Origin of the sequence: Thioalkalivibrio versutus, from assembly GCF_001020955.1 — a bacterium.
Lineage (GTDB): Bacteria > Pseudomonadota > Gammaproteobacteria > Ectothiorhodospirales > Ectothiorhodospiraceae > Thioalkalivibrio > Thioalkalivibrio versutus.
In genome coordinates this window covers 2572501-2796125 of record NZ_CP011367.1, presented here as the reverse complement: position 1 = coordinate 2796125, position 223625 = coordinate 2572501, and the positions used below count along the sequence as shown (strand labels likewise).

General features: G+C 66.9%; 215 protein-coding genes, 3 tRNA genes, 2 pseudogenes and 1 riboswitch (2 of these 221 only partly in view). Of the genes and pseudogenes, 132 read left to right on the top strand and 88 right to left on the bottom strand.

Annotation, left to right across the window (positions count from 1 at the left end; genetic code table 11):
* Together glnL and ntrC are read left to right on the top strand one after the other, a co-directional pair.
* A protein-coding gene (glnL, locus tag TVD_RS12990; RefSeq protein ID WP_018937437.1) for a nitrogen regulation protein NR(II) crosses the window boundary here: on the top strand, nt 1–421 show its final stretch. The gene continues 677 nt to the left of window position 1, outside the view; the window shows 421 of its 1098 coding nt (coding positions 678–1098); its start codon lies beyond the left edge, outside the window; the stop codon is at nt 419–421.
* Nucleotides 421–1857 carry a nitrogen regulation protein NR(I) gene (ntrC, locus tag TVD_RS12985; protein WP_018145059.1) on the top strand — a complete coding sequence of 479 codons (1437 nt, stop codon included), beginning with the start codon at nt 421–423 and terminating at the stop codon, nt 1855–1857. Before glnL ends, ntrC begins: the two co-directional genes overlap by 1 nt.
* Nucleotides 1858–2107: 250 nt before the next feature.
* Here ntrC and TVD_RS12980 read toward each other — a convergent pair whose 3' ends face one another.
* Complete coding sequence (locus tag TVD_RS12980; RefSeq protein ID WP_018937436.1) at nt 2108–3100, bottom strand: dihydroorotate dehydrogenase; 993 nt, start codon at nt 3098–3100, stop codon at nt 2108–2110.
* Between TVD_RS12980 and TVD_RS12975 the strand changes: the two genes are divergently transcribed.
* From TVD_RS12975 to TVD_RS12960, 4 genes are all read left to right on the top strand, one after another.
* On the top strand, nt 3099–3563 hold the full coding sequence (locus tag TVD_RS12975; RefSeq protein WP_047251784.1) for a tRNA (cytidine(34)-2'-O)-methyltransferase: 465 nt from the start codon (nt 3099–3101) through the stop codon (nt 3561–3563). The genes TVD_RS12980 and TVD_RS12975 overlap by 2 nt on opposite strands.
* A 118-nt stretch (nt 3564–3681) precedes the next feature.
* Entirely contained in the window at nt 3682–4554 is an 873-nt protein-coding gene (locus TVD_RS12970) for a dienelactone hydrolase family protein (protein ID WP_047251783.1), read from the top strand.
* A gap of 116 nt (nt 4555–4670) precedes the next feature.
* Nucleotides 4671–6089, top strand: a complete 1419-nt coding sequence (locus tag TVD_RS12965; RefSeq protein ID WP_047251782.1) for a flotillin family protein — start codon at nt 4671–4673, stop codon at nt 6087–6089.
* A gap of 61 nt (nt 6090–6150) precedes the next feature.
* Nucleotides 6151–6471: a hypothetical protein gene (locus tag TVD_RS12960; protein ID WP_047251781.1), complete on the top strand. Its 321-nt coding sequence runs from the start codon at nt 6151–6153 to the stop codon at nt 6469–6471.
* A 116-nt stretch (nt 6472–6587) separates the two neighbouring features.
* Here the strand turns inward: TVD_RS12960 and TVD_RS12955 are convergent, their stop codons facing one another.
* Complete coding sequence (locus TVD_RS12955) at nt 6588–7637, bottom strand: porin (protein ID WP_047251780.1); 1050 nt, start codon at nt 7635–7637, stop codon at nt 6588–6590.
* Nucleotides 7638–7880: 243 nt separating this feature from the next.
* Between TVD_RS12955 and TVD_RS12950 the strand changes: the two genes are divergently transcribed.
* A complete protein-coding gene (locus tag TVD_RS12950; protein WP_047251779.1) occupies nt 7881–10001 on the top strand; it encodes a TonB-dependent receptor family protein in 2121 nt (706 codons plus the stop codon).
* Between the two features lie 115 nt (nt 10002–10116).
* Here the strand turns inward: TVD_RS12950 and TVD_RS12945 are convergent, their stop codons facing one another.
* A complete protein-coding gene (locus TVD_RS12945) occupies nt 10117–10845 on the bottom strand; it encodes a rhomboid family intramembrane serine protease (RefSeq protein ID WP_047251778.1) in 729 nt (242 codons plus the stop codon).
* A 264-nt stretch (nt 10846–11109) separates the two neighbouring features.
* A complete protein-coding gene (locus TVD_RS12940; protein WP_047251777.1) occupies nt 11110–12615 on the bottom strand; it encodes a SulP family inorganic anion transporter in 1506 nt (501 codons plus the stop codon).
* A 310-nt stretch (nt 12616–12925) separates the two neighbouring features.
* Here TVD_RS12940 and TVD_RS12935 point away from each other — a divergent pair, with 310 nt between their 5' ends.
* Entirely contained in the window at nt 12926–13414 is a 489-nt protein-coding gene (locus TVD_RS12935) for a universal stress protein (RefSeq protein ID WP_018145067.1), read from the top strand.
* A 95-nt stretch (nt 13415–13509) separates the two neighbouring features.
* Here TVD_RS12935 and moaA read toward each other — a convergent pair whose 3' ends face one another.
* A complete protein-coding gene (gene moaA, locus TVD_RS12930) occupies nt 13510–14520 on the bottom strand; it encodes a GTP 3',8-cyclase MoaA (protein ID WP_047251776.1) in 1011 nt (336 codons plus the stop codon).
* A gap of 235 nt (nt 14521–14755) precedes the next feature.
* Between moaA and TVD_RS12925 the strand changes: the two genes are divergently transcribed.
* From TVD_RS12925 to TVD_RS12915, 3 genes are all read left to right on the top strand, one after another.
* On the top strand, nt 14756–17665 hold the full coding sequence (locus TVD_RS12925) for a molybdopterin oxidoreductase family protein (protein WP_018168893.1): 2910 nt from the start codon (nt 14756–14758) through the stop codon (nt 17663–17665).
* Nucleotides 17666–17740: 75 nt separating this feature from the next.
* Nucleotides 17741–18436, top strand: coding sequence for a 4Fe-4S dicluster domain-containing protein (locus TVD_RS12920; protein ID WP_038032074.1), 696 nt, complete (start codon nt 17741–17743; stop codon nt 18434–18436).
* Between the two features lie 26 nt (nt 18437–18462).
* Nucleotides 18463–19401, top strand: a complete 939-nt coding sequence (locus TVD_RS12915) for a dimethyl sulfoxide reductase anchor subunit family protein (RefSeq protein WP_047251775.1) — start codon at nt 18463–18465, stop codon at nt 19399–19401.
* A gap of 98 nt (nt 19402–19499) precedes the next feature.
* Here the strand turns inward: TVD_RS12915 and TVD_RS15010 are convergent, their stop codons facing one another.
* Nucleotides 19500–19634 (bottom strand): hypothetical protein, encoded by a 135-nt coding sequence (locus tag TVD_RS15010; protein WP_018937428.1) that lies wholly within the window; start codon nt 19632–19634, stop codon nt 19500–19502.
* A 174-nt stretch (nt 19635–19808) separates the two neighbouring features.
* On the opposite strand from TVD_RS15010, the gene rfaH reads away from it, so the two are divergent.
* On the top strand, nt 19809–20360 hold the full coding sequence (gene rfaH / locus TVD_RS12910; RefSeq protein WP_052772681.1) for a transcription/translation regulatory transformer protein RfaH: 552 nt from the start codon (nt 19809–19811) through the stop codon (nt 20358–20360).
* Nucleotides 20361–20538: 178 nt separating this feature from the next.
* Here rfaH and TVD_RS12905 read toward each other — a convergent pair.
* Nucleotides 20539–20615, bottom strand: a tRNA-Arg gene (locus TVD_RS12905).
* Between the two features lie 183 nt (nt 20616–20798).
* On the opposite strand from TVD_RS12905, the gene TVD_RS12900 reads away from it, so the two are divergent.
* Nucleotides 20799–21671 carry a c-type cytochrome gene (locus tag TVD_RS12900; RefSeq protein WP_047251774.1) on the top strand — a complete coding sequence of 291 codons (873 nt, stop codon included), beginning with the start codon at nt 20799–20801 and terminating at the stop codon, nt 21669–21671.
* A gap of 73 nt (nt 21672–21744) precedes the next feature.
* Here the strand turns inward: TVD_RS12900 and TVD_RS12895 are convergent, their stop codons facing one another.
* The 3 genes from TVD_RS12895 to TVD_RS12885 all read right to left on the bottom strand — a co-directional run bounded on the left by TVD_RS12895 (nt 21745) and on the right by TVD_RS12885 (nt 24357).
* Nucleotides 21745–23250, bottom strand: a complete 1506-nt coding sequence (locus TVD_RS12895; RefSeq protein ID WP_047251773.1) for a YifB family Mg chelatase-like AAA ATPase — start codon at nt 23248–23250, stop codon at nt 21745–21747.
* Between the two features lie 59 nt (nt 23251–23309).
* Complete coding sequence (gene ubiK, locus TVD_RS12890) at nt 23310–23570, bottom strand: ubiquinone biosynthesis accessory factor UbiK (protein WP_018145076.1); 261 nt, start codon at nt 23568–23570, stop codon at nt 23310–23312.
* 64 nt (nt 23571–23634) lie between these two features.
* Nucleotides 23635–24357, bottom strand: a complete 723-nt coding sequence (locus TVD_RS12885; protein ID WP_047251980.1) for a pteridine reductase — start codon at nt 24355–24357, stop codon at nt 23635–23637.
* 82 nt (nt 24358–24439) lie between these two features.
* Here TVD_RS12885 and TVD_RS12880 point away from each other — a divergent pair, with 82 nt between their 5' ends.
* Together TVD_RS12880 and tsaD are read left to right on the top strand one after the other, a co-directional pair.
* Nucleotides 24440–25639 carry a class I SAM-dependent methyltransferase gene (locus TVD_RS12880; RefSeq protein WP_047251979.1) on the top strand — a complete coding sequence of 400 codons (1200 nt, stop codon included), beginning with the start codon at nt 24440–24442 and terminating at the stop codon, nt 25637–25639.
* Nucleotides 25640–25715: 76 nt separating this feature from the next.
* Nucleotides 25716–26738 (top strand): tRNA (adenosine(37)-N6)-threonylcarbamoyltransferase complex transferase subunit TsaD, encoded by a 1023-nt coding sequence (gene tsaD / locus TVD_RS12875; RefSeq protein WP_019563098.1) that lies wholly within the window; start codon nt 25716–25718, stop codon nt 26736–26738.
* Nucleotides 26739–26783: 45 nt separating this feature from the next.
* On the opposite strand, the gene plsY is transcribed toward tsaD, so the two are convergent.
* Nucleotides 26784–27401, bottom strand: coding sequence for a glycerol-3-phosphate 1-O-acyltransferase PlsY (gene plsY, locus TVD_RS12870; RefSeq protein WP_018168903.1), 618 nt, complete (start codon nt 27399–27401; stop codon nt 26784–26786).
* A gap of 47 nt (nt 27402–27448) precedes the next feature.
* On the opposite strand from plsY, the gene TVD_RS12865 reads away from it, so the two are divergent.
* From TVD_RS12865 to TVD_RS15005, 11 genes are all read left to right on the top strand, one after another.
* Nucleotides 27449–28273 (top strand): alpha/beta fold hydrolase, encoded by an 825-nt coding sequence (locus TVD_RS12865; RefSeq protein WP_047251772.1) that lies wholly within the window; start codon nt 27449–27451, stop codon nt 28271–28273.
* Nucleotides 28270–29142, top strand: coding sequence for a malonyl-ACP O-methyltransferase BioC (bioC, locus tag TVD_RS12860; RefSeq protein ID WP_047251771.1), 873 nt, complete (start codon nt 28270–28272; stop codon nt 29140–29142). Before TVD_RS12865 ends, bioC begins: the two co-directional genes overlap by 4 nt.
* 204 nt (nt 29143–29346) lie before the next feature.
* The gene (gene ccoN, locus TVD_RS12855; RefSeq protein ID WP_047251770.1) at nt 29347–30831 is read left to right on the top strand and encodes a cytochrome-c oxidase, cbb3-type subunit I; all 1485 of its coding nucleotides are present in this window, start codon (nt 29347–29349) and stop codon (nt 30829–30831) included.
* 19 nt (nt 30832–30850) lie between these two features.
* Nucleotides 30851–31585 carry a cytochrome-c oxidase, cbb3-type subunit II gene (ccoO, locus tag TVD_RS12850; protein WP_047251769.1) on the top strand — a complete coding sequence of 245 codons (735 nt, stop codon included), beginning with the start codon at nt 30851–30853 and terminating at the stop codon, nt 31583–31585.
* 18 nt (nt 31586–31603) lie between these two features.
* On the top strand, nt 31604–31822 hold the full coding sequence (locus TVD_RS12845) for a cbb3-type cytochrome oxidase subunit 3 (RefSeq protein WP_018145085.1): 219 nt from the start codon (nt 31604–31606) through the stop codon (nt 31820–31822).
* On the top strand, nt 31819–32748 hold the full coding sequence (ccoP, locus tag TVD_RS12840) for a cytochrome-c oxidase, cbb3-type subunit III (RefSeq protein WP_047251768.1): 930 nt from the start codon (nt 31819–31821) through the stop codon (nt 32746–32748). Before TVD_RS12845 ends, ccoP begins: the two co-directional genes overlap by 4 nt.
* A 179-nt stretch (nt 32749–32927) precedes the next feature.
* Nucleotides 32928–34328, top strand: a complete 1401-nt coding sequence (ccoG, locus tag TVD_RS12835; RefSeq protein ID WP_047251767.1) for a cytochrome c oxidase accessory protein CcoG — start codon at nt 32928–32930, stop codon at nt 34326–34328.
* 110 nt (nt 34329–34438) lie between these two features.
* Nucleotides 34439–35272, top strand: a complete 834-nt coding sequence (locus TVD_RS12830; protein ID WP_018168910.1) for a FixH family protein — start codon at nt 34439–34441, stop codon at nt 35270–35272.
* 17 nt (nt 35273–35289) lie between these two features.
* On the top strand, nt 35290–37845 hold the full coding sequence (locus tag TVD_RS12825; RefSeq protein WP_047251766.1) for a heavy metal translocating P-type ATPase: 2556 nt from the start codon (nt 35290–35292) through the stop codon (nt 37843–37845).
* A gap of 30 nt (nt 37846–37875) precedes the next feature.
* Complete coding sequence (gene ccoS / locus TVD_RS12820) at nt 37876–38094, top strand: cbb3-type cytochrome oxidase assembly protein CcoS (protein WP_018937415.1); 219 nt, start codon at nt 37876–37878, stop codon at nt 38092–38094.
* A gap of 54 nt (nt 38095–38148) precedes the next feature.
* Nucleotides 38149–38274 (top strand): hypothetical protein, encoded by a 126-nt coding sequence (locus tag TVD_RS15005; protein WP_276202103.1) that lies wholly within the window; start codon nt 38149–38151, stop codon nt 38272–38274.
* A 121-nt stretch (nt 38275–38395) separates the two neighbouring features.
* Here TVD_RS15005 and rpoH read toward each other — a convergent pair whose 3' ends face one another.
* The 4 genes from rpoH to ftsY all read right to left on the bottom strand — a co-directional run bounded on the left by rpoH (nt 38396) and on the right by ftsY (nt 41988).
* Nucleotides 38396–39262, bottom strand: coding sequence for an RNA polymerase sigma factor RpoH (gene rpoH / locus TVD_RS12815; protein WP_018145092.1), 867 nt, complete (start codon nt 39260–39262; stop codon nt 38396–38398).
* Nucleotides 39263–39364: 102 nt separating this feature from the next.
* Nucleotides 39365–40294, bottom strand: a complete 930-nt coding sequence (locus tag TVD_RS12810) for a cell division protein FtsX (RefSeq protein ID WP_047251765.1) — start codon at nt 40292–40294, stop codon at nt 39365–39367.
* The gene (ftsE, locus tag TVD_RS12805) at nt 40291–40968 is read right to left on the bottom strand and encodes a cell division ATP-binding protein FtsE (RefSeq protein WP_018145094.1); all 678 of its coding nucleotides are present in this window, start codon (nt 40966–40968) and stop codon (nt 40291–40293) included. Before ftsE ends, TVD_RS12810 begins: the two co-directional genes overlap by 4 nt.
* A 12-nt stretch (nt 40969–40980) precedes the next feature.
* On the bottom strand, nt 40981–41988 hold the full coding sequence (ftsY, locus tag TVD_RS12800; RefSeq protein ID WP_047251764.1) for a signal recognition particle-docking protein FtsY: 1008 nt from the start codon (nt 41986–41988) through the stop codon (nt 40981–40983).
* 79 nt (nt 41989–42067) lie between these two features.
* Between ftsY and TVD_RS12795 the strand changes: the two are divergent.
* From TVD_RS12795 to TVD_RS12730, 14 genes and pseudogenes are all read left to right on the top strand, one after another.
* A pseudogene (locus TVD_RS12795) lies at nt 42068–43488 on the top strand (M16 family metallopeptidase).
* Nucleotides 43489–43502: 14 nt separating this feature from the next.
* Nucleotides 43503–44801 carry a M16 family metallopeptidase gene (locus TVD_RS12790; RefSeq protein WP_047251763.1) on the top strand — a complete coding sequence of 433 codons (1299 nt, stop codon included), beginning with the start codon at nt 43503–43505 and terminating at the stop codon, nt 44799–44801.
* Nucleotides 44788–45399, top strand: a complete 612-nt coding sequence (rsmD, locus tag TVD_RS12785; protein WP_047251762.1) for a 16S rRNA (guanine(966)-N(2))-methyltransferase RsmD — start codon at nt 44788–44790, stop codon at nt 45397–45399. The genes TVD_RS12790 and rsmD overlap by 14 nt, the downstream gene beginning before the upstream one ends.
* Before the next feature lie 204 nt (nt 45400–45603).
* On the top strand, nt 45604–47226 hold the full coding sequence (locus TVD_RS12780) for a BCCT family transporter (RefSeq protein WP_047251761.1): 1623 nt from the start codon (nt 45604–45606) through the stop codon (nt 47224–47226).
* A 60-nt stretch (nt 47227–47286) separates the two neighbouring features.
* Nucleotides 47287–48117, top strand: a complete 831-nt coding sequence (locus TVD_RS12775) for an NAD(P)-dependent oxidoreductase (protein WP_047251760.1) — start codon at nt 47287–47289, stop codon at nt 48115–48117.
* A gap of 370 nt (nt 48118–48487) precedes the next feature.
* Complete coding sequence (gene rpmE / locus TVD_RS12770) at nt 48488–48691, top strand: 50S ribosomal protein L31 (RefSeq protein WP_018145101.1); 204 nt, start codon at nt 48488–48490, stop codon at nt 48689–48691.
* A 16-nt stretch (nt 48692–48707) separates the two neighbouring features.
* Nucleotides 48708–49574, top strand: a complete 867-nt coding sequence (locus TVD_RS12765) for a thermonuclease family protein (protein WP_047251759.1) — start codon at nt 48708–48710, stop codon at nt 49572–49574.
* Nucleotides 49574–50440 carry a M48 family metallopeptidase gene (locus TVD_RS12760; protein ID WP_047251758.1) on the top strand — a complete coding sequence of 289 codons (867 nt, stop codon included), beginning with the start codon at nt 49574–49576 and terminating at the stop codon, nt 50438–50440. The genes TVD_RS12765 and TVD_RS12760 overlap by 1 nt, the downstream gene beginning before the upstream one ends.
* Nucleotides 50441–50521: 81 nt before the next feature.
* Complete coding sequence (locus TVD_RS12755) at nt 50522–51742, top strand: malic enzyme-like NAD(P)-binding protein (protein ID WP_018168921.1); 1221 nt, start codon at nt 50522–50524, stop codon at nt 51740–51742.
* 25 nt (nt 51743–51767) lie between these two features.
* The gene (gene mdh / locus TVD_RS12750; protein WP_018950985.1) at nt 51768–52691 is read left to right on the top strand and encodes a malate dehydrogenase; all 924 of its coding nucleotides are present in this window, start codon (nt 51768–51770) and stop codon (nt 52689–52691) included.
* A complete protein-coding gene (locus TVD_RS12745; RefSeq protein ID WP_205622079.1) occupies nt 52675–53631 on the top strand; it encodes a 5'-3' exonuclease in 957 nt (318 codons plus the stop codon). Before mdh ends, TVD_RS12745 begins: the two co-directional genes overlap by 17 nt.
* Complete coding sequence (locus TVD_RS12740) at nt 53628–54287, top strand: DUF1007 family protein (protein ID WP_047251756.1); 660 nt, start codon at nt 53628–53630, stop codon at nt 54285–54287. Before TVD_RS12745 ends, TVD_RS12740 begins: the two co-directional genes overlap by 4 nt.
* A 10-nt stretch (nt 54288–54297) precedes the next feature.
* On the top strand, nt 54298–54840 hold the full coding sequence (locus tag TVD_RS12735; RefSeq protein ID WP_047251755.1) for a pseudouridine synthase: 543 nt from the start codon (nt 54298–54300) through the stop codon (nt 54838–54840).
* 121 nt (nt 54841–54961) lie between these two features.
* The gene (locus TVD_RS12730; RefSeq protein WP_047251754.1) at nt 54962–57019 is read left to right on the top strand and encodes a transglycosylase SLT domain-containing protein; all 2058 of its coding nucleotides are present in this window, start codon (nt 54962–54964) and stop codon (nt 57017–57019) included.
* A 203-nt stretch (nt 57020–57222) separates the two neighbouring features.
* On the opposite strand, the gene TVD_RS12725 is transcribed toward TVD_RS12730, so the two are convergent.
* Nucleotides 57223–57606, bottom strand: coding sequence for a group III truncated hemoglobin (locus TVD_RS12725; protein WP_047251753.1), 384 nt, complete (start codon nt 57604–57606; stop codon nt 57223–57225).
* A gap of 69 nt (nt 57607–57675) precedes the next feature.
* Here TVD_RS12725 and TVD_RS12720 point away from each other — a divergent pair, with 69 nt between their 5' ends.
* On the top strand, nt 57676–58584 hold the full coding sequence (locus TVD_RS12720) for a fructosamine kinase family protein (RefSeq protein ID WP_047251752.1): 909 nt from the start codon (nt 57676–57678) through the stop codon (nt 58582–58584).
* Nucleotides 58585–58915: 331 nt separating this feature from the next.
* Here TVD_RS12720 and proC read toward each other — a convergent pair whose 3' ends face one another.
* Entirely contained in the window at nt 58916–59734 is an 819-nt protein-coding gene (proC, locus tag TVD_RS12715; protein ID WP_047251751.1) for a pyrroline-5-carboxylate reductase, read from the bottom strand.
* Nucleotides 59731–60447, bottom strand: coding sequence for a YggS family pyridoxal phosphate-dependent enzyme (locus tag TVD_RS12710; protein WP_047251750.1), 717 nt, complete (start codon nt 60445–60447; stop codon nt 59731–59733). Before TVD_RS12710 ends, proC begins: the two co-directional genes overlap by 4 nt.
* 141 nt (nt 60448–60588) lie before the next feature.
* Between TVD_RS12710 and TVD_RS12705 the strand changes: the two genes are divergently transcribed.
* Genes TVD_RS12705 through TVD_RS12695 form a run of 3 tightly spaced genes read left to right on the top strand, consistent with a single transcriptional unit; the run spans nt 60589 to nt 63995 of the window.
* On the top strand, nt 60589–61623 hold the full coding sequence (locus TVD_RS12705) for a type IV pilus twitching motility protein PilT (protein WP_047251749.1): 1035 nt from the start codon (nt 60589–60591) through the stop codon (nt 61621–61623).
* A gap of 54 nt (nt 61624–61677) precedes the next feature.
* Complete coding sequence (locus TVD_RS12700; RefSeq protein ID WP_047251748.1) at nt 61678–62856, top strand: PilT/PilU family type 4a pilus ATPase; 1179 nt, start codon at nt 61678–61680, stop codon at nt 62854–62856.
* Nucleotides 62857–62876: 20 nt separating this feature from the next.
* Nucleotides 62877–63995 carry a PilT/PilU family type 4a pilus ATPase gene (locus tag TVD_RS12695; RefSeq protein WP_047251747.1) on the top strand — a complete coding sequence of 373 codons (1119 nt, stop codon included), beginning with the start codon at nt 62877–62879 and terminating at the stop codon, nt 63993–63995.
* Nucleotides 63996–64060: 65 nt separating this feature from the next.
* On the opposite strand, the gene TVD_RS12690 is transcribed toward TVD_RS12695, so the two are convergent.
* The 11 genes from TVD_RS12690 to gshB all read right to left on the bottom strand — a co-directional run bounded on the left by TVD_RS12690 (nt 64061) and on the right by gshB (nt 72826).
* Complete coding sequence (locus TVD_RS12690; protein WP_047251746.1) at nt 64061–64969, bottom strand: dihydroorotate dehydrogenase electron transfer subunit; 909 nt, start codon at nt 64967–64969, stop codon at nt 64061–64063.
* A complete protein-coding gene (locus TVD_RS12685; protein WP_047251745.1) occupies nt 64966–66258 on the bottom strand; it encodes a dihydroorotase in 1293 nt (430 codons plus the stop codon). The genes TVD_RS12690 and TVD_RS12685 overlap by 4 nt, the downstream gene beginning before the upstream one ends.
* Nucleotides 66255–67268 (bottom strand): aspartate carbamoyltransferase catalytic subunit, encoded by a 1014-nt coding sequence (locus tag TVD_RS12680; protein WP_018145119.1) that lies wholly within the window; start codon nt 67266–67268, stop codon nt 66255–66257. Before TVD_RS12680 ends, TVD_RS12685 begins: the two co-directional genes overlap by 4 nt.
* A 19-nt stretch (nt 67269–67287) precedes the next feature.
* Nucleotides 67288–67809, bottom strand: coding sequence for a bifunctional pyr operon transcriptional regulator/uracil phosphoribosyltransferase PyrR (pyrR, locus tag TVD_RS12675; RefSeq protein ID WP_018145120.1), 522 nt, complete (start codon nt 67807–67809; stop codon nt 67288–67290).
* Nucleotides 67806–68201: a Holliday junction resolvase RuvX gene (gene ruvX / locus TVD_RS12670; RefSeq protein WP_018168934.1), complete on the bottom strand. Its 396-nt coding sequence runs from the start codon at nt 68199–68201 to the stop codon at nt 67806–67808. The genes pyrR and ruvX overlap by 4 nt, the downstream gene beginning before the upstream one ends.
* Nucleotides 68202–68203: 2 nt before the next feature.
* The gene (locus tag TVD_RS12665) at nt 68204–68782 is read right to left on the bottom strand and encodes a YqgE/AlgH family protein (protein WP_047251744.1); all 579 of its coding nucleotides are present in this window, start codon (nt 68780–68782) and stop codon (nt 68204–68206) included.
* 91 nt (nt 68783–68873) lie between these two features.
* Complete coding sequence (locus TVD_RS12660) at nt 68874–69746, bottom strand: cell envelope integrity TolA family protein (protein ID WP_240472316.1); 873 nt, start codon at nt 69744–69746, stop codon at nt 68874–68876.
* Between the two features lie 156 nt (nt 69747–69902).
* The gene (locus tag TVD_RS12655) at nt 69903–70451 is read right to left on the bottom strand and encodes a Gx transporter family protein (protein ID WP_018937389.1); all 549 of its coding nucleotides are present in this window, start codon (nt 70449–70451) and stop codon (nt 69903–69905) included.
* A 10-nt stretch (nt 70452–70461) separates the two neighbouring features.
* Nucleotides 70462–70836 carry a NusG domain II-containing protein gene (locus TVD_RS12650; RefSeq protein ID WP_018937388.1) on the bottom strand — a complete coding sequence of 125 codons (375 nt, stop codon included), beginning with the start codon at nt 70834–70836 and terminating at the stop codon, nt 70462–70464.
* Nucleotides 70833–71870 carry an FAD:protein FMN transferase gene (locus TVD_RS12645; protein ID WP_047251742.1) on the bottom strand — a complete coding sequence of 346 codons (1038 nt, stop codon included), beginning with the start codon at nt 71868–71870 and terminating at the stop codon, nt 70833–70835. Before TVD_RS12645 ends, TVD_RS12650 begins: the two co-directional genes overlap by 4 nt.
* A 5-nt stretch (nt 71871–71875) precedes the next feature.
* Nucleotides 71876–72826 carry a glutathione synthase gene (gene gshB, locus TVD_RS12640; RefSeq protein ID WP_047251978.1) on the bottom strand — a complete coding sequence of 317 codons (951 nt, stop codon included), beginning with the start codon at nt 72824–72826 and terminating at the stop codon, nt 71876–71878.
* A gap of 183 nt (nt 72827–73009) precedes the next feature.
* Here gshB and pilG point away from each other — a divergent pair, with 183 nt between their 5' ends.
* Genes pilG through TVD_RS12610 form a run of 6 tightly spaced genes read left to right on the top strand, consistent with a single transcriptional unit; the run spans nt 73010 to nt 82784 of the window.
* Nucleotides 73010–73426: a twitching motility response regulator PilG gene (gene pilG / locus TVD_RS12635; protein WP_018175663.1), complete on the top strand. Its 417-nt coding sequence runs from the start codon at nt 73010–73012 to the stop codon at nt 73424–73426.
* Nucleotides 73427–73471: 45 nt separating this feature from the next.
* Nucleotides 73472–73837 (top strand): response regulator, encoded by a 366-nt coding sequence (locus tag TVD_RS12630; RefSeq protein ID WP_018145129.1) that lies wholly within the window; start codon nt 73472–73474, stop codon nt 73835–73837.
* Nucleotides 73834–74412 carry a chemotaxis protein CheW gene (locus TVD_RS12625; RefSeq protein WP_018145130.1) on the top strand — a complete coding sequence of 193 codons (579 nt, stop codon included), beginning with the start codon at nt 73834–73836 and terminating at the stop codon, nt 74410–74412. Before TVD_RS12630 ends, TVD_RS12625 begins: the two co-directional genes overlap by 4 nt.
* Nucleotides 74413–74451: 39 nt before the next feature.
* Entirely contained in the window at nt 74452–76539 is a 2088-nt protein-coding gene (locus tag TVD_RS12620) for a methyl-accepting chemotaxis protein (RefSeq protein ID WP_047251741.1), read from the top strand.
* Nucleotides 76540–76554: 15 nt separating this feature from the next.
* Nucleotides 76555–82296 (top strand): hybrid sensor histidine kinase/response regulator, encoded by a 5742-nt coding sequence (locus tag TVD_RS12615; RefSeq protein ID WP_047251740.1) that lies wholly within the window; start codon nt 76555–76557, stop codon nt 82294–82296.
* Nucleotides 82293–82784 (top strand): hypothetical protein, encoded by a 492-nt coding sequence (locus tag TVD_RS12610; protein WP_018168944.1) that lies wholly within the window; start codon nt 82293–82295, stop codon nt 82782–82784. Before TVD_RS12615 ends, TVD_RS12610 begins: the two co-directional genes overlap by 4 nt.
* A 54-nt stretch (nt 82785–82838) precedes the next feature.
* Here the strand turns inward: TVD_RS12610 and TVD_RS12605 are convergent, their stop codons facing one another.
* The 4 genes from TVD_RS12605 to metK form a co-directional block, all read right to left on the bottom strand.
* On the bottom strand, nt 82839–83585 hold the full coding sequence (locus TVD_RS12605) for a 16S rRNA (uracil(1498)-N(3))-methyltransferase (protein ID WP_047251739.1): 747 nt from the start codon (nt 83583–83585) through the stop codon (nt 82839–82841).
* Nucleotides 83586–83590: 5 nt separating this feature from the next.
* Nucleotides 83591–84445 (bottom strand): methylenetetrahydrofolate reductase [NAD(P)H], encoded by an 855-nt coding sequence (metF, locus tag TVD_RS12600; protein WP_019567445.1) that lies wholly within the window; start codon nt 84443–84445, stop codon nt 83591–83593.
* A gap of 95 nt (nt 84446–84540) precedes the next feature.
* Nucleotides 84541–85953: an adenosylhomocysteinase gene (gene ahcY / locus TVD_RS12595; protein WP_018937383.1), complete on the bottom strand. Its 1413-nt coding sequence runs from the start codon at nt 85951–85953 to the stop codon at nt 84541–84543.
* A gap of 19 nt (nt 85954–85972) precedes the next feature.
* A riboswitch (S-adenosyl-L-homocysteine riboswitch) is annotated at nt 85973–86053 on the bottom strand.
* Nucleotides 86054–86085: 32 nt separating this feature from the next.
* Nucleotides 86086–87258, bottom strand: a complete 1173-nt coding sequence (metK, locus tag TVD_RS12590; protein ID WP_018145137.1) for a methionine adenosyltransferase — start codon at nt 87256–87258, stop codon at nt 86086–86088.
* Nucleotides 87259–87664: 406 nt separating this feature from the next.
* On the opposite strand from metK, the gene tkt reads away from it, so the two are divergent.
* The 6 genes from tkt to TVD_RS12560 all read left to right on the top strand — a co-directional run bounded on the left by tkt (nt 87665) and on the right by TVD_RS12560 (nt 95536).
* On the top strand, nt 87665–89665 hold the full coding sequence (gene tkt, locus TVD_RS12585) for a transketolase (protein ID WP_047251738.1): 2001 nt from the start codon (nt 87665–87667) through the stop codon (nt 89663–89665).
* Between the two features lie 41 nt (nt 89666–89706).
* A complete protein-coding gene (gap, locus tag TVD_RS12580; RefSeq protein WP_018145139.1) occupies nt 89707–90705 on the top strand; it encodes a type I glyceraldehyde-3-phosphate dehydrogenase in 999 nt (332 codons plus the stop codon).
* A gap of 129 nt (nt 90706–90834) precedes the next feature.
* Nucleotides 90835–92013, top strand: coding sequence for a phosphoglycerate kinase (locus TVD_RS12575; RefSeq protein WP_018145140.1), 1179 nt, complete (start codon nt 90835–90837; stop codon nt 92011–92013).
* A 37-nt stretch (nt 92014–92050) separates the two neighbouring features.
* Nucleotides 92051–93481 (top strand): pyruvate kinase, encoded by a 1431-nt coding sequence (pyk, locus tag TVD_RS12570; protein ID WP_018145141.1) that lies wholly within the window; start codon nt 92051–92053, stop codon nt 93479–93481.
* Between the two features lie 79 nt (nt 93482–93560).
* Nucleotides 93561–94625 (top strand): class II fructose-bisphosphate aldolase, encoded by a 1065-nt coding sequence (gene fba / locus TVD_RS12565; protein WP_018145142.1) that lies wholly within the window; start codon nt 93561–93563, stop codon nt 94623–94625.
* A 131-nt stretch (nt 94626–94756) separates the two neighbouring features.
* Entirely contained in the window at nt 94757–95536 is a 780-nt protein-coding gene (locus tag TVD_RS12560) for a lipid-binding SYLF domain-containing protein (RefSeq protein ID WP_047251737.1), read from the top strand.
* Here the strand turns inward: TVD_RS12560 and bioD are convergent.
* Nucleotides 95476–96195, bottom strand: coding sequence for a dethiobiotin synthase (gene bioD / locus TVD_RS12555; protein ID WP_047251736.1), 720 nt, complete (start codon nt 96193–96195; stop codon nt 95476–95478). The two genes, TVD_RS12560 and bioD, sit on opposite strands and share 61 nt — an antisense overlap.
* Nucleotides 96192–97088 (bottom strand): phosphoribosylaminoimidazolesuccinocarboxamide synthase, encoded by an 897-nt coding sequence (locus TVD_RS12550; RefSeq protein WP_047251735.1) that lies wholly within the window; start codon nt 97086–97088, stop codon nt 96192–96194. The genes bioD and TVD_RS12550 overlap by 4 nt, the downstream gene beginning before the upstream one ends.
* 289 nt (nt 97089–97377) lie before the next feature.
* Here TVD_RS12550 and purE point away from each other — a divergent pair, with 289 nt between their 5' ends.
* The 13 genes from purE to trpC all read left to right on the top strand — a co-directional run bounded on the left by purE (nt 97378) and on the right by trpC (nt 109106).
* Nucleotides 97378–97887, top strand: coding sequence for a 5-(carboxyamino)imidazole ribonucleotide mutase (gene purE / locus TVD_RS12545; RefSeq protein ID WP_018145146.1), 510 nt, complete (start codon nt 97378–97380; stop codon nt 97885–97887).
* Nucleotides 97884–99053 carry a 5-(carboxyamino)imidazole ribonucleotide synthase gene (locus tag TVD_RS12540; protein ID WP_047251734.1) on the top strand — a complete coding sequence of 390 codons (1170 nt, stop codon included), beginning with the start codon at nt 97884–97886 and terminating at the stop codon, nt 99051–99053. The genes purE and TVD_RS12540 overlap by 4 nt, the downstream gene beginning before the upstream one ends.
* The gene (locus TVD_RS12535) at nt 99050–99667 is read left to right on the top strand and encodes a class I SAM-dependent methyltransferase (RefSeq protein ID WP_018168954.1); all 618 of its coding nucleotides are present in this window, start codon (nt 99050–99052) and stop codon (nt 99665–99667) included. Before TVD_RS12540 ends, TVD_RS12535 begins: the two co-directional genes overlap by 4 nt.
* A 2-nt stretch (nt 99668–99669) precedes the next feature.
* Nucleotides 99670–100335, top strand: a complete 666-nt coding sequence (locus TVD_RS12530) for an energy-coupling factor ABC transporter permease (protein WP_047251733.1) — start codon at nt 99670–99672, stop codon at nt 100333–100335.
* A gap of 457 nt (nt 100336–100792) precedes the next feature.
* On the top strand, nt 100793–101116 hold the full coding sequence (locus TVD_RS12525) for a c-type cytochrome (RefSeq protein ID WP_018145150.1): 324 nt from the start codon (nt 100793–100795) through the stop codon (nt 101114–101116).
* A 193-nt stretch (nt 101117–101309) separates the two neighbouring features.
* Complete coding sequence (gene rpe, locus TVD_RS12520; protein WP_018145151.1) at nt 101310–101999, top strand: ribulose-phosphate 3-epimerase; 690 nt, start codon at nt 101310–101312, stop codon at nt 101997–101999.
* A 23-nt stretch (nt 102000–102022) separates the two neighbouring features.
* A complete protein-coding gene (locus TVD_RS12515) occupies nt 102023–102706 on the top strand; it encodes a phosphoglycolate phosphatase (protein ID WP_018168956.1) in 684 nt (227 codons plus the stop codon).
* A gap of 94 nt (nt 102707–102800) precedes the next feature.
* Nucleotides 102801–104288 carry an anthranilate synthase component I gene (gene trpE, locus TVD_RS12510; RefSeq protein WP_018168957.1) on the top strand — a complete coding sequence of 496 codons (1488 nt, stop codon included), beginning with the start codon at nt 102801–102803 and terminating at the stop codon, nt 104286–104288.
* 9 nt (nt 104289–104297) lie between these two features.
* The gene (locus TVD_RS12505) at nt 104298–105101 is read left to right on the top strand and encodes an esterase/lipase family protein (RefSeq protein WP_047251732.1); all 804 of its coding nucleotides are present in this window, start codon (nt 104298–104300) and stop codon (nt 105099–105101) included.
* A 139-nt stretch (nt 105102–105240) separates the two neighbouring features.
* Entirely contained in the window at nt 105241–105834 is a 594-nt protein-coding gene (locus tag TVD_RS12500; RefSeq protein WP_018168959.1) for an anthranilate synthase component II, read from the top strand.
* A 166-nt stretch (nt 105835–106000) separates the two neighbouring features.
* The gene (locus TVD_RS12495) at nt 106001–107230 is read left to right on the top strand and encodes a multidrug effflux MFS transporter (protein ID WP_018168960.1); all 1230 of its coding nucleotides are present in this window, start codon (nt 106001–106003) and stop codon (nt 107228–107230) included.
* A gap of 29 nt (nt 107231–107259) precedes the next feature.
* Entirely contained in the window at nt 107260–108294 is a 1035-nt protein-coding gene (gene trpD / locus TVD_RS12490) for an anthranilate phosphoribosyltransferase (protein WP_018145157.1), read from the top strand.
* Nucleotides 108291–109106 carry an indole-3-glycerol phosphate synthase TrpC gene (trpC, locus tag TVD_RS12485; protein WP_018937369.1) on the top strand — a complete coding sequence of 272 codons (816 nt, stop codon included), beginning with the start codon at nt 108291–108293 and terminating at the stop codon, nt 109104–109106. Before trpD ends, trpC begins: the two co-directional genes overlap by 4 nt.
* 84 nt (nt 109107–109190) lie before the next feature.
* Here trpC and crp read toward each other — a convergent pair whose 3' ends face one another.
* Nucleotides 109191–109838, bottom strand: coding sequence for a cAMP-activated global transcriptional regulator CRP (crp, locus tag TVD_RS12480; protein WP_018145159.1), 648 nt, complete (start codon nt 109836–109838; stop codon nt 109191–109193).
* A 197-nt stretch (nt 109839–110035) separates the two neighbouring features.
* Here crp and TVD_RS12475 point away from each other — a divergent pair, with 197 nt between their 5' ends.
* Entirely contained in the window at nt 110036–110464 is a 429-nt protein-coding gene (locus tag TVD_RS12475) for an OsmC family protein (RefSeq protein ID WP_047251731.1), read from the top strand.
* Nucleotides 110465–110561: 97 nt separating this feature from the next.
* A complete protein-coding gene (gene speD, locus TVD_RS12470) occupies nt 110562–111371 on the top strand; it encodes an adenosylmethionine decarboxylase (RefSeq protein WP_047251730.1) in 810 nt (269 codons plus the stop codon).
* Nucleotides 111372–111429: 58 nt separating this feature from the next.
* Here the strand turns inward: speD and coq7 are convergent, their stop codons facing one another.
* Both coq7 and TVD_RS12460 read right to left on the bottom strand, forming a co-directional pair.
* Complete coding sequence (gene coq7 / locus TVD_RS12465; RefSeq protein WP_047251729.1) at nt 111430–112071, bottom strand: 2-polyprenyl-3-methyl-6-methoxy-1,4-benzoquinone monooxygenase; 642 nt, start codon at nt 112069–112071, stop codon at nt 111430–111432.
* A 60-nt stretch (nt 112072–112131) separates the two neighbouring features.
* Entirely contained in the window at nt 112132–113325 is a 1194-nt protein-coding gene (locus TVD_RS12460) for a (Fe-S)-binding protein (RefSeq protein WP_205622077.1), read from the bottom strand.
* A gap of 103 nt (nt 113326–113428) precedes the next feature.
* Here TVD_RS12460 and TVD_RS12455 point away from each other — a divergent pair, with 103 nt between their 5' ends.
* The 5 genes from TVD_RS12455 to TVD_RS12435 all read left to right on the top strand — a co-directional run bounded on the left by TVD_RS12455 (nt 113429) and on the right by TVD_RS12435 (nt 115814).
* Nucleotides 113429–114166 carry a DUF481 domain-containing protein gene (locus tag TVD_RS12455; RefSeq protein ID WP_047251727.1) on the top strand — a complete coding sequence of 246 codons (738 nt, stop codon included), beginning with the start codon at nt 113429–113431 and terminating at the stop codon, nt 114164–114166.
* 82 nt (nt 114167–114248) lie between these two features.
* Nucleotides 114249–114554: a (2Fe-2S) ferredoxin domain-containing protein gene (locus TVD_RS12450; RefSeq protein WP_047251726.1), complete on the top strand. Its 306-nt coding sequence runs from the start codon at nt 114249–114251 to the stop codon at nt 114552–114554.
* Nucleotides 114555–114619: 65 nt separating this feature from the next.
* A tRNA-Met gene (locus TVD_RS12445) sits at nt 114620–114696 on the top strand.
* Between the two features lie 112 nt (nt 114697–114808).
* The gene (locus tag TVD_RS12440) at nt 114809–115510 is read left to right on the top strand and encodes a M15 family metallopeptidase (protein ID WP_047251725.1); all 702 of its coding nucleotides are present in this window, start codon (nt 114809–114811) and stop codon (nt 115508–115510) included.
* Nucleotides 115511–115604: 94 nt separating this feature from the next.
* Entirely contained in the window at nt 115605–115814 is a 210-nt protein-coding gene (locus tag TVD_RS12435) for a hypothetical protein (protein WP_018168968.1), read from the top strand.
* Between the two features lie 34 nt (nt 115815–115848).
* Here TVD_RS12435 and TVD_RS12430 read toward each other — a convergent pair whose 3' ends face one another.
* Genes TVD_RS12430 through TVD_RS12420 form a run of 3 tightly spaced genes read right to left on the bottom strand, consistent with a single transcriptional unit; the run spans nt 115849 to nt 118766 of the window.
* A complete protein-coding gene (locus TVD_RS12430; RefSeq protein ID WP_018168969.1) occupies nt 115849–116859 on the bottom strand; it encodes a M14 family metallopeptidase in 1011 nt (336 codons plus the stop codon).
* Nucleotides 116860–116867: 8 nt separating this feature from the next.
* Complete coding sequence (locus TVD_RS12425; protein WP_047251724.1) at nt 116868–118307, bottom strand: glutamate-cysteine ligase family protein; 1440 nt, start codon at nt 118305–118307, stop codon at nt 116868–116870.
* 3 nt (nt 118308–118310) lie between these two features.
* The gene (locus TVD_RS12420) at nt 118311–118766 is read right to left on the bottom strand and encodes a hypothetical protein (protein WP_019567591.1); all 456 of its coding nucleotides are present in this window, start codon (nt 118764–118766) and stop codon (nt 118311–118313) included.
* A 141-nt stretch (nt 118767–118907) separates the two neighbouring features.
* On the opposite strand from TVD_RS12420, the gene TVD_RS12415 reads away from it, so the two are divergent.
* The 3 genes from TVD_RS12415 to TVD_RS12405 are packed head-to-tail and all read left to right on the top strand — an operon-like array spanning nt 118908 to nt 120798.
* Nucleotides 118908–119471, top strand: coding sequence for an RNA polymerase sigma factor (locus TVD_RS12415; protein ID WP_018175650.1), 564 nt, complete (start codon nt 118908–118910; stop codon nt 119469–119471).
* Nucleotides 119461–120288, top strand: coding sequence for a DsrE family protein (locus TVD_RS12410; protein ID WP_047251723.1), 828 nt, complete (start codon nt 119461–119463; stop codon nt 120286–120288). The genes TVD_RS12415 and TVD_RS12410 overlap by 11 nt, the downstream gene beginning before the upstream one ends.
* A gap of 21 nt (nt 120289–120309) precedes the next feature.
* Nucleotides 120310–120798 carry a DsrE family protein gene (locus TVD_RS12405; RefSeq protein WP_047251722.1) on the top strand — a complete coding sequence of 163 codons (489 nt, stop codon included), beginning with the start codon at nt 120310–120312 and terminating at the stop codon, nt 120796–120798.
* A 33-nt stretch (nt 120799–120831) separates the two neighbouring features.
* On the opposite strand, the gene murU is transcribed toward TVD_RS12405, so the two are convergent.
* The 3 genes from murU to TVD_RS12390 are packed head-to-tail and all read right to left on the bottom strand — an operon-like array spanning nt 120832 to nt 123284.
* A complete protein-coding gene (gene murU / locus TVD_RS12400; RefSeq protein WP_018175647.1) occupies nt 120832–121506 on the bottom strand; it encodes an N-acetylmuramate alpha-1-phosphate uridylyltransferase MurU in 675 nt (224 codons plus the stop codon).
* A gap of 3 nt (nt 121507–121509) precedes the next feature.
* On the bottom strand, nt 121510–122508 hold the full coding sequence (locus TVD_RS12395; RefSeq protein WP_047251721.1) for an aminoglycoside phosphotransferase family protein: 999 nt from the start codon (nt 122506–122508) through the stop codon (nt 121510–121512).
* Nucleotides 122505–123284 (bottom strand): metallophosphoesterase, encoded by a 780-nt coding sequence (locus tag TVD_RS12390; protein ID WP_047251720.1) that lies wholly within the window; start codon nt 123282–123284, stop codon nt 122505–122507. Before TVD_RS12390 ends, TVD_RS12395 begins: the two co-directional genes overlap by 4 nt.
* A gap of 163 nt (nt 123285–123447) precedes the next feature.
* On the opposite strand from TVD_RS12390, the gene dksA reads away from it, so the two are divergent.
* Entirely contained in the window at nt 123448–123873 is a 426-nt protein-coding gene (gene dksA / locus TVD_RS12385) for an RNA polymerase-binding protein DksA (protein WP_047251719.1), read from the top strand.
* A gap of 38 nt (nt 123874–123911) precedes the next feature.
* Here the strand turns inward: dksA and argA are convergent, their stop codons facing one another.
* The 3 genes from argA to TVD_RS12370 all read right to left on the bottom strand — a co-directional run bounded on the left by argA (nt 123912) and on the right by TVD_RS12370 (nt 126165).
* A complete protein-coding gene (gene argA, locus TVD_RS12380) occupies nt 123912–125279 on the bottom strand; it encodes an amino-acid N-acetyltransferase (protein WP_018937328.1) in 1368 nt (455 codons plus the stop codon).
* Between the two features lie 137 nt (nt 125280–125416).
* On the bottom strand, nt 125417–125890 hold the full coding sequence (locus TVD_RS12375) for a DUF192 domain-containing protein (RefSeq protein ID WP_047251718.1): 474 nt from the start codon (nt 125888–125890) through the stop codon (nt 125417–125419).
* 2 nt (nt 125891–125892) lie between these two features.
* Nucleotides 125893–126165 (bottom strand): heavy-metal-associated domain-containing protein, encoded by a 273-nt coding sequence (locus tag TVD_RS12370; protein WP_018145194.1) that lies wholly within the window; start codon nt 126163–126165, stop codon nt 125893–125895.
* Between the two features lie 81 nt (nt 126166–126246).
* Between TVD_RS12370 and ilvD the strand changes: the two genes are divergently transcribed.
* Together ilvD and radC are read left to right on the top strand one after the other, a co-directional pair.
* Nucleotides 126247–128100 carry a dihydroxy-acid dehydratase gene (gene ilvD, locus TVD_RS12365; protein WP_018168978.1) on the top strand — a complete coding sequence of 618 codons (1854 nt, stop codon included), beginning with the start codon at nt 126247–126249 and terminating at the stop codon, nt 128098–128100.
* A 302-nt stretch (nt 128101–128402) separates the two neighbouring features.
* The gene (gene radC / locus TVD_RS12360) at nt 128403–129074 is read left to right on the top strand and encodes a RadC family protein (RefSeq protein WP_018145196.1); all 672 of its coding nucleotides are present in this window, start codon (nt 128403–128405) and stop codon (nt 129072–129074) included.
* 343 nt (nt 129075–129417) lie between these two features.
* Here the strand turns inward: radC and bioF are convergent, their stop codons facing one another.
* Genes bioF through TVD_RS12340 form a run of 4 tightly spaced genes read right to left on the bottom strand, consistent with a single transcriptional unit; the run spans nt 129418 to nt 132805 of the window.
* A complete protein-coding gene (bioF, locus tag TVD_RS12355; RefSeq protein WP_047251717.1) occupies nt 129418–130593 on the bottom strand; it encodes an 8-amino-7-oxononanoate synthase in 1176 nt (391 codons plus the stop codon).
* Nucleotides 130590–131342 (bottom strand): class I SAM-dependent methyltransferase, encoded by a 753-nt coding sequence (locus TVD_RS12350; RefSeq protein WP_047251716.1) that lies wholly within the window; start codon nt 131340–131342, stop codon nt 130590–130592. The genes bioF and TVD_RS12350 overlap by 4 nt, the downstream gene beginning before the upstream one ends.
* Nucleotides 131343–131354: 12 nt before the next feature.
* The gene (bioB, locus tag TVD_RS12345) at nt 131355–132350 is read right to left on the bottom strand and encodes a biotin synthase BioB (RefSeq protein ID WP_019594792.1); all 996 of its coding nucleotides are present in this window, start codon (nt 132348–132350) and stop codon (nt 131355–131357) included.
* Entirely contained in the window at nt 132347–132805 is a 459-nt protein-coding gene (locus TVD_RS12340; RefSeq protein ID WP_024327561.1) for a hypothetical protein, read from the bottom strand. Before TVD_RS12340 ends, bioB begins: the two co-directional genes overlap by 4 nt.
* A gap of 240 nt (nt 132806–133045) precedes the next feature.
* Here TVD_RS12340 and TVD_RS12335 point away from each other — a divergent pair, with 240 nt between their 5' ends.
* Nucleotides 133046–133600 (top strand): ComF family protein, encoded by a 555-nt coding sequence (locus TVD_RS12335; RefSeq protein WP_018168984.1) that lies wholly within the window; start codon nt 133046–133048, stop codon nt 133598–133600.
* A 19-nt stretch (nt 133601–133619) separates the two neighbouring features.
* Here TVD_RS12335 and ubiA read toward each other — a convergent pair whose 3' ends face one another.
* From ubiA to TVD_RS12300, 7 genes are all read right to left on the bottom strand, one after another.
* Nucleotides 133620–134489, bottom strand: a complete 870-nt coding sequence (gene ubiA / locus TVD_RS12330) for a 4-hydroxybenzoate octaprenyltransferase (protein WP_018175637.1) — start codon at nt 134487–134489, stop codon at nt 133620–133622.
* 64 nt (nt 134490–134553) lie between these two features.
* A complete protein-coding gene (locus TVD_RS12325; protein ID WP_018168985.1) occupies nt 134554–135120 on the bottom strand; it encodes a TlpA family protein disulfide reductase in 567 nt (188 codons plus the stop codon).
* Complete coding sequence (locus TVD_RS12320; RefSeq protein ID WP_018168986.1) at nt 135117–137435, bottom strand: protein-disulfide reductase DsbD; 2319 nt, start codon at nt 137433–137435, stop codon at nt 135117–135119. The genes TVD_RS12325 and TVD_RS12320 overlap by 4 nt, the downstream gene beginning before the upstream one ends.
* The gene (gene cutA / locus TVD_RS12315; protein WP_018168987.1) at nt 137423–137764 is read right to left on the bottom strand and encodes a divalent-cation tolerance protein CutA; all 342 of its coding nucleotides are present in this window, start codon (nt 137762–137764) and stop codon (nt 137423–137425) included. The genes TVD_RS12320 and cutA overlap by 13 nt, the downstream gene beginning before the upstream one ends.
* Nucleotides 137765–137767: 3 nt before the next feature.
* Nucleotides 137768–138565, bottom strand: a complete 798-nt coding sequence (locus TVD_RS12310; protein WP_018168988.1) for an efflux RND transporter periplasmic adaptor subunit — start codon at nt 138563–138565, stop codon at nt 137768–137770.
* A gap of 38 nt (nt 138566–138603) precedes the next feature.
* Complete coding sequence (locus tag TVD_RS12305; RefSeq protein WP_047251715.1) at nt 138604–139980, bottom strand: TolC family protein; 1377 nt, start codon at nt 139978–139980, stop codon at nt 138604–138606.
* A gap of 36 nt (nt 139981–140016) precedes the next feature.
* Nucleotides 140017–140556 carry a thioredoxin family protein gene (locus TVD_RS12300; RefSeq protein ID WP_018145208.1) on the bottom strand — a complete coding sequence of 180 codons (540 nt, stop codon included), beginning with the start codon at nt 140554–140556 and terminating at the stop codon, nt 140017–140019.
* Between the two features lie 208 nt (nt 140557–140764).
* On the opposite strand from TVD_RS12300, the gene TVD_RS12295 reads away from it, so the two are divergent.
* The 5 genes from TVD_RS12295 (at nt 140765) to TVD_RS12275 (ending at nt 145208) form a co-directional block, all read left to right on the top strand.
* Nucleotides 140765–141247 carry an FxsA family protein gene (locus TVD_RS12295; RefSeq protein ID WP_018145209.1) on the top strand — a complete coding sequence of 161 codons (483 nt, stop codon included), beginning with the start codon at nt 140765–140767 and terminating at the stop codon, nt 141245–141247.
* 152 nt (nt 141248–141399) lie between these two features.
* Nucleotides 141400–141690: a co-chaperone GroES gene (gene groES, locus TVD_RS12290; RefSeq protein ID WP_018937313.1), complete on the top strand. Its 291-nt coding sequence runs from the start codon at nt 141400–141402 to the stop codon at nt 141688–141690.
* A 51-nt stretch (nt 141691–141741) separates the two neighbouring features.
* Complete coding sequence (gene groL / locus TVD_RS12285) at nt 141742–143406, top strand: chaperonin GroEL (protein ID WP_018145211.1); 1665 nt, start codon at nt 141742–141744, stop codon at nt 143404–143406.
* A 449-nt stretch (nt 143407–143855) separates the two neighbouring features.
* Nucleotides 143856–144497 (top strand): OmpA family protein, encoded by a 642-nt coding sequence (locus TVD_RS12280; protein ID WP_018937312.1) that lies wholly within the window; start codon nt 143856–143858, stop codon nt 144495–144497.
* Between the two features lie 201 nt (nt 144498–144698).
* A complete protein-coding gene (locus TVD_RS12275; RefSeq protein ID WP_047251714.1) occupies nt 144699–145208 on the top strand; it encodes a thioredoxin family protein in 510 nt (169 codons plus the stop codon).
* Nucleotides 145209–145551: 343 nt separating this feature from the next.
* Here TVD_RS12275 and TVD_RS12270 read toward each other — a convergent pair whose 3' ends face one another.
* From TVD_RS12270 to TVD_RS12250, 5 genes are all read right to left on the bottom strand, one after another.
* Nucleotides 145552–149691 carry a translocation/assembly module TamB domain-containing protein gene (locus tag TVD_RS12270; RefSeq protein ID WP_047251713.1) on the bottom strand — a complete coding sequence of 1380 codons (4140 nt, stop codon included), beginning with the start codon at nt 149689–149691 and terminating at the stop codon, nt 145552–145554.
* 8 nt (nt 149692–149699) lie between these two features.
* Nucleotides 149700–151523, bottom strand: coding sequence for an autotransporter assembly complex protein TamA (locus tag TVD_RS12265; RefSeq protein ID WP_047251712.1), 1824 nt, complete (start codon nt 151521–151523; stop codon nt 149700–149702).
* A 75-nt stretch (nt 151524–151598) separates the two neighbouring features.
* Nucleotides 151599–152708, bottom strand: a complete 1110-nt coding sequence (locus TVD_RS12260) for an ABC transporter ATP-binding protein (RefSeq protein ID WP_047251711.1) — start codon at nt 152706–152708, stop codon at nt 151599–151601.
* Nucleotides 152705–154471, bottom strand: a complete 1767-nt coding sequence (locus TVD_RS12255) for an ABC transporter permease (protein ID WP_018145217.1) — start codon at nt 154469–154471, stop codon at nt 152705–152707. The genes TVD_RS12260 and TVD_RS12255 overlap by 4 nt, the downstream gene beginning before the upstream one ends.
* 203 nt (nt 154472–154674) lie before the next feature.
* On the bottom strand, nt 154675–155712 hold the full coding sequence (locus TVD_RS12250) for a Fe(3+) ABC transporter substrate-binding protein (RefSeq protein ID WP_018168997.1): 1038 nt from the start codon (nt 155710–155712) through the stop codon (nt 154675–154677).
* 148 nt (nt 155713–155860) lie between these two features.
* Between TVD_RS12250 and glnE the strand changes: the two genes are divergently transcribed.
* The 4 genes from glnE to TVD_RS12230 all read left to right on the top strand — a co-directional run bounded on the left by glnE (nt 155861) and on the right by TVD_RS12230 (nt 160971).
* Entirely contained in the window at nt 155861–158788 is a 2928-nt protein-coding gene (gene glnE, locus TVD_RS12245; RefSeq protein ID WP_047251710.1) for a bifunctional [glutamate--ammonia ligase]-adenylyl-L-tyrosine phosphorylase/[glutamate--ammonia-ligase] adenylyltransferase, read from the top strand.
* A gap of 12 nt (nt 158789–158800) precedes the next feature.
* Nucleotides 158801–159721 carry a branched-chain amino acid transaminase gene (locus TVD_RS12240; RefSeq protein ID WP_018145220.1) on the top strand — a complete coding sequence of 307 codons (921 nt, stop codon included), beginning with the start codon at nt 158801–158803 and terminating at the stop codon, nt 159719–159721.
* A 39-nt stretch (nt 159722–159760) separates the two neighbouring features.
* Nucleotides 159761–159985, top strand: a complete 225-nt coding sequence (locus TVD_RS12235) for a zinc-finger domain-containing protein (RefSeq protein WP_018145221.1) — start codon at nt 159761–159763, stop codon at nt 159983–159985.
* Between the two features lie 74 nt (nt 159986–160059).
* On the top strand, nt 160060–160971 hold the full coding sequence (locus tag TVD_RS12230) for a glycosyltransferase family 9 protein (RefSeq protein WP_047251709.1): 912 nt from the start codon (nt 160060–160062) through the stop codon (nt 160969–160971).
* Here TVD_RS12230 and TVD_RS12225 read toward each other — a convergent pair.
* The gene (locus TVD_RS12225) at nt 160968–161375 is read right to left on the bottom strand and encodes a DUF6165 family protein (protein WP_026287876.1); all 408 of its coding nucleotides are present in this window, start codon (nt 161373–161375) and stop codon (nt 160968–160970) included. The two genes, TVD_RS12230 and TVD_RS12225, sit on opposite strands and share 4 nt — an antisense overlap.
* 138 nt (nt 161376–161513) lie before the next feature.
* Between TVD_RS12225 and TVD_RS12220 the strand changes: the two genes are divergently transcribed.
* Nucleotides 161514–162848, top strand: a complete 1335-nt coding sequence (locus TVD_RS12220; protein WP_018937304.1) for an O-antigen ligase family protein — start codon at nt 161514–161516, stop codon at nt 162846–162848.
* Between the two features lie 64 nt (nt 162849–162912).
* Here TVD_RS12220 and TVD_RS12215 read toward each other — a convergent pair whose 3' ends face one another.
* Together TVD_RS12215 and TVD_RS12210 are read right to left on the bottom strand one after the other, a co-directional pair.
* On the bottom strand, nt 162913–164019 hold the full coding sequence (locus TVD_RS12215; protein WP_018175620.1) for a glycosyltransferase family 4 protein: 1107 nt from the start codon (nt 164017–164019) through the stop codon (nt 162913–162915).
* A 66-nt stretch (nt 164020–164085) separates the two neighbouring features.
* Nucleotides 164086–164796 (bottom strand): FkbM family methyltransferase, encoded by a 711-nt coding sequence (locus tag TVD_RS12210; RefSeq protein WP_018649641.1) that lies wholly within the window; start codon nt 164794–164796, stop codon nt 164086–164088.
* A 267-nt stretch (nt 164797–165063) separates the two neighbouring features.
* Here TVD_RS12210 and TVD_RS12205 point away from each other — a divergent pair, with 267 nt between their 5' ends.
* Both TVD_RS12205 and TVD_RS12200 read left to right on the top strand, forming a co-directional pair.
* On the top strand, nt 165064–165735 hold the full coding sequence (locus TVD_RS12205) for a 2OG-Fe(II) oxygenase (protein WP_018649642.1): 672 nt from the start codon (nt 165064–165066) through the stop codon (nt 165733–165735).
* A gap of 28 nt (nt 165736–165763) precedes the next feature.
* The gene (locus TVD_RS12200; RefSeq protein WP_047251708.1) at nt 165764–166756 is read left to right on the top strand and encodes a mitochondrial fission ELM1 family protein; all 993 of its coding nucleotides are present in this window, start codon (nt 165764–165766) and stop codon (nt 166754–166756) included.
* Between the two features lie 162 nt (nt 166757–166918).
* Here TVD_RS12200 and TVD_RS12195 read toward each other — a convergent pair whose 3' ends face one another.
* Both TVD_RS12195 and lpxL read right to left on the bottom strand, forming a co-directional pair.
* Complete coding sequence (locus tag TVD_RS12195) at nt 166919–167680, bottom strand: FkbM family methyltransferase (protein WP_240472274.1); 762 nt, start codon at nt 167678–167680, stop codon at nt 166919–166921.
* 170 nt (nt 167681–167850) lie between these two features.
* Complete coding sequence (gene lpxL, locus TVD_RS12190) at nt 167851–168780, bottom strand: LpxL/LpxP family Kdo(2)-lipid IV(A) lauroyl/palmitoleoyl acyltransferase (protein WP_018937298.1); 930 nt, start codon at nt 168778–168780, stop codon at nt 167851–167853.
* Between the two features lie 20 nt (nt 168781–168800).
* Between lpxL and TVD_RS12185 the strand changes: the two genes are divergently transcribed.
* Entirely contained in the window at nt 168801–170099 is a 1299-nt protein-coding gene (locus TVD_RS12185) for a 3-deoxy-D-manno-octulosonic acid transferase (RefSeq protein ID WP_047251707.1), read from the top strand.
* Here the strand turns inward: TVD_RS12185 and TVD_RS14465 are convergent.
* Nucleotides 170070–170633 (bottom strand): SprT family zinc-dependent metalloprotease, encoded by a 564-nt coding sequence (locus tag TVD_RS14465; protein WP_082119128.1) that lies wholly within the window; start codon nt 170631–170633, stop codon nt 170070–170072. The two genes, TVD_RS12185 and TVD_RS14465, sit on opposite strands and share 30 nt — an antisense overlap.
* A 110-nt stretch (nt 170634–170743) precedes the next feature.
* On the opposite strand from TVD_RS14465, the gene TVD_RS12180 reads away from it, so the two are divergent.
* Complete coding sequence (locus tag TVD_RS12180; RefSeq protein WP_047251706.1) at nt 170744–171184, top strand: hypothetical protein; 441 nt, start codon at nt 170744–170746, stop codon at nt 171182–171184.
* Nucleotides 171185–171212: 28 nt separating this feature from the next.
* Here TVD_RS12180 and rnd read toward each other — a convergent pair whose 3' ends face one another.
* The 5 genes from rnd to TVD_RS12155 all read right to left on the bottom strand — a co-directional run bounded on the left by rnd (nt 171213) and on the right by TVD_RS12155 (nt 175331).
* Nucleotides 171213–172361 (bottom strand): ribonuclease D, encoded by a 1149-nt coding sequence (gene rnd / locus TVD_RS12175; RefSeq protein WP_047251705.1) that lies wholly within the window; start codon nt 172359–172361, stop codon nt 171213–171215.
* The gene (locus TVD_RS12170; protein WP_018169024.1) at nt 172354–172656 is read right to left on the bottom strand and encodes a DUF1244 domain-containing protein; all 303 of its coding nucleotides are present in this window, start codon (nt 172654–172656) and stop codon (nt 172354–172356) included. Before TVD_RS12170 ends, rnd begins: the two co-directional genes overlap by 8 nt.
* An 81-nt stretch (nt 172657–172737) precedes the next feature.
* The gene (gene mreD, locus TVD_RS12165; protein ID WP_018169025.1) at nt 172738–173229 is read right to left on the bottom strand and encodes a rod shape-determining protein MreD; all 492 of its coding nucleotides are present in this window, start codon (nt 173227–173229) and stop codon (nt 172738–172740) included.
* The gene (gene mreC / locus TVD_RS12160) at nt 173226–174173 is read right to left on the bottom strand and encodes a rod shape-determining protein MreC (RefSeq protein ID WP_018169026.1); all 948 of its coding nucleotides are present in this window, start codon (nt 174171–174173) and stop codon (nt 173226–173228) included. Before mreC ends, mreD begins: the two co-directional genes overlap by 4 nt.
* 111 nt (nt 174174–174284) lie before the next feature.
* The gene (locus TVD_RS12155; RefSeq protein ID WP_018142132.1) at nt 174285–175331 is read right to left on the bottom strand and encodes a rod shape-determining protein; all 1047 of its coding nucleotides are present in this window, start codon (nt 175329–175331) and stop codon (nt 174285–174287) included.
* 141 nt (nt 175332–175472) lie between these two features.
* Here TVD_RS12155 and gatC point away from each other — a divergent pair, with 141 nt between their 5' ends.
* The 5 genes from gatC (at nt 175473) to TVD_RS12130 (ending at nt 180231) form a co-directional block, all read left to right on the top strand.
* Nucleotides 175473–175760, top strand: a complete 288-nt coding sequence (gatC, locus tag TVD_RS12150; protein WP_018169027.1) for an Asp-tRNA(Asn)/Glu-tRNA(Gln) amidotransferase subunit GatC — start codon at nt 175473–175475, stop codon at nt 175758–175760.
* 62 nt (nt 175761–175822) lie between these two features.
* Nucleotides 175823–177277 carry an Asp-tRNA(Asn)/Glu-tRNA(Gln) amidotransferase subunit GatA gene (gene gatA, locus TVD_RS12145; protein ID WP_047251704.1) on the top strand — a complete coding sequence of 485 codons (1455 nt, stop codon included), beginning with the start codon at nt 175823–175825 and terminating at the stop codon, nt 177275–177277.
* A gap of 11 nt (nt 177278–177288) precedes the next feature.
* A complete protein-coding gene (gene gatB, locus TVD_RS12140; RefSeq protein WP_047251703.1) occupies nt 177289–178722 on the top strand; it encodes an Asp-tRNA(Asn)/Glu-tRNA(Gln) amidotransferase subunit GatB in 1434 nt (477 codons plus the stop codon).
* Nucleotides 178723–178752: 30 nt separating this feature from the next.
* A complete protein-coding gene (gene hslO, locus TVD_RS12135; protein WP_018145251.1) occupies nt 178753–179649 on the top strand; it encodes an Hsp33 family molecular chaperone HslO in 897 nt (298 codons plus the stop codon).
* Between the two features lie 165 nt (nt 179650–179814).
* Nucleotides 179815–180231: a hypothetical protein gene (locus tag TVD_RS12130; RefSeq protein WP_019567622.1), complete on the top strand. Its 417-nt coding sequence runs from the start codon at nt 179815–179817 to the stop codon at nt 180229–180231.
* Between the two features lie 20 nt (nt 180232–180251).
* Here TVD_RS12130 and TVD_RS12125 read toward each other — a convergent pair whose 3' ends face one another.
* Complete coding sequence (locus TVD_RS12125) at nt 180252–181007, bottom strand: HesA/MoeB/ThiF family protein (RefSeq protein WP_018951641.1); 756 nt, start codon at nt 181005–181007, stop codon at nt 180252–180254.
* Nucleotides 181008–181176: 169 nt separating this feature from the next.
* On the opposite strand from TVD_RS12125, the gene TVD_RS12120 reads away from it, so the two are divergent.
* Nucleotides 181177–181527: a hypothetical protein gene (locus TVD_RS12120; protein WP_018951640.1), complete on the top strand. Its 351-nt coding sequence runs from the start codon at nt 181177–181179 to the stop codon at nt 181525–181527.
* A gap of 87 nt (nt 181528–181614) precedes the next feature.
* Here the strand turns inward: TVD_RS12120 and prmC are convergent, their stop codons facing one another.
* Genes prmC through hemA form a run of 3 tightly spaced genes read right to left on the bottom strand, consistent with a single transcriptional unit; the run spans nt 181615 to nt 184849 of the window.
* Complete coding sequence (gene prmC, locus TVD_RS12115) at nt 181615–182469, bottom strand: peptide chain release factor N(5)-glutamine methyltransferase (RefSeq protein WP_047251702.1); 855 nt, start codon at nt 182467–182469, stop codon at nt 181615–181617.
* A complete protein-coding gene (gene prfA, locus TVD_RS12110; protein ID WP_047251701.1) occupies nt 182469–183554 on the bottom strand; it encodes a peptide chain release factor 1 in 1086 nt (361 codons plus the stop codon). The genes prmC and prfA overlap by 1 nt, the downstream gene beginning before the upstream one ends.
* A complete protein-coding gene (gene hemA / locus TVD_RS12105) occupies nt 183551–184849 on the bottom strand; it encodes a glutamyl-tRNA reductase (protein ID WP_047251700.1) in 1299 nt (432 codons plus the stop codon). Before hemA ends, prfA begins: the two co-directional genes overlap by 4 nt.
* A gap of 169 nt (nt 184850–185018) precedes the next feature.
* On the opposite strand from hemA, the gene TVD_RS12100 reads away from it, so the two are divergent.
* The 9 genes from TVD_RS12100 to grxD all read left to right on the top strand — a co-directional run bounded on the left by TVD_RS12100 (nt 185019) and on the right by grxD (nt 192755).
* Entirely contained in the window at nt 185019–186764 is a 1746-nt protein-coding gene (locus tag TVD_RS12100) for a tetratricopeptide repeat protein (RefSeq protein ID WP_047251699.1), read from the top strand.
* Nucleotides 186761–187426 carry a lipoprotein insertase outer membrane protein LolB gene (lolB, locus tag TVD_RS12095; RefSeq protein WP_047251698.1) on the top strand — a complete coding sequence of 222 codons (666 nt, stop codon included), beginning with the start codon at nt 186761–186763 and terminating at the stop codon, nt 187424–187426. Before TVD_RS12100 ends, lolB begins: the two co-directional genes overlap by 4 nt.
* 26 nt (nt 187427–187452) lie before the next feature.
* Nucleotides 187453–188307, top strand: coding sequence for a 4-(cytidine 5'-diphospho)-2-C-methyl-D-erythritol kinase (gene ispE / locus TVD_RS12090; RefSeq protein WP_047251976.1), 855 nt, complete (start codon nt 187453–187455; stop codon nt 188305–188307).
* Between the two features lie 119 nt (nt 188308–188426).
* A tRNA-Gln gene (locus tag TVD_RS12085) sits at nt 188427–188501 on the top strand.
* Between the two features lie 316 nt (nt 188502–188817).
* Entirely contained in the window at nt 188818–189756 is a 939-nt protein-coding gene (locus tag TVD_RS12080) for a ribose-phosphate diphosphokinase (RefSeq protein WP_196799408.1), read from the top strand.
* Between the two features lie 139 nt (nt 189757–189895).
* Complete coding sequence (locus TVD_RS12075) at nt 189896–190597, top strand: 50S ribosomal protein L25/general stress protein Ctc (protein ID WP_018937284.1); 702 nt, start codon at nt 189896–189898, stop codon at nt 190595–190597.
* A gap of 24 nt (nt 190598–190621) precedes the next feature.
* The gene (gene pth, locus TVD_RS12070) at nt 190622–191251 is read left to right on the top strand and encodes an aminoacyl-tRNA hydrolase (protein ID WP_018951633.1); all 630 of its coding nucleotides are present in this window, start codon (nt 190622–190624) and stop codon (nt 191249–191251) included.
* Complete coding sequence (ychF, locus tag TVD_RS12065) at nt 191248–192342, top strand: redox-regulated ATPase YchF (protein WP_019571494.1); 1095 nt, start codon at nt 191248–191250, stop codon at nt 192340–192342. The genes pth and ychF overlap by 4 nt, the downstream gene beginning before the upstream one ends.
* Nucleotides 192343–192425: 83 nt before the next feature.
* Complete coding sequence (grxD, locus tag TVD_RS12060) at nt 192426–192755, top strand: Grx4 family monothiol glutaredoxin (RefSeq protein WP_018145267.1); 330 nt, start codon at nt 192426–192428, stop codon at nt 192753–192755.
* A 91-nt stretch (nt 192756–192846) separates the two neighbouring features.
* On the opposite strand, the gene rnt is transcribed toward grxD, so the two are convergent.
* Nucleotides 192847–193533 (bottom strand): ribonuclease T, encoded by a 687-nt coding sequence (rnt, locus tag TVD_RS12055; protein WP_018145268.1) that lies wholly within the window; start codon nt 193531–193533, stop codon nt 192847–192849.
* Between the two features lie 297 nt (nt 193534–193830).
* Between rnt and aceE the strand changes: the two genes are divergently transcribed.
* The 13 genes and pseudogenes from aceE to TVD_RS11990 all read left to right on the top strand — a co-directional run bounded on the left by aceE (nt 193831) and on the right by TVD_RS11990 (nt 209477).
* Nucleotides 193831–196494 carry a pyruvate dehydrogenase (acetyl-transferring), homodimeric type gene (gene aceE / locus TVD_RS12050; RefSeq protein WP_047251697.1) on the top strand — a complete coding sequence of 888 codons (2664 nt, stop codon included), beginning with the start codon at nt 193831–193833 and terminating at the stop codon, nt 196492–196494.
* Nucleotides 196490–197845: pseudogene (gene aceF / locus TVD_RS12045) on the top strand (dihydrolipoyllysine-residue acetyltransferase); the annotation flags it as partial. The gene aceE and the pseudogene aceF, both read left to right, overlap by 5 nt.
* Nucleotides 197846–197864: 19 nt before the next feature.
* A complete protein-coding gene (lpdA, locus tag TVD_RS12040; RefSeq protein WP_047251695.1) occupies nt 197865–199652 on the top strand; it encodes a dihydrolipoyl dehydrogenase in 1788 nt (595 codons plus the stop codon).
* 6 nt (nt 199653–199658) lie between these two features.
* Nucleotides 199659–200624, top strand: coding sequence for a MotY family protein (locus TVD_RS12035; RefSeq protein WP_047251694.1), 966 nt, complete (start codon nt 199659–199661; stop codon nt 200622–200624).
* A 57-nt stretch (nt 200625–200681) separates the two neighbouring features.
* Entirely contained in the window at nt 200682–201905 is a 1224-nt protein-coding gene (locus tag TVD_RS12030; RefSeq protein WP_019562805.1) for an argininosuccinate synthase, read from the top strand.
* Between the two features lie 70 nt (nt 201906–201975).
* Nucleotides 201976–203931, top strand: a complete 1956-nt coding sequence (locus TVD_RS12025) for a diguanylate cyclase (protein ID WP_047251693.1) — start codon at nt 201976–201978, stop codon at nt 203929–203931.
* A 42-nt stretch (nt 203932–203973) separates the two neighbouring features.
* Nucleotides 203974–204762 (top strand): MlaA family lipoprotein, encoded by a 789-nt coding sequence (locus tag TVD_RS12020; RefSeq protein ID WP_047251692.1) that lies wholly within the window; start codon nt 203974–203976, stop codon nt 204760–204762.
* Nucleotides 204759–205283, top strand: coding sequence for a hypothetical protein (locus TVD_RS12015; protein WP_018951626.1), 525 nt, complete (start codon nt 204759–204761; stop codon nt 205281–205283). Before TVD_RS12020 ends, TVD_RS12015 begins: the two co-directional genes overlap by 4 nt.
* Complete coding sequence (gene mpl, locus TVD_RS12010) at nt 205280–206677, top strand: UDP-N-acetylmuramate:L-alanyl-gamma-D-glutamyl-meso-diaminopimelate ligase (RefSeq protein ID WP_047251691.1); 1398 nt, start codon at nt 205280–205282, stop codon at nt 206675–206677. The genes TVD_RS12015 and mpl overlap by 4 nt, the downstream gene beginning before the upstream one ends.
* The gene (locus tag TVD_RS12005) at nt 206674–207309 is read left to right on the top strand and encodes a flavin prenyltransferase UbiX (RefSeq protein WP_047251690.1); all 636 of its coding nucleotides are present in this window, start codon (nt 206674–206676) and stop codon (nt 207307–207309) included. Before mpl ends, TVD_RS12005 begins: the two co-directional genes overlap by 4 nt.
* Complete coding sequence (locus TVD_RS12000) at nt 207306–207908, top strand: LON peptidase substrate-binding domain-containing protein (RefSeq protein ID WP_019567639.1); 603 nt, start codon at nt 207306–207308, stop codon at nt 207906–207908. The genes TVD_RS12005 and TVD_RS12000 overlap by 4 nt, the downstream gene beginning before the upstream one ends.
* A 56-nt stretch (nt 207909–207964) precedes the next feature.
* Entirely contained in the window at nt 207965–208351 is a 387-nt protein-coding gene (gene trxA, locus TVD_RS11995) for a thioredoxin (RefSeq protein WP_018145279.1), read from the top strand.
* Between the two features lie 184 nt (nt 208352–208535).
* Entirely contained in the window at nt 208536–209477 is a 942-nt protein-coding gene (locus tag TVD_RS11990) for an AEC family transporter (protein WP_047251689.1), read from the top strand.
* A gap of 214 nt (nt 209478–209691) precedes the next feature.
* Here the strand turns inward: TVD_RS11990 and TVD_RS14975 are convergent, their stop codons facing one another.
* The 5 genes from TVD_RS14975 to thiD all read right to left on the bottom strand — a co-directional run bounded on the left by TVD_RS14975 (nt 209692) and on the right by thiD (nt 213999).
* Nucleotides 209692–209898, bottom strand: coding sequence for a hypothetical protein (locus tag TVD_RS14975; RefSeq protein WP_082119125.1), 207 nt, complete (start codon nt 209896–209898; stop codon nt 209692–209694).
* Nucleotides 209899–210301: 403 nt separating this feature from the next.
* The gene (locus tag TVD_RS11985) at nt 210302–211120 is read right to left on the bottom strand and encodes a sulfite exporter TauE/SafE family protein (RefSeq protein ID WP_047251688.1); all 819 of its coding nucleotides are present in this window, start codon (nt 211118–211120) and stop codon (nt 210302–210304) included.
* 91 nt (nt 211121–211211) lie between these two features.
* Entirely contained in the window at nt 211212–212489 is a 1278-nt protein-coding gene (hemL, locus tag TVD_RS11980; protein ID WP_047251687.1) for a glutamate-1-semialdehyde 2,1-aminomutase, read from the bottom strand.
* A gap of 87 nt (nt 212490–212576) precedes the next feature.
* Nucleotides 212577–213221 carry a thiamine phosphate synthase gene (gene thiE / locus TVD_RS11975; RefSeq protein ID WP_047251686.1) on the bottom strand — a complete coding sequence of 215 codons (645 nt, stop codon included), beginning with the start codon at nt 213219–213221 and terminating at the stop codon, nt 212577–212579.
* Nucleotides 213211–213999 carry a bifunctional hydroxymethylpyrimidine kinase/phosphomethylpyrimidine kinase gene (thiD, locus tag TVD_RS11970; protein ID WP_018169057.1) on the bottom strand — a complete coding sequence of 263 codons (789 nt, stop codon included), beginning with the start codon at nt 213997–213999 and terminating at the stop codon, nt 213211–213213. The genes thiE and thiD overlap by 11 nt, the downstream gene beginning before the upstream one ends.
* Before the next feature lie 83 nt (nt 214000–214082).
* On the opposite strand from thiD, the gene TVD_RS11965 reads away from it, so the two are divergent.
* Complete coding sequence (locus tag TVD_RS11965) at nt 214083–214529, top strand: hypothetical protein (RefSeq protein WP_018175878.1); 447 nt, start codon at nt 214083–214085, stop codon at nt 214527–214529.
* Nucleotides 214530–214824: 295 nt separating this feature from the next.
* On the opposite strand, the gene TVD_RS11960 is transcribed toward TVD_RS11965, so the two are convergent.
* Nucleotides 214825–215490 carry a histidinol-phosphatase gene (locus TVD_RS11960; RefSeq protein ID WP_018937267.1) on the bottom strand — a complete coding sequence of 222 codons (666 nt, stop codon included), beginning with the start codon at nt 215488–215490 and terminating at the stop codon, nt 214825–214827.
* 164 nt (nt 215491–215654) lie between these two features.
* Here TVD_RS11960 and TVD_RS11955 point away from each other — a divergent pair, with 164 nt between their 5' ends.
* Together TVD_RS11955 and ptsP are read left to right on the top strand one after the other, a co-directional pair.
* Entirely contained in the window at nt 215655–216215 is a 561-nt protein-coding gene (locus TVD_RS11955) for an RNA pyrophosphohydrolase (RefSeq protein ID WP_018169060.1), read from the top strand.
* Between the two features lie 20 nt (nt 216216–216235).
* Nucleotides 216236–218503, top strand: a complete 2268-nt coding sequence (gene ptsP / locus TVD_RS11950) for a phosphoenolpyruvate--protein phosphotransferase (RefSeq protein WP_018145288.1) — start codon at nt 216236–216238, stop codon at nt 218501–218503.
* Nucleotides 218504–218540: 37 nt separating this feature from the next.
* Here the strand turns inward: ptsP and TVD_RS11945 are convergent, their stop codons facing one another.
* Entirely contained in the window at nt 218541–219053 is a 513-nt protein-coding gene (locus tag TVD_RS11945; RefSeq protein ID WP_018169061.1) for a CopD family protein, read from the bottom strand.
* Between the two features lie 46 nt (nt 219054–219099).
* Entirely contained in the window at nt 219100–219615 is a 516-nt protein-coding gene (locus tag TVD_RS11940; protein WP_047251685.1) for a peroxiredoxin family protein, read from the bottom strand.
* Nucleotides 219616–219711: 96 nt separating this feature from the next.
* Between TVD_RS11940 and argC the strand changes: the two genes are divergently transcribed.
* From argC to erpA, 4 genes are all read left to right on the top strand, one after another.
* Nucleotides 219712–220767, top strand: coding sequence for an N-acetyl-gamma-glutamyl-phosphate reductase (gene argC, locus TVD_RS11935; protein WP_047251975.1), 1056 nt, complete (start codon nt 219712–219714; stop codon nt 220765–220767).
* Between the two features lie 124 nt (nt 220768–220891).
* Nucleotides 220892–221554: a DUF6776 family protein gene (locus TVD_RS11930; protein ID WP_047251684.1), complete on the top strand. Its 663-nt coding sequence runs from the start codon at nt 220892–220894 to the stop codon at nt 221552–221554.
* Nucleotides 221551–221985: a bactofilin family protein gene (locus tag TVD_RS11925; protein WP_047251683.1), complete on the top strand. Its 435-nt coding sequence runs from the start codon at nt 221551–221553 to the stop codon at nt 221983–221985. Before TVD_RS11930 ends, TVD_RS11925 begins: the two co-directional genes overlap by 4 nt.
* Before the next feature lie 57 nt (nt 221986–222042).
* Nucleotides 222043–222417, top strand: coding sequence for an iron-sulfur cluster insertion protein ErpA (gene erpA, locus TVD_RS11920; RefSeq protein ID WP_018145294.1), 375 nt, complete (start codon nt 222043–222045; stop codon nt 222415–222417).
* A 90-nt stretch (nt 222418–222507) separates the two neighbouring features.
* On the opposite strand, the gene TVD_RS11915 is transcribed toward erpA, so the two are convergent.
* On the bottom strand, nt 222508–223625 hold the 3' portion of the coding sequence (locus TVD_RS11915) for an anhydro-N-acetylmuramic acid kinase (RefSeq protein ID WP_019567645.1). 19 nt of this gene lie beyond the right edge of the window; only the last 1118 of its 1137 coding nucleotides appear in the window; its start codon lies off the right edge, out of view; it ends in the stop codon at nt 222508–222510.

Genomic DNA, 223625 nt, shown 5'->3' with positions numbered 1-223625 from the left:
GCTGAAGATCCGCGGCGACTACGACCCCAGTATTCCCGACGTGCAGGCCGATCGCGACATGCTGGTGCAGGCCATCCTCAACCTGGTGCAGAACGCGGTGCATGCACTGGAAGACGGGGGGCAGATCACCCTGAGCTCGCGGATCCTGCGCCAGTACACGATCTCCGGGAAGCGCCACCGGCTGGTGGCCAAACTGAGTGTGCGCGACAACGGCCCCGGCATCCCGGAGGAGATCCGCGAACGCATCTTTTTCCCGATGGTCACCGGGCGCGCCGAGGGCACCGGGCTGGGGCTGCCGATTGCCCAGAGCCTGATCCAGCTGCATGACGGCTTGATCGAATGCCATTCGCGCCCGGGGGCGACCTCATTCGACATCCTGCTTCCTATTGATTCCCCCCAGGGCCGGGAGGAGACGCACTGATGGAACCCATCGTCTGGATCATTGACGACGACGACTCGATTCGCTGGGTGCTGGAACGCGCCCTCCAGCGTCACGCGATCGCCGTGCGCGGCTTCGAGACCGCGGACGCTGCCTGGGCGGCGCTCGAGCGCGATCCGGTCCCGGACACCATCGTCGCCGACATCCGCATGCCGGGCCTGAACGGGCTGGATTTCCTTGCTCGCATGCAGACTCGCCCGGATCCGCCGCCGGTCATCATCATGACCGCCTTCTCCGATCTGGAGAGTGCGGTGGGCGCCTACCAGACCGGGGCCTTCGAGTACCTGCCCAAGCCGTTCGACGTGGACGAGGCCGTGGCCCTGGTGCAACGCGCGCTGGAGGCGCGCCGTGCCGGGCAGGAGAACGGCCCTGCCGGTCCCGAGATCGAGGAGACCCCGATCATCGGCGAGGCCCCGGCCATGCAGGAGATGTTCCGTGCCATCGGGCGGCTCTCGCGCAGCAATATCACCGTGCTGATCAATGGCGAGTCCGGTACCGGCAAGGAGCTGGTCGCGCGGGCCCTGCACCAGCACAGCCCGCGCGCCGACCAGCCGTTGATCGCGCTGAACACCGCAGCCATCCCCAAGGATCTGCTGGAAAGCGAGCTGTTCGGTCACGAACGCGGCGCGTTCACCGGGGCCAACCAGAGTCGCAAGGGCCGCTTCGAGCAGGCCGACGGCGGCACCCTGTTCCTCGACGAGATCGGCGATATGCCGTTCGACCTGCAGACGCGTCTGTTGCGGGTGCTGTCCGATGGCACGTTCTACCGTGTGGGCGGCCATACCCCGATCCGGGTGGACGTGCGCATCATCGCCGCGACCCACCAGGACCTGGAAGAACGCGTCCGCGCGGGCTTGTTCCGCGAGGATCTGTTCCACCGCCTGAACGTGATCCGCATCCACGTGCCCTCCCTGCGCGAGCGGCCGGAGGATATCCCGTTGCTGGTACAGCACTTCATGGCCGAGGTCGCTCAGGAACTGGGGGTGGAGGCCAAGACCATGCGCCCCGAGGTGGTCGCGGAGCTGCAGCGCCTGCCGTGGCCGGGGAACGTCCGCCAGCTGGAAAACACCTGCCGCTGGCTCACCGTGATGGCGTCGGGCCGCGAGGTGCACCTGGATGACCTGCCGGCCGAGTTGCACCAGCCGACCGAGAGCCGTGCCGAGCCCGGGAGTGCCCCGGTCCGTGTCGCTGCCGGCCCGCGGGACTGGACCGCCGAACTCGCCCAGGTCGCCCGTCAGCACTGGCAGCGCGGCGATCACGACCTGCTGGGCTCGGTCTTGCCGCAGATGGAACGCACGGTGATCCGCGAGGCCCTGAACGCGACCGGTGGTCACCGCCAGCAGGCGGCCGCCCTGCTTGGGTGGGGCCGCAACACCCTCACTCGCAAGATCCAGGAGCTCGGCCTCGACGACGAGTAGGTCTTTTCACCGCGAAGGCACGAAGAAGGGCAAGGGCGATTTAACCCCAGAGATCACGGAGGACACGGAGAAAACCAGGGATCGTTTTGTTACGGGTAGGATGCCGATGAGCCATGCGAAACGCATCGGCCACACGGGGTGGCTCGCCCCCGATGCGTTTCGCATGGCTCAACGCATCCTACCCCTCTGAAAAATTGGCGCCTTTCTCCGTGTCCTTCGTGGTCAACAGGCTCTTTAGTGAACCGGCCTTTCAGGTGGTGGGATCCTGCGGAGCGGGCGGGGCGCAGGCGGAAACGGCACCGTTCAGTTGCAGGGTGCCGGTCAGGTCGCGCACGTGCGTGTAGCCGTGGCGGTCCATGTAGTCGCTGATGCCGTGCAGGATCTTCGGCAGGCACAGTGCGTCGTAGAACAGGCCCGTGCCCACGCCCACGGTGCTGGCGCCGGCGATCAGGAATTCCAGAGCGTCGGTGGCATTCATCACGCCGCCCTGGCCGATGATCGGCACGTTGTGTGGCGCGGCCACCTGATAGACCTGCTGCACCTTCAGCAGCGCGATCGGCTTGATCGCCGGGCCGGACAGGCCGCCCTGGTTGTTGCCGATGACCGCGCGTCGGTTTTCCACGTCCACTGCCATCCCCATCAGGGTGTTGATGACCGCAAAGGCGTCGGTGCCGGCCTCGATGCAGCGCCGGGCATTCTCGGCGATGTCGGTCTGGTTGGGCGAGAGCTTGGTGATCAGCGGCTTGGAGGTGACTTTGCGGCAGGCCTCGACCACCCGGGCGGACATGTCCGGGTCATTGCCGAAGGCGACGCCGCCTTCCTTCACGTTGGGGCAGGAGATGTTGATCTCGATGGCGTCGATCGGTGAGTCGTCGAAGCGCCGGGTGACCTCGATGTACTCCTCGAGGGTGGAGCCCGACACGTTGGCGAAGAAGCGCGTCTCGTCGAAATCCAGCTGCGGCAGGGTGTGGTCCACCACGTGATCGACCCCGGGGTTCTGCAGGCCGATGGCGTTCAGCATGCCGTCCGGGGTTTCGTAGACGCGATGCGGGGCGTTGCCCAGCCGCGCGGCGCCCGTGGTGCCCTTCAGGCAGATGGCCCCGGCATCGCGGTTGGAGAAACCCGCCACGCGGGTGTATTCCTCGCCAAAGCCGACACAGCCGGACAGCAGCACCAGCGGCGTGTTCAAATGCAGGCCGCAGAATTCCAGGGCCAGCCGCGGATCGGTGCGCGAATCACTCATGCTTCACATCGTCCTCTATGAACCGGAGATCCCGCCGAACACGGGCAATATCATTCGTCTGGCGGCCAATACCGGGGCGGCGCTGCACCTGATCCACCCGCTCGGCTTCGAGCTGGACAGTGCGCGGGCGCGCCGCGCCGGGCTCGACTATCACGAGCTGGCCCGGGTGCAAGAGTATGACAGCCTCGACCAGTGGCGGGAATCGGTGCAGCCTGGCCGGGTCTTCGCCATGACCACGCGCGGGCAGGCCCGCTACGATGCCCCGATCTTCCGCGATGGCGATGCCTTGTTGTTCGGCCCGGAGACGCGCGGTCTGCCGGAGTCGGTCCTGGAGACCCTGCCGCCGGCGCATCGCCTGCGTCTCCCGATGCGCGAGGGCAGCCGCAGCCTCAACCTCTCCAATGCCGTCGCGGTGGTGGTCTACGAGGCCTGGCGCCAGCTGGGGTTTCCCGGCGGCGCATGATCCCAACCTGGCGGGATGGGCACGGCCTGCGGGATTGCACTACCCTCGGAAGAAAGCACCCGCGCCGTCCGTCTTTCGAGGGCGATCGCGTCCGTACGTCCACCACGAGAGGTTTCCGATGTTTCCAGTGCTGCGTTCTTTCTGTCTGCTGGCCGCCACGGCCCTGATCTCGGCCCCGCTGGCGGCCGATGAAACCACCGGTTCCGACAACTGGTGGTGGGACGACGACTGGTGGGAGGACGGGGTCATGTACGCCGATCTCGAAAACCACGAGGTGGCGATCGAACGCATCGAATACGAGCGCGATGGCATCGGCATTCCGGCGATGGTCGCCCGTCCGGCGGACGGTGAGGACTATCCCGCAATCCTCTGGACCCATGGCCGGCGCGGCCTGGACGATCTGGCCGAACTGCATGTGAAGCGCCTGGCCGCGCGCGGCTTCGTCGTGCTGGCGCCGGATCTGTACACCGGCCGCTTTATGGAGAGTCATCCGCTGGACCATGATTACGAGCTGGAAGGTGATCTGAACAGCGGTCTGGACGTGCTGCTGGAACGCGACGACATCGTGGGTGACCGTGCCTGTCTGGTGTCCATCACCCGTGGCGGCTACAAGGCGCTCAAGGTCGCCGTCACCTTCGAGCGCCAGGTCGAGGATGTCGCCTGCTGGGCCGGCTACTACCCGCACCTGCAGGACCCGAACTTGGGCGAGCCGCACCAGGTGTATCGCTACGCCAACGAGGTCAACGAGCTCGAGATCCCGATGATGATCCTGATCGGCGACGAGGAGCAGTACCAGCGCCACCGCACCGCGCGCATGGCCGCCGACGGCCTCGCAAGCCGCGGGGGCGAAGTGCACTGGATCGAATACCCGGGCGTGGGCCGCGGCTTCGACTTCCGCAACGGCAACAACCGCACCTTCGCCGACGACCTCGCATCGCGCGACGCCATGATCCGCGTCACCCGCTTCGTCAACCAGCACCTGCGCGACTGAACCTGGGGCATTGCCGGCCCGACGCCCGCCGGCATTGACCGCTGCGCGACGGGCCGGCTAGGCTGGCCCCAATCCTCTGGCACGGAGAGCCGGGGTCCCAGCAAAGGATTGCGTTCATGAACCGCGTATTGTTCGCGGGCGTCCTGCCCGCCGTTGCCCTGGCGCTCGCCACGGGTTGCAGTTCCCCCTATCCCGACGAAGCCGAATTCGATCTCGGCGGTTTGGCGATCGCCGATCAGGCCGAGTTCCGGCAGCAAGTTCTCGGCAGTCTCGATGCGGGCTGGTCGTTCATGTTGTCCCCTGACGCCGCAGCGGCCGTGCAACCACTCGGTGAACACCTGGACGAACTCTCCGAGCGACTGGATGAAGAGCCGGACAAGCCTGCCGACCTGGCCCTGATGTACGAGGGTGAGGCCGCGGCCGAGCTCGAGCGGGCCTACGTGACGTTAATCGACAAGCGCCGTGCAAACCGCGAAGCCTTCGAGAGCGATCAGGCCGAGGCCCGTGCGGAGCTGGAACAGGCGCGCACGGAGCTGGCGGCCGAGCGCGAGGCCCTGGATGAGAAGCTCGCGGGGATCGACGCCTTCGTCGCAGACGAGCGCGAGGTGGTGGAGGCCCGGGAGGCCGAGGTCGAGGCCGTTGAGGCCAAGCAGGAAGCGCTCGCGGAAGCAGTCCTCGATGCCATGAACGAAGCGATCATGGAGTACGAGCTCCCGGTCCGTGCGATTAGCGAATTCAACGGGTATTCGTGGCGTTCCTGGGAAGTCGACCGTAGTCGCGACTGCCCGCACGCAGGGAACCCATTGCAGGTGGATGCACGAGATACGCACGGGGTTTGCGTGATGGTCTCCTCGCGCCCGTACAGGGGCAATGACACCGTGCATGAGCGCCTGGACCCGATTCTTCTCTCCGGCCTGCTTGACTACTACGAACTCGGAGAGACTCTAGGCTTCCGGGGTTCCTTCGGCCGTGGGGCCGCACCGGAGGGAACCCTGCGCGGCGATCTCGACGAGGCCCGCGATGCCCTGAATGATCGGTTCGTCGTCGCGGAGAACCGTTACGGCACCCGCCGCGATCTGCGCAACGAAGAGGTACGGCTCGACCGCCGCGCCACCTCGCTGGACCGCCAGACCCGGCAGCTCGACAACCGTACGATGCCCTTTGCCAGCTATTCGAACGAGCGCAACGCGCTGAGCTCCGCCCAGCGGGCCTACGCCCGGGCGCTGCTCGCGGACGCGATGGCTGAGCACGTGCAGCCGATCGGCGAGATGAGCGATGACCACGTATTCCCGCTGGGCGCGCGCGGAGGCACGGCGATCCTCGTTACCCAGCATCGCCAGCGTGGCATCACCCGGAGGATGGAAACCATCCTGACCCTGTTCCAGGTCGAGCTCGACGAAGGATATGCCGATTACGAGCGGGTCCCGGTCAACCCGGAGCACGACAATGTCGATTTTGTTCGCTTCCGCGGCGAAGGCCGTGACGAGGCGAACCAGGTGATCTATGCCGCGCTGGCGGAACAGATGCTGAACTAGGCATGGACGGATTCGGGGCGCGCGTCCGGTGTGTCCCGCAATGCACAAGGAGGAGTGAACGATGAAGACAAAGATGATGCTGGCCACCGCAGGGATCGGCCTTCTGCTGACGGGGTGCTCCGGCGGTCCGTCGACCGGTGATGTGGAGCAGGCGCTGCAGGCGGCCACCGACCAGATGGCTCAGGAGATGGCGCAAATGGGCATGCCGGCGGAGGATGTCAGCTTTGACGTGCACAGCCGCAACTGTGCCGAAGTGGACGGAGGTCGAGCCTATGACTGCACGATCGAGGCCACGCTCAGTGATGGGCGCGGGAATACGGAAGAGATTGCCGACGAGATTCGTATGGTAGAAGGCAGCAATGGCTGGCGCGTAACCCGCTAGTCATCAAGCCTGTGCCGAACGAGAAACCCCCGCCGGGGCGTAATCCGGCGGGGGTTTTTTGTGTGCAGCCCGTACCCAGCTCTCCCGGGCTTCAGGGCGCGGGCTGCTGCCGCGACTTAGAAGTCGTAACGCATGCCGATGGACAGCGCCGTGGCGTTCTCGCCTTCGGTGCCGCCCGGACCGGCGGAGCGCGCCGCACCCCACGGGGTCAGGGCCGAGGCGTCGTCGTTGTCGACCATCGCGATGTTGCCGTAGAAGCGCAGATCGCTATCCAGGCGGTATTCGAGACCCAGGGCATACATGGTGGCGTCGGCATCGTCCAGGTCGGAATCCAGCTGGAAGACGTGACCGTTCAGGTACATGCTCGGGGTCAGGCGGAACTGCCCGCCAAGGCCGTACACATCGGCCTCGATGTCCGGAGTCACCAGGTTGCCGCCGACCGTGCGGGTGTTGTCGACTTCAGAGTTCTGGTAGAAGGCGCCGACGCGGAAGGCGGGGGTGATGCGATAGCCGACGGCCAGGCGCCAGGCATCCGGATCGTTGGCTCCATTTTCCTGCTTTTCGTAAGCCAGGGCACCGGTCAGATCGCCCATGCTGAGGTTCAGCGAGGTGGAGTAGGCCTTGTTCTCCGCGCCATCCCCGGTGGTGGCATCACTGGTCTCGTTGGAGTACTGAATGTTCCAGGTCAGGCCGCCGAAGCTGGGGGTCTGGTAGTGGATGCTGTTGTTGAAGCGCTCGTCGTAGCGGCCGTGAGCATTGGTACGTGTCAGGTTGCGCATGTCGCCGACCTGGTCGCCGAAGAAGTTGGCCGGGCCACGGGCGCGCTTGAACGGGGTGTCGAACTTGCCGATGCGCAGCATGCCCCACTCGGAACCCTTCAGGCCCACAAAGGTGTCGCGGGTCGCGAAGTTTGTGCCGTTGGTGTCGAAATCGATCTGCTGCTCGATCTGGAACATGCCGACCAGCTGCTCGCGGAACTCGCGCTCGCCCTTGAAGCCCAGGCGGCTGGAATTGCTCGAGACGTTGAATTCGTTGTATTCGGCGCCGTCATCCAGGATGTCGGCGGACAGGTGGGCGCGGCCGTACAGCGTCCAGTCGGCGGTGGCCAGGGCCGGGACGACCAGGCCGGCGGCGATCAGGCTGGTCAGCAGGTGCTTGCGGTTCATGGATTTCTCCCCTATTTGCGTTTGAACGTTGGCGAGACGCGAGTGCCTCTCGACAGGGCGCAAGCATGGGGAGGCCGGGTGACGCCCCGGTTAAGCGCTGATGAAGATCCCGTTAAAAGGCCACACCGTTGCGGAAATGACACGGCTTCGAACGGAACCCGCCGCAAGGCGATGGGTCCTTCCGATGAGGAGCCGGTTTCCGGTCTACTGGAGGTCTCGGGGCGAGCGAGAGGAGGTGCGGCATTGGAAGCATCGGAGTCGACGATCCCCCGCCTGATTGGCTGGATGCTGTGGCCCCTTCTGGTTGTATCCCAGGCAAGCGGCGCGGAGGATGAGGCGCCGCCGGTGCTTGATCCGGTCGAGATCACGGTGACGGCGCCGCGCCTGGCGACCCCGCTGGCGGATCTGCCGGCGGCGGTCAGCCGGGTCGACGACCGCCAGGCCACCGAGGGGCGCCAGGGTCTGCAGCTGGACGAGGCGCTCAACCGTGTGCCGGGGCTGTTCGCGCAGAACCGCTACAACTTTGCCCAGGATGCGCGAATCTCGATCCGCGGGTTCGGTTCGCGCGCCCCGTTCGGGGTGCGTGGACTGCGCATCCTGCAGGACGGGATCCCCGAGACCACGCCGGACGGGCAGTCGCAGGTGGATGCCATCGATCTGCTGAATCTGCGCGACATTGAAGTGCTGCGAGGGCCCAGCGCGGCGTTGTATGGCAATGCCTCCGGCGGCGTGATCGCTGCGCGCACCCGCGATGGGCGGGATCCGCGCGGCTTCGGCGGCGGGGTGCTGCTGGGCAGCTACGGCTATCGTCGCGCCGAGGCGGTGGCGGAGCAGGACCACGGCACCCACCGCTATTCCCTGACCGCACATGATTTCGCCATCGACGGCTACCGCGAACAGTCCACCGCCGAGAAGCGCTATCTGCGCCTGCACACCGCCTCGGAACTGGAAGCCGGCACCCTCAACTTTCACCTGCGCTACCTGGATGCGCCGCGCACCGATGACCCCGGCGGCCTGACCCGCGAGGAGATGCGCGAGGACCGGCGTGCCGCGGCCCCGCTGGCCACGGCGCTGGACAGTACCCAGTCCGCCGAGCAGCTGACCACCGGCCTGCAATGGGAGCAGCCGCTGGCCGGGGGCGAGCTGCGCCTGGGCGGATTCTGGACCCAGCGCGATTATGCGCAGCAGTTGCCCTTCCCCGGTGATTCCCGCGTCGCCTACGAGCGCGATTTCTTTGGAGTCAATGCCCAGTACGAGCGCGACGTTGGGGCGACCCGTGTGCTAACCGGCATCGACCTGGAAGAACAGCGCGATGACCGCACTCGCCGTTGTTCTGTCGGGCTGGTTTTCGATCCAGACGAAGGCGAGTGTGCCGACCGGGCTCCGGAATCGTTCGACCGTCTGGCGCTTGACCAGCGTGAGCGGGCCCGCTCGCGCGGTGTGTTCGTGCAGACCGATACCGCACTCGGGTCGGACTGGAACCTGGTGGCCGGCGCCCGTCACGATCGTATTCGCATGTCCATCGACGATCACTTCGTCGAGCGGTTTGACGACGGTAATGACGTCACGGACCGATCAGGCCGGCGGACCTTTGACGAGACCAGCGGCATGGCCGGGCTGATCTGGCACTTCCGGCCCGAGTATCGCGCCTACGTGAATGTGGCGACCAACTTCGAGACCCCGACCTTCACCGAGTTTGCCAATCCGGAGGGCGGAGGCGGCTTTAATCCCGAGGTCGACCCACAACGGGCGCGCAGTATCGAGGTCGGTATCCGGCGCGAGAATCCGCAGCTCTCCTGGGAGGCCTCGGTCTACGCTACCCGGGTGCGCGACGAGCTGTCGCCGTACCAGCTTGAAGGTCAGGGCGACCGGACGTTCTATACCAACGCCGGGCGCACGGCCCGCGATGGCGTTGAGCTAAGCGCAGACTGGCGGTTGAACCCACAGTGGACCCTGAGCGCCGCTGCAAGCCTCAATCGTTTCCGTTTTCGCGAGTTCGAGGATGCCGAGGGTGTTCGCCATGACGGCAACCGGATGCCGGGGCTGCCGCGCGAGCAGTTGTTCGTCGAGGCCGACTGGCGCGACGGCCCCTGGTTCGTGACCGTGGACGCGCTGCATGTGGGGTCGCGTTACGCGGATAACGCGAACACGGAGAAGGTGGGGCCGCAGACGACGCTGAACCTGCGCGCCGGCCGGTTCTGGCAGCAGGGAGGTACCCGCGCCGAGGCCTTCGTCGCCGCCAACAACCTGCTGGATGCGGACAATGTCGACAACATCCGGATCAATGCGGCGGGCGGCCGCTACTACGAGCCAGCGCCGGGTCTGACCTTGATGGCGGGGGTGCGGATGTATTTCGGACAGTGAGAGGGGTGGGGTCGGTGTGGTTCGCTGCGCTCACGGCACCCTGTGACCGGCGGGGCCGGAAGCATCATCGCAGGATGCGCTGAGCGTAGCGAACCGCATCAGCACACGTGTCCGGCTAATCACGATGCCACGGCTCGTCCGACGACTTCCCGGGCTCGATCTCGTCCAGGCGCCCCTGCTCGATCTTGCGCAGGGTCTCCGGGTCGGTCTCGTCGTCGTCCTCCCAGGAGGATCGGCGCGCCGGGGGTAACGGGTCACGCCGGTACAGCAACCCGCCGCAGACCGCGCCCACCACCGCGCCGAACAGGTGTGCCTCGAACGACACCTTGGGCCCGCTGGGGAACACGCCCCACAGCATGCTGCCGTAAAGAAACAGGATGATGATGGCGAGCGCGATGGACAGCGCATCGCGGCGGCGAATCCCGATCACGACCGCGAAGAACATCAGACCGTGGGTAAGGCCGGACGCCCCGATGTGCAGCCCCTCGCGGGCAAACAGCCACACGCCCAGTCCGCCCATCAGCCAGATCAGCGGCACCGCCGTGCGCGTGGCCTGGGGAAAGCCGTAGAGGGTCAGCATGCCTAGCACCCAGAGGGTCGGGACATTGGCCAGCAGGTGCCCCCAGGAGCCGTGGATCAGCGGCGAGGTGATGATGCCCAGCACCCCGACCGCGTCGCGCGGGAGGATGCCCAGGCGTGACCAGTCACCGCCGGTCAGCTCCTGCAGCGCATGGATCGCGATCAGGATGCCGGCCCCGAGCATGGGCCACATCAGGGCGCGCCGAATGCGCTCGCGTTCGGCCCTGGGATCGGTCGGGGGTGCCGGCCGGCGCAGATTCATCATGCGCCTAGCCTGCCACGCTCGGGCACGAGGTCCAATCTCTCTGGCTCCCGGGCGCCGCCCCTGGCACCGTCATTGCGAGGCCCCGCAGGGCCGTGGCAACCTCCCAAAGCTGGCACCGAATCGGGAGCCGGTGGTTCCGGATGGCGGTTACTCGCTCCGCACGCCCTTCGGGCCGGCCTGCGGCCGTTCAACCCAGCTCCGCTGCTTTTGTGCCGCGTCGCCTTCGGCTCCTCGCAATGACGGTGCCGAAGGCGAACGGCGGGATTAGTGCCCGCCCGGCCCCAGGTCGGCGCCCTTGTCGTGCAGGGCGAGCTTGTCGTGGAGTTCGCCGCTCTCGCCGCGCGGGGCCTTCACGTCGACCTCCATGCCGTTACGGCGGAACTTGCCGACCACCTTGTCGATCGCGGCCACGGCCGAGCTGTCCCACAGCGAGGCGCGGGTCAGGTCGATCTCGACGTTATGGATGCGCTCGCGGTAGTCGAAGCTGTCGATGAACTTGTCCACGGCGACGAAGAAGAGCTGGCCGCGAACGGTGTAGATACGGGTCTTGCCGTCCTCCGACAGGTCACTCTTCACTTCCACCGCCTTGACCATCTTGCGCGCGAAGAAGATCGCGGCGAGCAGCACGCCGGCGAACACGCCCATCGACAGGTCGTGGGTGATCACGGTGACCGCGACGGTCACGATCAGCACCACGGCATCGGTGCGCGGCAACTTGTGCAGCGTGGTCAGCGAGCCCCAGTCGAAGGTGGCGATGGAGACCATGATCATCACCGCGACCAGTGCGGCCATCGGGATGATCGAGACCAGATCGCCCAGCACCAGGATGAAGAACAGCAGGAACAGGCCGGCCGACAGGGTCGACAGCCGACCGAGACCGCCGGACTTGATGTTGATGACCGACTGGCCAATCATCGCGCAGCCGGCCATGCCGCCGAAGAAGCCGGTCACGATGTTGGCGATGCCCTGGCCCTGGGCCTCGCGGTTCTTGCCGGAGGGGGTGTCGGTCAGGTCATCGAGGATCGAGGCCGTCAGCAGCGACTCCAGCAGACCAACGATCGCCAGCGCGAAGGCGGTCGGGAAGATGATCTGCAGGGTCTCCAGGTTCCACGGGATGTCTGGGAACAGGAACACCGGCAGGCCGGAGGGCAGGTCGCCCATGTCGCCGACTTCCAGCGTGGGCATGCCCATGTAGTAGACGACGGCGGTTAGCGCGATGATCGCGACCAGCGGTGGCGGCAGGAGCTTCGGGTAGCCCGGGATCATCGGCAGGCCGTAGAGGATGATCAGGCCGGCCGCGACCAGCGCCCACATGGTGGTGTCGCCATCGACCAGATACGGCACCTGGGAGAGAAAGATCAGGATCGCCAGCGCGTTGACGAAGCCGACCAGCACCGTTCGGGGGATGAACATCATGTAGCGCGCGAGCTTGGCCCACGAGAACAGGAGCTGGATGATCCCGGTCAGGATGGTGGCCGCCAGCAGGTACTGCAGCCCGTGCTCGGCCACGAGCGTGACCGTGAGCAGGGCCATCGCCCCGGTTGCCGCCGAGATCATGCCGGGGCGCCCGCCGGCGAAGGCGATCACCACGGCCATGGTGAACGAGGCGTACAGGCCCACGCTCGGATCGACGCCGGCAATGATGGAGAAGGCGATCGCCTCGGGGATCAGGGCCAGTGCGACCACGATCCCGGCGATCAGGTCGCCGCGGACATTGAAGAACCAGACCTTGCGCTGGCGGGACAGGAAGTCTTGTATGGTCTGCTGCACGTTGCGTTCCCCAATACCGGTGCGCGCCGAAGCCGACTAGGGTCGGGATCAACGGGTGAACGAACAGGTACCAGAGACTTTGGGAGGCGCGGATCCACGCGAAGGGTTGGATCGGCGTTTCCCCGGGAAGTAGCCGGGCCCGGTTGCCACCAGTGGATGGCGCGGTTGCAAGCGGTTCGGTGCCAGTACAGACTGAGAACCGCTCAGGAAAGGCGCGAAATTGTACCACTCTATGTAGTCGGTTCTGAAGTTTTCATGACCCCGGGCGCGTACGCCGGGTCGGTTTCATGCGATCACAAAGGGGATCCCCATGCTGCAGCGCGTCATCATCGCCATCGACTTCTCGCCCGCTTCGGCCTCGGCCCTGGCGATTGCCCGCCAGCACTGCCCGGGGGCGAAGAAGCGGTTGTTGTATGTGATGAAGCCGTCGGACGTGGCCGGTCCCAGCTCTGCCGGTGCGTTCAGTGGTGCGGGCTCGTCGCCGCTGAACGCGAAGGACATGCGCAATGCTGCGGAGGAGAAGGTGCGTGCCCAGATGCAGGAGTGGGCCGAGGCAGACGACGACGTCGCCATCGCCGTGGGCAGCGCCCCCGAGGAAATCTCCCGCCACGCCGAGGAGTGGGGTGCGGACATGATCGTGATGGGGACCCGTGGGCGCAGCCAGATCTCCAACATGCTCTCCGGTTCTGCCACCGAGTGGCTGGTGCGCAATGCGCGCCTGCCGGTGCTGGTGGTGCACGACGTGCCGCTGTCCGACTCGATGAAGGAAAAGCTGCCGCCGGAAGGCGCCGTCGACTGAAGCGGCTCGCAGCCCTCCCGGCATGCAGAAGGCCCGCTTTCAGCGGGCCTTTCTCGTTCCTGCGGCATGCTCTCGCGATGACGGCTGGCCGGGCCTCAGCCCCCGGTCATGGACATGAAGCGCAGGACTTTCTCCGGGCGCTCGGAGAATTCGTGGCGTTCCGGCTTCAGGTTGATGGCCTGGATCACCAGGTCCTCCAGTTCCGAATCGGTGCAGCCCTCGCGCAGGTAGGGGCGCAGGTTCAGGCTGTGGTCGTTGCCGAGGCAGGTGTAGATGGTGCCGTCCACCGACAGGCGCACGCGGTTGCAGGTGTCGCAGAAGTGCTGCGAGATCGGGGTGATGAAGCCGATGCGCACATCGGTATCCGGGATCTGCATGTAGCGCGCCGGGCCGCCCCCGGGCATCACGCCGGGCACCAGGTTGTAGCGCGGCTCCAGGCGGGCACGCACATCCTGCAGGTTCACGTAATGGCCCTCTTTCGCCTGGCGGCCCGTGTCGCCCATCGGCATGGTCTCGATGAAGCGCAGGGTGAAGCCGTGTTCGATGCAGAAGTCGACCATGTCCTCGACCTCCGGCTCGTTGATCCCGCCCATCACGACCATGTTGATCTTGATTGGGGCGAGGCCCGCGGCCTTGGAGGCCATCAGCCCGTCCAGCACCTTCTCCAGCTTGCCGCCGGTGATCTCCTTGAAGACCTCGGGCTTGAGCGAATCGAGGCTGACGTTGATCCGGTCGACGCCGGCATCCTTCAGCTCCTGCGCATGGCGCGCCATGCGCGTGGCGTTGGTGGACAGCGAGATATCGTCGATGCCGGGCAGGGCATTCAGGCGCGCGGCCAGATCCGGGAGGTTCTTGCGCACCAGGGGCTCGCCGCCGGTCAGGCGCACGCGACGGGTGCCGAGGCGACCGAAGGCGCCCATCACGCGCTCGATCTCCTCGAAGCTGAGCCAGTGTTCCGGCTCCTCGAAGTCACTGAAGCCCTTGGGCATGCAGTAGAAACAGCGCAGATCGCAGCGATCGGTGACCGACAGGCGCACGTATTCGATGCGGCGACCGAAGGCGTCGATCAGGGCGTTTCCTTCCGTGGGGGTGTCGGCGTGTTCCATTGGCGGGCCTGTAACGTCGAGTGGGGCGATATGTTCCGTGGTACACATCGTAGATCATTTTGCCGTCTTTGCCACATGAACGTGCAAATCATCTGTGGATTCGCGTCACAATAAAAAAAATCTTCACCCGATAATTCTGGCTTATCCGCAAATAGAAAAGACTCGTTGGCAGAATGTGTCCGCTCCGTCCACAATGCGCGATGCATAACTGAACCGAGATCACGAGGTCGCCCCCATGAGCGCGTTGCCCGAATTCGAAAAGCACGGCGAGCAGGAGATCAAGTACACCACCTGCTACATGTGCGCCTGTCGTTGCGGTATCAAGGTTACCGTCCAGGACAACAAGGTCCGCTACATCCAGGGGAATCGGCACCACCCGATCAACAAGGGTGTGCTCTGCGCCAAGGGCAACGCGGGGATCATGAAGCAGCAGTCCCCGGCGCGCCTGCACCAGCCGATGCGCCGCAAGCCGGGCACCGAGCGCGGTGCTGGCGAGTTCGAGCCGATCTCCTGGGACGAGGCGCTGGACACCCTGTCCGCGCGCCTGCAGAAGATCCGCGAGACCGACCCGCGCAAGCTGGCGTTCTTCACCGGCCGTGACCAGATGCAGGCCCTGACCGGCCTGTGGGCAACCCAGTTCGGTACCTACAACTGGGCGGCCCACGGTGGCTTCTGCTCGGTGAACATGGCCGCCGGCGGCCTGTACACCACGGGCTTCGCCTTCTGGGAATTCGGCGACCCCGACTGGGATCGCACCAAGTACCACATGCTCTGGGGTGTGGCGGAAGACCATGCCTCCAACCCGATCAAGATCGGGCTGGAAAAGCTCAAGCGCAGCGGCGGCAAGTTCGTCGCGATCAACCCGGTGCGCACCGGCTACCAGGCGATCGCCGACGAGTGGGTGGGCATCAAGCCCGGCACCGACGGCCTGTTCGCGCTGTCGATGCTGCACGTGCTGCTGAAGAACGACCAGTTCGACTGGGACTTCCTGGTGCGCTACACCAACGCCACCCAGCTGGTGGTGCAGACCCCGGGCCAGAAGGGCGACGGCCTGATCCTGCGTGACGAGGCCGGCAACCCGCAGGTCTGGGAACTGGAGAAGGAGGCCTTCGTCGACGGCAGCCAGGTCGACATCAAGCCGGCCCTGTTCGGCGAGTACACCGCCCCGGACGGCCGCCCGGTCAAGACCGTGATGACCCTGCTGGCCGAACGTTACCTGGCGGACGAGTATTCCCCGGAGAACACCGCCGCGGTGACCGGCATCCCGGCCGAGCAGACCGAGCGCCTGGCGCTGGAGATGGCCCACGTCGCGTTTAAGGAGACCATCGAGCTCGACATCGAGTGGACCGACTCCTGGGGCCGCAAGCACGACAAGGTGTTCGGGCGTCCGGTGTCCATGCACGCGATGCGCGGCATCTCCGCGCACTCCAATGGATTCCAGACCTGCCGCGCGATCCACCTGCTGCAGATCATGCTCGGCTCGGTGGACTGCCCCGGCGGTCACCTGGCCAAGCCGCCATATCCGAAGCACATCCCGCCGGGCATCAAGCCGGCCAAGGAATGCGCCCCGAACACCCCGCTGAAGAGCCCGCCGCTCGGTTTCCCGACCGCGCCGGAGGATCTGGTCATCGATGACGACGGCAACCCGCTGCGCATCGACAAGGCCTTCTCCTGGGATGCGCCGGTGTCCAACCACGGCATGATGCACATGGTGGTGACCAATGCGGTCAACGCCGACCCGTACCCGATCGACACCCTGATCTTCTTCATGGCGAACATGTCGTGGAACTCCACGATGAACACCGCCGAAGTGATGGACATGCTGCGGTCCAAGGACGAGAACGGCGAGTACAAGATCCCGTTCCTGGTGGTCTCGGATGCGTTCAATTCCGAGATGGTCAGCTTCGCCGACCTGGTGCTGCCGGATACCACCTATCTGGAGCGCTACGACACCATCTCCATGCTCGACCGCCCGATCTCCGAGCCGGCCGCGGCGGCGGATTCCATCCGTCACCCGATCCTCGAGCCCGATCGCAACGTGCGGCCGTGGCAGGAGGTCATGGTCGAGCTGGCCGGGCGCCTGAAGTTCCCGGCGTTCACCAAGGACGATGGCAGCCGCAAGTTCTCGGACTACAAGGACTTCATCGTCAACTTCGAGAAGGAGCCGGGTATCGGTTTCCTGTCCGGTTATCGCGGCAAGGACGGCCAGAGCCACTTGCGCGGCGAGCCGAACCCGAAGCAGTGGGAGGCGTACATCGAGAACCAGGGGTTCTTCCTGTACCACCTGGCGCCGAATCAGCAGTTCTACCGCTACGCCAACAAGGACTACCTGGAGCTGGCCAAGCACGCCGGCTGGGTGGGCAAGACCGATCCGATCACGATCGAGATCTACTCCGAGACCCAGCAGCGCTTCAAGCTGGCCGGCCAGGGCCTGTACGACGGCCCGCAACCGACCAAGCAGGAGCACAAGGACCGGCTGACCCAGTACTTCGATCCGCTGCCCATCTGGCACAAGCCGCTGGAGCAGACCCGGATCGACGAGGACGAGTACCCGTTCTACGCGGTCAACCAGCGTCCGATGTTCATGTACCACTCCTGGGATTCGCAGAACGCCTGGCTGCGCCAGATCTGCGCCCAGAACTACCTGTACATGAACCGTCAGAAGGCGGAGTCCATGGGCATCGAGGATCTGTCCTGGGTGTGGCTGGAGTCGCACAACGGCAAGATTCGCGTGCAGGTCAAGCTGATCGAGGGCTGCGAGCCCAGCACCGTCTGGACCTGGAACGCCATCGGCAAGCAGAAGGGCGCCTGGGGCCTGAAGCCGGAGGCGAACGAGTCGCAGAAGGGCTTCCTGATGAATCACCTGATCAGCGAGCTGCTCCCGAAGAAGGGCGACCCGATCGACAACATCACCAACTCCGACCCGGTCACCGGGCAGGCCGCGTGGTACGACCTCAAGGTCAAGATCACCCCGGCCGGTCCCGACGAGCAGAGCGCCTGGCCGCAGTTCGACGAGGTGAAGGCCACGCCGGGCATGTCCGAATCGCCGGACCAGCTGCGCTACCACGCGCACAAGCCCGTGCACCTGAACCGCGACATCCGCGACGTGCTCACGCGCGGTTCGCTGGACGACGAGAAAAACTGATCCGGCCCGGTTCCGCGACGGCCTCACGGCCATCGCGGGGCTTGCCCGCACGAACGATTTGAGGGAGTACCAACCATGCGACTTGGACTCGTAATCGACATGGACACCTGCGTGGGCTGCCACGCCTGCGCGGTGGCCTGCAAGCAGTGGAACACCAGCGGCACCACGGGTCCGCTGACCGACTATCGCCCCTACGGCGAGGACCCGAGCGGCGTGTGGTTCAACCGCATCCGCCACTACGAGGTCGGGGACTACCCCAACAACAAGACCGTCAACATCCCGATGTCCTGCATGCACTGCGAGCATGCCGACTGCGTGAATGTCTGCCCGACCGGCGCCTCCTACAAGCGTCCGGAAGACGGCATCGTGCTGGTCGATCAGGACAAGTGCATGGGCTGCAACTACTGCGCCTGGGCCTGCCCGTACGGCGCTCGCGAGCTCGACCGCGAAGACGGCGTGATGAAGAAGTGCACGCTTTGCGTGGACCGCATCTACGACGAGCAGCTGCCGCCGGAAGAGCGTCAGCCCGCCTGCGTGATCACCTGCCCGGCGCACGCGCGCTTCTTCGGCGATTTCGATGACGACGCCTCCGAAGTGAGCCGCCTGGTCCGCGAACGTGGCGGCGTGAAGCAGATGCCCGAACTTGGCTACAAGCCGGTCAACACCTATCTGCCGCCGCGGATCACCCGTTCCATCCCCACCGACGACGTGCGTGCCAACACGCTGATCACGTCGGTGAAGGACTGGGTCAACAAGATGGTGGCGCGCTAAGCGCGCCCGATCGGGGAGAGAAAACCATGCATCCGGCGTTTTCCGTCATTCTGTTTACTGTCATCTCCGGTGCGGGCTACGGCCTGTTCCTGCTGCTGGTGGCCTTCCATCTCGCGGGCATCGGCCCGGCCATGAGCCATGGCGAGCTGATCGCGCACGGGGTTGCGGCCCTGGGCATGATCACCGTCGGGCTCATGCTGTCCACCGGCCACCTGGCGAACAAGAAGAACGCCTGGCGTTCCTTCATGCGCTTCAAGACCTCCTGGCTCTCGCGCGAGGCGGTATTTGCCGTGCTGTTCTACCCGTTCGCCGCGATCTATGGCCTCGGCGTGCTGCTGCAGGGCCACGAAGTCGGTCCGTTGGCCGCAGTGGCTGGCGCCATCGCCGCCGTGCTGGCGGTGGTCACGCTGTTCTCCACCGGGATGATCTACGGCTGCCTGAAGACCATCCGCCAGTGGAATACCGCGCTGACCCCGGCCAACTACATCCTTCTGGGTGTGGCCACCGGTGCCGTCGCCTTCGCCGCCATTGCCAGTGTGTTCGGCAACGCCACCGCGATGCATGCGGGCGTGGCCATCGTGCTGCTGCTGATCGCTGGCGTCCTCAAGGGGATCTACTACTTCTGGATCTCCCGCGTGACCGGCCCGACCATCAACACCGCCACCACCTTCAACCGCGCGACCGTGCGCTTGCTGGATACCGGGCATACCGCCGGTACCTTCCTGACCGACGAGTTTGGCTACGATGCAGGCAAGAACACCACCGACACCCTGAAGATGGGCGTGTTCCTGCTCGCGTTCGGTACCCCGATCCTGGTGTTCGCCGCGATCCTGTCCGGCGTGCCGGCCATCGTGGCCTGGCTCGGCCTGGTCGCGGCCCTGGCGGGTGTGATCATGGAGCGCTGGCTGTTCTTCGCCGAGGCCCGGCACGTCGTGCGCTTGTACCACGGGGACCAGCACACCTGAGCCCCGCTGGCTGAAGTGGCACATCGAACGCCCGCCTTGCGCGGGCGTTTTCATGGGCGGCCGTTGTGTGTGGCCGCTGGCCGGCGGGCGCGGATGTCTTACTCGCGCTGCTTGTCCTGGCGCATGCCGTGGATGATGTAATAGCCCACGTAGCCAAAGAACGCCACGATCCCCAGCAGGGTGATGATGGTCAGAATGCCGATGGGCGACTGGAACATGATTTCGGTCAGCATGAGGGTTCTCCTGAGGTGTTGTTGCACCTCTGAAGCTAGCGCTGCCCCGGGCTGTCGAATTTGATCCAGATCAAGGCAGTAGCCGATCGCCCCGGCAACCCTGTGCATCCAGTTTCGTGATGCAACTACGCACGTTCGCTGCCAGTCGGCCTATCATTAGAGTGAGCTGATGCTATGGCTGGTGCGCAATTGCCGGCGCACTGCTGCGACGAGGTCCCCTTGAAACACTGGTACACCATCCAATGCAAACCCCGGGAAGAAGCCCGCGCCGAGGCGAATCTCGACCGCCAGGGGTATCGCACGTTCCGGCCGCTGATCCGCCGGCCCATTCGTCGCGGGGGGCGTCGCACCGCCGTCACCGAGTCCCTGTTTCCGCGCTACCTTTTCGCGCAGCTTTGCGACGTCGCAGAAAACTGGGCCCCAATTCGCTCCACGCGCGGCGTGCTTGGGTTGGTGCGCTTTGGCTCCAGCCCGGTGCCGGTTCCCGAGCCGGTCATCGAGGGGATCCGCCTGCGCCTGGACCCCGAGAGCGGCTGTCTCGACCTTACCCGTGACAGTGACTTTGCCCCGCAGCAGCCGGTCACCATCACGGATGGGCCGTTCCAGGGGCGCGAGGCCTTGTTTCTCGCCCGTACCGGAGAGGAGCGCGTGATCGTTCTCATGCAGATCATGAGCCAGTGTCAGCAGGTCGAGCTGCCGGCTGCGGCCGTGGGGCCTGTTGTCTGATCGGGCAGTGCGAGGGCAAGGCGGTCGTCTGCGATGTGCAGAGACTGGGGATTGTCCGGGTGGGGCGGATCGGTTGTCCCGTTCAGCGGGCCTCGGCTGGAGAAGGGGCGTCCGGCCCCGGGATCCATCCGCATAACGAAGAAGGGCCCATACAATGGGCCCTTCTTCGTCGTCATGATGGCGCGCCCGGCAGGATTCGAACCTGCGACCCCTGCCTTCGGAGGGCAGTACTCTATCCAGCTGAGCTACGGGCGCAAGATCTGCAATGATACGGGCGCGAGCTTTGACGCGTCCAGCCATATTTGACCGCCACACTCGGTTTGTGGTCGTGGTTTGCATGATGCCCTATACTCTGCGCCCGATTTGCGCTTGATGCGCGAGGGCTTTCGAATAGCACACCACATGGCCGCTCAAGGCCGGGATCTCGGAGGGAGAGAAGTGGGAAATCAACCGATCAAGATGGACACCGGGAACAAGGTGTTGCTGTTTATTGCGTCCCTGGCCTTGCTGGGTACGGTCCTTTTCCTGGTGTCGCACCTGGCCGGCTGGCTTGCCGGCATGCAGGTGTCCCAGCCCGACACCGTGAGTGACGAGCGCGTCGCCCAGCGCATCGCGCCGATCGGTCAGGTGGTGTCCGGCCAGGTGGATAGCGCCGAGGAAGCCGCGGACCTGACCCCGGGCGACCTCTACTCGAACGTCTGCGCGGCCTGCCATGACACTGGTGTTTCCGGCGCCCCAATCAAGGACGACACCGACGAGTGGAGCAATCGCCTGAACGACAAGGGCCTGGACACCCTGTTCGCCAACTCGATCAACGGCATCGGCGCCATGCCGGCGCGCGGTGGCGATCCCAGCCTGAGCGACGAGCAGATGCGCGACGTGGTCGCCTACATGCTGGACGAGGCCGGGGTCGATCACGACTACGAAGGCAGTGATAACGGCAATGGCGATTCCGCCGCCGAAGACGCTGCCGGGGGCGAAGAGCCGGTCGCCACTACCGAGACTGGCGAAGCGGCGGCCGAAGAAGAGGCCGAAGCGGTTGCCGCCATCGCGGTTGAAGATGGTGATGCGGAGCGCGGTCAGTCGCGTTACAACACCTGTGTTGCCTGCCACGGTGCCCAGGGTCAGGGTACCCCGGTGTTCCCGAAGCTGGCCGGTCGTGATGCCGAGTACATTGCCGACAAGCTGGTGCGTTACCGCGCCGGCGAGACCGTTGGCGACCAGACCGCGCTGATGACGCCGAATGCGGCCAACCTGTCGGACGAGGACATCGCCGACCTGGCCGTCTACGTGGCGACCTTCGAAGACTGATCGTTCCCGTAGGAACGGCAGTACAAAACCCCGCCCAGGTATCGCCTGGGCGGGGTTTCTCTTTTGGTGCCTCCTATTGCGTGCGCCAGTGGTCCAGGGCGCGATAGCTCAGAGCTTCGGTCAGGTGCTGGGTCGCGATCGCCTTGGCGTCGTTGAGATCGGCAATGGAGCGCGCCACCCGCAGGATGCGGTGGTAGGCCCGCGCGGAGAGGCGGAAGCGTTCCGCAGCCTTGTCCAGCAGCTCCCGGTCAGCCGTGCCGAGGACGGCGTACCGGTCCAGGGCTGAGCCATCGAGTGCGCTGTTCAGTCCGTTCTGGCGCTCGCGCTGCACCTTGCGGGCCCGCGCGACGCGTTTCGCCACGGAGGCCGAGTCTTCGGATGCGTCGGCCGATCCGGCCAGGTCCCCGGGTGGGATGCGCGGGACCTCGATGGCCAGGTCAATCCGGTCGAGTAACGGTGCGGAAAGGCGCTTGCGGTGGCGGGCCCGCTGCTCCGGGGTGCATTCGCAGCGTTCGGCGAGGTCGCAATCGAAGCCCTGTGGGCAGGGGTTCATCGCACCGACCAGCTGGAAGCGGGCCGGAAACTCGGCCTGGCGGGCCGCGCGCGAGATGTGGATGACGCCACTCTCCAGCGGTTCGCGCAGTACGTCGAGCACCGAGCGGCTGAATTCGGTGAGTTCGTCGAGGAACAATACGCCCTGGTGCGCGAGCGAGATCTCGCCGGGGCGTGGTGTACTGCCGCCACCGACCAGCGCGACGCCCGAGGCGGTGTGGTGCGGGGACCGAAACGGACGCGCGCGCCAGTCCTGGCGCAGGTGCGAACTGCCGCGCAGGCTGTGGATGGCCGCGGTCTCCAGGGCTTCGGCCTCGTCCATTGGCGGCAGGATGCCGGGGATGCGCGCGGCCAGCATGGATTTGCCGCTCCCGGGTGGGCCGACCATCAGCAGGTGATGCCCGCCGGCGGCGGCGATCTCCAGAGCCCGGCGCGCCTGGTGCTGGCCGCGCACGTCGGCGAGGTCGGGGTGCGCGGGTGCGGACGGCTCGGGCGGTTGTGCCGGCACCAGGGCCTCGTGCCCCGCCAGCGCGGCGCAGACGGCGCTCAGGTGCGACCCGGTGAGGACCCGGGCGCGGCTGGCGAGGGCCGCCTCCGCCCCATCCTCCGGGTTTACCACCAGCGCCCGCTCGGCGTCGGCTGCCGCAAGTCCGGCAGCCAGGGTGCCACCCACCGGGCGCAAGGTGCCGTCCAGCCCCAGCTCGCCGAGGAACTCGTGCCGGGCCAGCGCTGCGGCCGGGATCTGCTGGCTGGCGGCCAGGATGCCCAGCGCAATGCCGAGATCGAAGCGGCCGCCGTCCTTGGGCAGGTCGGCAGGGGCCAGGTTGACGGTGATGCGGCGCCGGGGGAATTCGAAGCCGCTGGTCTGGATCGCCGCGCGCACGCGGTCACGGCTTTCGCGCACCGCCGCCTCGGGCAGGCCGACGATCTGGAAGGCCGGCAGCCCGTTGGCCAGGTGGGTCTCGATGGTGACCAGCGGGGCGTGGATGCCGTCGATGGCGCGGGCGTAGGCGATGGTGACGGGCATCCGTGCCCCTCCGTTCTGCCGCCCGGCTTCCGTGCCCGGCGGGTGGTTTCAGATGGTGGTTACTGCCCGGTCTCGTCGCTCGGGCGGGCTTCCAGCGCGGCGACCCGCGCCTCCAGCTCCGCCAGGCGTTCGCGGGTGCGTTCCAGCAGGGCCACCTGGATGTCGAAGTCCTCGCGCGTCACCAGGTCCATGCGTTCGAAGCCGCTTTGCAGCGACGAGCGGACCTGGCGCTGCACGTCCTCCTGCATGTGGCGTACCGACTCCGGCAGGCTTTCGGTGATGCGGCGGGCGAGGTCGTCGAAGCGTTTGGAATCGATCATGCTGCAGTCTCCTGGCGCAAATGCTCGGTTGGGACCAGTGTAGCGCGGCGGGACGGGGGCGCGGCTACTGCGATGCCGACCGGCCGCCGTCCACCGGGATCACCTGGCCGGTGATGTAGGGCGCGTCCAGCAGCAGGAAGCGCACGGTACGCGCGATGTCCTCCGGGGTGCCCTCGCGCTTGAGTGCGGTGCGTTCAATCATTGCCTCGTGGGTGCCAGTGTTTTCGGCCTCCTCGGGGGCGAGGATCGCGCCGGGGGCAACGCCGTTGACCCGCACGTCCGGCCCCAGCTCGCGGGCGTAGGCCTGGGTCAGGGCCCACAGCCCGGCCTTGGCCGCCGAGTACACCGGGTAGCCCTTTAGCGGGCGCAGCGCATGGATGTCGACGATATTGACGACCGCGCCCTGCTGACGCTGCAACGCCGGATTGCAGGCCTGGGTGAGGAAAGTCGGGGCCTTCAGGTTGGACCCGATCAGGTCGTCCCAGCTCTGTTGGGTGATCTCGCCCACGGCGGTGGCGTAGAAGGTCGAGGCGTTGTTGACCAGGAAATCCAGGCGGCCCCAGGCCGCCTCGGCCTCGCGCGCGAGGCGTTCGATGGCCTCCAGATCGAGGAGGTCGGCCTGCAGGGCGTGGGCGCTGTCCGGGCGCTCCGCGTTCAGTTCGGCGACGAGGTCTTCGGCATCCGTGCGCGAGCCGCGGTAGTGGATCAGTACCCGCAACCCGGCGGCGTGCAACCCGCGCACGATGGTTGCGCCGACCCGCCGCGCGGCCCCGGTGACCAGCACCACCCGTGCCTCCCCGGAAGTCGTGTCCATGCTGTCGGGTTGTACCTGCGCCACGCCTGCCCCCGGGTTGGTACCATTCGTCGTCATGATGCCGCCGAAACCTAGCACAAACGCCCCGGCCGATCCGGTGGCCGCCGATATCGCCCGGCGTCTGCACGCCTCCCTGCAACAGAGTGTCGTCGCCGGCGAGGGGTTCCTTCCGTTCGTCGATTACATGCAGGCCGCGCTGTATGCGCCGGGGCTTGGCTATTACGTGAACGGGGCGCACAAGCTGGGCGAGGGGGGCGATTTCGTCACCGCGCCGGAGCTGTCGCCCCTGTTCGGCGAGACCCTGGCGACCTGGCTGGCCCCGGTGTTGCGGGACGATCTGAACGGCACCGGCACACTGCTCGAATTCGGCGCCGGCAGCGGCCGGCTCGCGGGGGATGTGATCACCACGCTGCGCGAACTCGGGGTGGCGTGGGAGCGCTACTGGATCGTCGAGGTCAGTCCGGACCTGCGGGCGCGGCAGCAGGCCCACCTCGAGGCTGCGCTTGAACCCGCGGAGTACGCCCGGGTGGCGTGGCTGGATGCCCTGCCCGAGACCCCGTTGCGCGGTGTGGTTCTGGCTAATGAGGTGCTGGATGCCCTGCCGGTGGAGCTCTTCCGCTGGCGTGAAGGCCGGGTCTGGCAGGTCGGGATCACGACCGATGCCGCCGGCACCCTGAGCCTGGCCGAGCGCCCGGCCCCGCCTGGCCTCGCCGAGCCGGTGGCGCGGCTCCAGGCCGAGCATGGCCCGTGGCCCGAGGGCTACCTCTCCGAATGGCGCCCGGCCCAGGCCGCGTGGGTGACCGCGCTGGCCGACTTCCTGGAGCAGGGGGTCGCCGTGATCGTGGACTATGGCTTTCCGCGCAGCGCCTACTACGCCCCGGAGCGTCACCAGGGTACGCTGGTGGGGTATTACCGCCAGCAGATGATCCAGGACCCGCTGGCTTATCCGGGCCTGATGGATCTGACCGCGAGCGTGGATTTCACCGGGGTTGCAGAGGCGGCGGACGCCGCGGGTCTCGACGTGCTGGCCTATGCCGCACAGGGCGAATTCCTGCTGGGGGCGGGGCTGCCAGGGCGTTTCGAGGCGCGCGTCGGCAGCGGCGAGGATGCCCGTGTGACCATGCAGGCCGCTCAGGCCGTGCGCATGCTGACGCTGCCCGGGGAGATGGGCGAGCGTTTTCAGGTGATGGCCCTGGGTCGCGATTGTGAACATCTGCCGCTGGACGGGATCCCGGATCGCCGGGGGCGACTGTGAGCGCTTGTCCCAACGCAATGGCGCGGACGCACAGGGGCTGCTTGGTGCGGCCCGTGAAACCCGGCATGCTTGCGCAATGATCGTACTGGGCATCGAGACTTCCTGCGACGAGACGGGTGTGGCGCTGATCGACGCGGACCGGGGCCTGCTTGCGCACCGGCTGTACAGCCAGACCGACCTGCACGCTGTCTACGGCGGCGTGGTGCCGGAGCTGGCCTCGCGCGATCATATTCAGCGGTTGCTGCCGCTGGTGAGCGCGGTGCTGGACGAGGCGGGCGTGGACGGCCACGACCTGGATGCGGTGGTCTACACCGGTGGGCCGGGGTTGCTGGGGGCGCTCCTGACCGGGGCCTCGGTGGCGCGCTCCCTGGCCTGGGGCTGGGGCATCCCGGCGCTGGCCGTGCATCACCTGGAGGGCCACCTGCTGGCGCCGTTTCTGGAGGATACCGGACTCGATTTCCCGTTCCTGGTGCTGCAGGTCTCCGGCGGGCATACCCAGCTGATTCATGCGCGTGCCCTGGGCGACTACGACCTGATCGGCGAGAGCATCGACGATGCCGCGGGCGAGGCCTTCGACAAGACCGCCAAGCTGCTGGGGCTGGGCTATCCGGGTGGGCCGGCGCTCGCGCGTCTGGCCGAGCAGGGGCGCTCGGACGCCCTGCGCCTGCCGCGCCCGATGCTCGACCGCCCGGGGCTGGACATGAGCTTCTCCGGTCTGAAGACCGCGGTGCTGACCGCATTGAAGAAACAGGTCTACCGGCCGGAGGATGTCGCCCGCGCCTTCGAGGAAGCGGTGACCGACACCCTGGTGGAGAAGACCCGGCGCGGCCTGGAGCAAACCGAGGCCCCGGCGCTGGTGGTCGCCGGTGGCGTGGCGGCCAACACGACATTGCGCGCCGGGCTCAAGGCCATGGCGCAGCGTCAGGGGGTGCCAGTGTATTTCCCGCGGCCCGAATTCTGCACCGACAACGGGGCGATGATCGCGCTGGCCGGGCTGCGGCGACTGCAGGCCGGCCAGGTGACGGAAACCGGGGCGCCGGTGGTGGCGGCGCGGGCGCGCTGGCCGCTGGCGGAGCTGGCGCCGCCCGCGGTGGCATGAAGGGGGCTGCGGATGGGGCTGTAAACCCGTCCGCAGGCCGAAGGGTTATTCCTTTGGCGCCGCCGGGGCCTTGTCCTTCTGGCCGATCCGCGATTCCTCCCCGCGCATCAGGCGGCGGATGTTGCTGTCGTGACGGATGAACAGGATCACGCTCATCAGGGCCACGGCGGCACTGATCCAGTGGTCCATGCCCAGCAGGACCATGTACACCGGGGCCATGCCGGCGGCGACCAGGGCAGCCAGCGACGAATAGCGCCAGATGGCGGCAACGACCAGCCAGGTGAGAAGGACCAGGCCGCCGACCAGCGGGCTGATGGCGAGCATCACGCCCAGTGCGGTGGCCACGCCCTTGCCGCCCTGAAAGCGGTAGAACACCGGGAACACGTGCCCGAGGAAGGCGGCCAGGCCGATCAGGCCGATCGCCCAGCCGGGGAACAGGTCCAGTTGCAGGGCGACGAACACCGGCAGCCAGCCCTTGCCGACATCCCCGATGAGCGTGATGATGGCCGCCGTCTTGCCGCCCGAGCGCAGTACATTGGTGGCGCCGGGGTTCTTCGAGCCGGTGGTGCGCGGGTCCGGCAGGCGCAGCAGCTTGCTGACCAGAATGGCCGTGGAAAGCGATCCCAGTAGATACGCGATGATGATGCCGATTGTGATGCCCATGAGCGGTCAGCCTGCCTGCGCGGATTGGCGAGAGGATTCGACCGCACATGATACGCAAGCCGGTGGCCGCCGTTCAGGGCGCTGACGTGCCTGCCGCGCAATCGCAGGGCGGTGCTCCGACGCTGGTGCTCCTGCATGGCTGGGGCTTCTCCGGCGCGGTGTGGGCGCCGCTGCGGGCCGCGCTCCCGGGCGCGACACGGGTCCTGGCGCCGGACCTGCCCGGGCACGGGGTCGCCGGCGATGGCGAGACGCTGGCGGATGCCGAGCGCACCGCGGCGGCGTTGATCGCTTCGCTGCCAGCGGATGTCGAGTGTCCGGTGTGGGCGGGCTGGTCCCTGGGCGGTCTGGTCGCGCTGGCCGCCGCGCGCCAGTGGTCGGGGCCCCAGGGGCTGCTGCTGATCGGGTCCTCGCCGCGCTTTGCGAAGGCCGACGACTGGCCGGCGGCCCTGCCCCCGGCCGAGCTGGAAGATTTTCGTGCAGCCCTCGTGGGTGGCCGCCGGCGGCTGGAGCGCCGCCTGGCGATGCTCTGTGCACGTGGCAGCCAGGATGCCGCTTCGCTCGCCCGCCGGCTGGTGGCGGAGTTACAGGCCGCTCCAGCCTCGCCCGAGGGCCTGGAGGCCGGCCTCGCGCTACTGGAGGCGGCGGATCTTCGGTCCGTCTGGGCGGGCCTGGAGGTGCCGGCGGCGGCCTGGCTGGAGGCGGGCGATGCGCTGGTGCCGGCCGCCGTGGCGGAGGATTTGCACGGGCTGCGACCCGCCAGTCGGATCGTCCGCGGCGTGGGCGGCCACGCGGAGTGGTTCGCGCGCCCGCAATCCTTGGCCGGTTTGGTCGTCGAGTTCTTGAATCAGTGCAGCGCAGGGAAATCCGCATGAGCCGATCCGACAGTTTCGACCTCGACAAGGCGCGGGTCCGCGAGGCCTTCGCGCGGGCGGCTTCCACCTACGAGGAGCACGCAGTCCTGCAGCGCGAGGTGCAGGAGCGAATGCTGGGGCGGCTGGACTGGGTTCGCATGCAGCCGGAGCAGGTCGTGGATCTCGGCTGCGGCATCGGCGAGGCCCTGGACCACTTGAGCCGCCGCTACCGCAAAGCCCGCCTGGCCGGGGTCGATTTCGCCCCGGAGATGGTCGCGCGGGCGCGCCGCCGCGGGCGCTGGCTGCGCCGGCCGCAGGTGGTCTGCGGCGATCTCGAGGCGCTGCCGCTGGCGGAGCAGTCCTTCGACCTGGCGGTTTCCAGTTCCGCCCTGCAGTGGTGCGCCAGCCTGGATCAGGCCTTCATGGAGGTGCGGCGTATCCTGCGCCCGGGCGGGCTGTGGATGTTTACCACCTTCGGTCCTGACACCCTGCGTGAGCTGCGGGCCGCCTTCGCGACGGTGGACGGTGGGGCGGGGACGCATGTGAACGCCTTCATGGATATGCACGACATTGGCGATGCGCTGGTGCGCGCCGGGTTTGCCGATCCGGTGATGGACCAGGAGGCCCTGACCCTGACCTACCCGGATCTGACCGGGTTGATTCGTGACCTGCGCGGGGTTGGGGTGCGCAATGCCCTGTCGGGCCGGTCGCCCGGACTGTTCGGTCCGCGCCGCCTGGTTGCGGTGGCCGAGGCCTACGCGCGCGACTTCGGCGTGGAGGGTCGCCTTCCGGCAACCTGGGAGGTGGTCTACGGCCATGCCTGGGTGCCGGACGCCCCGCCGCCATCGCGCCCGGCGGGGCGGGTGATCCCGGTCCAGCCGATTCGTTGATCCAGATCAACGAATCGGCCCGGCGCCCTCTCGCCTGGAGGTGTATGACCGATGTATTATCGATGTGGTCAAAAGTTCCGCCAATCGCACTCAATATCCGAGTGACACAGGCGGTATTGGTTTTTTGTGGGCCCGGAATGGGGTAGAGTTCACGCCCCCGAACGATCGGGACATCCGTGTTCCCCGCAGCAAGGTGGAAAAGTCATGTCACAAGCAGCCACTACGGCGGGTGCCGCACCCGCAGCGTCAGTCGCGACTTCCGAGCAGTACAACTACGCGATCATCAAGCGGTTCGCCATTGCCGCCGTCCTCTGGGGCGTGTTTGGCATGGCAGCGGGCGTTTGGATCGCTTCGCAGCTGGCGTTCCCGTTCCTGAATTTCGATATCGCGCAGATCACGTTTGGGCGCTTCCGCCCGGTCCATACCTCGGCCGTGATCTTCGGGTTCGGGGGTAATGCGCTGTTTGCTACTTCGTACTACATCGTTCAGCGGACCTGCCAGACGCGCCTGTGGAGTGACTCCATGGCGAGCTTCACCTTCTACGGGTGGAACCTGGCGCTGATCCTGGGCGTGATCACCTACATGATGGGGATCACCCAGGGCCGCGAGTACGCCGAGTTCAACTGGCAGATCGACCTGATCATCCTGGTTGTCTGGGTGGCTTACTTCATGGTCTTCCTGATGACCCTGCTGCGCCGGAACCAGCCGCACATCTACGTGGCGAACTGGTTCTTCATGGCCTTCATCCTGGCGACCGCGCTGCTGCACGTCTTCAACAACATCCAGGTGCCGGTGGGTCTGTTCCACCCGCATTCCTACTCCGTGTTTTCCGGGGTGCAGGATGCGATGACTCAGTGGTGGTACGGCCATAATGCGGTGGGCTTCTTCCTGACCGCGGCCTTCCTCGGGATGATGTACTACTTCGTGCCGAAGCAGGCCGGGCGTCCGATCTACTCGTACAAGCTGTCCATCATCCATTTCTGGGCGCTGGTCTTCCTGTACATGTGGGTGGGCGCGCACCACCTGCACTGGACCGCCCTGCCGGACTGGGTCTCCACCCTGGCGGCGACCTTCTCCATCCTGCTGCTGCTGCCTTCCTGGGGTGGCATGATCAACGGCATCATGACCCTGTCGGGCGCCTGGGATAAGCTGCGCACCGACCCGATCATGCTGTTCCTGATCACCGCGCTGGCGTTCTACGGCATGTCGACCTTCGAAGGTCCGATGATGTCGCTGAAGAGCGTGAACGCGCTGTCGCACTACACCGACTGGACCGTGGGCCACGTGCATTCCGGTGCGCTGGGCTGGGTGGCGATGATCACCTTCGGCTCCCTGTACCACCTGATGCCGCGCCTGTGGAACGTGAACCTGTACAGCCTGAAGCTGGTGTACGTGCACTTCTTCCTGGCGACCATCGGGATCGTGTTGTACATCACCGCGATGTGGGTGGCCGGTATCGGTCAGGGTCTGATGCTGCGTGCCTTCGACCAGTACGGGAACCTTGCCTACACCTTCACCGAGTCGGTGGTGTTCCTGCACAAGCCGTACGTGGTGCGCGCCATCGGTGGCGGGTTCTTCCTCGCCGGCATGCTGATCATGGCGTTCAACATCGCGATGACCGTTCGCTCGGGCATCAAGGCCGAGGCCCGCGAGGCCCAGGCTGCGTCCACCGAAGCCCGCACGGCCTGATTAGGGAGAGAATAGATCCATGAAGCATGAAAGCGTTGAAACCAATGCCGGCCTGCTGATCATCCTCACCCTTGCGGTGATCAGCGTCGGCGGCCTGGTCGAGATCGTGCCGTTGTTCTACATCGACGACACAATCGAGGAAGTGGACGGCGTGCGTCCCTACACCCCGCTGGAACAGCGTGGCCGCGACATCTACGTTCGCGAGGGCTGCCACACCTGCCACTCGCAGATGGTGCGTCCGTTCCGTGACGAGATGCTGCGCTACGGCCACTACTCGCTGGCGGCCGAGTCGCAGTACGACCATCCGTTCCAGTGGGGCTCCAAGCGCACCGGTCCGGACCTCGCCCGTGTTGGCGGCAAGTACTCCAACGAATGGCAGGTTCAGCACCTGATCAATCCGCAGTCGCTGGTGCCGGAGTCGATCATGCCGGGCTACCCCTGGCTGGCGGAAACCCCGCTTGACTACTCCGATATCGACCGCCGGATGGTCGCGCTGAAGCGGGTCGGTGTGCCGTACTCGCTCACCGAAGAGGAATACGAGGCCAACGTCGAGCGCTTCGGCGAAGAGCACGCCCGGATGTTCGATATCCGTGACGCCGAGGACAACCTGGTTAGCCAGGCCCAGGCGGGGAACTTCGACGGCAACCCCGGGACGGTCACCGAGATGGACGCAATCGTCGCCTATCTCCAGGTGCTCGGGACCATGGTCGACTTCAGCGAATACGACGACGGACACTTTGCCGAGTTCCGGTAAGGAGGAGCGGGCGCGAACATGATGGGACTGTGGGAATGGATCACGGACATGGGCAACAGCAAGATGGTCGCCCTGTTGCTCTTCATGGGCACCTTTATCGGGGTCGTGATCTTCCTGTTTGCCAACCGTCAGCGCGCCCGGAAGTTCGAGACGTATCGCTATATTCCTCTGGATGACGATGATTCACATCGGGAGCCCGTGGCCCGGCGTGACAAAACCAAGAGTGACGAGCAATGAGCACACAGGACAACCGCGAAAAGGACCCGAACCAGGTCGAGACCACTGGGCACGTCTGGGACGGGAACCTCCAGGAATACAACAACCCGCTCCCGCGCTGGTGGCTGTGGGGTTTCTACGCCACGATCGTGTTTGCCGTGGTGTACTGGCTGATCTACCCGGCCTGGCCGATCGGTGACAGCTTTACCAAGGGCTTCAACACCATCACCTTCGAGCAGGGTGGCGAAGAGCGCACGATGCACTGGAACACCCGTGCGCTGCTGGCCAAGGACATGCAGACCGGCACCTACGCGGTGCGTCAGCGCGAGATGCTTGAACAGGTCGCGGCCCAGGATTACGAAACCATCCTGCAGGACGCCGAGAGCATGAGCTTCGTCAACGCCTACGCCCAGGGTTCCTTCGGCACCTGGTGTGCCGCTTGCCATCAGGTTGGCGGTGCCGGCGTGGTCGGGCAGTACCCGAACCTGCGCAACGACCACTGGAAGTGGGGTGGCACCGTGGAGCAGATCGAGGAAACCCTGCACCAGGGTCGCCTGGGCTACATGCCGGGCTACCGTGACACCCTCGACGGCGACCAGCTGAACCAGGTCGCAGCGTACGTGCTGTCGCTCAACGACTACAACGTCGACCAAGAAGAAGCGGACGCCGGCGAACGCATTTTCACCGGTACCGATGGCGGCTGCTTCCAGTGTCACGCCATGGATGGCCAGGGCCTGGCCTCCCAGGGTGCTCCCAACCTGACCAATGATCTCTGGGGTCTGGTGGACGTGCGCGGTGCGGAAAGCGATAGCGAGCGCCAGCGTCTGGTGGCGAACTTCATTCGCAACGGCGCCCAGCGCGAGATGCCTGCGTTCGGGGATCGTCTGTCCGATGCCGAGATCAAGATGCTGACGGCCTACGTGCATTCGTTGGGTGGCGGGCAGTAAGCGCGAAACTGTTGACCGTATGGTGAGCCCCGGGGCCGGGCGCTCGCCGCGATAACTACAGGGGTGCCCGCCGGGTTGTTTGACGCCCGAGGGCGCCCCTGCTTTTTTGGAAGGAACCCGATCCCAGGGCGCGCCTTGCGGCCGCCCCACTCTGCCGGATTGAACTCCAGGAGGTTTTGATGTCCCAGGCCCAGCCGTTGTACGAGGCACGCATCCCGATCCATCCGCGGTCGGTCAAGGGGCGTTTCCGCAATCTGAAGACCGGCATCCTGTTGCTCGCCTACGGTGTGTTCTTCGGCCTGCCCTGGGTCCGCTGGGAGCGCGAATACGGCCCCAATCAGGCGGTCTTGTTCGACATCCCGGGCCGGCAGTTCCACATCTTCGATCTGGTCGTCTACCCGCAGGACATCTTCTGGTTGGCCGGCTTCCTGCTCGTGGCCGCCTTGCTGCTGTTTTTCGTCACGGGCGTCGCCGGACGGGTGTTCTGTGGCTATTTCTGCTTCCAGACCCTGTGGACCGACGTCTTCATGTGGCTGGAACGCAAGATCCAGGGTGAACGGCCCGCCCGCCTGCGCCTGGCCAAGCAGCCCTGGAATGGGGAGAAGGCCGTCAAGTACGGCCTGACCCACCTTTCCTGGCTCCTGGTCGCCTTTTCGACCGGGCTTGGGTTCGTCTTGTACTGGGGCAATGCGCCTTCGCTCGTGGCCGATTTCTTTACCGGGCAGGCGGCCCACGCCGCCTATGTAACGGCCGGGATCCTCACGGCCACGACGTACACCTTTGCCGGCCTGGCGCGGGAACAGGTCTGCACCTTCATGTGCCCCTATGCCCGATTCCAGAGCGTAATGTTCGATCGCGACACGCTGATCGTGTCCTATGTCGAGTCGCGTGGCGAAGGCACAGCCGGGCGTGCCAAGGTGCAGCCGGGCCTGAAGACGCGCGAGGAACGCCAGGCGGCCGGGGTCGGCGACTGCATTGATTGCGGCTATTGCGTTCAGGTCTGCCCGACCGGCATCGATATCCGCGACGGTCTGCAGCCCCAGTGCATTCATTGCGCGCTGTGTATCGACGCCTGTGACACCATCATGGACAAGCAGGGCTGGCCACGAGGCCTGATCGCCTACACCTCCGAGCGCGAGCAGGAGGGCGGGAAGACCCATGTCCTGCGCGGCAAGACCCTTGGCTACGGGGCCGCCGTGCTGATCGTGATCGTGGCGCTGGTCGGCAGTATTCTCGGGCGCCCGCCGGTGGACGCCAACGTCAACCAGGTGCGCCAGCCGCTTTACGTCCAGATGTCCGATGGTCGCACCCAGAACGGCTACGAGATCCGCCTGAACAACACCGCCGATCGGGAGCTGGACTTCGAGATCGGCCTGGCGGGGCTGGAGGGCGCCGAACTGGATCTGGGCCAGGTGGAACGCATCCGTCTGGAGCCCGGTGAGCGGCTGACCGTCGTGGCGCGTGTGCGCCACGACGTGCCCGCCGGTACTCCCTCGCCGCAGCCTTTCCGCTTCGTGATCACCGACCGCGAGGGCCATATCGAACCGCTCGAGGTGACCTCGCAGTTCAGTCACCGCTAGCAAGCGTTGCCGCCAGCTACCGGCGAAGAAACAGTAACCGAGCTGCCGGAACTCGCGCGGCACACCGCAAGCGCCTAGCTTGCGTTCACGCAGGAAACGAAGAAAAGCATATGAGCAACCTCGTCATTACCCTCGGCATTGGCAGTGCGGCACTGGCCATCCTGTTCGCCCTGATCTACCGCTTCACGCGGTTCAAGGCCTACAGCACCTCGGCCGTGGTGGTCGCGCTCATGCTGTTCGTGTTTATCCCCTATTCGATCCTGACCTGGCAGGGGGCCGACGTCTTCGCCATTCATCTGGCGCTCTACATCATCGTGCCTTACGGCCTGGGGATCGTGTTCACCCAGAAGGAGGCCGAGGTCGAAAGTGGTGGCAAGGCCAAGATTGGGCGCCTGCACTGGGCCCCGTTGGTGTTGGTGGGGTTCTTCACCATGGTCGCCTCGGTGCAGGCAGTCCTGATCACGCTCGCCCATAACGGGATGCCGCAGCAGTTCATCGGCTCGATCCTGCCGGAGCCGGAGAACCGGGCCGAGCGCGTGACCTCCGCTTTCCCAGGCACTGTGGCCGGAATGGAGAGCCGCAAGCAAGCGCTCGCCGTGCACCGCGTCTCGGAGCTGCAGGAGCAGCGACAGAAGGGCTGGCAGGTGCGTCAGGGCTGGGTTGACCGACCCACCGAGGGCGAGACCGCTACCCTGCAGGTCGAGGTGCGCGATGCGGACGGCGAGCCGATCGACGATGCCAGCATCCGCGGCCTCTTCATGTGGCTGGCCGACGAACGGCGCGACCAGGGTTTCGAGATGCAGGCGATGGGCGAGGGCATGTATCAGGTCGAAGTGGCGCTGCCGGCACCGGGGCGCTGGGATCTGCGCTTCCAGGTCCAGCACGATGGGCAGCTTCTGGAGCAACAGGCACGCACGCGCGTGCGTAGCGCCCAGCCCGGTTAGCCCACCGCGCTCCCGCCGTGGCGCTCGCGTCCGACTCGCAGGGCCCGGCAACGCCCGAGGCCGAGGCCCGTTGTTTCCACTGCGGCCTGGAGGTACCGGTAGGCGCCTGCTACCCGGTGACGTTCGAGGGCCGCGAGGAACCCACCTGCTGCCCCGGCTGCCAGGCCGTGGCCAGCGCGATCATCGAGCGTGGCCTGGGGGCCTATTACCATCACCGTGATGCCCCCCCGGCGGACACCGGCAGCCCCCTGATCCCCGACGAGCTCCGCGAGCTCGAACTGTTCGATCACCCCGGCGTCCAGCAACAGTTCGTCGCGCCCGCCGGCGCAGAGGGCGACCGCCGTGAGGCCGCCCTGATGCTCGAGGGCATTACCTGTGCGGCCTGCGTATGGTTGAACGAGCGTCATGTCCAGGCCCTTCCGGGCGTGGAGAGCTTTCGCGTGAATTACTCCACCCATCGCGCGCAGGCCGTCTGGGACCCCGAGCGGATTGCCCTGTCGGATATCCTCAAGGCGATCCGCGACATCGGGTACCACGCCCATCCCTACGACCCCGGAACCCGCGAGCAGGCGATCGCCCGCGAACGGGGCCTCGCCTTGCGCCGGATCGCCGTTGCCGCCCTGGGGATGATGCAGGTGATGATGCTGGCCGTGGCGCTCTGGCTGGGCGCCGAGGACACCGAGCACGAAGACCTGCTCCAGTTCATGCGCTGGGTGGCGGCGGCGCTGACCACGCCGGTCGTCCTGTATTCCGCGATCCCGTTCTATCAAAGCGCCTGGCGCGACCTGCGCCATCGCCAGCTGGGGATGGACGTGCCCGTGAGTCTGGCGATCATCGTGACCTACCTGGCCAGCCTGTACGCGGTCATCCTCGGGACCGGCGAGCACGTCTATTTCGAATCGGTCGTGATGTTTGTCTTCTTCCTGCTCACCAGCCGCTATCTGGAGCTGATCGCGCGCCAGCACGCCAGCCATGCCATTGACCGCCTGGATCGCCTGGTTCCCGCCATCGCCAATCGTCTGGATGCAGCCGGGCGCGTCGAGGCGGTCCCGGTCGGCGAGCTGGTGCCGGGGGATCGGGTACGTGTTCGCCCGGGCGAGACCATGCCCACGGACGGCGTGGTGTGCGAAGGCGAGTCGACGGTTAATCGTGCCCTGTTGACCGGCGAGCCCGAGCCGCACGCGGTGCGCATCGGGGATCCCGTGACCGGCGGGACCGTGAACGTCGATGGCCCACTCGCCATCGAGGTCCAGCGCGTCGGTGCCGAGACGACCCTGGCTGCGATCCAGCGGCTGCTCGATCGCGCCCAGACCGAGAAGCCGCGGATGGCCCGGATCGCCGAGGCCGGTACCGGCTGGTTTGTGGGTGCCGTCCTGGTCCTGACGGCGCTGGCGGGTCTGGTCTGGTATGCGTGGATCGATCCGACGCGGGCCCTCTGGGTCATGGTCGCCATGCTGGTCGCCACCTGCCCCTGTGCCCTGGCGCTCGCGACGCCGGTCGCGCTGACAGCCACCACCGGCGCGTTGTCGCGCCTCGGTCTGCTGGTTACGCGCGGCAGTGCCCTGGAGACCTTGCCGCGCGTCGATATGGTCTGTCTCGACAAGACCGGAACCCTGACCGTCGGCATGCCGCGTCTGGTGGCACAATCCGAGCTGCAGCCCGCGCCCGAGGGGGCTGACTGGCTGAACTGGGCCGCCGCGCTCGAGGCCCATTCCGAGCACCCCCTGGCACGCGCCCTCGTCGCTCCGGCCAAGTCCTCAACGGTGGTCGCTAGCGAGGTTCGCAACCTCCCCGGGCGTGGCCTCGTTGGCCACATAGAGGGCCACCGTGTGGCCATTGGTGGATCGTCGATGTTGCCGCAGCGCGGTACGCCCAGCCCGGAGCCACCCCTGGGCTATCCCCTGGCCACCCCGGTCTGGCTGGTGGTCGACGACCAACCGGTCGCCCTGTTCTGGCTGGCCGACACTCCGCGTCCCGGGGCGCGGAACGTGATCGCCGATCTGCAGCGGCGTGGGTTGCGGGTGGTCTTGCTGACCGGGGACCGCCCGCAGGCCGCGCAGGCCTTCGCGGCGGAAATGGGCATCGCCGAAGCCGAGGGTGGCCTGACCCCGGAGGGGAAGCTCGCCTATGTGCACGCTCGCCAGGCAGAGGGCCGGGTGGTCCTGATGGCCGGCGAGGGCATCAACGATGCCCCGGTGCTGGCCGGGGCCGACGTATCGCTGGCGATGGGTGGCGGCACCCAGCTGGCGCAGAATCAGGCCGACCTGGTCCTGCTCTCGGATCGCCTGGAACACCTGCCGCAGGCGCTGGACCAGGCGCGCCACACGCGGCGCGTGATCCGGCAGAACATCGCCTGGGCAATCGGCTACAACCTGGTGGCCCTCCCGGTGGCCGCGGCGGGGCTGCTGACTCCCTGGCTGGCAGCGCTGGGCATGTCGCTCAGCTCGTTGCTGGTGGTTGGCAATGCGCTGCGCCTGCGTCCGGGGCGCGACGTGATGGACACAGGCGCCGAGTCGTCGGTGCCGTCCGGAGAGGCCGTGCGCGATCCGGCGTCACGGCCACCCCCGGTTTAAGCCGTTCGCGCGCCTGGGTACACTGGAAGCATGTCAATCCTCTACCTGTTGATCCCGCTGGCCATGCTGTTCGCCCTGGTGGTGGGCGTGGTGCTGTTCTGGGCCATCCGCTCGGGGCAGTACGACGATCTTCAGGGCCCGGCGCATCGCATCCTGATGGACGATGATGACCCGCGTATCCCGACCGGATCCGGCGAGGAGGCCCCTCCCGACGCGACCGGTGGGGGTCGGAAAAAGTCCCAGCGCTGACCTCGGTCGAACTTGCACCGCGCTGCGGACCCGCTTACCCTTTGCTTATTCTGGTTGAAATTTCCCGAGGACTTCGAGATGCGCGAGTGGTTTACTTTCCCCAACTTTCCGCTGACGTTCACGGTCGGCCTGATCATCTGGTCCTGGATTAGCTTCTTCTCGGTGATCCTGTTCGGCTGATCGGGCATGGAACCGTGCCGGGTGCCGGGCTTGGTCCCGCTGCACCCGGCAACAAAAAGGCCCCGGCTGATGCCGGGGCCTTTTTCGTTCGGGGCCCTGGTTTCGCGAGGGTGCGAAAGCGTCAGTCGTCGAAGGCGGCCCGGATGCGCTTGATCGCGCTGTTCTCGATCTGGCGGATGCGCTCGGCCGAAACGCCGTACTCCGCGGCCAGCTCGTGCAGTGTCGCCTTCTGGTCGGCCATGTAGCGGCGCATCAGGATGGTGCGCGAACGCTCGTCCAGTTCGCCCAGGGTCTCGCTAAGGCGTTCCTGATAATGACGGTCCCAGTCCTCGTCCTCGGTCACATTGGCGGGGTCGTCGCTCAGGTCCTCCAGGCTCAGGCGTTCCGACGGGGCCTGATAGCCGTATTCATCGTCGGCTTCGGGGCCCGGGTCGAAACTCGCATCCTGGCTCGAGAGGCGGCGTTCCATCTCCCAGACGTCCTTTTCGGACACGCCCAGATCCTGCGCCACGGCGGAGACCTCGGCATTGGACAGCCAGCCGAGACGCTGCTTGGCACTACGCAGGTTGAAGAACAGCTTGCGCTGGGCCTTGGTGGTCGCGACCTTCACGATGCGCCAGTTGCGCAGGATGAACTCGTGGATCTCGGCGCGAATCCAGTGCACGGCGAAGGACACCAGGCGCACGCCCTGATTCGGGTCGAAACGGCGGACGGCCTTCATCAGGCCCACGTTGCCTTCCTGGATCAGATCCCCCAGAGGCAGGCCGTACCCCTTGTAGCCGCGCGCAACGTGGATCACGAAGCGCAGGTTGTGCAGGATCAGCTGGCGTGCCGCATCCAGGTCCTGGCGCTCGTGCAGCGCCACGGCCAGTTCACGCTCGTGCTCGGCGTCCAGCACCTCGATGCGGCCAACGGCCTGCATGTAGTGATCGAGGTTGCCCACCGGTACGGGCATGTCGATGCGTGGAGTGGTCAGGGCCTGGTTCATGCGTGGTGTTTCCTCCCGATTCATGACTCTACATTAGCAGTCTGTGAATAAGAGTGCTAAACCCTGCAAAGGTTCCGGACGTTTCGTCCGGGACGCGTCTCCCTAAGGGGCATCCCGCAGGGCATGCCCGCTGCCCAGCCGGGCGCCCAGCCAGCCGAGGAGGAGTCCGGCCAGGAGCAGGGCCAGGAGATGGGTGGCCCCAGGCAGGGACAGCCCGAATTCGAGATCGAACGCGGCCGCGGCCTGTTCCAGTGGCGCCCGGCTCAGGCCGATCCCGATGAGCAGCAGGATGCCGGCAAAAACGCCGCCACCCAGGCCGGTCATCACGCCACCGTAGAGGGAGGGTCGACGCAGGAACCGGTGGGTGGCCCCGCTGATCCGCGAGATGGCGATCTCTTCCCGGCGTTCGCGCAGCTCCGAGGCAGTCGCCAGGGCCAGGATCAGCAACGCCCCCAGCCCCAGCAGGGCGCCCACCACCGACAGGATGCGCAGCCCCAACTGGTGCAGGCTGTTCAACTGCCGCACCCAGTCGTCGTCGCTGACCACCGTTGCACCCGGCACGGTGGCCGCAAGCGCCTCGCGCAGCGCCGCAACCGTCTCGGGATCCGCGGTCGCGGGGACCACATCCACCACGTCCGGCAGCGGGTTTTCGTCCAGCCAGTCCAGCAGGCTCGGGTCGGCCAGGCCCTCGCGATAGCGGGCCAGGGCCTCGTCGGCATCGATCCAGATCCAGCGTTCTACCCGGGCATCGGTCTCCAGGTGGCGTTCCAGATCCGCGACCGTGGCCGCCTCCACGCCGTCGAGGTAGAGGGCGATGCGTGGGTCATGGTCCACGTGGGCGGACAGGGCGCGGGCGTTGTCCAGCAGGACCCAGAGGTAGGCCGGCAGGGCGAGGATGAAGCCCAGCACGGCAATGCTGATCAGGCTCAGAACCGGGGCCTGCAGGCGGCGCTGCAGGCTGCGCCGGGCGGCATCCCGATGGGCCTCCAGCCAGGCCGGTACGGTGTCCAGCAGGCGACGGCCCGGCTTCATGCCGGGGCCCCCGCGGCCGCACGGGCCTCGATGCGTCCGTCTTCCAGGTGCAGGACCGGCTTGCCCATGCGCTCGACCAGGCCGAGGTCATGGCTGGCGATCAGGGCGGTCATGCCGACCCGGTTGAAGTCGTCGAACAGTTGCAGGATCTCGCGCGACAACGCCGGATCGAGGTTGCCGGTGGGCTCGTCTGCCAGCAGCAGGACCGGCCGGTGGACGATGGCCCGGGCAATGCCCACGCGTTGTTGTTCGCCCGCCGACAGGGTCCGCGGGTTGACCCCCTCCTTGTGCAGCAGCCCGACCTTGTCGAGCGCCGCGCGCACGCGTTTGCGCATCTCCGGGCGGCGGTAGGCGAGGATCTCCAGCGGCAGGGCGACGTTGTCGAACACCGGGCGGTCGAACAGCAAGCGATGATCCTGGAACACCAGTCCGATACTGCGGCGAAACCCCGGAATCGCGCGGTTGGAGAGGCGGTCGAGGTCGTGGCCGTTGACCCGGATGCGCCCGCGGGTCGGGCGCTCGAGCCCGGCGATCAGGCGCAGCAGGGTGCTCTTGCCGGCGCCGGAGGGCCCAGTGATGAAGGCCATCGCACCCGGGTCCACGCGCAGGCTGACGTTACTGAGCGCCTCGGACGCGCTGCCGAATCGCTTGGTGACGCGTTGCAGACGAATCATCCGGTGTGCTCGTCAGTCGCTATCGCGGCCGAGCAGGGCGCGCACAAAGGCGCGGGCATCGAAGACCTGTAGATCCTCGGCCTTTTCCCCGACCCCGATGAAGCGCACCGGAATGCCCAGCTGTTCGGCCAGCGCGAACAGCACGCCGCCCTTGGCCGTGCCGTCCAGCTTGGTCACGACGATTCCGGTCAGGCCCAGGGCCTCGTGGAACTGACGGGCCTGGTTCAGGGCGTTCTGGCCGGTGCCGCCGTCCACCACCAGCAGGACCTCGTCCGGGGCGTGTTCGTCCAGCCGGCCCATCACGCGCTTCACCTTGCGGACCTCGTCCATCAGGTTGGTCTGGGTGTGCAGGCGCCCGGCGGTGTCGGCAATCATCACGTCGATGCCGCGCGCCTGCGCGGCCTGCAGGCCGTCGTAGACCACCGAGGCGGAATCCGCCCCGGTGCCCTGGGCGATCACCGGAGCGCCATTGCGCTCGCCCCAGGTCTGCAGTTGTTCCACCGCGGCAGCGCGGAAGGTGTCGCCGGCCGCCAGCAGCACCGAGCGATCGTTCGCCTGCAGGTGATGGGCCAGCTTGCCGATGGTGGTGGTCTTGCCGGCCCCGTTGATACCGACGACGAGGATGGAGAAGGGGCGTTCGGCCTCCGGGATCTCCAGGGGGCGCGAGACCGGCTCGAGGATCTCGATCATGGCCGCCTCCAGGGCGTCCATCAGGGCCTCGGCGTCATCCAGTTGTCCGCGTTTCACCTCGCGGGTGATACGATCCATGATCCGCTGGGTCGCATCCAGGCCCACGTCCGCGAGGAGCAGGCGTTCTTCCAGCTCCTCGAACAGTTCGTCGTCGATCTTGCGCCGGAGCAGCGACCCCAGGTCGCCGCCCAGGACCTGCCCGGTCTTGGCCAGGCCCTTGCGCAGGCGCTGGAACCAGCCGCCGCGGGCGGGCTTGTCCGGCTCGCTGCCAGGTGCCTCCGCGTCGGGGGTGGCCGGGTCTTCGGACTTCTTTTTGCGGAAACCGAACATGCTCGATGTGGTCAAGTAGAGAGTTCGCCAATGCTAGCACGAGGATTCATGAATCATGCGCGGTAAAAACCTGGTCACAGTGCTCGTTACGGCGTTTGTCTTTGCCTGGCCCGTCGGGGTCCTGGCCGCGACGCCCGAGATCGAATCGAAGGTGGTCGAGACTACGCTGGACAACGGCCTGACGGTCCTGGTGCTGGAGGACCGGCGTGCCCCGGTGGTGGCCAACATGGTCTGGTACCGGGTCGGGTCGGCCGACGAGCACAGTGGCGTGACCGGCATCTCGCACATGCTGGAGCACATGATGTTTCGCGGGACCGAGCAGTATGAGCCCGGCGAGTTTTCGCGCATCGTCTCGCGTCTGGGCGGGCGCGAGAATGCCTTTACCGGCCGTGACTACACGGGTTACTTCCAGATCATCGGGCGTGATCACTGGGAGACCATGATGGCGATGGAGGCGGAGCGCATGCAGCATCTGAAGCTGCAGGAAGACGAGTTCCGTCCGGAATTGAACGTGGTAAAGGAAGAGCGCCGTCTGCGCGTGGAGGACCAGCCCAACTCTCTGGTGCGCGAGCAGCTGATGGCCACCGCTTTCCTCAATCATCCGTATGGCAATCCGGTGATCGGCTGGATGAGCGATATCGAGGCCTACACCCTGGAAGACAATCAGGCGTGGTATGACCGCTATTACCACCCGAACAACGCGGTGGTCGTGGTGGTCGGCGATGTCGATGCCGAGCGGGTCATCGAGGCGGCCCGGGAGCATTTTGGGGACATCCCGGCGGGTGATCTCCCGGAGACGAAGCCGCGCGCCGAGACGCCGCAAAAGGGCGAGCGCCGCATCACCGTCGAGGCCCCCGCAGAGCTACCCTACCTGCTGATGGGCTGGAAGGCGCCGGTTCTGAATACCGTGGACGACCCGGTGGATGTCTACGCACTGATGGTGGCGGCCGGGATCCTGGATTCCGGTGAGGCCTCGCGCTTTGCCCGCGAGATCGTACGGGGCGAAGAACTGGCCGGCGCGACCTCGGCCCGCTACAGCCCGTTCAGCCGGCTGGATGACCTGTTCATGATTGCGGCGGTGCCCACGGCGGCCACGGATGTGGAGACGCTGGAGGCGGCCCCGCGGGGGATGTGGAGACGCTGGAGGCGGCCCTGCTGGAGCAGGTGGAGCGGCTGAAGGACGAGCCGGTCAGCGACAGCGAACTGGAACGGGTGCAGGCGCGGGTGATCGCCTCCGAGGTGTACCAGCGTGACTCGGTGCGCTCCCAGGCCTTCCAGCTGGGCATGCTGCAGATCATCGGCGTCGGCTGGCAGGAAGGCGATCGCTTCGTCGAGCGCGTGCGTGCGGTGACTGCCGAGGATGTGCAGCGCGTGGTGCGCGAGTACCTGGTGCCGGAACGACGCACGGTCGGCATTCTCGATCCGCAGCCCCTGGATGGTGACGACCCGCCCGATCCGGGTGCGGTAGAACCCTATGGCGATACCGCGGGGGGTATGTGATGACGGGAGGCAACATGATGCGAACGGGATTCCTGGTAGCCCTGGTCGGGCTGCTGGCGCTGCCGGCCCAGGCGGTGGAGATCGAGGAGTGGGAGACCGACGAGGGGCTGCGCGTGCTGTATGTGGCGGCGCCGGATTTGCCGATGGTCGACCTGCGCCTGACCTTCGACGGTGGGGCCTCGCGCGACGGCGACCAGAATGGCCTGGCCTCGTTGACCAGCAGCGCCCTGCAGCATGGCACGGCGGAGATGGATGCGGACGCGCTGGCCGAGGGTTTCGAGTCGGTGGGCGCGCAGTTCAGCACCACAGCACTGCGCGACATGGCCATCGTCAGCCTGCGTAGCCTGACCGAGCCGGACTGGATGGACGCGGCGCTGGAGACTATGTCCGCAGTCCTGGCCGAGCCAGCCTTCCCGGAGGCCGATTTCGATCGAGCCCGGCGCCAGGCCCTGCAGGGGCTGCAGCGCGAGCGCCAGGATCCCGGGAGCGTGGCCACCCGGCGTTTCTACGAGTTGATGTATGGCGATCACCCCTACGCCAACTGGCCGGGCGGCGAGCGCGAGACCCTGGAGGCGTTGCAGCCCGCGGATGCCCGCGCGTTCTACGAGCGCCACTACACCACGGCCAACGGCGCCCTGGCGATCACGGGCGGGCTGAGCCGCAGTGAGGCCGAGGCTGCGGCGGCACGCATCTCCGCCGCCCTGCCGCAGGGACCTGCGGTGGAACCGCTGCCCGCGGTGGAGCCGCGCGAGGACCCGGTCGAGGAACGTATCGACTTCCCTTCCGAGCAGGCCCATATCCACATGGGGGCCCCGACCCTGCGCCGCGGCGAGGATGACCACTATGCCCTGACCCTGGCCAACCATGCGTTCGGCGGGGGCGGCTTTATCTCGCGCCTGTTCCTGGAGATTCGCAGCGCGCGCGGACTGGCCTATTCGGTCAGCAGCCGCTTTCAGCCCATGGCGGTCGAGGGTCCCTTCCGTATCGGGATGCAGACCGGGGTCGATCAGGCGGACGAGGCGGTGGCCGCGCTGCGCGAGGAACTCGAGCGCTGGCATGCCGAGGGTATCGATGCCGACGAGCTGGAGGCCTCGCGCGAGAATGTGGTCAACAGCTTCCCGCTGTCGTTGGCCTCGAACAGCGACATCGTCAGTCTGCTCGGGATGATCGCCTTCTATGATCTGCCGCTGGATTATCTGGAGCGCTACATCGAACGCATGGAGGCGGTCGAGCTGGATCACCTGAATGCGCGGCTGCGCGAGCGCATCAACCCGGAAGCGATGGTCACGGTGATCGTGGGTGGGCAGGAGTAGGCGCGCCCCCGCCGGGCGCTCTGCGCGCATCCGCATCATCGGCGGGGCCTGGCGCCGCCGCTGGCTGCCGGTGCTTGGGGTCGGCGGGTTGCGCCCGACCGCGGATGCCCTGCGCGAGACCCTGTTCAATTGGCTGCAGCCGCGACTCCCGGGCGCGCGGGTGCTCGACCTGTTCGCCGGCACCGGGGCGCTGGGACTGGAGGCGGCCTCGCGCGGGGCGGACTCGGTGCTGCTGGTCGAGCGCGATGCCCGTGCCGCGGCCCAGCTTCAGGCCAACTGCGAGACCCTGGGGGCCGAGCAGGTGAGCGTGCGCCGGGATGACGCCCTGCGCCTGCTGGCCGGGGAACCGCCAGGTGGGTTGCCCTTCGATCTGGTGCTGGTGGATCCGCCATTCGGCCAGGGCCGGGTGGCGCCGGTGCTCGAGGCCCTTCGCGCGCACGACTGGCTGCACGCGGACAGCCGGATCTACGTGGAAATCGAGTCCGAGGCGGACCTCGAGTTCCTCGCTGCGGGTGGCTGGGAGATCGAGCGCGAGCGTCAGGGCGGGCAGGCCCGTGCCCTGTTGCTGGCCCGTGCTCCCGTCGCCGAGGCGGCGTAATATGGCCCCGGATATGGCGCAGGATATGGTGACGGGTGCGAAGCCCTTCACGTTTTTGCAGTCGGAGCAGTCTTTCGCTACGGTGGCTTTGTCCCACCTACTGCGGCAACGCCCAACGGGCGTGATCCTGTGCGGCTCCCGGAGCACGTTCGGAGCAAGCCCGCGCCGGCCCGCGCTCGCCACAAGAATACAAGGGGAAACCGAATGGATGAGCAGTCCACCCCCGGTCTGACGCAAACCCGCCTCGGCGGCTTTGGCGTGATCTGCAGCCCGGTCTTCTACACCTCGAGTATCGTGATCGCGCTGTTCGTCCTGTTCGGGGCGATCTTCCCGGACACCGCCGAAGCGGTCTTCGCCCAGCTGCAAAGCGGCATCGGGGAGTATCTCGGCTGGTACTACATGCTGGTCGTCACCGTGTTCCTGGTCTTCTCCCTGTACCTGATGTTCAGCCGTTACGGCGGGGTGCGCCTGGGCGATCAGTTCGAGGCCCCGCGCTTTAGCTACACCGCGTGGTTCGCGATGCTGTTCTCCGCGGGTATGGGGATCGGGCTGCTGTTCTGGAGCATCGCCGAGCCGATGTACCACTACCTCAGCCCACCGCACGCCGAGGGCGAGACCAGCGCGGCGGCGGTCGAGGCGATGCGCTACACCTTCTTCCACTGGGGGCTGCATGCCTGGGCAATCTACATTGTCGTCGGCCTGTCGCTGGCGTATTACGCCTACCGCCACAATCTCCCGCTGCTGATCCGTTCCTCGCTGTACCCCTTCATCGGCGACCGGATCTATGGCCCCTGGGGGCACCTGGTGGATGTGGTGGCGCTGTTCGGCACCATGTTCGGCGTGGCGACCTCGCTGGGCCTCGGTGTCATGCAGATCAACTCGGGCCTGAACTTCGTGTTCGGGATCGAGGAATCCACCTACATGCAGATCGTGCTGGTCGCGATCATTACCCTGATCGCGGTGGGCTCGGTCGCGCTGGGCGTCGACAAGGGCATCAAGCGCCTGTCGAACTTCAATATCGGCCTGGCGGTGATCCTGATCGCGCTGCTGCTGGTCATGGGCCCGACCCTGTTCATCCTGCGCCTCCTGGTGGAGAGCACCGGCGTCTACGTTCAGTTCCTGCCCGAGATGAGCCTGTGGGCCGACACGATCGAGGATTCCGGCTGGGCGACCTCCTGGACCATCTTCTACTGGGGCTGGTGGATCTCCTGGGCCCCGTACGTCGGCATGTTCATCGCGCGGGTCTCGCGCGGCCGTACCATCCGCGAGTTCGTCGCCGGGGTGCTGCTGGCCCCGACCGCCGCGGCCTTCGTCTGGCTGGCCGTGTTCGGCGGTACCGCGATGAGCTACGAGCTCGATGGCGTGGTCGACCTGACTGGCGCCGTGTCGGAGAACATGTCCACCGCGCTGTTCGTGACCCTGCAGGCCATGCCGCTGTGGGATTGGCTGTCCGTGGCCGTGATGGCGGCGGCGACGGTGTTGATCGTCACCTTCTTCGTGACCTCCTCGGACTCCGGCTCGCTGGTGATCGACACCCTGGCCTCCGGTGACGTGCGCAACCCGACCGTCACCCAGCGCGTGTACTGGGCCATCCTCGAGGGAGTGGTCGCCTCCATCCTGCTGCTGGCGGGCGGACTGGCCGCGCTGCAGGCGGCCGCGATCAGTGTCGGGCTACCGTTCTCGGTCATCATGCTGATCATGGTGTTCGGCCTGTGGCGAAGCCTGCACCAGACCGAGGCGGTCACGCCGAGCAAGTACCAGAAAGAGGCCCCGCCGCCGCATACCCTGCTGGGGTATACGGACGATCTCGATGACAAGATCAAGTAGGGGGTAACCATGGCTGCGTCCCGAGTGGCGCTGCTGGGATGCGGGCTCATGGGGCAACCCATGGGCCTGCGTCTTTTGCAGGCCGGATTTCCCGTGGTGGCCTACAACCGCACGGTCGCGCGGGCGAGCGATCTGGCGGCCGAGGGGGTCACCGTTCACAGTTCGCCCGCCGCGGCTGTCGCGGAGGCGGACGTGCTGGTGCTGATGCTCAGTGATGCCGCGGCCATCCATGCCGTGCTGGATGCCCTGCCGGCGGGTGCGCTGGATGGTCGCTGCGTGATCCAGATGGCGACCATCCTGCCGGCCGAGAGCCGGGCCCTGGCGGAACGGGTGCGGGGCGCCGGCGCCTGCTACCTGGAGGCGCCGGTGCTGGGTTCCATCCCCGAGGCCCGGGATGGCCGTCTGCTGATCATGGCGGGCGCCGACCGCGAGGCCGACTTCGCCCGGGCCCAGTCGGTACTGGCGGCTCTGGGCGAGACACCCCGGCATGTCGGTTCGGTCGGGCAGGGGGCGGCGCTGAAGCTGGCCTTCAACCAGTTGATCGCGAGTCTTACCGCGGCGTTTTCCCTCAGCCTGGGGCTGGTACGGCGCGAGGGGGTGGCGGTGGATACCTTCATGGAGATCCTGCGCGACAGTGCCCTGTATGCCCCGACCTTCGACAAGAAGCTTGGCAAGATGGTCTCCGGTGACTTCGGTACCGCCAACTTTCCGGTCAAGCACCTGCTGAAGGATGTGCGCCTGACCGAACGCGCGGTGGAGGATGCCCACCTGGTGGGGCCGTGGCTGCCGCTGCTGGCAGATCTACTGGATCGTGCGCGCGAGCAGGGCCTGGCCGATGCGGATTATTCGGCCATCTACACCACGATTGCTCCGGAAAACGCGGGGCAATGAGGAAGATACGGCGACCCTTATGCACAGCGCCTGGCGATGGTGCTCGAGGCTGAAGGGGGTAGCCCGTGGCAACACATTGGACTGATGGGCCGGTATTAAATGGCTTAAAAACCAGTTGTTTGCGTGATATCTTTGCCGGGATCCGGCGGCGGCGCCTTGACGTTTCCGGTGGATTCCGCTCCGGGCGCGACAATTCGTCCACAAAGTTATCCACAGGTTGTCCGCACGGGTAAAACCACCCAGTCATTCAGGCAGTTGTCACCCAGAGTTGAAACGCGCTCTGCAAATGCCGTCGCAACCTGGTCTTGCGCTCGGGCGGGTAGCACCGCTATGCTATCGGACTTTTCGCCAGAACCTGCGTGAGCCGACCATGAAAGCCGACATCCATCCGAACTACCACAACGTCAAGGTTATCTGCAGCTGCGGTACGCAGTTCGAGACCCGCTCCACGCTCTCCGGCGAGGAGATGCACCTGGACGTGTGCTCGCAATGCCATCCGTTCTACACCGGCAAGCAGAAGATCGTTGATACCGCCGGCCAGGTCGACAAGTTCAACCGCCGCTTCGCATTCTGAGGCTGCGGCGCGCCGGATGGCGCGCAACGCGAACGGACACGTGACTGCTGCGGCGGACGTTGTCCGACCCGACGAGGGCGTCCTGCGGGGCGCCCTCGTCTGCGTTGTGGGCTTGGCCCTGGTGCTTCTGGCCACTGCTGCGGCCCGGGCCGAGTGCCGACTGGCGGATCAGGATCCGCGCGGGCTTCAGGAGGTCGAGGTGGAGCGCGTCCAGGGCTTCGATAGTCTGCGGTTGACCGATGGGCGGACCGTTCAGGTGATTGGTCTGGCCCCGGCCGCGCCGCTGCCGGAGAGCGCCGGCCCGATGCGACCCCTGCATCTTCACGAGGGGCTGCGCGAGGCACTGGTCGCCCGGCTGGACGCGGTCGATCAGCGGCTGATCCTGCGCCCGGGCCGTCCCGCCCGGGACGCCGAAGGGCGCCTGCGCATGCATGCCTGGCTGCCCGGCGGGCCGTTGCTGGCGGCCGAATTGATTGCCGCCGGCGAAGCGATGCCGCGCCCCGGGCCGCAGCCGGCCGCCCTGGATACCTGCTTCTACGTGGCGGAGGCCGAAGCACGGGCAGGGGAGCGGGGTCTGTGGTTGGAGCGCCCGGCCGCCCTGCCGGTCCGGATGCTGGACCCGCGTTCCGGTGCCCTGCGCCAGGGCCGGCTGCGGGTGCACGGCGAGGTGGTGGCCGTGCGCGAGACGTCGCGTCACTGGGTGCTGGAGCTGGACGGGCCGCTGGACGTCCTGATTCGCGGGCGTGACCGCAATCACTGGCCCGATCTCCAGCCCGATACCTTGAACGGCGAGGCGGTGATTGTGCGCGGTCAGGTGTATCCTTGGAGAGACCGACTCCGGATGCGCATACGCCATCCGCTCGATCTAGAGGTACCGGAATAATGCGTGCTCTTTCCAAGTCCTGGCGGACCGCTCGCGGTCGCCTGGCCTCTCTGTTCCTGACGGTTCTGGTCGCCGCCGGCCTGGCCGTGGCGATTCCCGGTTGTACCACCAATCCGGTGACCGGACGCTCGCAGCTGATGCTGGTTTCCGAGAATCAGGCGATCGATGCGTCGCGCAGCGCCTATGTCGAGATGCTGGCGCCGGCGCGCGAGGAGGGTCGCATCAATGCCGATCCTGCGATGACCGCGCGGGTGCAGGGCATCACCGAAAAGGTGGTTGCGCAGGCGGTCAAATACCGTCCCGAGACCGCGGACTGGGACTGGGAGATCGCGGTGATCAAGGCCCCGGATACCGTCAACGCCTTCGCCATGGCGGGCGGCAAGATGGCGATTTACTCGGGTATCATCGAACAGCTGGAGCTGACCGATGACGAGCTCGCGCAGATCATCGGGCACGAGATCGCCCACGCGCTGTCGGCGCATACGGCGGAAAAGATGTCGGTTGCGCTGGCCAGCAATCTGGCCCTGACGGGTTACGCCCTCTCCGGCGACCGTTCGCAGGTGGCCCTGACCGGGGCGGCACTGGGGGCCGTGCTTGCCGTGCAGCTCCCGCACAGCCGGGGCATGGAATCCGAGGCCGACCGCATTGGTATCGAGCTGGCGGCGCGTGCCGGGTACAACCCGGATGCCGCAGCCAGCCTGTGGCGCAAGATGGCTGCCCAGGCCAATGGCGGTCAGCCGGAATTCCTGAGCACTCACCCGGCACCGGATTCGCGCCAGCGCGAACTCACCCGTCTGGCCGACCAGTACCGCCCGTTGTATGACGAGGCCCGGCGCGGGTCCGTCCCCACCCACCCGGTCAACTGATTTCGTTTCCGGTGCGGGCCTACCGCACCGGGCCTGCACCTGTTTCTGAAGCAACCGTCCGACAAAAGGCCTCGCTACACCATGTCCAAGGATTTCAACCAGCGCGCGCTGGAATACCACGAGCAGCAGCCGGCCGGGAAGCTGGCGATCCACATCACCAAGCCCACCGCCACCCAGGATGATCTGTCGCTGGCCTACTCGCCGGGCGTCGCCGCGCCGGTGCGGGCGATTGCCGAGGACCCGGAGCTGGCCTATCGCTACACCGGCAAGGGCAACCTGGTCGCAGTGATTACCGATGGCACCGCGGTGCTGGGGCTGGGTAACGTGGGTGCGCTCGCGTCCAAACCGGTGATGGAGGGCAAGGGCGTGCTGTTCAAGGCCTTCGCCAATATCGACGTGTTCGATATCGAGGTGGACGCCGCGCAGCCGGAGGACTTCATCAACACGGTCGCGCGCATTGCCGGCGGCTTTGGTGGCATCAATCTGGAAGATATTGCCGCGCCGCACTGCTTCGAGATCGAGCGCCGCCTGTCCGAACGCCTGGATATCCCGGTCTTTCATGACGATCAGCACGGCACCGCGATCATCACCGCGGCCGGCCTGGTCAATGCGCTGGAGATCCAGGGCAAGAAGCTGAGCGAGGCGAAGATCGTCTGTGTCGGCGCCGGGGCTGCGGGGATCGCGTCCATGCAGCTGCTGGTCCGCCTGGGCGCGGCGAAGAAGAATCTGTTCATGGTGGATCGCAAGGGTGTGATCCACAGCCAGCGCGATGACCTGAATGAATACAAGCAGATCTTCGCGGTGGACACCGACGCGCGCAGCCTGGCCGATGCCTGTGCCGGTGCCGACGTGTTCATTGGGCTGTCCGGCCCGGACCTGCTGACCGCGGAGATGCTGCGGTCCATGGCGCCGAAGCCGATTGTCTTCGCCCTGTCCAACCCGGACCCGGAGATCCGTCCGGAGCTGGCGCACGCAACCCGCGACGACCTGATCATGGCCACCGGGCGCTCGGACTACCCGAACCAGGTGAACAACGTGCTCGGCTTCCCGTTCATCTTCCGCGGCGCGCTGGATGTGCGCGCCCGGACGATCAATGACGAGATGCTGGTGGCCGCGGTACACGCCCTGGCCGGACTGGCCCGCGAGCCGGTGCCGCAGGTGGTGCTGGATGCCTACGGGCTGGAGACGCTCGAATTCGGCCCGAACTACATCCTGCCGACCCCGTTCGATCCCCGTCTGATCGACACCGTGCCGCAGGCGATCAGTCAGGCCGCCCGCGACAGCGGGGTCGCCCGCCTGTAACCCAGTCCTGTAGGAGGAGCAGCGCATGCAGAAGATCGCCATTGTCGGCGCCGGACGCGTCGGCGAATCCACCGCCCAGTTTCTGGCCCGCCGCGACATCGCCCGCGAGATCGCGCTGCTGGACGTGCGCGAGGGCGCGGCGGCCGGTGCCGCCCTGGATATCCAGGAGACCGCGCCACTGCTGCGTTTCGATACCCGGCTGACCGGTAGCCACGAGGCGTCGGTGATCGCTGGAGCGGAGCTGGTGATCATCACTGCCGGGTTGCCGCGCAAGCCAGGCATGTCGCGCTCCGACGTGCTGGACAAGAACGTCGAAATCCTCGACGTGATCCTGCAGGACATCCTGGTTCATGCCCCGCAGAGCCGGATCCTGGTGGTCTCCAACCCGGTGGATGTACTGACCTACCGCGCCTGGCAGAAGACCGGCTGGAGCCGCGACCGTATCTTCGGCCAGGCCGGGGTGCTGGATACCTCGCGCATGGCGGCCTTCATCGCGCTGGAGACCGGTCTGTCCACCCACGACATCCAGGCGCTGGTACTGGGCGGCCACGGCGATGCCATGGTCCCGATGCTGCGCTATTCGTCCATCAACGGTGTGCCGCTGGATCACTTCATGGATCAGGCCACGCTGGACAACATCGTTGAGCGCACCCGGCACGGCGGTGCCGAGATCCTGGCCCTGAAGCAGACCTCCAGCGCCTACGGCGCCCCGGCGGCGGCCATCGCCGAGATGGTCGAGGCGATCGCGCTGGATCGGCGGCGGGTGCTGCCGACCGTGGCCCTGCTGGACGGCGAATACGGCGAACGCGACGTGGCCATGGGTGTGCCCTGCATCCTCGGTCAGGGCGGGATGGAGCGTGCCATCGAGCTGGAACTGAATGCCGAGGAGCGCGCCGCCTTCGACCAGTCCATCGCCGGGGTACGGAAGGACCTTGAACGCCTCGCCTGACGCCGGCTCAGTGCCGGATGCGCGGTTGCCGACCCTGACCCTGGTCGACAGCAGCATCTTCGTCTTTCGCGCCTGGTTCGCGCGCGGCCTGGACCCGGATCCGCAGGGCCGGCCGGGCGGTGCGCTGCATGGCCTGGTGCACTCGCTCTGCCAGTGGTTGCCGGCCTGCGCGCCGGGTCCGGTGGCCTTTTGTTTCGACACCGGCCTGCGCCGGGGTTTTCGTCACCGCATTGACCCTGCCTACAAGGCCCATCGCCCGCCGGCCCCGCCGGAGCTGCGCGAGCAGTTCGCGCGCATCCGCGAACTGCTGGGCCGGCTGGGGTTTGCGACTCTGGCCGACGCGGAGTACGAGGCCGACGACCTGATCGCGAGCCTGGCCCGCGCCGGGCGCGCGGCCGGCTATCGCATCGACGTGAAGAGTGCCGACAAGGATCTGACCCAGGTGATCCTGGGCGAGCAGGACCGCCTGCACGACCCGGAACGCGGGGTCGACATGGATCGTCGCGCCATCGAAAAGCGCTTTCGCATTCGCCCGGAGCAGGTTGCGGACATGCTCGCCCTGGCCGGGGATGCCAGCGACAACATTCCCGGAATCGACGGGGTCGGACCGAAGACGGCCGCGCGTATCCTGCGCCGGTTGCGCGACCTCGACACGGTCCTGGCCGACCCGCCGGCCGTCACCCGTTGCAACATCCGCCGCGCGCCCGCCGTAGCCGCGGCCATCGCCGGGCAGGCCGACCGGCTGCGCCGCTCGCGCCGGCTGACCGGCCTCGCCGACCGTATCCCGGACCTGCCAGCGCCCGGAGAATTGCATCCGACGGGCCCCGGTCCGGACGCGTCCGCCTGGCTGCACGACCTGGGTGTTGCTCCCGCCTACCACGCCCCGCTCCTGGCCGCCGCCGGCGCCTGGCGCCTGACGGATACGAGGCAGACGGCATGATGCGCCGCCTGCACATCCTGGGCGGCGTGGTGCTGGCCGCGCTCGTGCTTCTGCCGGCCGGCGTTCAGGCGCACCCGCATGCCTGGATCGACCTGCGGATCAGCTTCGAGCGCGACGGCGAGGGGCAGATCACCCATATGCTCCATCACTGGCGCTTCGACCCGACCTACGGGCAGTACCTGTACGACGATGCCCAGGAGCATCAGTCCGGCGATACGCCGGAGGCGCGCCTGCAGGGGCTTGCCACCGAGATCCTCGACAATCTGGACGAGTACCGCTGGTACAGCCACCTGGAGGTGGCTGGAGAGGCGCTCGGGATCGCGGCCGCCGCCGATCCCCGGATGGCCATGGACGCGGGGCTGCTGCACTTCCGCTTCCGGCTGGAGCTGGAGCAACGGGTCGATCCGACCGACGAGCCGCTGGCCTACCGGGTCTACGACCCGACGTATTTCATCGAGATCCTGCATCAGGACCCGCATGGCACGGAGATTCTTGATGCGTCCGGACTGGTGGATGCGACCTGTCAGGCCCGGCTCGAACGGCCGCGCCCGGATCCGGCGCTGGTGGCGCGCGCGCTGGCGCTGGACTATGGCGCCAGCGTGGATTACGACCTCGGCCAGCACTTTGCCGAACGCGTCACCCTGCGCTGCGACTGAGGCACTGGTTATGGCCCGGGTCGTATTGTTCCACAAGCCCTGGGGCGTGCTGCCCCAGTTCACCGACCCCGAGGGTCGTCCGACACTGGCCGACTACATCGCGATCCCCGGGGTCTATCCGGCCGGTCGTCTGGACCGTGACAGCGAGGGCCTGCTGGTCCTGACCGACGATGGGCGTCTGAACGCGCGTCTGACCCAGCCAAAGCACAAGACCAGCAAGACCTACTGGGTTCAAGTCGAGGGCGAACCCGACGATGCCGCGTTGCATGCCCTGCGCGAGGGTGTCGAGTTGAAGGATGGCCTGACCCGCCCGGCGCAGGTCGAGCGCATGGATCCGCCGGACATCCCGGAGCGCGACCCACCCGTGCGTTTTCGGCGCCATATCCCGACCCGCTGGCTGGCGCTCACCCTGCGCGAGGGGCGTAACCGCCAGGTTCGCCGAATGACCGCGGCGGTGGGTCACCCGACCCTGCGCCTGGTGCGCTACCGGGTCGCCTCCTGGACCCTCGATGGCCTCGCGCGGGGCGAGTTTCGCACCCTGGAGACGGGTTAAGGGGCTCTTGAAACCCCGGAATGCCGGAACTGCCGCCCGCGTCGCGCGAAACCGGAGGATCCTCATTGCAAGCGCCCCGGTGCAGGCCGATGATAGGAAACCATTGATACGAGGGCAGGACATGCGCCATTCCAGGAACGTAATCGCCGGGCTGGCCGGCCTGTTGCTGGTCCTGGCCGCGGCGCTGCCCGCGGCCGCTGCCGAAGAAGACCTTTACGTCTTCGAGCGCAGCCTGTACCTGCTCGCCGAGCGCGCCCTGAACCGCGGCGACATGACGGCCTACCGCGCCGCGCGCAGCACCCTGACCGGCTACCCGCTGACCCCTTACCTGGATTACCGCGATCTGGCGCGCAATCTCAATCGCGCCGACCCGGAGGCCGTGCGCCGCTTTGTACGCGAGCATGACGACACCCCGCTGGCAGCCCGGCTGCACGGGAGCTATCTGACGCATCTCGCGCGCGAAGAGCAGTGGGGGGCGTATCTCGAATTCCTCGATTCGGACCGTTCGCTGTCCGTCGAGCAGGACTGCAATCGCCGCCAGGCGCTGTTGGAGACGGGAGAACGCGATGCGGCCCTGGAGGACGTGGAATCCATCTGGCTGCACGGGCAGTCGCGCCCTTCGGCCTGCGATCCGGCCCTGAAGGCCTGGCGCGATGCCGGTGGGCTGACCGGTGAACTCGCCTGGGATCGATTCGTGCTGGCCGTCGAGGCGGGACAGACGGGTCTGGCTCGTTACTTGCGTCGTTACCTTGACCGCGATGACCGCCCGTGGGCGGAGCGCTGGCTGGATCTGGCCAGCCAGCCCGCACGGGTTGTGGAGGCCGACTTCGACGCCGGTGCTCACCGCTCGGCCGAGGCGCTGATGGAGCGGGCCTTCACCCGCTGGATCCGCCAGGACCTGGATGCCGCCCTGGAGGGCTGGGAGAAGGGCGGGCGTGATCTCGGACTGTCTTCCGAATCGGCCGGGCGCGTGCAGCACGCCCTGGCTCTGCGCCTGGCGCTGCGCTATCGCCCCGAGGCGCTGGACTTCATGGCGGCCCTGGAGCCCGAGGTGTTCGACACCCAGTTGCGCCAGTGGCAGGTGCGCGCGGCGTTGTACGAGCGCGACTGGGAGGTGGTGATGGACGCGATCCGCGCCATGGATCGCGACGTGCGCGACGAGGCGGCGTGGCAGTACTGGTATGCCCGCGCCCTGGAGCAGATCGAGTCGCTGGAGGCCGCACGCGGCTTCTACGAGCGCGCGGCCCGCGAACGCAACTTCTACGGCTTCCTGGCGGCCGACCGCCTGGGACAGCCCTATCGCATCGGGCATCAGCCCCTGGTGCTGGAAGACGGGCAGCGTGCCGCCATGCGCACGCACGCCGGCATGCAGCGCATGCGCGAACTGGTCCGCCTGGACCGTAACGCCGAGGCCCGCCGCGAATGGACGCACGCCGTGGCCGACATGGATACTGCAGAGCTGGAGGCGGCGGCGCGCACCTTCGCCGACTGGGGCTGGCACGACCGCGCGATCTTCACCGCGGCGCGCGCCCGCAACTGGGACGACATCGAGCTGCGCTTCCCGCTCGCCTTTGATGACCTGATCGTGGCCGGCGCCCGTGAACAGGGTATCGACCCGGCCTGGGCCATGGCGATCGCGCGCCAGGAGAGTGCCTTCCTCCACGACGTCCGTTCCGGTGCCGGGGCGCTGGGGATCATGCAGGTCATGCCCGCGACGGGCCGGTCCATCGCCTCGGCGGCGGGCGTGCGTGTGAACTCCGACTGGGACATCCTCGACCCGGCGACCAATGCCCGGCTCGGGACCTACTACCTGCGGCGCAATCTCGATCGTTTTGGAGGCCACAGCATGCTGTCCTCCGCGGCCTATAACGCCGGCGCCCACCGGGTGAGTTCCTGGCTGCCGGAGGACCGGGCGATGGATCCGGATATCTGGGCCGAGCTGATCCCGTTCTCCGAGACCCGCGACTATATCCGCCGCGTGTTTGCCTACCGCATCCTGTACGCGGTACGTCTGGGACAGGAGCCGCCTTCGCTGTCCACCCTGCTGTACCCGGTAACGCCGCAGGACCGCCTTGCCGCGAGCCGCGAGCGCCATCTGGCCACGCTTCCAGGCGCCGAAGGCATTACCCTCAGCCGCGCCTTCTGCGACGCCCCGGGCTACACCGAAAACGCCTGCTAGTCCACACACCCCCGAAGACCTGTACAAGGTCAAAAGCGACTCACAGAGGAAGAAGGGAAGGACGGGTAGAAATTCGTATGGGTCGGCTGCGGCACCCTGCGGACCCGTCTTTTCACTTCCGTTCTTCCAGCCTTCCTGTAGACCGCTCTTGACCTTGAATTTGCCCTCCCTCGGGGCTTCGTCGTGTTGACAACAAAGGCGGGTTAGCCGCGGATGATGTCTTCGCGCATGCGGCTGGCAATGCCGTCGGCCAGTTGCTGCCATTCGGCCGCCAGGGGTGCCTCGAGGTGGTCCTCGGTGGTGGCCTTGAAGTGGCGCATCCAGACGGCCAGGTCGGCCTCGGTCAGGTTCATGGGGGCGTGTTTGCCGACCATGTCGATGGTTGGCGGCTGTTCCAGGCGCCCGCCCAGGTTCATGTACCAGAAATCGGTGATGCGCTTCACGTGATCCGGGAAGTCCTGGATGCGCTCGAAGTGATGGCCGATCTCGGGGTCGGCCGACAGGCGGCGGTAGAAGTCGTCGATCACCGCGCGGATGCGCTCGGCGCCGATCTTGTCGCACAGAGGTTCGAGCTTGCGAAAGGCCATGGGGTGTCTCCTGACGAATCCTGCGACAGCCGGTAACCTGCACACTGACATGGAACCCGGATGCCAAGGATGAACCAATTTGATTCAACGGGCCCCGATGCCGTGACGGCGGCGGTGGCCCAGTGTATTGCCGACCATACCGGAACGCCCTTCGAGCCAACAGGAAGCCAGGCCTGTTCCGGGGGCTCCATCAATCAGGCGCAGCGTTTCACCGGAAGCGACGGGCGGGAGTTCTTCGTCAAGCTGAGTGGTGGCCACAGCGCTGCGATGTTCGCGGCCGAGGCGCGCGGCCTGGAGGAGCTGAAGCGCTGCGAGCGGCTTAAGATCCCCGATGTCGTCGGCGCCGGCTCGTCCGGCGGCACCCAATTTCTGGTGATGGAGAACCTGGCGCTGGGGGGGCGCCGCGATGGCGTGGCCCTGGGACACGGGATTGCCGACATGCACCAGAAGACCCGCCCGCGCTTCGGGCTGGATCACGACAACTTCATCGGTAGCACACCGCAGCCGAATACCGAGCACGACGACTGGGTGTCGTTCTACCGTGACGAACGCTTGGGCTTTCAACGCCGGCTTGCACGGGAGCGTGGGGCGGCGGGATCGCTGCTGGGGGCGCTGGAGGAACTCGAGGCCTCGTTGGGCGGCTTCTTTGTCGACTATCAGCCGGCGCCCTCGCTGCTGCACGGTGACCTGTGGAGCGGCAACTGGGGGTTCCTGGATGACGGGCGCGTGACGATCTTCGATCCGGCGGTGTACTACGGCGACCGCGAGGCCGACCTGGCGATGATGGAGCTGTTCGGCCACCCGGGGCAGGACTTCGTCGCCGCCTACGAAGAAATCCTGCCCATCGACCCCGGCTACAGCGTGCGCCGTACGCTCTACAACCTTTACCACATCCTCAATCACGACCACCTGTTCGGCGGCGGCTACGGCGCCCAGGCGGAGCACATGATCCGCCAGCTGCTGTCCGAACTGCGCTGATTGCCCACTACGAAGCCCGCGCAGAAGGTCAAGGGCGGTCAACAGGAAGAATGGAAGAGAGGAAGGGTTCTTGATGTGTGGCGGTTTGTGGGGCCTAGCTGCGATGGTTGTCCAGTCGCAGTTGGCACGGCCCTGCGCTGGAATCTTGCCGAGGGGAGATTCCAGGTGAGTGCGTGACGAATGCCGAGTGAATCCCCTCTGGATGGGTTGTCTACCGGAACTCTCCGGGGACCCCGGTCCTGAGCCCGCCTGCTTTCTTCCAATCTTCAAACCTTCCTGTAAACCGCCCTTGACCTGGCTTTTTTCGTGCGCTTCGTGGTCAATTGGGGTTTCAGCGGCCGAGTTCGCGTGAGCGGTCGGCGGCTGCGGTCATGGCACGGCGCATCAGGTCGCGCAGGTCGCTGTCTTCCAGGACCTGCAGGGCGCGTTCGGTGGTGCCGCCCGGGGAGGTGACGCGATGGCGCAGCTCGGCGGCGGTCTCGTCGGTCTCCGCGGCCAGGCGGGTGGCGCCGGCCAGGGTGCCCAGGGTCAGTTCCAGTGCCGTATCCGCCGGCAGGCCCAGCGACTGCGCGGCCTCCTGCATGGCCTCGATCATCAGGAAGACGTAGGCCGGTCCGCTACCGGAGGTGGCAGTCACGGCGTGCATCTGTTCCTCGTCCTCCACCCAGATCGCGCGGCCCACCGCCTCCAGCAGCCGGGTAGCGATGGCGCGATCCTCGGGGCCCGCAGTCGAGGCGGCGTACAGTCCGGTAACCCCGGCACCCACCAGGGCCGGGGTGTTCGGCATGGCGCGGACCAGGCGCGTGGCGTCGCCCAGCCACCCGGCCAGCTGGGTGGTGGTGATCCCGGCGGCCACGGAGATCACCAGCGGCTGGCCCTGGTTCACCGCATCGCGCAGGGTCGGGGCCAGCTCCGGCAGGGTCTGGGGCTTCACCGCAAGGACCAGGGCGGCGCTACTGGCGGCCAGTTCGGCGGCGCTGCCGCTGCCAAGACCCGGGTAGCGGGCCTGCAGGTCCCGGATGCGCTCGGCGCTCTTGTCGGCGATGGCGATGCGTTCGGCGGCGTGACCGGACTGGACCAGTCCCTGGAGCAGGGCCTCGCCCATGTTGCCGGCTCCGATGAAGCCGACCTCGAAGCGGTGTTCTGTCATGCGGACTCCTTGGATTGGGATTGGCGCGGGCCGAACAGGGCGGTGCCGATGCGCACGATGGTTGCCCCCTCGAGGATGGCGGCCTCGAGATCGCCTGACATCCCCATGGACAGCGTATCCAGCGAATGGCCCTCTGCGTTCAGGGTATCGCGCAGGGCGCGCAGGCGCGCGGAGGGTTCTCGCTGCAGCGGGAGGTCGTCGACGGCGGCCGGGAGGGCCATCAGCCCGCGCAGCGCGAGGCCGGGCAGGTCCTGCACCGCGGCGGCCAGGGCGGCCGCCTCCCCGGGTGCCACACCGGCCTTTTGTGGTTCCTCGCTGATATTGACCTGCAGGCACACCTGCAACGGCGGCATGCCCTCGGGGCGCTGATCCGACAGGCGCCGGGCGATACGCTCGCGGTCGATTGTATGCACCCAGGCGGCGCGTTCGGCCACCGCGCGGGTCTTGTTGCCTTGCAGGGCGCCAATGAAGTGCCACTCGAGGCCGAGTGGTGTGGGCGGCGCCTCCAGGCTGTCATGTTTTTCCACCAGCTCGGAGGCGTAATTCTCGCCGAAGGCCGCTTGTCCAAGAGCGTGCAGGGCGCGGATCTCGTCCGCGCCGCGGGTCTTGCTGACGGCTAGTAGCCGGACCGAGTCCGGGTCGCGTCCGGCCTCGCGACAGGCAGCCTGGATGCGGGCTCGAACGGTGCTCAGGGCGTGGTCTGGTGCGGTCATTTCCCTATGATATAGTCCGGAAGAACATAAGGTCACCGCGGATTTTCACGCGGCCCTTACAAAAGCGACAGGGGGTGGTGGTCGCGGCTGCCACCGGGGTGCTGGCGCGGGTCGGCACCACGCCCGACAACAGGGGGATGCATGGATATCACGCAGTTGCTGGCCTTTTCGGTCAAGAACGGGGCCTCGGACCTGCACATCTCCGCGGGCATGCCGCCGATGGTGCGTATCGACGGCGACATGCGTCGGGTGAACGTGCCAGTCATGGACCACAAGGAGGTCCAGGGCCTGATCTACGACATCATGAACGACCGCCAGCGCAAGGACTACGAGGAGTTCCTGGAGACCGACTTTTCGTTCGAGATCTCGGGGCTCGCGCGCTTTCGTGTCAACGCCTTCAACCAGGACCGGGGCGCGGCAGCGGTCTTCCGGACCATCCCCTCCAAGGTCCTGACGCTGGAAGAACTCGGCGCCCCGCGCATCTTCGAGGAGATTTCGGACTACCCGCGCGGCATCGTCCTGGTGACCGGCCCGACCGGTTCAGGCAAGTCCACCACGCTGGCGGGCATGGTCAACCACCGCAATGAAAGTGACTACGGGCATATCCTCACCATCGAGGACCCGATCGAGTTCGTGCACGAATCGAAGAAGTCCCTGATCAACCAGCGCGAGGTGCACCGCGACACCCATGGCTTCAGCGAGGCCCTGCGTTCGGCCCTGCGCGAGGACCCGGACACCATTCTGGTCGGTGAGCTGCGCGACCTTGAAACCATCCGCCTGGCCCTGACCGCGGCCGAGACCGGCCACCTGGTGTTCGGCACCCTGCACACCAGCTCCGCAGCCAAGACCATCGACCGCATCGTCGACGTGTTCCCGGCCGCGGAGAAGGATATGGTCCGCGCGATGCTGTCGGAGTCGCTGCGTGCGGTCATCGCGCAGACCCTGATGAAGAAGATTGGCGGCGGGCGCGTCGCGGCGCACGAGATCATGCTCGGCACGCCGGCGATCCGCAATCTGATCCGCGAGAACAAGATCGCGCAGATGTACTCGACCATTCAGACCAGTTCCGGCTCGGGCATGCAGACGCTGGACCAGTGCCTGAAGGACATGCTCGCGCAGGGCGTGATCAGCCGCGAGGACGCACGGCGCAAGGCCAGCAACCCGGATTCCATCTGACCAGCACCCCTTCGATGCGCTTGACCGTCGGACCGGGGACCAAGGGAGAACGCCATGGATCGTGACAAGGCGATCAAGTACATGCACGACCTGTTGCGGGCCTTGGTGGACCGCGACGGGTCGGATCTGTTCATCACCGTGGGCATGCCGCCAGCGGCGAAGATCGACGGTCGCGTGGTGCGAATGACCGAACAGAACCTGACGCCTTCGCATACCCAGGCGCTGGTCCGTTCGCTGATGAATGACAAGCAATCGGCTGAATTCGAGCGCCACCAAGAGTGCAACTTCGCGATTGGGCTCTCCGGGGTTTCGCGCTTCCGCGTGAACGTCTTCACCCAACGCGGCAGCCCGGGCATGGTGCTGCGTACCATCAACTCGGTAATCCCGAAGTTCGAGGACATCCAGATGCCACCGCAGCTGGAGAAGGTCACCCAGGAGCGACGCGGGCTGGTGATCTTTGTCGGCGGCACGGGTTCAGGCAAGTCGACCTCGCTGGCGGCGATGATCGGCTATCGCAACCGCACCACGGCCGACCATATTGTCACCATCGAGGACCCCATCGAGTTCGTCCACGAGCACGCGATGAGCATCATCACCCAGCGCGAGGTGGGCGTGGACACCGAAAGCTACGAGATCGCGTTGAAGAACACCCTGCGCCAGGCGCCGGACGTGATCCTGATCGGCGAGATTCGCGACCGGGAGACGATGGACTACGCGGTCGCATTCGCCGAGACCGGGCACCTGTGCCTGTCCACTTTGCACGCCAACAGCACCAACCAGGCGCTGGACCGCATCATCAACTTCTTCCCCGAAGATCGGCGCGAACAGTTGCTGATGGACCTGTCGCTGAACCTCAAGGCGGTGATCTCGCAGCGCCTGGTGCGCCACGACGATGGCGAGGGTCGCGTGCCGGCGGTGGAGATCCTGATCAACACCCCGCTGATGGCCGACCTGATGCTGAAGGGTTCGATCCACGAAATGAAGGAGCTGATGGCCCGTTCCCGTGAGCAGGGTATGCAGACCTTCGATCAGGCCCTGTTCGATCTCTACGAGAGTCGCAAGATCAGCTACGACGAGGCCCTGCGCAACGCCGACTCGGTCAATGACCTGCGGCTGCGCATCAAGATCAAGCTCGACAGCCAGCGCGCCCAGGACGACGGAGCCCCGGCCGTGAAGGATGAGGGCGAGGGCCTGTCCGTGGACGAGCGCGCCGAGGACTTCAACCTGCGCTAATCGTCAGGGGACCAGAAATCATGAGCCAGTTGCAGATCGAGCCCTACCTGAAATTGATGGCCCAGAAGGCCGCCTCGGACCTGTTCTTTCTGACCGGCGCGCCGGCCAGCATCAAGGTAGACGGCGCGCTGCAGCCGATCTCGCGCAAGGCGCTCACGCCGGGGCAGGCTGAAAGCATTGCGCGCGAGATGATGAGCGAGCATCAGGCCGAGATCTTCGAGCGCGAGACCGCGGTGAACTTCGGCCTGTCGCGCGAGGGACTGGGGCGCTTCCGCGTGAATGTCTACCGCCAGCGTGGCGAGGTCGCGATGGTGATTCGCTTCATCCGGGTCGCGATACCGACCATCGAGCAGCTGGGCTTGCCGCCGGTCCTCGAGCAGTTCGTTGCCTACAACGACGGGCTGATTCTAATCGTGGGGGCGACCGGCACCGGCAAGTCGACCACGCTGGCATCGATGATCGATCACCGCAACACGAACCAGAGTGGGCACATCCTGACGGTCGAGGATCCGATCGAGTTCCTGTTCACCCACAAGCGTTCCATCGTTGGTCAGCGCGAGGTGGGGATCGATACCCCTAGCTACGACCACGCCCTGCAGGAGGGCATGCGCGAGGCCCCGGACGTGATCATGGTCGGCGAGGTCCGCTCGCGCGAGACCATGCGCGCCGCCCTGACCTACGCCGATACCGGCCACCTGGTCCTGACCACCCTGCACGCGACCAATGCCACCCAGGCCCTGGACCGGGTGATCAACCTGTTCCCCGAGGACAACCGTCCGCAGATCCTGTCGGATCTGTCGTTGAACCTGCGCGCGATCGTGGCCCAGCGTCTGCTGCAAACCAAGGACGGGCGCCGCGTTGCGGCGCTGGAGATCCTGGTCAACACGCCTTACATCTCCGAGCTGATCCGCGACGAGAAGATCAGCGAGATCAAGGAGATCATGGCCAAGGGGAGCTCCGTGGGCATGCAGACCTTCGATCAGGCGATCGTCAAGCTGTTCAAGACCGGCGACGTCATGCTGGACGAGGCCCTGAACAAGGCGGATTCGCGCGCCGATCTCGAGTGGCGCCTGAACTTCGGGGGCGGGGTCGCCTCCGCCGACGAGACCGAGGAAGAACTGAAGATGCCGGACAAGTAGGAGCCGGCTTGCCGGCGAAGCCCCTGCCAAAGCCGGGCCAGGGTCCTCCAGCCCGGGCCTTCCCCTCAGGCGCGCGACGGTTCGGGGAAGACATCCTCGGCCGCGAACACCGGACCGTCCACACAGACCCGTTTCATCGCCACCCCATTTGGAGTGCGCACCGGTACCGTGCAGCCGGCACAGCCGCCTACCGCGCAGGCCATGAACTCCTCCAGAGATACCTGACAGGGGAGGTCGAACTCCGCCGCCAGTTCGGCACAGGCGGCGAGCATCGGATGGGGGCCGCAGGCGAAGATTTCCACTTGGGCGCGTTCCTCCGGTGCGAGTCCGGCGAGCCAGGCGCGCCCCAGGTCCGTGACGAAACCGTCATAGGCGCCCGGCAGCCCGGCCTTGGAGGTCAGGCGGCAGGCGACCCCCCAATCTTCCAGCAGCGGCAGGGTCGCGATCGCCCCGTCCGGCAGGCCCGGCCAGAGGATCTCCGACGGGCGGGCATGAAAGGGAAACGGCACCTCGGAGCCCAGCACCGCATGGGTCTTCCCCGCCTCGCCCTGAAGATGCAGGCGGTGGGCGAGGAAGATCATCGGCGGGATGCCGACCCCGCCCCCCAGCAGCAGGCGCCTCGGACGTTCCGGATTCAGGCGAAATGGCTGGCCAATCGGGCCCAGCACGCTGAGGGTGTCGCCCTTTGCCTGCTGCGACAGGGCGCGCGTGCCGTCGCCGACCACCTTGTAGAGGAACTCCACCCAGCCGGCCCCGCGGTCCACGCGCTGGATCGACAGCGGGCGGCGCATCAGCAGGCGCGGGGCGCATTGCAGATGGGCAAACTGCCCGGGCTGGGCCGCGCGGGCGCACTCGGGCGCTAAGACACGGAGGATCCACTGGTCCGCCCCGGCGTCATGGTGATCCAGGATGCGGCCTTCCTCCTGGAAGATCGTGCCCCGGTGCTTCCGGTCAGCAGTGTGGGTCGGGCTCATGCGGTGTCCTCGACGGGGCGGGTCCAGACCGGGCGCCCGGCGACCCAGGTCTCGCGGACCTGTCCGACGAAGCTCCAGTTGAAGAAGGGGGTGTTGTGGCCTGCGCTCAGCCAGTCTTTACGGCGGACCTCATGCATTGCGGCCGGGTCCCACAGCACGAAGTCGGCGCGCGCGCCCGCGGTCAGGCGTCCCTGGGCAAAGCCGAGGATATCCGCCGGCCCGGTGGTGACCCGGGCCAGTGCCTCGTGCAGGCTCAGGAGCCCGTCCTCGACCAGGCGCAGCGTCAGCGGTAGCAGGGTCTCCAGCGCCGAGATGCCGGGCTCGGTACTGGCGAATGGGCCCAGCTTGCTGTCCGGTTCATGTGGCTGGTGGTCGGAGCAGATCGCGCTGATGTCGCCGCGCGCGACGGCCGCGCGCAGGCCGTCGCGGTCGCGCTGGCCGCGCAGTGGCGGGATCACGTGGCAGTTCGGGTCGTATTCGGCGACGTCGACCTCGGTCAGGAACAGCTGGTGGGCGGCCACGTCTGCGCTCACCGGCAGACCGTCGGCACGCGCCTTGGCGATCATCTCCGCGCCGCGGCGGGTCGACAGCCGGGCCACGTGGACCCGCGCCCCGGTCTGCTCCACCAGCGCCAGGATGGCGCCCAGCGCCGCGGTCTCGGCGGCCTCGGGGATGCCGGCCAGCCCCAGGCGGGTGGAGACTGCGCCCTCGTGCATGCAACCGGAGCCGGTGAGGGCCGGGTCTTGCGCCGAGAGCACGATGGTCAGCCCGAAGGTGGTGGCGTATTCCAGTGCCCGGCGTAGAACCAGCAGGCTGGCCAGTGGTTTGCTCGCGTTGCTGACTCCGCGTGCGCCGGCTTGCATCAGGGCGGCCATCTCGGCCAGCTGCTGGCCCTCCAGCTGATGGGTCAGCGCGCCGAGTACGTACACGCGTACGCCGCAGGCCTGGCGGGCGCGGCGATTGATCAGCTCGATCTCGGCGGGCGAGTCGATCGGCGGCTCGGTATCTGGCGGGACGACCACGCTGGTAATGCCGCCGCGGGCCGCGGCCAGGGTCTCGCTGGCGACGGTGGCCTTGTGTTCCTGGCCCGGTTCGCGCAGGCGCGCGGCCAGGTCGATCAGGCCGGGGATCAGCCAGAGCCCGCTGCCGTCGATGCGCCGGCGGGGCTCGAAGCCGTCCGGGATCTGGCCGCGGGCGAGGATCTCGCTGCCCTGCACGCATAGCGCGCCGACCGCGTCGAAGCCGTCCACCGGATCGAGGATGCGGGCGTTCTCGATCAGCACGCTCATGCCTGGTGGGCCCCCATGACCATGGACATCACCGCCATGCGTACCGAGATCCCGTAGGTCACCTGTTCGAGGATCACCGAGTGCGGTCCGTCGGCCACGGCGGATTCGATCTCCACCCCGCGGTTGGCGGGGCCGGGGTGCATGACCAGGCAGGTTGGGTGAGCCAGTTGCAGCCGCCGCGAGGTCAGGCCGAACAGCTGGTAGTACTCGTGTTCGGAGGGCAGGTGGGCGTGTTCCATGCGCTCGCGCTGCAGGCGCAGCATGATGATCACGTCGACGTCTTTCAGGCCGGCGTCGAGGTCGTTGTAGACGTGTACGCCCAGCTGGTCGACATCCGCCGGCAGCAGCGAGCAGGGCGCGACCACGCGGACCTCGCCGGTCTGCAGGATGTTCAGCGCGTGGATCTGCGAGCGCGCGACCCGCGAATGCAGGATGTCGCCGACGATCGCGACCTTGAGCTTGGTGAAGTCGCCCTTGTGCCGGCGGATGGTGAACATGTCCAGGAGCGCCTGAGTCGGGTGCGCGTGGCGGCCGTCGCCAGCGTTCAGCACGCTGATCCCCGGGGCTACGTGGCGAGCGATGAAATGGGCGGCCCCGCTCTCCTCGTGGCGCACGACGAACATGTCGACATTCATCGCCTCGATGTTGCGCAGGGTGTCCAGCAGGCTCTCGCCCTTCACCGCCGAAGAGGTGTTGATGTTCACGTTCAACACGTCGGCGGACAGGCGCTTGGCGGCCAGCTCGAAGGTGGTACGGGTGCGGGTGCTGGCCTCGAAGAACAGGTTGACGATGGTCTTGCCGCGCAGCAGCGGGACCTTCTTCACCGCCTTCTCGTTCATGTTGGCGAACGATTCGGCGGTGTCTAGGATCTCGGTCAGGAGCTCCCGGTTCAGCCCTTCGATGGTCAGCATGTGGCGCAGCTGGCCGTCATCGGTCAGCTGCAGGCGGTTGGGCAGCGGGCCCGGTTCGGGCAGCCGCGCGCCGGGGTGGGCGATCTGGGTCTCGGTCATCCGTTGTGCATCCGGCGGGTCAGGCCTTGAGGTCCTCGGGATCGATCGTCACCCGTTCCAGGCGCAGTGGCTCGGGGCCGCGCAGCTTGATCTGTTCGGTCTTGCCGAGCTCCATGTGGGCGCCAACGATCGCCGCCGCGATCGGCAGCTCGCGCCCGTCGCGCTCGACCAGCACCGCGAGGGTCACCGAGGCCGGGCGGCCATAGTCGAACAGCTCGTTCAGCGCCGCACGGATGGTGCGGCCGGAGTACAGGACGTCATCCACCAGCAGCACGTGTTCCCCGTCGAGATCTTCCGGCAGTTCCGACGGGCGCACCTGCGGGTGCATGCCGATGCGCGAGAAGTCGTCGCGGTAGAAGCTGATGTCCAGCTTGCCCAGTGGGCGCTCCACCCCCAGGCGTTCGCGCAGGTGCTCCGCGATCCAGACCCCGCCGGAATGGATGCCGACCACGATGGGTGCGGCGATCCCGTGGGTCTTCAGGTAGTGGCGGGCCTGCTCGGCCATGTCGTCGAGCAGGGTCGGGACGTCCGGTGTCGTCATGATGCATTCTCCAGAAACCAGCCTTCGAGGATGACCGCGGCGGCGTGGGCGTCCAGCCCCGGGTCATGGCGTCCCGGCCGGCGTCGCTCGCGGGCCAGATGAGATGTCAGGTGCTCGTCGCACCAGTATACCGGTTGCCCGTAGCGCTCTTCGAGCGTGCGCGCAAAGGCGCGGATACGTCGGGCCAGTGGTGTGGGCTTGCCATCGGCCTGGGTTGGCCATCCGACCACGAACCCTTCCGGGCCCCATTCCGCGACCAGGGTGTCAATCGCGGGCCACAGATCGGGGGCATCGCTGGTGAGCGTGCGCAGGCCGCGGGCCGAGCCCATGATCTCCTCGCCCACCGCGACCCCGATGCGGCGCCGCCCGTAGTCGAAGGCCAGCAGTCCCACCGTCAGGCGTGGCCGGAGGCCGGGCTGATCAGGTTGACGTCGATGCCGATGAGTTCGGCGGCGGCGCGCCAGCGCTCGGCGCTGGGGCGATCAAACAGGATATCGGCGTCGGCGCGGGCGGTGAGCCAGGCGTTCTCGGCCAGTTCGCTTTCCAGCTGGCCGGGGCCCCAGCCGGCGTGGCCGAGCGCGATCAGGACCCTGCGGGGCCCCTGGCCCGCGTTGATCGCCTCGAGGATATCGCGCGAGGTGGTCAGCACGATGGAGTCGGTGATGGGCTGGCTGCCGCGCCAGGTCTGCTCGGCGGAGTGCAGAACGAAACCGTGTTCCGGCTGCACCGGGCCGCCGCGATAGACCGGCATCTCCGGCAGATCCTCGCCGGGTTCCAGCTCCACATGTTCCAGCAGCTCGCGCAGGGAGAACTCGGTGGGCTGATTGATGACCAGGCCCAGCGCACCTTGTTCGTCATGATCGCAGATATAGGTGACCGCATGGCTGAAATAGCCATCGTTCAGGCTCGGCATGGCGATCAGGAAGTGATCGCGCAGGCAGTCGGGCTCGTGACGGGCGGGCGTCGGCTTCATGCCACCAGTATCGATGCTGACTCTGCAGGTCGCAAGGAAGGCCGGGCCGGTTTTCCCGATCCCGTGTGCGGCGCCGTTAATTCGTGTCTCCCTAGCGGATCTGTTCCATCTGGTCGCGGCGGAAGGCCCAGGTGCGGGTAATCACCAGTTCGTCGTATTCCTCGCGCATCGCCTCGGTGAACGGCGCGTACGGGGCCGCCAGCTCCACGATGCGGATGGCGGCCTGATCCAGGACCGGCTCGCCCGAGCTGCGGGCGACCTCGATGTTGATCAGTTCGCCCTCCGGGTTCAGGCGGACCGACAGGACCAGGGTCCCGGAGAGACCGCGGCGACGCGCCTCGTCCGGATAGTTCACGTTGCCCAGGCGTTCCACCTTGTTGATCCAGGCCTGCAGATAGGCGGCTTCGGGGGCGCTGCGCGCGGCCAGGCTGTCCAGATAGCGGGTGCGGCTGGCGCGGGTGGAGAATGTCTGGCGCTCTTCCGCCGGTGCCGCCCGCGCGCTCTCCAGGCCGCGATTCATCAGTGTCGCGGCGGAGGGTCGGTCCTCGGCATCGGGGGCTTCCAGCGGCTCGGGGTCGGCGACCTCGGGGGGCGCGGCGCGCTCGTCCGGAGTGTCGGCGGTGACCTGCTCCGGTTCCGGCTCGGGCTCCGGGAGCGCCGGGTCCATGATCAGCGGCCCGGCCTCCGGCAAGGGTGCGTCGAGGCCCTCCGGCGCGGGCTCGCCGACGCCGGCATCCTCCGCATCCGGGGCCTGCGCCTCGCGGACCTCCTCGCCTTCACCGCTCGCGGCCTGGTCGCGGGTGGCGATGTGCTCGACCTCGTCATCCAGTTCTGGTGGCGGGGCATCGGGGTCGGTGACCCAGGTGATGTCCAGGGGCTCGCGGGTGGGTGCCTCGATCGGATCGACCGCGAAGCCGATCCCCAGGATGATCAGCGCGTGCGCGACCACCGCGAGGAAGATCATGGTCCCCAGGTGGTCCTGTACGCGGGGCGCCTCCGGTGGGGGCGTGCCGGCTGGCCGTCCGGCGAGGGCGTTCGAAGCGGTATTCGCCGTCATGACCCCTCCGGCCCACAGCGGACGCACACGGCCCCGGGGCCCGTGGGGCAGGCCGGACTGGCGCTAATCATTGGGCGTGGGGTTGTGGACATGGCGCTGGATTCGCGGGTCGGCGAGTACGTGGGCGGTCAGTATACCGGTCAGGCCGCCGGTGATCAGGGCGGCGAGCAACAGTGGCGGTAGCACCAGCGGCAGGTTGGGGTGCGGGATGATGATTGCCCAGGCGAGCAGAAACTGCCCGGTGATGTGAGCCATCGCGGCGGCGATGGCCAGGCCCACCGGGCCGACATGCCGGGGGGCGAAGGGGCGCAGGGCGGCCAGCAGGACGAGGCTCGCCAGGGCGCCGGCCAGCGACAGCCAGAATGCCGGGCTCAGCAGGGTCCCCAGCAGCAGGCTGCTGCCGACCACCCGGATCAGGGTGACCGCGACGGCCGCGCGCCAGCCGAGGACCAGCAGGGTGATCAGGGTGACGATGTTGGCCAGGCCCGGCTTGATGCCCGGGACCGGGCTGGGGATGGCGGCCTCGAGGATCTGGATCCCGATGGCAATGGCGGCCAGCGCGGCGATCGCGCGGTCGCGGGTGTCGGTCCCGGCCTGCGGGGCGCCGGTCATCGTGGGCGCATCAGTAATGCAGGCTGTCGAAGCCCGGTTCCGTGCCGAGGACCTGGAGGGTCAGCCGGTTGGGCAGGCTCACGGCGACCTCGCCGTGGGCCTGCAGCCAGCCGCTGGCCTCGCAGATGTTCTGGCGCCCGGGGGAGTCGGCGCAGCGGGCCCGGCCCGGTTCGATCTCGATGTGGGTGATCCCGGCCGGACCGTGGATCTCGAGGACCCGGGCCCGATCCAGTGGCTCGTGCTGCGGGGTGGCCCCGGCCTGGCTGATGATCAGTACCCGGGCCTCTCCCGAAGGGCTGTAGGCGAAAACGAAGGCCGCGACTACGACCCCCGCAGCCAGAGCCCCGATCAGGGTGTCGCCCCAGCGCAGCAGCCTGTGGTTCACGGCAGTTCGCGCACCACGAACTGCTCCCGGTCGGGGCCGGGTTGCACGCGCTCGGCGAGCGCCGGCGTGGCCTCGATGCGGTCGCCGAGAACCACCAGGGCCTGTTCGATGCCCATCTTGCGGGCGTACTCCGGCCAGGCGTCGGGCCCGGCGATCATTAGCGTGGTGGCGGCGGCATCGGCCAGCGCCGGATCGTGGTGGAGCACTGTGGCGCTGTCGATTCCCTGGCTCGGGCGGCCGCTGCGCGGGTCGATGACGTGGTGGATGCGCTCGCCTTCCCACTCGTAGCCGCGCTCGTAGTCGCCGGAGGTGAACAGGGCCTCGCCGGCGTCCAGTTCGATGCTGCCAAGCACGCCGCCATGTGGATGACGGATGCCGACCCGCCAGGGCCGTTCGCTGGGGCGGCCCAGGGTCATCAGGTCGCCGCCGGCGTTGAAGATCGCGGCCTCGACACCGCGTTCCGCCAGCAGCTCCAGTACGCGCTCCACCGCCAGGCCCTTGGCCAGCCCGCCGAAGTCGAGCTGCAGGTCCGGGTGCGTCCCGCGCAGGCGTACGCCGTTGCGTTCGATGTCCTGCATGCGGGGCGGGTCGTCCAGCAGATCGGCCAGGGTGGCCTCGTCCGGGGGTGGGCCGTCGGGTTCGTCCTGATGGAAGCCCCAGGCGGCGACCAGCTTGCCCAGTGCGGGGTTGAACAGGCCGTCGCTCAACGCCTCCATCTCGCGGCCGTGCTCGATTAGCGGCAGCACCGACGGCGGGGCGCTGAACTCGCCCTGCAGGGCGAGTAGCTCGTTGGTGCGCCCGAGTGACCCGGGTTCCCATGCATGCCAGGAGGTATGCAGGATTTCCAGTTCCTCCTGAACCGCGGTTCCGATCGCCTCCACGTCATATTCGCCGGCCGGGTAAAGGCTGAGATCCACCAGCGTGCCGAAGGCGTAGAAGCCAAGCTGTTCCGTATCCGGTTCTTCGCGGCCGCAGGCGGCCAGGAGGGCGGCCGCGAGCAGCAGGGGCAGGGTTCGAATCAATACGGAGCGCATGCCGCTCATCCTTCGATCGGGCGAGTGAGGTGGTCGATGTACTGGCCGGCCAGGTCGACGCCGCCTGCCGCGTCCAGTTCGCGGACACCGGTGGGACTGGTGACGTTGATCTCGGTCAGGGAGTCCCCGATCACGTCGATGCCGACGAAGTCCAGCCCGCGGGCCTTCAGCTCCGGGGCGATTTCGCGGCAGATCCAGCGATCGCGTTCGGTCAGGGGCACGGCCTCGCCCCGGCCGCCGGCGGCCAGGTTGGCGCGGCTTTCGCCCGCGGCCGGGATGCGGGCCAAAGCGTGGTCGTAGGGCTCGCCACCGATCAGGATGATGCGCTTGTCCCCAGCGGTGAACTCCGGCAGGAAGCGCTGCGCGACCACGCTGCGCTGGTCGAACTCGGTGATGGTCTCGAGGATCACCGAGGTGTTCGGGTCGCCCTCGCGGACACGGAATATCGAGGCCCCGCCCATGCCGTCCAGTGGCTTGACCACGATATCGCCCTGCGCCTCGAGGAAGGCGCGGATCCGGCCCCGGTCACGGGTAATCAAGGTAGGCGGGCAGCACTGGGGGAAGTGGACGGTAAAGGCCTTCTCGTTGACGTCGCGCAGGGCCTGCGGGCGGTTCGATACCCGTACGCCGTCGCGCTCGGCGAGCTCGAGCGCGTAGGTCGCGTAGATGTACTCCAGATCGAACGGCGGGTCCTTGCGCATCAGCAGCAGGTCGAAGCGCGCCGCCGGACCCGTCACGGGCTCGCCCAGGGTGAAGAAGTCCTCGCGCCGGTCGTGCACCTCGATCGGGCGGCTCCGGGCCGCCGCCCGGCCCTCTTCGATCCACAGGTCGGCCGGCTCCAGGTAGTGGAGGCGATGGCCGCGGGCCTGTGCTGCCAGCATCATGGCGAAGGTGGTGTCCTTCCATGGTTTGATACCCGCGATCGGGTCCATCAGGATGGCGATGTTCTGGGCCACGTTGCCTCGCACGAACGGGATGTTCCGGGGAGTATGCCATGCCCGCCGGGGCTGTCGGTGACCCCGCAAGCTGGATCAGCGCCGCGCGCGTTGCGGCCCCCGGTATGCAATATCATTGTGTGCTGTTTGTCACAGAGCCCCGGTTCCGCTAGATTCGGGGCGAAATGACCTCAGGGGGAAAAGGTGTCTAACGCGCTTGCCGAAGCGGACTCGGCCACCGAGTTTCAGGGGCTCAAGGTCATGGTGATCGATGACAGCAAGACCATTCGGCGTACCGCCGAATCCTTGCTGCAGAAGCACGGGGCCGAAGTCATCACCGCCGTGGACGGCTTCGAGGCGCTGTCCAAGGTCGCGCAGTCGCGCCCGGACATTATCTTCATCGACGTCATGATGCCGCGTCTGGATGGCTACCAGACCTGCGCACTGATCAAGAACAACAGGGAATTCCGTGCCACGCCGATCATCATGCTGTCGAGCAAGGACAGCGTGTTCGACAAGGCGAAGGGGCGCGTTGTGGGGTCGGAGGACTACCTCACCAAGCCGTTTACCCGGGATGACCTCCTGGGCGCCATGCGCCGATACGCCAGTCCTGCGGCGTGATGCACAGCGTCGCCACTGCACACTAACCAAGGAAAGACGAACCCCATGGCCCGCATTCTGATCGTTGACGATTCGCCGACCGAAATCCATGTCCTGCGCACCATGCTCGAGAAAAACGGGCACTCGGTGACCACCGCCGAAAGTGGCGAGGATGGGGTGGCCGCCGCCAAGTCGCAGGTGCCGGATCTGGTCCTGATGGATGTGGTGATGCCGGGCCTGAATGGCTTCCAGGCCACGCGCCAGCTTTCCCAGGCGGATGAAACCGCGCATGTCCCGGTGGTTGTGGTCAGCACCAAGGATCAGGCCACCGACCGGGTCTGGGCGATGCGTCAGGGGGCTCGCGACTACATCACCAAGCCAGTGGTCGAGAAGGACCTGCTGGCCACCATCGGGAAATATCTGTCGGCATGAAGACCGACCTGTCCTCGCCGTTTGCGCTGATTGCGAGCCTTGATCGTGAAGGGCGTCGCGTCAATCGCGAACTGCGGCGGGACATCGGCACCGGCTGGCGCGGCGTCCTGTTACGGGTTGGCGATTTCCGCTTCCTGGTCGATATGGATTCGATCGCGGAGGTCGCCGACCCGATGGCGCTGACCCGCGTGCCGCTGGCGGACTCCGCCGTGCTCGGCGTGGGCAATCTGCGGGGGCTGGTGCTGCCGGTCTTCGACATGGGCAGGCTGCTGCTGGACCGGCCATTGCCGGACGACGCGACCGGGCAGCGCATCGTGGTGGCGCCTCAGGGCCAGGGCATGGCCGGGCTTCTGGTCAGCCAGGTCGAGGGGATGCGCCGTTGCATCCCCTCCCAGCGGCGCCTGGAGGTCTCGGTACCCGAGGCCGTCCGACCCTTTATTACTGGCGGATTCGATCTCGGGCACCGGTTGCACCCGGTGCTGGATCTGGACCTGCTACTCAATGACAACAATCGCTTTACCGGCACGGGCTTGGCCGGTGCATCCAATAGCGAACAGTCCGCAGCTACCGTCTGATGACGGGGTTCGCGGTGCTGCGACAGGGAGTATGAACTGATGGGATCGAGTCGTCGCGCACGTAATTTCGTCCTCGGGGGCTTGCTGGTGCTGGCCCTGATCGCGACAGGCGGGGCCTTTACCTACCACGAGTACGAGCAGAGTCAGTACCGCGACCGGATCGCGCTGGCCAATGACTTGCGTCTGTTGTCGCAGCGTCTCGCCACCAGCTCGCTGGAGGCGGCCGCCGGCTCCGAGCAGGGATTCCGCGATCTGCAGTCCCTGCGCGATGACTTCGAGGCCCGCCTGGATCGAATCCGCCAGGGGGGTGACGGTCTGCAGCCACTTCCGGAACCCTTGCAAGAGGATATCGCCGCGGTGGATCGCGAATGGTCGGCGTACCGGGACAACATCAACACCGTCATCCTCGGGCGTTCGGATATCCAGTTGATCACGGAATTTTCCGATGCGGTGGCCGCGTTTTCGCCGGAGCTCTCGCGCCTGTCCGACGATGTGGTGCGGCGTATGACCCGGATCGGCGAGCCGCCGGAGCAGGTCTATGTGGCGGCGCGCCAGACCATGCTGATTCAGCGTATCGCCAACAGCCTGGGTCGCGTGCTCCAGGGGGGCGCCGAGGCGGCCCCCGCGATCGAGCGCTTCGAGCGTGATGCAACGTTGTACGGCCGCGTGCTGGACGGCCTGATCGAGGGGTTCGCCCCGCTGGGGGTCGAACCGGTCGATGACCCGCAAGCGCGTGCCTTGCTGATGGAGATCGCCACGCTGTTCGTCGCCTTTAGCGAGGCGGTGGAAGGCGTTCTGGATACCTCCACCCAGGTGTTCGAGGTCAATGCGGCGGCCTCCAATGTCGAGGCCAGCAGTGGTGCGATGCTGGAGACCACCGGTGACTTCGAAAACGCCATCACCGTTGAGGCCGAACGCGCGGGCGTGATCGCGCTCATCGGGTTCGGCTTCGGTGGCCTCGCGCTGCTGCTGCTGATCGCGATGGGTCTGTTCCTCTACCGCGATACCAAGCGCGAGCTGGCCGAGACCGAGGCGCAGAACGAACGCAACCAGCAGGCAATCCTGCGCCTGCTCGATGAAATGATGAACCTTGCGGATGGCGACCTTACCGTCAACGCGACGGTGACCGAGGACTTCACCGGGGCCATCGCGGACTCGATGAACTACGCGATCGAGAACCTGCGCACCCTGGTCGCGACCATCAACACGGTGGCGGCCGATATCAGCGAATCCTCGGCTTCCACGCGGTCCCAGGTGCTGGGACTGGCCGAGAAGTCGGAAGAACAGGCCCGCGAGATCCAGCGCGCGGACGACGCGATCGAGGAGGTGTCGGGCTCGGTCGACAAGGTCGCCCAGGACGCCGAACAGTCGGCCTCCGTGGCACGTAACTCGGTGGAGATTGCATCCCGCGGGGCGGGCACCGTGCGCCGTTCCATCGAGGGCATGGACAACATCCGCGAACAAATCCAGGAGACGGCGAAACGGATCAAGCGCCTGGGTGAATCGTCGCAGGAGATTGGCGACATCATCGGCCTGATCAACGACATCGCGGAACAGACCAACGTGCTCGCACTGAATGCCGCGATCCAGGCCTCCGCCGCGGGCGAGGCCGGGCGAGGCTTCGCGGTGGTGGCCGACGAGGTCCAGCGCCTTGCGGAGCGCTCCTCCAGTGCAACCCGTCAGGTCGAGGGGCTGGTCAAGGCCATCCAGGCGGATACCAGCGAGGCCGTGAGTTCCATGGAACAGAGTACCGCCAACGTGGTGCAGGGGGCCGAACTGGCCCAGGCCGCGGGCGAGGCGCTGTCCGAGATCGAGCAGGTCTCCAGTGATCTGGCGGATCTGATCGACGGGATCTCCTCGTCGGCGCGCAAGCAGTCCGAGATGGCGCAGGATGTGACCTCCATCATGGCCCAGATCCGCGAGATTACCTCCGAGACCACGCAGGGGACCCAGTCCACCGCGGCGGCGATCGGCGACCTGGCCCAGCTCTCCGCCCAGCTGCAGTCCTCGGTATCGGACTTCAAGCTGCCGGAGCCGGGCGGCACCACCGAACGCGTCGATGCTGCGATCGAGGGGGAGCCGGCTTCCGACCCCGATCCGAGCTCTTCCGACGAACAACGAGCCTGACGGCGGACGCGGCCGATGGCATCCAGCGCACTGAACTGGGTCCGCGACGAACTCGACAAGCTGTTTGTCGAGGTCCAGGACGCGTTGCGACGGTACTCCGACGATCCGGGCTGTAGCGATTGTCTGGCCGAGGCGCGCAGTCGTGTCGAACAGATCCGCAACACCCTGGTCATGGTCCAGGTCGACAGCGTGGTCCTGATCTGCGACGAGATGTTGCAGGTCCTGGGGCAGATCGAACGCGCTGACGAGCCGAATGTGGCCGCCACCGAGCCGCTGCTGCGGGCCGCCCTGCAGCTGCCCGACTACCTCGAGAACGAGGGCGATGGCGAATTGCCGTCGCCCATGATCCTTGTCCCTCTGCTGAATGAGTTGCGCACCAGTCGCGGCGCTTCGTTGCTGCTGGATGTCGCGGCATTGATGCCGGACCCGCAGACAGTGGACGACGAGCGTGTAGGCTCGGGTGGCGATGTGCTCGATCCGGCATCTCGCGTCCCGCTGCTGCAACAGGCGCGTCGGCGCTTTCAGCGCGATCTGCTGGAATTGGTGCGCGGCGAAGATGCGACCGAACCAGCCGCCCGAATGCAGGCGACTGCCCGCGTGGTGGAGGAGGCCGTTCCGGCGGGCGAGGCCCGGCGCTTGTTCTGGGTCGCCGGTGCGATGCTCGAGGCGGTCGCCGAGGGCGGTGTCGAAGCCGATACCGACGTGCGCCGACTGGTCGGCCGGGTCGATCGCGAACTCGGACGCTATCTGAACGCCTTGTCGGCCCATGTGGAGGCCGGTAATGCCGGATCGGAACCGGAATACGAGGCATCGCCCGACCTGATCAAGACCCTGCTGTTCCACGTTGCCTGTGCGACCTCCGAGGGCGAACAGACCCTCGCCGTGCGCGAGGTATTCGGGCTCGACCAGTTGAGCCTCGTGGAAGGTGGTACCGGGGTGGGCCGTTCGGTCTACGACAACCTGCGCCAGGCCCTGGAAGACGACCTTGCCGAGGTCCGCGAGCGGCTGGATGTCTTGATGCGGTCACAGGTGCGGGGTGTCGACGACCTCGAGAGCCTGCGCGGGCAGGTCGAGCGTATTGGCTCGACACTCAGTCTTCTCGGGCTGGATGCCGGACAGGACCACACCGACGCCCTGATGGCATCGCTTACTCCCGAGCGCGCGGGCGCGGCGGATGAACAGGTCGACATGGTGCTGGCGGAGCACCTGCTGGCGCTGGAGTCCCTGCTGGAATCGGGTCTGCGCCGCAAGAGCGCCAGCCCCTCGCCCCAGGCCGAATTCGATCGCGCGCTGGCGGCGGCCGTCTACAAGGAGGCCCTGGTGGATGTGCGCCGGGTCCGCGACATCTTCCTCGGATTCCTTGATGCCGGCGCGGACGCCTCTGGCGATGGGCTCGACGAGGCCCGCGAGGGGCTGCGCCGGATCGAGGGCGCGATGTCGATGTCCGGCTTCGAGGCCCTGCACGCCCTGCTGGGCCCGCTGATCCGTCATCTTGATTCCCGCGCCGGCATGGCAGCGGCCGAACTCGACGAAGGCGAGGTCGAGGCACTTGCCGAGGTCCTTAGCAGTATCGAGGTCGCCCTGGAGTCTTCCGGACAGCCCTGGCGTGAACTGGACAGCGTTCACGAGCGGGGGATTGCGGCCCTGCAGCGCATTGGTGCGATCTCCGGCGGCGGCGATGTCGCCGCCGTCCGTCTGGCTGCGGCCCCGGATGCGCCGGCGGCAGACACCGGGGCTGAAGCGGACCCCGCCGGCCTCGCCGAGCCTCCGGTTTTCGATCTCGGCACACCCGGCGATGAACCTGACGAAGATCCATTGGATACGCTCGCCGCCGATGCCGATGCCGATGCCGATGCCGATGCCGATGCCGATGCCGATGCCGATGCGGCGCCTGTCGTGCAGCCGGCGAGCCCGCTGCCCGCGGCCGGTCGCGATTCATTGCCTTTCGACGACACCGTGCTGGCGGAGCAGGTCCGCGGTCCCGACGTCGACCTGGAAATCCTGGAAATCTTCCTCGAGGAGGCGGACGAGGAGGTAGCCAGTCTGGGCGAACACTTCCCGCGCTGGCAGGCCAACCCGGCCGATCTCGACAGCCTCGCGGTCATTCGCCGTTCCTTCCACACACTGAAAGGGTCGGGGCGGTTGGCCGGCGCCTTGCGCCTGGGCGAATTCGCCTGGGCCGTGGAGTCGTTCCTCAACCGCCAGCTGGATTCCGGCCAGGAGGCGGACCACGCCACGTTGCAGGTCATTGAGGATGGCATCGGCGTCCTGCCCGGACTGGTCGCGGAGGTGCGTGACGATACTGGGCCGGTTACGCCGGTTCTGGACATTGCCCTGCGTCTGCGGGCTCTGGCGGCCGGCGAGCCGGAACCCGACGAGGCCGAACCGGAATATGACGAGGCGGCTGTGCGCGCTGCGCCGCCGGGGGCGGACGCAGAGTTCGAGGCCCTGGCGCGTACCCTCGACGAACTGGACGCACCGGATTCGCTCGCAGGCGCCGAGACGGCGGCCCCCGACCAGGACGAGGCGGCCGACGAGCTCCTGCAGGAGCCGGGCGCCTTTGTGCCCGATCTGCCGCCGGACGCCCTTGCAACGGCGACCGACAAAACGGAATCCGCCGACTCCGAGTACGGCGGCGAACCGGATTCCCGGTGGGAGACGGAAGAGCCGCCGGCGGCTGAGCGGTCTGCTGAACCGCTGGATCTCGACGCCCTGGAGCTTCCCGCCGATGCCTTCGAGGTGACCGAAGAGGCGCTGACCGAGGGCGACACGATGGCCCCGGATGTTGGGATCGAGGTCGGGGAGGATTCCGGTGCCGTCGAGGCGGGCGCCCTCGAAGGTCCTGTCGACGGAGAGGTCGAGGCTGAAGAGCCGGAACTCCCGTCCGAGCCCGTGGCCGCTCGCATGGACACGGATCCCCAGCTGTGGCAAGTGTTTGCCGCCGAGGCGCAGGTCCATCTGCTCGCGCTGCGTGGCTGGCTGGACGAGTCCCAGTGGCGCCCGGACCGGGTCCCGAACCATGACCTCGAGCGGGCGCTGCATACCCTGAACGGCAGCGCCCGGACGGCCGATATCCGTGGCATTTATTCGGTGTGCGGACCGTTCGAACGGCTGATCCGGATCCATCGCGACATGGAATGGGCGCTGCCGCCGCAGGCCATCGAGTTGCTGCGGCAGCTGGAGACGTACGTGGCCGATGCAGTCAGCGACGAGGCACCGGACCCGCTCAAGGTCCTGGATCCGCCGCCCTGGGCCCCCGAGGTCTATGCCCTGCTGGATAATGCGACCGCGGAACAGCTGCTGCGGACTGAAGATGATGCCAGCGAGGAAGCGTCGCCCGACTTCGACGACCTCGATGTGGCCGAGTCGCCCGCAGAGGCGGAACCGGAACCGGAGATCGACTGGGAGTTTGCCGAGGTCTTCATCGAGGAGGCGCGCGATATCCTCGAGTCTGCGTTCACGGCCCTGAATGGCTGGCGCGAGACTGGGGGGCGCCCGGGGCCCGATCAGAATGCCTTCCAGCGCGAAGTGCACACCCTGAAGGGCAGCGCCCGCATGGCCGGTTTCACCGTGGTCGGAGCCATTGCGCACGCCCTGGAAAGCGCGCTGAGCGTGGAGACCGAGACCGGTCTGGAGCCCCGCGACGGCTTCTTCCAGCTGACCGAGCGGGCCTTGAGCGACGTACAGCGCCTGGTCGAGCGCGGGGTCGGGGCCTGGCAGATGGACGAATCGGCCAGCGAATCGCTGCCCGCGCTGCGCGCCTGGGCCGGGGGTGAAGCGGACGCCGAATCGACCGAAGCGGAGCCCGGGACGGATACGTTTGAGAGCGACGACTCCGAAGCCGAAGCCACCTCCGGGAAGGATCTGGAGGTCGAGGAGGCCCGGGCGGAGACGGACCGGCGCAGCCACGAGACGCCGGAGACCGAGGGCCGGCGGATCCAGGACCAGGTACGCATGGATGCCGAGGTCCTCGACAGCCTGGTGAACAATGCTGGCGAGCTGGCGACCTTCCATCGCCGCTTCGAACAGACGGTTGGGCGGGTCGAGAGCCAGGTCGACGAACTGGAGCGCACCATCGCCCGTCTGCGCGACCAGCTGCGCAAGCTCGAGATCGAAACCGAGACCCAGATCCTGTTCCGGGTGGAGGAGGAGAGTGGCGAGGACGCCCTCGACTTCGATCCGCTGGAAATGGACCGCTATTCCGGCATCCAGCAGCTGTCCCGCGCGCTCGCCGAGAGTGTCAGTGACCTCGAGGCCCTGAAGCAGGAAGTCGGTGACGAGTTGCAGAATGCCGGGGGCATCCTTCTGCAACAGCGGCGCGTGGGGACCGATCTGCAGGACCAGTTGATGCGTCAGCGCATGGTGCGTTTCGCGCGTATGGCGCCGCGGCTACGGCGGGTGGTACGCCAGGCGGGCGAGGACCTGGGCAAACAGGTCCGCGTCGAGTTCACCGGCCAGGGGGCCGAGCTGGACCGTGCCCTGCTGGAACGCCTGGTGTCGCCGTTGGAGCACCTGCTGCGCAATGCCATTGCGCACGGTATCGAAGGCGCTGCCGAACGGGAACAGGCACACAAGCCGGCGCAGGGCCAGATCGATGTCAGTCTGGAGCAGTCCGGCAGCGAGATCCGGTTGCAGGTCACGGATGATGGTCGAGGCATCGATGCCGAGGCGATCCGGGCGCGCGCGGCGGAGCGCGGGCTCATCGCGGCGGATGCCGAGGTCACGGATGCCCAGGCCCTGCAGCTCATCCTGCAGTCCGGTTTCTCCACTGCCGCCGAGGTCTCGCAGGTGGCGGGGCGCGGCGTTGGCCTGGACGTGGTGAACAGCGACGTGAAACAGCTGGGCGGCACGCTGGAGATCCAGTCGACGCCAGGCAAGGGCTCGCGTTTCACCATGCGCCTGCCGTTCACCCTGGCGATTTCGCAGGCCTTGCTGGTGCAGGTGGGCGAAGAAACCTTTGCCGTCCCGATGGCCTCGGTGGAGGGCGTGGTTCGCGCGCGTGCCGAGGAGATCGATCGCCGGGACGACGAGGCAATCTACAACTACATCGGTCAGGACTACGCAGTGCGCGGGCTCGGTGACTTGATGGGTGTGGAGAGTCAGGCGGACGTCGAACACTTGCCGGATCATCCGTTCCCGTTGTTGCTCGTGCGCGCCGATGATCAGCGTATCGCGTTGCGCATTGACGGCCTGCTGGGTAGCCAGGAGGTTGTGGTGAAATCGGTGGGCCCGGTCCTCAGTCGTATCCCGGGTGTGGCCGGTGCCACCCTCCAGGGCGATGGTTCGGTCATGCTGATTCTTGATCTGAGCATGTTGGTCAGATTTGCCTCCGCGACGGCGTCCCTGGCGGAGACGCCGCAGGCTGTTGTCGAGACGGCGAGCGCGAAACGGATCATGGTGGTGGATGACTCGATTACCATTCGCAAGGTCACCGCGCGCCTGCTGACGCGCCACGGCTACGATGTGGTCACGGCCCGCGACGGTCTCGATGCGGTGGGCCTGCTCGACGAGCGGCGCCCGCAGCTGATCCTGCTGGATGTGGAGATGCCGCGCATGGATGGCTTCGAGTTCGCCGCCCACGTGCGCGATCATCCGGACTTCGGGGGGGTGCCCATCATCATGATCACCTCGCGCAGCGGGACCAAGCACCGCGAGCGCGCCAACCGTCTCGGGGTCAACGGTTATCTCGGGAAACCGTATCTGGAGAATGACCTGCTGAACGCGATCCGCGAGCAACTCGAAGGGATACCGGCATGAGCGAGGAAGCACAGGGTCAGGCCGTCGAGGCGGTGATCGTTCAGCTGGATAGCGGCTCCATCCTGCTCCCGCGCAGCGCCTTTCTCGAGGTGACCACCCGCGCCGGCGCCGTCCAGCAGGAATCCGAGCATCCGGATGTCCCCTGGCTGCAGCCCAGCCTGGTCTGGCAGGACGTGCAGGTGCCGGTGATCAACGTGAACCAGTTGCTGGATCCGGGCCGCGACAGCGGCGAGGATCGCCGGCGGTTCACCCGCCTTCTGGTGATGCAGGCGGTGATGCAGCCGGATCACCTGCCGTTTTATGCCCTGGAGGTGCGCGGTACGCCACATCCGGTGCAGATCACCGCGCAGAATATCTACGCGCTGGAGGACGTCGACGCCACTCCATGGTCCTGGCGGGTGAAGGCCTCGGGCGTGACGACTCACTTGCTTCGGCTGGATACCCTCGAGCAACGTCTGCTCGAGCTTGCGGAGACGCAGCCAGCCTGATCAGTGCGGCGGCGACTCGAGACGACACCACCGGGGGGTTCCCGCCTGTTGTGACTAGCCTCGAAGGTCTCCGAGACGCGCCTGTACCAGGGTGATCAGGGCCATCGCGGCCGTCTCGGTGCGCAGGGTCCGCGGGCCCATGCCGACGCCCAGAAATCCGCCTTCCCGCGCCTGCTCGCGCTCCGCGGGTGTGAGCCCCCCTTCCGGTCCGATATACAACGCCACTGCGCCGGGCGGGTGCCCGCGGGCGACCAGGCGGTCATCCAGCCCGGGCGCGCCTTCCTCGGCGAGCAGCCCGAGGCTGTCCGGGCATTCCGCGAGTGCGGCCGCGGGCAGGGCCGGTTGATGTAGCGCGGGCAGTTCATTGCGGCCGCATTGCTCCACAGCGGCCTGCAGGATGCCCTGCCAGTGCCGCTGGCGCTTCTCCAGTCCCTTGTGGGCGGCAGCCGAACGCGAGCGCTCGCACAGCACCGGGCGGATGGACTGAACGCCGAGCTCCACGGCCTTCTGAATGGCCAGGTCCATATGGTCGCCGCGGGCCACGCCCTGCAGCAGGTGGATCGGAAACGCGGGATGGGTCGGGGCGGCGGCACGTTCGCCCAGATGGAAGGTGCCGTGGCGTCGGTCGGTGAGTTCGAGGGTCGCGTCGAATTCGTTGCCGAGGCCGTCGAAGACGCGGCAGGGGGCACCGCTTTTCAGACGCAGGACGGTGGTGGCGTAATGCAGCCGGTCCTGTGGGGCGGGGAGCGACTGCCCCGCGGCCAGTGCCTCGGATTCGAGCAGCAGCCGGGGGCAGCGCATGCCGTCTACTTCCGGTTGTCGAGGTCCAGGGCTTTCCAGATCTGTTCGGTTGGGCCGGCCTGGTTCATGGAGTAGAAGTGGATTCCCGGTGCGCCGTTATCGAGCAGGTCGTCGGTCAGGCGCGTGGCGACCTCGATCCCGAATTTGCGGATCGATTCCTTGTCGTCGCCATAGGCCTCCATCCGCTTGCGGATGTAGCGCGGGATCTCGGCGCCGCACATCTCGGAGAAGCGCACGATCTGGGTGTAGTTGGTGATCGGCATGATCCCGGCAATGATCGGGATTGTGATGCCCATCTTCTCTACCCGTTCCATGAAGGCCACGTAGGCGTCCGGATTGTAGAAGTACTGGGTGATCGCGGCGTCGGCGCCAGCATCCACCTTGGTCTTGAAGTTCTCCAGGTCCTTCTCGGCATTCGGTGCCTGCGGATGGAACTCCGGATAGGCCGCGACCTCGATCTTGAACTGGTCGCCGAACTCGGCGCGGACGAACTCCACCAGCTCGGAGGCATAACGGAAATCACCGCCGGAATGCTTGGTGCCGGACGGCAGGTCGCCGCGCAGCGCCACAATGCGCTTGACCCCGGAATCGCGGTAGGTCGACAGCAGGTCCCGCAGCTCGTCCTTGGTCGACGAAATGCAGGAGACATGCGGGGCGGCGGGGATGCCATCGTGGTCGATGATGTCCCGGACCGTCTCCAGGGTGCGGTCGCGGGTGGATCCCCCGGCGCCGAAGGTGACGGAATAGAACTCGGGATTCAGTGCGCCCAGACGCTTGCGGGCCTTGGCCAGGCGTTCGGCTCCGGCCTCGTCCTTGGGCGGGAAAAATTCAACGCTGTAGACGCGTTCTTGTGCAGACATGTTTGTCCTCCAGACAAAAAGAAGGCGGACCGCACGAACATGCGGCCCGCCTCGGCGTTCACATTACCAACGAATTGAAATGTGAGGCTGGCCGATCAGTAGCGGTAGTGTTCCGGCTTGAACGGGCCATCCGCCGACATACCCAGGTACTTCGCCTGATCGTCGGTAAGACGGGTCAGGTTGGCGCCCAGCTTGAACAGGTGCAGCTGTGCGACCTTCTCGTCCAGGTGCTTCGGCAGCACGAAGACGTTCTTGTCGTACTGGTCACCCTTGGTCCACAGCTCGATCTGAGCCAGGGTCTGGTTGGTGAAGGAGTTGGACATCACGAAGCTCGGATGGCCGGTACCGCAGCCCAGGTTCACCAGGCGGCCTTCGGCCAGCATGATGATCCGGTTGCCATTCGGCAGGATGATGTGGTCAACCTGCGGCTTGATGTTCTCCCACTCGTACTTGCGCATCGCGGCCACGGCGATCTCGGAGTCGAAGTGACCGATGTTGCAGACGATGGCCTGGTTTTTCATGCGGGTCATGTGATCTTCGGTGATCACGTCCTTGTTACCGGTCGCGGTGACAAAGATCTCGGCCTTGTCGGCCGCATCTTCCATCGTGACGACGCGGAAACCTTCCATCGCGGCCTGCAGGGCGCAGATCGGGTCGATTTCGGTGATCCACACGGTGGCACCGAGGCCGGCCAGCGACTGGGCGGCACCCTTGCCGACGTCACCGTAGCCGCAGACCACGGCGATCTTGCCGGCGATCATGACGTCGGTGGCGCGCTTGATGGAGTCCACGGTGGACTCGCGGCAGCCGTACAGGTTGTCGAACTTGGACTTGGTGACCGAGTCATTGACGTTGATCGCCGGGAAGGCCAGTTCGCCGTCTTTCGCCATCTGGTACAGGCGATGCACACCGGTGGTGGTCTCTTCGGTCACGCCCTTGATCTTGGCGAGCTGTTCGGAGTACCAGGTCGGCTGCTTGGCCAGGCGATCCTTGATCGAGGCAAACAGGGCGACTTCTTCTTCGTTCTCCGGGTTGGAGATGACCGACTGGTCCTTCTCGGCCTTGGCGCCGATGTGCAGGAGCAGCGTGGCGTCACCGCCATCGTCCAGGATCATGTTGGCGCCGCCGTCGAATTCGAAGATGCGGTGGCAGTAGTCCCAGTACTCTTCCAGGGTCTCGCCCTTCACGGCGAAGACCGGGGTGCCGGCGTCGGCAATCGCGGCCGCGGCGTGGTCCTGGGTGGAGTAGATGTTGCAGGAGGCCCAGCGCACGTCGGCACCCAGGGCTTCCAGGGTCTGGATCAGCACCGCGGTCTGGATGGTCATGTGCAGGGAGCCGGCAATCTTGGCGCCCTTCAGCGGCTTGGAGGCCGCGTACTCTTCGCGAGTCTGGACCAGACCGGGCATTTCGGTCTCGGCAATCGCAATTTCCTTGCGGCCGAATTCGGCAAGGTTAATGTCCTTGACGACGTAATCGGTGGTCTTTTTGTCGTTCATCACAGCATTCATGGATCAACTTCTCCGTTTATCTGGATGAGCGCCGTGTTCATGTTTCAGGGTGCATCCGGCTGAGCCTGACGGTAAAACCGCTGCAGCGCTCCTCAGCCGGATGGGTATTTCTTTCAAGAAATGTCGGGGCTCTTAGAGGCCCGCCATCTTCTTAAGTTCCTCGGCCTTGTCGGTACGCTCCCAGGGGAGGTCGACATCTTCGCGGCCGAAGTGACCGTAGGCGGCAGTCGCCTTGTAGATCGGACGCAGTAGATCCATCATCTGGATCAGGCCCCACGGGCGCAGATCAAACACTTCGCGCACAAAGCCTTCGATCTTGCGATCGTCCAGCTTGCCGGTGCCGAAGGTGTCGATCGTGATCGAGGTCGGCTCGGCCACGCCGATGGCGTAGGAGACCTGGATCTCGCACTTCTCGGCCAGGCCGGCGGCAACGATGTTCTTGGCCACATAGCGACCGGCGTAGGCTGCGGAACGGTCCACCTTGGACGGGTCCTTGCCGGAGAACGCGCCACCACCGTGACGGGCCATGCCGCCGTAGGTGTCGACGATGATCTTGCGGCCGGTCAGGCCAGCGTCGCCCACCGGGCCGCCAATCTCGAACTTGCCGGTCGGGTTGATGTGGAGCTTGTCGTCGGCGACCTGGCTCAGCCATTCAGCCGGCAGGACCTTCTTGAAGATCTCTTCGTAGATCGCTTCCTTCAGATCCTTCTGCGAGATGTCCGGGCTGTGCTGGGTCGACAGGACCACGGCGTCCAGGCCGGCCGGCTTGCCATTTTCATAGCGCAGGGAGACCTGGCTCTTGGCGTCCGGACGCAGCCACGGCAGCTTGCCGCTCTTCATCAGTTCGGACTGGATGCGCACCATCTTGTGGGCGTAGAAGATCGGGGCGGGCATCAGGGTGTCGGTCTCGCGGGCGGCGTAGCCGAACATCAGGCCCTGGTCGCCAGCGCCCTGGGTGGCGCGGTCGGAGACGTCGCGGTCCACACCCATGGCGATGTCCTGGGACTGCTCGCCCAGCACGTTCAGCACGGCGCAGGTCTTGCCGTCGAAGCCGACGTCGGAATCGTTGTAGCCGATCTCGACGACGGTGTCGCGCACCAGGCGCTCGTAGTCGATCTGCGCGCCAGTGGTGATCTCGCCCAGCAGCATGACCATGCCGGTCTTGGTGGCGGTCTCGCAGGCGATGCGTGCATGCGGGTCCTGCTCGATGATGGCGTCGACGATGGTGTCGGACACCAGGTCAGCCATTTTGTCGGGGTGACCGGCAGAGACAGATTCCGAAGTAAAGATATAGTCGTTGGACATTAAGCGTTCCTTTTGGGGTCGTTTCGATTTAGTTTTGCGCAAAACGACCTCTAGTGTAACGCGACTCGCAGGATTTTTCTAAGCCCCTCCCTCGCGACAGTCAGGGCATCGGTGTCCCGGCCGGCGGCGAGGGCGCAGCGTGGCGCGGTTTGGGGCCGACTTGCCCCGGTGCCCGAAAGTGGCCAAAATGCACCGCCTTTGATGGGGAGTGCTGCCCGCCGCGCGTTCGCGTGGCCGAGTAAGGGCCCGCTCCCGCAGGCTGCTCGGGCCACCGCCGTGCGCTGGCGCGCCGGCCGGTACTGGTGAGCCCTCGTTCGGTCGACTCGTCCGGGTCTGCCGCCGCTGGCGCCTCGCGCCGCCGCCCGCCATCAGCCGAACCCAATACTACTTAGAGCAGGAGATCAGCATGCCGACCCGTAGAGAGCTTGCAAACGCCATCCGCGCCCTTTCGATGGACGCAGTTCAGAAGGCCAATTCCGGTCACCCGGGAGCGCCGATGGGGATGGCGGACATCGCCGAGGTGCTGTGGAACGACTACATGCAGCACAACCCGGCGAACCCGAGCTGGCCGGATCGCGACCGCTTCGTGATGTCCAACGGTCACGGCTCCATGCTGGTCTACTCGCTGCTGCATCTGAGCGGCTACGACCTGCCGATGGACGAGATCAAGCAGTTCCGTCAGCTGCACTCCAAGACCCCGGGCCACCCGGAATACGGCTACACCGCCGGTGTCGAGACCACCACCGGTCCGCTCGGCCAGGGCATCTCCAACGCGGTCGGCATGGCGCTGGCCGAGAAGATGATGGCCGCCCACTTCAACCAGCCCGGTCACGACATCGTCGACCACAACACCTACGCCTTCCTCGGCGACGGCTGCATGATGGAAGGGATCTCCCACGAGACCTGCGCGCTGGCCGGCACCCTGGGCCTGGGCAAGCTGGTCGCGTTCTGGGATGACAACGGCATCTCCATCGACGGCGAGGTCGAGGGCTGGTTCACCGACGATACCCCGGCCCGTTTCGAGGCCTATGGCTGGCATGTCGTGCGCGGCGTGGATGGCCACGACGCCAACGCGGTCAAGGCCGCGATCGAAGAGGCGCGCCAGAACAGCGACAAGCCGAGCCTGATCTGCTGCAAGACCGTGATCGGCTTCGGTTCCCCGAACAAGTGCGGCAAGGAAGAGTGCCACGGCGCCGCCCTGGGCGACGACGAGGTCGCCCTGACCCGCAAGGAACTGGGCTGGGAGCACGGCCCGTTCGAGATCCCGGGCGACATCTACGAGGGCTGGAGCGCGAAGGACAAGGGTGCCAAGGCCGAGACCGAGTGGAAGGAACGCTTCGCCGCCTACAAGGCCGCCCATCCGGAACTGGCCGCCGAGTTCGAGCGCCGGATTGCCGGTCATCTGCCGGCCGACTGGAGCGAGAAGGCCAACGCCTATATCAAGCAGACCATCGAGAAGGCCGAAAAGGTCGCCTCGCGCAAGGCCTCGCAGAACGCGATCGCCGGCATGGCCCCGGCCGTTCCGGAACTGCTGGGCGGTTCCGCCGACCTGGCCGGCTCCAACCTGACCATGTATGGCGGATCCAAGGGCGTCACCCGTGACGACGCCGCCGGCAACTACGTGTTCTACGGCGTGCGCGAGTTCGGCATGGCCGCAATCATGAACGGCATCGCCCTGCACGGCGGGTTCATCCCGTACGGCGGTACCTTCCTGATCTTCTCCGACTATGCCCGTAACGGCATCCGCATGTCCGCGCTGATGAAGCAGCGCGTGATGTACGTGCTGACCCACGATTCCATCGGTCTCGGCGAAGACGGCCCGACCCACCAGCCCATCGAGCAGACCCCGAGCCTGCGTCTGATCCCGAACCTGAACGTCTGGCGCCCCTGCGATGCGGTCGAGACCGCTGTCGCCTGGAAGGCCGGCATCGAGCGTACCGACGGCCCGTCCGCGTTCATCCTGTCGCGTCAGGGCCTGCCGCACATGGAGCGTGACGGCGAGCAGCTCGCCAACATCGCCCGCGGCGGTTACGTGCTGAAGGATTGCGACGGCACCCCGGACCTGATCTTCATCGCCACCGGTTCCGAGATTGAACTGGCCGTGCAGGCCGCCGACGTGCTGAGCGGCGAGGGCAAGAAGGTGCGCGTGGTTTCCATGCCCTGTGTCGAGCTGTTCGACCAGCAGGATCCGGCCTACCGCGAGGCCGTGCTGCCGAAGGCCGTGCGGGCCCGTGTCGCCATCGAGGCCGGCGCGACCACGACCTGGCACAAGTTCACCGGCCTCGACGGCGCGGTGTTTGGCCTGGATCGCTTCGGCGAATCCGCCCCGGGTGGTGCCCTGCTCGATTACTTCGGTTTCAAGCCGGAGAACGTCGCCCAGGTCGCACGTGACGTGATGAACGGCTGAGCCCGAATCGATTTCGCTTAAGCAATAAAGAGGAGACTCTCATGTCTATCAAGGTTGGTATCAACGGCTTCGGTCGTATCGGCCGCATGGCTTTCCGTGCCATCGCCAAGGATTTCCCGAACCTCCAGGTGGTCGGCATCAACGACCTGCTGGACCCGGAATACCTGGCCTACATGCTGCGTTATGACTCTGTCCATGGCCGCTTCGAAGGCGACGTCAGCGTCGACGGCAACGACCTGGTGGTCAATGGCAACCGCATCCGCCTGACCGCCGAAAAGGATCCGGCCGCGCTGAAGTGGGGCGATATCGACGCCGACATCGTGATCGAATCCACCGGTCTGTTCCTGACCGCCGAGACCGCCCAGAAGCATCTGGACGCTGGCGCCAAGAAGGTCGTGATGTCCGCGCCGTCCAAGGACGACACCCCGATGTTCGTCTTTGGCGTGAACCATGGTGAGTACGCCGGCCAGACCATGGTCTCGGCCGCGTCCTGCACCACCAACGCCCTGGCCCCGGTGGCCAAGGTGCTGAACGACAAGTTCGGCATCAAGCGTGGTCTGATGACCACCGTGCACGCCGCCACGGCGACCCAGAAGACCGTCGATGGCCCGTCCATGAAGGACTGGCGTGGGGGCCGCGGCATCCTGGAGAACATCATCCCGTCCTCCACCGGTGCCGCGAAGGCCGTGGGCAAGGTGCTGCCGGAACTGAACGGCAAGCTGACCGGCATGGCCTTCCGTGTGCCGACCTCCGACGTGTCGGTGGTCGACCTGACCGTGGAGCTCAACAGCGACGCCAACTACGACGACGTCTGCGCGGCCATGAAGAAGGCCTCCGAAGGCGAGCTGAAGGGCGTGCTGGGCTACACCGAAGACCTGGTGGTCTCCACCGACTTCCGTGGTTACACCGCCCCGTCCGTGTTTGACGCCGGTGCCGGCATCCAGCTGGACCCGACCTTCGTGAAGGTCGTCGCCTGGTACGACAACGAGTACGGCTACACCTGCAACATGCTGCGCATGGTGGAGCACGTCGCCAAGTAAGGCCGGATGGCCGGGCCCCTCGGGGTCCGGCCATTTGCATTGCCTGGGTCCAAGAGGCCTGGGGCCAGTCCCTGCGGGGGCTCGCCCGAAGCCTTTTCTCTTTCCAACCGTATTTCGAGAGGTACTCCCATGTCTGTCATCAAGATGACCGATCTCGACCTGCAGGGTCGCCGTGTGCTGGTGCGTCAGGATCTCAACGTCCCGGTGAAGGGCGGCAAGGTCACCTCCGACGCCCGTATCCGCGCGAGCCTCGAGACCGTGCAGAAGGCCCTGGACGCCGGCGCGGCCGTGATGCTGATGTCGCACCTGGGGCGCCCGACCGAGGGCGAGTTCTCCGAGGAGGACTCCCTGGCCCCGGTCGCCGAGCATATGGGTGGCCTGCTCGGGCGCGAAGTGCGCCTGGTTCGGGATTACCTCGACGGCGTGGATGCCAAGCCGGGCGAGGTGATCCTGCTCGAGAACGTGCGCTTCAACGCCGGCGAGAAGAAGGACGACGAGGCGCTGGCCAAGAAGTACGCGGCGCTGTGCGACGTGTTCGTGATGGACGCCTTCGGTACCGCCCACCGCGCCCAGGCCTCCACCCATGGTGTGGCCAAATTCGCCCCGCAGGCCTGCGCCGGCCCGTTGCTGGCCAAGGAGCTGGAGGCCCTGGGGCAGGCCCTGGAGACCCCGAAGCGCCCGCTGGTGGCGATCGTCGGTGGGTCCAAGGTCTCGACCAAGCTGACCGTGCTGGAGTCGCTGTCCAAGGTGGTCGATCAGCTGATCGTCGGTGGCGGCATCGCCAACACCTTTATCGCGGCCCAGGGCCATGGTGTCGGCAAGTCGCTGTACGAGGCGGATCTGGTCGATGAGTCCAAGCGCCTGATGGAGGCCGCCCGCGCCAAGGGCGGCGAGATCCCGGTTCCGACCGACGTGACCGTGGGCAAGGAGTTTTCCGAATCCACCCCGGCCGAGACCAAGGCCGTGGACGCCGTTGCGGACGACGACATGATCTTCGATGTGGGCCCCGAGACCGCAGCCACCTATGCCGAGGCTCTGCGCAATGCCGGCACCATCGTCTGGAACGGCCCGGTGGGCGTGTTCGAGTTCGATCAGTTCGCCGGCGGGACCAAGGCCCTGGGCGAGGCGATCGCTGAGAGCAATGCGTTCTCTATCGCCGGGGGTGGCGACACCCTGGCCGCGATCGACAAGTACAACCTGGCGGATCGCATCAGCTACATCTCCACCGGCGGCGGCGCCTTCCTCGAGTTCCTCGAGGGCAAGACCCTGCCGGCCGTCGCCATCCTGGAAGAACGGGCCAAGGGCTGAGGCCCTTGTCCTTCCCCGCTGACGGAGACACGCGCGGATGAGACGTACCAAGATCGTAGCCACGCTGGGGCCGGCAACGGACAGCGACGAGGCCATGGAGGCCATCATCCGGGCCGGTGTGGATGTGGTCCGGTTGAATTTCTCGCATGGCGATCCGGATGACCACCGCCAGCGCCTGGCGCGGCTGCGGGCCGCCTCCGAGCGCGCCGGCCGTTGCGTCGGTGTCCTGGGCGACCTGCAGGGCCCCAAGATCCGCATCGACCGCTTCCAGCAGGGCAAGGTGCAGCTGGAAGAGGGCGCGCCCTTCGCGTTGGATGCCGAGCTGGATCGCGACGCGGGCGATGCCACCCAGGTCGGCCTGACCTACAAGGACCTCCCGGACGACGTGCGCACGGACGACATCCTGCTGCTGGATGACGGTCGTATCGTACTCAAGGTCACGGCGGTCAATGGCAGCCGGATCGAGACCACCGTCGAGGTCGGCGGCGAGCTGTCCAACAACAAGGGCATCAACCGCCAGGGCGGCGGCCTGTCTGCGCCCGCGATTACGGACAAGGACCGCGACGATATCCGCCTGGCGGCCGAGCTGCAGGTGGACTACCTGGCCGTCTCGTTCCCGCGTTCCGCCCAGGACTTGCACCTGGCGCGGGGCCTGTTGAAGGATGCCGGCTGGGAGGCCGGGATCTGCGCCAAGATCGAGCGCTCCGAGGCCCTGGAGGTGATCGACGAGATCATCGCCGCCTCGGAGGTCATCATGATCGCCCGCGGCGATCTGGGTGTGGAGATCGGTGACGCCGAGCTCCCGGGGGTGCAGAAGACCCTGATCACGCGCGCGCGCAGCCTCAATCGTCTGGTCATCACCGCGACCCAGATGATGGAGACCATGATCCAGAACCCCATCCCGACCCGCGCCGAGGTATTCGACGTGGCCAACGCGGTGCTGGACGGCACGGATGCGGTGATGCTCTCTGGCGAGACCGCGACCGGGCGTTATCCTGCGCGCGTGGTCACCAGCATGGACCGGATCTGCGAGGCTGCCGAGCGCCAGCGCGCCGCACGCCAGTCGGACCATCGCATGGATTCGACCTTCGGCCGGGTCGACGAGGCCATCGCGATGGCCACCATGTATACCGCCAACCATCTCGATGTCTCCGCGATCGCCGCGCTGACCGAGTCCGGGTCCACGGCGCTGTGGATGTCGCGCATCAGCTCGGGCATCCCGATCTACGCGCTCACCCAGCACGAATCGACCAGCCGCCGCATGACGCTTTATCGCGGCGTCTATCCGGTGACCCTGAAGCCGATCCCCGAGAGCCACGAAAGCGTGAACCGTGAGGCGGTGAACTTGCTCAAGGCCGAGGGCGTCGTGCAGGATGGCGAGTTGGTCATCATTACGAAGGGCGACCTGCAGGGCGAGCATGGCGGCACCAACGCCATGAAGATCGTGCGCGTCGGCGAACTGGCCTGAACCGCGCACCGCCCGCAGTCGCCAACCAGATCAATCGACTTTTTCACTACCTCAGTCCGAATCCCGTAAGGAGGAATCCATGGCTCTAATCTCACTTCGCCAGCTTCTGGACCATGCCGCCGAGCATGGCTATGGCATGCCGGCGTACAACGCCAACAACATGGAACAGGTCCATTCGATCATGGAAGCGGCCGCTGCGGTCGACTCCCCGGTGATCATTCAGGCCTCCGCAGGTGCCCGCAAGTACGCCGGCGAGCCCTTCCTGCGCCACAACATCATCGCCGCCATCGAGCAGTACCCGGACATCCCGGTTGTGCTGCACCAGGATCACGGCTCCGAGCCGGCAGTCTGCCTGCGCTCCATCCAGTCCGGCTTCAGCTCGGTGATGATGGACGGCTCCCTGATGCCTGACATGAAGACCCCGGCCTCTTACGACTACAACCGTGACGTGACCGCCAAGGTCTCCGAGATCGCTCACGCCTGTGGCGTGTCCGTGGAAGGCGAGCTGGGTTGCCTGGGCTCCCTGGAAACCGGCATGGCCGGCGAGGAAGACGGTTCCGGCGCCGAGGGCCAGCTGTCCCACGACCAGCTGCTGACCGACCCGGACGAGGCCGCCGACTTCGTGAAGAACACCAAGTGCGACGCCCTGGCGATCGCCATCGGTACCTCCCACGGCGCCTACAAGTTCACCCGTCCGCCGACCGGTGACATCCTGGCCATCCAGCGCGTGAAGGAGATCCACGCCCGCATCCCGGATACCCATCTGGTCATGCACGGCTCCTCCTCCGTTCCGCAGGAGTGGCTGCAGATCATCAACAAGTACGGCGGCGACATGGGCGAGACCTACGGCGTGCCGGTCGAAGAGATCCAGGAAGGCATCAAGCACGGCGTGCGCAAGGTCAACATCGACACCGACCTGCGCATGGCCTCCACCGGTGCGGTGCGCAAGTTCCTGGCCGAGAACCCGAAGGAATTCGATCCGCGCAAGTTCCTGAAGGCCTCGACCGCCGCGATGAAGGACCTCTGCCAGGCCCGTTACGAGGCCTTCGGTTGCGCCGGCATGGCGTCCAAGATCAAGCCGATCTCCCTGGACGACATGGTCAAGCGCTACCTGTCCGGCGAGCTGGATCCCAAGGTCAACTGATCCTGCGGATTGCAGCACGAAAAAGGGGGCTTCGGCCCCCTTTTTTTGTGCCATGATGAATGTATTCGTTAGGGAGACGCCGACGCATTCGCGCGGCCGCGTCTCCCTTGGCCGTTCTGGAGGTTTCCACGATGCAACGACTGATCCTTTTCTGCCTGACGACGCTGGTGTTTGCCGCCATGGTGGGGAGCGCTCACGCGAACCCGTTCAGCCGCGAGATCGATCCGCAGGACATCATCGATCGCGCCCAGGCGACGGTGGAGAACATGGCCACCCACCCCGAATACGAGTCCCTTAAAGAGGACCTGCGCGACGCCCGCGGCGTAGTGATCTTCCCGCGCGTGGCTCGCGGGGCCTTCCTGATCGGAGGCTCCGGCGGCATCGGCGTGTTCCTGGCCTGGGACGACGAGCGCGGCGATTATTCGCCGGTGGCGTTCTACTCCCTCGGTTCGGTCAGCTTCGGCATGCAGTTCGGTGGTGATGCCGCCGAGGTGGTGATGGTCGCGCGCACCCAGGATGCGGTGGACTCGATGTTCGGATCCGCCATCCGCCTGGGGGGCGATGCCTCGGTGGCTGCCGGTCCGGTGGGTGCGGGCCGGAGCGCCACCCCGACGGCCGACTTCCTGTCCTACTCGCGGGCGCGGGGTGCCTACCTGGGCATGAGCTTGTCCGGCTCGCGCATGACCGTGCGCGACGACTTCAACGAGGCGTACTACGGCGAGTCCCAGCGCCCGGTGCATATCATCGAGACCCGCCGCGTCGACCGCGAGGGGACTCGTGCCCTGCGCGAGACCCTGGCCGGGTTCCGGGTTGACGAAGAGGAGGCCCCTGCGGCCTCCGAGGACCGCGGTCAGGAGCGCGAGTCCTCCGGCGGCGTGCGCCCGGACAACTTCGAGGTGGAGAGCTTCTGAGCCAGCGCCGCGCGGGCGATGCCTTCGGCTGACTCGATGATCGGGGCGCTCGTGCGTGAACGCAGCGCGGCGGCATTGTCGAGGCGCGGGTCGGCATCCGTCCGGCGCCGGTTCAGCACGATCCCGGCCAGTTGCAGGCCGCGTCGTTCCAGGGCCTCCAGGGTCAGCAGGCAGGTGTTCAGTGTGCCCAGCCGGTCCTCGGCCACCAGCAGGACCGGTAGCCCGAGGGCCTCGGCGAGGTCCGCGTTCAGGCCATCCGCGCACAGCGGCGAGTAGAAGCCTCCCGCACCCTCCACCAGCCGCGGGCCCGTGCCGTCGGCTGCGCAGGCCGCGGCCAGCTCCGCGATCGTCAGGCGCACGCCCTGGTTCGCGGCGGCCTGGTCCGGGGCGATGGCATCGGGGAAGCGCCAGGGCGTGACCTGCTCGATGGCGGTGTCCGGAAGGCCCGCCGCGTGGGTCAGGTTCAACCCGTCCTCGGGCCGCAGTCCATCGGGGCCCGGTGGGCACCCGGACTCCACCGGCTTGCGCGGCTGCGGCCGCAGCCCACGATCCCGCCAGAGTTCCAGCAGCGCGCAGCTGACGAAGGTTTTGCCGACGCCGGTGTCGGTGCCGGTGACGAACAGGCCCTGCGGGGGTGCTCCTGTCTGTGTCGGGCTCATGCGTCGCGGGTCAGGCGCTCCAGGGCCTCGCGATAGCGCGCCGCGGTCTGTTCCACCACTTCCGCGGGCAGCTCGGGGCCGGGCGACTGCTTGTCCCAGTCCAGGGTCTCCAGGTAGTCGCGTACGTATTGCTTGTCAAAGGACTCGGGGCTGGTGCCCTGCGCGTAGCGGTCGGCCGGCCAGAATCGCGAGGAGTCCGGGGTCAGGACCTCGTCGATCAGATGCAGGGTGCCGGCGGCATCGACGCCGAACTCGAACTTGGTGTCGGCGATGATGATGCCGCGCTCGGCCGCGTAGTCGCGCGCCATCGCGTAGATCGAGAGTGCCGCGTCGCGCACCTGCCGCGCCCGGTCCTCGCCGATGGTCGCCACCACGGCATCAAAGTCGATATTGGCGTCGTGGTCGCCGACGTCGGCCTTGGTGCTGGGGGTGAAGATCGCCTCGGGGAGCTTCGAGGCGAGCTCCAGGCCGGCCGGGAGCGGGATGCCGCAGACCGCGCCGCTGGCCTGGTAGTCCTTCCAGCCAGAGCCGATCAGGTAGCCGCGTACCACCGCCTCCACCGGCAGGGCTTCGAGCCGGCGGATCACCAGGCTGCGTCCTTCCAGCGGGGCACGAATGGCCGGGTCCGGGATCACCTGTTCCAGCGGGATATCGGTCAGCTGGTTGGGAATGCCCAGCTCGCGCTCCACCTTGTGCATCCAGAACTGCGTGATCTCCGTTAGCACTCGGCCCTTCTCGGGCACGGCCGTGGGCAGGATCACGTCAAAGGCGGACAGGCGGTCGGTGGTGACCATCAGCCAGTGGTCGGCGTCCACCGCATAGAGATCGCGTACCTTGCCGCGATGAACGAGTTCCAGGTCGGGGAGTTGGCTTTCAAGCAGGGTGTCAGTCATGCCGCGATTCTACCGGGCGCGGGCCTTGCGCACCACGAAGCCCACCAAGGCACGAAGAAAAGCGATCCACAAGGAGACGCGAGGATCGGCAGCAAGCGCATGGGCGCGTCGCGCCTTATCCGCCAGCCATTCACGCCCCCGCTTCGCTCTCACCAGTAAGGCCTTCCGGCCTCTGCGTCTCCCTGTGGGTCGCCCTTGACCGGCCTTTTCTTCGTGCCTTGGTGGGCTTCGTGGTGCGCATGGCTTGTCGGGTGGGGCCGGGGTCGCTATCGTTCGGGCCATGACTGAGATGGCAGGCAATTCGGCGGCGCCTCGCGTGGGCGTCGTGATGGGGAGCACCTCCGACTGGGCGACCATGGAGCGGGCGGTGGATGTGCTGGACGAACTCGGGGTCCCGTTCGAGGCCCGGGTGGTGTCGGCTCACCGAACACCGGATCTGCTGTTCGAGTACGCCGAGCAGGCACGCGAGCGGGGCCTGCAGGCGATCATCGCCGGGGCCGGGGGGGCGGCGCACCTGCCGGGGATGCTGGCCTCCAAGACCCCGGTTCCGGTGCTCGGCGTGCCGGTCGCCTCGCGCCACCTGAAGGGGCAGGACTCGCTGCTGTCCATCGTGCAGATGCCGCGCGGCATCCCCGTGGCGACCTTCGCGATCGGCGAGGCGGGCGCGGCGAACGCCGCCTTGTTCGCCGCCGCGATGCTGGCGAACCACGATCCCGATCTGCGTGAGCGTCTGGATGCCTTTCGCCAGTCCCAGAGTCAGGCCGTGCTGGGGCAGACCCTGCCACCGGACCCGTCATGATCCAGCCCCCTGCGACCCTCGGGCTGCTCGGTGGCGGGCAGCTCGGCCGCTATTTCGTGGAGGCCGCACAGGGTATGGGCTATCCCGTATGGGTCCTGGACCCGGACCCGGCGAGCCCGGCCGGGCGAGTGGCGGCGCGGCACCTGTGCCAGGCCTTCGACGACCCCGATGCGCTGCAGGCCCTGGCCGGGGCCTGCGCGGTCATTACCACCGAGTTCGAGAACATCCCGCGCCCGGCCGTGGAGTGGCTGGATGCCCGCGCCTGTCTGCGCCCGGGGCCGCGCGCCCTGAGCATTGCCCAGGATCGCCTGGAGGAGAAGGCCTTCCTCGGCGAGATCGGTGTGGCGGTAGCCCCCTGGCAGGCGGTCCTGGCCGGCCAGACGCCCGAAGTGCGGATGGACGCGGGAGGGCCGGCGTTCCCCGCGATCCTGAAGACCGCGCGCCTGGGTTATGACGGCAAGGGCCAGGTCCGGCTGGCGCAGGCCGGCGAGTTGCCCGCGGCGCATGCCGAGCTGGGGCTGGTGGACTGCGTGCTGGAGGCCCAGGTCGAGCTGGAGCGCGAGCTCTCGGTGCTGGTGGCGCGAACCGCGGACGGCGCGAACGAGGCCTTTCCGGTGGCGGAAAACACCCATCACGAGGGCATCCTGCACCTGACGCGGGTGCCGGCGCGGGTCGGCGACGAGCCGCGCGAACGCGCCACGGCGATCGCGCGGCACATTGCCGAGCAGCTCGACTACCAGGGGTTGCTGGCGGTGGAGTTCTTCCTCACGGTGGCGGGCGAGTTGCTGGTCAACGAGATCGCGCCGCGTCCGCACAACTCCGGGCACTACACCCAGGACGCCTGCACCGTCAGCCAGTTCGAGCAGCAGGTGCGCGCGGTCTGCGGGCTGGGGCTGGCCCCGGCCTTGCTGACCACGCCGGTGGCGATGGTCAACCTGCTGGGTGACCTGTGGCCCGCCGCAGCGGAACCCGACTGGCAGGGCGTGCTGGCTGCCGGCCGCGCGCGGCTGCATCTGTATGGCAAGGCCGAGGCCCGGTCCGGCCGCAAGATGGGGCACATCAACGTGCTCGGTCTGCCGGGCGAGGACGACGCCGGCGCCGCGGCCTCCACCGCCGAGGCCCTGTGGCAGGGCCTGGCCGAGGCTGTGGACGGAGGGGTGGCATGAAGGAGGGCTTCCCCACGATCCAGGCGCGGCGTACCCGTCAGGCGGAGCTGAAGCGCGACCTGGAGTTCGAGGACACGCTGGCCGGAGAACACCTGCGGTTCCGCACGACCTGGGGCCTGTTCTCGCCGCGCCGCATCGACGATGGCACGCGGATGTTGCTGGAGCGCATCGAGGTGGAGCCAACCGATGCCTGCCTGGATCTGGGCTGTGGCTATGGCCCGATCGGCCTGACGCTGGCGCGCAAGGCGCCACAGGGCCACTGCACGCTGGTGGACACCAACTTCCTGGCGGTGGAGTACAGCCGGCGTAACGCCGAGCTGAACGGCATCACCAATGTGGACTGCGTGACCAGTAATGGCTTCGCGCAGATCCGTGACCGGCGTTTCGATCTGGTCACCTCGAACCTGCCGGCCAAGGTGGGGCGCGAGATGCTCTACACCTACCTGCTGGACGCCCACGAGCAGATGAACCCGGGTGGACGCATCTATGTCGTAACCATTACCGGGTTGCGGCGGTTCATCGAGAAGGGGTTCAAGGAAGTGTTCGGCAACTACGACAAGGTCAAGCAGGGCCGCGAGTACACTGTCGCGGCCGCGGTGCGCGAGCCCGATTGAGCATGGTCGAGGGGGCGGGCGAACTGCCGGTTGCGCTCCGGGTGCTGTCCGCCGTGCTGCTGGGTGGCGGCATGCTGGTGATGCTGCGGCGCATGCCCTGGGAGACCTTCTTCGTGCCCGGCCGCGCTCAGCTGTTCGTGATCGCCACGCTGTGCCTGCTGCTGATCTGGAGCCTGCGGGCGCAGGCCCTGGATGGGCTGGCCCTGCATTTTCTGGGCATGGCCACCGTGACCCTGATGTTCGGTTGGCAGCTGGCGATCCTGATGGTCTTCCTGGTGGTGGCGATCCTCGGTCTGTTCGGCGTGCTCCCGCTAGCCGCCTTCCCGTTGACGGTGCTGCTGGCGGGCATCCTGCCGGTCGCGGTCACCTGGGGCCTGCTGCGGCTGTCCGAGGCGCGTCTGCCCGCGCACATGTTCATCTACCTCTACGCGGTCGGTTTCCTCGGCGGGGCGCTTTCGGTGGTTGCCACCGTGCTGGCCTCGGCGGCGATCTACGGGTTGTTCACCGAGCTCGCCTGGGCGGATGTCCATCGCGACTACCTGCGCTACCTGGCCCTGCTGGTGCTGCCCGAGGCGGTGATCAACGGGATCGTGATTACCGGCCTGGTCATGGTGCGTCCCGAGTGGCTGGCGACCTGGTCGGACGAGCGCTACATCCACGGACGCTAGGGAAACACTGATCAATGAACGCGTTCGCGTTGGTGCCCCAGGTTTTCCGAGACAAGGCGCGGCGCGCAGCCGGTAGTGGTTCTACCGGCAAGCGGCGCAACGCAGAATCGGGGAACCTGGGGTTCCAACCCCACAAACGGTTGAAGAAAGCAGGGGCTCGGCCGCTTTTGCGCGGGAACGGCGTTGCTGCTCCTTTGTGCAGAATGACTGCACGGCAGTCACCGCGCCTTGTTCGCACGCAAAAGCGACTCGAGCGCGAACGCGTTCATTGATCAGTGTTTCCCTAGGAAGGCTCCGGCCCGCGTTCTCCGACCGATCGAATGGCTCCATGGAGCGGCCTGTGGCTATGTCCCTGTTTGGTTCTATGTTAATGCACCATTCAGGAAAGCCCTGCTAACGTTTGCATCAAGACGGGGCGACGACCCCGCCCGGGAACTTGAGCGAGGAGACTACAATAATGAAAACCAAGCTGTTCGTGCTGGCCGGTATTGCCGGCAGTGTCCTGATGCTGTCCAGTGCGGCCCAGGCCGCCGATATCCAGGCGGGGCAGTCCAAGTACCAGAACACCTGTGCCAGCTGTCACGGTGCCCAGGGCAAGGGGCAGGCGATCTTCCCGGCCTTGGCCGGCAAGGATGCGGACACCGTGGCCAGTCTGCTGGAGCGCTATCGCGCCGGCGAGGAAGTCGGTGATCATACTGCGCTGATGCGTCCGCAGGCCCAGGGCCTGAGCGACGACGACATCGCCAACCTGTCCAACTACATCGCGACCGAGTTCAACTGATCCGGGCGCCTTGGTAGAGGCAAGAGAAGGCAGCAAACGGGCCGGGGGTTTCCCCGGCCCGTTTGCGTTGGAGTGCCGCCCGCTGCGACCACTGGCTTTTGCCTGGCATCCCGGCATCCGGTAAAGTTCGGCGATTCCGAGAGCACGGTCGACGGTCGGCCCTGCTTCACCAGCGATCCCTGCGAGGCTTTCCATGGCACAACCCGATTTCATCGCTCCGTCCATCCTCTCCGCCGACTTCGCCCGCCTGGGCGAGGAAGTCGACAACGTCCTGGCCGCCGGTGCCGACACCGTGCACTTCGACGTGATGGACAACCACTATGTGCCCAACCTGACGATCGGTCCGCTGGTCTGCGATGCCCTGCGCAAGCACGGCGTGACCGCGCCGATCGACGTGCACCTGATGGTCAAGCCGGTGGATCGCATCATCCCGGACTTCGCCCAGGCCGGTGCCAGTTACATCACCTTCCATCCGGAGGCCTCCGATCACATCGACCGCACCCTGCAGCTGATCCACGCCGAGGGCTGCAAGGCCGGGCTGGTGTTCAATCCGGCAACCCCGTTGTCCTATCTCGAATACGTGATGGACAAGGTCGACATGATCCTGCTGATGTCGGTGAACCCGGGCTTTGGTGGCCAGAAGTTCATCCCGAATACGCTGGACAAGCTGCGCGCCGCGCGCAAGATGATCGACGACTCCGGGCGTGATATCCGCCTCGAGATCGATGGTGGTGTGAAGGCCGACAATATCCGCGAGATCAAGGCCGCCGGTGCCGATACCTTTGTGGCCGGGTCCGCGATCTTCGGCGCCGGCAGCGACACCGACCCGAACCGCTACGACAGCATCATCCAGCAGATGCGCGACGAGCTGGCCAAGGCCTGAATCGACGGTTACCGGAGACCGGGATGTCCCTGAAACGCCCCCGCATGATCCTGATCGACCTGGACGGCACGCTGATTGACAGCGTGCCGGACTTGGCCTTTAGCGTGGATGCGATGATGCGCGAGCTGGGCCTGCCCGAACGCGGCGAGCCGGCCGTGCGCAACTGGGTCGGCAACGGCGTGGAGCGGTTGGTCCAGCGCGCGCTGGTCAACGACCTCGACGGCGAGCCGGACGCGGAGCAGTTCGCACATGCGCTGCCCGTGTTCATGCGCATCTATCAGGAGAACACCGCCGGGCGTTCGCCGCTTTATCCGGGCGTGCGCGAGGGGCTGGACCAACTGAAGGCCGCGGGCTACCGGCTGGGCTGCGTGACCAACAAGGCCGAGCGCTTCACCGTGCCGCTGCTGCGCGAAAAGGGCATCCTCGACGACTTCGAGATCGTGGTCGCCGGCGACGCCCTGCCGCAGAAGAAGCCGGATCCGGCCCCGCTGCTGCACGCGGCCGACAAGCTCGGCGTGGACCCGTCCGAGGCTTTGATGGTCGGGGACTCCAAGAGCGACGTGAAGGCCGCCCGCGCCGCTGGCTTCCAGATCGTCTGCATGACCTACGGGTACAACCACGGCAAGGATATCCGCGACGAGCACCCGGACGCGGTGCTCGATCGGCTGGACGAGTTGCCGGACCTGCTGCCCGCCCGGGCGGCGTGATCCGTGATGTCGGCAACGGACCGGACAATGGGGCGATGGCGAGACGGCGGATGAACCGCCACGCCATCCATCCCCCTTGTCAGGAACCGTTGTGATGACCCCCGAACAGTTCGACCAGCTGGCCCGCGAGGGCTATAACCGCATCCCGCTGGTGCGCGAGGTCCTGGCGGATCTCGAGACCCCGCTGTCCATCTTCCTCAAGCTGGCCAACCGGCCGTATTCCTACCTGTTCGAGTCCGTGCAGGGCGGGGAGCGCTGGGGGCGGTATTCCTTCATCGGCCTGCCGGCGCGCACCCTGGTGCGCGTGCATGGCCACGACATCACCGTGGAGACCGACGGCGCGGTGATGGAGCAGACCACCGAGACGGACCCGCTGGCCTGGATCGAGGCCTATCAGGCGCGCTTCAAGGCCGCGGAGCTGCCGGGGCTTCCACGCTTCACCGGTGGCCTGGTCGGCTATTTCGGGTTCGAGACCGTGCGCCTGATCGAGCCGCGCCTGGAGGGGCCGGAGAAGCCGGATGCCCTGGGGTTGCCGGATATCCTGCTGATGGTCTCCGAGGAGGTCGTGGTCTACGACAACCTCTCCGGGCGGCTGTATCTGGTGGTCCATGCGGATACGACCCAGGCCGGTGGCCAGGCCGTGGCCGCCGCCCGCCTGGACGAGCTGGAGACCCGCCTGGGCGAGCCGCTGGTACCGCCGGAGGATCCGCCGCATCCACACGCGGTGCCGGAGTATGTGTCCGGCTGGTCGGCCGAGGGCTATCAGGCCGCCGTCAAGCGGGCGCAGGAATACATCATGGACGGCGACGTGATGCAGGTGGTGCTGGCACAGCGCATGAGCGTGCCGTTCTCCGCACCGCCGCTGAACCTCTACCGGGCCCTGCGGGCGCTGAACCCGTCGCCCTACATGTACTACCTCGACCTGGACGATCACCACGTGGTCGGGGCCTCCCCGGAGATCCTGGTGCGCCTGGAGGACGACTGCGTGACCGTGCGTCCGATCGCCGGCACCCGCCCGCGTGGGCGTACCGAGGCGGAAGATCGCGCGCTGGAGGCCGAACTGTTGGCGGATCCAAAGGAGCGTGCCGAGCACCTGATGCTGATCGATCTGGGGCGCAACGATGTCGGCCGGGTCTGTGAGATCGGCTCGGTGGAGGTGACTGACACCATGAGCATCGAGCGCTACTCGCATGTGATGCACATCGTCTCCAACGTGGAGGGGCGGCTGGCCCCGGGCCACTCGCCGATGGATGTCCTGCGCGCGACCTTCCCGGCCGGGACCGTCTCGGGGGCACCGAAGATCCGCGCGCTGGAGATTATCGACGAGCTGGAACCGGTCAAGCGCGGGCCCTACTCCGGTGCGGTGGGGTACCTCTCGTGGTCGGGCAATATGGACACCGCGATCGCGATCCGCACCGCCGTGCTGCACGACGGTGAGTTGCACATCCAGGCCGGGGCCGGTGTAGTCCACGACTCGGTGCCGGAAAACGAGTGGCAGGAGACCCTGAACAAGGGGCGCGCGGTGGTGCGTGCGGCCGAGACCGCCCTGGGCGGTCTGGGGCCCCGGCGCCACCGCGACTGAGGGCCGGTCATGCGGTGCGGTGGCCTTCGCATCCTGTTGCTGGTGCTCGGGCTCTGGCTGTTGCCGGGGCTGGCGGCGGCGCAGATCGTGGTGCTGGTACCCGGGGCCTGGGATCGCGGCGACGGTTTTCGCCAGGCTGGGTTCACCGCGGCCCTGAACGCCGCCGGCTATGCCGATGGCGGGCGTGCCCGTGCAAACGTGGGCGCTGCGCACTTCGAGCGAGCTCCCGACCCCGCCGCACGCCAGTTCTATACCGTGGATCTGCCGACCGCTGTGGCTCCACCGGAACGGGCGCGGGCGCTCGGCCAGGTGGTCGATGGTCTGACCCGGCGCCACCCCGGCCGCGAGCTGGTGCTGGTCGGGCATTCCACCGGCGGGGTCGTGGCGCGCGAGCTGCTGGTGCGTCAGCCGCACCCGGCCATCTCCACCCTGGTGACCTTCTCCGCGCCGCATGCGGGGGGCGGCTGGTCCGCGCTGGCGCGTTCGGTGACGGATGCGCTGGCCGATTCCCCGCTGGGGCTGTACGCCCCGTTCGCCGGCGTGCAGGGGCTGCACCGGCGCGAAGGGCTGTGGGGCCCGGAGGGTGGTTCGCCGGCTGCGATGCATCTGGAGTGGCTGAACACGCAGGCGCATCCGCCCATCCGCTATGTCTCGGTCGTGCGCCTGGCCGACCCGTGGGTGGATGCCGCTAGCCAGGACATGAACCGCCTCCCGGCCCTGCGCGGACGGGCGCATACCCTGCCCAGCCCTGGCGGGCACCGGTTGGAGGCCGCCGACGGCACCCTGCTGGTGGCGCTATTGCTGCCGCGATGAAGGCGCGCGGTTTCGTCAGCGCGATTGCGGTTGCGGCGCAACCACTCGGGACCCGGGGTATGCTTGGTCCCTGCCTGGGTGCGCATGACCTCGGTTTTATTCGTCTGCCCGTTTCTTTCGGCCTCCAGGGACGTTCGCCATGATCCTGATGCTCGACAACTACGACTCGTTCACCTTCAACCTGGTCCAGTACCTGGGCGAGCTGGGGGCGGAGGTGGTGGTGCACCGCAATGACTGCATCACCCCGGAACAGATTGCGGAGCTCGACCCCACCGGTATCGTGATCTCCCCCGGCCCCTGTACGCCGAACGAGGCGGGGGTGTCGCTGGAGGTGATCCGGCGCTTTGCCGGCGAGATCCCGATCCTCGGGGTCTGCCTCGGGCACCAGGCGATCGGCCAGGTCTTCGGTGGCCGCGTGGTGCGGGCGCGCGAGATCATGCACGGCAAGACCTCGCCGGTGCATCACACCGGGGTCGGGGTGTTCGCCGGGCTGGAGAATCCGCTGGAGGCCACGCGCTATCACTCGCTGGTGGTCGAGGCCGCAAGCCTCCCGGAATGTCTGGAGGTCACTGCCTGGACCCAGCGCGAAGACGGCTCGCGCGACGAGATCATGGGCCTGCGTCATCGCGAGCTGGATGTCGAGGGCGTGCAGTTTCACCCGGAATCCATCCTGACCCGCCAGGGGCACGAACTGCTCGGCAACTTCCTGAGTCGCCTGCCCCAGCCGGCGTGAAGCGCAGGTCAATAGACACCTTTCCACGCGGCCCTTACTGCTTGTTCTGGACGGCAGGTGGGGTTCGCCTGGCCGCGCCTGCTGGCGGTATTGCGGCTCCCACCGCTCGCGCGGCGGCCTCTCGCGGGTCGTGCCCGACCGGTGTTCACTCTCGATTCCGGCGCGCATGCCTCGCTTGAGGGGCGCCGCCACGGAACGCCGCACGCGGCTGCGCTTCGCCCTGCTGGTAGCGCCGCTGTCCATGCTGGCGCCGTTCTCGCTGGATACCTATCTGCCCTCGTTTCCGGCGATGGCCGAGGCCCTGGCCGTCGATGGTGTGGCGATGCAGGCGACGCTGTCCGCCTATCTGGTCGCGTTCGCCGTTGCCACCCTGATTGCCGGCCCGCTGTCGGATGCCTATGGCCGGCGCCCGGTGGTGTTGTGGGCCCTGCTGGCCTACGTGTTGACCTCGGTGCTGCTGGTGTTCGCGATGGAGTACTGGCAGGTGCTGGCGTTGCGCATGGGACAGGGGCTGGCGGCGGCGGCCGGGGTGGTGGTCGGGCGAGCGCTGATCCGCGATCGCTTTGATCCCACCGACGCGCGGCGGGTGTTCGCGCTGGTCACCATGATGTTCGCGATCGGGCCGGCCGCCGCGCCGATCATCGGCGGCTGGTTGCAGGCGGCGTTTGGCTGGCGTTCGGTGTTCGCCTTCCTGACACTCTACGGCGTCTTCCTGCTGTTGGCGGTGCGCGCCTGGATGCCGGAGACCCTGCCGCCGGTCGGCCGCGTCTCCAGTCACCCGCGTCCGGTCATCCGGGGCTACCTGGGCACGCTGCACAACCCGGCGTTTCTGTTCCCGGTCGCGGTCCATGCGGGGATGTTCGGGGCGATGTTCCTGTTCATTGCCGCGTCCCCGACCATCATCTACGAGCACCTGCAAGGCGGGGAACAGGACTTCTGGTGGTTGTTCGGGCCGCTGGTCGCCGGGCTGGTGGTGGGCGGCTTCGTCGCCGGGCGCGTGGCCGGGGTGGTGAGCCCGCAGCGGGCCGTGGCCATCGGGCTCGGGCTGTCTGGGCTGTCGCTGGCGCTGGTGGGCCTGGCGGTGCTGGCCGACGGCCCGGTGGCCGCGATCACCGGGCCGTTCGCGCTATACAGCTTCGCCCTGGCCACGGCGATGCCGTCGCTGACCCTGCTGGCGCTGGATTGTTACCCCGGCGCGCGCGGCATGGCTGCGGCCATGCAGGCCTTCGTGCAGCTGGGCTTCAGCGCGCTGCTGGCGCTGTTCCTGGTCGACTGGCTGGACGATGCCATGGGGCGTCTGGTCCTCGCGGCGCTGCTGCTCTGGGCCCTGGCACTGGCCGCCTGGCTGGTCGCGCCGGGCGGTGGTCGTGCGGGCACCGCGCGGACGTTACACTAGCCGCTTCGAATTTCCGCAGGAGCAAGCCCGTGACCGTGCAGCAAGCGATAGCGGCCCTCATCGAGCGCCGCGACCTGGACGAGGCGACCATGACCGCCGTGATGCAGGCGGTGATGACCGGCGAGGCCACGGATGCCCAGATCGGCGCGTTCCTGGTGGCCCTGCGCATGAAGGGCGAGACCATCGAGGAGATCCGCGCGGCTGCCGGCGTGATGCGCTCGCTGGCCACGCGCGTGGATGTGCCGCGTACCGGGCTGGTGGATACCTGCGGAACCGGCGGCGATGCCTCGGGCACCTTCAATATCTCCACCGCCGCGGCGCTGGTAGCGGCTGCGGGCGGCGTGCGGGTCGCCAAGCACGGCAATCGCTCAGTGTCGTCGAAATCCGGCAGTGCCGACGTGCTGGAATCGCTGGGGATCTCGCTGGGCCTGTCGCCGGCGGCGGTGGGGACCTGTATCGACGAGGTCGGTGTTGGCTTCCTGTTCGCTCCCGCCCACCACGGCGCGATGAAGCACGCGATCGGTCCGCGCAAGGAACTCGGCGTGCGTACGCTGTTCAATGTGCTGGGGCCGCTGACCAACCCCGCCGGGGCGCCGAATCAGGTGCTCGGCGTGTTTTCCCAGGATTGGGTGCGCCCGCTGGCCGAGGCCCTGAAGGGGCTCGGTAGCGAGCACGTCCTGGTGGTGCATGCCGAGGATGGTCTGGACGAGATCAGCATCGCCTCGCCGACCCGGGTGGCGGAGCTGCAGGATGGCGAGATCCGCGAATACACCATCCGTCCAGAGGATTTCGGGCTGACCACCACCGCGCTGGATGCGGTGCGGGTCGACAGCGTGGAGGCCTCGGCCAGCATGCTGCGCGGCGTGCTGGACGGACAGGCGGGTGCGGCACGCGACATCGTGCTGCTGAATGCCGGGGCGGCGATCTACGCCGGCGGCGGGGCGGACACACTCGCAGCGGGGATCAAGGCCGCCGCCCGGGCGATCGATTCCGGCGCGGCGCGCGAACGGCTGGAGCGCCTGCAAGCGACCAGCGCAAGACTGGCAAACAAGGAAGCACAATGAGTGAAGGCAACGCAGTACCCGACATCCTGCAGCGCATCCTGGAGCGCAAGCGCGAGGAGCTGAAGGAACGCGAGGTGTACTGGCCACTGCGCGAGTTGCGCGGCTGGATGGGGTCCGCCCCGGCGCCGCGTGGTTTTCGCGCGGCCCTGCAGCGCGATATCGACGCCGGGCGCCCTGCGGTGATCGCGGAGATCAAGAAGGCCAGCCCGAGCCAGGGCCAGATCAGCCCGAACTTCAACCCCGAGGCGTTTGCGCGCAGCTACGAGGAGCATGGTGCGACCTGTCTGTCGGTGCTGACCGACGTGGACTTCTTCAAGGGACGCGACGGCGACCTGCGCGACGCGCGTGTGGCCTGCACGATCCCGATCCTGCGCAAGGATTTCGTGATTGATCTCTACCAGGTCTACGAGGCCCGTGTACTCGGCGCGGATTGCGTGCTGCTGATCGCGGCGGCGCTGGATGACACGGCGCTGCACGAGCTCTTCTTCCTGACCCGCGAGCTGGGCATGGATGCCCTGGTGGAGGTGCATGACGCCGAGGAGCTGGAGCGGGCCAAGCGCATCGGGGCCGACCTGATCGGCATCAACAACCGCGATCTGCACAGCTTCGAGACGCGGCTGGAGACGACGCTGGAGTTGAAGGATCAGGTGCCGGAGGAGGCCCTGCTGGTGACCGAAAGCGGCATCCACACGCGCGAGGATGTCGCGCGCATGCAGGCGGCCGGGGTGAATGCCTTTCTGGTGGGCGAGGCCTTCATGCGCACCGAGGACCCGGGTGCGGCCCTGGGCCAGCTGTTCCGCGGCGAACAGTAGCCTCTCCCAAGGGAGGGGCGAAGGCCCGGGCCGAAGGAGGCTGGCCCGGGTTTTATCTCGACGGAGGCTGCGGGGAATGCAGCGTCAGCGGGTGCCGAACACTACGATGGTCTTGCCGTGGGCGGTGATCAGGCCGCGTTCTTCCAGATCCTTCAGCACGCGTCCGGCCATCTCGCGCGAGCAACCCACGATACGCGCGATCTCCTGCCGGGTGATGCGCAGCTGCATGCCGTCGGGGTGGGTCATCGCGTCGGGCTGCTGGGCCAGGTCCAGCAGGGTGTGGGCGATGCGGCCGGTGACATCCACGAACGCGAGGTCCATCACCTTGCGCGAGGTCTGACGCAGGCGGGCCGCGATCTGGCTGGTGAGCAGCATCAGGATCTCGGGGTCGCGCTGGGCGATCTCGCGGAACTGGGTGTAGGGAATCTCCGCGGTCTCGGTGTCCTCGCGGGTGGTGACAGTCGCGCTGCGCGGGTCGTCCTCGAACATGCCCAGCTCGCCGAAAAACTCGCCCTTGTTCAGGTAGGCAAGTACCAGCTCATGTCCGTTGTTCTCGCCCAGTACCGAGACTGAACCACTGACCACGTAATACAGTGTGTCGGGTACGGTGCCCGAGTGAATGATCGTGGTGCGCTTGCGGTACTGGCGCCGGTGGCAGTAGCCGAGGAAACGCTCCAGCGCGGGCGATGGCTGCGCCGGGCGGTAAATGAACGGGTTGTTCAAGGCTTCCATGGTCACGTCCGATATCAGCTTCCTGAGGATGAGCGCCAGTGTAATGCAGCATCCGTGCCCTGCACCCCGGGGTAACTGGCACCGTTCACAAAATCTGCCGGCAGGGCCCTGTTTTGTGCAGCAGGTCCGCCCTGAGTAGAGTTCTACCCGAGTATAGGCATGGATTTCTCCATCCAACAGTGTGAAAGGACGAGCCGATGCAGGTAAAAGTGAAATGGCTGGACCAGGTGGCCTTTGTCGGCGAGACCGACAGCGGCCACGCGGTGGTGATGGATGGGGCGCCGGATGCCGGCGGGCGCAACCTGGGCGCGCGCCCGATGGAGATGCTGCTACTGGGGATGGGTGGTTGTACCAGCTTCGACGTGATTGCGATGCTGAAGAAGGCGCGTCAGCAGGTGCTGGACTGCGAGGTGACCGTGGAGGGCACGCGGGCGGAGACCGTGCCCAAGGTCCTTACCGACATTCATGTCCATTTTCGCGTGTACGGGCACGAGCTGTCGGAGAAGCAGGTTGGACGCGCGGTGGGACTCTCGGCTGAAAAATACTGCTCGGCCTCGCTGATGCTGGGGGCCTCGGCGAAGGTGACCCACGACTTCGAGATCATCGAGGGATCGGCGCCACGCTGAAGCTGCGCCCCGGCGATGCCCGGGCCCGTCCTTGGACTTGCGGGCCGGGGCGTCTACAATTCGCCGCTCGCTGCGGCCCGGGCCAAGAGGACACGCCATGCCTCGTCACAAGAAGCAGATCAAGCTCCACGGTTTCAACAACCTGACCAAGAGCCTGAGCTTCAATATCTACGATATCTGCTATGCCTCGGGTGACCGGCATCGCGACGAATACATCGCGTACATTGACGACGCCTACAACGCCCAGCGTCTGACGCAGATCCTGTCCGACGTGGCCCACCTGATCGGGGCCAATATCCTCGATATCTCGCGCCAGGACTACGATCCGCAGGGTGCGTCGGTGACCATGCTGATCTCGGAGGAGCCGGTGGCCACCGAAAAGATCGGGTACACCGAAGGCCCCGGTCCGCTGCCCGAGACGGTGGTCGGCCACCTGGACAAGAGCCACATCACGGTGCACACCTACCCGGAGGCGCACCCGGAGGGCGGGATCGCGACCTTCCGCGCGGATATCGACGTGTCCACCTGCGGGCGCATCTCGCCGCTGCGCGCCCTGAACTACCTGATCCACAGCTTCGAGTCCGACATCGTGATCATGGATTACCGCGTGCGCGGTTTTACCCGGGACGTGCGTGGCAAGAAGCACTTCATCGATCACAAGATCAACTCCATCCAGGACTTCCTGTCGCGCGACACTCAGGAGAAGTACCAGATGGTGGATGTGAACGTGTACCAGGAGTACCTGTTCCACACCAAGATGGTGCTGAAGGATTTCGATCTGGACAGTTATCTGTTCGGCCTGGGCAAGGATGATTATTCGGCCAAGGAGGCCAAGCGCATCTCCAAGCTGCTCAAGCACGAGATGATGGAGATCTTCTACGGCAAGAACATGAGCAGTCCGGGCTGAGTCGGTGCGCGCCGCGTGTTGCACGCGGCGGTGATCACCTGGTTCCCCGTGTTGCGAGTCAGATCCAGTAGGCGGTGCGCGTCATCACGCTGGAGGTCAGCGGCATCAGGAGGTTGCGTACCGGCCACGGGGGCGCCTTGCCGCCCAGTGCCATCGCGTGCGCGCCGTGTTCCACCTCGTCCTGCTTCATCTGCGCCAGGATGCGCGCGGAGACCTCGTCCTTGGCCGGCAAGCGCTCCAGGTGGCGGTCCAGGTGGCGCTCCACCTGGCGTTCGGTCTCGTCGATAAAGCCCAGGCTGTAGGCATCGCCAGTCAGCCCGGCGAGCGCGCCCATACCGAACGACCCCATGTACCAGAACGGCCCTAGCAGGCTGGTGCGGCCGCCCAGGTCGTGCACCCGCCGGGCGCACCAGTGCAGGTGGTCGCCCTCTTCGCGCGAGGCCTGATCCAGATGGCCGCGAATCTCCGGGTTGCGGGCCGTCAGCATCTGGCCCTGGTACAGCCCCTGCGCCGCGACCTCGCCGGCATGATTGACCCGCATCAGGCGGGCGGACAGGTCGCGTTCGTGATCCTCCAGGTGCGGCCCGATGTTGTCCCCGCCCGGGGAGGGCCGGCCGGTGGAGCGGGCCTGTCCGGAGACGACCTTCACGAAGGCATCTGCCTGGTTGATCAGGTGGTCCAGCGGGGAAAGTCGGCGCATGGTTCCGGTCCGGTTGGGCATCGTGGCGTATCCCAAGGGTACCGCAAGCGCGGGCAGGGATCAGCGTCCGGCGGAGTGGTGGGTGTGGTTTTTCAGACGCCGGGCCAGAAAGCGGGCGGGTGACAGGATTTCCGGCAGGTCCGAGTGTTCGCTTGCCAGCGCCCGCAGGTGCACGCTGCAACCAACATTGGGGCTGATGATCACGTCCGGGGCGTCGTCGGTCAGGGCCTTCAGGGTCTCGGTGCCCAGGTCGTCGGCCATGGCTGCCTGCGTCAGCATCGCGGTGCCGCCGGCGCCGCAACAGTTCGGTCCGTCGGCGACCGGCGCCAGCGTGACCCCGGGCAGGCGTTCCAGGAGCGCGGGCAGCTCGCGGGCCTCGCGGGTGACGTTGCGCAGGGTGCAGGGCCGATGCAGCGCGATGCGTATTGGCGTGTGGTCCCAGACCTCCCCGTTAGGGGCCGCATCCAGCCAGTCCGCCAGAAACCGGGTGAGGCTCTGGCTGCGCGCCGCCAGCGTGCCCTCGCGGTATTCGCGCAGCGTGGCCTCGCAACCGCTGTCCAGCGCGATCACCGGTACCTCGCGGGTGCCGAAGGCCTCGCCATTCCGCGCCTGCAGCGCCTGTGCCGCCGCGCGGTGGCCGGTGTGCTGGTCCAGCGCCCCGCAGCACACCTGGCCCTGGGGCATGGCCACGCGCACGCCGAGGGCGTCGAGGACCGCCAGAGCGGCTTCGAGATCGGGGCCGGTAAAGAAACGGTCCATGCAGCCGGTGAACAGCAGGGCATCGGCTGTATCCGGGCTCGCGGTCGCGTTCAGTCGGGGGGCGGGTGCCAGGGAGTCGCGGGTGTGGGCGAGACTGCGTTCCCAGCCGCCGCGTGGCAGCAGGCGGTCTACACCCAGGCGGGCGCCGGTGCGCGCCGCCAGCCCCCCGAGGCTGCGCAGGCTTGGATGCAGCAGGGCCTGGTGCTGGAGCGTCTGGCGCCAGCCCTTCGCGCGCGAGGGCCTGGCGGGGTGTTCGGTCAGGATCTCGCGGGCGCGGTCCATCAGTGCCCCGAAGGGCACGCGGGCCGGGCACACCACCTCGCAGGAACGGCAACCCAGGCAGCCCTCCAGGTGGCTGCGCAGGCGTTCGGATTCCGGATCCAGCCGGCCCTGGGCCAGGCCCTGCATCAGGGTCAGCCGCCCGCGCGGGGAGTCACCCTCGACCCCGTGCCAGCCGTAGGTCGGGCAATGCGGCAGGCACAGCCCGCAATGCACGCACTGGTCCGCGGCGGAAAGTCCCCTGAATCTCAGGGGCTGGTCCGATACCCCCAGCGGCTTTGCTAGGGTTTCGCCTTTATTCGATTCCGGGAGGTTTCCCATGCTCGTGCGTTCGTTCCGGCCCGTCGGGTCCGCGTGTGCTTCGCTCATCCTGCTGAGCATACCAGTCTCGCAGGCCCTGGCCTGGGAGGCGGAGGGCTGGCAATCGACGATTGAGCTGGGGGCCTCCAAGACCACCGGGAATACCGAGTCCACGACGGCCACCGGCCGCTTCCGCGCCGAGCACACCACCCTTGACTGGCGTAATCGCATCCGTCTGGACGCGTACTTCCACGAGGAAGACGACGAGACCACCGGCGAGCGCTACATCGCCGGCTATCAGGCGGACCGCAAGCTGGGCGAGCACGACTACTTGTTCGGGGCGCTGCGCTACGAGCGTGACCGCTTTAGCAACTATGACTACCAGGGTTCGGCCACCGCCGGTTACGGTCGTCGCCTGATCGACGGCGAGCGCGTGCGGCTGGACGGGGAAATCGGTGCCGGTATGCGCCAGGTGCGCATCCGCACGACCGGGGAGACCGACAGCGAACCGGTCGGCCGTCTGGCCGGCAACTTCCGCTGGGACATCAGCGACAACGCCCGTCTGACCAACGAGTCGTTGATCCTGACCGGCAGTGACAATACCGAAATCGAGAACATCCTCGCCCTGACCGCGGATATCTCCAGCCGGTTAGCCCTGCGTACCAGCTTCACCGTGAAGCACAACACGGACGTCGAGCCCGGCGTGAAGAACACCGACACCATCACGGATGTCAGCCTGGTCTATCGCTTCCGCTGATGGCCGGGACGTCAGGTGTTGTCGTCCACCGTTTCGTGGGTGGCAGCGTTATCATGAGCTGGATTGATCACCGGAGAGTTCCATGGGGTACTACCAGCGTCATATCTTCTTTTGCACCAATTGCCGCGAGGACGGCAACTGCTGCGAGGACCACGGGGCGACCGAGATGCGCGGCTATGCCAAGGATCGGGCCAAGGCGATGGGCATCCACGGCAAGGGCCAGGTGCGGGTGAATACCGCCGGCTGTCTGGATCGCTGCAACGAGGGCCCGATTGCGGTCGTCTACCCGGATGGCGTCTGGTACACCTACCAGGACGAACGCGACATCGACGAAATTCTGGAAGAGCACCTCAAGAATGGCCGTGTGGTCGAGCGCCTGCAGATCTGAACCCCGCCAGGCGCCGCGCTGGCTTGACTTTATGTGCCGGCCTCCGGAGAATTCGCAGCCCGCGTGGCTACGTAGCTCAGCTGGTTAGAGCACATCACTCATAATGATGGGGTCCCCTGTTCGAATCAGGGCGTAGCCACCACCGATTTCTCCAAAGGGGCTGCCTTCCGGCAGCCCTTTTTGGTGTTGGGCGGCGCTACCGGTTCTGGCTTTGCGTATCCTGACAGTGACGAAGGCGTGGGCAAGGGGGCGGTATGCGTGGCAAGCGGGCGATTCTGGCGGGACTTGGGCTGTTCCTTGCAATGACGGCAGGCGGGGTGTCGTACGCGGATGAGGCGCGTCCGGCAGGGTTTGTTGCGGCGGGTGACGTGGTAACGGACCTGGTCGAGGAGATCCGCTACTTTGGCGACGACAACTTCGTGGGCGAACCGATCGATGGTTACGAGTCCCCCGTTTGCATCCTGACGTCCCCGGCCGCCCATGCCCTCGCCCGGGTGCAGGAACGTCTCGCGGCGTTCGGGCTTGGTCTCAAGGTGTTCGACTGCTATCGGCCCGCGCGGGCCGTCGCGCACTTCGTGCACTGGGCGGAGGACCTCGGCGATACCCGGATGCAGGCACAGTATTACCCGGAAGTTGCCAAGGACGAGTTGTTCGAGCATGGCTATATCGCGGCCCGGTCGAGTCACTCGCGTGGCTCGACGGTCGATCTGACCTTGATTGATCGCGACTCCGGCGACGCGCTGGAGATGGGCACCGGCTTTGACCGGTTCAGTCCGCGCTCCTGGCCCGGGGATGACGGTGTTTCCGCACAGCAGCGGGCCAACCGCATGCTTCTGCAGCGGCTGATGGTAGAGGCGGGCTTCGAGCCCTACGAGCAGGAGTGGTGGCATTTCACCCTGGCGGACGAGCCCTTTCCGGATCACTATTTCGATTTTGTGGTCGGCCGGGGCCAATAGGCGCGCCGGAGGGCTTTATTGCCGCCTGTTCGGGGCTCGGCTAGACTGCGCGCCGGCCGGCCCGACTCACTGGGACCAACCTCGGATGAACGCCATGAAACGTTACGGAATCCGCATTCGCCTGCCGGAAGGCAGCACCCTTTCCATGCCGCACCTGCTGGGGGCGGACTGGGAATCCTATCGCTGGTATGACAGTGCGCTGGAGCGTGACAAGGCGCTGGCGGACATGCAGCGCGACCTCCCGAATTACCGCAAGGGCGATCACGTCGCCCAGGTCCTCGAGCGCGTCGAACGCGACGCCTGAGCCGGATTCGAATCCGTCGCGAACAGCGGCGGGATCAGAGCGTCAGCGGCTCCATCAGGTAGCACAGGCAGTCCTGGGCGATCACGCGGGTGTCCAGCGTGAGCATGGACGGCATCGCCTGGCGCTTCAGGCGGATCTCCTGACCGGCCCGCTCCAGATATTCCCCGGTCACCTCCGAACCGTCCTCGGCGATCGCGATCAGCGGGTCCTGGGCGTCCGCGTGCACATTCACCAGGCGCGAGCCGGCGGGCAGTAGCTGGAAATTCAGGCCGTCCAGGTCGGGTTCCAGGCGGACGTCGTGCTGCGCGTCCAGTCCGACCTGTAGTCCGGGGCGCACCCGTACCTGGGCCACGGTGTGGAAGATCTCGATGGCGCCCGTCCGCGGCGGCTCCTGGGCGAAGTGGTCCAGGTGCAGCACTGCATCGATCATCTCGCGCGCGTGGTCCACGCCGGCCGCGTCCTCGGGGTGGCCGCATTCCACGGTCACGGCCGGTGCGATACGCGCCAGTGCCATGGAGGCGACCCCGCGCGGCCGGGTGAAGTAGACCACCGTGCGTCCGAACAGCGCGGCCAGATTGAGGAACGGCGCCTCCAGGCGGTTGATGCAGGCGTAATGGGGATTGCGCCCGGTGTTGTTGTGCAGGTCGATTGCGGCGAACAGGCCGCGTCCTTCCAGGCGCCGGCAGAGTTCGGCGAAGACGTCGGCCTCGCGCGAGCCGCCCTGCTCGGTCCCCGGCCAGATGCGGTTGAAGTCCGGCTGGTCGTCCAGGTGGCGCTGGTTGAGCGCTGCGGCCTGCGGGTTGCCCACGACCAGGGTCAGCGCGCGCGGCAGCGGGCGCCCGGTGTAGTGGCGCAGGAGTTGCTGCACCGCGTGCAGGCCCACCGGCTCGTTTCCGTGCAGCAGAAGGACCACGGCCACCGCAGGCTCGCGCTGGCCTTCCAGGTGGATTAGCGCCGGCCCGGGCACGCACTGGTGCAGGGTGGCGGGCGTGGCCTCGAGGAAGCCGTCGGGTAGTTCGAAGTATTCGTTGATCGAGAGAGTCACGGGTTTCCTCAAAGTCCCCAGGTGTGAACCGGCGCGCCGGTGTTCTGCCAGCCGCGGTAGGCGTGGACCAGGCCCGGCCAGTCGCGGCCGTGGCGCGCGACCCAGTCGCGTTGCCAGTGCGTGCCGGTCTGGCGGCTGGCGACGCGCGCGGCGATGATGCCAAGCAGGTTGTCGCGTTCGCTGCGGTCGATGCCCAGGCGCTCCAGACCCTCGGCCGCCCGGGGGAGCAGCTCCCGCGTGATCAGGCGTGGCGCCGGGACGGGGTCGCGATGGCCCCAGCGCAGGCGAGCATCCAGCCCGTAGCGGGCGGCATTGTAGAAGTTGTCGCGGGCCTCGGAAAATGGGGTCTCCAGCGTTCCGTTGGGCGATTCGGCCACCAGGTACTCGATCAGGCCCAGGGCGAAAGCGGTGTTGGCCAGCATGTCGATCAGCGACGGGCCGGCCGGCAGGCAGCGAAACTCCAGGCGTAGACTGCGTCGGCCATCCGCATCGCAGCCGACGATCGGCCGGTTCCAGCGCCAGATCGTGCCGTTGTGGAAGGCGAGGTGGGCCAGTTGATCGGCCGGCTCGTCGAGGGCTACCGGCAGCAACACCGGGAAGTGCTCGAGGTTTTCGGTGAACAACTCGCCGATGGATGCGTGCAGATAGCCGGTGCCGAAGGTCACGCGGCGGATCGGGCCACGCGCCGAGTTGGCGAACCCGCCGACCTCCACCGATTGCTCGAACAACGGGATGCGGCTCTCGGCCCAGAGGTCGTGGCCGAAGATGTAGGGCGTATTGCCGGCGGCGGCCAGCACCGGTGCCGCGGCGACCAGAGAGGCGTTGTAGGCGCGGTGGGCGACCTCGGGGCGGGTCTCGATATGCACCTGGAAGGAGGTCGCCGCGGCCTCCAGCATCACGTCCGCATGGCGGTGCTGGAGGTGCTCGTGACCGACGATGTCCACCTGCAGCGGGCGCTGGGCGCGTTGTTCCAGGATCGCGCTGTTCAGGGCCCGGTAGCGGGCCTGCTGCGACATGTGGTGGATCCCGAGGTCGTCCGGTTCCAGGGTGGGCAGGCTGCCGGCCATCAGCAGTTCCGCGCCGGCGTGGCGGGCCGCCCGGCGCGCCCGGCGCAGGGTCTCGTTTAACTCGTCGAGGATGGCGCTGAAGCAGCCGGGACCGGCGCGGAAGACGCCGCTGTTCAGTTCGATATTGAACTGCGCCAGTTCCAGGGTGGCCAGCGGGCTGTCCATCGCGGCGAGGAAGGCGTCATTGACCGGTAGCGGTCGCCCCTGGGTGTCGCATAGCCAGGCTTCGATCTCGAAGCCCAGCCGCGGGGGTGGGGCGGGGTCCTCGGGCGGTTGCGTGCGCAGCCAGTCCAGCAGCTGGGCCGTCTCGTCCGCGAGGGCCTGGTGGAAGCGGTCAAAGTCTGCCGCGCCGAAGTGCTCCTCGCGGATCTCGCGGCCCAAGGCCTAGTCCTCGTCCCGGTCGTCGTCCGGTGCGTCGTCATAGAGGCTCTCCAGAAGATCGCCCCAGATCTGTTCGTGTTGCTCGATGAAGGTCAGCAGGCTCTTGCGGAAGGCGAGATAGTCGGCCTCGAAGGCTTCGAAGTCCGCCCCGCCATTGAGCAGCTTGGCAGCGCGGTCGGTCTGCTGCAGGCTGTCACGCAGGTTGAGGCTGGCGGCCATCGCACCCTTGACGCGTTCGCGCTCGTGCGGGATCCAGGCGCGGTCCGACAGCATGGAGCGCAGGTTCTCGCCCAGTTCCAGCAGGCGCTTGCGCAGGCGCGGGACGGCGCCGATGGTGCCGGTCTTGAGCTCGCCCCAGACGGCATCGGTGATCAGGCGCGCCCAGCGTTCGCGCAGATCCCGCACGGTATCGGGGTCAAAGGCGAAAGCGCGCTCCAGTTGTTGCGGATCGAATGGCATTGGGTATCCTGATCGACGAAGCCCGGGATGTGCGGCGTCTGCGGTGGAGGGGCCGGAATAGCCTCGCGCCCCGTAGCGTCCTACAGGGTACAAGAACAAGCAAGGCCGCATGTACGGCCTGCGGATGGAGGAATCGACAACATGGCGACCTGGTTCGCGCAGCGCAGGCTGCGTCAGAAGGTGTGCGACCTGCGGCCACAGATGTACCGCATGGCATTCGCGTGGTGTCACGATGCCGCGCTGGCGGATGACCTGGTGCAGGAGGCAATGATGAAGGCCCTGACCCGGCTGAAGTCGTTGCAGGACGAGAACGCCCTGAAGGCCTGGGTGTTCCGCATCATGACCAACTGTTATCGCGACTGGGGCCGGCGGCAGAAGGACACGGTGGATGTGGACAGCATGGAGCTGTCCTGCGAGGACTGCCCGGAGCAGCAGACCGAGCGCAATCGCATGGTCGCGGATGTTCACCGGGCCATGGCCGAACTGAGTACCGATCACCGGCAGGTGGTCGCGCTGGTGGACCTGGAGGGTTTTGCCTACTCCGAGGTCTCGGAGGTGCTGGACGTACCGATCGGCACCGTGATGAGTCGCCTGAGCCGGGCTCGGGCGCAGTTGAAGAAGGTGCTGCTGGAGCAGCAGGCCGACACGGGGACAGCGGCCGATACACCCTATCTCAAGGTAGTGAGGAATCGGCATGTCGAATGAACGACTGAGTGCAAAGAATCGACCCAGCGAGGAGATTCTCAATGCCTTCGTGGACGGCGAGTTCTCGCCGGAGGATCGTCTGTTTACGCTGAAGACGATCGCCTCCAGTGAGCATCTGAGTCGCGAGGTCTGCGACATGCACCAGCTCAAGGAGCTGGTGAACATGGCCTACGAAGACGTCCCGGCCGGGCGCGCGGCCGGCACCACCGGTGGCCGTTGCCGGTTATCGCGCGGTGGAGGTTCGGCCTGGTTCCCGTCGGTGGCGGCCGGGGTGCTCGCGCTGGTCGTGGGTTCGCTGGGTGGATACGAGATCACTCGCGATGCCGGCTTCTTCGGGGGCGACCATGCTGCTGCGCCCGGCCAGGAGTCCGGGGCCCTGGCGCAGGTGGCTGCCAGCGATAACGCGCCCGGCGGGGCCGCGGCCCCGCAGCAGGTGTTTTCGGCTACCGAAACCGATCAGATTCTGCTGCACATCAACGAGGCGGATACCCGTGCGGTGGCCGAGTTGCTGGACGACATCGAGAGCATGTATCGCGAGGCGGCCACGGTCGGGCGCGACCTGAACGTGCAGGTGGTGGTGCACAACAACGCGATGGGCATGCTGCGAACCGACAGCGCACCCTATCCGGAACGTGTCGCGAGCATGGCGGAGGCGTACCCCACGCTGCGCTTTACCGCCTGTGCCCAGACCCTCAACCGCCTGGCGCGCGAGGAAGGCCAGAAGGTGGATATCCTGCCACAGGCTGAACTGATTGATTCTGGCGTCGCCGAGGCGGCCCGCCGTCAGGCGGAAGGCTGGATCTACATCAAGGTCTGATTCGGCACGGCCGGAGTCTCGATGCAAGTCGACCCACAAGTGCTGCGCCCCGGCTGGTTTCTGGCCGGGGCGCTCTTGTTGATGCTGGCGGCGGGCGGCGCGACTGCTGTATTGATGGGCGTCGTCGCCAAGGCGCCGGCGGCCGAAGAGCCGCTGCGGGTGGTCTATCACATCAACACCGATGACCCGGAGCTCCACCTGAACGCCCTGCGCAACCTGCAGAATCACATCGACGGTAGCCCCGATGATGTTTCGCTCAAGATCAAGGTGTTGACTCATGGCAGCGGCATCAGTCTGCTGCAGCACGCCCGTACCGATCCGGACCTGCGCAGTACCGTGAACACCCTTAAGCTGCAGGATGTGCGCTTTTTGGTGTGTGGAAACTCGCTGGAATCGCGCGGGCTCGAACGCAGCGATCTGCATGAGGTATCGGACAGGGACGTGGTTCCCAGTGGCATCGTGGAACTGACCCGCCTGCAACGCTCCGGTTACACCTACATCAAGCCCTGACCGGACCGGCCGTATCCCCCCTGCGTTGGGTGATCAGCGCCCCCCAAGCTCGGTGTCCAGCGCCGCCAGGCGCTCCGGTGTGCCGATGTCGCGCCAGGCGCCGGTGTAGTGTTCGCCGGTGACCCGGCCGGCCTCGATGGCTTGACGCAGCAAGGGTCCGAGGGCCCGGCGCCCCGGTGGCAGATCACGGAACAGCGCCGGGTCGTACCAGCCGATGCCGCTGAAGGTCAGCAACTCGTTCCCCGCCAGGGCCACCCGCTCCCCGTCCAGGGCGAAATCGCCCTGCGTGTGATGGTCGGGGTTGGCCACCAGTACGAGGTGCGCGAGCGGTCGGTCGGTGGCTGTGTTCATCGTCGCCGGGGGTGTCAGCGGGTGGTCGCACCAGACATCGCCATTGACCACCAGAAACGGCTCCTCCCCCAGAAGGGGAAGGGCCTGGCGGATCCCGCCCGCGGTCTCCAGGGCACCCTCGGGCTCCGGTGAGTAGCGAATGGCGAGGCCCGTCTGGCATTCACCCAGGGTGGCGCGGATCTGTTCGCCCAGATGCGCGAGGTTGATGACTACCTCGCGGTACCCGGCGGTCGCCAGACGATCCAGCGTGTAGCCGATCAGCGGCCGGCCACCGACCGGCAGCAGCGGCTTGGGGCAGTGGTCGGTCAACGGGCGCATGCGTTCGCCGCGCCCGGCGGCCAAGATCATTGCGCGCATGGCTTAATCCTCCCGCATGCGTTCGGGCATGTGGGTTTGGAACCAGCCCGCCACCGGTGCCAGCGCCGGCTGTGACAGCCCCTGCGCCAGGAGTCGATGCAGGCGCGGCAGGTGTTCCAGGTAGCGTGGTTTGGCATCCCGGCGCGCCAGGCGCACGAAGATCCCGAGGATCTTGGTGGTGCGCTGGACACCGAGGACGCGGTAGTGCTGCATGAAGACCTCGGGGTCCCAGGCCGTTCCCGCGGCATAACGCTCCAATGCCCGCTCCACGGTAGCGGGTGACACCTCGCGCCGGGCGTCTTCCAGCAGCGAGACGACATCGTAGGCGGGGCTGCCGATCACGGCATCCTGGAAATCCAGGACGGCACAATCGCCATCCTCGCCGGGTGGCAGCATCAGGTTGTCCACGTGGAAGTCGCGTAGCACCAGTGTCCCGGGCAGGACGGGCAGGCCTTCCAGCGCCTCCCGCCAGGCTGCGAGAAATCCGTTGCGCAGGGAGGCGCTCATCGGGGTGCCGTGTTGTTCCGGCCAGTACCAGTCGGCAAACAGCGCGGCCTCGTCCAGCAGGCGCGGGGTGTCGTAGGCGGGGACGTCCGGGGCCTTTGCGGCCTGCGCTGGCCAGGCGCGATGCAGCTGGATCAGGGTGTCGATGGCGCGGTCGTACAAAGGACCTTCCGCGGCCCCCTCCTCGGCGAGGGCCCGGGTGAAGGTTCGGTCGCCGAGGTCCTCGAGCAGCACGAAGCCGGTGGCTGGATCGTGCGCAAGGATGCGCGGCGGGCGCAGCCCCAGCGATTCCAGCAGTCGCGCGATCTCCACGAACGGCTCGGTGGCCTCGCGCTCGGGTGGCGCATCCATCAGCACCACCGGTTGGTCGTCGCGGCACAGGCGAAAATAGCGCCGAAAACTGGCATCCGCGCGCAGGAGTGCCAGGTCGGTGAACCTGCCCGGCTGGTCCTTCAGCCAGGCCTGGAGCTGCTCGCTGCGGCGATCGTCCGGGATCATGCGCGGGCCTCGGGAAATTCGTCGGATATCCGCTCGACGCGGGTGTCGATGCGGCCATCGGCATGCAGTGCCAGTACGCGGTAGCCGGCGTGTTCGGTATCCAGCGCGAACTGTTCGGAGCCGGGGGCGAACTGGACGCAGGTGGAGGGGCAGCCCAGCAGTTCGACGCCCTGGCGCTCGGCGCGGAAATCCTGATGGATGTGGCCGAACAGGCAGGCGCGTACGCGCGGGTGGTGATCCAGGATCGCGAACAGGTCGCCGGGATTGGTCAGGCCGATCCGGTCCATCCATGCGCTGCCGATGGGCACGACCGGGTGGTGAACGGCGACCATGCCCCAGTGATCGGGGTGTGCGGTCAGTACTTGATCCAGGCGCGACAACTCGGCCGGCTCGATGCGCCCGGACGCCTGCCCCGCAACCGCAGAATTGATCCCGACCAGCAGCCAGTCGCCGAGCAGCCGGTGGCTGTCCAGGGCGTGTCCGGCGCCCGTGAAGGCGCGGTGCAGCAGGGTCCAGTCATCGTGGTTGCCCGCCAGGCCGGCGAGCGGCCAGCCCTTCGCGTGTTCGTCGAGCATTGCGAGGAGTCGCGTGTAGGCCGCCGGATCCGGATCTTCGGCCAGGTCGCCCGTGAGCCATAGCAGGTCCGGCCGGGCCTCGTTCCGGCGCAGGGTCTCGAGCACGCGGGCGAGCTGGCGGTCGCTGTCGGGATAACCCGGTCGAATGGGGCCCGGCTCCCGGCCGAGGTGGGTGTCGCTGATCTGAAGGATGTGCTGCATGCGGCCGGTGTCGTTTTCCGTATGGTGCCGGTTGTGTGCGTTCGGGCGCGCTTTCGTGTTTGCCGCCCGGCAGGGTTATTGCCCTATACTCGATCGGGTGTACCGTGCAATGCGCCGGGGCCTTCCCGCATGGGGCGAGAGGGGGCCTGGCGAGGGGTCCAAGATGAGCCAAGAAGCCAAGACCCGCCCGGATTCCGGGTACCGTCCGTCCGAGGACGAACCCTACATGAATCCGCGTCAACTGGACTACTTTCGCGCCAAGCTCGAGGCCTGGCGTGCCGAGCTGATCGAGGAATCGGAACAGACTCTGGAGCACCTGCGCAGCGAGAGCTGGCAGGAACCGGACCCGAATGACCGCGCCAGCCACGAGACCGATGCCGGCCTGGAGCTGCGTACCCGGGATCGGTACCGCAAGCTCCTGAACAAGATTGACGCGGCGCTGGCGCGCATCGAGCAGGGCGAATACGGCTATTGCGAGGAGACCGGTGAACCGATCGGCATCGCCCGGCTGGAGGCGCGCCCGATTGCCACGCTGAGCGTGGTGGCCCAGGAGGCCCACGAGCGCGAAGAGGATCGCTACGCGCAATAGCCGCCGAGAACGAACCCCGCGCCGCTCAGGGTGTGGGATTATGCGTCCGTCAGGGTTCGGGTAAACACCCGCGAGTTGCGCGCCTGGTTGTAGCGGGTCTGCCGGCTGACGGGCAGATCGTCCACCTTGCCTGGCGTGTAACCGCGTTCCTGGAACCACTGGGCGGTGCGTGTGGTGAGCACGAATACCCGCCGGATTCCCTGTTCCTGCGCCAGGTGTTCCATCGCCTGCAGCAAACGGTCGCCGCGGCCGCTCCCGCGGTAATCCGCGTGCAGGGCCAGGCAGGCGATCTCCGCGGCATCCGCCTCGAACGGGTAGAGCGCGGCGGTCCCGATGATCAGGCCGTCGGCCTCCAGCACCTGGAAGCGGTCGATCTCCAGCTCCAGGTGCTCCCGCGCGCGATGCACCAGGATGCCCTCGGCCTCCAGTGGTTCCAGTAGTGCATGGATGCCGCCGACATCGTCGAGTGTGGCCGGGCGCAGCCGTTCCAGTGGCTCGCGCGAGACCAGTGTGCCGATTCCCAGACGGGTGAACAGCTCGGTCAGAAGCCCACCGTCGTCCCGACGGTCGATCAGGTGCACCCGGATCTCGCGCTGGCGACAGGCGTCGAGCGCGCTCTTCAGATGGTTGGCCAGTTCCTGCGGCAGGTCGGTGGCGGTCTCCAGCAGCTTCTGGGCGGCCGGCACGGTGAGCTGGTCCAGCACGCCGTGTTCGGGATCACGCAACACCCCGGCCTCGGTGAGAAAGATCAGCTTGTCGGCATTCAGTGCGATCGCGACCTGGGTGGCGACATCCTCGCCGGAGAGGTTGAACACCTCGCCGGTGGGGGAGTAACCGAGCGGGGAGACCAGGGCCACCTGCTCGCGGTCCAGCAGGGCCGCGAGGGCGGTGGTGTCCACCCCGCGCACCTCGCCGGTGTAGTGGAAGTCCACGCCGTCGCGTACGCCCAGTGGCCGTGCGGTGACGAAGTTGCCACTGGCCACGCGCAGGCGTGCGTTGCCGGTACCCGGCTGGCCGAGGCTGCGCGAGAGCAGGCCCTCGATCTGCAGGCGCAGCCGACCGACCGCATCCAGCACGGCTTCCAGCGCTGCGCCATCCGTTACGCGCAACCCGTTGGCGTAGGCCGGGGTCAGTCCGCGCTCGCTCATCCGTGCCTCGATTTGCGGGCGCGCCCCGTAGACCAGCACGACCCGGATACCCAGGGCATTGAGCTTGGCGATATCGCGCATCAGTGCCGGAAACTCCGGCGCCTGAGCGGCCTCGCCTGCGAGCGCGATCACCATGGTGCGCCCGCGGTGGGCGGCGATGTACGGCACCGCATCACGGAACCAGGCGAGCTCCCCGGGCTGCGGGGCTCGGCGCGAGGGCGCGTGATTGCGGGCGGCTGGGTTGGATGTGGCGGTCACGGGCGTGTCCGTTTCCTGGTGATGTCCTTGAGCAGACAGTCTAGGGAATCACGGATCAATGTACACGTGGGATCAGTCAGGCCTGCTGGCCCGATCCTGCGGGAAGGGGTGTTAGGGAAACATTGATCCGTGTTTCCCTAGTCGGTCTCGCCCACGAGGCGCTCGAGGTCCGGGACGGAGGCGCCGGGCGCGATGCCGTGCTCCTTGAACCACCCGGCATTGACCTCCAGGGCGTAGCGCACCGGCCGTTTCGCCTCGTGTATGCGGGTGGAGTGGGGCGTCATGCTGGCGATGTTGGTAATGGTGAAGTCGGCATCGATGAAGGCCACGTCCAGCGGGATGCGGGTGTTTTGCATCCACATGCCGTAGTGTGCCGGTCGTGGCCAGATGAACAGCATGCCGTGGTCGGCGGGCAGGTGGTCGCGGTGCATCAGCCCGATCCGGCGGCTACGGTCGGTCGCGGCGATCTCGATCGTCAGGGCTTGTTCGCCGAGTTGCAGTTCGGCGGTCGGCAGCCCGCTTTCGGCCTGCGCCAGCCCCGTGCCCAGGGCGAACAGCAGCACCAGCCCGACAAGGCCGGGCTGCGCGCGCCCCCGCGACGTATTGATCAAGCCTATTCGCCGCTCATGCGCCCCACGGCGCAGCTGGCAAACGACTTGGCCTTGGCGCTGGCGGAGCGCAGGCCGGAGACCGAACCGACCTCGGGGTAGCCCATGCTGGCGAGCTTGGCGGCGACCGCCTCGCGGGCGCTGTCGGGCGCCTCGATATCAACCGCACCGCCTTCCACGTCCACCTCGGCGTCGGTGACGCCCTCGACCTGCAGCAGGCCCTTGCGGATGGAGCTGGCGCAGCCGCCACACTTGATGTTCTCGACTTCGATTTTCATTGCAGGTGCTCCGGGGTACTGGGGTTTGTACGACTCATTATGTACGATCTGCGTTCACCGTAATCGTTCACGAGACTATACATGCCCGCCTATCGTTCCCGCACCACCACCCACGGCCGCAATATGGCGGGTGCCCGCGCCCTGTGGCGCGCCACCGGCATGAAGGATGGCGACTTCGGCAAGCCGATCATCGCCATTGCCAACTCCTTCACCCAGTTCGTGCCCGGGCACGTGCATCTGAAGGACCTGGGCCAGCTGGTGGCCGGCGAGGTGGAAAAGGCCGGCGGGGTGGCCAAGGAGTTCAACACCATCGCGGTGGACGACGGGATCGCGATGGGCCACGGCGGGATGCTCTATTCGCTGCCCTCGCGCGAGATCATCGCCGACTCGGTCGAGTACATGGTCAACGCACACTGCGCCGATGCCCTGGTCTGCATCTCCAACTGCGACAAGATCACCCCCGGCATGCTGATGGCCGCGATGCGCCTGAACATCCCGGTGGTGTTCGTCTCCGGCGGGCCGATGGAGGCCGGCAAGGTGCAGGCCCCGGGCAGCGACAAGGTCATCCACCTGGATCTGGTGGACGCGATGGTCAAGGCCGCCGACTCCAGTGCCAGTGATGAAGAAGTGGAGGCCATCGAGCGCTCCGCCTGCCCGACCTGCGGGTCCTGCTCCGGCATGTTCACCGCCAATTCGATGAACTGCCTGACCGAGGCGCTGGGGCTGTCGCTGCCGGGCAACGGCTCGCTGCTGGCCACCCACGCCGGGCGCAAGAGCCTGTTCGAGCAGGCCGGCCGGCGCGTGGTCGAACTGGCCAAGCGTTACTACGAGCAGGACGATGAATCTGCTTTGCCGCGTTCCATCGCCACCTTCGAGGCGTTCGAGAACGCGATGAGCCTGGATATCGCGATGGGCGGCTCCACCAACACGGTGCTGCACCTGCTGGCGGCCGCGCGCGAGGGCGAGGTCGACTTCACCATGGCCGACATCGACCGCCTGTCGCGCAAGGTGCCGAATCTGTGCAAGGTCGCCCCGGCCACCCAGCTCTATCACATGGAGGATGTCCACCGCGCCGGTGGTGTGGTCGGCATCCTCGCGGAGCTGGACCGCGGCGGGCTGATTCACCGCGACATTCCCACCGTGCACGCCGAGACCATGGGCCAGGCCCTGGAACAGTGGGACGTGATGCGCCACGCCGCCGAGGCCGAGACGCTTTACCAGGCCGCCCCGGGCGGTGTGCCTACCCAGGTCGCGTTCAGCCAGGACAAGACCTGGGACAGCCTGGACATCGACCGCGAGAACGGCTGCATCCGCGACATCGAGCATGCCTACTCGAAGGACGGTGGCCTGGCCGTGCTCTACGGCAACATGGCCCCGGATGGCTGCATCGTGAAGACTGCCGGGGTGGACGACAGCATCCTGACATTCTCGGGTCCGGCCCGGGTCTTCGAGAGCCAGGACGCGACGGTGGAGGCCATTCTTGGTGACCAGATCCAGGCGGGCGACGTGGTGATCATCCGCTACGAGGGCCCCAAGGGCGGCCCGGGCATGCAGGAAATGCTCTACCCGACGTCGTATCTCAAGTCCAAGGGCCTGGGCAAGGAATGCGCGCTGGTCACCGACGGGCGCTTCTCCGGCGGCACCTCCGGGCTGTCGATCGGTCACGTCTCGCCGGAGGCGGCGCAGGGTGGTGCGATCGGCCTGATCGAGGAAGGCGACACCATCGTGATCGACATCCCCGGTCGCGAGATCCGCATCGACGTCGACGACGCCACGCTGGCCGCACGGCGCGAGGCCATGGAGGCCCGTGGCGCGAAGGCCTGGAAACCCGAGTCGCGGGAGCGGGCCGTCACCCAGGCCTTGCGCGCCTACGCCCTGATGACGACCTCCGCCGCCTACGGCGCGGTGCGCGACATCTCCCGCTTCGAGGACTAGCCCAGGGCCCAAGCGCTGCATTTCATCCCGCTTCGGTGCGGCGTCTAATGCTGAAATGATGTGTTTCGCTGCGCTCAACGCATCCTACGGTTGGGTGTAGTTCCGGGTTGTAGGATGCGGATGAGCGCCGCGAATCGCATCACGGAAGTGTGGGGCGCCCCCGGACGATGGTGGATGGTCCGAGCGTTTGAACGGTGCGTTTCGCGGGGCTCAACGCACCCTGCCTCTATTGGATGACGCATTCCGCGGAGGTGGACCCGGACCGAAAAAATCGAACGTAACGCAACCACAGGGAGGTGGTGATGGCGATTACCGACTGGCCCGCGGCCGAGCGCCCGCGGGAGAGGCTGATCGAACGCGGCGCGGCCGCGCTTTCGGATGCGGAGTTGCTGGCAATCTTTCTGCGCACCGGCGTGGCCGGCAAGAGCGCGGTGGATGTCGCGCGGGACCTGCTCAGCCGCTTCGGCGGGCTGCGGCCTTTATTACAGGCGGATCAGGCGGGGTTTTGCGCCGCCCCGGGGCTGGGGGATGCCAAGTACGCCCAGCTCCAGGCCGTGCTGGAGATGGGGCGACGGCACCTGGCTGCGGACCTCGAGCGCGGCGATGCGCTGACCTCGCCCGCGACCACCCGGCAGTTCCTGGCGGCGCGCCTGCGCGACTATCCCTTCGAGGTCTTCGGCGTGCTGTTCCTCGATAACCGCCACCGCGTGATCGCCTTTGAGGAACTCTTTCGCGGCACCATCGACGGTGCCTCCGTGCACCCGCGCGAGGTTGTGCGGCGCGCGCTGCACCACAACGCGGCGGCTGTGATCCTGGCCCATAACCACCCCTCGGGCGTGGCCGAGCCGTCGCGTTCGGATGTCGCCATCACCCGCCGCCTGACCGACGCCCTGGGGCTGGTGGACATCCGCGTCCTCGATCACGTGATCATCGCCGACGAGGCCGTCTCCCTGGCCGAACGCGGCGAGCTGTAGGGGGAGGCTGACCCAGTCGCACGTCTGCGTTGCAACGTGGTGAGACGACCAAGTCGTCATTGCGAGGAGCCGAAGGCGACGAAGCAATCTGCCGGGGCAGGCAATCTGCCAATATTCTGCCCGGGGGCATCCGGATGGCGATTGCTTCGTCGCTTTGCTCCTCGCAATGACGGTTGGTGGATAGTCCGCAACTGGGTCTATCCGCGGATGTCCCTGTGGCCGGGTTCGTCTGGGCAGGCAGTGCCGGTGTGGCTCTGGCCGTCGATGGTCATCTCGAAGCTGCAGCTGCAGCTGCAGCTGCCGTTGTCGAGGTCGCGGTTGCGGCGTTTGCGCAGAGTCACGTCTAGGTCTGATCGAGGGCGCGTTCCAGTGCCTGCAGCAGTGCGTCGACCTGCGTTTGGGTGTGGGCGGCGGACAGGGTGATGCGCAGGCGGGCCTCGCCTTCCGGGACGGTCGGGGGGCGGATCGCGGGGACCAGGAAACCGGCCTCGAACAGGCGCTCGGCGACGGCGCTCGCGCGAGTGGCGGTGCCCAGGGTGACAGGCTGGATGGGCGTGAGGGGCGGTGGGTGTGGCAGGCCGAGGCGATCCAGCCCGTCGCCCAAGCGTCGCAACAGGTTCTGCAGGTGCTCGCGGCGGTCGTGGGCGGACGCGGCGATATGCACCGAGGCCAGGGTGGCGGCGGCCAGGGCGGCCGGCATCGCGGTGGTGTAGATGTAGGGGCGCGCGGTCTGGATCAGGGTCTCGATCAGCCGTTCGGAGCCGGCCACGAAGGCCCCGGCGGTGCCGAAGCCCTTGCCCAGGGTGCCCATCAGGATCGGTACGTCGTCGCTGCCGAGACCGAAGTACTGGCAGCTGCCGCCGCCGGTGTCGCCCAGCACTGACAGGCCGTGGGCGTCGTCCACCATCAGCCAGGCATTGTATTCGCGCGCCAGGGCGGCGAGTTCCGGAAGCGGGGCGATATCGCCGTCCATGGAGAACACGCCGTCGGTGACGATCAGGCGCTGGCCGGTCGCGGGCGCCTTCTCCAGGCGCTCGCGCAGGTGTGCGGGCTCGGCGTGGCGGTAGCGCTGGCTGCGCGCGCCCGACAGGCGCACGGCGTCGATCAGCGAGGCGTGGTTCAGGCGGTCCTCGAAGACGGTGTCGTGGCGCCCGACCAGGGCCTGGACCAGGGCCAGGTTGGCCATGTAGCCGGTGGAGAAGACGAGTGCCCGAGCGCGCCCGGTGAAGTGGGCCAGGGCTTGTTCCAGCTCCTCGTGGGCGCGGGTGTGGCCGTTGATCAAATGGGCGGCCCCCGCACCGACGCCGTACTGATCCAGCGCCTTGCGGGCGGCGGCGGCGACCGCCGGGTCACCGGCCAGGCCCAGGTAGTCGTTCGAGCAAAAGGCAATCACGCGGTGGCCGTCGATAACCTGTTCGGGCCGCTGTGGGCCGTCGAGGATGCGGGTGCGGCGCCATAGCCCGGCGTCGCGCACAGTGCTCAGGCGTTGCTCCAGGTAGTGATCGAGTGAGTCGCTCATGGGCGCAGGCCCGCACGCAGGAAGATCGGCCAGTGCACCCGTGCCGGCATGCTCGGGTTGGACCACAGGGCTTGCAGGGCCGGTGCCAGCGCGGCCAGCGGGTCCTGGCCGGCGGCGCGGGCGCGGCGGATCGCGGACCAGGTACCGAGATAGCCCAGCAGGGTGGCGCGGTCCCATTCGCGCGTGATGCGAAACTCGGGCGCCTCGATCTCGGGCCAGGGAAACGGCAGGTCGCGGTAGTGGTTGCGGATGTGCTGGCGCTCTTCCGGCCACCAGGGCGCAAGGGTGGTGTCGTGGAAGTCGATCAGCAGGTGGTCCAGTGCCGGGTCCTCGGCCCGCAGCACGCCGTAGCCCCAGATCGCCAGGAGTCCGCCCGGGCGCAGGACGCGGGCGACCTCGTCGTGGAACTCGGGGTGGCGGAACCAGTGCGCGGCCTGGGCCACACAGGCTAGGTCGACCGAGCCATCGGCCAGAGCACAGGCCTCGGCGGCACAGGCGACGCGGTCGATCCCGGAGTGATCCGGCAGTGTGGCCAGCAGCGATGGGGCGGCGTCCGTGGCGAAGACCTGCGAGAAGTGGGGCGCCAGGCCCCGCGCGGCCTGGCCGTTGCCGCTGGCACAGTCCCAGGCGCGCTCGTGGTGCGGAGTGTGCGCCGCCAGCCAGTCAAACAGCTCGGCCGGGTAGTCCGGGCGGTGGCGGGCGTAAGCGTTAGCCACCGCCGAGAAATGGTCGGGGAAGCCGCCGCTCACCGCCGGTCTGGCTCAGGCCGAGGCGGAGGCTGGCTGGTCCGATTGCGCAGGGGCTTCCGGGCCAGTCTCCGGGCGCAGGCCCAGGCGCTCGAACAGCGCGAGGTCGTGGTTCTCGCCGGGGTTTGGCGTGGTCAGCAGGGTGTCGCCGTAGAACAGCGAGTTGGCACCGGCGAGGAAGCACAGGGCCTGCATCTCGTCGGACATCTCGGTGCGCCCGGCGGACAGGCGCACGTAGGAGGCCGGCATCAGGATGCGGGTGGCCGCGATGGTACGCACGAACTCCAGCGGGTCGAGGTGCTCGATGCCGTGCAGCGGCGTGCCCTCGACCTGGATCAGCTGGTTGATCGGCACCGACTCCGGGTGCTTCGGCAGGTTGGCCATCTGTTGCAGCAGCCGCGCGCGGTCGCGGCGCGACTCGCCCATGCCGAGGATGCCGCCGCAGCAGACATTCATCCCGGCCTCGCGTACGTGCTCCAGGGTCTCGAGGCGATCGTCGTAGGTGCGCGTCGAGATGATGTGACCGTAGAACTCCGGCGAGGTGTCGAGGTTGTGGTTGTAGTAGTCCAGTCCCGCCTCGGACAGGCGTTTGGCCTGCTCGGCCTTCAGCATGCCGAGGGTCATGCAGGTCTCGAGGCCCTCGTCCTTCACCGCGCGGACCATCTCGATCACGCGCTCCAGGTTCTTGTCGGTGGGGTTGCGCCAGGCCGCGCCCATGCAGAAGCGGGTCGCGCCCTGGGCGCGAGCGTTGCGGGCCGCCTCCAGCACCTCGTCCAGCGGCAGCAGGCGTTCGCGCTCGATCTCGACCTCGTGGTGCGCGCTTTGCGGGCAGTAGGCGCAGTCCTCGGGGCAGGCCCCGGTCTTGATCGACAGCAGCGTGCTCACCTGGACCGCGTTCGGGTCGAAGTGCTCGCGGTGGACGGTCTGCGCGCGGAAGATCAGGTCATTCAGCGGCAGGTCGAGCAGGGCCTCGACCTCGTCGGTGTTCCAGTCGTGGCGGGGCGTGCTCATAGATGATGTTCCTTGTCGGCTTCGGCGGGGATCTCGACGTCCGTCCAGGGCTCGCGATAGATATTGAACAGGGCGTAGATCGTCCACGGCAGCAGGATGGCCGCGGCGATTGCCCAGTAGGCGCGGTAGTAGTTCAGATCCGGCGGAAAGAAGGTGGCGACCCCGATCAGCAGGCCCATCAGGGCGTAGTAGCGATAGGCGGCCCACTGCGTGAAGTGGCCGACGCGGGGATCGGGGTGGTGCTTGTTCAGGGCGTAGACCAGCATCGAGCCGCCAAACCACAGTACCAGCGGCACGATGCCCATGATCGCGGCGATGATGAAACCGACCCCGACGCCCTCGCTGCTCACCAGGAACAGCGGGATGCCGGCAATCGACACGCTGATCAGGTTGCCGATATCGAACATCGACGCGGCGCGCCGCGAGCTGCGTCCGGAGACGGTCCTGGTGGCCATGGTCTACCCTGCATGCAAAAAGCAGAGCATACCATTATGGCCCCGGACCCTTCATTGCGCCCCGTTTCCAGGCGGTCTCCGGCCGCGCGCTTGAGGGCCCGGGCTGCGGCCTGCGTCGACTGGCTGGGGGAGGCCCTGTACCCCGGTCAGTGCGGACTGTGCCTGGCCCCCGGTCCGGCGATCTGCGCGGATTGCCGGGCGGATCTTGCGCCGCTCGAGCACCCCTGCCCCACCTGTGCGTTGCCCCTGCCGGTCGCCGGCGTGTGCCCGGCTTGCATCCGCCGAGCGCCGGTCCTGGATGCACTGCATGCCGGCTGGGCCTATGCCTGGCCGCTGGATCAGCTGATCCTGGCCTACAAGCACGGCGCCAATGCACGGGCCGAACGCATCCTCGCGGCCCTGGCGGAGCAGGTGGCGGGCCGTCTGGTGGGCGAGAACGGCGATCTGCCCGATCTAGTGCTCCCCGTGCCGCTGCATGGCAGGCGGCTGCGCGAGCGGGGTTTCAATCAGTCGGACTACCTGGCGCGGCGTGTGGCGGGGGTGCTGGATGTCCCGCTGGATACCCGCGGACTGCGGCGCATCCGCGCGACCGAGTCGCAGCAGGCGCTGGGTCGCAAGGCGCGGCGGCGCAATGTCCACGGTGCGTTTGCCTGGGACGGTTCGAGCCTCGCCGGGCAGCATGTGCTGGTGGTGGATGACGTGGCGACCACGGGCGCGACGCTGGCCGCACTGGCCGAAGTGCTGCGCCGCGAGGGTGCCGCACGGGTGGAGGGACTGGTCCTCGCGCGCGCCTGAGGGTGTGCGGGCGCGGAATTCAGGCCCCCAGGTGGTGGTCGGCGATCATCGCCAGAAGGATGACGGCGCCCAGGTAGTGGTTGTTTTTGAAGGCGCGCAGACAGTCGGCGGGTTCGCGTTCGAAGATCAGGAACTGCTGGTAGAACATCAGCATTGCCACCACCACGAGCCCGGCGGTGTAGTAGCCACCGAAATCGGCGTGCTGGCCGACGAGATAAAGCCCCAGCCACACGAGAACCTGCAGCCCGCCGGTGATCAGGCGGTCGAGTTCGCCGAAGGCGATGGCCGTGGATTTCACCCCGATCTTCAGGTCGTCTTCGCGATCCACCATGCCATAGAAGGTGTCATACACCACCGTCCACGCCAGCACGGTTACGAACAACAGCCAGGCCACTTCGGGCGGGTGCTCGCCGGTGACGGCGGTGAACGCCATCGGCACGGCCCAGGCAAAGGCGGCGCCGAGATGGACCTGCGGGAAGTGGTGGAAACGCTTGGAGAACGGGTAGGTGCCGGCCAGTGCCACCGCCACCAGGGAATACAGGATGGTCAGCCCATTGGTGAACAGCACCAGGACGAAGGCGACCACGCTGAGGGCCACGAAGGTACCCAGCGCCTCGCGTGGGGTGATGGTGCCGAGCGCCAGCGGTCGGTCGCGGGTGCGCGCCACATGGCTGTCGAAGTCGCGGTCGGCGTAGTCGTTGATCGCGCAGCCCGCCGAGCGCATCAGCACCACGCCGGCGGCAAAAATGAAGATCAGGTAGGCCGGCGGCCAGCCCTCGGCCGCCACCCACAGGGCCCAGAAGGTGGGCCACAGCAACAGGTAGATGCCCACCGGGCGATCCAGCCGGATCAGGCGGGCGAGTTCCCACAGGCGTTCGCGCTCGGTCATGGCGGCCAAGCTTACCAGCCTTGCGGCGCCAGGGCGCCGGGTGTCGCTCCGGCGTCGGGGGGCGCTACAGGTGCGCCTCCAGCCATTCGTCCAGGTCGGCCGGTTCCACCTCGCCACGATGGGTGTCGAGGATGGTGCCTTCGCGGTCGATCAGTACGGTGTAGGGCAGGGCGCCGATGCGGTTGCCGTATTCCCGGCCGATCGCGACCGCGTCGTCCTGGCCGATCAGTACCGGGAATCCGATGCCGAAATCGTCGACGAAATGCTGCGTGGCTGTCTGCTCGTCCACGGCGACCGCGACGATGGTAAAGCCATCCTCCTGGTTGGCATCAAAGGTGTCCTGGAACAGCGGCATCTCCTTCTTGCAGGGCGGGCACCAGGTGGCCCAGAAGTTCAGCACGATCAGGTCGCCGTCCCACTCACTGAACTGGCGTTCTTCACCGGCGAGGTCGGGCAGGGTGAAGTCGATGCGCTGATTGCCCTGGGTCTCCTCGGCGGCGACCTCGGTGGCCGCGTTGGCAGAGGTTGCCCCGGCGTCCATCTCGGGTTCCGGGTCACCACAGGCGGTCAGGATCAGGGCGCTGGCCGTGGCGACCACCACCCCTGCGAGTGCGTGCTTGCGGTGTTTCATGGCGTCACCCCGATGGCGCTTTCTACATGTGCCAGGAAGCGGTCGGCATTCAGGTAGCCGACATTGCGGTAGTTGCGCAGCTCGTTGCCGTCGCGGTCATAGAAGATCATCGCCGGCGGCCCGAACAGATTGAACTGACGCATCAGGTCGCGGTGCTCGGAGGTGTTGTCGGTCACGTCGGCCTTCAGGAGGTGCACGTCGCCCATGGCCCGGATCACGCGCGGGTCCTGGAAGGTGGTGCGATCCAGCCGCACACAGTCCACGCACCAGTCGGCGTAGAAGTCGAGAAACACCGGCTGGCCGTTTTCGCGGGCCCGGGCCACTTCGCGTTCCACGTCCTCCAGGCTGTCGACGTAGGTGAACGCCATCTCGGTCGGCCCGGACTGCTCGCCCGTGGCCGTCACCGCGGGCTGATTGAACGTGGCCAGCGGGCGGAAGATGTCCTTGCCGCCGGTCGCCGCGCCGAGCATCAGCAGCACGCCGTAGATCAGGATCACCACACCCAGCCCCTTCCACAGGCTGTACCAGCCGGAGACATTGTCCGGCAGGGTCCTTAGTGCGCCCATGTAGACGGCGGTCACGATCAGCAGGATCGCCCACAGGAACATCGCCACCTCGCCCGGGATCACCCGTTCGAGCAGCCAGATGCCGATGGCCAGCAGGCCGACCCCAAACACCGCCTTGATGGTATCCATCCAGGGACCGGCCTTCGGTAGCAGGCGCCCGGCGGAGGTGCCGATGACCAGCAGCGGCGCCCCCATGCCCATGCTCAGCGCGAACAGCGCGATCCCGCCCAGCACTGCATCGCCAGTGTGGCTGATGTAGAGCAGCGCCCCGATCAGCGGTGCGGTCACGCAGGGGCCGACGATCAGGGCGGAAAGGAAGCCCATGATGCCGGCGCCTGCGTAGGTGCCGCCTTCCTGCTTGTTGCTGATCTGCGAAAGCTTGCTCTGCACGCCGGCCGGCATCTGCAGCTCGTAGAAGCCGAACATCGACATCGCCAGTGCGATGAAGATGGCCACGAAGGTCCCGATAATCCAGGGGTTCTGGAAGGCCGCCTGCAGGTTGGCACCCGCCAGGCCCGCGAATACGCCGGCAATGGTGTAGGTCAGGGCCATGGCCAGCACGAACACAAGCGAGATCAGGAATGCCTTGCGTGTGGTCAGGTTCTTCTGCCCGATGATGATGTTCGACAGGATCGGGATCATCGGGAACACGCAAGGGGTGAAGGTCAGCAGCAGCCCGAAGCCGAAGAAGGCCAGGGCTACCAGCCAGATCTGGCCGTCTGCCAGCTGGGCCGCGATGCGGTCCTGCTGGGTGACCGGTGCCGCGGCCTCGTCGTCTTCCGCAGCCCCGTCGCCGGTTTCCGGAAGGGCGTCGGTGTCGGCCTCGGCGGCCAGATCGGCAGCAAAGGAAACCGAGACCTCCTGGGTCAGCGGCGGGTAGCACACGCCGGCGTCGGCGCAGCCCTGGTAGTCGATCGCCAGGGTGATGTCGGAGACGTCATCCGCGTCGCGCAGGACCGGAACAAGGATCTCGACCTGGCCCCGGTAGACCTGGCTCTCGCCAAAGAACTCGTCTTCCTGGAGCTCACCGTCCGGTGGGTTGACCGGCCCCAGCTCGATGCCATCGCCCTCGGCGATGCGCACATCCAGCTGCTCACGGTAGAGATAGTATCCCTCGGCAATGTCGAAGCGCAGGATCGCCGCGTTCTGGCTGATCGCCTCCAGCGAGGCGGCAAAGGCCTTCTCCGGTTCCAGCAGGTCATCGGCGGCGCCGAGGTCGCCGGACAGGCTGCCCAGGTCACCCAGCGCGCTGCGTTCTTCCCCGGCATCTTCGTCCGCGCGGGTCTCGCCATTGCCGCTTGGCAGGCCGGGCAGCTCGATGGATACGGTCTGGAAGTGCGGCGGGTAGCACACGCCCAGGTCCGCGCAGCCCTGCGAGCGCGCCGTCAGCTCGATGCTGGTGCTGTCGGCCGCCTTGATCGGCAGCTCCACCTGCACCTGGCCGCGATAGGTCTCGACGCGCCCGAAGAATTCGTCCTCGCTGACCTCGCCATCCGGGATCTCGGCCTCGCCCAGTTCCAGCCCGTCGCTTTCCGGGGTGAAGTCGAACTGCTCGCGGTACATGTAGTACTCGTCCGCGATGTCCCAGGTCAGCCGTACCGTGTCGGCGTCGATCGCCTCAGCGCTCAGGGCGAAGGCGTCATCCGGGTCCAGTAGGTCGTCCTCGAAGAGGGCGTGCGTCAGTCCCGGAGCCAGCAGGAGTGCGACCAGCAGGGTTGCCAGCCAGGTGCGCGGATTCATGAGGTGCATTGCGTTATCCAGTCCAGGTAATCGGGCAGCCCGCGTTCAATCGGCAGGGCGATGATCTCGGGTGTGTCGTAGGGGTGTTGGTCAGCCAGCTGCGTCTGGAGTTCGTTCAGGCGCGCAGGCGCGGTCTTGATCAGTAGAGTGACTTCGGAGTCGATTTCGATATTCCCTTTCCACATGTAGATCGAGCGTCCGGGCGGGAGGATATGCACGCACGCGGCCAGACCCTGTTTCACCAGGGCGCCGGCCAGGGTCTCAGCCGTGTCCGGGTCGTCGAGTGTGGTAATGACCAGCCAGGCGTGGGCGCTGGATGGCGATTGCTCATTGCTCATGTATCAGGAGTCCCGTTCGATCCGTGCAGGCTGACCCGGGCGCAGTGGGGTGTCGTCCATCGGTGAGAATTCGACCTCGACGCGGTAACCCCGCTCGGGCTCTTCGCCGGTCGGCTCCCAGCCGATGGTCACAATGGTGCCGGAAAGACGCTGGTCGCCGACTACGACCGTAACGGTCTCCCCGGGTTCCAGGTCGGCGGCGGTGGCGGCCGGGACGGTGGCCACGGCGCGCATCGGGTCGATGGTGCCAAGGATCGCCAGGACCGGCGGCAGCAACGCCGGATTGACGTACTGCCCCGTGTTGGCGTCGAGGCGCACCAGGCGCCCGCTGGCCGGGGCGCGGATGGTCGCGTCCTCGAGATCGGCGCGGATGCGGTCGCGCTGGGCGCGGGCCTCGGCCAGGCGGGCCGCGACGGTCGCGTAATCGATACGTGCCAACTCCAGTTCGCGGGCGGCGATCAGGGTCTGGTCGTAGAGATCCTCGGCCTTGTCGCGCTCGCGCTCGGCTTCGTCCAGCTCCATCTGCAGGCGTTCCATGGTCGCACGGGCGGCGCGCAGGTCGGCATCGCCGCGCCGGGTATCCAGCCGGAACAGGACGTCGTCGGCCTCGACCCGGTCGCCGGCGCGGGCCTCGATTGCCTCGATGCGGCCTGCGATCGGGGCAGTAATGCGGTGGCGCTCACCCCAGTCGAGTTGGGCCGCGAAGCCTTCCTCGGCCAGTAGAGGCATGGGTGCCAGGGCGAGCAGGGCCAGCAGGCTGCCGGTGGTCAGCAGGGATGGGACATGGAATACGTGGGGCATGGTCAGGTCTCCCGTCCGGTCGCCGGTGGGTGGGCGGCTCAAGGGTTTTCGTCCGTGGCGCGGAACGGGCTCAGCTCGTCGCGCCCGCTCAGCAGGGCCAGGCGCTCGTAGGCCAGGGCCAGTTGGAATTCGGTGCTTGCATTGAAGTGCGCCGCGGCGCTTTGCTGGACCATCGAGTCGCCCAGGTCGGCCTGGTCCTCGATGTCGTACAGGTAGCGCGCGCGGTCGATGTACAGCTCGCGGTAGTCCATGCGCCAGGCGGCCTCGTCGCGCTGGGTTCGTAGTGCGCGGATCTCGTCGTACAGCTCGCGCAGGCGGTTGCGCGCCTCGATGCGGGCCTCGCCCAGTTCGGCCTCGGCTCGATGGCGGGCGGCGACGGCCTGGCCCACCCGGCTGTCGTGGCGGCGGCCCTCGTACAGCGGGATTTCCAGGACCAGGCCGGCGGCGAACGGGTTGCGATCGCCGCCACCGAGGTCGCGGTGCCACCAGCCGGATTCGGCCTCGGCGTACAGGCGCGGGCGCCGCTGCGCGCGCGAGGCCGCCACCTCGCGGCTGGCGGCCTCGACGTGGCGGCGCTCGGCCATCAGGCGCGGACTGGTGTTGTCGAGTTCGGCGAGCAGCGCATCCAGTTCGGGCAGTTCGGGCAGATCCAGGGGCAGCATGGGGGCGAGTACGGTACGCACGCGCCGGTCCGGGCGGTTCAGGGCCTCGGCCAGCGCGGCCCGGGTGCGGGCCTGGTCCTGCAGGGCGCGGGTACGTTGCACCCGCAGGGTCTGGTATTCGGATTCCAGGCGGAAGACCTCGATGTCCGAGACCTGGCCGCGCTGGTTGCGCTCCTCGGCCCGTTCCTTGGATACGTAGGCGGCGGCCATGGCCTCGGTGTCGCGGGCGAAGGCGAGATCCGCCAGCAGCACGTCGAAGTAGCGCTCGAGGACGTGGATGCGGTGACGGGCATGGGTCAGCGCTTCCTGCTGGCGGGCCGCCTCCAGGCGCTGCTCGCTGGCGGACTCGCGCGCATGGGACTGGCCGAAGTCGCTCAGCAGCTTGCGCGCGACGATGGCGGCGCGGGAGTCGTTGCGGGTGCGGTCTTCGACCAGGTCGTTGGGCTCGATCCAGCGGGCCTCGAGCCGCGCGTCCACGCGCACATCGCGCTCGGCCCGAGTCGCCTCCAGGGCGGCGCGGGCCTGTTCGCGGTCGGCGCGCGCCTGACGCACCCGGGGGTGCAGGGCGTCGACTCGTTCCAGGGCGTCACCCACCCGCATCGGGTTGGGCAGCGGGCCGAGGCCGGCTGCGCCGCCGGCTTCCTGGGCGGTCGCCGGCCCGGCCAGGGGCCACAGGAGCAGACTGGTCAGTAGCAGGCGAGCCAGGGGCCGCCGGCGTCCGGTGCAGGACGAGCGGGGGTGCATCGGCGACATCAGGCGTCGATCCTCGGGAGTGGCAAGAAGATGGGTTTAGCGACCGTCTTGCTCGCGCTTGAAGCGCGTGAAGTTCTGGTCCTTGTAATGCCCCTCGGCGACAAACTCGCCTAGCTGCAGGAATTCGCGGGAGTCGCGGGTGGCCCCGGTGAAGCGGGCGATCGGTTCGCCCTCGAGGTTGAAGAACTGGAACACCGGTGTGGCGCGCACCCGGTAGTCGCGGGTGGCCCAGTCCATCTGGGTTTTGGTCTCGCCCTCGAAGGTGACGATCTCGATGGCGCCCTCGACATCGACGCTGAACACCCGGAAGTGTTCGCTGAAGTATTCCTGGACCTCGGGCTGGTTGAGCACCTGATTCTTCATGCGGTGGCAGAACGGGCAGTCGGCCATCTCGAAGAAGATCAGGATGCCTTTCTTGCCGGCCGCGCGCGCGTCTTCCAGCTCTTCGGGGAACTCGCCGAAGGTCGGGTCGAAGAAGTGGTGTGTCGGGTCGCGCGGGTCTTCGACCGCGGCGGTTGCCAGAGCGGGGACAAGGAAGGCCAGCAGGGCCAGCATCAGGATTGGATTACGCAACATGAGCCGTCACTCTCCGAATATGTAGATAGCCGTATGCACCAATGACGTGCAGGAGACTGGCTTAATTCCCTTTGCTGTGCAAGGACAAAAGGGGTGGGCTCCCCGCGGGTGCCTGGAGATTGGAGTGTCCGCGCATCGGCGAGGTTCCAATCGACACCACCCGGGGCGCATGTTCCAATAAACAGGCCTGATCTGCGGAACCCCTTCGATGCGCAACCCCCTCTTTCCCCTGTTTGTCTTTCTCGGTCTGGTGCTGCTCGAGATCTTCGGCTTCGCCTGGGTGGGCGATGCCGTGGGCGCCCTGATGACGGTGGTGCTGGTGATCGTCACGGCGGCGGCCGGGCTGATGTTGTTCCGATTGCAGGGCTTCTACCATTGGCGACGGCTGCAACAAAGCCTGGCGCGGGGGGAGGTTCCGGCGCGCGGGCTGGTCGAGGGCTGGCTGCTGATGTCGGCCGCCGTGCTGCTGTTGCTGCCGGGGTTCTTTACCGATGCCGCCGGCTTCGTGCTGTTGATTCCGCCGCTGCGGCGCTGGGCGGCCGCCGGCATCCTGCGCCGCGGCATGGTCCGCACGCGGACCGGTGGCCCTGGTGGGCCGCCGGGCGGCGGTACCATCGAGGGCGAATTCCGCCACCACGACGACCGCCCCGAGACGCCCGACGACCGTCTGGACCACGACGACCGTCGCTGATTCACGTTTCTGGCCCCGCTTTCGTAACGCGCGCTCTTGACTCGCCCTTGTGTGCCCCTATTATTAGCACTCGTCAGGGGTGGGTGCTAACAGGGTGCCCGCCCGACAAACCAATTTTCCTGTTTGAGACATTCTATTAAGGAGTTCGCGCCATGAACCTGCGTCCTTTGCACGATCGAGTCATCGTGAAGCGTATGGAAGAAGAACGCACCACCCCCGGCGGCATCGTGATCCCGGATTCCGCGGCCGAGAAGCCGATCCGTGGCGAAGTGGTTGCAGTAGGCAACGGCAAGATCCTGGACAACGGCGAAGCCCGTCCCCTGGACGTGAAGGCCGGCGACACGGTCCTGTTCGGCAAGTACTCCGGCACCGAGGTCAAGGTCGATGGCGACGAAGTCCTCGTGATGCGCGAAGACGACATCATGGCCGTCATCGAGGGCTGAACGCCCCGAACCGCGACCGTCTAACACGAATTTTCAGGAGTAGAACGAATCATGAGCTCTAAAGAAGTACGCTTTGGTACCGACGCCCGTACCCGCATGGCCAAGGGCGTGAACACCCTGGCCAACGCCGTGAAGGTCACCCTCGGTCCGAAGGGCCGCAACGTGGTCCTGGACAAGGCCTTTGGTGCCCCGACCGTGACCAAGGACGGCGTGTCCGTGGCCAAGGAAATCGAGCTGGAAGACAAGTTCGAGAACATGGGCGCCCAGCTGGTCAAGGAAGTCTCCTCGCAGACCTCCGACACCGCCGGTGACGGCACCACCACCGCGACCGTGCTGGCCCAGTCCATCGTCCGCGAGGGCATGAAGGCGGTCACCGCCGGCATGAACCCGATGGACCTCAAGCGCGGCATCGACAAGGCCGTGAAGGCCGCCACCGAAGAGCTGAAGAAGCTCTCCAAGCCGTGCACCGAGCACAAGGCGATCGCCCAGGTGGGCTCGATCTCCGCGAACTCCGACACCGCGATCGGCGAGATCATTGCCGATGCGATGGACAAGGTCGGCAAGGAAGGCGTGATCACCGTCGAGGAAGGCTCCTCGCTGGAAAACGAGCTGGATGTCGTCGAAGGCATGCAGTTCGATCGCGGCTACCTGTCGCCCTACTTCATCAACAACCAGCAGAACATGAGTGCCGAGCTGGAGGATGCCTACATCCTGCTGTTCGACAAGAAAATCGCGAACATCCGTGATCTGCTGCCGATCCTCGAAGGCGTGGCCAAGGCCAACAAGCCGCTGCTGATCATCGCCGAGGACATCGAAGGCGAAGCCCTGGCGACCCTGGTCGTCAACTCCATGCGTGGCATCGTCAAGGTCGCCGCCGTGAAGGCCCCGGGCTTCGGTGATCGCCGCAAGGCCATGCTGCAGGATATCGCCGTGCTGACCGGTGGCCAGGTGATCTCGGAAGAAGTCGGCCTGTCGCTGGAGAAGACCACGGTGGAAGACCTGGGTCGCGCCAAGAAGGTGCAGGTGACCAAGGAGAACACCACGATCATCGACGGCATGGGGTCCAACAAGGACATCAAGGGCCGCGTCGACCAGATCCGTGCGCAGATCGAGGAAGCGAGCTCCGACTACGACAAAGAAAAGCTGCAGGAACGCGTGGCCAAGCTGGCCGGCGGTGTGGCCGTGATCAAGGTCGGTGCTGCCACCGAGATCGAAATGAAAGAGAAGAAGGCCCGCGTCGAAGACGCCCTGCATGCCACGCGTGCGGCGGTGGAAGAAGGCGTGGTACCCGGCGGTGGCGTGGCCCTGCTGCGTGCCTGCGCCGCGATCACCAAGCTCAAGGGTGACAACGACGAGCAGACCGCCGGTATCAACATCTGCCGTCGTGCGATGGAAGAGCCGCTGCGCCAGATCGTCTTCAACTCCGGTGACGAGCCGTCCGTGGTCCTCAACCAGGTGCTGGAAGGCAAGGGCAACTACGGCTACAACGCCGCAAGCGGCGAGTTCGGCGACATGATCGACATGGGCATCCTGGACCCGACCAAGGTGACCCGTTCCGCGCTGCAGAACGCCGCATCGGTCGCGGCCCTGCTGATCACCACCGAGGCCATGATTGCCGACATCCCGAAGAAGGATGACGGTGGCGGCGCCGGTGGCGACGACATGGGCGGTATGGGTGGCATGGGCGGCATGGGTGGCATGGGCGGCATGATGTAATTCGCCGCTTTACCCGTGCATCATTGATGTACCTAGGGACCCCGCTTCGGCGGGGTCTTTTTGTCTGACCGGTACCGTTTCCTGGGCTCCGGGTTCGGGTGCCAAATCCGCGGTTTCAGGAACCCTTAGCGGGGTTGTGTGTCTTCCGGAGTACAGTTTGCCGGAACGTCTCTGTGCGATTCGGGTTCTGTCTGTTGCAATATCGAAACAGGGCAGTCGAAAGTCACTGGATATTCGGAAATTTACGGAATGTGACGATGTTGTGATGTCGACACATAATTTGCGTTCCGATGCGTGCAAAACCCGAACTTGTGTGCCACTATCAGGGTACTGTAGGGGGCTTGGCGCAAGGAGCTCGCTGCTTTGGATTGCGGTCGCGGCGCGTACCATGGTGGTCGCGCGGTTCAACCCGGGTCCGACGTCTATTGTTTTTACAAGGAGGCTTTGCAATGAATCATAAGCTCGTTAAGAATCTTCTGGCCGCTTCCGTGGCCTCGCTGGTGCTCGGCGCCGCCGGGCAGGTTGTGGCGCAGGAACCGCCGGCCGCCAACGTGACCGACCGTAGCGGCAAGGTTGTGGTCGATCGCTCCGGTGAATGCGTGCGTACGCGCTCCTGGACGGAAGAAAACGTGAAGTTCCCGCATTGCGCGGGCTACATCGAAGAAACCGCCGAGGCCCCCGCGCCCGAGCCCGCCGCCGCCCCGGCGCCGGAGCCGGAGCCGGAATTCACCACCACCACGCTGAGCGCCCAGGCCCTGTTCGACTTTGACAGCGCAGACCTGCGTTCCGAAGGTCGTTCCGCCCTGCGTGATCTGGCCCGCAGCCTGACCTCCGACGACGCCGAGTACAGCTCGGTGCTGGTCGAAGGCCACACCTGCACCATCGGCCCGGCCGACTACAACCAGGGCCTGTCCGAGCGTCGCGCCCAGGCAGTCACCGACTTCCTGGCCAGCGAAGGCGTGCGTGAAAGTGACATCCGCACCGTCGGCTACGGTGAAGACCGTCCGACCGCCGACAACTCCACCCAGGAAGGCCGCGAAGCCAACCGCCGCGTGGAAGTGACCTCCGACGTGCGCAAGCGCGCCGACTAAGGTCGCCGGCAAGACCCTGACCGCCGGTTCGCCGGCGCGTTGGAATCAGGCCCCGCTCCGGCGGGGCCTTTTTTGTGGGCAACTCGCGGGCGCCATTCGGCGGACCTTCGGCCCGGCCGGAGGCGGAGGCGCGATTGCTGGCCCTTCAGCCTGCGTTAATGTGGCAGCCCTAGACTGGTTCCAAACACCCAAGGATCCATGATGACCATGAACCTGAATACGAACCTTCCCCGCTCCCCGTTCGGCCCGATGCTGCTGCGCTCGGGTGCCTTGTTGGTCGGCATGCTGCTGGCTACTGCGGTCGCGGCGGGTGGCGTCGAACGCGCCATGGACCTGCAGGCGCTGAACACCCAGGGCGATGGCAAGGCGACCGTGATCATGTTCGCTTCGAGTAGCTGCCCCTACTGTGATCGTGCCGAACAGCGCTATCTCGGCCCGATGACCGAGGACCCGGCTCTCCAGGGTGTGAACATCCGCAAGGTCATGCTGGATCGCCAGGAGGTGCGCGATTTCGATGGCACGACCAAGCTGGGCAGTGAGCTGGGTCGTGCCTACGGCGTGCGGGTGGTGCCGACGATTATGGCGTTCGACGCCGAGGGCCAGCCGGTCGGCCGTCCCCTGGTGGGCATCCCCAACGAACAGCTCTACCGCAGCCAGATCCGGGTACGCATCGACGCCGCACGCAACGGCGCTCGCGATACCTCAAGCTAGGGAGACTCTGGTCAACGCGCACTTCGCGATCGCGCCAGAAGTGGTGTGGGTATGGAATGACAGGTTTGTCGTTCTGGGCTCAGCGAGGCCACCCCGAAAGTCCGCTGGGTTGCATTCCACGGAGATCGCCACGGCGCTTCGCGCCTCGCGATGACGGGCCAGCACCGGCATTGAGAAGATCTTCAAGGTGAAATCATTCGAGCGCCGATCACCACCGAGAGCAGGTTTGAGCACCTCCGTGAACTCCGTGTCCTCTGTGGTTAAACCGGCATGGATCTTTTCTTCGTACCTTCGTGTGCTTCGTGGTGAAAAAGGCCTTTGATCCTTAGTCCGCAGCGTCTCCCTAGCGCTCGAATCGATAGATCAGGTCTACCGACTGCTCCGTCGTCCCGGAGGCAGTCTCGACGCTCAGGTTGCGGGTCAGTTCGTAGCGCAGCAAGACCTTCGATGTGTTGTCGAACAGCCCGATGGAGTAGCGCAGCAGCAGGCGCGGCGAGAGGTACAGGCCCAGTGTCAGCGCGCTTTCGTCCAGCCCGCCCTCGGTGTCCAGCTCCACCTCGTCCAGCCCCAGTTCGCGCCCGATGCGTTCGGTAATCACCGCGCCCTGTTCCAGCCCGTAGGCGGCCGCGGCGGCGGCGATCATGTTGCCATCGGATTGCGAGGCGCCGGATAGGGGGCGTCCAGTCAGCAGATAGGACATCGCCTCGGTCTCGTCCATCGGCGGGTCCGAGATCACCCGCGAGCTCAGGTTGTTCGGTGTGCCGCGGATCTCCAGCCCGACGGTCACGTTGTATTCGCGCACGGTGCGTACCGCGCGCAGGTCCAGTTCCGGGTTCTCCGCCGGCCCCTGGAAGACCAGGCTGCCGCGTTCCACCCGCAGGTCCTGGCCGTAATCGCTGTACTCGCCTTCGGGGATCGTGATCTCGCCGAACAGTTGGGTCGGTTGCCCGGTGACCTCCTCGACATCCACCTCGCCGGCGAAGCGTGCGGTCAGGCCGAAGCCGTCGAAGCGCACCTCATCCCCCAGGCGGATCCGAATGCGGATGTCGGTCTTGAGTCCCTGTGCCTCCGTGATCTCCTCCCCGAGGATGATCTCGTCGCCGGAGACGCGGATCGCTCCGGGCGGCAGATCCGGCGGACGGATGCGCGCCCAGGGCAGAAAGACCTCGCCGCGCACACGAATACCGTCGTCGGGGGTAAAGACCAGTTGCAGGTCCGGTGTGATGCGGGCCTCGGCGTCGATCCGATTAACCACCAGGAAGTCCTCGCCGGTCAGGCTCAGCTCGGCACGGGGCCCGGCGTCGGCGAGGTCCACGTGACCGTCGAGGTCGATGCCGCCGTCCCCGGACTCCAGGCGGCCGGTCAGGGTCAGCTGTTCGGCCGAGACCACCCGGGCCGTGATCTCGGGAATGACGATATCGATGCCGGCCTCGGGGATCAGGACCCCGCCGTCGCGGAACGCCACTTCGCCCTCCACCAGTGGCGCGTCCAGTCGTCCGCCGAAGTCGAGGCGGGCGTTGAGTGAGCCACGCAGGCGCTGGATCTCGGGGCTCAGAGCCGCGAGCCAGGACAGGTTATCGAGGTGCGCGTCGAAGTCGCCGTCAATACGCAGGTCGTCGCCGTCCGGGCGTAGTTGGATGTCGCTGCGCGCCGTCCCGCCATCCAGGAAGTCGAGCCGCAGGGAGGCGTCCACGTCGCGATCGCGCACCCGGGCGGTCAGCCGCACATCGCGGTAGGGCACCTCTTCCAGGTCTCCGTCCTCGTCGCGCACGACCAGGTGGCCATCGGTCGGGGTCACGGTCAGGTCGGCCGTCACGGTGCCATCGGCTTCCATACGGCCGCTGGCGTCGGCATTCAGCTGGCCCGCGATAGCGAGTTCCGGCGGCAGGAAGGGGTCCAGCCAGGCCAGGTCCACCGCCCGGGCATCGGCGGCGAACTCGGCCCCTGTCGCCGCACCCCAATCCCCCTCGACGCACAGCCGTCCGTCGTCGCGTGCCAGGCACAGGCGCTCCAGCCGTGCATCTTCCGGCCCGCCTTCCAGTGCGACCGGTTCGGTCAGTTGCCAGGGCCCCCCCGCGGGTTGGTCCAGCTCCAGCCGTGCGATCTGGCCGCGCCAGTGGAGGGTGTCGGGGTTCAGTTCGCCTTGCAGCGCCAGATCCAGCGAGCCCAGATCCCCGGCATCGGCCGCCAGTGTCACGCGATGCCCGTCGATACGACCGGAGGCCCCCAGGCGCAGGGTCTCCACGCGTGTGCCGTCGGCCAGCCCGAGGCCGGTCAGGCGCAGGTCGATCTCGGCCGGGGCGGCGACCTCGAGGCCGGCGTCGGCCCCCAGCTCCAGTTGCTCCAGGGTGATATCCGCGAGTCGCAACCCCGCACCGGTTCCGCGTGCCGCCACGCGCGGCCGATCGGGTTCTCCGGTGATGTGTGCATCGAGCTCCAGTCGGCCGGCGAGGTCGGGCCAGACCCGATCCAGCTCCGGGGCATCCAGGCGCAGCTCGAAGTCCAGGGCCTCGGTCCATTCGCCGTGGGCGGTCAGGGTGTTCCGGCCCAGCGCCAGGTCCAGCTGGTCCACTCGTAGATGCTCCCCCTCCAGCTGCAGTTGGCCCTGACCGGATACGGGCTGGTCGCGCAGCGTACCCTCCAGCCGTTGGAGTTGGGCCTGCACGCGGGGGGTGCCGTCGGCGTCGAGGTGCCCCTGGCTGAGCAGGGCGAGGGCGATCTGGCCGGGGGCCTCGGCGACCACCAGCGACGGATCCAGCCCGTCGCCTTCCAGTGCGAGGTCCCAGCGCAGGCCCTCGGACCAGTCGAGATCACCATTCAGGGCGAGCCGGGCACCTGTGTCGGTGGCGAATTGCAGCCGCTCGATCTTGCCACCCGTCTCGGTCAGCGCGATCCGTGCATCGCCCGTGATGTCGATCCCGCGCAGTCGGGTGCGCAATGGGTCCAGGCCAAGCTGCGCGCTCAGGGCGCCGCTGGCGGGGGCGTAGTTGCCGTCCAGCACGAGTCGCAGTTGCTCGATCTGCCCGTCCAGCTCCGAGTGCAGGCGCGCCAGATCCGGGGCCTCCAGATCCAGCCCGAGGTCGAAGACGAGGCGATGATCGGGGTCGCTCAGGTCGCCCGCGAGGCCCGTGGCCGAAGCGTTCAGGTCCAGCTGCGCGGTATCGCGGATCGTCAGGTGCGTGTCCTCGATCCGCGCCTGACCGTCGACCAGCCAGGCGTTCAGGCTGCCGGTGATGGGTTCCCCCTCGTAGTGCCCGGTCAGCTCGTCAAGGGTGACGCTCGCGTCCAGGGCCGCCAAAGGCGGGGTGTCGGTTCCCAGCGGCAGGGTGCCCTGCAACCGTCCCTTCAGGCGTTCGACCGCGGCATCGAACTCCAAACCCATTCCGGACGTGGTCAGGTCCTCGGCCTCCAGGGTGAGGTCCCAGTCCAGGGCGTCGACGAAACGAACGGGCCCGGCGAGCGTGACCCGCCCGGCCTCGGAGTCGATATCCAGGGCTTCGATCTCCACCGATTCGAGGTCCCCGTGCGCCCGGGTGTTCAGCACAAGCCGTGGCCAGGGCGTCAGGGTGGCCGCGGTCTGCAGAGTGAGCGCCCAGTCCTCCGGAGTCCCCTGCAGGTCGAGGCGGCCGCCCTCCAGGGCGATGTCCTGCTCCGCATCGAGGTGGTAGGTGAAGGGTCGCCACTGCGCCGCCAGTTCCAGCGCAGGGGTGGTGAACAGTTCGTGGGCGTTGGCCTGCAGGTTCAGCTCGATCCCGGCGCGCAGGTCATGTTCGAGCTGCACACGTTCGCGCAAGGCCCCGGTGATCTCCAGCTTGCCGCGCGCCTCGTCCGTGCCCAGGCCCTCGGCCAGGGCCACGGGCAGGGGCGCCTGCCACTGACCCCGCAGGTGCACGGGGTAGTCGCCATCGGCCTCGAGCGATCCGGCCAGTCGGGCCCGGACCTCCGGCATGTCCAGCTCCAGCGCGTGTAGCTCGATGCGCGAGCCGCTGGCCCGCGCATCGGCCGTCAGGCGGGTGATCGAGGCCAGGGGTTCGCCCGCCAGCAGGATCTCCATGTCCTCCACCTGGAGCTGGCCCAGGCGCACCGCCAGCGGCAGCCGGAAGGAATCGGGCAGGGCGAAGGGTTCGTCCGCGGGTGGCGCATCCGGGTCGGGTGGTGGCAGGTCCACGCGCAGCCCGGTGGCGGCCAGTATCCGGATGTTAAGCTCGCCGCGGAGCAGGCTGCGGGCGCTGATCCCGACGCGCCCGGTGGGCAGGTCGATCACCGGGCCGTCGGGCAGCGCGAGGTGCAATCCGTGCAGGTGCAGCTCGGTGAACAAGGTCCCCTCGACCCGGTCGATGCGGAATTCGACGGGGGCCAGGCGCTCGCCCTGTTCGACCAGCCAGCGGGTCCCCGATTCGGTCGCGAGCAGGGCCCCGAGGGTGCCCAGCAGGATGATCACCAGGGTAAGGACCGTGGAGAGCCCCCACAGTGTGCCGCGCAACAGGGGTCTCAAAGGTCCGGACCCATGGAGAAGTGGATGCGAAAGTCATCGTCCGAGTCCGGCCCGTGGGCCAGGTCCACGCGGAGCGGGCCGACCGGGGAGCGCCAGCGCACACCGATCCCGACGCCGTAGACGGGGTCGAACTCGTCCCACTCGTTGACGACGTTGCCGGCGTCGACGAAGGCCGCGGCGCTCCAGTTGCCTACGACCGGGTAGTCGTACTCGAGGCTGCCCACTACCTTGTGGCGCCCACCAATCACGTCGCCGCTGTCGTTGCGTGGCCCGACCCGCTGGTAGCCGTAGCCACGGATGCTGGCATCGCCCCCGGCATAGAAGCGCAGGGAGCTGGGGAGGTCGCTGACCGAGTCCACGTCGGTGAAGCCGGCATCCACGCGGGCCAGCACCCGGCCGGTGCCGAGGCCGCGGACCACCTTGCCGCTGGCCAGGACCTGGGCGAACGAGGTGCTGGACAGGATCTCTTCGCGCGCGCCCTGCAAGGTGGTCTCGAAGCGGTAGCCGCGGCGCGGGGTCATCGGTTCGTCCGCTTCCATGCGGCTGATCCGGTAGGACGGGATCAGCAGGTTGCTGCGGCCGCTGTCGTCCTCGCCGGCGGTGTAGTCCTCGTACTCGTAGCGCAGCCCCTCGGTGGTCTGCCAGCCGCTGCGGCGCTGCAGGACCCGGTTGGCGCCGACCTGGAAGCGATCGGACTGCTGGGTGTCGGTGTCTTCCGTGCGATAGGTGGTGAACAGGTTCAGGCGTTCGCGCAGCGGGTCGCGCAGCGGGATCTCGTAGTTGTAGCCGATCCCGGAACGCACCGGCGACGCCTCGATCTCGGCCTGGTAGCGATGGCCGATCCGGTTGGCGTAGCGATGTTCGTAGCGCAGCCGGATACGCGGGCCGATATCGGTGGAGTAGCCGATGCCGGCCTCGTAGCTGTGGCGTTTGCGCGGCTCCAGTTCGACCAGGATCGGGACCTGCAGTCCCTCTGCCGCGTCGCGTTGCGGGCGTACACGGACGCCGCCAAAGTAGCCGCTGTCGTTCAGATTGCGCTGCAGCGCGATGATCTGCGCCGAGCTGTACGGGTCACCCGCCGCGAACGGCACCATGCGCTGGACGAAGTCCTCGGAGAGGATGTCCTGGTCGATGTGGACCCGCCCCACGCGGTAGCGATCGCCGGTATCCATGTGCAGGCGGATGGTTGCGCTGCGGGTGTCGCGGTCCACTTCCAGGCGTCGGGTGTGGAGATCGGCGTCGAAATAGCCGCGATCCGACGCGATCCGCGTCATGCGGTTGCGCAGGGCCTCGTAGCGATCATGGCGCAGGGTGTCGCCCTCGCGGATCTCGGTCTGGCTGAGCACGGCCTCGAAGCCGAGATCACCGGCTCCCTCGCCGGTGATCTGCAGGTCCACCTGCTCCACGGTGGTCGGCGGGCCGGGGTCCAGGGTGATGCGGATATCCCAGCAGGCCTCGTGGCGTTCGAAGTCGAGAACCAGCTCGGGGTCGTAGAAGCCGATCGCCCGCAGCGCATCGGTGGCGCGCGCCTCGGTGTCGCGCAACACGCGGCCCTCGCGAAACCCGGGCAAGTCGCAGGGGTGGCGAGCCAGGTTGATGCTGTTGCGGATATTGCTGCGCTGAGCGTCGGTACCCCCCTCGATCTGCAAGCCGGGGGTGGAGCCATCCTGCGCACCGGCCGCCCCCGGGATGCCCGCCAGTGCGACGAGCAGCATCGCAACCACGCCCAGCCCGGTGCGGGCCGGGCGGCGGACAACAGGGGCGCGGGCGTGGGTCATGAAACGATGATAGCGGTTGCGGAAAGGGGAGCGTGTCGACATCGGAACGCGCGAAATCACGCGAGTTCCCGCTGGGCCTGCACCAACGACCCTGGCGGGCTGCGGAGCGCGCCAGGGTCAGGAGGCCGGGCAGTCGACCCCGCTGCCGCGCGAGAACACTACCAGGTGGGTGAAGTCGAGGCGCAGGCGCACGTGCTCGCCGATGACGAAATTGTCGTGGCTGGGCGCCATGCACAGCACGCTGAGACCGTCCGGCAGGCGCAGGGTGTAGAGGAAATCCGCTCCGCGGAAGGCCTTGTCGAGGATCTCGGTGCGGATGGTGCCCGCTTCGTTGTCGATCGCGATGTCGTCCGGACGCACGAGGACGTCCACGGCGGTGCCGGGCGGCAGCTGTTCCGACAGCGTGCCCTCGATCTGGCCAAAGGCGGTATCGACCACGTGTTCGGCGCAGACCATGCCGGGGATCAGCGTACCCTCGCCGACGAAGTCTGCGACGAAACGATCCGCCGGGCGATGGTAGAGGTTGTAGGCAGTGTCCCACTGGGCCACGCGGCCCTGGTGGATCACCGCGATGCGATCGGCGAAGGCGAAGGCCTCGTTCTGGTCGTGGGTGACCAGGATGGCGGTGGTGTTCTCCGCGCGCAGGATGCGCCGGACCTCGCGGGCCAGTTCGCTGCGTAGCTCCACGTCCATGCTGGAAAATGGCTCATCCAGCAACAGCAGCTTGGGCCGCGGGGCCAGGGCCCGGGCCAGGGCGATGCGTTGCTGCTGGCCACCGGACAGGGCGTGCGGGTAGGACTCGCCATAGCCCGGCAACCCCACCAGCTTGAGGAGCGAGCGGATGCGCTCGTCACGATCCTTGCGGCTCCAGTGGCGGATGCCGAAGCCAATGTTGTCGGCCACGCTCAGGTGCGGGAACAGGGCGAAATCCTGGAACACCATGCCGACCCCGCGCTTCTCCGGCGGGATCGTGCTGCGGGCATCGCTGACGCTGCGCCCGTCCAGCTGGATGCTCCCCGCCATCAGGGGCTCGAAGCCGGCGATCGCCCGTAGCAATGTGGTCTTGCCGCAGCCGGAGGGGCCCAGCAGGCAGCCGATCTGGCCCTTGGGCAGGGCCAGGGAGACCTGATGGACCACGGCGGTACCGTCATAGCCGATATCCACTCGATCCAGGGCGATCAGCGGTGTATGGGGCACCTGCAGTGCGGTTTCGATGGGCTGGGTCATGGCGTATTCGTCGTGCCTGCGGGCATGGCGAGGGGTTTTTGCGGCGATTCTTCGTCCGCCGCGCGGGTCGGGCCCTGCTGGCCGGGGCGCGAGCGGCCGATGGTCACGGACAGCAGGATAACGGGAACCAGCCCGACCAGCACGATGGCCAGGGCGGCGCTGGAGGATTCGGCCAGGCGCTCGTCACTGGCCAGCTCGAAGGCGCGCACCGCGAGGGTGTTGAAGTCGAACGGGCGCAGGATGAGCGTCGCCGGAAGCTCCTTCAGGACATCGACGAAAACCAGCAGCAATGCCGTCAGCAGGGTGCCGCGCATGATCGGCAGGTGTACCCGGGTCAGGGTTTGCAGCGGGCGCATCCCCAGCGAGCGGGCGGCATCGTCCATGCTCGGCTGGATCTTGCCCAGCCCGGCCTCGACCGTCTGCAGCGAGACGGCGAGGAAGCGCACGGCATAGGCGAACAGCAGGGCGAACAGCGTGCCCGATAGCAACAGGCCGGTGGACACCCCGAAGGTGTCGCGCATGAAGCCGTCCAGGGCGTTGTCGAAGGCGGCGAACGGGATCATTACGCCGATCGCGATCACGATGCCGGGTACCGCGTAGCCCATCCCGGCGACGCGCACGGCAGCCGCGGTGAAACGCCCGCCCTCCATGCGCCGCGCATAGGCGAGGACCAGGGCCAGGACGACCGCGATCACGGCCGCGGCGATGGCCAGCCAGAAGCTGTTGAATACGAGCCGCCCGAAGGCCGGGTTCATCCATTGTTCGGTGGTCTGCACGGTCCACAGTCCGAGCTGGAGGGCCGGCAGCAGGAAGCCCAGCAGGACCGGAAACAGGCAGCCGAGGAAGGCCGCGGTGGCCTTCCAGCCGCGTAGCTGGTAACGCGGCAGGGTCGAGTAGCGGCGGCTGGTGTGATGGAAGCGCGCCTTGGCCCGCGACCAGCGTTCCAGCACGATCAGTACGAATACGAAGGTCAGCAGCACGGCCGCGAGCTGGGCCGCTGCGGCCGGGTCGCCCAGGGCGTACCAGGTGCGGAAGATGCCGGTGGTGAAGGTGCTCACGCCGAAGTAGGCGACCGTGCCGTAATCGGCCAGCACTTCCATCAGCGCAAGGGTCAACCCGGCGATGATGGCCGGACGTGCGAGCGGCAGGGCGACCCGGCGAAAGCCACCGAAGGGACCGGCACCGAGGGTGCGGGAGACCTCCAGTACGCAGACCGACTGCTCGAGGAAGGCGGCGCGGCTGAGCAGGTAGACATAGGGGTAGAGCACCAGCGTCAGCATGGCCATGGCGCCGCCCAGCGAGCGGATCTCGGGGAAGTAGTACTCGCCGTATCCCAGTCCCGTGAGCTCACGGATCAGGCTTTGTACCGGACCACTGAAATCCAGCATGCCGGTGTAGGTGTAGGCAATGATGTAGGCCGGCATGGCCAGCGGCAGCATCAGCGCCCACTGGAAGATCGAACGGCCGGGGAACTCGCACACGCTGACCAGCCAGGCAACCGGTACCCCAATCACCAGCACCCCGATCCCGACGCCAATCAGCAGGGCCAGGGAGTTGACGACATAGTCCGCGAGGACTGTCTCGCGCAGGTGGGTCCAGACCTCGCCGGCGGGGATGAACACGTGCCCGAAGATGACCAGGATCGGCAGGGCGAGTGTCAGCGCTACGACGATGGCGACCGCCGACCACGGGCTGAACGGCAGGCGCTGGCGAACCGCAGGATTCGCAGGCGTCGCGGGCGGGTTGGTGGTCTGGGCGGTCATGGATTGCGAATAATAAAGGTTCTTGTTTCGAATACCACTATGGCCGCCTTGTGACTGGCGGATTGTCGAGGCCATGTGCCGCGACCCCGGTCGCTACACCGCGCCTTATGCCCGGCCCTGTGCCCTCCCCGCGTTCTGTGGTGCCCAACAGAACGCCCCCGGAGGACCGGGGGCGAGAGTGAGTGGGGTGTCGTGGACGAGCATCAGCGCCAGCGGACGCGGTCCATGATGCGTACGGCCTCGGCGTTGTGGTTGCCCAGACGGTAGAGCTCGATGTCGTCGGACTGGAATTCGCCGAAACTCTGGAGGATGTCGCTGGCCGGTACGTCGTCGCGGATCGGGTATTCCTGGTTGACCTCGGCGTACCACTCCTGCGCCTCGGTGGAGGACAGGAATTCCAGCAGGCGAATCGCGTTGTCCCGGTTCGGGGCATGCGCGGTGACGCCGGCACCGCTGATGTTCACGTGGGTGCCGCGGCCGTCCTGGTTGGGCCAGAACACCCCGATCTGCTCGGCGACTTCGCGATCACGGCCCTCGCCGTCCAGCATCAGGCCCAGGTAGTAGGTGTTGGCAATCGCGACGTCGCAGACCCCGTCGGCCACGGCGCGGATCTGATCGCGGTCACCGCCCTGCGGCTGGCGCGCCATGTTGGCCACGATCCCGGCGGCCCAGTCCTGGGCGGCCTCGGCGCCCTCGGTGGCGATCATCGCGGCCACCAGCGACTGGTTGTACACGTTGCTGGAGGAGCGGATGCAGATCCGGCCCTCCCATTGCGCGTCGGTCAGGGCCTCGTAGGTGGAGAGTTCCGCCGGGTCCACGCGGTCCTTGTGGTAGAGGATGGGGCGCGCGCGCGACGACAGGCCGAACCACTGTCCGTCCGGGTCGCGGTAGCGCTCCGGGATATTCTCGCGCAGCACGTCCGATTCGACCGCCTGCAGCACGCCGGCCTCGCTGGCCTGGTGCAGACGCGCCGCGTCCACGGTGATGAAGAGATCGGCGGGTGAGTTGCGGCCCTCGTGGCGCAGGCGCTGCAGCAGGCTGTCCGCCCCGCCGGTCACCAGGTTGACCGGGATGCCGGTCTGATCAGTGAAGTCGTCCAGCAGCGGCTTGATCAGGTTTTCCTGGCGCGCCGAATAGAGGTTGACCTCGTCCTGGTCGGCGGGGCTGCAGCCGACCAGGGGCATGCTGACGGCGATGGCGGCGGCCGTGGCGATCAGCCAGGCAAACGGGCGAAAGTTCATGGCGAGCGGTCCTCGTGTGGATTCATGCGGCGGATAGCCGGGTAGACGAGAACGATTGTTATTTGTGTTTTCATCCAAGTCAATACCCCGCGGCTGGTACGTGCCATGGGGTGGTCTCCCCGGGCCGCAACGCTGATACGCTTGGCACATGGACAAGCCCCTGCCCGAATCCCCCGCTCGCCTGTCGCCGCCGCTGGAGCAGGAGGTCCGCGATCTGCTGGCCGAGCTGGACGAAAAGCTCGCCTGGCCGGACACCTTCCTGGCGTCGACCCCGGCCCCGTTCGCCTTCAGTCACTACCTGGTGCAGACAGTGCGTCAGCATCCGGGGTACTTGCTCGAGGCGCTGGATCCACACGGCCAAATACCGGCTTGTGACGATGCGGACTTCGAGCGCACGCTGCAGGCGCGCCTGGAGGCCGTGACCGACGATGCCGGGCTGCGTCACGCGCTGCGCGAAACGCGGCATCGCGAGATGATCCGCATCGCCTGGCGCGACCTGGCCGGGCACGCCGACCTCGACGAGGTCATGCACGACCTGAGCCGTCTGGCCCGCTCCCTTATCGAGGGTGGCCTGCAATGGCTGGACCGCCATTTGCAGGAGCGTTACGGCCAGCCGCGCAGCCCCGCGGGCGAGGCCCAGTCCATGGTGGTCCTGGGGCTCGGCAAGCTGGGTGGCAGCGAGCTCAACTTCTCCTCGGATATCGATCTGATCTTCGCCTTCGAGGAGGCGGGGGAGACCGATGGCAAGCGCGTGATCGAGAATCAGGAATTCTTCCAGCGCCTGGGGCGCCAGCTGATTGCAGCGCTGTCGGACGTGACTGCGGACGGCTTTTGCTATCGCGTGGACATGCGCCTGCGCCCGTTCGGGGATTCCGGACCGCTGGTGATGCACTTCGACGCGATGGAGGACTACTACCAGGCCCACGGCCGCGAGTGGGAGCGCTACGCCCTGATCAAGGCGAGTCCGCTGGCGGGCGACCCGGAGGCCGGGGCGCGCCTGATGCGCCGGCTGCGCCCGTTCATCTACCGGCGCTATCTGGACTACGGCACGCTGGCCAATCTGCGCGAGCTGAAGCAGATGATTAACGACGAGTCGGCGCGGCGCGGTCGCTTCGAGGACGTGAAGCACGGCGAGGGTGGGATCCGCGAGATCGAGTTCATCGCGCAGTCGTTCCAGTTGATCCGCGGGGGGCGCGACCAGGGGCTACAGCGGCGTGACCTGCTGGGCGTGATGACGGCATTGCAGGAGCGCGACCTGCTGCCCGGCTACGCCGTCGAGCAGCTGGAACGTTCCTATCGCTTCCTGCGTCGGGTAGAAAACCGTCTGCAGATGCTGAATGACCAGCAGACCCACCGTCTGCCCTCCAATGGCCAGGACCGGCATCGACTGGCGCTGTCGCTGGGGTTCGACGACGAGGCGGCCTTCGAGATGGCGCTGTTGCGCGAGCAGCGGCGGGTGCATGCTCACTTCGAGCAGGTATTCAGTGCCCCGCAGCGCGCGGACGGGGAGGCCATGGAGGCCTCGCCCGAGACTGGGCGCGAGCAGCAGCTCAATCGTCTGTGGCAGGGCTCGCTGCCAGAGGCGGATGCCCGGGCGGTGCTGGAGGCGATGGACTTTCAGGATGCGGACGAGGCTCTGCGCGGGATCGCCGATTTGCGCGAGAGTCCGGGCGTGCGCGCGATGAGCGTGACCGGGCGCCAGCGCCTGGACCGCCTGATGCCGTTGCTGATCGGGGCGATCGCGGAGATGGACGCGCCGGATGCGGTATTGCCGCGGGCGCTGCAGATGGTGCGCACGATTGCCCGGCGCTCGGTGTACCTGTCGCTGCTGGTCGAGAACCCCCTGGCGCTGTCGCAGCTGGTCAAGCTGGTGGCCGCCAGCCCGTGGATCAACGAGCAGTTGACCCGCCACCCGGTGCTGCTGGACGAGCTACTGGACCCGCGCGCGCTGTACGCGCCGCCCGATCGTGACGGGCTGCGCGAGGAGCTGGAGGCCGAGCTGGCGCAGTTCCCCGGGCAGGACCACGAGCAGATGCTGGACCGGCTGCGCCAGTTCAAGCAGGTGCAGACGTTGCGCGTGGCGGCCGCCGACATCATGGGCTTCCTGCCGCTGATGAAGATCTCCGACCATCTGACCTGGCTGGCCGAGGTGCTTCTGGAGCGGGTGCTGCAGCTGGCCTGGGACAAGATGGTGGAGCGCCACGGCGAGCCGCAGTGCGGGGCCACGGATGCGCGCCGCGTCGCGCGCTTTGCGGTGATCGGGTACGGCAAGCTGGGTGGCTTCGAGCTGGGCTATGGTTCGGATCTGGACGTGGTGTTCCTGCACGACAGCGAGGGCGACGAGGCGCAGACCGCGGGGCCCAAGGTGATCGACAACACCGAATTCTTCGCTCGCGTCGCCCAGCGGGTGGTGCACCTGCTGGGGGCCTTCACCCCGGCGGGGCGCCTGTACGAGGTGGATACCCGGTTGCGGCCCAGCGGGACCGCGGGTCTGCTGGTCAGCGGCTTGCAGGCGTTCCGGCGTTACCAGGACGAGTCGGCCTGGACCTGGGAGCATCAGGCGCTGGTGCGTGCGCGCTTCGTAACCGGGGATGCCGAACTGGGCGAGCAGTTCGATGCCCTGCGTCGCGAGGTGCTGACTCGTGAAAGGGATACCGATGCACTGCGCGCCGAGGTGGTCGAGATGCGCAACCGCATGCTGGCCGAGCATGCCTCGAAGCGGGGCCACGGCTTCCATCTCAAGCGCGACCGGGGCGGTATCACTGATATTGAATTCATGGTTCAATACTGGGTTTTGGTATCTGCTCACGATCATCCCGCCGTGTGTGACTGGCCGGACAAGATCCGCACGCTGGATGCACTGGGGCGCGAGGGCGTGATCGACGCGGCGTTGAGCGAGGCGCTGGCGGATGCCTACCGCGATCTGCGCAACCGCATCCACCGCCTGACGCTGGCGGGCCTGGACGCCCGGGTCGAGAAGCCCGACGACGAGCTCTGCGCCGTGCGCGATGGCGTGATCGATGCCTGGAATGACCTGTTCGGCGAGCCGGAATCGGCCGCGAACGAGACCACATAGAGGAACAAGACAATGTCGATGGCCGACCGCGACGGGGTGATCTGGCTGGACGGGCAGATGGTGCCCTGGCGCGAGGCGAAGACCCACGTGCTCACCCACACGCTGCATTACGGCATGGGGGTGTTCGAGGGTGTGCGTGCGTACAAGACCGAGCGCGGCCCCGCGATCTTCCGCCTGCAGGACCACACCCGGCGGCTGTTCAACTCGGCCAAGATTCTCGGCATGACCCTCCCCTATACCGCCGAGGTGCTGAACGATGCCCAGATCGCGTCCGTGCGCGACAACGGGCTGGAAAGCGCCTACCTGCGTCCGATGTGCTTCCTCGGCTCCGAAGGGATGGGCCTGCGCGCCGACAATCTCCTGGTGCATGCGATGGTTGCGGCCTGGCACTGGGGCAGCTACCTGGGCGACGAGGGCATCGAGAAGGGGATTCGCATTCGCACCTCCTCTTTCAGCCGGCACCACGTCAACGTGACCATGTGCAAGGCCAAGGCCAACGGCAACTACATGAACTCCATGATGGCCCTGCAGGAGGCCACCCGCTGCGGCTACGACGAGGCCATGCTGCTGGATACCGAGGGCTACGTGGCCGAGGGCAGCGGCGAGAACATCTTTATCGTGCGCGACGGCGTGCTGTTCACCCCGGACCTGACCTCCGCGCTGGACGGCATCACCCGCCGCACGGTCATCGAGCTGGCGCACGAGGAGGGCCTGGACGTCATTGAGAAGCGCATCACCCGCGACGAGGTGTACATCGCCGACGAGGCCTTCTTTACCGGTACCGCCGCCGAGGTGACCCCGATCCGCGAGGTCGACGACCGCCCGATCGGCTCCGGCACCCGCGGACCCATCACCGAGCGCCTGCAGTCGCGCTACTTCGATGTGGTACAGGGCCGGGACAGCCGCCATGAGGGCTGGCTGACCTTCGTCTGAGACGCCCAAATTTTCCGTCAACCGGATGCGAGAAAAACCATGGTGAACCCCGATACCGCCCACCACCAGGATCAGTACCCGACCGCGAACGCGCAGACCGAAATCACCGTCACGCGCAAGGACCTGCCGCTGCACTGCCCCACGCCGACGATGGCGCTGTGGTCCTCGCACCCGCGCGTCTTTCTCCCGATCGACGAGACCCCCGACGGCCGCTACCTGTGCCCCTACTGCGGCACCCAGTTCATCCTGAAAGACGACGACTGAATTGTCAGGTCTTCTTGATCTGATATCCAAATCCCACCGCTCCAATTGACTCGGGGGAGTGGGGCGAAAGCCGTATGGCCAAAATCCTCGTAATCAAACACGGCGCCTTCGGCGATGTTGTCCAGGTGGATGGAGCGCTACGTGATATCCGGAAGCATCACCCGGGCGATGAACTCGTCGTGTTGACGACGCCGCCGTACCGATCGATCTTCGAGCGCTGCCCACACGTGGATCGCGTGTTGACCGAAACTCGGCCCAAGGCGCGTGAGCCCTTGCGATGGTGGTGTCTGGCGCGGATGCTGCGGGGTGAGCGTTTTGATCTCGTCTACGACCTGCAGAATTCCAGCCGAACGTCGATCTATCGCCGCTACATCCTGAATCGCGCCGCTTGGGTTTTCGGCGAGCGCAAGCGTGGCGAAGAGTCGGCCCTGTCCGCGTTCCAGCGACAGCTTGCGAGGGCAGGGTTGGACACGTCCCATACCCTTGAGCCCGACATTGGCTGGATGGCGGATGACGTCACGCCCATCCTTCAGGCAGGTGGCGTGACCGGAAAGTACCTGGTTCTTATCCCCGGATCCTCCACCAGCCATCCCGAGAAACGCTGGCCCTATTACTCGACCCTGGCAGCCGCGATCGCCAACCGGACGGACTATCAAGTCGTCACTGTCCCCGGGCCCGATGAGATCGAGCTCTGCCGATCGATATCCGCGACGCCCTTGTTTGGCACTAACGACGAGGTGCTCGACTGGTTCGGATTGGCGGGTGTGATGCGGGGTGCCTCCTATGTGGTCGGGAACGACACCGGGCCGACGCATGTTGCGGCCTGTCTCGGCAAGCCCGGGCTTGCCTTGTTCGGGGCGCATGCATCGCCCGTGCGTACGGGGCTGTCCCGCGCCAACTTCCGGGCTATCGAGGCGGACGACCTGAAGGAACTCCCGATGGAGACCGTGTTGCGGGAAGTGCTCGCGGACCTTCGGCCCGCCTAGCTTTTGTAGTCCGAATAGGATTTTTCCTCGACAATCGCCGAGTTGCAGAGTGTATTAACGGCCTTTTTGATCCGGGCGCGCTCGTCGTTGGTGATGTACACCGACCGCGCCAGCTGTACGAAGCGTTCACCGAAATCCTTTTTCGCTTCACATTCGCGGATCTCGTCCTCGATGTCCCATAGCTTGGAGTTCACTTCGCGCAGGTCCCGCTCGAGCTCTTGGACCTCGGGGCTGTGCAAACCGGCTTGCACCCAGGTTTCCTGGAGCACATTCAGCTCATGGCGAATGTTCCGGAGTTTCTCGGCATCGCTGATGCGCTCATTCTTGATCTTCAGGATCGTGATCTTGTCCAGCAACTCGCCTGCGCCTACTTCGATCGTGACTGAACCTGCTTGGTTTTGCATGGGACCCCCGAGTCATTTGCATCGGTAATTATCCCCCAGGGTTGTATGCCGTGTCATGGTGCGGCTCGGCGGCCGAGCTGCTGGGTCACGCGAGTGCCAATTTGCGCTAAGATCACGCGCCTTCGGATAGGGGTGGGCATGACTTTTCTCGGTAAGGCACTTGGGGGCGATTCGGCGGATAGCGCGCAAGAGCGCTGGATCTTCGGTCTTGTGCTGGGGTTGGTGGGGCTGGCCTTGTTTGTTCTGCCTTTTGGGACGGGGGCATTTTTCCCACTGGCGGCACTCTCTCTCGCCGGTCTTGTTTTGATCGCTCTCAGGTTGCCCGGCTTGTGGGCGGAGCGGTGGATCCGCTGGGCATTGCTGCTCTTGTTGGCGCTCTGGGTGCCGCAGTTGGTGTCACTGACCGTGGCGGTCGATTTCGACCGAGCCCTCCGGACAGCCCTGACCTATCCATTGTTCGCGATTGCGATACTTCCTCTGCTGTGGGTTGCGCGTCGCCGTGATGTGGCTACTCCCCTGTTATACGTTGTGCTGGCGCTGGCCGTATTCTGGTCGCTCGACGCGGTTTTTCAGTTTGTTGCTGGTGCAAACGTGCTGGGCTATCCGTACAACGGGCGCCGGATCGACGGTCTGTTTCACCCGAACATGCGCCTTGGCATTGTGCTGGCCCACTTGCTTCCGTTCGTCCTGGAGGCATCCCGCCGGTTGGCTTCTCGCAATCGCCTGGCCGCGGTATTGCCCCTGATCGTGGTCATCGCGATTCTCCTCTCGGGTTCCAGGGCTGCCATGCTGGCGACATTGATCACGCTGGTTGCCTACGGCGCCTTTTTGATCTGGTTCTACCGCTTGCGAATTAGGACCGTGTCAGCCTTCGCCCTGGTGCTTGTGCTGGGCGTCGCGTTGGCGCTGTGGGTGTCACCGGAAACCCGGGACCGGCTGGTGGTCATCTCCAAGATGTCCGAGTTCAGTCTTGAGGGTCTGGATCAGGCGACGGCGAAGCGCGGGACGATCTGGCTTGCTTCCTGGCGCGTGGCGATGGATGAGCCGATCCTTGGCGTGGGTGTGCGAGGGGTCGAGCCGGTGGCGGAGGCGCGAGGCTACTCTGACATGCCATTCGCGCATATCCATCTGTATTTTCTTGATGTCCTGGTCTCGACCGGGGCTGTGGGATTGTTCGCCTACCTCGCGGCATTGCTAGGGATTCTTTCGGCGTTGTGGCGGCGTGCGAGAGAGCATGGGGCCGTTGATTCTCCTGATGTTCTCGTAGCCGGTGTGGCGATCTTTGTGGCTCTTAACCCCATCAACGTCCACTGGACTGTCTACAGTTCATACACGACAGCGGTTCTCTGGCTGGTGGTCGCTCTCGCGCTGGCACCGCTCATTCAATCAAGCAATCAGAGGCCCGTGCCTGAGCGCGGCGGCGAGGGGATGGGTGAGAGAACCGGGCCTGGCGCGGGTGGCCACCAAGAATGAGCAGCGCCTCCGACTGGCGTGATCGCGTGTGACCAACATGTCCACCCTCTGAGTCCGGCTTGTCTTAAAGAAGCTCTCGGTAGACGTCGAGGGTTTGTCCTTGCATCTCGTCGAGCGTAAACCCCCTAAGATGCGCTGGCCGCGGGGCGGAGCCTTTCAGCCAATCAGATATCCTGTCTGCTGCCAGTTCGGGCCTGCATGGCGGGATTGTTCCCTCGCCGAACAAAGCGGCCATCTGCTCACCCACGCCTCCGTGATCGTAGGCAATCACGGGTCGCCCCAGGGATAGAGCTTCGAGCGAGACCCGGCCAAAAGCCTCTGGCTCGCGCGAGAGCGAAAGTACCGCGAACGACATCGCCATGATCTCCCGAAGATCGGAACGCTGTCCCAGCCAGGAGATGTGGGATTCCAGTCCCCGTTCTTGGATTTCCTGGCGCACTTCGGCTTCGTAGCGCTGGCGGCGTCTTTCCGTTCCTCCCACAACAAGGCCATGGACGTGGAGGTTCCGCTTGATTAGGGAATCCATGACCTTCACGAAATCCAGTTGCCCCTTCCATCGCGTGATGCGACCGGGGAGCGTTATAAGCGCTCGATCGCGGGCGTGCGCCGGAAGGGTTTGGAAGAAGCCCTCAATCCAGTCATCGCCTGGCTTATGGCCATAAGGGAACTCACTGGGATCCACGCCTCGATGGATGACGCGAATACGTTCTGTCGGGCATGCCGGAAAGTGCTTCTGAATGTAGGCCGAGATGCTCGTAGAGACGGCAATGACGCGGTCCCCGCGGGTCATAATCGAGCTGTATCGGCCGGGGCTGTAAAACCCGTGGAAGGTCGTGACCAGGGCCGGGCGTTCAGTCCGGGGCATGCCCTGTAACGCGCGCCATACGATCCATGCGGGTACGCGGGAGCGGACGTGTACCAGGTCTACTTCCTGTTCGCGTATGAAGTTGCGCAGCGGGCGCACCAGGCGCAATGACCGCAGGGACTTTTTGCCCACCGGCCAGGTGAAGTGCTGGCTCCCTTCGGCTTCCAGCGAAGGAGCCATGCTGCCCCCGCCGGACATGACCAGGGAGCGTTCTCCTGCATCCTGGATGGCACGAGCCATTTCCAGGGTACCGCGTTCCACGCCGCCGGATTCCAGGGCGGGCAAGACTTGCAGAATAGTTGCCATGGGGCTGGCTTCCTCGTGGAGTAGTGCGTTTCTTTGCGCTAATTGTTCTGGTGCCCGAGGTCGGGTCTAACTCAGGTACAGGATCGAGTTGGACCGTGAGCGGCTCTGGATTTGGTAACCATGCTCCCGAAGCAGGGCCAGGACGTCTTTTTCCCAGATGTGCCCGTGACAGCTTTCTATAACGATGCATCTAGGATGCAGCGATGGAGCCGCGTCCCGGAAAAACGGTTCCAGGGCCTGGTACTCGTATCCTTCGATGTCGATCTTGAGGCCGTCGATGCGTTCGATTCCGGCATTGGTGAGTACATCCAGAAGTGGCTCGGTCTGGACCTCAACCGTGTTGCCCCGTGACTGTTCCGACGGATTGAGCGAGGCGGAACCCAGTCCTTCGGCCAAGTGCAGCATGGCGGTACCGTTTGGGCCAATGGCCAGCGGGAGGGCTTGAATTGCCTCGGCAAAGCGATTGCACTCCAGGTTGAACAGAAGTCGACGGAATGTCGGAGGGTTGGGCTCAATGGCTAGGACCTGGCGTGCCCCGGCGGCCGCCACGTGCAGGCTGTAGTACCCGGTGTTGGCGCCGATATCGATGAACGTGCCGTCATCGCATGCGTTCGCGAGATGCTCCAGTTCCTCGCGGTCGTAGACCTTCGATGAAAGGAGTATTTTCGCGTCGGTGACATTGTCCCGAACGTTGAGCCGATACCGGATGCCTCGTCGTTCGATATCGACGGTGGTTGGAAGGCGGCTGTTCCAGAATCTTCTGAGCTGGCGCGACAACGTGCCTCGTGCCAGCCCTAGACGCACGATCCAGAGTAAGGCGTGGGCAAACCCCTTGGGGCGATATGTGCCAAACGGGGTTGTATCAGGGTCCGATAAGGGCCCGTCTGAAGGTGTCATGGCGTTGGCCTGGGTAACGGTGGATCTTTGGGGGGTGCGATATCGGAATTGTCGCCAGTCTAGCAGCCTGTTTGAACGCTGTTTTTTGTGGAATCCCCCTGGTTTGCACTACACTGTGCGGCGTTGTTGAATTTAGTGGAAAAAGAAATGGATACCGCCGCTGAAGTAGCAAGTCAGGTCGAGGCGTCGCTTCGGCGCGCGCGGTCGGAGGCGTATCCGTATCGGCGGTGGTATCCGCAGGCGATACTGCCCGAGGCGGCGGCGCGCGCGGTGGAGGCGCTGCCGTTCGAGCCGCCCGCGATTGGTGACACCGAGGGCAAGCGTGAGACGCACAACAGCTCGCGGCGCTTCTTCGACGTCGAGAACCGGCGGGCCTCCGATGTGTGCGAAAGCGTTGCAGCGGCGTTCGAGAGCCCGCAGGTGCTGGATGCGATCTACGAGGTGTGCGGCGTGGACGTCAGCGGCAACTACCTGCGCATCGAGCATTGCCTGGATACCGAGGGTTTCTGGCTGGCACCACATACCGATCTTGGCGTGAAAAAATTCACCATGCTGCTGTACCTGTCCACCGACCCCGGCTACGAGAGCTGGGGCACGGACGTGTACGTGGACGCGGACACGCACTACGAGACGGCGCCGGGCACATACAACAGTGCGTTGGTGTTCGTGCCGGCCGACAACACCTGGCATGGCTACCACCTTCGCCCCCTGGAAGGTGTGCGACGCTCGTTGATCATCAACTATGTGACCGAAGAGTGGCGCAACCGCCACGAACTGGCCTCTCCCGACACACCTGTGCAGCGCCGCGTGCCGGCGTGACCGCAGGCCAGGCGACGAACGCTTCATTGTGACCGAGGCTTACTGCTGGACACTGACGACCGGCGAGGCCGGGATGACCAGTCAGGTCCGTGGCCTGGCCGAAGCCGTGGGGCTGCCCTATGAGCACAAGACGGTGGGGCTGCGTCCGCCCTGGCGCTGGATGCGCGGCTCCTTCGCGCCCGGCGTATTGCGAGGGCTCACCTCCGATAGCGATTCCCTGGCGCCGCCCTGGCCGCGCCTCTTGATCTCCTGCGGGCGCCGCAGTGCCACGGTGGCCGTGGCACTCAGGCGCGCCAGCGGGGGTGCCATTATGACCGTGCATATTCAGGATCCACAGATCGCCCCGCGGCATTTCGACTGGGTGGTGCCGCCGCGCCACGATGGGCTGACCGGCCCGAACGTGATCGCGACGCGCGGCGCCCTGCACCGGGTGACGGCCGAGCGGCTGGAGTCGGCGCGTGCGGACTTGGGGGATGCCTGGGCTGCATTTCCCCGGCCCTGGATCGCGGTGCTGATCGGGGGTGCCACCCAGCGGGGAGATCTGGGCCAGGAGCGGCTGGATGCCCTGATCCGTGACCTGCGTTCGGCGGCCGGAGCCTCCGGGGGTAGCGTGCTGGTGACCCCTTCGCGACGTACGGGCGAGGCCAGTACCCGACGACTGGTGGAGGGGTTGGCGGATGTCCCGGGGTTTGTCTGGGACGGGCAGGGAGAGAACCCCTTCATGGCGATGCTGGCAACGGCCGACCATATCGTGGTCAGTGCCGATTCTGTATCCATGGTCTCGGAAGCGGCGGCGACCGGTGTGCCGGTGTACACGGTGGCCCTGGGGCCACTCGGTCGTCGCCTGCAGGCCTTCCATTCCGCCCTGGAGGCGGAAGGGGTAACCCGGCCATTCACCGGCGCGCTTGACCAGTGGGCCTACATGCCAGTGAATGACACGCCGAAGGTGGCGGCAGATATCCGCCGCGAACTGGGTCTAGAAGCTGGTGCCGCACCAGAATCCGTGTCTCTCTCGCCGTGATTTTTAGGTGGGGTGTCCACGGGGTTTTCCGGAAGTGTCAATTTTTGGCTTGTGGCCACGAAAACTGAGGGCCGGAGAAAAATGCCAGCTCCGAAATTGGACAGTCTATCCGCTTGTGTCCAATAGAGAGGTCGTACGGGAGGCGCTTCGGAGCCACCCGGGCTACTTTTCGGCTCGTTCCGGGTAGAAGAGGTAGTCCTCCTCTCCCTCGATCAAACCCTCGACGGGGCGCTTTTCTCCTGACCTTTCGATCACGGCGGCTCGATAGCCGAGGTTGGTTAGGAAATCGAACACTGTCTCGGGTTTGTACCCCATACGTGCGGTGGAAGTGGAAATCAGCTCACAGTAGACATGAGGTTGAAGCTCTTTCAAGGTCTTTTCTGCGCCCTGGAGGATCTGGAATTCGGCCCCCTCCACGTCCATCTTGACGAAGTCGAGGCGCGCTAGCCCCTGCTCGGCTACATAGGCATCCAGGGTGAGGGTTTCCACGGGCTCCACGATGTAGTCTCGCCGCACCTCGTCGCCAAAATGCGCAAGTCCGATGCCCAAGCGCCCGGATTCCTTTATGGGAATGCTTAGCTTCATGTGCCCCGCCTGATTTGAAAGCGCGCGTGATTCGATATGGACGTTTTGGAATCTATCGACCACTCGTTCGAGGATGGAGCGAGTGTATGGTACCGGCTCGAAGCAGTGGACCATGCAGCTGCCGTTGTGGATCACGGCGAACTCTTTGGCCAGATAGCCAAAGTGTGCGCCAATATCAAAGATTACCCCTCCCTCGGGAATGAAGCCTGCAAGGCGACGTACTCGTGGGCGCTCCTTGGGGTTCTGGCGGGCCTTGAGATAATGCAGCCACCAGGCAAAGCGCTGGCGCCAGTGGGAGTAAACAGCCTCTTTGGGCAATTCCATCGCTTCGTTATCCATTAGGGTTTGGGTAAGGAGTACGGCCAGCACCTTTGCGGGTGAGTGCCGGAGTTGGAGCCTTCCGGAGGGGCTCTTGCAATGGCCCGGGCAGTATAACGGCAGGCGGCTCGCCATGATTATGGTGGCTGGCTTATTGTCTCCTGCTCGGAGGCAGCCTTCGAGATTCCACGCTAGGGCGCGTAGGGGTCGGGCAGGCCCGTGCGTTTCTTGAAGCGCTTGTGGGTCCAGAAGTACTGCCCCGGGGCATCCATCACGGCTTCTTCGATGATGTGGTTGATGCGCAGGGTGTCGGCGTGGGCGTCCTCGGTGGGGAAGCCCTCTACCGGGGGGTGGATGGTCACGACGTAGTGGCCGTCTTCGCGCCGGTAGCCGAAGAAGGGGAGGACCGGGGCGCCGCTGACCCGGGCGATGCGATGCGTGGCGGTCTGCGTGTTCGCGGGTTCGCCGAAGAACGGGACCAGCTCGGTCTGGCGCCCGCTGGTGGCCTGGTCGGGCGCGTACCACACCGGCATGTTCTCGCGCAGGGTGCGCAGCAGTCCCTTGACGTCGTCGCGTGCGATCACGCCGGCCGTGTGGCGGTTGCGATTGACCTTGAACAGGTAGTTGATCAGCGGGCGTTCGCTGGGGCGGTACATCGCGGCAAACTCCCGGTGCAGCGCCAGCAGGCGCCCGCAAAGCTCGAGTGTGGTGAAATGGGCGCTGACCAGCAGGGCCCCCTTGCCTTGCTCCAGTGCCTTGTCCAGATGTTCCAGCCCGTGGATTGTGTAATGCCCCTTGAGTTGCGCGTCGCGTCCCCACCAGGCCATGGCTATTTCCAGGACACCCATTCCGGCCGCCTCGAAGTGCTCGCGCAGCCACTGTTCGCGCCGTTCCGGCGGCTGGCCGGGAAAACACAGTTCGAGGTTGGTGCGGGCGATCGCGCGCCGCTTGCGGCCGTAACGGTAGAACAGCCGCCCAATGCCGCGCCCAAGCGCTTGTTGCCAGCGGATGGGCAACTGGATGACCAGCCGAGCCAGGCCGATCACCGCCCACATGGGCCAGGTGGCGGGGCCGCGGGGCGGGCGTTCGGTCGCGCTCGGATGTTCGGGGCGGGCCGTCACGGATCGGAGTCTCCCTGCGAATGACCCGCGTAGTCTACACGGCGCTGCTTGCGTTGCTGACCCCCTTGCTGCTGATCCGCCACGGACTGCGCAGTCGTCGGGCATCGGTGCGTGTGCGCCCGGGCGAGGTGATGGGGTGGGCCCCTCCGCCGGAGCCGGCGGAGATCTGGATCCATGCGGTTTCGGTCGGTGAAGTGCTGGCGGCGGAACCGCTCATTCGCCAGCTCCTGGCGCCCGGCCCGCGTCGCATCCTGGTAACCACGACGACGCCGACCGGTGCCTCGATGCTGACCGAGCGGCTCGGCGACCGCGTCATGCATCGCTTCATGCCACTGGATCTGCCCTGGCTGCAGGGGCGCTTCCTGCGAGCGCTGCGGCCGCAGTGCATCGTGGTGATGGAGACCGAGATCTGGCCGAATATGCTGGCGGCGGCCCGACGGATGGGTATCCCGGTCGTGCTGGCGAACGCCCGTATGTCCGGGCGCTCGGCCCGGCGTTATGCGCGGCTCCCGCGGCTGATCACGCCAGCATTGAACGGATTTGACTGGATTGCCTGTCGCAATCCACTGGACCGCGAGCGTTTCGTCGCGCTCGGGGCCGTGCCTGATCGCGTGACGGTCAACGGCGACATCAAGTTCGATATACGCGTCGAGGAAACCGATCGTCAGGAAGTCGAGTCCCTGCGCCCGGTGGTTGATGGGCGCCCGGTGGTCGTTCTTGCCAGCACCCATGCCGACGAAGAGGCCCAGTTGCTCTCGGGACTGCGCGCACTGCGCACCGAGTATCCGCGCCTCCTGGTTGTGGTGGCGCCACGCCATCCGCAGCGGTTTCCCGCAGTGGCGGACTTGCTGGAGCGTTCCGGCCACACCTTCGTGCGTCGCAGTGAAGGTCTGCCGGACGCCGCCACCCATTTCTGGCTCCTGGATACCCTCGGGGAACTGAAGCGCTTCTTCGGGCTGGCCGATGCGGCCTTCATAGGGGGGTCGCTGGTTTCGGTGGGCGGGCACAATCCGCTGGAGGCGGTGTTGTGGCACTGCCCGGTTGTTATGGGTCCGCACGTGGACAACTTCGAACTCCTGGTGGAGCGCATGCAGGCTGCGAATGTGCTGGGGCGAGCGGCCGACGCCGACGAGGCCATTACCCGTATTCGGGCATTGCTGGTAATGGATGAGCCCGGGCGTGAGGCCTTGCGGCGCCGTTCGGCCGCTTTTATTGCGGAGCATCAGGGGGCAACGGTGCGGCTGGTTGACTATATCAACAGCCACGCGGCCCGGAATGATGGTGGCTCCTCAGGGCGCTCCGCCGTCGGAGTGCTTTAGCCATTCGCCGCATTGGCGGCACTGGTAGTGGTAGCCGCGTTTGCGAATAAGAAAGTGTCGGCGCGCGCTCAGTAGTTGAGGGCCGCAGGCGCACGCGTAGTTATATTGGCGCATCTTGCGTGTGGTCAGCGCGGTCGCATGTGTGACCCGGGGCTTTTGAAACCCCATCGCCTGCATGAACCCCCGCCATTCAGGGCCGTGAGGCCGAACCCTGCGCACGCCGTAGGTGCGATATACCAGAGAGTGGGCGACTTCGTGTGCCACTGTTTCCGGGAAATGTTGATTCCAGTCCAGACTGAAGGCTTCCGGATTGAAGCGCAGGGTTTCCGTGTTCTTTCTCAGGCGCCACTGGCCGGCCGCCCGGCCTTTCAAGTCAAAGTGAACGGCAGGAGGATCGGATGCGCGCGTGCCCGCGGCCTGGTTATACAATCGGGCGACCTCTTCTCGTATGAGTGTGCGGTTTTCGCCAGAAAGTGCGTGTAGTCGCTCTTGTGCCGTGTGCGCCTTATTATGATCGTTACAGCATTTATCCATGGGGTGGTACTATTCTATGGTGATCAAATGTTAGAGGCTAGACTGAATAGCCGGAAACCCTTTGGTCTTAACCTGTAATCGCATCCGTTTTAAGAACCCGGGAGTTCTGTATGAGCATGGATAACAAGAAGGCCTCCGATCTGTCGGCCGAAGAACTGTACGCCCTCGCGCGCCAGCGGGAAAAGGAAGAAGCCGAGGGCAAGGAAGCCGAACGCCGCGAGAAGCGCGAGAAGCTGATGGAAAAGCGCAAGGAAATGGTGGCGCGGCATCGCAAGGAACTCGGCGAGCTCGAGCGCCAGATCCGTGAACTGGGCGGGCGCGTGGGTCGTACCGCGGGCGGCGGACGTCGCGGGCGCCGGGCCGGTGGCGAGTCCATCAGCCAGAAGCTGTGCGAGATCGTCGCCAAGCAGCCGGAGATGGGCATCAAGGAGATCAAGGCGGAGGCGGAGAAGGCCGGCCTGGATACCAAGAACATCAGTCAGACCTTGGCCTACCTGAAGCGCCAGGGTCGCCTGACCTCGCCGCGCCGCGGCGTCTACAAGGCGTCCTGACGCGGCCGCAGGCCCGCCCGGACGACGATCACGGGCGGATCTGCAGCCCTTCCTCCGTACGTGTCAGCTCCCCATCGCCCGCAAACCAGCGGGCGATGGTCTTTCCGGCGATCTCGTGGCGCCAGCCACTGCCGAGGCGGCCGCTCGTGCCGTCGCCCTTCAGGAGTTCGACGACATCCTTGCGCTGCGCAATCGCGCCGGCGGTGATCTGGTTGCGTCGCGCGCACTCGCGCAGCAGGGCCATGCCGATGTCCGCCAGGACCTCTTCCGCCTCGGTTAGCTTCGCCTTGTCCGGTAGTTGTGGCCATTCCTCGCGGGGCAGGGCCTGGCCTTCGCGGATCGCCTCCAGCAGCTCTTCCTGACGCGGCGGCTTCATGCCGTCGGGGAACCCGCGCAATTGGTGCAGGGCGGCGGTGTCCTCCGGCGTGCGCCGGGCGATATCGATCAGGATGTCGTCGGCCAGGATCCAGCGGCGCGGGCGGTCGCTCGCCTGCGCCGCGCGTTCGCGCCAGGCGGCCACGGCCTTGAGTACGCCGCGCTCGCGCGGCTTGAGCCGCTTGGCCCCGGAGACCCGCTGCCAGGCCGCCTCGGGGTTTGGTTCGTACAGGCCCGGGTCGCTCAGGGCCTCCATCTCCGGGCGCAGCCAGTGCATGCGGTCATGGCTTTCCAGTTCGTGCAGCAGGCGCATGAACACGGTGGCCAGGAAGCGTACGTCATCGGCGGCGTAAAGGATCTGTTCCTTGCTCAGGGGGCGGCGTGCCCAGTCGGTGCGGGTCTGGCTCTTGTCGAGGTCGCGATCGAGGATCGCCTTGACCAGGTTGGCGTAGCCGATCTGCTCGCCGTGGCCGAGCATGCTGGCAGCGATCTGGGTGTCGAACACCGGGGCGGGCACCCGTCCGAGTTCGCGATACAGGACCTCGAGATCCTGCGAGGCCGAGTGGAAGACCTTGGTCACGCCGGCATCGAACAGCAGGGGTTCCAGCAGCTTGATGTCCAGTTGCAGCGGGTCGACGCAGGCGATCTGGTCCAGAGTTGCCAGCTGGATCAGGCACAGGCGCGGGTAGTAGGTCTTCTCGCGCATGAACTCCGTATCCAGCGCGATCCAGTCGGTCCCGGCGATGGTGTCGAGGAAGCTCTGCAGGGCCTCCGGGGTCTCGATCAGGCCGTGATCATGCATGGGGCGATTTCTGGCTGGCCTCGAAGGCGGCCTTCTGCTCCGGCGTGGCCTCCTTCTGGTAGCGCTCCTTCCACTCGCTGTAGGGCATGCCGTAGACGATCTCGCGCGCGCCCTCGTAGTCGATGGACTCGCCGCGCTCCTCGGCGGCCGCCACGTACCACTTGGACAGGCAGTTGCGGCAGAAGCCGGCGAGGTTCATCAGGTCAATGTTCTGCACGTCCTTGCGTTCGTCCAGATGCTGCAGCAAGCGGCGCAACACGGCGGCTTCGATCTCGGTTTGCTTGTTCGGGTCCATGCAAGGCTCCTTGTTTCGGTTCGGACACAGTATGCGTGACAGTCCCGGTTTGCTTCGACCGGGATGGGGTCGGCGTTTTCCTCAGGTGAGGTGCAGCAGCCAGCGCCGACGCAGGTCGCGCAGCAGGGAGAAGATCAGGGGCCAGACCAGGGCGCTGGTGAGGACCGGCGCCCAGTACCAGAGGCTGCCCGGCGGAAATCCGGTGATGCCCTGTGGCCACAGGGCCAGAAGCTTGAACAGGGCCATCAGGATGGCGACCACCATCATCTGTTGCCAGACCGGATAGACCCGCAGGCGCGGGTGGATCTGCAGCACGATGTAGATGACCACTGCCAGGGCGATGGCGTTCTGTCCCAGCAGCTGGCCCTGCAGGGTGTCCAGCAACAGGCCGGCGACGAAGGCGGTCAGGATGCCGATGCGCGACGGGAAGGCCATGGCCCAGTAGATCAGGATGAGCGCCAGCCACTCCGGGCGCGCCGGGCGCAGGATATCCGGGACCGGCACGATGGCGAGGGCCAGAGCTGCCAGCAGGGTCAGCGCCACCGGCCAGGGGATGCCGATGGCACGGGTCACGGTGTCCCTTCGGCCGGTTCTGATTCGAGCGCGTTCGGAGCCGCCTCCAGGTCGTTGTCCAGATTGAGCGGGGCGATCGCTGAAACGGCGCCGTCGGTCCACAGCAACAGGACCTCGCGGGAGCGGTCCAGGGCCGCCAGCGGTTCGGCCTCGATGCTCAGGAATGGTTGGCCCTGCGGCCGCTCGACCGAGGTGACCCGGGCCACAGGGTAGTCGGCCGGGAAACGGCCGCCCAGCCCGGAGGTCAGCAGCAGGTCGCCGGGCTCCACATCCTCCTGCAGCGGGACGTGGCGCATCTCCAGGCGTTGCGGGTTGCCGGTGCCGACCACCAGACCGCGCAGCCCGGTGCGCGCGCTCAGTACCGGCAGCGCGTGGCTGGGGTCGGAGATCAGCAGAGCGATCGAGCTGGTCAGACGGGTCGACAGGACCTGGCCAATCACGCCGTCGGCATTGATGACCGGCTGGCCGGCATAGACATCGTCATTGCGCCCCTTGTTGAGTACGATCTGCTGGCGAAAGGGGTCGAGATCCACGGCCAGCAGCTTGGCGATCTCGACCCGCTCTTCGGCCTGCTCGGCGGTATTCAGCAGGGCGCGCAGGCGGTCGTTCTCCAGCTGCAGGGCCTCGAAGCGCAGCTGACGCGCGCGCAGCTCGGCATTCTCGCTGCGCAGGATGCGGTTCTCGGTGATCAGGTCTTCGCGGCTGGTGAACGACTCGAACACCCGGCTGACCGCGCGGACCGGTGCGTCCACCGCGACCTGCAGCGGGTAGGTGACGGTGGCCAGGGCGCCGCGGACAAACTGCAGTTCGTTGACACGGTGATCCAGCGCCATCAGCGCCAGGCCCAGCAGGATCACCGCGAGCAGGCGCAGAGTGGGCGAGACACCCAGTCTGAACAGCGGCTTGCTGATGGCGTGACCTCCGGTTCCGGATCGCGTCGACAAGGCAAAGTCGCTGCGGAACCCCGTCCCGTGCGGCTTTGCCGACCTGTTGCGGCCCGGAGTGTAACCCGAACCAGACCCGCGCCGTGGCGACGCGGGCGGGGTGGTCCGGCCTTATTCCATTGCGAGGAAGTCGACCCGTTTCTCGTCGAGCATCTCCAGCACCCGGCCGCCGCCGCGGGCGACGCAGGTCAGCGGGTCGTCGGCGATGACCACCGGGATGCCGGTCTCTTCCATGATCAGCCGGTCCAGCTGCTGCAGCAGGGCGGAGCCGCCGGTCAGCACAATGCCGCGCTCGGCGACGTCCGCGCCGAGTTCCGGCGGGGTCTGCTCCAGGGCGGTGCGTACGGCAGAGACGATGCCGTACAGCGGATCCTGCAAGGCTTCCAGGATCTCGTTCGAGTTCAGGGTGAACGAGCGCGGCACGCCCTCGGCCAGGTTGCGGCCCTTGACCTCGATCTCGAGCAGTTCCTTGCCCGGATAGGCCGAGCCGACGGTGTGCTTGATGCGTTCGGCGGTGGCCTCGCCGATCAGTACGCCGTAGTTGCGGCGTACGTAGGCCATGATCGCCTCGTCGAAGGTGTCGCCGCCGATGCGTACGGATTCGGAATAGACAATGCCGTTCATCGACAGCACCGCGACTTCGGAGGTCCCGCCGCCGATGTCCAGCACCATGGAGCCGACCGCCTCGTCCAGCGGGATGCCGGCGCCGATGGCTGCGGCCACGGGCTCCTGCAGCAGATAGACCTTGCGCGCGCCGGCGCCGAAGGCGGATTCGCGGATGGCGCGACGTTCCACCTGGGTGGCGCCGCAGGGCACGCAGACCAGCACGCGCGGGCTGGGGCGGAAGATCCGCCGCTCGTGCACCTTCTTGATGAAGTACTGCAGCATCTTCTCGGTCGTGGTGAAGTCGGCGATGACGCCATCCTTCATCGGGCGCACCGTCACCACGTGCTCCGGCGTGCGGCCGAGCATCTTCTTGGCCTCGATCCCTACGGCCTCGATGGAGCGCGGGCCGCCCGGGCCGCGGTCCTGACGAATCGCGACCACGGAGGGTTCGTTCAGGACAATGCCCTGGCCGCGCATATAGATGAGGGTGTTGGCGGTGCCGAGATCGATGGAGATGTCGTTGGAGAACAACCCCAGAAGGCGTTTGAACATGAAGAAGAAACCTGCTTGAGTGGGCGGGCGGGAAAGCCGTCGACTCTAGCAAGCGCCCGGGGTTTGGGCAACAACGGCTTTGTGGTAAGTTTGCGCTCCGTTTCGCCCAATGAATCCGAACGCTACAGGACCCACGCCGCCATGTCCGTCGATACCTCCGAAGTCCGGCGCATCGCCCATCTCTCCCGTCTGGCCATGAACGATGACCAGGCCCGGGATTTCGCGGGTGGGCTGAGCGACATCTTTGACTTTGTCGAACAACTGGATGGTGCGGCCATCGAGGGTGTCGAGCCGATGGCCCACCCGCTGGACGCCGAGCAGCGCCTGCGCCCGGATGCGGTGACCGAGCCGGATCGGCGCGAGGTCTTCCAGGCCATCGCCCCGGCTGTCGAGGGTGGTCTGTACCTGGTCCCGCGCGTCATCGAATGATCCGCGCGGTCGCCGTTCTGTTGAACCCGTCACGCTTCTAGCCAGCAAGAGTCCCCGAAACCATGGCCCAGGAAACCCTGTCCGGCTGGGTGCGCAAGCTCCAGGCCCGCGAGATCAGCTCGCGCGAATTGACCCAGCTGTATCTGGACCGGATCGAGCGTCTCGATCCGCAGTTGAACAGCTTCATCACCGTGACCGCCGAGCAGGCGCTGGCGCAGGCCGATGCGGCCGATGCGCGCCTGGCGAAAGGTGAAAAGACCCCGCTGCTGGGCGTGCCGGTCGCGCAGAAGGACATCTTCTGCACCGAGGGCGTGCGCACCTCCTGCGGCTCGCGCATGCTGGATCCGTTCGTCTCGCCCTACAACGCCACCGTCGTCGAGCGCATGAATGCCGCCGGCGCGGTGATGCTGGGCAAGACCAACATGGACGAATTCGCGATGGGCTCGTCCAACGAGACGAGTTTCTATGGTCCTGTTCGCAACCCCTGGGATACCGAACGCGTCCCGGGTGGTTCCTCCGGCGGCTCCGCCGCCGCGGTGGGGGCGCGCCTGGTGCCGGGTGCCACGGGCACCGACACCGGTGGTTCGATCCGCCAACCAGCCGCATTCTGCGGCATCACCGGGCTCAAGCCGACCTACGGGCGCGTCTCGCGCTACGGCATGATCGCCTTCGCCTCCAGTCTCGACCAGGGTGGCCCGATGGCCGCGACCGCCGAGGACTGCGGGCGGATGCTGAACGCCATGGCCGGCTTCGACGAACGCGACTCCACCAGCGTCGAGCGCCCGGAAGAGGATTTCACCGCCGGACTGGAGCAGGACCTGAAGGGCCTGCACATCGGCCTGCCGACGGAATTCTTCGGCGAGGCCGGACTGGACGAGCGCGTGCGCGGCGTGATCGACGCCGCCATCGAGGTGCTCAAGGGCCGCGGCGCCGAGGTGCGCGAGGTCGGCCTGCCGAACAGCCACCTGTCGGTGCCGGCCTATTACGTGGTCGCCCCGGCCGAGTGCTCCTCCAACCTCGCGCGTTTCGACGGCGTGCGCTACGGCTACCGCTGCGAGAATCCCGAGGACCTGATGGACCTCTACACCCGCTCGCGCGGGGAGGGCTTTGGCGACGAAGTGAAGCGCCGCATCATGGTCGGCACCTACGTGCTGTCCGCCGGCTACTACGACGCCTACTACCTGAAGGCGCAGAAGGTCCGGCGCATCATCGCCGACGACTTCCGTCGCGCCTTCGAGGACGTCGACGTGCTGCTGGCGCCGACCACCCCGGAGCTGCCGTTCGCGCTGGGTGCCAAGGCCGACCCGGTCAGCATGTACCTGTCGGATATCTACACCATCGCCGCGAACCTCGCGGGTCTGCCGGCGATGTCGCTGCCGGCCGGCGAGATCGACGGCCTGCCGGTCGGGCTGCAATTGATCGGCAACTATTTTGACGAGGCGCGCCTGCTGGGCGTTGCTCACCAGTATCAGCAAGAGACCGACTGGCACGCGCGCGTGCCGGCGGCCTTCGCCTGAGGGCCCTGCACATGGAATGGGAAACCGTCATCGGGCTGGAGATTCACGCCCAGCTCAATACCGTCTCCAAGATCTTCTCCGGGGCGCCCACCGCCTACGGCGCCGAGCCCAACCGCCAGGCCTGCCCGGTGGATCTGGGCATGCCCGGCGTACTGCCGGTGCTGAACCAGGGTGCGGTGGAGCGGGCCGTGATGCTGGGGCTGGCGATCAATGCCGAGATCACCCCGCGCTCGGTGTTCGCGCGCAAGAACTATTTCTACCCGGACCTCCCCAAGGGTTACCAGATCTCGCAGTTCGAACTGCCGATCGTGGGCCTGGGTTATCTGGATATCGAACTGGAAGACGGCACCATCAAGCGCGTCGGCGTGACCCGCGCGCACCTCGAGGAGGACGCCGGCAAGAGCCTGCACGAGGGCTTCGAGGCGATGACCGGCATCGACCTCAATCGCGCCGGCACCCCGCTGATCGAGATCGTCTCCGAACCGGAGCTGCGCTCCGCGAAGGAGGCCGTCGCCTACATGAAGAAGATGCACTCGCTGGTGCGCTATCTGGATATCTGCGACGGCAACATGCAGGAAGGCAGCTTCCGCTGTGACGCCAACGTCTCGGTGCGGCCCAAGGGCCAGACCGAGTTCGGCACCCGCGCGGAGCTGAAGAATCTGAACTCCTTCCGCTTCGTCGAGCGCGCCATCAACTTCGAGGTCGAGCGTCAGATCGACCTGATCGAAGGCGGCGGTTCGGTGGTGCAGGAGACTCGCCTGTACGACCCGGATCGCGATGAGACGCGCTCCATGCGCAGCAAGGAAGAGGCGAACGACTACCGCTACTTCCCCGATCCGGACCTGCTGCCGCTGGTCGTGGATAACGCATTCATCGACTCCGTGCGCGAGAAGCTGCCGGAACTGCCGGATGCCAAGCGGGCGCGCTTTGTCGAACAGTACGGCCTGTCCGACTACGACGCCGGCGTACTGACCGCTGCGCGCGACATGGGCGATTTCTACGAGGTCGTGGCTGCCGGTTGCGGTGCGCCCAAGCTGGCCGCCAACTGGGTGATGGGTGAGTTCTCCGCCGCGATGAACCGCTCCGAGGTCGAGCTGGCGGATGCCCCGGTCAATGCCGAGGGTCTGGCCGGCCTGCTCGCGCGCATTCAGGACGAGACCATCTCCGGCAAGATCGCCAAGGAAGTCTTCGAGGCGATGTGGAACGGCGAAGGCGACGCCGATACCGTGATCGCGGCCAAGGGGCTCAAGCAGATCACCGATACCAGCGCGATCGATACCATCATCGACGAGGTCATGGCCAACAACCCGCAGCAGCTCGAGCAGTATCGCGGCGGCAAGGACAAGCTGTTCGGCTTCTTTGTCGGCCAGGTGATGAAGGCGACCCAGGGCAAGGCCAACCCGGCCCAGGTCAACGAGCGCCTCAAGTCCAAGCTGGACGGTTGATGCCGTTGCGTATTTCGGAGTCCTGCCACCATGCGTGAGACCGATACCCTCCACCGCTTCATGCTGGAGGAGGCCGGGGTACGCGGCGAGTGGGTGCACCTGGACGCCTCCTGGCAGGCCCTGCTGGAGCTTCACGAGTACCCGCCCGTGGTGCGCGACTTGCTGGGCCAGGCCTATGCGGCCGTTGCCCTGACCGCCGCCACGCTCAAGTTCGACGGCTCGCTGATCCTGCAGATCACCGGCCCCGGGCCGGTGCACATGATCGTCGCCCAGGCCGATGGCCAGGGGCGGCTGCGTGGCCTGGCGCGCTTTCGCGAGACCCCGCCGGAGGGCGCGACCCTGGCCGAATGCGCCGGCGAGGACGCACGGCTGATGCTGACGCTGGACCCGGGCGACGGCAGCGAGCGCTATCAGGGCGTCGTGGAGCTGGAGGGCGACTCGCTGGCGGAGGCGATGAACGTCTACTTCGAGCGTTCGGAACAGCTGCCGACCCGGTTGTGGCTGGCGAGCGGGGCGCAGTCCGCCGCCGGTCTGCTGTTGCAGGCGCTGCCGGCCGAGGGTGGCAATGCGGTGACGCGCGACTCGGAGGAGTGGAACCGCGCCACGATCCTGGCCGAGACCACCACCGCTGACGAGTTGCTGAAGCTGGACGCTGGCGCCCTGCTGGGCCGGCTGTTCGCCGAAGAGCGGGTGCGCCTGTTCGACGGCACGCCGGTGACTTTCCACTGCCCCTGCTCGCGCGAGCGCATCGCCGAAACCCTGCGCAGTCTGGGGCGTGACGAGATTCGCAGCATCATCGAGGAGCAGGGCGCGGTGGAGGTGACCTGCGAGTTCTGCAACGCGCATTACCACTTCGATCCGGTCGACGCCGAGGCCCTTTGTGCGCCCGAGGTTGCCCAGCCGCCGATCCCGGACACCCGCCAGTAGACAGGGCTTTCCGGGGTGCCCCCGATCCCGAAGCCTTTCCCGGACTCCCCTCGTTAGCCTGTCGTGACGTTCGGCAACTCTGCCGCAGGGACCCGTGGTCCCCATCATCCCCCGGCCTTGCTATAGAACAGACTGACCTTGCAGCAGTCTGCAGACGAGGGCGCGATGTATTCCCGGCACACCGAAATCCCGACCCTGGATGTCCGCCCCGGCTGGCTGGTGGAGGCGCGCTATTTCAACCAGGTGCGTCGCGCCCTGGCTCGGCTGGGACCGGAGATCCGCCTGTCGCCGTCGGGGCTCAAACAACTGGACCTGATCCTCCAGCGCGATGCCTGGATCGTCGTGGACCGGGTGCTGAACGATATGCCGGTGGTTGCCTGGACGGCCTTCCATTCCCGTGGTCGGCGCAGCCTGCATCGCCCGGTCGCCTGCGAGCTGTTGCTGTTCCATGCCATGGCCAGCATGGTGATGAACCGCACGCTGTCTGCGATGGAGGCGGAGCTGAGCGCGGCGATTGCCGAAGCTGCACCACCGCCCTCACTCGGCAAGGTCCTGCCCTTTCATCCCCGCTCCTGTGCCTGATCCGCGCGTATCCGTTCGTTTCAGGCCGGGGCGTGGCGGTGGCTGCACGCCGGGCAGGCGGGGTCGCGGCGCAGCCGGATCTCGCGGAACTGCATGGCGAGCCCGTCGAGGATCAGCAGCCGGCCGCTCAGGATCGGCAGACCCATGAGCAGCTTCAGGGCCTCGGTTGCCTGCAGGCTGCCGACCACACCGGGCAGGCTGGCCAGCACGCCGTTGGCGGCGCAGGTGTCCTCGTCGCCGCCCCCCTCGCCGTACAGGCAGTGGTAGCAGGCGGCCTCCGGATCGCGGTAGTCGAAGGTGGTCAGTTGTCCCTCGAAGCGGATTACCGCCCCGGAGACCAGCGGCGTGCCGGCCGCCAGTGCGGCGCGGCTGATGGCCCCGCGCGCGGCGAAGTTGTCCGTCCCGTCCAGTACGACGTCGGCGCTGGCGAACAGCCGGGTCATCGCCGCGTCATCCAGGCGCTCGGCGCGCGTCTCCACCTGGCAGCCGGGGTTCATGGCCGCCACGCGATCGGCGGCCGAGGCCACCTTGTCGCGGCCGATGTCCGCATCGGTATGCAGGATCTGGCGCTGCAGGTTGGTCACCTCCACATGATCCGGGTCGACCAGCGTCAGCCGGCCCACCCCGGCTGCGGCCAGGTAGGCGGCCACCGGTGAGCCCAGCCCGCCGAGCCCCATGATCACTGCATGCGCCTGCTGCAGGGATTCCTGCCCTTCGATGCCCACGCCGGGGAGCATGATCTGGCGGCTGTAGCGCAGGAGTTGGTCGTCATCCATGGGGCAATCTCCGGGGTAAGGCCGAAATTGTAACCGGCGTCACGCTCGTGGACGGGCTCAGTTAGGAGCCATTCAGGAACGCTGCATACGCTTGATCCTGGCAATCCTGCCACAACCCCGGGCCGTCGATGCCCTCTCAAGGCGGCCTGCATGGAAGGAGGGATCCCTCATGAAACGACTCGCCATTCTGGCGCCGGCCGCGCTGCTGGCATTCGCCCTGTCCGCCCCGACGCATGCGGCCCATCCGGTCGCGGCGGCGGGTGCCTCGACCTTCGATGCGGGTGCCCTGCAGCACGTGCGTCACGGCCATTCGAGCGGGCACAAGGACTACCGTGGCCATCCCGGCGCGCGGGGGCACAAGCAGGCGAAGCGTGCGAAGAGTCGTGGGCGTGGCCACCAAAAGCATTCACGTGGTCACGAGCATCATCACTATCACTACTACGACCATCGTTCGAGCCACTACCGCCACCGGTCTTCCCCCGCCGGTTCGGTCAACCTGCACCTGCGTCTGCCGTTCTGACCCGAGAGCGGCTGTCTCACGCTGGGCCCCGGCCATCTGGCCGGGGCCTTTTTTGTGGCCGGGGCATGCGGGGCACGTTGATGTCGTTCAGTGTCTCCCCAGGCTGGTCCGTTCGTGGCCGGCGGGATCCTTCTGGGTGTGGACGTCCCGATAGCCTGCCTGCTGCAGCCGTTGTCGAACGCGTTCGCCCTGGTCGAAGCCGTGTTCCAGGAGCAGCCAGCCGCCGGGCTTCAGGTGGGGGCGGGCGTTGTCGATCACCCGGTGCAGGTCGGCGAGGCCGTGTTCCGCCGCAGCCAGGGCGGTGCGTGGCTCGAAGCGCAGGTCGCCGCGCGTCAGGTGCGGGTCGTCCGGGTCGATGTAGGGCGGGTTGCAGGTAATGACGTCGAAGTGCGGCTGCGGGGTCAGTGCGTCGAGCCAGTCGCCCTGCCAGAGCTGAACCAGGAGCCCCAGCGCGTGCGCATTGGTCTGCGCCTGCTGCAGGGCGCCCTCGCTGCGGTCGCTGGCAAAGGCCTGGATGTCCGGGCGTTCGCTCTTCAGCGCCAGGATGATGGTGCCGGGGCCGGTGCCCAGATCGAGTACGCGGGGTGCGTCGGTGTCGAGCTCGTCGATCACGGCCAGCGCCTGTTCCACCAGCAGCTCGGTCTCGGGGCGTGGGATCAGGCAGACGGGGGAGACGCCCAGCTCCAGCGTCCAGAAGGCGCGGCGACCCAGGATGTGCGCCATGGGCTCGCCGGCGCAACGGCGCTGGCAAAGCGCTTCGGCGTGGGCGGCCTGTGCGGTACTGGCGGGGTCGCTACCGCGCGCGATCAGCTGCGCGGTGTCGAGGCCGGTAGTGGCACTCAGGAGCATGCGCGCCTCCAGCCCCGGGCTCTCGACGCCCGCCTGCTGAAGGCGGGTACGCAGGCCCTGCAACAGGGTATCCAGCGTGGGTGGGGCCTCCATTACGCCTCCGCGAGGGTGGCGAGCTGCTCGGCCTGGTATTCGTGGATCAGCGGGTCGATGACCGGGTCGAGGTCACCGGCCATCACCTGTTCCAGCTTGTACAGGGTCAGGTTGATGCGATGGTCGGTCACCCGGCCCTGCGGGAAGTTGTAGGTGCGGATGCGCTCGGAGCGGTCGCCGCTGCCGACCAGACCCTTGCGTTCGGCGCTCTGCGCGGCCGCCTGGGCCTCGCGCTCGGTCTCGAAGATGCGCGCCGCCAGGTAGGTGAGCGCCTTGGCCCGGTTCTTGTGTTGCGAGCGTTCTTCCTGGCACTCGACCACGATGCCGGTGGGCAGGTGGGTCAGGCGCACGGCGGAGTCGGTCTTGTTGATGTGCTGTCCGCCGGCGCCGGAGGCGCGGAAGGTGTCCACCCGCAGGTCGGCCGGGTTGATCTCCGGCATCTCGACCTCCTCCAGTTCCGGCAGGATGGCGACCGTTGCGGCGGAGGTATGGATGCGGCCCTGGGATTCGGTCTCGGGGACGCGCTGCACGCGATGAGCGCCGGATTCGAACTTGAGCCGGGAATAGGCGCCTTGCCCTGCCAGGCGCGCGATGACCTCGCGATAACCGCCGTGTTCGCCCTCGCTGGCGCTGAGGATCTCCAGCTTCCAGCGCTGGTTTTCGGCGTAGCGGGTGTACATGCGTAGCAGGTCGCCGGCGAAGATCGCGGCCTCGTCACCGCCGGTCCCGGCGCGGATCTCCAGGAACACGTTGGCGTTGTCGTGCGGGTCGCTCGGGATCAGGTGGCGATAAAGCTCCGCCTCCAGCGCCTCGGTCTGTTCGGTCAGGGATTCGATCTCGGCCTCGGCCATGGCGCGCAGATCGGCGTCGTCCTCCTCGAGCATCGCGCGCGCCTCTTCCAGCGCCGCGTGGTTGTCGTGCCAGGCCTTCCAGGCCTCGGCCACCGGTTCCAGCTGGCTGTATTCCTGTGACAGGCGGCGCAGCTGGTCCGGGTCCTCGGCGGCGTCGGGGGTGGCCAGCAGCTGCGCGATCTCGGCATGGCGTTCAGTCAGGCCCTCGAGCTTGGTGCGGAACGAGGCCTTCACGAACGGGCGCCGGAGTCGGAATCGTCGCCGGGGTCGTCTTCCGGGGCGGGCAGCTGGAACAGCCGGTGCGCGGCCTCCAGCAGGCGGGCGTCGCCCTCGTGCGCGGCGGTGTTCAGCGACTTGCAGGGGGCGTGCATCAGCTTGTTGGCCAGGTTGTGCGCCAGCAGCTGCATGGCCTCCTCGGGCGACTTGCCGGCGCGTAGCATGGCCTCGGCCTTGGCCAGCGCCTCGGCCTTCACGCTGTCGGCGCGCTGGCGCAGCTGGCGGATGCTGTCCACCGAGTCGCGGGCGCGCAGCCAGCGCATGAACTCGCCGGCGCGCTGGGTGATGATCTCTTCGGCCTGTTCGGCAGCGGCCTGGCGCGAGGCCATGTTCTCGTCGATGACCTCCTGCAGGTCGTCCACGGTGTAGAGGTAGACGTCCTCGAGCTGGCCGACCTCGGGCTCGATGTCGCGCGGCACGGCGATGTCCACCATGAACATCGGTTTGTGCCGGCGCTTGCGCAGCGCGCGTTCCACCGCACCCTTGCCCAGGATCGGCAAGGGTGCGGCGGTGGAGGAGATGACGATGTCGGCATCGGCCATGCGATCGGGGAGCTGGTCGAGGCTGATGGCCTCGGCATCGAAGCGTCCGGCCACCGCGCGGGCGCGCTCCACCGTGCGGTTGGCGACGATGACGTTGCCGATGCCGCCCCCGGAGAGATGCTGCAGGGCCAGTTCGATGGTCTCGCCGGCGCCGATCACCAGGGCGGTCAGCGGCTTCAGGTCGCCGAAGATCTGGCGTGCCAGTGACACCGCAGCGAAGGCGACCGAGACCGCGCTCTGACCGATGGCGGTCTGGGTGCGCACGTCTTTGGCGGTGGCGAAGGCGTGCTGGAACAGACGCTCCAGCGAGCGCCCGAGCGTACCGGCGTTGTGGGCGTGCTGGTAGGCGGTCTTCATCTGCCCCAGGATCTGCGGTTCGCCGAGGACCATGGAATCCAGCCCGCTGGCCACGCGCAGAGTGTGACGCACGGCCGAGCCATCGTGGTGCAGGTAGAGGTAGGGTTTCAGTTCGTCGCGGTCGATGCCGTGGTAGCCGCCGATCCAGTCGATGACGCGCTGCTCGCTTTGCTGATCGTCCTCGCGGAAGTACACCTCGGTGCGGTTGCAGGTGGACAGGATCGCGGTTTCCGGCAATAGCACGCCGGAACGCAGCGAGTGCAGGGCCTCGCCGAGTTCGTGCTCGTTGACGGAGAGCCGTTCGCGAATGGCGACCGGAGCCGTCTTGTGATTGATCCCGAGAGTGAACAGCATGCTGGCGCGTATTGTGCCGGAAAACGCGGGCGCGTGGCCGAATTTCCCGATAGTGTACTGTGCTGTACGGTTAGCAGGAGTTGCCGCGCGCCGGCCGGACGTCTCCGTATACCCGTTGTGTGGAACCTGCGCTGTGGAACCCTGGGGCCGCTGCCCCGTCCCATCCGATATGGCCGCAATGATCCCGATTGGACACAACATGATTCGAAGCCTGCTCGCGCTCACCGCCGTGTTCTCCCTGGTGGGTTGTGCGCATACCCCGCTGGACGCCTCCGAACCGCCGGAGTCGGATCGCCCCGAGGTGCTGCCCTTGATGCAGACCCAGGATCCGGAGGCTGTGCTGATGTTCAGCGTCCTGGCCGCCGAGATCGCGGTGCGCTCCGGCGAGCATGCCGAGGCGGCGCGCTATTACGGAGCCGCGGCGTTGCTGAGCGACGATCCGGCCATCGCCGAGCGTGCCACCCGGATCGCCTTGTTCGCGCGCGAGCCGGAACACGCACAGCGTTCGGCCGACCGTTGGCTGCGTCTGGCCCCCGAGAGCACCGATGCCAGCCAGGTCTCGACGGTCCTGCGGATCAACGCCGGTGATGCCGAGCAGGCGGCCGAACAGCTGGATTCGCTGATGAATCGCGTCGTGGTGCAGGGCGGCGACCCCTACGCGACCCTGGGTGGTGTGATTGGTCAGGCTCAGGACCAGCAGGCGGCTATGGAGACCATGCACCTGCTGGCCGAGCGCCGCCGCGACGACGTGGGCGTGCATCGCGTGCAGGCCGAGGCCGCGCTGCGCTTTGGCGAGCCAGGCGAGGAGGTGCTTGCGGTGACCGAGCGGGCCGCCGAGCGCTTCCCGGAATCGGTCCAGCTGCGTTTGCTGCATGCACGGGCCCAGAGCGAGGCCGGGCATGACGATGCGGCGGTCGAGACCCTGCGCGCGACCGTGGAGGCGCACCCGGACAGTCGCGAGGCGCGTCTGGGATACGCGCGGGTCCTGACCGAGATGGAGGATGACGTCTTCGCCCGCGAAGAGATGGACCGTCTGGTGGAGATGGCGCCGGAGGATACGCAGCTCCTGCTGGCGCTGGCGTTGATGAATCTCGAGGCGGAGCAGCTGGGGCCCGCGCGGGATTACCTCGAACGCCTGGATGCCCTGGGCGAGCGCGAGAACGACGTCGCGTACTACCTGGGGCGCTTGCACGAGATGGCCGACGAGCCGGAGGCCGCCCTGGGCGCCTACGCCCGCGTGGAGGCCGGTGACCATGCCGAGGATGCCCGCCTGCGCAGCGCGCGCCTGACACTCAAACACGACGGGGCCGAGGCCGCTCGTGACCTTTTCGACCCCATGCAGCAAGGCGTGGATGAGGATCTGGCCCGGCGCGCCTATTTGGCCGAGGCGAACGCCCTGCGCGAGCTGGGCGAGTATGCCGACGCCCGCAGCCGGTTGAACCGCGGCCTGGTGCAGTTTCCCGGGAATACGCAGTTGTTGTACCTGCGCGGACTGGTGCACGAGCGCGAGGATGACATCGCGGCGGCCGAGGCCGATTTCCGCACGATCCTCGAGTCCGATCCGGAGAATGTCGCCGCGCTGAATGCCCTGGGTTACACCCTGGCGGATCGAACCGATCGCTATGACGAGGCCTACGAATTGATCCTGCGCGCCTACGAGCGGGAGCCGGATGACGCCGCGATCATCGACAGCTATGGCTGGGTCCTGTACCGCCTGGGTCGTCTCGAAGAGGCCGAGACCCAGCTGCGGCGTGCCTACTCGCTGTCGGAGGACGGCGAGATCGCCAGCAACCTGGCGGTGGTGTTGTGGGAGCGTGGCGAGCGTGCAGAAGCCCGGGAGGTCCTAGAGGCCGCGCTGGACCGCGAGCCCGGGCATGAGCGCCTGCAACGCGTGCGCAACGATCTGATCGAATGAACGGGCACGGGATGACGCGACCGCCGCGACGGATCCGGGGCGCGGGGTGGCTGGCCGGGCTGGTGGGTGGCTGGGGGCTGTTGCTCGCGGGCTGTGCTGCCCCTCTGCCCGAGGCGGACACCTCGCCAGCGGCCGAGGCGGCCTTCGAGGAGCGCACCGAGCAGCTCGTGGCGCTAGACAGCTGGCGGCTGGTGGCGCGTCTGGGTCTGGCCTCCGGGGAGGAATACTGGTCGGCCCAGCTCAACTGGCGGGTGCAGGAAGGTCAGCATGTGCTGGACCTGTCCGGCCCGATGGGGCGCGGCGGCGGTCGTCTGACGCTCTCGGATAACGGGCGCGCGCTGCTGGTCACGCGGTCCGGCGAGCGCTTCCAGGCGCAGGACCCGGATACCCTGGTGGCCCGGGTGCTGGGCGAATCCATCCCGGTCAGCGGGATGATCTACTGGGTGCGTGGCCTGCTGCACCCGGAAGCCTCCTACCAGCTGGATATCGATGCGGACGGCCGTCCCCTGGAGATTTTGCAGTCCGGCTGGGCCATCGAATACACCGAATTCGAGGAGGTTGACGGCGTTTCGATGCCGGTTGCCATGGTCCTCGAACGCGAGGAGGTCGAGTTGCGCGCGCGCATCGGCCGGTGGCAGCTAGGGCCGGACGAGACGTGGTGAGTGCGGCGACGGGCGGGGGGTTCGGGATGCCGTTTCCGGCCCCGGCCAAGATCAACCGTTTCCTGCACATCACTGGCCGCCGGCCGGATGGTTATCATGAGCTGCAGACGGTGTTCCAGTTCCTCGGGCTGGAAGACCACCTGCGCTTCGATCCCCTGCCCGAGGGGCGCTTCGAGATGGCCTGCGAGGCCATCGATGGGCAGGACAACCTCTGCCTGCGGGCGGCCCGGCGCCTGGCCGAGGTGGCGGACAAGTCCTTCGGCGTGCGCATCCACCTCGAAAAGCGGATCCCGGTGGGGGGCGGCCTGGGTGGCGGCAGCTCCGATGCCGCCACCACGCTGGTGGCCCTGAACTACCTGTTCGATCTGGGGTGTCCAGTCGAGCAACTGGCGGCGATCGGGCTGGAGCTGGGGGCCGACGTGCCGGTGTTCGTCGCCGGACATGCCGCCTGGGCCGAGGGGGTGGGTGAGCGGCTTGCGCCGGTGGCCCCGGATACCGGCTGGATTCTGCTGATTGATCCGGGCGTTTCGGTTGCCACGGGGGCCATGTTCGGGTGTGCGGAATTGACACGCGACTGCGCCACCGAGACAATTTCGTCCGCGATCGATGCCGAGCGGTTCGTGAACGTGTTCGAACCGGTCGTTCGGGCGCGCTATCCGGAGGTCGATCACGCGCTGGCCTGGCTGGCGGATCAAAGCCCCCGGGCGCATTTGAGCGGGAGTGGCGGCTGTGTGTTCGGGATGTTTCCCGATGAGGGGGCGGCCCGGGCAGCGCAGTCCGCGCAGCCCGCCCCGTGGAAAAGCTGGGTGACGACGTTGCAGAACACGTCACCCTTGCAGGCCTGGTTACCGCCGTGCGGCGGTAACCCCGAAAAAGAATAAGTCCACGCAAGGGTGGCGCGCAGCGCCATCATCCTGCCGGCCCGAATCGGCCTTGCCGATTCGCGGGGTGAGCCGGGCACGGCGCCGGTCAGGAAGTACAATAGAGTTCAGGGAGATATTGGGCCGTAGCCAAGCGGTAAGGCAGCGGGTTTTGATCCCGCCATGCGCAGGTTCGAATCCTGCCGGCCCAGCCATACAATCAGACCCGCGCCTCGGGCGCGGGTCACCCAAACTGCCGGGACGGCAGGATGAGAACCGGGTTCGACTCGAGCGGCGTAGCCGCGAGAGAACGCCGCCGCAGGCGGCGGCCCGGTTTCCATGAGGTGGGGGCGGCGCGCAGCGCCGTAATCCTGCCGGCCCAGCCAACAACCGCTTCGCGCCAGAAGGGCGCGAAGCAAAACCATCAAGACCCCGGTCCCGATCCGGGGTCTATAATTTGGAGCTCGGGCGTTCTAGCGCGCTCGCTCCACTCCATCCAGACCGGGACGAACCGTGGTCGACAAGAATCGCATGATGATCTTCGCGGGCAATGCGAACCCGCGTCTCGCCCAGGCCGTTGCGGAACACCTGGGGCTGCCGATGGGCAAGGCCATCGTGGGGCGTTTCAGCGATGGCGAGGTGCAGGTCGAGTTGCTGGAGAACGTGCGCGGCCGCGACGTCTTCCTGATCCAGCCGACGGGGCAGCCGACCAACGAAAACATCATGGAGCTGGTGATCATGGTGGATGCGCTGCGCCGCGCCTCGGCCGGACGCATCACCACGGTGATCCCGTATTTCGGTTATGCGCGCCAGGACCGTCGTGTGCGCTCGGCGCGGGTGCCGATCTCGGCCAAGGTGGTCGCCAACATGATCGAGGCGGTGGGCGCGGATCGCGTGCTGACCATCGACGTGCACGCCGACCAGGTTCAGGGTTTCTTCAACGTCCCGGTGGACAACATCTATGCCTCGCCGGTGCTGCTGGGCGATGTCTGGCGGCATGTCTCGGGCGATTTGACCGTGGTGTCGCCGGATGTCGGCGGGGTGGTGCGTGCCCGAGCCATCGCCAAGCGGCTGGATGACGCCGATCTGGCGATCATCGACAAGCGCCGCCCGCGGGCCAACGAATCCGAGGTGATGCACATCATCGGGGATGTGCGCGGCAAGTCCTGCATCATCATTGACGACCTGGTGGATACCGCCGGCACGCTCTGCCAGGCCGCGAAGGCCCTGAAGGCACATGGAGCGCACTCGGTGATGGCCTATGCCACGCACCCCGTGCTTTCCGGCGCGGCAATTGATAATATAAACGGTTCGGCGCTTGACGAGCTGGTGGTGACCGACACCCTGGCCCTGCAGCCTAATGCGCAGGCCTGCGAAAAGATTCGTCAGCTGTCGGTCGCGGAGATGCTTGCGGAGACCATCCGACGCATCAACCTCGAGGAGTCCGTCAGCTCCTTGTTCATGGACTAGGCCCGTGTGGGCTGGAACTGTGGACGGGCGATAACCGATTTCGGGAGGCTTGCCTCCCATTCAGCGCCCCGCCTGGTCGCGGGCGGGGTGTGTTCAAGGCGCTTCGGGTGAAGCGCCTTTCATTTTGGAGACCGTAGCAATGAGCATGAGCTTTACCATTGAAGCCGAGAAGCGTGACGAACAGGGTTCGAGTGCGAGCCGCCGCCTGCGTCGCGTTGGCAAGCTGCCCGCCATCCTGTACGGAGCGGACAAGGACGCCGTGGCCATCACGCTGGATCACAATGCGATGGTCCACAACCTCAAGGAAGATGCGTTCTATTCGCACATCCTGAGCGTGAAGCTGGGCGGCAAGACCGAGAAGGCGATCCTGCGAGATGTGCAGCGCCATCCGTTCAAGCCGACCATCTACCACGTCGACCTGATGCGCGTGAGCGCCAATCAGCCGATCCGCGTCAGCGTGCCGCTGCACTTCCACAACGAGGAAGAGTGCAAGGGCGTGAAGCTGGGCGGTGGCATGGTCAGCCGCATGATCAACGAGCTCGAGGTCGAGTGTCTGCCGGGCGACCTGCCCGAGTCTATCGATCTCGACGTGATCGAGCTGGATGTCGGTGACACCGTGCACATCTCCGAGCTGAAGCTGCCGGAGGGCGTGCAGAGCGTGGCCCTGATGCACGGCGAGGAATACGACTACGCCGTGGTCAGCGTGCTGCTGCCGCGTTCCGCGAAGGCGGAAGAGGAAGAGCTCGAAGGCGAAGCCGCGGAAGCCGAAGGTGGCGCAGAAGCCGAGGGTGGCGACGAGGCCGCTTCCGGCGACGAGTCGGAGTCCGGGGACAAGGAGTAAGCCTTGCGGCTTGCCGCCTGACTGATGGCGATCCAACCCGAACCGATCCGTCTCGTGGTCGGGCTGGGGAATCCGGGCCCGCGTTATGCCGAAACCCGGCATAACGCGGGTTTCTGGTTTGTGGACACCCTGGCCCGCCGCCATGGCACGGAGTTCCGCCCCGAGAGTCGCTTCGATGGTGAAGCGGCACGTCTGACCCTGCCGGACGGCGACTGCTGGCTGCTCAAGCCCATGAGCTTCATGAACAAGAGTGGCCTGCCGGTACGCAAGTGCGCGGATTTCTACCGCATCCCGCCCGCGGCCATCCTGGTCGTGCATGACGAGCTGGATCTCGATCCTGGCGTAGTGCGGCTGAAGCTGGGCGGCGGCCATGGTGGACACAACGGGCTGCGCGATCTGCACCGCCACATGGGCGGGCCGGACTACGCCCGGCTGCGGGTCGGGATCGGCCACCCGGGGCATCGCGACGACGTGGTGCCGTTCGTGCTCGATCGCCCTGGGCGGGATGATGCCCGGGCCATCGAGGAGGCCATCGATACGGCCCTGGACCAGATCCCGGCCCTGGTGGCCGGGCGCTGGGACGAGGCCGTGCGCAATCTGCATGGGGGTGGGTCGAAGCCGGCCGGCCCCAAGAACTCCGAGGAAGCCCGATGAGTCTGAAATGCGGGATCGTGGGCCTGCCGAATGTCGGCAAGTCCACCCTGTTCAATGCCCTCACGCGCGCGGACATCGCGGCGGAGAACTACCCCTTCTGCACCATCGATCCAAACGTGGGCGTGGTGGAGGTCCCGGACCCGCGGCTGACGCGGCTCGCCGAGATCGTGAAGCCCCAGCGCACGCTGCCGACCACGGTCGAGTTCGTGGATATCGCCGGTCTGGTCGCGGGCGCCGCCCAGGGCGAGGGGCTGGGCAACCAGTTCCTCGCCCATATCCGCGAGACGGATGCGATCGCCCAGGTGGTGCGCTGTTTCGAGGACGACGACATTGTGCATGTCGCCGGCAAGGTCGATCCGCTGGCGGATATCGAGACCATCAGCACCGAGCTGATGCTGGCGGACCTCGAGACGGTGAACAAGGCGCTTTCCCGTCTGGCACGTGCGGCCAAGTCGCAGGACAAGACCGCCATCGCCCAGTTGCAGGCGGCCGAGAAGGTGTCGGCGGGCCTTGATCAGGGCATTCCGGCACGGGCGCAGGGTCTGGACGAGGACGAGCGTCGGGCCCTGTACGACCTGCACCTTCTGACCCTCAAGCCGGCGATGTACATTGCCAATGTTGACGAGGCCTCGCTGTCCGCTGGCAATGCCATGGTCGAGGCCGTGCAGGCGAAGGCGGCCGAGGAGGGCGCCGAGGTGGTCAGTGTCTGCGCCGCCATCGAGGCCGAGATCGCGGTGCTGGATCCCGAGGAGCGTACCGAGTTCCTGGCCGACCTGGGGCTCGAGGAGCCGGGGCTGGACCGGGTGATCCGGACGGCCTACCGCCTGTTGAGCCTGCAGACCTTCTTCACCGCGGGCGAGAAGGAGGTGCGTGCCTGGACCGTTCGCCAGGGCTCCACTGCGCCGCAGGGGGCGGGGGCGATCCACACCGATTTCGAGCGCGGTTTCATCCGTGCCGAGGTGGTGGGGTACGACGATTTCGTCGGATACAACGGCGAGCAGGGCGCGAAGGACGCGGGCAAATGGCGCCTCGAAGGCAAGGAATACGTGCTGAGAGAGGGCGACGTGGTACATTTCCGCTTCAATGTCTGAGCGTTATACTAGGAAATAAGTTTGGGGCGTGCCGCGATGCGCGGCTGGGCCCTGTTTTGGCACCAAATTTCGGGAGTACAGTAATGGACGTAATGGATCGCATCCGCCAGCAGGTGGAAGACAATCCGGTGGTGATCTTCATGAAGGGCACCCCGCAGTTCCCCATGTGCGGGTTCTCCAGCCGTGCGGTGGAGGCGCTGAAGCGCTGCGACCAGGAATTCGGCTACGTGAACGTGATCGCGGATCAGGAAGTCATGCAGAACCTGCCGCGCTTCGCCGACTGGCCAACTTTTCCGCAGGTCTATATCGACGGCGAACTGGTCGGGGGCTGCGACATCACCCTCGAGATGTTCGAGAGCGGCGAGCTGAAGAAGATGGTCGACGAGGCCCACGCCAAGCGCGCGGCCAGCTAGGCTGAACCGGCCCGGCGGCCATACGGTCGTCCGGCATATGACCCGTCACCCGGGCGCCCTTGTGGCGGCTCGGGTGACGGGTTTTTTGCGTTCAACTCCCGGGCGGGAGCTCTTCCGGGTCGGGCAGGCGCAGGGCATTTTGTGGCACCCCGATCCCGTCCTGCCAGCGGTTGGTGATCTGGCAGAAGATGTCCGCCGTCTTTTCCGCATCGAAGGCCGCGCTGTGCGCCGACTCGGTGTCCCAGCCCAGTCCTGCGGCGTCCGCCGCGCGCGCCAGCACGGTCTGGCCGAAGGCCAGTGCCGCCAGGGATACCGTGTCCAGGCTGCTGAACGGGTGGAACGGGTTGCGCTTGATGCCGCAGCGCTCGGCCGTCGCGTGCACGAAGCCCAGGTCGAAGTGGGCGTTATGCCCCACCAGCACCGCGCGCTTGCAGTGATTGACCTTCACCTCCCGACGTACCTCGCTGAACACCTTGCCCATCGCCTGATCCTCGGGGTAGGCCGCGCGCAGCGGGTGGTAGGGGTCGATGCCGTTGACCTCCAGCGACTTCGGGTCCATTTCCGAACCCTCGAACGGCCGCACATGCACGCTGACCGTGCGGTCGCGCACCAGGTGGTCGTTCGCATCGCGGCGCAGAAACACCGCAGCGATCTGCAGCAAGGCATGTCGGTGGCAGTCGAAGCCGCCGGTCTCCACGTCGACGACCACCGGCAGGAAGCCGCGGAAGCGGTTCGCCATCGGGCGGTGATTGGGGTCCAGCTGCAGAGTTTCGGGCATTGAGGTACTCGGTTTCGGGTGCGGCGGTGGTTCGGGATGTCGGCGGCGCCGGGCGGGGGATTGTCCCGCGTTCCGGCTGTTTAGGCGGGTTGCGAGCACTTTGCGCACGTTCCCGCAGATTTCCCCGACGATCGGCGCCATAGCGGGCTTTCGCTTGACCTGTTGGCGGCACAGTCGGGATACTTGCGCCTTTTATGCCCGCCCGACACCGGCGCATGGTAGCAAATGCCCGACCGCCCGGTGGCCCGGCCCTGTAGTGGCAACCCGATTCCCAACCCGTTTTCAGGGGTAGAACGCATGGACCCGAACGCGACCGAACACGATATCGACCCGCAGGAGACCCAGGAGTGGATTGACGCCCTGGCCTCCGTGCTGGAGACGGATGGCCCCGAGCGGGCACATGCCCTCCTTGAACGTCTGGTCGACAAGGCGCGCCGCAGCGGGGCCTACCTGCCGTACTCCGCCAACACCGCCTATGTGAATACCATCCCCACGCACCTGGAGCCGGAATATCCGGGCGACGGCGCGGTGGAGCATCGCATTCGTTCCTACATCCGCTGGAACGCGATGGCGATGGTGGTCAAGGCCAACCGAGCCTCCGCCGAACTGGGCGGACACATCGCGACCTTCGCCTCCGCCGCGACGCTGTACGACGTTGGCTTCAACCACTTCTGGCACGCCCCGTCGCATGACCACGGTGGTGACCTGCTGTTCGCCCAGGGTCACTCCTCGCCGGGCATCTACGCCCGCGCGTTCATGGAGGGGCGCCTGACCGAGGAACAGCTGGATCACTTCCGCCGCGAGGTCGACGGCAAGGGCCTGTCGTCCTACCCGCACCCGTGGCTGATGCCCGACTTCTGGCAGTTCCCGACGGTCTCCATGGGGCTTGGCCCGATCATGAGCATCTACCAGGCGCGCTTCATGCGCTACCTGCAGGATCGCGGCCTGGCGCAGACCGAAAACCGCCGCGTGTGGAGCTTTGTCGGCGACGGCGAGGTGGACGAGCCCGAGACCCTCGGTGCAATCACCCTGGCCTCGCGCGAGAAGCTCGACAACCTGACCTGGGTGGTCAACTGCAACCTGCAGCGCCTGGACGGCCCCGTGCGCGGCAATGGCAAGATCGTGCAGGAGCTGGAGGCGATCTTCCGCGGCGCTGGCTGGAACGTGGTCAAGGTGCTGTGGGGCCGCTACTGGGACCCGCTGCTCGCCAAGGACACCGACGGCCTGCTGCAAAAACGCATGATGGAGGCGGTCGACGGCGACTACCAGAACTACAAGTCGCGTGACGGCGCCTACGTGCGCGAGCACTTCTTTGGCAAGTATCCCGAGCTCAAGCGCATGGTGGCCAACATGTCCGACGAGGACATCTGGCGCCTGAATCGCGGGGGGCACGACCCGGTCAAAGTCTATGCGGCCTACAAGGCGGCCACCGAGCACAAGGGACAGCCGACCGTGATCCTCGCCCACACCGTGAAGGGCTACGGCATGGGCGCGGCGGGCGAGGCCCAGAACCGCACCCACAGCCAGAAGAAGATGGATGCGGACGACATGAAGCAGTTCCGCGACCGCTTCAACATCCCGCTGTCCGACGAGCAGGTGGAGAAGGCCGAATATATCAAGCCGGATCCCGACTCCGAAGAGATGAAGTACATGAACGCGCGGCGCAACGACCTGGGCGGTCACCTGCCCGTGCGTCGGCCGCTGGCCACGCCGCTCGAAGTGCCCGGGCTGGATGCCTTCAACGGCCTGCTGGAGGCTTCCGGCGAGCGCGAGATGTCCACCACCATGGCCTTCGTGCGCCTGCTGACCCTGCTCGCCCGCGACAAGAAGATCGGCAAGAACATCGTCCCGATCGTGCCCGACGAGGCACGGACCTTCGGCATGGAAGGGCTGTTCCGCCAGCTGGGGATCTATTCCTCGGTCGGCCAGCTCTACGAGCCGCAGGACAAGGAACAGGTGATGTATTACAAGGAGGACAAGAAGGGCCAGATCCTGGAAGAGGGGATCAACGAGGCTGGCTCCATGTCCTCCTGGATTGCCGCGGCCACGTCCTACTCCACGCATGGCGTGGCGATGGTGCCGTTCTACATCTTCTATTCGATGTTCGGCTTCCAGCGGGTCGGCGACCTGATCTGGGCCGCCGGCGACATGCGCGCGCGCGGCTTCCTGATGGGCGCGACGGCCGGGCGCACCACGCTGGCCGGCGAAGGCCTGCAGCATGATGACGGTCACAGCCTGATGATGGCCGCCAACGTGCCCAACTGCATCGCCTACGACCCGACCTTCGCCTACGAGCTGGCGGTGATCGTGCAGGACGGCATGCGCCGCATGTACGCGGAGCAGCAGAGCGTCTTCTACTACATCACCGTGATGAACGAGAACTACCCGCAGCCGGCCATGCCGAAGGGCGCCGAGGAAGGCATCCGTCGCGGCCTGTACCGGTTGCAGGCCGGCGGACGCAAGAAAAAGAAGGTGCGCCTGCTGGGTTCCGGAACCATCCTGCGCGAGGCCATCGCCGCCGCCGAAATGCTGGACAAGGACTTCGGCGTGGCCGCCGAGGTCTGGAGCGCGACCAGCTTCAACGAGCTGGCCCGCGACGGCCGCGATGCCGACCGCCATGCGCGCCTGAACCCGGAGGCCAAGCCACGAAAGTCCTGGGTCGAGGAGTGCCTGGGCGGCTCGGACGACCCGGTGGTGGCCGCCACCGATTACGTTCAGGCCTACGCCGACCAGATCCGCGCCTTCGTGCCGGCCGACTATCGCGTGCTGGGAACCGATGGCTTCGGCCGCTCGGACACCCGCGCGGCGCTGCGCCGGCACTTCGAGGTCGATCGTTACCACATCGCGGTCACGGCCCTGAAGGCCCTGGCCGACGCCGGGACCGTCGAGGCCAAGACCGTCTCCGACGCGATCAAGAAGTACAAGATCGACGTCGAACGGCCCAACCCGTTGCAGGCCTGAGGCCGCCGGTACCGAGGCAGGAGCAGACATGAGCAACACGACTACCGTGCACGTACCGGACATCGGTGACTTCAAGGACGTCGAGATTATCGAGGTGATCGTGAGCCCCGGGGACACCATCGCCCCGGAGGATCCCCTGATCACGCTGGAATCGGACAAGGCCTCCATCGAGATCCCGGCCCCGCAGGGCGGGACCGTAAAGGCGCTCAAAGTGAAGGCCGGCGATCGCGTCAACGAGGGCGACCCGATCCTGGAGCTGGAACCCTCCGACGAGGGTGCCGCCGAGGACAAGTCCGCGAAAGACGAGCCGCCGAAGCCGGAAGCATCCTCTTCGGATGCCAAAGCCGAATCGGCCCCCGAGGCCGAAAAGCCGCAGCCCTCCGAGGCGCCGAAGGCCGCCGACCGGGCCGACCCGCGCCCGTCGCCCACCGAGCACATCCGTGACGAGTCGGCCTTCCGCAAGGCGCATGCCTCGCCGGTGGTGCGCAAGTTCGCGCGCGAGTTGGGCGTGGACCTGAGCAAGGTCGAGGGTTCCGGGCGCAAGGGGCGCATCCTGCGCGAGGACGTGCAGGGCTTCGTCAAGCGCGCCTTGAGCCAGGGCGCCGGTGGTGGGCTGGGGGTCGAGCCGATGCCGGAGATCGACTTCTCCGAATTCGGCCCGATCGAGACCCAGCCGCTGTCGAAGATCAACAAGCTCACCGGCAAGAACCTGCACCGCAACTGGGTCACCGTCCCGCACGTGACCCAGTTCGACGAGGCCGACATCACCGAGCTCGAGGACTTCCGCAAGTCGCTGAAGGCCGAGTACGAAAAGAAGGGCGTGAAGGTCACCTTCCTGCCGTTCCTGATGAAGGCGGTGGTCTCCGCGTTGAAGCAGTACCCGCGTTTCAACGCCTCGCTGGACGCGACCGGCGAGAACCTGATCATCAAGCAGTACTACAACCTCGGCATCGCGGTGGACACCCCGGACGGCCTGGTCGTCCCGGTGGTGCGCGACGTGGACCGCAAGAGCCTGGTCGATATCGCCTCCGAACTCATGGACCTGTCCCAGCGTGCCCGTGACAAGAAGCTGAAGCCGGCGGACATGCAGGGGGGATGCCTGACCATCTCCAGCCTCGGCGGGATCGGCGGGACCCAGTTCACGCCGATCGTGAACGCCCCCGAGGTCGCGATCCTCGGCGTGTCGCGCTCCAGCATGAAGCCGGTCTGGAACGGCAAGGAGTTCGAGCCGCGCCTGATCCTGCCGCTGGCACTGTCGTACGATCACCGGGTGATCGACGGCGCCCTGGGCGCGCGCTTCGCTACCACGCTGAGCGGGCTGTTGTCCGACATGCGCCGCATGCTTTTGTAATCGCAACCGGAGTGACTGGATGAGCCAGACCAAGACCATCGAGGTCCCGGACATCGGGGATTTCAAGGACGTCGAGATTATCGAGGTCCTGGTGCAGCCGGGCAGCGAGATCGCCCCGGAAGACCCGCTGATCACCCTGGAGTCCGACAAGGCGACCATCGACGTGCCCGCCCCCGAGGCCGGCACGGTGAAGAAGCTGCACGTGAAGGTCGGGGACAAGGTGTCCAAGGGCAGCAAGCTCCTGGATCTCGAGGGGAGTGGCGAGGCCGCGGGCGGCGCGGATGCGCCGGCGTCCGGCGGCGGCGAAAAGGCCGAATCCGCGAAGGCGGAGTCCGGCGCCGCGAGTGCGCCGAAAAAGGCGGCGGCCCCCAAGGCGGCCGCCGACCCGAACACCGACAGCCAGTGCCAGGTGCTGGTGCTGGGTTCCGGCCCCGGCGGTTATACCGCCGCCTTCCGCGCCGCGGATCTGGGCCTGGACGTGGTGATGGTCGAGCGCTATCCGCAGATCGGCGGCGTGTGCCTGAACGTCGGCTGCATCCCGTCCAAGGCGCTGCTGCATGCCGGCGAGGTGCTGCACGAGGCCGAGCGCTTTGCCGCGCTGGGTATCAAGTTCGGCGAACCGGAGATCGATCTGGAGGGCCTGCGAGGCTACAAGGGCGGCACGGTCAAGAAGCTGACCGGCGGGCTCAAGCAGCTGTGCAAACAGCGCAAGGTGCGCGTGGTCCAGGGCGTCGGCGAATTCACCGGCGCCAACAGCATCGCAGTGGAGGGCAATGACGGCCGCGAGGTGATCGGCTTCGAGCACGCGATCATCGCCGTTGGTTCGCAGGCGATCAAGCTGCCCGGCTTCCCCTGGGACGACGAGCGGGTGATGGATTCCACCGACGCGCTGGACCTGGCGGAGATCCCGGACCGCATGCTGGTGGTTGGTGGCGGCATCATCGGCCTGGAGATGGCCTGCGTGTACGAGTCGCTGGGGGCGAAGGTCACGGTGGTGGAGCTGTCCGACACCCTAATGCCGGGCGCGGACCGCGACATCGTGCGCCCGTTCGAGAAGCGCGCGAAGAAACGCTTCGAGAATATCTTCCTGAAGAGCAAGGTATCCGGTGCCAAGGCCACCAAGGCCGGGATTGTCTGCCAGTTCGAGGGCGAGGCCAAGGGCCTGCCGGAAGAGGACACCTTCGATCGCGTGCTGGTCGCCGTGGGCCGCGGCCCGAACGGGGCGAAGATCAAGGCCGAGGCGGCCGGCGTGCAGGTGAGCGAGCGCGGCTTCATCGAGGTCGACAGCCAGCAGCGCACCAACGTCGAGCACATCTTCGCCATCGGCGACGTGGTCGGCCAGCCGATGCTGGCGCACAAGGCCACTCACGAGGGCAAGGTCGCCGCCGAGGTGATCGCCGGGCACAAAGTCCACTTCGACGCCCGCGCGATCCCGTCGGTGGCCTATACCCACCCCGAGGTCGCCTGGATGGGCGTGACCGAGGAGCAGGCCAAGGCCGACGGCATCGAATACACCAAGGGCGTGTTCCCCTGGGCTGCCTCCGGCCGGGCGATCGCGCTGGGTGCCGAGGACGGCCTGACCAAACTGCTGTTCGATGCGGATGGCCGCGTGATCGGAGCCGGTATCGTCGGCCCGTCCGCGGGCGACCTGATCGGCGAGGCGATGCTGGCGCTGGAGATGGGCGCCGAGATGGAAGACATCGGTCTGACGGTGCACCCGCACCCGACGCTCAGCGAGACGGTGGCCTTCGCCGCCGAGGTCGCGCACGGCTCGATCACCGACATCCTGCCGCCGAAAAAGCGCTAGCGGGTCGTGGCCCGCTTGCGCCAGTGGCTGCGTTGCGCACTCCCGGGATTGGTGCTGCTGGGGGTGGGTATGGCCACGGCGGGTGCTGCGCCCTACAGCGAACCGCTGGAGCGTAGTGACTGGCAGCTGACCGAGGAAGAAGCCACCTGTCGCATCCAGCAGACCGTGCGTCACGGCGGTACGCTGCGTTTCGAGGCCCGGCCGGGCCTGTTGACCGCAGTCTTCTGGCAGGCCCCCTACGCGATGCCGGCGGGCGTCACGCCGCGGCTGCGCACCGGCGCGCCCGAATGGCTGCGTCCGGCGACCCAGTCGCCCCTGGATCTGCGGCTGCAGGCCCATGACGATCGCTTGTTCCGGGTGCCACAGGGATCGGCCCAACTCCTGAAGGCCCGCCTGCTGGCAGGCCATGACGTGCGCATCGATTTTCCCGATGGTGACGACTCGGTGCACTTTCGCGGCATTCGTTTTGCCCTCCGTGCGCGCGATTTCCGCGCCTGTTATGGCGGGCAGGACGCGCCTGCCGCGAGCCCGGACGGGGGCGCGCTGGATCGCTGGAGCGTTTACTTCGAAACCGGTAGCCATCGTCTGGATCCCGAGGCACGCGAGGTTCTGGAGCGCGCGGCCCGCATCCTGACGGCTACGGAGACCCCGCGCGTTCGGGTCGTTGGCTGGACGGATGCCGCCGGGCCGTTGGAGATCAACCGTCCCCTCAGCCGCAATCGTGCGGAGGTGGTACGTCAGGCACTGGTGGAGGCGGGTCTCCCGGCTGCGGGTGTCGAGATCGAGGCCCCGGGTGTCGACCCGGCCGCCGATGGCGCGCGCCAGGCCTCGCGGCGCAGTGATATCTGGTGGCTGGACAGCGGCGATGCGGACGCGGGTGACGCCCCCGTCGCCGACACGGAAGGGTCCGAGGGCCGCGTCCCCGGCCCCGTTCCGGATCCGGCCGCACCCTCCGCGACCCCGGCGTGGTAGTGACGCCGGTCGCGAAAACGACTATATCTTTACCTTAGGAAAAGGATAGAAATTCTTATGAGCTCCTCGATCAAGCGCGTCGTCCTTGCATACTCCGGCGGTCTGGATACCTCGGTCATCCTCAAATGGCTGGAGGATCAGTACGGCTGCGAGGTCATCACCTTCACCGCCGATCTGGGCCAGGGCGAGGAGGTCGAGCCGGCCCGCGCCAAGGCCGAGGCCCTGGGGGTGAAGCAGATCTACATCGAGGACCTGCGCGAGATCTTCGTGCGCGATTACGTGTTCCCGATGTTCCGCGCCAACACGATCTACGAGGGCGAGTACCTGCTGGGTACCTCCATCGCGCGCCCGCTGATCGCACGCCGCCTGGTCGAGATCGCCGAGGAGACCGGAGCCGACGCGATCGCCCACGGCGCCACCGGCAAGGGCAACGACCAGGTGCGTTTCGAGCTGGGCGCCTATGCGCTGAAGCCGGGCATCAAGGTGATCGCCCCCTGGCGCGAATGGGACCTGAACTCGCGCGAGCGCCTGATGGCCTACGCCGAGCAGCACAACATCCCGGTGGACTACAAGAAGCAGGGCACCAAGTCGCCGTATTCGATGGATGCCAACCTGCTGCACATCTCCTACGAAGGTGGCCCGCTGGAGGACCCGTGGACCGAGGCCGAGGAAGACATGTGGCGCTGGTCGGTCTCCCCGGAGGCCGCGCCGGACGAATCCGAGACCCTGACCATCGGCTTCGAGAAGGGCGATCCGGTCTCGATCAACGGCGAGCGCCTGAGCGCGGCGGAGTTGCTCGCGAAGCTCAACGAGCGCGGCGGGGCCCACGGTGTCGGCCGCCTGGATATCGTCGAAAACCGCTATGTCGGCATGAAGTCGCGCGGCTGCTACGAGACCCCGGGTGGCACGATCCTCTTGCGTGCCCGCCGGGCGCTGGAATCCATCACCCTGGACCGCGAGGCCGCGCACCTGAAGGACGAGCTGATGCCGCGCTACGCCAGCATCATCTACAACGGCTACTGGTGGAGCCCGGAGCGGCGCATGCTGCAGGCCGCGATTGACGACACCCAGGGCGTGGTCAACGGCGAGGTGCGCCTGCGCTTGTACAAGGGCAACGTGATCGTCGCGGGGCGTCGTTCCGAGGACACCCTGTTCGACGATGCCATCGCCACTTTCGAGGATGACGCCGGCGCCTACGACCAGAAGGACGCCGAGGGCTTCATCCGCCTGAACGCACTGCGCCTGCGTATCGCCGCCAGCCGCAACCGCAAGCCGACATGACATGAGCGGGGCGGGCCGCCAGCGCTCCTCATTGAAGGTTGCCCCGCTCCGGCGCCCGGGAAACGCGTGGATGTCTGGTGGCCTGGCGGTGTTCCTGGTGGGTTTTCTGTTGCTGTATCCCTCGGCGCCCTTGTTCGCGGAGGAAACGGCGGCGGTGGACGAGCAGCGCCTGGTCTTCGGGGTGCTCGCCCACCGCGGCGACGATGTGGCACGCCAACGCTGGACGCCATTCGTCGAGTACCTGTCAGAGCAGATCGACGGGGCCCGTTTCGTGCTGGAGCCGGTGGACAACGACGGGTTGCAGGCGGCGGTAGCAGACCAGCGCTTCGATCTGATCCTGACCAACAGCGGTTCCTACGTGATGTTGGAGCAGCAGCACGGGATATCGCGCATCGCGACCATGCAGCCGCGTCAGGTGGGCCGTGACGAGGACCGGTTCGGGGCCGTCGTGATCGCCCGCGCCGATCGGGATGACCTGGTGGAGCTGGACGATCTGCGGGGGCAGCGCTTGTCCGCGGTGCATCCTGATGCCTTTGGGGGCTGGTGGATGACCTGGCGCGAATTGCAGGCGGCCGGGCTGGACGTCGAGAGTGATCTGGCGTCGGTGGTATTTACCGGCTTTCCGGTCGGCCGCGGCCTCGACTGGGTGCTGCAGGGGGAGGTCGATGCCGCGACCTTCCGGACCGGCATCCTGGAGGACCTGGAGGCACGTGGCGATCCACGGGTGGAGCAGGTCCGGGTGGTCGGCGAGCGCGCCTTCCCATCGTTCACTTACCGCGCCAGTACCCGTTTGTACCCCGAGTGGCCGCTGGCGATGCGTGGTGACCTGGATACCGGGCTGGCGCATGCCATCCTGCTGGCGACCCTGTCGCTGGATGCGGAACATCCGGCAAGTCAGGCGGCCGGCATCGGCGGCTGGGCAGCACCCCGGTCCTACGAGGACGTGCACGGGCTGATGTACGAACTGGGAGTTGGCCTGTATGCGCCGCAGCCCTTCGATATCCTGGTCTGGCTGCGTGACAACATCCTGTGGCTGGTCTCGGCGCTGGCAGTGGTCGCGCTGCTGGCGCTGCTGTATGTCTCGCGGGTCCACACCCGGGTGCGTCGCTCCGGGCGCAACCTCGAGCGCAGCATGGACGCGATCCCGGATGCGGTGATCACCCTGGATGCACGTGGCGGGATCTCCTACGTGAACCCTGCGGCCCGCGAGCTGGCGGGCCTGACCCGGGATCAGGTTCTGGGTTGTTCCCTGGATCAACTGCTCGACTTGCGCGAACTGGGTACCGGCCGCCCCCTGCTGCCGGCGGATGCCCGGGGCGAAGCGCTGAACCAGGCCCTCGGCGAGCGTTCGGATGCCCGCCTGGTCCGGCGTGACGGTCACGAATTGATCGTGCGTATCGCCCGTACCGCGCTTGACCCGGTAGCCGGTAGTTCCGTGCGGACCCTGCTGGTGCTGACGGATGTCTCCGAGGAACGCAGGCTGGTGGATCGGCTGGTGCACGAGGCGAGCCACGATGGCCTCACCGGCTTGTTGAACCGGCGCGCCTTCGAGCGCGAGCTGGAGATTGCCATGCATGCCGCCCGCGACAACCGTGCGGTGGCCAGCCTGCTGCTGGTGGACCTCGACTACTTCAAGGACGTGAACGACCGCCATGGCCATCGGGTCGGCGACGAACTGCTGCGCCAGGTTGCTCATGTGCTGCGCCAGCTGACCCGGGGTCACGATGCCGTGGCCCGGATTGGGGGTGACGAGTTCGCCGTGATCGCGCGCGATACGAACGCGGAGTATGGGCGTATCCTTGGTCAGCGGATCTGCTCGGCCCTTGCCGACCGGCCGTTGCAGGTGGAGGCCCGGGACGTCACCATTGGCGCCTCAGTGGGCGTGGTCGAGCTGGGACCGGACGTGCCGGGGGTGGACGAGGCCTTTGTCGCCGCGGATCGCGCCTGTTATCAAGCCAAGGATCAGGGCCGCGGTCAGGTCGGGGTTGCCCGCAAGGCGGACATCTACCCGATCACTGGGGCCTGAGCGTAACCGGCTCGGCGCCGGATCGAAAAATTAAGGAATCACATGTCTGTTGTCTCCTGTTTGCGCCCGGCCCTGCTGGCCCTGATGTTTCTTGGTCTGGCGGGTTGCGCGACGGTGCCCAGCGAGGACCGCCACCCCGATGATCCCTGGGAGTCCTACAACCGGGCGGTGTTCGAGATCAATCAGGACTTCGACGAGTCGCTGCTGCGCCCGGCCGCCGTGCAGTACCAGCGCCTGCCGCAACCGGTGCAGACCGGGGTGGGCAACTTCTTTTCCAACCTCAATGACTTCACGGTCCTGTTCAACAACCTGTTGCAGGGCAACCTGGAAAACGCCGCCTCGGATACCGGGCGAATCATGTTCAATTCGACCTTCGGGCTGTTCGGGCTGATCGACGTCGCCTCGCCCATGGGGCTGGACAAGAACAACGAGGACTTCGGCCAGACACTGGGCGCCTGGGGCGTGGCGCGAGGCCCCTACCTCCAGCTGCCCTTCCTCGGACCGAGCACGGCACGGGATGCCCCGGCGCGGCTGGTGGATGGATACACCAGCCCGCTCTATCACACTAACCTGCGCGACGATCACACCGGGTGGTGGATCGGCCTGATCGCACTGGACGTGGTCGACATGCGCGCCGGCTTGATCCCGACCGAACGTATGCTGGCGCAACTGTCCGACGACCCCTACATCGCGATGCGCCAGGGTTACCTGCAGCGCCGGGACTTCCTGGTGCGGGGCGGCAGGCCGGATGGCGAGGCCGATGCCATGCTGGACGAACTGGATGAGCTCGAGGCGCTGGAGGCCATGGAGGCCGAGGAGAGCGAACGTTGAACGGCCTTGCCGCGATGCTGAACATCCTGCGCCTGCACGCCGGGCCGCAGGACCTGCCGGCGGATAACGGCACGCTGGTCTTCTGGGTCGGCATCGCCCTGATCGCCGGCATGGTGATCGGGATCCCGCTGTACGGCTTCGGCCAGGCGCTGGCACTGAACGTGATGGACCTGGTGGTCCTGTATGCCTTTGTCGCCATCCTGCTGAACATGCAGGGCGTAGCGGATCGCTGGCGCCAGACCTTCACCGCGATGGCGGGGACCGGCGCGGTCCTGGGCTTGTTGATGGCGTTGCTGATGGTGCTGGCGGGCGGACCCGATCCGGCGCGCGAGCCGGAGGAGGTCGCCACCGGGGTCGTGTTCGGGATGCTGGTGCTCCTGGCCTGGTTGCTGCTCGTCTTTGGTCACATCCTGCAGCAGGCGCTGGGGTTGGGTTCGCGTCTGGTGGGAATGCTGATCGCGCTTGGTTATATAGTGGTCTCCAGCGTGGCCACCCAGACCGCGATCGGGCTGTTCCAGTGACCGGCGGGCAGCTCCACGTCCTCGGGATTGGCGGGACCTTCATGGGCGGGCTGGCCCAGTTGGCGCGCGCGCAGGGGTATGCGGTCACGGGTTCCGACCAGAAGCTGTACCCGCCCATGAGCGATCAGCTGGAAAAGGCCGGGATTGCCTACCATGAGGGCTACGACCCCGATACGCTGCCCGACGCGGGGCCCGTCGTGGTCGGTAATGTAATGCGCCGCGGCATGCCCGTCGTCGAGGCCCTGCTGGATCGCGGGCTGGACTACACCTCGGGCCCGCAGTGGCTGGCCGAACACATCCTTCGTGATCGCTGGGTGCTGGCGGTAGCCGGTACCCATGGCAAGACCACGACCGCCAGCATGCTCGCCTGGATTCTTGAATACGCGGGGCTGAGCCCCGGCTTTCTGATCGGCGGGGTCCCCGGCAATTTCGGGGTCAGTGCGCGCCTGGGGGATGCCCCGTTTTTCGTGATCGAGGCCGACGAATACGACAGCGCGTTCTTCGACAAGCGCGCCAAGTTCGTCCATTACCGCCCGCGCACCCTGGTCCTGAATAATCTCGAATTCGACCACGCCGACATCTACCCCGACCTGTCCGCGATCGAGCGCCAGTTCCATCACCTGGTGCGTACGGTGCCGGGGCAGGGGCGTATCCTGATGCCGGCCGGTGATGCCGCACTGGAGAGGGTGCTGGAGATGGGGTGCTGGACGCCGGTGGAGCGCCTCGCGACCGACCCTGAAGGCGACACTGGAAATGCGACCCCCGCGCTGGCCGCGCGCGCCCTGAACCCCGAGGCCTCGGTCTTCGAGGTGCTGGCCGATGGCGTGGCACAGGGGCGGGTGGAATGGTCGCTGACCGGGCGTCACAACCTGGCGAATGCCCTGGCGGCCCTGGCCGCCGCTCGGCATGCCGGCGTTCCGCTGGCTACGGGCCTGGCCGCCATGCCGGCGTTTCGCGGCGTTCGTCGGCGTCAGGAGCTGCGCGCCGAGATCGACGGCATCCGGGTGATCGACGACTTCGCCCACCACCCCACGGCGATCCGCCTGACCCTCGAAGGGCTGCGCGGACAGGTGGCGCCGGGTGGGCGTCTGGTGGCGATCCTCGAGCCGCGTTCCAACACGATGCGCATGGGGGTGCACGCCGAGGCCCTGGGTACGGCGCTTGCGCAGGCCGACGCAGTGCATCTGTACCATGCCCCGGAGATCGACTGGTCCACCGAGGGCCTGCAACAGCAACTCGGCGAGCACTTGTCCGTGGCGCGCGATATCGAATCCCTGCTGCAGGGGATTCTTGCCACCGTTCGATCCGGCGATACGCTGGTGATCATGAGCAACGGAGGCTTCGACGGGTTGCACCTGCGCCTGATTGACGCCCTGCAGGGGACGCCCGCATGACCGAACGCCCGCGCAGCATCTCTCTGGCCCTGACCGGCGCCTCCGGTGCGCCGTATGGTTTGCGCCTGTTGCAGTGCCTGGTCGAGTCCGGCGTCCAGGTGCACCTGATGCTGTCGAAGCCGGCGCAGGTCGTCCTCGGGCTGGAAACGGACCTGAATTTGCCCGGCCGCCCGGCGGAGATTGCGCGCTACTTCGCCGACCGCTATCAGGCGGCCCCCGATCAGATCCACTGTTACGGGCCCGAGCAATGGACCGCCCCGGTCGCCAGCGGCTCGGCCGTGCCGGAGGCCATGGTGGTCTGCCCCTGCACCACCGCCACCGTGTCGGCCATTGCGACCGGTGCCTCGCGCGGGCTGATCGAGCGCGCCGCCGACGTGGTGCTCAAGGAACGCCGCAAGCTCCTGCTGGTGGTGCGCGAGACGCCGTTCTCCGAGATCCACCTGGAGAACATGCTGCGTCTGGCGCGCATGGGCGCGGTGGTGATGCCGGCGAATCCGGCCTTCTATCACCGTCCGCAGTCCATCGATGACCTGATCGACTTCATGGTGGCGCGGGTGCTGGATCACCTCGACGTCGAGCACGCCCTGGTGCCGCGCTGGGGCGCGGCCCCGGAGCCGGGAGAGAATGCATGACCACGCTGCCGCTGTTTCCGCTGAACACGGTGCTGTTCCCCGAGGGGTTGCTGCCGCTGCGGATCTTCGAGACCCGCTATCTGGACATGGTGCGGCGCTGCCTGCGCAGCGATGGTCGCTTCGTCATCGTGGCGACCGAACCGGAACGCGAATCCGGTGAACTCCCGTCCGAGACGGATCCCTCCGCGGGTTTCTACAGTGTCGGCACCGAGGCGATCATTGTGGACTGGGACCAGCGTCCCGACGGGTTGCTGGGGATCCTGGTCAAGGGCGAGGGCCGGCGGGTCATCCACAATGCCCGGCACGCCGATGACGGCCTGTGGCTGGGTGATGTGGAGCCCTTGCCGGAGTATCCCGAGGTGAGCCTGCCGGTCGACTATGCCTCGTTGGCCGACCTGCTGGAGCGCTTGCTGGACCAGCTGGGTACGCCCTGGTCGCACCTGGAACGGCGCTTCGACGACTCGACCTGGGTTGCCGCGCGGCTGACCGAACTGCTCCCGATCGACCTCGAAATCAAGCAGCAATTGCTGGAGGCCGACGACCCGATCGAGCGTCTGGAACGCCTGCGAGCGGCCATGCTCGCAGCATCGAAATCCTGAAAGCCGGCGTCGAGGCTGGTAAGGTTCCGGTACATTTTTAACCGGAGCCCGCCATCATGGCCGTTCAGGAACTCACGCAGGACACCTTCGAATCCACTATTACCGGGAATGACATCGTCATCATGGACTTCTGGGCCCCCTGGTGCGGGCCGTGCCAGCAGTTCGCCCCGACCTTCGAGGAGGCCTCCGGCAAGCACTCCGACGTGGTCTTTGCCAAGGTGAATACCGACGAGGAGCAGGCCATCGCCGGCGCCTTCCAGATCCGTTCCATCCCGACCCTGATGATCTTCCGCGAGCAGATCATCGTGTTCTCCCAGCCGGGCGTGCTGTCCGCCGGTCAGCTGGACGAGGTGCTGGGCAAGGTGCGCGAGCTGGATATGGAGCAGGTGCGCGCCGACGTCGAGCGCCAGCAGCAGGAACAGGAGCAGGCCGGGGGCGCGTAAGCCGGCTCTGACAACGGTTTCCCGCGGGCCCAGCCCGCGAGATCGAACCCGGCCGGGGGCGTCGCCCCGCCGGGTTTTTTTGTGTGGGGCGCGTGCCAGGATCGTAGAATGACCGCAAACCCCTGTGCCATGCGCGAAAGGATGCCGTCACCATGCCCCAGCTCCCCGAGGCCGGACGCCTGCCATGTTGAGCGTGATGACCCAGATGGGGGCGCTGATCGTCGCGGGCGTGGTCTGGCGCGCCCTGCAGCCGGGTGGTCTGGATGCGGATACGACGCGCCGGGTCCTTACGACCCTGGTCTACTACCTGTTGCTTCCGGCGCTGGTCCTGCAGGTGCTGTGGGTGGCCCCGCTGGGCCTCGACTCCCTGCGTATCGCCCTGGTGGCGGGCCTCACGGTTCTGGCGATGGTCGGGGTCACATTGCTGGCCTGTCGCGTCTGCATGGCGGAGCGTGCGGCGATCGGCGCGATGCTGCTGGCGGCTGCCTGGCCCAATGCCACCTATCTCGGTCTCCCGGTGCTCGACAGCCTGTTCGGCGAGCCTGGCCGCGCGGTGGCGATCCAGTACGACCTCTTTGCCTGCCTCCCGCTGGTACTGACACTGGGCGTGCTGCTGGCGCGGCGCTACGGCGATCCCGAGGCGGTACGCCTGTACGGTGGCGGGAGTCCACTGCGCGGGCTGGCGGCGGTGCCGTCGATCTGGGCGGCGGTGGTGGGTGTGGCGCTGAATCTCGCCGGGGTCCCATTGCTCGACTGGCTGGACGTCTTTCTCGGCTTCCTGGCGGACAGCGTGGCCCCACTGATGCTGTTCTCGCTGGGCCTGGCGCTCGTATTCAATCGCTTTCGTGGACGCGATGCCCGGCCTCTGGCGGTAGTGGCCATTGTGCAACTGATCCTGGCGCCGGTCTTTGCACTGGGGCTGGTGTTGTGGACTGGCCTCGAGGGTGTGCCCGGTGTCGGCTCGGTGCTGGAGGCGGCGATGCCGGCGATGGTCCTGGGACTGGTGTTCTGCGATCGCTTCCGCCTGGACACCGGCCTCTACGCGGCCGCGGTCACGCTGACCACGGCGCTGTCGTTGGTCACCCTGCCCCTGTGGTTCGCCCTCGCCACCCGCCTCATCGCCTGACCCTCAACGCAGTGGGTGGCTGGCCCTGGTTCGTCCTCCGGTGTTTACGTGCCTTCGTCCGGCCGCCTGCCAGGCGCTGTCTCGCCAGCGCGCCGCGAGGCACTTTCTTGCTTGCCCAAGAAAGTGCCCAAAGAAGGGCACCCGGATTCCGCCCGGGAACCTTGCTCCAGGGCCCTCGGGCCGGCGGCGCTGAACTCGCTACGCTGCGCTTCGCTCAGACATCCAGCGCCTTTTCCCGGCCCGAGAACCCTTCCGCAAGGGGCTCCATACGGGAGGGGGAGGTCAAAACCGAACGTATCCCCACGCTTCTGCCTAACCATAGGCATCGCCGCCCGAACACCCCCGGCGCCCGCTTCGCGGGCGCGGCACGCCATGGCCGAAGGCCGAGCGTGCCGAAGATGCTCGAAGACCTAGCCATCATCCACTGGCAAGAACGCTGGGATCGCCGTTGTTTGGACCTTCCTCCCCGTTGTCGTCGCGCCGAGTGGAGAGGCTTTTCGCGGGAGAAAAGGCGCTGGATGTCTGAGCGGAGCCGCAGGCGTAGCGAGTTCAGCGCCGCCCGCGAAAAGCCTCGGAGCGAGGGAAACCCCGGCCCGCGCAGCGGGCCGGGGTCGCGGCAGTCGGGCGTGTTTCTTGGGTACTTCTTTGCACGAGCAAAGAAGTACCTCGCGGTGCGCTCGCGAGAGAGCGCGTGGCAGGCGGCCGGACGAAGGCACGTAAACACCAGATGATGAACCGGGACCAGCCACAATCAGGCAGGCGGTGGGCCGAAGGCACCGTAAACACGGGTGACGAATGAAGACCTGTCTGGGCCTGGGCGAGTGCTAGCGGATGAGCATGAGGAGTCCGGCGAGGATCAGGATGCCGGCGAAGCCGCGGCGGAGGTGGGCGACCGGCAGGTGATGGGTCAGCCATACGCCACCGCGTACGCTGATGGATGTGCCGATGACGACGCCGAGGATGGCCGGCAGGTAGAGATAGCCGAGGGCCCATTCCGGCGCCTGGTAGGCCGGGTCGGTCCATTGCGGCAGGGCGAACACCAGGCTGGCACCGACGGAGATCGGCACGCCCAGCGCCGCCGCCGAGCCGATCGCACGGCGCAGCTCCAGCCCCTGACTGACCAGGAACGGCGTGGTCAGCGTGCCGCCGCCGATGCCGATCAGCGAGGAGATCGCACCGATCAATGCCCCGCCGCCCAGCCAGACGCTGCGCCGGGGTACCGGGGCCTCCGGTGGCTGGATGTTCAGGAGCATCCAGATGCCGATCGCCACCTCGAAGGCGCCGAAGATACGCCCCAGGTGGTCGGAGTCGATGCGCGTGGCCAGCCAGGCGCCGATCAGTGCGCCGACGATGATGCCCGGCAGGAGACGGCGTACCGCCGCGCCGTCCACGCCGCCGCGGCGGTGGTGGGCGCGCGCCGACAGGATCGCCGTGGGGATGATCGCGCCCAGCGAGGAGCCGACCGCGAGCTGCACCAGGCTGGCCGAGTCGAAGGCCAGCAGACTGAATACGGCGACGAACACTGGCACCAGGATCAGCCCGCCGCCGATGCCGAACATGCCAGCCGGGATGCCCGCGACCAGGCCCAGCGCCACAAACAGGAGCCCCAGCGCCAGCGGTGACTGGATCAGTGTCTCGGTCATTCGTGCGTAGTGGCGAGTAGCGGGTCAGGGCGCAGCGGACCGGCGGACCGCGGGGGTCGCCGGTTCACTGCGCAGGAGAGGGAGGGCGCGCTCAGAGCGCCTTGAAGGACTTGCGGGCGGCCTCGATGGTCGCGTCGATGTCGGCGTCCGAATGGGCGTTGGACATGAAGCCGGCCTCGAAGGCGCTGGGGGCCAGGTAGACCCCCTCGCCCAGCATCGCGTGGAAGAAGCGGCCGAAGGCGGCGGTATCGCAGGCCGTGGCGCCGGCGAAGTCGGTGACCTTCTGCTCCGAAAAGAACAGGCCGAACATGCCCGGCACCTGGTTGGTGGTCACGGCCACGCCGGCCTCGCGCGCGGCATCCTCGAAGCCCGCGACGACCTTCTTCGTGCGCGTCTCCAGCTCGTCGTGGAAGCCCGGGCGCGAAAGGATCTCCAGGGTCTTCAGCCCGGCGGTCATCGCGATCGGGTTCCCCGACAGGGTGCCGGCCTGGTAGACCGGGCCCAGCGGCGAGAGGCGTTCCATGATGGCGTGCTTGCCGCCGAAGGCCCCGACCGGCATGCCGCCGCCGATGATCTTGCCCAGCGTGGTCAGGTCCGGGGTCACACCCAGGTAGCCCTGGGCGCAGTTCTTCGACACCCGGAAACCGGTCATCACCTCGTCGAAGATCAGCACCGCGCCGTGCTGGTCGCAGACCTCGCGCAGGGTCTCCAGGAACCCGGGCTCGGGCGGGATGCAGTTCATGTTGCCCGCGATGGGCTCGACGATGATGCAGGCGACCTCGTCACCCTTCTCGGCAAAGAACGCGCGCACGCCGTCCGGGTCGTTGTAGGTCAGGGTGCTGGTCAGCGCGGCCAGTTCCTTGGGCACGCCCGGGGAGCTCGGCTGGCCGAGGGTCAGGGCGCCGGAACCGGCCTTCACCAGCAGCGAGTCGCCGTGGCCGTGGTAGTTGCCCTCGAACTTCACGATGCGATCGCGGCCGGTATAGCCCCGCGCCAGGCGGATCGCGCTCATGGTCGCCTCGGAGCCCGAGTTGGTCATGCGCACCATATCCATCGACGGCACCAGCTCGCAGACCTTCGAGGCCATGTCGTTCTCCAGCCGCGTGGGGCAGCCGAAGGACAGGCCGTTGATGCAGGCCTCGCGCACCGCCTCGATCACCTCGGGGTGGGCGTGGCCGGCCACCATCGGGCCCCAGGAGCCGATGTAGTCGATATAGCGCTGGCCGTCGGCGTCCCACATGTAGGCGCCGTTGGCGCGGTCCATGAAGATCGGGGTCCCGCCGACGCCCTTGAAGGCGCGCACGGGGGAATTCACGCCGCCGGGGATGTGCTGCTTGGCGGCCTCGAACAGACGCTCGGTTTCCTGCATGACGGTGTCCTGTGATTGTTGGATTCGGGTCGATGAATTCGGGAAGCCCGGCAACCATAGCGACGGCTGCGAGCGGGTGCAAAGGGATCAGTCGAACAGTCCGCTTATCTGACGCGCGGCGGCCTCGGGGTCGGGCGCGGCGCTGATGCCCTGGATCACGGCGAGCAAGTCTGCCCCGGCTGCGACGACCTCGGGGGCGTTCGCCGCCGTGATCCCGCCGATCGCACAGATCGGCAGCTCCAGTGTGGTGCGTGCCTCGCGCAGCAGCTCGAGATCCGCGCGTGCCGCGTCGGGCTTGGTCGGGGAGGGGAACACGGAACCGAAGGCCACATAGCTCGCGCCGGCCAGCTGTGCCGAGCGGGCTCGTTCGAGCTCGTTGTAGCAGGAGACGCCGACCACCGCGCCGGGGCCGAGCCGCGCGCGGGCCGCGACCGGGTCCGGGTCGTCACGCCCGAGGTGCACGCCATCGGCCTCGACGCGCGCGGCCAGCTCGGTGTCGTCGTTGATGATGCACAGCGCGCCGTGCGCATGCGCAAGGGCGACCAGTTCGCGGGCGATTGCCTCGCGTGCGGCGCCTGCGAGGGTCTTGTCGCGGAACTGGATCAGGCGCGCACCGCCACGCAGCGCAGCCTTGGCAGTGGCGAGGTGTGTGGCGCGTGGGCTCGCGTCCTCCGGGACCGCCGGGGTGATGAAATAGAGCCCGCGCAAGCGGGGGGTATGCTCAGTCGCCATGTGGGCACAGCCGGTTGGGGACGTGCTGGCCGTGGCCGGGGGCGTAGCCCCGTGCGACGGCGTCGTTCATGAAGGCCTGGGCCTCGATCACCGCCGGCTCCAGGTCACGGCCGCGCGCCAGGAAGGCGGCGATCGCCGCAGCCAGGGTGCAGCCGGAGCCGTGGAAGCCGGCCGGATGGCGCGGCAGCTCGAAGGCGCGCATGTGCCCGTCCTCGCGGTACAGGCGGTTGATGATGGGGTCCTGATCGCCGCCTTCGTGGCCGCCGGTGACCAGCACGTTGCGCGCGCCCCGTTCGCGCAGCCGTTGGCCCCACTGGGTGGCATCGTCGGTTCGGGCCAGGCGCGCGGCCTCCGGTCCGTTGGGTGTGATCAGGGTGGCGCGTGGCAGCAGGGCCTCGCGGGTCGCGTCCACCACGGCTTCGGTCGCGAGCGCCCCGCCGCCGCCGGCGACCATCACCGGGTCCAGCACCACCGGGATGTGCGGGTGCTCGGCCAGCAGCGCCGCGACCATTTTTACGTTTTCCACTGAGCCCAGCATGCCGATCTTGATTGCGGCGACGGCAAGATCGGCCAGGGTGACCTCGATCTGGGCGCGCAGCTGTTCCGCAGACAGCACGCTGAAGTCCAGCACGTTGCGGGTGTCCTGCACGGTGATCGCGGTCACGGCCGTACCCCCGTGTACGCCGAGGCGGGTAAAGGTGGTCAGATCGGCCTGCAGGCCGGCGCCGCCACCGGGGTCGGAGCCGGCAATGGTCAGCGCGATCGGGGGATGATTCATGAATGGGGGCTCCCGTGCTAAGGTTGCGCGCGCCCCGGCACCCCCGGGGCGTTCTTGTTCCGCATCCCGGGAGTGTACGCAGCATGAGCAGCGAGTTCGAAGTCGAGTCCCTCCGTCCCCTGGTCGCCGCCGCCGAAGCGGGTGGCACGCTGAACGCAGAGGTCGATCAGGCCCTGGCCGCGCTGGAGCAGGAGTTGAACCGGCTCGCCGGCGAGTTGCAGGTGGAATACGTGGGGCCCGCCGTGGGCATGGCAGACATGCAGGCCGAGCATGTCTATCGGCTGGTCATCCGTCAGCACGAGATCGACGTGACCCGCCACGAATGGAGCCTGTGGGTCTGCGATGCGCTGGACAACTGCGACTTCCGGGCAACCTGGCCGGTGACCGGTGCCGCGCGCCTGCGGCGCAAGCAGGTGGTGGCCGTGGTGCCGGAATTGGTTGCCGGCTATCGCGATGCAGTCGCGGCGGCCGGCAAGGCGGATACCCCTGCGGGGCAGCGCCTCGCCCAGATCGCCAGCGTCTTCAGCTGACGCCGTCGCCCAGGGAGACGCTAATCCATTCGCACGTCCGCGCTCGAGTCGAGTTTACTCGCTGACAAGGCGCGGTGAGCGAAGTGTAGCCGAGCTACATGAGCGAGCCGCAACGCCGTCAGCGGGGCCGAATCCAGAAGGCAAAGGCGGCCGAGCCCTCAAGGGGTTGGCGCCCCATTTTCCCCGATCCAGCGTAGCGCCGCTTGACCGTAGAGTGGCTACGGCACTGCGCACCGCGCCTTGTCTCGGGAAAAATGGGGCGCCAACGCGGACGTGCAAATGGATCAGCGGCTCCCTAGCGCAACGAGATGACTGGCCAGCCTTGGTTGTGAGCGTGCGCGGCAAGGGTCGGGTCCGGGTCCACTGCGACGGGGTGCCCCACACGTTCCAGTAGCGGGATGTCGTTGCGCGAGTCGCTGTAGAAACTGGCCTGCGCGATGCTGTCCTCGGGATCCGGATGATCCGCGAGGTACTGGCGCAGGCGTTCGATCTTGCCTTCCTGGAAGCAGGGCACCCCGGTCAGGTCGCCGGTAAATTCTCGGTCCTCGCCTTCCTCCGCCAGGGTCGCGATCAGGTGGTCCACGCCCAGCAGGTCGGCAATCGGCTGGGTGACGAACTGGTTGGTCGCGGTGATGATGACCAGCTCGTCACCGGCCTCGCGGTGTCGGGCCAGCAGGGGCGGGGCGCCGGGGGCGATCATTGGCCGGATCAGCGTGTCGATGAAGCGCTCCCTCCAGGCCTCGAGCTGCGCGCGCGGGTGTTCGGCCAGCGGGCTGAAGGCGAAGCGGCAGAATTCGTGGATGTCGAGGGTGCCCGCCACATACTCCTGGTAGAAGCGGTCATTGGTCTCGGCGTGACAGGTCGGGTGGACGGCGCCCACCTCTGCCAGGAACTCGTTCCAGGCGTGATCGCTGTCGCCGGCGAGCAGGGTGTTGTCGAGGTCGAACAGGGCCAGGGCCATGAGGGTGCTCTCGGGTTGGCTTGGATCGGACGCGAGTGTACCGGCGGGCGTCGTCGGCTGCAGCCACAGGCCCCTTTTGGGGCCGGCACCGGAGGCATGGTAGGGGCTTTGCCGCCGGGGCACCGGCTGTGGAACAATGCCAGTAATAGAGAAGCGTCTGGCTGATGCAAGTGATTGATTGTGACGGGTATCGCGCAAACGTAGGCATCATCCTGTGCAACGCGGAACAGCAGCTGTTCTGGGGCAAGCGGGTCGGGCAGGCGGCCTGGCAGTTTCCCCAGGGGGGCGTGCATGCGGAAGAAACGCCCGAGGAGGCGATGTTTCGCGAGCTGCACGAGGAGACGGGCCTGTTCCCCCGGCACGTCGAGGTGCTGGGCAGTACCCGCCATTGGCTGCGCTACCGCCTGCCGGAGCGCATGGTCCGGCGCCATCAACGCCCGGTCTGCATCGGCCAGAAACAGCGCTGGTTCCTGCTGCGCATGGTCGGAGACGAGAGCGACGTGGTGCTGGATGCGATGGAAACCCCGGAATTCGATGATTGGCGCTGGATCGACTACTGGCGTCCGGCACGCGAGGTCGTGCACTTCAAGCGCCAGGTCTATCGCCGTGCGCTGTGCGAGCTGGTGCCGCTGATGTTCCCGGAACTCGAGCAGGCGCGCGCGCGGCGTTCCGGCCGCCGTGGCCCGGCCCAGCCCCAGCCCCGTTCGCCGGTGTCCTCGCGTTGACGGTCCCGAAGCAGCCCTCGATGCTCGAGGTCCTGCGCCGTGTGGTGCAGGAAGTGAACGGTGCCGCGGATTTCTTCGAAGCGCTGCATATCATCGTTACGCGGGTGAAGGCGGCGCTGGAGATCGATGTCTGTTCGATCTACCTGAAGTCGCCGCAGTCGGGGCGCCTGGTGCTGATGGCCTCGGAGGGTCTGCGCGAGGAGTCCATCGGGCAGGTCGAGATGGACCCGTCGGAGGGTCTGGTGGGTCTGGTCGCCTCGCGGGCCGAGCCAGTCAACCTTGACAGCGCTCAGGACCACCCGCGTTTTCGTTATTTCCCGGAGACCGGCGAGGAACACTTCCTCGCGTTTCTGGGGGTCCCGATCATCCACCAGCGCAGCTTGCTGGGCGTGCTGGTCGTGCAGCAGCACCAGGCGCGCAAGTTCGATGACGAGCATGTCTCCTTCCTGATCACCCTGGCGGCGCAGCTGGCCGGGGCGATCGCCTATGCCGAGTTCAACGACGAGATCTCCTCCGAGACCCCGTTGATCGGGCATGTGAACGTCGAGGCCACCGGCATTGCCGGCTCGCCGGGCGTGGCCATTGGCCGGGCCGTGGTGGCCTACCGCCTGGCGGACATGGACTCCATCCCGGATCGCGAAGGCGCCGGGGTGGATCACGAGCTGGAGCATTTCGGGCAGGCGGTGGCGGAGACCCGCACCGAGATCGAGGACCTGAAGCAGCGCATGGGCGAGGCCCTGGGGCCGGACGAGCAGGTGCTGTTCGATGCCTACCTGATGCTGCTGGGTTCCGACTCTCTGGTGCACAAGACCCAGACGCGCATCCGTAATGGGCAGTGGGCCCCGGCGGCTTTGCGCGACACGGTGCGTGAGAGCGTGCGGGTATTCGAGGACATGGAGGACCCGTACCTGCGCGAGCGGGCGGCGGATGTGCGCGATCTGGGTCGCCGCGTGCTGTCGCACCTGCTGCCGGCCGATCGCAGCCAGGACGAGTTTCCCGATGGCGGCATCCTGGTCGGGGATGACCTGACCGCCTCGCATCTTGCGGAGGTTCCGATCGAGCGGTTGGGGGCCATGGTCTCGGCCAAGGGCACGGGTTCTTCGCACATCGCGATCCTGGCGCGGGCGCTCAATATCCCTGCGGTGATGGGCGTGTCCGAGCTCCCGGTGGGGCGCCTGGAAGGGCGCGAGATCCTGGTTGATGGTTATCGCGGGCGGCTGTTCGTGAACCCCAACGCCGAGCTGCGCGTGGAGTTCGAGCGCCTGGTGCGCGAGGAGCGCGAGCTGGCGGAGGACCTGCGCGCGCTGGCCAAGGACCCGGCCGAGACCCGCGATGGCGTCGCGGTGCCGGTGCTCGCGAACTCGGGTCTTCTGGCGGACATCAAGCCGTCGCTGGAGTCCGGTGCCGAGGGGGTCGGGCTGTACCGTACCGAGGTCCCGTTCATGATCCGCGACCGCTTCCCCGGCGAGGAGGAGCAGGTCCAGCTCTACGAGCAGGTGCTGGCCTCCTTCGACCCCATGCCGGTGACCCTGCGCACCCTGGATATCGGCGGCGACAAGGCCCTGCCATATTTCCCGGTGAAGGAGGACAACCCGTTCCTCGGCTGGCGCGGGATCCGTATCTCGCTGGATCACCCGGAGATCTTCCTGACCCAGCTGCGGGCGATGCTCAAGGCGAGTCGCTCCCACGACAACCTGCAGATCCTGTTCCCGATGATCTCGGCGCTGGACGAGCTGAAGGGCGCGATGACCCTGCTCAACCGGGCGCGCGAAGAGTTGCTGGACGAGGGTTTCCGCATCCCGATGCCGCGCATCGGGGTGATGGTCGAGGTGCCGGCGGCGGTGTACATGTCGGAAATGCTTGCCCGGCGGGTGGACTTCCTGTCCGTGGGCACCAACGACCTGGTCCAGTACCTGCTGGCGGTGGACCGCAACAACGCCCGTGTGGCGCATCTCTACGACACCCTGCACCCGGCCTGCATCCACGCGCTGGAGACGATTACCGACGGTTCGCACCGGGCGGGCAAGCCGGTCAGCGTTTGCGGGGAGATGGCAGCCGACCCGGCCGCGGTGATCCTGCTGCTGGGGATGGGGATCGACAGCCTGAGCGTCAGCGTGTCCTCGATCCCGCGGGTTAAGTGGGTGATCCGCAGTTTCTCCACCGACCGCGCCGAGGCCTTGCTGGCGCAGTGCCGGCTGCTGGAGAACGCCGATCAGATCCGGTCGCTGCTGAACAATGCCCTGGTCCAGGCCGGACTGGGCGGGCTGGTGCGCGCCGGCAAGACCTGACCGCGGCGCTCACCCGTGGCCGGCAGGGGGGCGCAGCTCAGGTGCGGCGTGCCCGCCACAGCGCGATCAGCGCACTCAGGAGGAAGATCCCGAGCACCACGCCGATGGCGATGAGCGCATCCACGATGGAGCGGTTGACCACCAGCACGACCACGCCCACCAGGATCGGGACCGGCACCTCGTTGAACCAGCGATACCAGGTGTGATCACGCCGGTTCAGGTCATCGCGGAAGTCGTGCACGATCTTGCCGCACCAGACGTGATAGGCGACCAGGACGGCAATCAGCGTCAGCTTGAAGTGCATCCACGGCTCGGCCAGATAGAACGAGCGATCCACCAGCATGATCACGCCGAAAAGGATGGTGATTAGCGCGCCGGGGGTCATGATCCCGTAGAACAGTTTGCGCTCCATCACCTTGAAGCGCTCGTGACCGAGGGCGTCCTCGGTCATCGCGTGATAGACGAACAGGCGCGGCAGATAGAACAGCCCGGCGAACCAGGTGACCATGAAGATCACGTGCAGGCTGAGGAACCAGTTATAGGCTTGCATGGAGGTCCTTCTCGGAAGCGGGTGCGGTGTCGCTGCGCGGGGCGGCTCAGGAGAGCCAGCGTTCCAGGTGGCGTTCGATCTGTTCGAAGTCCGGGTCGCCCAGCTTCTGGTAGACGATGCGGCCGTTTGGCGAGATCAGGAAGGTAGTCGGCGTCAGGCGTACCCCGCCATAGGCCTGGGAGAAGGCATCGTCGCTGTCGTGGATGATCTTGTAGGGCATCTCGCGATCCTCGCGCATGGCCTCCACGCGGTTGATCGGGTCGTAGGACAGCGCGACCGCCAGCAGCTCGAAGCCCTTGTCGGCGTAGGTGTCGTGCAGGTGGATCAGTTCCGGGATCTCGCGGATGCAGGACGGGCAGTTGGTTGCCCAGAAGGAGATCATCACCGGCCGGCCCTCGTAGTCTTCCAGGGCTACCGGCTCGCCGTCCAGGGTGGTGGCGGCGAAGGCGGGTGCCGGGCGCATGCCGTCGTCGGTCAACCAGATGGTCGCGGCGACGGCGACCAGCGCGATGATGAAGATGCCTCCGAAGATGGCCTTGCGGTCGATCCTGACTTTGCTCATAGGGGTGTGATCCGTTGATCGAATAGCCTGCATTTGTGGACTGGCCGAAACCGCATGCGTTCCGTGGTCCCGGCCAAGGCGGTATCATGCCGCAGCATGACGAACGCAACCAACAGCAAACCCATCCGCATCGGGGTTGTCGGGGCCACCGGCTACACCGGAGTGGAACTCCTGCGCCTGCTGGCGCGGCATCCCGCGGCCGATCTTCAGGTGGTGACCTCGCGCGGCGAGGCGGGCACGCCCGTGGCGGATTTGTTCCCCAGCCTGCGCGGCGCGGTGGATGCCGTCTTCCAGGCCCCGGACGAGGCGACCCTGGGCGAGTGCGACGTGGTCTTTTTCGCCACCCCGCATGGGGTGGCGCATGGACTGGCTGCGCCGCTGCTTGAGCGGGGCACGCGCATCATCGATCTGTCGGCGGATTTCCGTATCCGTGATCCCGAGTTGTGGGCGCAGTGGTACGGACAGGCGCATGGTGCGCCGCAGTATCTGGACGAGGCCGTGTACGGCCTGCCCGAACTGAACCGGGCGCAGATCCATGATGCGCGGCTGATCGCCGTGCCGGGTTGCTATCCCACGGCGGTGTCGCTGGCGGTTCTGCCTCTGCTGGAGGCCGGTCTGATCGATCCCGCGGACGTGATCGCGGATGCCAAGAGCGGTGTCAGCGGGGCCGGGCGCAAGGCGCAGATCGGCGGGCTTTTCGCCGAGGTGCAGGAAGATTTTCGCGCCTATGCCAGTGGCGGGCATCGGCATTGGCCGGAGATCCACCAGACGCTCAGTGGCGTGGCCGGGCAGTCGGTCGGGCTGATCTTCCAGCCGCATCTGGTGCCGATGACGCGCGGTATTCACGCGACGCTCTATCTGCGCCCGCAGGTGGCGGACGCGGACTGGCAGGCCTGTTTCGAGCAGCGCTATCGCGACGAGCCGTTCGTGGACGTGATGCCGCCGGGGGCCCATCCGCAAACGGCCAGCGTGCGCGGCACCAATCTTTGTCGCATTGCGCTGGCGCAGCCGCCGCACTCCGGACGGCTGATGGTGCTGTCGGTGATCGACAACCTGGTGAAGGGCGCGGCCGGGCAGGCCGTGCAGAACATGAACCTGATGTTCGGCCAGGCCGAGATAGCCGGTCTGGACGGGCTGCCGGTTTTCCCCTGATGTCCTGGCCTGCCACATGACTACGGGTGTCCCGCGTCCACGTCTGCCCCGGATTCCGCGCATTCCCGCGCGGCGGCGCAGCGGGTCGGGACACCGCGGCGGGTGGTGGCGCGCGGGGCTGCTGATGCTGATCCTAGTGTTGGTGGCGGGCGGAGCCTGGCTGGTCGAGAACTGGCGCGAGGACATACGGGACACGGTCGATGCGCAACGCGGTATCGAGGGCCTGCGGGATGACCTGGAGCAGGCGCTCGCCGCGCGCCAGGCTGCCGAGGAGGCGCGCCGCCACGCCGAGCAGCAGCTGGAAATGAAGACCGCGGAGCTCGCGGCCTTCTCCGGCGACATCGAGCGCCAGGAGGCCGAGTTGCTGGAGTTGCGCGAGGAGCTGGCGTTTTATCGGCGGCTTGCGGAGGGCGCGGGTGAAGATGCCCTGGGCATCCGGTCGCTGCAGTTGCAACGCACGGGGCAGTCGGGCGTGTTTGATGTCGTGTTCCAGCTCTACCGCCCGGGGTTGAGTCGTTCGGTGGATTTGCGCTGGGCGCTGGAGGTCGAAGGCTATGCGACCGGGGAAGAGGCGCTGTCCACTTTGGACACCGATGCGCTGGGGCTGGAGAACGATCGCCTGGTCGAGGGGTTTCGGTTGTTGCGCAATCAGCGCGCCCGGATCCAGCTTCCGGAGGGCTTCGAGCCGGTCGGGTTGACGTTGAGGGCGAGCGCAGCGAACGACGAGGATCTTGAACCGGTTTCGGAATGGGCCGACTGGGATCGCCTGCTGGAGAGTACGCAATGATGGGACGCAAACGAGGCCGCCGCGCGCGGAAAGTGGATACCCTGGTGGGGCGCCATACAGTGGTCCACGGGGATATCGAGTTTGGAGGCGGGTTGCATATCGAAGGCCGCGTGATCGGGGATATCCGGGCCGCGACCGATTCGTCGGCCGTTCTGATTGTCGCGGACGGGGGTGTGGTCGAGGGCCATGTCGCGGTTCCGCACCTGCTGATGAACGGCGAGGTGCGTGGCGATGTCCATGTGGGAGAGCACGTGGAGCTTGGCGAGACGGCCCGTCTGGCCGGTAACCTCTACTACACCGTGCTGCAGATGGCAGAGGGCGCGCAGATCGACGGCTTGCTCAAACGGGTGGAGCATCCCCTCGAGGGCGAGCTGGACGGGACGGGCGAGACCCAGGCCCTGGCCAATCCCACGGAAGATGAGCATTCTTGACTCCGGGGCTCAGTCTTCCGTAGCGTGAATGAAAATGATTATTACAGGAGGCCCCGAATGTCCGAGCCCATGACGTCCGAAGCGGAACTGGACATCGAAATGCCCAGCCCGTTGATCTTTACCGATGCCGCGGCCACCAAGGTGAAGGGGCTGATCGAGGAAGAGAACAACGACAACCTCAAGCTGCGCGTATTCGTCAGCGGGGGCGGTTGTTCCGGCTTTCAGTACGGCTTCACCTTCGACGAGACCGTCGGCGATGGCGACACCCTCGTGGAGAATGGTGGGGTGACCCTGCTGATCGACCCGATGAGCTTCCAGTATCTGGCGGGTGCCGAGATCGACTACTCCGAAGGTCTTGAGGGCGCGCAGTTCGTGATCCGCAATCCGAATGCCACCACGACCTGCGGCTGCGGTTCCAGCTTCTCGGTCTAGAGAGACGCTGACAAGCGGTCAAGAAAGGGCCCGATCCGGGGATTCCGGATCGGGCCCTTATTTGTTTCTGGTCGGGGTGAACGGCCCGCGCTAGTGGCCCCCGGGTGCCCGGGGGCCACCGGGGATGATGCACCCAAGTACGCGTGGGCCGCGCGCGCCGGTCACTTCCGGCAGGTTGCCGGGCTCGCCGGCAAGGGTTCGCGCGGCCAGCCAGGCAAAGGCGGCACCCTCCACCTGCTGTGGGGGGACCCCATGGCGTTCGGTGGTCTCCACCAGGGTCGCGGGCAGGGCCTTGGCGAGGCGCTTCATCAGGTGGCGGTTGTGCGCGCCGCCGCCGCACACCAGTAAGCGGGCGGGCGGCTGCATGTGCAGATGCTCCAGCGCGTGCCGCACGCCCTCCACGGTCAGTTCTGCCAGGGTGGCCTGAATGTCCTCGGGCCGGGCTCGGTCCAGGCGGTCGCCAGCCCCGGCACGGAGCCAGGCCGGCGAAAAGTATTCGGGCCCGGTACTCTTTGGCGGAGGGCGCTGGAAGAACGAATCCTGGAGCAGCCGGGTCAGCAGTTCGGGGTCGGGCGTGCCGCTGCGGGCCCAGGCGCCGTCATGATCGAACGGCGTCTGATGGTGACGCCGATTCCAGTCGTCCATCAGCGTATTCGCCGGGCCGCAGTCGAAGCCGATCACCGGCTGACCCGGCTGCAGCCAGGTGATGTTGGCGATGCCGCCTAGATTGAGGACCGCGCGGGTCTCGTCCGTGGATCCGAACTGCGTAGCGTGAAAGCCGCAGGCCAGTGGCGCCCCCTCGCCGCCGGCAGCAATATCGCGCGGCCGGAACTGCGCCACGGTGTCGATGCCGGTGGCCTCTGCGATGCGGAAGGGATCGCCGATCTGCCAGGTGAAGGGCGGATCGGCGTCCGGGGCGTGGTGCACGGTCTGGCCGTGACTGCCGATCGCCCGGATCGCGGTCGGCGCCAGACCGGTCTGGTCCAGCAGGGCTTGCACGGTACGGGCGAACAGCATGCCGAGCCGCGCATCCAGCGCGCCCAGGTGCCGGTAGCGCAGGGTTTCAGTGGTGGCCGCCGTCGCCAGCTCCTGGGCGAGGTCGTCGGGGTACCCCAGCTGGCAGTGATCCACCACGCGTACCGGCCCGGTCTCGCGGATCTCTGTCAGCACGGCGTCCACGCCGTCCCGGCTGGTGCCGGACATCAGCC

Coding starts and splice junctions, on each gene's coding strand:
- ntrC (WP_018145059.1), top strand. CDS start 421: ATGGAACCCATCGTCTGGATCATTGACGACGACGACTCGATTCGCTGG.
- TVD_RS12975 (WP_047251784.1), top strand. CDS start 3,099: ATGCTTCACATCGTCCTCTATGAACCGGAGATCCCGCCGAACACGGGC.
- TVD_RS12980 (WP_018937436.1), bottom strand. CDS start 3,100: ATGAGTGATTCGCGCACCGATCCGCGGCTGGCCCTGGAATTCTGCGGC.
- TVD_RS12970 (WP_047251783.1), top strand. CDS start 3,682: ATGTTTCCAGTGCTGCGTTCTTTCTGTCTGCTGGCCGCCACGGCCCTG.
- TVD_RS12965 (WP_047251782.1), top strand. CDS start 4,671: ATGAACCGCGTATTGTTCGCGGGCGTCCTGCCCGCCGTTGCCCTGGCG.
- TVD_RS12960 (WP_047251781.1), top strand. CDS start 6,151: ATGAAGACAAAGATGATGCTGGCCACCGCAGGGATCGGCCTTCTGCTG.
- TVD_RS12955 (WP_047251780.1), bottom strand. CDS start 7,637: ATGAACCGCAAGCACCTGCTGACCAGCCTGATCGCCGCCGGCCTGGTC.
- TVD_RS12945 (WP_047251778.1), bottom strand. CDS start 10,845: ATGATGAATCTGCGCCGGCCGGCACCCCCGACCGATCCCAGGGCCGAA.
- TVD_RS12935 (WP_018145067.1), top strand. CDS start 12,926: ATGCTGCAGCGCGTCATCATCGCCATCGACTTCTCGCCCGCTTCGGCC.
- moaA (WP_047251776.1), bottom strand. CDS start 14,520: ATGGAACACGCCGACACCCCCACGGAAGGAAACGCCCTGATCGACGCC.
- TVD_RS12925 (WP_018168893.1), top strand. CDS start 14,756: ATGAGCGCGTTGCCCGAATTCGAAAAGCACGGCGAGCAGGAGATCAAG.
- TVD_RS12920 (WP_038032074.1), top strand. CDS start 17,741: ATGCGACTTGGACTCGTAATCGACATGGACACCTGCGTGGGCTGCCAC.
- TVD_RS12915 (WP_047251775.1), top strand. CDS start 18,463: ATGCATCCGGCGTTTTCCGTCATTCTGTTTACTGTCATCTCCGGTGCG.
- TVD_RS15010 (WP_018937428.1), bottom strand. CDS start 19,634: ATGCTGACCGAAATCATGTTCCAGTCGCCCATCGGCATTCTGACCATC.
- rfaH (WP_052772681.1), top strand. CDS start 19,809: ATGGCTGGTGCGCAATTGCCGGCGCACTGCTGCGACGAGGTCCCCTTG.
- TVD_RS12895 (WP_047251773.1), bottom strand. CDS start 23,250: ATGCCCGTCACCATCGCCTACGCCCGCGCCATCGACGGCATCCACGCC.
- ubiK (WP_018145076.1), bottom strand. CDS start 23,570: ATGATCGATTCCAAACGCTTCGACGACCTCGCCCGCCGCATCACCGAA.
- TVD_RS12880 (WP_047251979.1), top strand. CDS start 24,440: ATGATGCCGCCGAAACCTAGCACAAACGCCCCGGCCGATCCGGTGGCC.
- tsaD (WP_019563098.1), top strand. CDS start 25,716: ATGATCGTACTGGGCATCGAGACTTCCTGCGACGAGACGGGTGTGGCG.
- plsY (WP_018168903.1), bottom strand. CDS start 27,401: ATGGGCATCACAATCGGCATCATCATCGCGTATCTACTGGGATCGCTT.
- TVD_RS12865 (WP_047251772.1), top strand. CDS start 27,449: ATGATACGCAAGCCGGTGGCCGCCGTTCAGGGCGCTGACGTGCCTGCC.
- bioC (WP_047251771.1), top strand. CDS start 28,270: ATGAGCCGATCCGACAGTTTCGACCTCGACAAGGCGCGGGTCCGCGAG.
- ccoN (WP_047251770.1), top strand. CDS start 29,347: ATGTCACAAGCAGCCACTACGGCGGGTGCCGCACCCGCAGCGTCAGTC.
- ccoO (WP_047251769.1), top strand. CDS start 30,851: ATGAAGCATGAAAGCGTTGAAACCAATGCCGGCCTGCTGATCATCCTC.
- TVD_RS12845 (WP_018145085.1), top strand. CDS start 31,604: ATGATGGGACTGTGGGAATGGATCACGGACATGGGCAACAGCAAGATG.
- ccoP (WP_047251768.1), top strand. CDS start 31,819: ATGAGCACACAGGACAACCGCGAAAAGGACCCGAACCAGGTCGAGACC.
- ccoG (WP_047251767.1), top strand. CDS start 32,928: ATGTCCCAGGCCCAGCCGTTGTACGAGGCACGCATCCCGATCCATCCG.
- TVD_RS12830 (WP_018168910.1), top strand. CDS start 34,439: ATGAGCAACCTCGTCATTACCCTCGGCATTGGCAGTGCGGCACTGGCC.
- ccoS (WP_018937415.1), top strand. CDS start 37,876: ATGTCAATCCTCTACCTGTTGATCCCGCTGGCCATGCTGTTCGCCCTG.
- rpoH (WP_018145092.1), bottom strand. CDS start 39,262: ATGAACCAGGCCCTGACCACTCCACGCATCGACATGCCCGTACCGGTG.
- TVD_RS12810 (WP_047251765.1), bottom strand. CDS start 40,294: ATGAAGCCGGGCCGTCGCCTGCTGGACACCGTACCGGCCTGGCTGGAG.
- ftsE (WP_018145094.1), bottom strand. CDS start 40,968: ATGATTCGTCTGCAACGCGTCACCAAGCGATTCGGCAGCGCGTCCGAG.
- ftsY (WP_047251764.1), bottom strand. CDS start 41,988: ATGTTCGGTTTCCGCAAAAAGAAGTCCGAAGACCCGGCCACCCCCGAC.
- TVD_RS12790 (WP_047251763.1), top strand. CDS start 43,503: ATGATGCGAACGGGATTCCTGGTAGCCCTGGTCGGGCTGCTGGCGCTG.
- TVD_RS12780 (WP_047251761.1), top strand. CDS start 45,604: ATGGATGAGCAGTCCACCCCCGGTCTGACGCAAACCCGCCTCGGCGGC.
- TVD_RS12775 (WP_047251760.1), top strand. CDS start 47,287: ATGGGCCTGCGTCTTTTGCAGGCCGGATTTCCCGTGGTGGCCTACAAC.
- rpmE (WP_018145101.1), top strand. CDS start 48,488: ATGAAAGCCGACATCCATCCGAACTACCACAACGTCAAGGTTATCTGC.
- TVD_RS12765 (WP_047251759.1), top strand. CDS start 48,708: ATGGCGCGCAACGCGAACGGACACGTGACTGCTGCGGCGGACGTTGTC.
- TVD_RS12760 (WP_047251758.1), top strand. CDS start 49,574: ATGCGTGCTCTTTCCAAGTCCTGGCGGACCGCTCGCGGTCGCCTGGCC.
- TVD_RS12755 (WP_018168921.1), top strand. CDS start 50,522: ATGTCCAAGGATTTCAACCAGCGCGCGCTGGAATACCACGAGCAGCAG.
- mdh (WP_018950985.1), top strand. CDS start 51,768: ATGCAGAAGATCGCCATTGTCGGCGCCGGACGCGTCGGCGAATCCACC.
- TVD_RS12740 (WP_047251756.1), top strand. CDS start 53,628: ATGATGCGCCGCCTGCACATCCTGGGCGGCGTGGTGCTGGCCGCGCTC.
- TVD_RS12735 (WP_047251755.1), top strand. CDS start 54,298: ATGGCCCGGGTCGTATTGTTCCACAAGCCCTGGGGCGTGCTGCCCCAG.
- TVD_RS12730 (WP_047251754.1), top strand. CDS start 54,962: ATGCGCCATTCCAGGAACGTAATCGCCGGGCTGGCCGGCCTGTTGCTG.
- TVD_RS12725 (WP_047251753.1), bottom strand. CDS start 57,606: ATGGCCTTTCGCAAGCTCGAACCTCTGTGCGACAAGATCGGCGCCGAG.
- TVD_RS12720 (WP_047251752.1), top strand. CDS start 57,676: ATGAACCAATTTGATTCAACGGGCCCCGATGCCGTGACGGCGGCGGTG.
- proC (WP_047251751.1), bottom strand. CDS start 59,734: ATGACAGAACACCGCTTCGAGGTCGGCTTCATCGGAGCCGGCAACATG.
- TVD_RS12710 (WP_047251750.1), bottom strand. CDS start 60,447: ATGACCGCACCAGACCACGCCCTGAGCACCGTTCGAGCCCGCATCCAG.
- TVD_RS12705 (WP_047251749.1), top strand. CDS start 60,589: ATGGATATCACGCAGTTGCTGGCCTTTTCGGTCAAGAACGGGGCCTCG.
- TVD_RS12700 (WP_047251748.1), top strand. CDS start 61,678: ATGGATCGTGACAAGGCGATCAAGTACATGCACGACCTGTTGCGGGCC.
- TVD_RS12695 (WP_047251747.1), top strand. CDS start 62,877: ATGAGCCAGTTGCAGATCGAGCCCTACCTGAAATTGATGGCCCAGAAG.
- TVD_RS12690 (WP_047251746.1), bottom strand. CDS start 64,969: ATGAGCCCGACCCACACTGCTGACCGGAAGCACCGGGGCACGATCTTC.
- TVD_RS12685 (WP_047251745.1), bottom strand. CDS start 66,258: ATGAGCGTGCTGATCGAGAACGCCCGCATCCTCGATCCGGTGGACGGC.
- TVD_RS12680 (WP_018145119.1), bottom strand. CDS start 67,268: ATGACCGAGACCCAGATCGCCCACCCCGGCGCGCGGCTGCCCGAACCG.
- pyrR (WP_018145120.1), bottom strand. CDS start 67,809: ATGACGACACCGGACGTCCCGACCCTGCTCGACGACATGGCCGAGCAG.
- TVD_RS12665 (WP_047251744.1), bottom strand. CDS start 68,782: ATGAAGCCGACGCCCGCCCGTCACGAGCCCGACTGCCTGCGCGATCAC.
- TVD_RS12660 (WP_240472316.1), bottom strand. CDS start 69,746: ATGATCTTCCTCGCGGTGGTCGCGCACGCGCTGATCATCCTGGGGATC.
- TVD_RS12655 (WP_018937389.1), bottom strand. CDS start 70,451: ATGACCGGCGCCCCGCAGGCCGGGACCGACACCCGCGACCGCGCGATC.
- TVD_RS12645 (WP_047251742.1), bottom strand. CDS start 71,870: ATGCGCTCCGTATTGATTCGAACCCTGCCCCTGCTGCTCGCGGCCGCC.
- TVD_RS12630 (WP_018145129.1), top strand. CDS start 73,472: ATGGCCCGCATTCTGATCGTTGACGATTCGCCGACCGAAATCCATGTC.
- TVD_RS12625 (WP_018145130.1), top strand. CDS start 73,834: ATGAAGACCGACCTGTCCTCGCCGTTTGCGCTGATTGCGAGCCTTGAT.
- TVD_RS12620 (WP_047251741.1), top strand. CDS start 74,452: ATGGGATCGAGTCGTCGCGCACGTAATTTCGTCCTCGGGGGCTTGCTG.
- TVD_RS12615 (WP_047251740.1), top strand. CDS start 76,555: ATGGCATCCAGCGCACTGAACTGGGTCCGCGACGAACTCGACAAGCTG.
- TVD_RS12610 (WP_018168944.1), top strand. CDS start 82,293: ATGAGCGAGGAAGCACAGGGTCAGGCCGTCGAGGCGGTGATCGTTCAG.
- TVD_RS12605 (WP_047251739.1), bottom strand. CDS start 83,585: ATGCGCTGCCCCCGGCTGCTGCTCGAATCCGAGGCACTGGCCGCGGGG.
- metF (WP_019567445.1), bottom strand. CDS start 84,445: ATGTCTGCACAAGAACGCGTCTACAGCGTTGAATTTTTCCCGCCCAAG.
- ahcY (WP_018937383.1), bottom strand. CDS start 85,953: ATGAATGCTGTGATGAACGACAAAAAGACCACCGATTACGTCGTCAAG.
- metK (WP_018145137.1), bottom strand. CDS start 87,258: ATGTCCAACGACTATATCTTTACTTCGGAATCTGTCTCTGCCGGTCAC.
- tkt (WP_047251738.1), top strand. CDS start 87,665: ATGCCGACCCGTAGAGAGCTTGCAAACGCCATCCGCGCCCTTTCGATG.
- gap (WP_018145139.1), top strand. CDS start 89,707: ATGTCTATCAAGGTTGGTATCAACGGCTTCGGTCGTATCGGCCGCATG.
- TVD_RS12575 (WP_018145140.1), top strand. CDS start 90,835: ATGTCTGTCATCAAGATGACCGATCTCGACCTGCAGGGTCGCCGTGTG.
- pyk (WP_018145141.1), top strand. CDS start 92,051: ATGAGACGTACCAAGATCGTAGCCACGCTGGGGCCGGCAACGGACAGC.
- fba (WP_018145142.1), top strand. CDS start 93,561: ATGGCTCTAATCTCACTTCGCCAGCTTCTGGACCATGCCGCCGAGCAT.
- TVD_RS12560 (WP_047251737.1), top strand. CDS start 94,757: ATGCAACGACTGATCCTTTTCTGCCTGACGACGCTGGTGTTTGCCGCC.
- bioD (WP_047251736.1), bottom strand. CDS start 96,195: ATGAGCCCGACACAGACAGGAGCACCCCCGCAGGGCCTGTTCGTCACC.
- TVD_RS12550 (WP_047251735.1), bottom strand. CDS start 97,088: ATGACTGACACCCTGCTTGAAAGCCAACTCCCCGACCTGGAACTCGTT.
- purE (WP_018145146.1), top strand. CDS start 97,378: ATGGCAGGCAATTCGGCGGCGCCTCGCGTGGGCGTCGTGATGGGGAGC.
- TVD_RS12540 (WP_047251734.1), top strand. CDS start 97,884: ATGATCCAGCCCCCTGCGACCCTCGGGCTGCTCGGTGGCGGGCAGCTC.
- TVD_RS12535 (WP_018168954.1), top strand. CDS start 99,050: ATGAAGGAGGGCTTCCCCACGATCCAGGCGCGGCGTACCCGTCAGGCG.
- TVD_RS12530 (WP_047251733.1), top strand. CDS start 99,670: ATGGTCGAGGGGGCGGGCGAACTGCCGGTTGCGCTCCGGGTGCTGTCC.
- TVD_RS12525 (WP_018145150.1), top strand. CDS start 100,793: ATGAAAACCAAGCTGTTCGTGCTGGCCGGTATTGCCGGCAGTGTCCTG.
- rpe (WP_018145151.1), top strand. CDS start 101,310: ATGGCACAACCCGATTTCATCGCTCCGTCCATCCTCTCCGCCGACTTC.
- TVD_RS12515 (WP_018168956.1), top strand. CDS start 102,023: ATGTCCCTGAAACGCCCCCGCATGATCCTGATCGACCTGGACGGCACG.
- trpE (WP_018168957.1), top strand. CDS start 102,801: ATGACCCCCGAACAGTTCGACCAGCTGGCCCGCGAGGGCTATAACCGC.
- TVD_RS12505 (WP_047251732.1), top strand. CDS start 104,298: ATGCGGTGCGGTGGCCTTCGCATCCTGTTGCTGGTGCTCGGGCTCTGG.
- TVD_RS12500 (WP_018168959.1), top strand. CDS start 105,241: ATGATCCTGATGCTCGACAACTACGACTCGTTCACCTTCAACCTGGTC.
- TVD_RS12495 (WP_018168960.1), top strand. CDS start 106,001: ATGCCTCGCTTGAGGGGCGCCGCCACGGAACGCCGCACGCGGCTGCGC.
- trpC (WP_018937369.1), top strand. CDS start 108,291: ATGAGTGAAGGCAACGCAGTACCCGACATCCTGCAGCGCATCCTGGAG.
- crp (WP_018145159.1), bottom strand. CDS start 109,838: ATGGAAGCCTTGAACAACCCGTTCATTTACCGCCCGGCGCAGCCATCG.
- TVD_RS12475 (WP_047251731.1), top strand. CDS start 110,036: ATGCAGGTAAAAGTGAAATGGCTGGACCAGGTGGCCTTTGTCGGCGAG.
- speD (WP_047251730.1), top strand. CDS start 110,562: ATGCCTCGTCACAAGAAGCAGATCAAGCTCCACGGTTTCAACAACCTG.
- coq7 (WP_047251729.1), bottom strand. CDS start 112,071: ATGCGCCGACTTTCCCCGCTGGACCACCTGATCAACCAGGCAGATGCC.
- TVD_RS12455 (WP_047251727.1), top strand. CDS start 113,429: ATGCTCGTGCGTTCGTTCCGGCCCGTCGGGTCCGCGTGTGCTTCGCTC.
- TVD_RS12450 (WP_047251726.1), top strand. CDS start 114,249: ATGGGGTACTACCAGCGTCATATCTTCTTTTGCACCAATTGCCGCGAG.
- TVD_RS12440 (WP_047251725.1), top strand. CDS start 114,809: ATGCGTGGCAAGCGGGCGATTCTGGCGGGACTTGGGCTGTTCCTTGCA.
- TVD_RS12435 (WP_018168968.1), top strand. CDS start 115,605: ATGAAACGTTACGGAATCCGCATTCGCCTGCCGGAAGGCAGCACCCTT.
- TVD_RS12420 (WP_019567591.1), bottom strand. CDS start 118,766: ATGCCATTCGATCCGCAACAACTGGAGCGCGCTTTCGCCTTTGACCCC.
- TVD_RS12415 (WP_018175650.1), top strand. CDS start 118,908: ATGGCGACCTGGTTCGCGCAGCGCAGGCTGCGTCAGAAGGTGTGCGAC.
- TVD_RS12410 (WP_047251723.1), top strand. CDS start 119,461: ATGTCGAATGAACGACTGAGTGCAAAGAATCGACCCAGCGAGGAGATT.
- TVD_RS12405 (WP_047251722.1), top strand. CDS start 120,310: ATGCAAGTCGACCCACAAGTGCTGCGCCCCGGCTGGTTTCTGGCCGGG.
- murU (WP_018175647.1), bottom strand. CDS start 121,506: ATGCGCGCAATGATCTTGGCCGCCGGGCGCGGCGAACGCATGCGCCCG.
- TVD_RS12395 (WP_047251721.1), bottom strand. CDS start 122,508: ATGATCCCGGACGATCGCCGCAGCGAGCAGCTCCAGGCCTGGCTGAAG.
- TVD_RS12390 (WP_047251720.1), bottom strand. CDS start 123,284: ATGCAGCACATCCTTCAGATCAGCGACACCCACCTCGGCCGGGAGCCG.
- dksA (WP_047251719.1), top strand. CDS start 123,448: ATGAGCCAAGAAGCCAAGACCCGCCCGGATTCCGGGTACCGTCCGTCC.
- TVD_RS12370 (WP_018145194.1), bottom strand. CDS start 126,165: ATGAAAATCGAAGTCGAGAACATCAAGTGTGGCGGCTGCGCCAGCTCC.
- ilvD (WP_018168978.1), top strand. CDS start 126,247: ATGCCCGCCTATCGTTCCCGCACCACCACCCACGGCCGCAATATGGCG.
- radC (WP_018145196.1), top strand. CDS start 128,403: ATGGCGATTACCGACTGGCCCGCGGCCGAGCGCCCGCGGGAGAGGCTG.
- bioF (WP_047251717.1), bottom strand. CDS start 130,593: ATGAGCGACTCACTCGATCACTACCTGGAGCAACGCCTGAGCACTGTG.
- bioB (WP_019594792.1), bottom strand. CDS start 132,350: ATGAGCACGCCCCGCCACGACTGGAACACCGACGAGGTCGAGGCCCTG.
- TVD_RS12340 (WP_024327561.1), bottom strand. CDS start 132,805: ATGGCCACCAGGACCGTCTCCGGACGCAGCTCGCGGCGCGCCGCGTCG.
- ubiA (WP_018175637.1), bottom strand. CDS start 134,489: ATGACCGAGCGCGAACGCCTGTGGGAACTCGCCCGCCTGATCCGGCTG.
- TVD_RS12325 (WP_018168985.1), bottom strand. CDS start 135,120: ATGAAACACCGCAAGCACGCACTCGCAGGGGTGGTGGTCGCCACGGCC.
- TVD_RS12320 (WP_018168986.1), bottom strand. CDS start 137,435: ATGCACCTCATGAATCCGCGCACCTGGCTGGCAACCCTGCTGGTCGCA.
- cutA (WP_018168987.1), bottom strand. CDS start 137,764: ATGAGCAATGAGCAATCGCCATCCAGCGCCCACGCCTGGCTGGTCATT.
- TVD_RS12310 (WP_018168988.1), bottom strand. CDS start 138,565: ATGCCCCACGTATTCCATGTCCCATCCCTGCTGACCACCGGCAGCCTG.
- TVD_RS12305 (WP_047251715.1), bottom strand. CDS start 139,980: ATGTCGCCGATGCACCCCCGCTCGTCCTGCACCGGACGCCGGCGGCCC.
- TVD_RS12300 (WP_018145208.1), bottom strand. CDS start 140,556: ATGTTGCGTAATCCAATCCTGATGCTGGCCCTGCTGGCCTTCCTTGTC.
- TVD_RS12295 (WP_018145209.1), top strand. CDS start 140,765: ATGCGCAACCCCCTCTTTCCCCTGTTTGTCTTTCTCGGTCTGGTGCTG.
- groES (WP_018937313.1), top strand. CDS start 141,400: ATGAACCTGCGTCCTTTGCACGATCGAGTCATCGTGAAGCGTATGGAA.
- groL (WP_018145211.1), top strand. CDS start 141,742: ATGAGCTCTAAAGAAGTACGCTTTGGTACCGACGCCCGTACCCGCATG.
- TVD_RS12280 (WP_018937312.1), top strand. CDS start 143,856: ATGAATCATAAGCTCGTTAAGAATCTTCTGGCCGCTTCCGTGGCCTCG.
- TVD_RS12275 (WP_047251714.1), top strand. CDS start 144,699: ATGACCATGAACCTGAATACGAACCTTCCCCGCTCCCCGTTCGGCCCG.
- TVD_RS12265 (WP_047251712.1), bottom strand. CDS start 151,523: ATGTCGACACGCTCCCCTTTCCGCAACCGCTATCATCGTTTCATGACC.
- TVD_RS12260 (WP_047251711.1), bottom strand. CDS start 152,708: ATGACCCAGCCCATCGAAACCGCACTGCAGGTGCCCCATACACCGCTG.
- TVD_RS12255 (WP_018145217.1), bottom strand. CDS start 154,471: ATGACCGCCCAGACCACCAACCCGCCCGCGACGCCTGCGAATCCTGCG.
- TVD_RS12250 (WP_018168997.1), bottom strand. CDS start 155,712: ATGAACTTTCGCCCGTTTGCCTGGCTGATCGCCACGGCCGCCGCCATC.
- glnE (WP_047251710.1), top strand. CDS start 155,861: ATGGACAAGCCCCTGCCCGAATCCCCCGCTCGCCTGTCGCCGCCGCTG.
- TVD_RS12240 (WP_018145220.1), top strand. CDS start 158,801: ATGTCGATGGCCGACCGCGACGGGGTGATCTGGCTGGACGGGCAGATG.
- TVD_RS12235 (WP_018145221.1), top strand. CDS start 159,761: ATGGTGAACCCCGATACCGCCCACCACCAGGATCAGTACCCGACCGCG.
- TVD_RS12230 (WP_047251709.1), top strand. CDS start 160,060: ATGGCCAAAATCCTCGTAATCAAACACGGCGCCTTCGGCGATGTTGTC.
- TVD_RS12225 (WP_026287876.1), bottom strand. CDS start 161,375: ATGCAAAACCAAGCAGGTTCAGTCACGATCGAAGTAGGCGCAGGCGAG.
- TVD_RS12220 (WP_018937304.1), top strand. CDS start 161,514: ATGACTTTTCTCGGTAAGGCACTTGGGGGCGATTCGGCGGATAGCGCG.
- TVD_RS12215 (WP_018175620.1), bottom strand. CDS start 164,019: ATGGCAACTATTCTGCAAGTCTTGCCCGCCCTGGAATCCGGCGGCGTG.
- TVD_RS12205 (WP_018649642.1), top strand. CDS start 165,064: ATGGATACCGCCGCTGAAGTAGCAAGTCAGGTCGAGGCGTCGCTTCGG.
- TVD_RS12195 (WP_240472274.1), bottom strand. CDS start 167,680: ATGGATAACGAAGCGATGGAATTGCCCAAAGAGGCTGTTTACTCCCAC.
- TVD_RS12185 (WP_047251707.1), top strand. CDS start 168,801: ATGACCCGCGTAGTCTACACGGCGCTGCTTGCGTTGCTGACCCCCTTG.
- TVD_RS14465 (WP_082119128.1), bottom strand. CDS start 170,633: ATGGATAAATGCTGTAACGATCATAATAAGGCGCACACGGCACAAGAG.
- TVD_RS12180 (WP_047251706.1), top strand. CDS start 170,744: ATGAGCATGGATAACAAGAAGGCCTCCGATCTGTCGGCCGAAGAACTG.
- rnd (WP_047251705.1), bottom strand. CDS start 172,361: ATGCATGATCACGGCCTGATCGAGACCCCGGAGGCCCTGCAGAGCTTC.
- TVD_RS12170 (WP_018169024.1), bottom strand. CDS start 172,656: ATGGACCCGAACAAGCAAACCGAGATCGAAGCCGCCGTGTTGCGCCGC.
- TVD_RS12155 (WP_018142132.1), bottom strand. CDS start 175,331: ATGTTCAAACGCCTTCTGGGGTTGTTCTCCAACGACATCTCCATCGAT.
- gatC (WP_018169027.1), top strand. CDS start 175,473: ATGTCCGTCGATACCTCCGAAGTCCGGCGCATCGCCCATCTCTCCCGT.
- gatA (WP_047251704.1), top strand. CDS start 175,823: ATGGCCCAGGAAACCCTGTCCGGCTGGGTGCGCAAGCTCCAGGCCCGC.
- gatB (WP_047251703.1), top strand. CDS start 177,289: ATGGAATGGGAAACCGTCATCGGGCTGGAGATTCACGCCCAGCTCAAT.
- hslO (WP_018145251.1), top strand. CDS start 178,753: ATGCGTGAGACCGATACCCTCCACCGCTTCATGCTGGAGGAGGCCGGG.
- TVD_RS12130 (WP_019567622.1), top strand. CDS start 179,815: ATGTATTCCCGGCACACCGAAATCCCGACCCTGGATGTCCGCCCCGGC.
- TVD_RS12125 (WP_018951641.1), bottom strand. CDS start 181,007: ATGGATGACGACCAACTCCTGCGCTACAGCCGCCAGATCATGCTCCCC.
- TVD_RS12120 (WP_018951640.1), top strand. CDS start 181,177: ATGAAACGACTCGCCATTCTGGCGCCGGCCGCGCTGCTGGCATTCGCC.
- prmC (WP_047251702.1), bottom strand. CDS start 182,469: ATGGAGGCCCCACCCACGCTGGATACCCTGTTGCAGGGCCTGCGTACC.
- hemA (WP_047251700.1), bottom strand. CDS start 184,849: ATGCTGTTCACTCTCGGGATCAATCACAAGACGGCTCCGGTCGCCATT.
- TVD_RS12100 (WP_047251699.1), top strand. CDS start 185,019: ATGGCCGCAATGATCCCGATTGGACACAACATGATTCGAAGCCTGCTC.
- lolB (WP_047251698.1), top strand. CDS start 186,761: ATGAACGGGCACGGGATGACGCGACCGCCGCGACGGATCCGGGGCGCG.
- ispE (WP_047251976.1), top strand. CDS start 187,453: ATGCCGTTTCCGGCCCCGGCCAAGATCAACCGTTTCCTGCACATCACT.
- TVD_RS12080 (WP_196799408.1), top strand. CDS start 188,818: ATGATGATCTTCGCGGGCAATGCGAACCCGCGTCTCGCCCAGGCCGTT.
- TVD_RS12075 (WP_018937284.1), top strand. CDS start 189,896: ATGAGCATGAGCTTTACCATTGAAGCCGAGAAGCGTGACGAACAGGGT.
- pth (WP_018951633.1), top strand. CDS start 190,622: ATGGCGATCCAACCCGAACCGATCCGTCTCGTGGTCGGGCTGGGGAAT.
- ychF (WP_019571494.1), top strand. CDS start 191,248: ATGAGTCTGAAATGCGGGATCGTGGGCCTGCCGAATGTCGGCAAGTCC.
- grxD (WP_018145267.1), top strand. CDS start 192,426: ATGGACGTAATGGATCGCATCCGCCAGCAGGTGGAAGACAATCCGGTG.
- rnt (WP_018145268.1), bottom strand. CDS start 193,533: ATGCCCGAAACTCTGCAGCTGGACCCCAATCACCGCCCGATGGCGAAC.
- aceE (WP_047251697.1), top strand. CDS start 193,831: ATGGACCCGAACGCGACCGAACACGATATCGACCCGCAGGAGACCCAG.
- lpdA (WP_047251695.1), top strand. CDS start 197,865: ATGAGCCAGACCAAGACCATCGAGGTCCCGGACATCGGGGATTTCAAG.
- TVD_RS12030 (WP_019562805.1), top strand. CDS start 200,682: ATGAGCTCCTCGATCAAGCGCGTCGTCCTTGCATACTCCGGCGGTCTG.
- TVD_RS12025 (WP_047251693.1), top strand. CDS start 201,976: ATGTCTGGTGGCCTGGCGGTGTTCCTGGTGGGTTTTCTGTTGCTGTAT.
- TVD_RS12020 (WP_047251692.1), top strand. CDS start 203,974: ATGTCTGTTGTCTCCTGTTTGCGCCCGGCCCTGCTGGCCCTGATGTTT.
- TVD_RS12005 (WP_047251690.1), top strand. CDS start 206,674: ATGACCGAACGCCCGCGCAGCATCTCTCTGGCCCTGACCGGCGCCTCC.
- TVD_RS12000 (WP_019567639.1), top strand. CDS start 207,306: ATGACCACGCTGCCGCTGTTTCCGCTGAACACGGTGCTGTTCCCCGAG.
- trxA (WP_018145279.1), top strand. CDS start 207,965: ATGGCCGTTCAGGAACTCACGCAGGACACCTTCGAATCCACTATTACC.
- TVD_RS11990 (WP_047251689.1), top strand. CDS start 208,536: ATGTTGAGCGTGATGACCCAGATGGGGGCGCTGATCGTCGCGGGCGTG.
- TVD_RS14975 (WP_082119125.1), bottom strand. CDS start 209,898: ATGATGGCTAGGTCTTCGAGCATCTTCGGCACGCTCGGCCTTCGGCCA.
- TVD_RS11985 (WP_047251688.1), bottom strand. CDS start 211,120: ATGACCGAGACACTGATCCAGTCACCGCTGGCGCTGGGGCTCCTGTTT.
- hemL (WP_047251687.1), bottom strand. CDS start 212,489: ATGCAGGAAACCGAGCGTCTGTTCGAGGCCGCCAAGCAGCACATCCCC.
- thiE (WP_047251686.1), bottom strand. CDS start 213,221: ATGGCGACTGAGCATACCCCCCGCTTGCGCGGGCTCTATTTCATCACC.
- thiD (WP_018169057.1), bottom strand. CDS start 213,999: ATGAATCATCCCCCGATCGCGCTGACCATTGCCGGCTCCGACCCCGGT.
- TVD_RS11965 (WP_018175878.1), top strand. CDS start 214,083: ATGAGCAGCGAGTTCGAAGTCGAGTCCCTCCGTCCCCTGGTCGCCGCC.
- TVD_RS11960 (WP_018937267.1), bottom strand. CDS start 215,490: ATGGCCCTGGCCCTGTTCGACCTCGACAACACCCTGCTCGCCGGCGAC.
- TVD_RS11955 (WP_018169060.1), top strand. CDS start 215,655: ATGCAAGTGATTGATTGTGACGGGTATCGCGCAAACGTAGGCATCATC.
- ptsP (WP_018145288.1), top strand. CDS start 216,236: ATGCTCGAGGTCCTGCGCCGTGTGGTGCAGGAAGTGAACGGTGCCGCG.
- TVD_RS11945 (WP_018169061.1), bottom strand. CDS start 219,053: ATGCAAGCCTATAACTGGTTCCTCAGCCTGCACGTGATCTTCATGGTC.
- TVD_RS11940 (WP_047251685.1), bottom strand. CDS start 219,615: ATGAGCAAAGTCAGGATCGACCGCAAGGCCATCTTCGGAGGCATCTTC.
- argC (WP_047251975.1), top strand. CDS start 219,712: ATGACGAACGCAACCAACAGCAAACCCATCCGCATCGGGGTTGTCGGG.
- TVD_RS11930 (WP_047251684.1), top strand. CDS start 220,892: ATGCTGATCCTAGTGTTGGTGGCGGGCGGAGCCTGGCTGGTCGAGAAC.
- TVD_RS11925 (WP_047251683.1), top strand. CDS start 221,551: ATGATGGGACGCAAACGAGGCCGCCGCGCGCGGAAAGTGGATACCCTG.
- erpA (WP_018145294.1), top strand. CDS start 222,043: ATGTCCGAGCCCATGACGTCCGAAGCGGAACTGGACATCGAAATGCCC.